A 227,447-nucleotide genomic window follows, 5' to 3' on the forward strand; every position below is an offset into this window, starting at 1 on the left:
TTCCATCAGCGTCTGGCCGGTGTACCACGGCGAACGCTCGCTGTGATTGACCACGTTGTCGCCCTTCAGCGCGGACATCGGGACGAAATGCATGGTGGTCGGCTTGAGCGCGATGCCATCGGCAAACTTCAGGTAATCGGCCTTGATCGACTCGAAAACCCCTTCATCGAAGTTCTTCAGGTCCATCTTGTTGATGGCGACGACGATGTGCTTGATGCCCAACAGCGACGCGATGAAGCTGTGGCGGCGGGTCTGGGTCTGCACGCCGTAACGGGCGTCCACCAGAATGATCGCCAGGTCACAAGTCGACGCACCAGTGGCCATGTTGCGGGTGTACTGCTCATGGCCTGGGGTATCGGCAATGATGAATTTGCGTTTGGCGGTGGAGAAGTAGCGATACGCGACATCGATGGTGATGCCCTGCTCACGCTCGGCCTGCAGGCCGTCTACCAGCAATGCCAGGTCGATATCGTCGCCGGTGGTGCCGACTTTTTTCGAGTCGCGGGTAATGGCTTCCAGGTGATCTTCGTAGATCATCTTGGAGTCATGCAACAGGCGGCCGATCAGCGTGCTCTTGCCGTCGTCGACGTTACCGCAGGTGAGGAAGCGCAGCAGTTCCTTGCGTTCGTGCTGGCCCAGATAGGCGAGGATGTCCTCGCTGATCAATTCTGATTGATGCGACATGTGAGACACCCTGTTTAGAAATAGCCCTGACGTTTCTTGTCTTCCATGGAACCGGCGCCATCGTGATCGATGACTCGGCCCTGGCGTTCGGACGTTCGCGTCAGGAGCATTTCCTGAATGATATCCGTGAGGCTGGTCGCCTCGGACTCAACCGCGCCCGTTAACGGGTAGTCGCCGAGTGTACGGAAACGCACTTTCTTCTTGACGATACGCGCCTTGTCCTCATCGCTGAGGTGGTTCAGGAGACGCTCGTCGTCGATCATGACCAGGGTGCCATTCATCTCGATCACATCACGCTCGGCCGCAAAATACAGCGGTACGATCGGGATGCCTTCGAGGTAGATGTACTGCCAGATATCCAGCTCGGTCCAGTTCGACAGCGGGAATACCCGGATCGACTCGCCCTTGTTGACCTTGCCGTTGTACACGTTCCACAGCTCGGGACGCTGGTTCTTCGGGTCCCAACGATGCTTGCTGTCACGGAAGGAATACACACGCTCTTTGGCGCGAGACTTCTCTTCATCGCGGCGAGCACCACCAAACGCGGCATCGAAGCCGTATTTGTCGAGGGCCTGTTTGAGGCCTTCGGTCTTCATGATATCGGTGTGTTTGGAGCTGCCGTGAGTCAGAGGGCTGATACCCTGCGCCACGCCGTCCGGATTGACGTGCACGATCAGATCCAGGCCCAGTTCTTCGACCATACGGTCGCGGAAGCTGTACATTTCCTTGAACTTCCACCGGGTATCGACATGCATCACCGGAAACGGCAATTTTCCCGGGAAGAACGCTTTACGCGCCAAGTGCAGCATTACGGCGGAATCTTTACCGACGGAGTACAGCATCACCGGGTTATCAAACTCGGCGGCGACCTCGCGGATGATGTGGATGCTTTCCGCCTCCAGCTGTTTCAGATGCGTCAGTTTGTCGACCATAGCTACTCACGAAAACGTACGGATGGACGGCCAGCGGGCCGTGTTCGAGCCGGGCACTCTAGCACAGCGCCTGCTTCTATTCAGGGGGCCAGCTAGATCGAAACGTTCTATGAATAGATCGCCTCGTTTGGGTCTTCAAATCGGATTAGGACAATCGATGAACAGATGCTCCAGTGCAAAGCGTCGCGCCAAATAATCCCCCAGCGCTTGAACACCATAGCGCTCGGTGGCGTGGTGACCGGCGGCGATAAAACTGATGTCGTTTTCCCGCGCGCTATGAAACGTCTGCTCCGATGCCTCGCCACTGAGGTACAGATCGACACCGGCCAGCACACCCTGATCGATATAACCCTGACCACCCCCGGAGCACCACCCGACCCGACGAATCATTTTGCTGCCTTCGATCAGCAACGGCTCTCGACCCAGCGCGTCCTGCACTCGCCGGGCGAAGTCACGGGGCGTCACAGGCTCGGCCAACGAACCCACCAGCCCGACGATGCGCGGATTGTCCGGATCCAGAGGGCCTTCGACGGTGATGTCCAGCTGGCGAGCCAGTTGCACGTTATTCCCGACTTCGGGGTGCAGGTCCAGCGGCAGGTGGTAAGCCAACAAGCTAATGTCATGCTTGAGCAACGTTTTCAGGCGACGCTGCTTGATGCCCGTGACGCAAGGATTCTCGCCCTTCCAGAAGTAGCCGTGATGCACCAGAATCAAATCTGCCTGAGCCTCGACCGCGGCATCGAGCAAGGCCTGACTGGCAGTGACACCGCTGACGATCCTCATCACTTGCGGACGGCCCTCGACTTGCAATCCGTTGGGGCAATAATCCTGGATCCGCGAGCTGCTCAGATAGCGGTCCGCTTCCTCGACCAGGGTGCTCAGGGCAACAGCCATAAAAGACTCCTAAATATGCAGTTCAGCGCTGCTCGGTACTCGTATAATGCCCGCCATTATGGCGCAGCTCAGGCAAAAAGCTGCTGCGCTTGGCAATCATCAGGACTTTGCTCAATGCTCAAGGCACTGCGTTTCTTCGGCTGGCCATTGCTGGCTGGCGTGCTCATCGCTCTGCTGGTTATTCAGCGCTACCCGCAATGGGTGGGGTTGCCTAGCCAAGACGTCAATCTGCAACAGGCGCCGCAGTCGTCTACGGTGCAGAAGGGTCCGGTGTCCTATGCCGATGCGGTTATCATCGCAGCACCTGCCGTGGCCAACCTGTACACGACCAAAGTGGTCAACAAGTCGAATCACCCACTGTTCGAAGACCCGCAATTTAGACGCTTCTTCGGCGACAACCTGCCCAAACAGCGGCGTATGGAGTCGAGCCTCGGCTCAGCCGTAATCATGAGCCCGGAAGGCTACCTGCTGACCAACAACCACGTGACCGCTGGCGCTGATCAGATCGTGGTGGCACTCAAGGATGGTCGTGAAACATTGGCCCGGGTGATCGGCAGCGACCCCGAGACCGATCTGGCAGTCCTGAAAATAGACCTGAAGAATCTGCCCGCGATCACCATCGCCCTCTCGGACAACATCCGTATCGGCGACGTCGCGCTGGCAATCGGCAACCCGTTTGGGGTCGGCCAGACCGTGACCATGGGCATCATCAGTGCCACTGGGCGCAATCAACTGGGCCTCAATACGTACGAAGACTTCATCCAGACCGATGCGGCGATTAACCCCGGCAACTCCGGCGGGGCGTTGGTGGATGCCGCCGGTAATCTGACCGGGATCAACACGGCGATTTTCTCCAAGTCCGGCGGTTCGCAAGGCATAGGCTTTGCGATCCCGACCAAACTGGCGCTGGAGGTGATGAAAGCAATCATTGAGCACGGCCAGGTGATTCGCGGCTGGCTAGGGATCGAAGTTCAACCACTGACCCAGGACCTGGCCGAGTCTTTCGGCTTGAAAGACCGCCCAGGCATTGTGGTGGCCGGCATTTTCCAGGACGGCCCGGCGCAAAAAGCGGGTCTGCAACTCGGCGACGTGATCCTGAGCATCAACGGCGAACCTGCCGGCGATGGTCGGCGTTCGATGAATCAGGTAGCGCGCACCAAGCCAAGCGACAAAATCGACATTGAGGTAATGCGCAACGGTAAGGATATCAAGCTGACCGCTGAAGTCGGCTTGCGTCCGCCGCCGCTGACGAAGCCAGCAACAGAAGAATAACGCGGTAAATCAGCTAGACCGTGGGAGCGAATGAGTTCGCTTCCACGGCTTTTCTAGCAAACCTTATAAATCAGAGCTCGCCCAACCCCTCGAGCAACGCCTGATTCTGCTCTGGCGTACCAATGCTGATCCGCAGGAACTGCGCGATGCGTTCTTGTTTAAAGTGCCGAACGATAACGCCCTGCTCCCTCAACCTGGCCGCCAGCCCCGCTGCGTCATGCTTCGGGTGACGCGCGAAGATGAAGTTGGCCGCTGAAGGCAATACGTCGAAACCCTTGCCCTTCAACTGCTCGACCAACGCGTCACGACTGTCGATAACTGCCTTGCAGGTGGCGTCGAAATACTCACAGTCTTCAAACGCAGCGGCCGCACCGACAATCGCCAAGCGATCCAGTGGATAAGAGTTGAAGCTGTTCTTGACCCGCTCCAACGCCTCGATCAGATCCGGATGCCCCACCGCCAAGCCCACCCGCAGCCCAGCCAGCGAACGCGACTTGGACAGGGTTTGCGTGACCAGCAGGTTCGGGTAACGGTCCACCAGACTGATCGCGGTTTGGCCACCAAAGTCGATGTATGCCTCGTCCACCACCACTACCGATTCGGTATTGGCCTTGAGCAACTGCTCAATGGCGTCCAGCGCCAGCAGGCAACCGGTTGGCGCATTCGGATTAGGGAAAATGACGCCGCTGTTAGGCTGCGCGTAATCCTCAAGACGAATCTGGAAGTGCTCGTCCAGCGGCACCGCAGTGAAATCAATCCCGTATAAACCGCAATATACCGGATAGAAGCTGTAGCTGATATCCGGAAAAAGCAGGGGTAGATCGTGCTTGAAAAACGCGTTGAAGGCGTGGGCCAGCACTTCATCGGAGCCATTGCCGAGGAATACTTGATTGCCCTGTACGCCGTAATACCTGGCAACCGCCTGCTTAAGCAGGTCGCTGTTCGGGTCCGGGTACAGGCGCAGGTCGTCGGACAGCTCAGCGCGCATCGCCGCCAGTGCTTTTGGCGATGGCCCGTACGGGTTTTCGTTGGTGTTGAGCTTGGTCAGCTTGGTCAACTTAGGCTGCTCGCCCGGCACATAAGGCACCAGACCGCTGACGAAAGGACTCCAGAATTTGCTCATGCTTTTTTTTCCTGTTCTTTGCTGTCGACGATCCGGTATTCGGCGCTACGGGCATGGGCGGTCAGGGACTCACCGCGCGCCAACACCGAGGCCGTTTTGCCCAACTCGGAAGCACCTTGTTCCGAGCAATAAATGATCGACGAACGTTTCTGGAAGTCATACACCCCCAGCGGTGACGAGAAACGCGCGGTGCCGGAGGTCGGCAATACGTGGTTCGGACCGGCGCAGTAATCGCCCAGCGCTTCGCTGGTGTGACGCCCCATGAAGATCGCACCCGCATGGCGAATCTGCGGCAACCAGGCTTCAGGATCGGCCACCGACAACTCAAGGTGTTCCGGGGCAATACGGTTGGCCACTTCAATGGCCTGCTGCATGTCGGCCACTTTGATCAGGGCGCCACGGCTGGTGATCGAGGTCTTGATGATCTCGGCGCGCTCCATGGTCGGCATTAACCTGGCGATACTCGCCGCCACTTTGTCGAGGAACTCGGCATCCGGGCTGACCAGAATCGCCTGAGCGTCTTCGTCGTGCTCGGCTTGGGAGAACAGGTCCATGGCGATCCAGTCCGGATCTGTCAGGCCATCGCACACCACCAGAATTTCTGAAGGACCGGCGATCATGTCGATGCCGACCTGGCCGAAGACGTGACGCTTGGCGGTGGCAACATAGATGTTGCCAGGGCCGACGACTTTATCGACCTTGGGTACGCTTTCGGTGCCATAGGCCAGCGCGGCCACTGCCTGAGCGCCGCCGATGGTGAACACGCGATCAACACCCGCAATGCAGGCCGCCGCGAGGACCAGCTCATTGATTTCGCCACGAGGCGTCGGTACGACCATGACCACTTCGGCCACGCCAGCCACTTTGGCCGGAATCGCATTCATCAATACCGATGACGGATAAGACGCCTTGCCACCGGGCACATACAGACCTGCACGGTCCAAAGGCGTGACCTTCTGGCCCAGCACCGTGCCGTCGGCTTCGGTGTAGGTCCAGGAGTCCTGTTTTTGCTTTTCGTGGTAGATGCGCACGCGGTCGGCGGCTTTTTCCAGCGCTTCGCGTTGCGCAGCAGTGATGCGGGTCAGGGCCAGCTCCAGGCGCTCGCGGGGCAGAATCAGCTCTGCCATGGTGGCCACTTCAAGCCCGTCGAAACGCTGAGTGAATTCCACCAGCGCCGCGTCACCACGCTCACGCACAGCCTTGATGATGTCGAGTACACGCTCATTAACTGAGTCGTCAGACACACTTTCCCAGCTCAGCAGATGATCCAGATGGCGTGCAAAGTCTGAGTCAGCAGCATCAAGTCGGCGTATTGCAGTGGAAGCGGTCATAGCGAAGCCTCAATAATTGGCGATTTGCTCAGGTGCCGGGTGGGCGTGATCGCCCTAAGCTACCAAGCCATCCGCGCGGGCACCTGAGAAATTTGGCTATGACACGGATAGATGGGCGCGACTTAACGTCGCGCAGGTGGATCAGCCGCGGTGTCGCGACTCAACTGCTTTACGCAGCGTATCGATCAGCGCCTGAATGCGCGCATGTTGCATCTTCATCGAAGCCTTGTTCACCACCAGACGCGAACTGATAGTTGCAATCAGCTCCTGGGGTTCGAGGCCGTTGGCACGCAGCGTGTTGCCGGTGTCGACAACGTCGATGATTTTGTCGGCCAAACCGATCAGGGGAGCGAGTTCCATCGAGCCATAGAGCTTGATGATATCGACCTGACGGCCTTGCTCGGCGTAGTAACGCTTGGCAACGTTGACGAACTTGGTCGCCACACGCAGACGGCCTTTTGGCTCAATCGCGCCAATGGCACCGGCAGTCATCAGACGGCACTGGGCAATTTGCAGGTCCAGTGGCTCGTAGAGGCCCTGGCCGCCGTATTCCATCAGCACATCTTTACCGGCAACGCCCAGGTCGGCGGCGCCATGTTCGACATACGTTGGCACATCGGTGGCGCGCACGATCAGCAGGCGTACATCTGCCTGAGTCGTGGGGATAATCAGCTTGCGGCTTTTGTCCGGATTCTCGGTCGGCACAATGCCTGCTTCAGCGAGAAGCGGCAGGGTGTCGTCAAGAATGCGGCCCTTGGACAGTGCGATGGTTAACATGGGAAACGTAGGTCCTTAGCAATCGGGCACATCCGTGTGCCTCACGTGTCCTGCGCTGAACGAATTCAGGTCCAGGACATTAGTGCAGAACGATCAGTACGCAGGCCCTAGCCCGGAACGCGACGGATCTTGGCGCCGAGCATCTGCAGTTTTTCTTCGATGCATTCATAACCACGGTCAATGTGGTAAATGCGATCGATCAACGTGTCGCCCTGAGCAACCAATGCTGCGATCACCAAGCTGGCCGAAGCACGCAGGTCGGTCGCCATGACGGGCGCGCCTTTGAGTAGATCAACACCGGTCACGACCGCGGTATTACCTTCAACCAGGATCTGTGCGCCCATGCGTTGCATCTCATAGACGTGCATGAAACGGTTTTCGAAGACCGTTTCAATCACGGCACCGGTGCCTTCGGCGATAGCGTTCAGCGCAACGAACTGCGCCTGCATATCGGTCGGGAACGCCGGGTAGGGTGCGGTGCGCAGGTTCACGGCTTTAGGCCGCTTGCCGTGCATGTTCAGTTCGATCCAGTCAGCGCCAGTAGTGACTTCAGCGCCCGCTTCCTGGAGCTTGAGCAACACAGCTTCCAGAATGGTTGGATCGGTGTCCTTGAGCTTGACGCGACCGCCAGTGGCCGCCGCCGCTACCAGGTAAGTGCCGGTCTCGATGCGGTCAGGCATCACTTTATAGGTGGCACCGTGCAAGCGCTTAACGCCATCGATGGTGATGGTGTCAGTGCCCGCGCCGGTGATGTTCGCACCCATGGCGATCAGGCAGTTGGCCAGGTCGACCACTTCCGGTTCACGGGCAGCGTTCTGCAACACGCTACGGCCGTTGGCCAGACTGGCTGCCATCATGATGTTTTCGGTACCGGTCACGCTGACGGTATCAAAGAAGAAGTTCGCTCCACGCAGGCCGCCTTCTGGCGCCTTCGCTTTGATGTAGCCGCCTTCGACGTCGATGGTCGCGCCCATGGCTTCAAGGCCACGGATGTGCAAATCGACCGGACGCGAGCCGATGGCGCAACCACCAGGCAACGCCACTTCTGCTTCGCCGAAACGAGCAACCATCGGACCCAGCACCAGAATCGAAGCACGCATGGTTTTCACCAATTCGTACGGGGCGATCAGGGTCTTGATGGTGCGCGCGTCGATTTCAACGCTAAGCTTTTCGTCGATCACAGGCTCAATGCCCATGCGCCCGAACAGCTCGATCATGGTGGTGATGTCGTGCAGGTGCGGCAGGTTGCACACTGTCACCGGCCCATCGGCCAGCAACGTTGCAGCAAGAATCGGCAGGGCAGAGTTCTTTGCCCCGGAAATGCGGATTTCGCCATCAAGACGAACGCCGCCAGTAATAATCAGTTTATCCATTAGAATCTCGACGCCAATTGGCTCAGGTGCGCTCGGCCCATGCAGCGCGGCTGAAAAATTTCATAGTGATCGCATGGATGCTGCCATCGGCGATCCAAGGGTTCAAATGGGCATAGATCTGCTGCTGACGCTTGACTGGGCTAAGGGTCGCCATCTCGTCACTGATCACATTCAGCTGAAAATTGCAGCCTTCACCTTCAACTTCTACCTGGATTTCCGGCAGCTTTCCTTCAAGGAAGCTTTTAACTTCTACGGCCTGCATGCTTAACCTCGATCGGCGCCCTACGCGCGCGGGTCGGCCATCATACAAAAAAGCCCCCTCGCTGCGAACCCCGGAATGACAGACTCGGACGGAAAGCTTTCTTTTATGACGGCTGATTCGGTTCCAGCAACTCAATCAAGCCGGACACTTGGGCAATTTGGCGCATATCTTCCGGCAGCGACTGAACGCTGACAGCTTTTCCGGCAGCGTCGGCATCGCGCATGAACGCGAGCAGCAAAGCCAGGCCGACACTGCTGGATTTCTCCACTGCGGAACAGTCCAGAATCAACGCCGGCGCGGTGCAGGCCTTGATCAGGGCCTGACCTTGCTTGCGCAAGGCCGGCCCGGTGCGGAAGTCGAGCACGCCACTCAGGTACAACTCACCTGCAGCGCCAAGACGAACACCTGATTCACTCATTGACAGGTTTCTCGGCCGCTTGATCGATGGTGCTCTTGGCCTTGGCAACTTCGCCCGCCCAACCGTTGATGGTTTTATCAAGGTCATTGCCATTGTGCTGCATGGCGTCAGCAAACTGATCACGGAACAGCTTGCCAATGTTGATGCCGTTGATAATGACGTTACGCACTTTCCACTCGCCGTTGATTTTCTCGAGTGTGTAGGACACGGGATACAGGGCGCCGTTGTTGCCCTTGACCTGCATATCGACGCTGGTGCGGGTGTCATTTTCTTCTTTGGCTGCGGCGACTGTAATGCCCTGATTGTTGTATTCGAGCAGTGCGTTGCCATAGAACTGCATCAGACTCCGCTTGAAATTATCCTGAAAACGCAGCATTTGTTCAGGTGTCGCTTTGCGAGAGTACTTGACCGTCATGATGCTTTTCGAGATGCCCTCGGCATCCACTACTGGGCCGACGATGCGATTCAATGCATCGTAAAAGGCGCTCGGATTGGTTTTGTATTGCTCTTTATGAGCGGCCAGATCGCTCAGCAACTCCTTGGTCGTGCGATCCACCAGATCATGGGCGGACGGCGCGGCCACAGCATTCGCAACCAATGGAAGCGCAGCCAGCAATACAAGCAGGCCACGGCGCAAGATCGATATCATGGAAAAGCTCCTCATTTGGCGTCTTTACTCACAGTATTGAGCAGGAATTTACCGATCAGATCCTCCAGCACCAGCGACGACTGGGTATCGTGGATCGTGCCGCCGTCTTTGAGCAGCGCCTCTTCCCCGCCCACGCTGAGACCGATGTACTTCTCGCCCAGCAAACCGGCGGTAAGAATGGAAGCCGTGGAGTCCGATGGCAGGTTATTCACCCGTTTTTCAACCTCCATTGTCACCCGACCGGTAAAACTGTCGCGATCCAGATCGATAGCAGTGACCTTGCCGATTGTAACGCCCGCCAAGGTCACCTTGGCTCTGACAGTCAAACCGGCAATATTGTCGAAGTAGGCATAAAGTTTATAGCTGTCGTTGGTCGCGCTTACGCTCAAACCACTGACCCGCAAGGCCAGCAACAGCAAAGCCAAGATCCCGGCCAGCAGGAATAGGCCGACACCGGTTTCCAGGGTGCGGTTTTGCATCAAAAGTCTCCAAACATCAGGGCAGTCAGAATAAAGTCCAGGCCTAATATGGCCAACGAGGCATACACCACTGTTTTAGTGGTGGCACGACTGATCCCTTCCGAAGTGGGCTCACAGTCGTAACCCTGAAACACGGCAATCCAGGTAACCACAAAAGCAAAGATTACGCTTTTAATAACACCATTGAGCACGTCATCCCTGAAGGACACGCTGTTTTGCATATTTGACCAGAATGAGCCTTCGTAAACGCCCAGCCAGTCGATCGCAACCCAGGAGCCACACCAGATTCCGACCACACTGAAGATCATCGCCAACAACGGCAGAGAGATGAAACCAGCCCACAGACGCGGCGCAACGATGTACTTGAGTGGATCGACGCCAATCATTTCCAGACTGGACAATTGCTCAGTGGATTTCATGTTGCCGATTTCAGCGGTCAACGCGGAACCCGCGCGCCCGGCGAACAGCAGAGCCGCAACCACAGGCCCCAACTCACGCAACAGGGTCAACGCAACCATCTGCCCGACGGCCTGCTCCGAGCCATATTTAGTCAGGATGTTGAAGCCTTGAAGCGCCAACACCATGCCAATGAAGCCCCCCGAGACCACAATGATCAGCAGGGACATGACGCCGATTGAATGCAGCTGCCTGACCAGCAGTTGAAAACTGCCGCCAATGCCGCCTCGGCCGAACAACACATGAACCAGAAATATGCCCGAGCGCCCCAGCACCGTAATGCTATCGATCGCAGCGTGCCCGAATAGACGAATCCGCTCCAGTAGTGACTTTCTGCGCATCAGCGCTTCCCCAAAAGTTCGTCGCGATAATCCGGTGCCGGATAGTGAAATGGCACAGGGCCATCAGGTTCGCCGGTCATGAATTGGTGAATACGAGGGTTGTCCGAGTTCATCAGTTCCTCGGGGGTCCCCTGCCCCAATACCTCGCCATCGCCCACTACATACAGGTAGTCCGCGATACTCGCTGTTTCGGCAAGGTCGTGGGACACCACAATACTGGTGATCCCCAACGCATCGTTGAGCAACCGAATCAAGCGCACCAGCACCCCCATGGCAATAGGGTCCTGGCCCACGAAGGGTTCGTCGTACATCAGGATTTGCGGGTCAAGGGCAATCGCCCGAGCCAATGCCACACGGCGCTTCATGCCGCCAGACAACTCGTCGGGCGTCAGCTCGATGGCACCGCGCAGTCCGACCGCTTGCAATTTGAGCAAGACGATGTCGCGGATCATTTCTTCCGGCAAATCGGTGTGCACGCGAAGCGGAAAGGCCACGTTTTCGAACACATCGAGGTCCGTGAACAAGGCGCCACTCTGAAACAGCACGCCCATTTGCTTGCGTGCGTCGAACAGGTCGCTGCGCGACAATTTCGGCAGATTCTGGCCGTTGACCCACACTTCGCCTTTGCTGGGACGCAACTGCGCACCCATCAAACGCAGCAAGGTCGTTTTGCCACAGCCGGAAGGTCCCATGATGCCGGTGACCTTGCCCCGAGGAATACGAATATCAACATTATTGAAAATGCTGCGCGTCCCGCGCATGAAGGTGACACCCTTCAGCTCGACCGCGTAGGCGTTATCGGCACTCATCTAAACTCCTTGCGATGCAGCCTCACACTCTGACGCCAGGTCCGTGCCGCAAGACACGCGCAGTGGCTGTCCGGGGGGCAGAACCGGCGGCGAACTATACCACCGCCCGCGCGCGCGGCCCACGGTAGAAGCCTCTTTCGTTAAGGTGCGAGACAGATAATTCGAACAATTGCAAAACGTCCTACAAAGGACACAATCAGTCCGCGTATACCTGACCTGATTTACGGCGCACAACAAAGTCGGACGATCAAGCGTGAGGGATTGAGCCATTACCGCTATAATCGCCGCCTTTTCATCAGGCTGACCGATTTTTGACATGAGCCAATCCTGCGACCTGATTCAAACAGCACAACGCACCATCCGCCTCGAAATAGAAGCCGTAGAAGGCTTGCTGGCCCATATCGACGCAGATTTCGTACGCGCTTGCGAGATGATTCTGGCCGGTACAGGCCGTGTCGTAGTGGTCGGCATGGGCAAGTCCGGGCACATCGGCAACAAGATTGCCGCCACCCTGGCAAGCACGGGCACCACCGCGTTCTTCGTCCACCCGGCTGAAGCGAGCCATGGCGACATGGGCATGATCACCCGCGACGACATCATTCTGGCGATTTCCAACTCGGGTTCGACCGCCGAAATCGTCACCTTGCTGCCACTGATCAAACGCTTGGGCATCAAGATGATCAGCCTGACCGGCAACCCTGATTCGCCGCTGGCCAAGGCCGCAGAAATCAATCTCAACGTTTACGTCACGCAAGAGGCCTGCCCACTGAACCTGGCCCCTACGTCCTCGACTACCGCCGCACTGGTGATGGGCGACGCACTGGCGGTCGCCCTGCTCGAAGCGCGCGGGTTCACGGCGGAAGACTTTGCCTTCTCCCACCCTGGCGGCGCGCTTGGCAGACGTTTGTTGCTCAAAGTCGAACACGTCATGCATACCGGTGAAGATTTGCCAAAGGTTCAACGCGGCACGCTGCTGCGTGATGCGCTGATGGAAATGACCCACAAGGGCTTGGGCATGACTGCCGTTGTGGAGGCCGATGGCCGCCTCGCCGGGATATTTACCGACGGCGATTTGCGCAGAACCCTGGACCGCAGCATCGATATTCGTCAGGCGAGCATCGACGAAGTGATGACACTCCATGGCAAGACTGCTCGCCCCGAGATGCTTGCAGCCGAGGCGTTGAAAATCATGGAAGACCACAAAATTGGAGCCTTGATCGTGGTCGACAAGAACGACCACCCTATTGGCGCCTTCAACCTGCAAGACCTGCTGCGCGCGGGGGTTATGTAATGAGCGAAGCGACGATGCAGGATCTGCTGCAACGCGGCAAGAACATCAAACTGGCCATTTTCGACGTCGATGGCGTGCTGACGGACGGACGCCTGTACTTTCTCGAAGACGGCAGTGAGTTCAAAACGTTTAATACACTCGATGGCCAAGGCATAAAAATGCTGATTGCCTCGGGCGTGCACACCGCTATCATCAGCGGGCGTCGCACACCGGTGGTCGAGCGCCGCGCGCAGAATCTGGGCATCCAGCACTTGTATCAAGGCCGCGAAGATAAACTGGTCGTTCTTGACGAACTACTTGCCCAACTCAATCTAAGCTATGAACAGGTCGCGTACTTGGGTGACGACCTGCCAGACTTGCCTGTCATTCGGCGCGTTGGCCTTGGCATGGCGGTCGCCAATGCGGCCAGTTTTGTTCGCCAACATGCCCACGGCATTACTCAGGCTCGCGGCGGCGAAGGCGCGGCGCGCGAATTTTGCGAGTTGATCCTTAGCGCTCAAGGCAGCCTTGAAGCGGCCCACGCCGCCTACTTATAGAAGTCATTTATGCTGAGTAAAAAGATTCGCCGGTTTTTGATTCTGGGCGTGCTTGCGCTGATGCTGGCGGCCGCAGGCTACTGGAACATCAGCCCTGAAACCTTTCTGGAGCAGCGGGCTGCACCCGTTGACCCGGCCGCCATCGACTTTTATGCGATGAATGCTCACAGCCTGCAGTTCCTGCCGGACGGCAAGCTTCAATACGACATGACCGCCGACAAGGTCGAACATGTGCAGATTTCCGACATCACCCTGCTGACCAATCCAGATCTGCAACTGTATCGCGGCGCCCTCTTTCCCTGGCATGTCCAGAGCAAGAAGGGAGAAGTGTCTCCCGGCGGCACCGAGGTCGAGCTCATCGATTCAGTACGTATCGCACGCACTGACGAAAAAAACCGGACAACGATTATTACCAGCAGTCGAATGACTGTATTCCCACAGAAGCAATATGCGCAGACCGAGCAAGCCGTTAGAATCGACGGTTTCGGCGGCGTATCCACTGGCACGGGTATGAAAGCGTATTTGAACGACGGCAGGATGCACCTGCTGTCCAACGTAAGAGGACAGTATGAGGCTCGTTAAAACCCTCCCTTTTTTGCTCGGTTTGGGCGCAGCACTGGGAAGCGTGAGCGCCTGGGCTTTGCCGACGGACCGCGATCAGCCTATTCATATTCAGTCTGACGATGCGCAACTCGATGACAAGCAGGGCATTGCCACCTACAAAGGCAATGTCATCATCACCCAAGGCTCCATGAAGATCACGGGCAACACCGTGACCATCACCCGGACGCCAACAGGTGAAGTCGACGTATTTACCGCCGTTGGCAATCTTGCTTACTACGAACAGAAACCTGCCGTCGACAAGCCTATCGTTCAAGCGTACGGCGTGACCATCCAGTACTTCGCCGCCCTTGACCGGATCATCCTGATCGACAAGGCCAAGGTCATCAACGACGGCAATACGTCCGAAGGCGAGAAAATCGTCTATGACACGACGAAACAAATCGTCAATGCCGGCCGCGCCAACGGAGCCAAGGTGACGGCACCACGTCCGCGGATCGACATGGTCATCCAGCCGAAAAACAAACCCGCACCGCAGAAGGCTCCGTAATGGCGACGCTTAAAGCCCAGCATCTGGCTAAAAGCTATAAGGGTCGCCAGGTTGTGCGCGATGTCAGTCTCTCGATCGAGAGCGGGCAAATCGTGGGGCTGCTTGGCCCTAACGGTGCTGGCAAAACCACCTGTTTCTACATGATCGTAGGTTTGGTCCAGGCCGATCAGGGTCGCGTCTTGATCGACGATCAAGACGTCAGCCATCAACCCATGCACGGTCGCGCACGCGCCGGGATCGGCTATCTGCCGCAGGAAGCCTCGATTTTTCGCAAACTGTCGGTTGCCGATAACATCATGGCGATCCTCGAGACCCGCAAGGAACTCGACCGTACAGCGCGTCGCAAGGAGCTGGAAAGCCTGCTGCAGGAGTTCCACATCAGCCACATACGCGACAACCTGGGCATGAGCCTGTCCGGCGGTGAACGCCGTCGTGTGGAAATCGCTCGCGCCCTGGCGACTTCGCCAAAATTCATCTTGCTCGATGAACCGTTTGCCGGTGTCGACCCCATTTCCGTCGGCGATATCAAGCAAATCATTTATCACTTGAAAGCCAAGGGCATCGGCGTACTGATCACCGATCACAACGTACGTGACACCCTGGATATTTGTGAAACCGCTTACATCGTCAACGACGGGCAACTGATCGCTGAGGGTGATTCAGAAACCATTCTGGCTAACCAACTGGTTAAAGAGGTTTACCTCGGCCATGAGTTCCGCCTGTAAGCTCTGCGGTGTTTCGCTCTTCATCGGCGACGGACGCTAGGGTGCAGTGCTGACAAGAACATTAATTGTCATCACGCTCTAGGCAAACACTTAGGTTTCAGGCATATAATTTGCTTAAGTTGGCGCTTCGGCGCCCTGTAGTGGATGGCGCATGTGCGCCGGCGAAATAAGGTGTTAAGCCCCTGCCATGAAACCATCGCTAGTCCTGAGAATGGGCCAGCAGCTGACGATGACACCGCAGCTGCAACAGGCCATCCGCCTCCTCCAATTGTCGACCCTGGACCTTCAACAGGAAATCCAGGAAGCGTTGGAGTCGAACCCTATGCTGGAACGCCAGGAAGAAGGCGACGACTTCGACAATGCCGATCCGTTGGCCGACAACATAGAGAAACCCAATCCTGACGTACAGGAACCTACCTACCAGGAGCCCGCCCCGACGGTGGACAACCTGGAAGAAGGCGACTGGAACGACCGCATCCCCAACGAGCTGCCCGTTGATACCGCTTGGGATGACGTGTATCAGACCAGTGCCAGCAGCCTGCCCAGCAGCAACAACGACGATGACGAATGGGACTTCACCACTCGCACATCGGCCGGCGAGAGCCTGCAAAGCCATCTGTTGTGGCAATTGAATCTGGCCCCCATGTCCGATACTGATCGGTTGATCGCCGTCACGCTGATCGACTGCATCAACAATCAGGGCTACCTGGACGAGTCGCTTGAGGAAATCCTCGATGCCTTCGACCCGGAAATGGATGTCGAATTGGATGAAATCGAAGCAGTACTGCACCGTATCCAGCAATTCGAACCCGCGGGTATCGGCGCTCGCAACCTGAGCGAATGCCTGTCACTGCAATTGCGTCAGCTCCCCGCGAAGACTCGCTGGCTGGCCGAGGCACAACGCTTGGTCGGAGACTTCATCGACCTGCTTGGCAGCCGCGACTACGCTCAGCTGATGCGGCGCATGAAGCTCAAGGAAGACGAACTGCGCCAGGTCATTGAACTGGTGCAGAGCCTCAACCCGCGCCCAGGCTCGCAGATCGAGTCGAGCGAGGCCGAATACGTTGTGCCCGACGTGATCGTGCGCAAAGACAACGAGCGCTGGCTGGTAGAGCTCAATCAAGAGTCCGTGCCCCGTCTGCGGGTCAACCCCCAATACGCAGGGTTCGTCCGCAGGGCCGACACCAGCGCTGACAACACCTTCATGCGCAATCAGTTGCAAGAGGCACGCTGGTTCATCAAGAGCCTGCAGAGCCGCAACGAAACGCTGATGAAAGTGGCCACGCAGATCGTCGAGCACCAGCGCGGCTTTCTTGAGTATGGCGACGAAGCCATGAAACCCTTGGTTCTGCATGACATCGCCGAAGCGGTAGGCATGCACGAATCGACGATTTCACGTGTGACCACGCAAAAATTCATGCATACCCCGCGCGGTATTTACGAACTGAAATATTTCTTTTCCAGTCACGTAAGCACCTCAGAGGGCGGAGAGTGTTCGTCCACGGCCATTCGCGCGATCATCAAAAAACTGGTAGCTGCGGAAAATCAGAAAAAGCCGTTGAGTGACAGCAAGATCGCTGGTTTACTGGAGGCACAAGGCATTCAGGTAGCTCGGCGCACGGTCGCTAAATACCGCGAATCACTTGGGATAGCACCTTCAAGCGAACGCAAGCGATTGATGTAAGGGTGGCCGTACGCCGTAGCGTTCCAGTGGTAGGCATTCAAGCCTGCCTCTTTATGTACTGGCAACGAAGGAGACGCTGTATGCAAGTCAACATCAGTGGACACCAATTGGAAGTGACCAAGCCCCTGCGCGAATACATCGAGCTCAAATTCAAGAAGCTCGAAGGGCACTTTGACAAGATTACCAATGTGCAGGTAACGATGGCAGTCGAGAAACTGAAACAGAAAATCGAAGCCACACTGCACATCCACGGTGGAGAGGTGGTCGCTAACGCAGAACATGACGACATGTATGCGGCAATCGACCTACTCACTGACAAGCTGGACCGACAATTGCTCAAGCATAAGGAAAAGCAGCAGAACATCCTGAAAGGTGCGACTGCTCGCTAACACCCACAACCCATGATCCGACTTGAAAATATCCTGACTGCCGGCCGTTCACTCGTGAACGTGCCGAGCAGCAGTAAAAAAAATGTTCTTGAGCAAGTTGCCAAACTGATCGGCCGTGAAACGGAGCTTGATTCGGACTTGGTACTCACGAGCCTTATTGCCCGCGAAAAACTCGGCTCGACCGGTTTCGGCAATGGCATCGCCATCCCGCATTGCCGGCTGGCGGGCTGCCCAATGCCCATCAGCGCCCTCCTGCACCTCGACACCCCCGTAGATTTTGACGCCATCGACGGCAGGCCTGTAGACCTGCTTTTTGTCCTTCTAGTCCCGGAAGCCGCCACCGACGAACACCTGGAGCTGCTGCGCCAGATAGCCAGCATGCTCGACCGCGCCGATGTGCGCGACCGCCTACGCAGCGCCCAAAGCGATGAAGCGCTTTATCAAGTGGTGCTGGACGTGCAGAACGGTCATTAATGATGCGCATGATCATCGTCAGCGGCCGATCCGGCTCCGGCAAGAGCACAGCACTGGATGTACTGGAAGACAACGGCTTCTATTGCATCGACAACCTGCCTGCAGGCCTGCTCCCGGAGCTGGCTGAACGTGCCCTGATTCATACCGAACTGGCTCAGCCGCTGGTCGCCGTGTCCATCGACGCGCGCAATCTGCCGAGCCATCTGTCGCGTTTTCCCGAATTACTGGAAGAGGTCCGCAGCCGCCACATCCAATGCGATGTGCTGTACCTCGACGCCGATGAAGAGACCCTGCTAAAACGATTCTCTGAAACCCGTCGTCGCCACCCCCTGAGCAGCACCAACCGCTCGCTTGCCGAAGCGATACGTGACGAGAGCAACCTGCTTGGGCCGATCATCGATCTGGCCGATCTGAAAATCAACACCACGCACCTGAACCTCTATCAACTACGTGACATGCTCAAACTGCGCCTGCTGAACAAGCCGGAGCCAGGCACCGCGTTTCTGGTTGAGTCGTTTGGTTTCAAACGTGGCATGCCAGTAGATGCTGATCTGGTATTCGATGTGCGCTGCCTGCCCAATCCCTACTGGAAGCCGGAGTTGCGCGAACTGTCCGGGCTCGACCAGCCCGTGGCCGATTATTTGGCGGCACAGCCGGATGTAGAAGAGATGTTCCAGGACATCTACGCGTACCTGAACAAATGGTTGCCACGCTTTGCAGCCAGCAACCGCGCCTACGTGACTATTGCCATTGGCTGCACCGGCGGGCACCACCGCTCTGTCTACCTGACCGAGCGCCTGGGTCAGGTCTTGCAACAATCCCTCAAGAACGTTCAGGTCCGCCACCGCGACCTCAGCTGAAAGGACCCTCATCGCGATGCCCGTTCGTCAAATCACTATCATCAACAAGCTTGGCTTGCACGCGCGCGCCGCCGCTAAATTCGTCGGCGTCGCCGGAAGATTCCCCTGCCAGATCAGAGTAGGTCGCGCGCCCGACAGCATGGTCGACGGCAAAAGCATCATGGCCGTGATGATGCTGGCAGCAGGAAAAGGCACCGATATCCACCTGCATACTGAAGGCGAAGACGAACAGGCAGCACTCGAAGACTTGATTGAGCTGATCAACAATCGGTTTGATGAAGGCGAGTGACAGCAGGCGACGGACCGTATTGACTCATTCGCGGGCAGGCCTGGAGCTATTAAAAAAATCTATGTGATTGGAATACGAGAGGTGAGCTTTCGTAAATCTGTAGACCCCAGGTCAAACCCAAACCTGCCGGAAGCCCGTGCCGGGCTTATTCGCAGACAAGTCAGCGCCTACCTCGACCGAGTTTACTGTGTGACAGTGCCGCGTATTGAGGCCGCTCGTACATTAAGATTAAGGCGCTTCGTGCAGCGAGCATGAAGCGCCTTTTTTAATGCAGATCAGCTACCCGCAACCGTCATGCGCTCGATCAACACAGAGCCTGTGCGGATATTGCTGCGCAGTTCGAGATCGCTGCCGACGGCGACGATTTGTTTGAACATGTCGCGCAGGTTGCCGGCGATGGTGACTTCCTGAACCGGGAACTGGATTTCGCCGTTCTCGACCCAAAAGCCTGCCGCGCCACGAGAGTAGTCGCCGGTGACCATATTCAAACCACTGCCCATCAACTCAGTGACCAGCAAGCCGCGACCCATGCGGCGCAGCAGCGCTGCCTGATCTTCCACACCGTGGGTGACGAACAGGTTATGCACGCCGCCTGAGTTGGCTGTACTCGGCAAACCTAGCTTGCGGCCTGAGTAAGTACCCAGAACGTAGGACACTAAATCGCCATTCTCCACAAATGGTTTGGCATAGGTTGCCAAGCCATCACCGTCGAACGCCGAGCTCCCCATGGCGCGCATCAGGTGCGGCCGTTCGTCGAGAGTCAGCCATTCAGGAAACAGGCGCTGCCCCATCGCTCCTTCCAGAAAGGATGATTTGCGATACAGATTGCCGCCGGAAATGGCGGACAAAAGATGGCCAAACAAGCTGCCCGCCAATTCCGCAGCGAACAACACCGGAACTTCACACGTCGGTACCGGGCGCGCACCCAAGCGGCTGGCCGCACGCTGTGCCGCGCGACGGCCAATGCTTTGTGCGTCCGCCAACAACTCGCCCTGGCGACTCACGTCGTACCAGTAGTCGCGCTGCATCTGCCCTTCGCCCTCGGCGATCATCACGCAGCTCAAGCTGTGGCGTGTCGAGGCAGAGCCGCCAACAAAACCGTGGCTATTGCCATACACGCGACACCCTTGATGGGTGTTGAGCGTGGTGCCGTCGGCATTTTTGATCCGGCTGTCGGCATCGAACGCCGCCGCCTCACAGATCAAGGCACGCTCAATGGCTTGTTCCGGGGTGATATCCCACGCGTGGAATAGATCAAAGTCTGGCTGTTCTTTAGCCATCAGCGCAGCGTCGGCGAGGCCGGAGCATTCATCTTCGGAGGTGTGTTTGGCAATCGCCAACGCCGCCGCTACGGTTTCGCGAATAGCGTCAGCGCCACTGGCGGAGGTACTGGCCGAGCCTTTGCGCTGACCGACATACAAGGTGATACCAAAGCCCTGATCGCGATTGAACTCGACAGTTTCCACTTCACGCTGGCGAACCGTGGTCGACAAGCCCTGCTCCAGGGACACCGCCACTTCACAGGCGCTTGCGCCCTGACGCTTGGCTTCGGCAATGATTTGCTCGACCTGTTCTTGCAGTGCAGGCAAGGCTTGCGGGCCTACGCTTTGAGCTGTACTCATGACTTTCTCCATCAAATTCTGCTTTCGGCACAAGCCGAATACCGACCGGGCCGGACAAGTGGCCCCTGACTGGTTATCATGGCGGCGTTTATTAGCGGACTGCCCCCATGGTTGATTCTTACGACGACTCCCTCGATGAGGGTAAAAGCAAAACTCAGGTCAAACGCGAGCTTCATGCTCTGGTTGACCTTGGCGAGCGCCTGACAACACTCAAGCCTGACTTGCTGGCGAAACTGCCCTTGACCGACGCGCTGCGCCGGGCCTTGGCCGAAGCGCCCAAGCACACCGCAAACATTGCGCGTAAACGGCATATCCTGTTCATCGGCAAGCTGATGCGCGATCAAGACCTGGACGCCATTTTGGTGTTGCTTGATCAACTTGATGCCTCCACTCGCCAATACAACGAACGTTTTCACGGTCTGGAACGCTGGCGTGATCGCTTGATCACAGGCACCGACGACGTACTCGAGAAGTTTGTCGGCGACTATCCGGAAGCAGATCGTCAGCAACTGCGTTCGCTTATACGCCAGGCCCAGCATGAACTTGCCCAAAGCAAGCCACCTGCCGCCAGCCGCAAACTGTTCAAGTACATCCGCGACCTGGACGACATAAAGCGCGGCCTGCGCTAGTGTTCAAGCACCGAATGAGTCGCACCCTGCGATTCATTCGGCGCAGTCTTTCAGGACCCCGTACCGCCTACCGTGATCGCATCGATCTTCAAGGTCGGCTGACCGACACCTACTGGCACTGACTGACCGTCTTTGCCGCAGGTGCCCACGCCGCTGTCCAACGCCAGGTCGTTACCGACCATCGACACTCGACTCATGGCTTCAGGCCCATTACCGATCAAGGTCGCACCTTTGACTGGCGCAGTGATTTTACCGTCTTCGATCAAATAGGCCTCACTGGTCGAAAACACGAATTTGCCGCTGGTGATATCAACCTGACCGCCGCCGAGGTTGGCGCAGTAGATGCCCCTCTTCACCGACGCGATGATTTCCTCCGGGTCGCTTTGCCCGGCCAGCATGTAAGTGTTGGTCATGCGGGGCATTGGCAGGTGCGCATAGGACTCGCGACGACCGTTACCGGTACGTGCCACGCCCATCAACCGAGCGTTGAGCTTGTCCTGCATGTAACCCTTGAGCACGCCGTTTTCGATCAGCGTGGTGCAGTGGGTCGGCGTGCCTTCATCGTCCACCGTCAACGAGCCTCGACGACCGGCCAGCGTGCCATCATCGACGATAGTGCACAGCTTGGACGCCACCATTTCACCCATTCGCCCGCTATACGCCGAGCTGCCTTTGCGGTTGAAATCGCCTTCCAGACCATGGCCAACCGCTTCGTGCAGCAGTACGCCGGACCAACCGGAACCGAGCACCACCGGCAACGTGCCAGCAGGTGCGGGGATCGCTTCAAGATTCACCAGTGCCTGACGCAACGCTTCACGGGCATAACCCATGGCACGGTCATCCGTGAGGAAGTACCGGTAATCGGTACGCCCGCCACCGCCATGGCCACCTCGTTCGCGTCTGCCATTCTGCTCGACGATAACACTGACATTAAAACGCACCAGCGGACGCACATCCGCCGCCAGGCTGCCATCGGTGGACGCGATCAGAATCCGCTCCCAAACCCCGGCCATGCTGACCGTGACCTGCTGAATACGTGCATCCAATGCTCGCGTGGCAACGTCGATGCGCTTGAGCAGTTCGACCTTTTCCGCGCGCGTCATCACGTCCAGAGGGTTGTCCGGCGCATACAACTGGGCCACATCCTGCGTGGTGAATGCTTGCACCTGACCTTCCTGCCCGGCGCGGGAAATCGAACGCGCAGCACGTGCGGCAAGGCTCAGTGCCTCAGGGGTAATCGCATTGCTGTAGGCAAATCCGGTTTTCTCACCCGATTGCGCCCGTACACCGACGCCCTGATCGAGGTTGAAACTGCCTTCCTTGACGATGCCGTCTTCCAACGACCAGGACTCGGAAATCTGCCCCTGGAAATACAGGTCAGCCGCATCGATCCCTGGGCCAGCCAGCTCGCCCAGTACCGACTGCAAGCTGTCGAGGCTCAGGCCGCCAGGCGCTAAAAGGTGTTCGCTGACAGAGGACAAGTCGCTCATATTCACTCCGAGGTGTGCGCAGGCCGCAATGCGTCCCGCGAAAAAAATCGCCGGTGATCAGACACCGGCATCCGCGCCCGTATGGACGCCTGTTCATCGCTATCACGTTCGGCCAGCAGCACCGCTTCGCCCTGGGCCTGCTCAGCCAGCACGCGCCCCCAAGGGTCGATGATCGAAGCATGCCCGTAGGTTTCCCTTGGACCGGGGTGCAGTCCCCCTTGCGCCGCCGCCAGCACATAGCACTGGGTCTCTATCGCACGCGCCCGGATCAGGATGTCCCAATGCGCGGCACCGGTGACAGCAGTGAAGGCCGACGGTGCAGTGATCAATTGCGCACCCGCTTCACGCAGCGCGCTATACAACTCAGGGAAGCGCAGGTCGTAACACACGCTCAAACCCAGACGTCCCACCGGCGTATCGGCGACCACCACATTGTCACCATAGGCGTAATCATCCGACTCCCGATAACGCCCACGGTTGTCGGCAACGTCCACATCGAACAAATGCAGTTTGTCATAGCGTGCCACTTGCTCGCCGTGTTCATCGATCAGCAATGAACACGCGGTGACTTTACCCCGCGGCCGATCAGCCGGTGGTAGCGGTAACGTGCCAGCCACTATCCATAATTTGAGGTCGCGAGCGGCCAGTTTCAACCATGGCAGGATCGGACCCTGGCCTTGAGCCTCGGCGCGACCGATATCGGCAACGTCGCGACGGCCCATGGCGGCAAAATTTTCCGGGAGCACCGCCAGGCGCGCTCCAGACTCGGCAGCCTGTTCAAGCAGGCGGCGAGCGTGAGTCAGATTGACCAGGACATCGCTCTGGCTGACCATTTGAACTACAGCAAAAGACATGGCGCGCTCCGGACAAGACGTGCCACCACTGTACTCCATGGCGCGCTATTGAGGTTTTTCAAAGGGTTTGTCGAACGTGATCTTCGGCTCTTTCCAAGGGCCTTCAACGCGGTACTGCACACTAGCGAATCGCGCCACGCGGTCACCCAGCAGTTTGTCGACCAGGAACAAGGCCCCACCAATGGCCGGCGCGCCGACGAGTAACGCCGCAATCGGCAAGTTATTGGTCACCGGCAATGTCACCAGTAGCTTGGCATCGACCCGGTCGTTGACCATGTCCAGCGTGCCCTCAAGTTCAATATTGCTCGACGGTCCGGTCAGGGTGATCGGGTTACGGGTCACGTACACCCCATCACTGGAGACCAGCAGCCCTTTGACCCGGTCGTAACTCAAGCCCTTGCCAAGCAAGTCCGAGAAGTCCAGGCGCAAACGACGACCTATGGAGTTGAAGTTGAGCAGACCGAACACCCTCAGGGCTTGGGCGCCCCCCTCCACTTCAACGAACTGGCCGGAGCGCAACGTGGCATCCAGGCTGCCCGAGTAGCGCTTGATCCCAATCCAGGCAGGCGAACCGGGCCAACGGCCGTCGGCGTTCAGCTCGAACGTATCGCTGGTCACGGTGGGTGCAAAACCCCAAGCCTTCAGTACATCCGCAATATTCTTGCCGCCGACACGGCCCTTGTACCAGCTGCTGGTCGATCCCGGCGCGCCTTCCCAGCCACCGTCGCCCTGTAACAACATCCCCTTGAGCCCCATACTCAAATCGGAAAGCCGCACGCCCGCAGCGGTTGGCCTGGTTTTGAGCGACCACGCTCCGATCAACTGATCACCCTGGAACAACTGAGAGACCTTGATATCCATCGCCGGAATCTGCCGTGGATCGACATCGACCAGTGGGTCCTTGCCATTCTCTACCGCCGCTGCATTGGGATCAGGCGCAGGCAAACGCACGTAGAGAAGGTCAATGCCAATAGGGGCGGCTTTTGCATCGGGCAGGCTGGCCGTGCCCTTGAGCAAGGCGCTGTCGACCGCCAAAGACCAGGAGGCGTCTTTTCGATTGAGCTGCACATCGACCTGATCAAGCGTGGTGCCCAGCGCATTCAATTTTCCAATCTGCAGGTTTGCGCTACGCAGTAACTGCTTGGCGCTGCCCCCGGGATCATTACCAGCGTAGCGTTCGACGATGGTTTTCCATGGCGCAATGTCCAACTCGGACAGTGCCCCGCGCACTCTTAAACCTTTAGGGTCAGGCAGAACCGCAGCGTCCGTGCCGAGAAAAAGCTCGCCCCGGCCTTCTGCGATATTGCCGCCTGGCGCCACGAATGCCAGATTGGCCAAAGCATCGTAAGTGGCCCAGTAACGCCGGTCAGCGCCGCGCAAGGTCATGCGAAACTCGCTCTCTCGCACGTCATCAGCCGTTTTGCCAAAGGGTGCAGGAAGATCGACAGCCAAACCTTTTAGGTTTGAGTTGACCCGCAGTTGACTGTCGGCCCCGTCAAGGGTGATCTGCACCTGGTACGGCAAGTCACCGGACACCGGCAACGGCTGAGTATCGCCGAGCCAATCGGTGAGTTTCTTCAGTGCAACCTGACCATTGGCGACGACTCGGGTGGTGATCGCCCCCGGTTTTCCTTCCGCATAAATCTGCGCGGTGATCGGCCGCTCAAACGCTTGAGCGCGTATGCCGCTGCCGCTCAAGCCCTTGGCGTTGTCGAAACGGAATGCCCCCTTGAGCTGAGTCAACTCCAGCGGCGGCTCGCTCAGCTTCAAGCGTGCAGCGGCGGTATTGAAGTCCACTGCAATCTTCTGCCCTTCGCCTTTAGCCAGGGGAATGTCCAACTTCAGCTTGCCCTGCAACGAACCGTCGCCTTGCCAGCCCGCAAACATATCCGCCGTGCCGATGGGGGCCTCCTGAAGAATCTTCAGGCCATCACCCAAACCACCGACGAAATCACCGTCGACCAGCAAGTGACTGACTTGCCCGTTAGTCACATGCGGAATATTGACCTGGACATTGCTGACCTGGGTATCCAGAAGCCTGCCCTTGCTGGCTTTGATGCGGACTCCGCTGTCCTCGACGAATACATCCCCGTCCACGCCATTGAGCTGTGGCCAGCCCGGCTGGAACGCCAGCGAGGCGTCGTGCACCTTGAAAAACAGACTGATGCTGCGCGCAGCGGCTGTTGCATCGCTTCTGAGCGAGCCTTGATACTGGAAGAACCCCTGATCCACCGCGCCTCCCAGGATCGCGGTGCGCAGCCATCCGTCCAGTGCCGGGCTGAGCACGGCTGGCAGGTACTTGGCAGTGTAACGACCGTCACCCTCGACCATGCCGACCCGAAGATCCATGTAGTCTTCCTGGGTGCTATCGAAATGCAGGCGAATCAGAAAGTCGCTGGCGATTTTTCCTTCGTCGCCCACCACTTGGATGTACGGGGCAATCAGGGTAAAGCCTTGCTCATCCAGCTTCCAGGTCAGCCGGGCATTGGCCTTTCGGTATTGCCAGGGATGAGTGAATATCGGGTACAAATGCAGCATGAAGTCATCCGTAGCCAGGCGCAGTTCGCCTTGCCCCAGATCACCGCTGATGCTGCCGCTGACATTCCCGGCCGCCGGTGCGCCGTGATAGGCATTGAAGCCGACCTTGTCCAGATTGGCCGCAAAGCTTAGACGTTTGTCGCCCTCGGCTTGTGGCCGGTAATCGAGCAGCACGTTGCGCAATCCACCCGTGACTTTCAGGTTGTCGAGCACCGTCATCAGCGCGTCCGGTAATGGCGCCAGGGAATCGAGTATCGGGGTGATCGGCGTCAGGTCCAGGCGATCGGCCTGCACATGCCAAAGCTCTTCAACGTCCGGGGTCGCGTCCTGCTGCTTGAGCTGAATGCGGCTTTCCCAACGTTTGTCGCCAAGGTTCATGGCCAATGACTCAAGCGACAGGCTGAAACCACTGTTACTGCGCTGGAACCAGGCGTTGAGTGCCAGATTATCGATTTTCGTCGCCTTGCGAGCGGCATAGACCCCTTTCAACAGCGGGGCATTGACTCGCGCCACAGCACTTTGCAGCGTGCCTTTGCCCCAGGTCAGCCAGAACTCACCGCCAGCCTTGAGTGTGGAGACCGTCCATTGCCGGGTCAGGCTGGCCGGCAACCAGCGCGCCCAGTCACTCTGCGGCAGGCTCAAGTAGACATCGGCCTCGCCATCACGCCAGTTTTCCGCCTGCACCCGCGAGCGCAGGTTGAGCGCCATCGGCTGACCATCAGGCAAAGTCATACGCGCGTCCAGGCGCTGACTGCTGCTCCCGGTGCGCAAACTGAAGCTGACGTACGTGAGGGTCGAAGGCGCCTGTTCGTATGGCTGAAAGGTGATCTGGCTGTCGAGCAACGACAGCTCTGCAACCGCCTGCATCTGGGTCAACAACTGTTCCGGGTCGAAGGGCTTATCGCCCTTGACCGGCAAACCCTGAAGCGCCCAATGGCCATCCTTGTCTTCTTTGAGACTCAGTTGCAGGCCATTGAATTCCAGGTGAGCGATGCGCACTTCACGGGCCAACAGGCTGGCCCAGATGTCAGGCACCGCCCGCACATTGTCCAGCCGCAGGGCACTGGCGCCCTCGCCCACCATCACATCGTGAGCCAGCAGTGTTGGGGTAAAACCGTGCCAGCGACCTTCGAGGCTGCCAATACTCAACGGCATATTCAGCGCCGCGCGGGCCTCGGTTTCAACTTCACCACGGTACTCGGCCACCAAGGGCACCAGCTGTCGGCCGAGGCTGACATACAGCGCCGTCAAGACTAACCCCAAAGCGCACACGCCCAGACTCCAGCGAGTCAAGGCGGCAAGAAAACGCGTCAGACGCTCCATGTCAGCTGGCCCTCAGGGCTGAAGGCTGCGCGTGCAGGCGGCGCGGCCGTGCAGTCATCGATAGGGTCAGGAATTGCTCATTTGCCACGCAGAGTTCTCATTAGAAGGCTTCCTGCCATTAGTACTGAAGCTGACGGATTGTTGGTGAGTTAGAGCAACACCACGTCATATTGTTCTTGGGAATACATGGTTTCGACCTGAAAACGAATGGTACGACCGATAAAACCTTCCAGTTCGGCAACGTTACCCGACTCTTCATCGAGCAAACGGTCCACGACTTTCTGATTGGCTAATACACGATAGCCTTCCGCTTGATAAGCGCGGGCTTCACGCAATATTTCACGAAAAATTTCATAACAGACCGTCTCGGGCGTCTTCAACTTGCCGCGCCCCTGGCAACTGCTGCAAGGCTCGCACAGCACTTGTTCAAGGCTTTCGCGGGTACGCTTGCGGGTCATCTGCACCAGGCCCAACTCGGTAATACCGATGATGTTGGTTTTGGCGTGATCACGCTCCAGTTGTTTCTCCAACGTACGCAGGACCTGGCGTTGGTGCTCGCCATCCTCCATGTCGATGAAGTCGATGATGATGATCCCGCCCAGATTGCGCAGGCGCAATTGACGGGCAATCGCGGTGGCCGCTTCCAGGTTGGTCTTGAAGATGGTCTCTTCGAGGTTTCGATGACCGACGAACGCCCCGGTGTTCACGTCAATGGTGCTCATCGCTTCGGCTGGATCGATGACCAGATACCCGCCGGATTTGAGTGGCACTTTGCGGTCTAGGGCTTTCTGGATTTCATCTTCGACACCGTACAGGTCGAAAATGGGTCGCTCCCCTGGGTAATGCTCCAGGCGATCCGCGATTTCCGGCATCAGCTCGGCGACAAATTGGGTGGTCCGCTGGAAGGTCTCGCGCGAATCGATACGGATCTTCTCGATGCGCGGGCTGACCAAATCCCGCAGGGTGCGCAGGGCCAGGCCCAGGTCTTCATAAATAACGCTGGGGGCGCCCACGGTCTTGATCTGCTCGCCGATCTGATCCCAGAGACGGCGCAGGTAGCGGATATCCATCAGGATTTCATCCGCACCAGCGCCTTCAGCTGCCGTGCGCAGGATGAAACCGCCGGCCTCCTTGATACCTTCCAGCGCAACGCAATCGGTGACCACCTTTTTAAGACGCTCGCGCTCGGCTTCGTCTTCGATTTTCAAGGAGATCCCGACGTGGGAGGTTTTGGGCATGTACACCAGATAGCGCGACGGGATCGACAATTGCGTGGTCAGACGCGCACCTTTGCTGCCAATCGGGTCTTTGGTGACCTGCACTACCAAGCTCTGGCCTTCATGCACCAGCGCACTGATGCTTTCAACGGCCGGACCTTCGCGCATTGAAATTTCCGACGCATGAATGAACGCTGCGCGGTCCAGGCCGATGTTGATGAAGGCCGCTTGCATGCCGGGTAGAACCCGTACGACTTTGCCTTTATAAATGTTGCCGACGATGCCGCGACGCTGGGTCCGCTCAACGTGGACTTCCTGCAGCACACCGTTCTCAACCACGGCCACACGCGACTCCATCGGCGTGATGTTGATCAGAATCTCTTCACTCATGGTTTATTACCTTCCAGGCGTTGCCAACAGGGTATGCCGAAACGGCCAAGAAGTTCTGCGGTTTCGCACAACGGCAATCCGACCACCGCCGAATAACTGCCGTGCAGATCGGCGACAAAAATAGCCGCCAGCCCCTGAATCGCGTAACCGCCTGCTTTGTCGTGTGGCTCGCCGCTGGCCCAGTAAGCCTTGGCTTCCTCAACCTGAATCGAGCGAAAGCGCACCAGACTGCGGACCACACGGGTTTCACAACGCTGGTTGTTGATCACAGCGATGGCAGTCAGCACTTCGTGTTCATGGCTGGACAAGGCGCTCAACATCGCCAGGGCATCGGCTTCGTCGACCGGCTTGCCGAGGATTTTTCCATTGAGCGCCACGGCGGTGTCAGCACCGATCACACAAGGGCTGGAGCCCCCTTCGCTGACTGCCAGCAACGCCAGACCGGCCTCGGCTTTGCCTCGCGCAAGCCGTTCGACGTAGGCCATCGGGGCCTCGTCGGGCAAAGGGGTTTCATCGATCTGTGCACTGAGCGAAGTAAAAGGCACGCCTATCTGCGTCAGCAGTTCACGGCGACGGGGTGAGCCCGAAGCCAGATAGAGCGGGGGCATAAGGACATCTCCCTGTCAGTGATCGTGGGCGTTGCCACTCTGCAATACGCGCTACGCAAAACATGTCACGGGGCGAAACGTCAGGCGAATGTGAATCCGCCTAATTGATACTCAAGCGGTTACGCAACCCTCGCAGGCCATAACTCACCCACGGCCACAATAACGCGCTGACCAGCGCTGGCAACACCAGTGCAAGCGTCGGCTGACGATTGCCGGTCAAGGCGCTGAGCCAGAGCTGAGCCAACTGCGCCAGACCGAAAATCACCAGAATCACCAGACTTTGTTGCCACATCGGGAACATACGCAAGCGCTGCTGCAACGACAACACAAGGAAGGTAATCAGGGTCAGGATCAGCGCGTTCTGCCCCAGCAACGTGCCATACAGCACGTCCTCGGCCAGACCGAGCAGCCAGGCGGTGGTCATACCGATTTTGTGCGGTAACGCCAATGCCCAGAAAGCCAATAGCAGTGCCAGCCATAGCGGGCGAAAGATTTCCATGAACTGCGGCAATGGTGAAACGCTCAGCAGTAAACCTACCGCGAACGTGAACCAGACCACCCAGCCGTTTTTTGCACGGGCGAGATTAACCATTATTGCCTCTCCCGAGGGGTAGCAGGCGCGGCGACCGCTGGCTTGGACGTAGCGGGCTTGGCGACCGGTTTCGACACAGCGGTTGCCGGTGAATGAGTGGCAGACGCTGCAGGCGCGTGGGCAGGCGCAGCGGACGCAGGATTTGCATGCGTAGCCGCCGGGATCGTCGGCGCAGTAGCGGGTGCATGGGCCGCAGCGGGATTGGCTGGGGTTGCGGCAGGGTCGGCTGCTTGCCGATCAATCGCTTCCTGGGCTTGCGCCGCATCGGCGGCGCGCTGCTCAGGCGAGCGGCTATCACTGAACACCAGCAACAGGTAACGACTGCGATTCAGCGCAGCGGTCGGCACCGCACGCACGATGGCGAACGGCTGACCGGAGTCATGGATCACTTCTTTGACCGTCGCCACCGGATAACCTGCCGGGAAGCGCTGACCGAGGCCGGAACTCACCAGCAAATCGCCTTCCTTGATATCAGCGGTGTCGGCGACGTGGCGTAATTCCAGGCGCTCCGGGTTACCGGTGCCGCTGGCAATGGCACGCAGACCGTTACGATTGACCTGCACAGGAATGCTGTGGGTCGTGTCTGTCAGCAGCAGGACCCGTGAAGTGTAGGGCATCAGTTCGACCACCTGCCCCATCAAGCCACGGGCATCGAGTACCGGCTGACCGAGGACCACCCCATCGCGCTCGCCTTTGTTGATGATGATGCGATGCGTGAAGGGGTTGGGGTCCATGCCGATCAACTCGGCCACTTCGACCTTTTCATTGACCAGTGCGGAAGAGTTGAGCAACTCGCGCAGACGTACGTTCTGCTCGGTCAAGGCCGCCAGTTTTTGCAGGCGCCCTTGCAGGAGCAAGGCTTCGGTCTTGAGCTTTTCGTTTTCGGCGATCAGTTCGGTACGACTGCCGAACTGGCTGGCGACACCCTGGTACAAGCGCTGTGGTAGATCAGCGACCCAGTACGACTGCATCAACACCAGTGACATCTGACTGCGAACGGGCTTGAGCACCGTAAAGCGGGCATCCACCACCATCAGCGCAACCGACAACACCACCAGCACCAACAGGCGCACGCCCAGAGAGGGACCTTTTGCGAAAAGCGGTTTAATAGGCCGCTCCTCCCAGGCATGTTTTTGCTGGGTTGAGCTTCAACGGGTTGTGCTTATTCGGCATGGAACCGGCCTGGACGCAGATTGAGAAGTTGAACACCAAATGTTGGCGTCAGCCCAACGCATACAGGTAGCACTACTGAGTGCTACCTGTAAACGGGGGCCACGTGGAGAGTCGTCCGGCGAACTTATTCGCTGGAGAGCAGATCCATGGTGTGCTTATCCATCATTTCCAGGGCACGACCACCGCCACGAGCAACACAGGTCAGTGGGTCTTCGGCAACGATCACCGGCAAACCGGTTTCCTGAGCCAGCAGTTTGTCCAAGTCACGCAGCAACGCGCCACCACCCGTAAGCACCAGACCGCGTTCGGCGATGTCCGAAGCCAGTTCAGGCGGCGATTGTTCCAGGGCGCTTTTCACCGCCTGAACGATAGTCGCCAAGGACTCCTGCAGTGCTTCAAGCACTTCGTTGGAGTTCAGGGTGAAGGCACGTGGAACGCCTTCGGCCAGGTTACGGCCACGTACATCGACTTCACGTACTTCACCGCCCGGGTAGGCTGTACCGATCTCCTGCTTGATGCGTTCTGCAGTCGACTCACCGATCAGGCTGCCGTAGTTACGGCGCACATAGGTGATGATCGCTTCGTCGAAACGGTCGCCGCCCACGCGCACGGATTCGGCATACACCACACCGTTGAGGGAGATCAGCGCGATTTCAGTGGTACCACCACCGATATCGACCACCATCGAACCGCGAGCTTCTTCAACCGGCAGACCTGCACCAATTGCCGCAGCCATTGGCTCTTCGATCAGAAACACTTCGCGAGCGCCCGCACCCAGAGCTGATTCACGGATCGCCCGGCGCTCCACCTGGGTGGATTTGCACGGTACGCAGATCAGCACACGAGGGCTAGGCTGCAGAAAGCTGTTTTCGTGAACCTTGTTGATGAAGTACTGCAGCATTTTTTCGCACACACTGAAATCGGCGATAACACCGTCTTTCATTGGGCGAATAGCTGCAATATTGCCTGGAGTCCGGCCCAGCATACGCTTGGCCTCCATCCCGACAGCAACGACGCTCTTCTGATTACCGTGGGTGCGAATGGCCACAACCGACGGTTCATTCAGAACAATACCGCGCTCTCGCACGTAAATAAGGGTGTTGGCAGTGCCCAGGTCGATAGACAGATCGCTGGAAAACATGCCACGCAGTTTCTTGAACATGGGAAAGGGACCCTAGGCAACGCGTGGGTAAAAAAGTGCGGCAAACTCTAACAACGACAGGGATTTTGGGCAAGGAGCCAATATGTTAAATTGGCTGTTTTTCCGAGCACGACCCTAGACGTTCGCGGCCTTATGACCGTAGAAATGCGATAGTGTTCCGACAATCTACCACACGGATGACATCCGTTTGCTTTCCACTGGAGAATCCCATGGCGCTTGAACGCTCCGACGTGGAAAAAATCGCTCATTTGGCTCGACTTGGCCTCAATGACGCCGATATTCCGCGTACTACCGAAGCACTTAATAGTATCCTCGAACTGGTCAGCCAGATGCAGGCCGTCGATACCAGCGGTATAGAGCCCCTTGCGCACCCGCTGGAGGCCTCTCAACGTCTGCGTGCGGACGTCGTGACCGAGCGAAATAATCGCGAGACTTACCAAGCCATCGCACCAGCGGTCGAAAAAGGCCTGTATCTGGTTCCGAAAGTCATCGAGTAAGGGAAAGAGCCTGCAATGCATCAATTGACTCTGGCCGAGATCGCCCGCGGACTCGCCGACAAAAAGTTTTCTTCCGAAGAATTGACCCGGGTTCTGCTGGCGCGTATCGCCCAGCTCGACCCGCAGCTCAATAGCTTCATCACACAGACCGAAGCGCTGGCGATCAGCCAGGCGCAAGCTGCCGATGCTCGCCGCGCAGCGGGTGAGAGCGGCCCGCTGCTGGGCGCGCCACTGGCGCATAAAGACTTGTTCTGCACTGAGGGCGTACGCACCAGCTGCGGCTCGAAGATGCTCGACAACTTTACATCACCGTATGACGCAACCGTAGTTGCCAAGCTCGCGGCTGCCGGCACGGTCACGCTGGGCAAGACCAACATGGACGAATTCGCCATGGGTTCTGCCAATGAATCGAGCTACTACGGCCCGGTGAAAAACCCGTGGAACCTCGAATACGTTCCCGGCGGTTCGTCCGGTGGTTCGGCAGCCGCCGTTGCCGCTCGTCTGATACCTGCTGCAACGGGCACTGACACCGGCGGATCGATTCGCCAACCGGCAGCGCTGACCAACCTTACCGGCCTGAAACCGACGTACGGTCGCGTTTCGCGCTGGGGCATGATCGCTTATGCCTCCAGCCTCGATCAGGCCGGCCCGCTTGCGCGTAACGCGGAAGACTGTGCCCTGCTCCTGCAAGGCATGGCCGGTTTCGATCCAAAGGACTCGACCAGCATCGACGAGCCTGTGCCGGATTATTCCGCCTGCCTCAATGGCTCGCTGCAAGGCCTGCGCATCGGCATCCCGAAAGAATACTTCGGCGCGGGTCTCGACCCGCGCATCGCCGAGCTGGTACTTGAAAGCGTCAAGGAGCTGGAAAAGCTCGGTGCCGTGGTCAAGGACGTCAGCCTGCCGAACCTGCAACACGGGATCCCGGCCTATTACGTGATCGCCCCGGCGGAAGCATCCTCCAACCTCTCGCGCTTCGACGGTGTGCGGTTTGGCTATCGCTGCGAAGACCCGAAAGACCTGACCGATCTGTACAAGCGCTCACGCGCCGAAGGCTTCGGCCCGGAAGTTCAGCGGCGGATCCTGGTCGGTGCTTACGTACTGTCGGCCGGTTACTACGACGCTTATTACCTGCAAGCGCAGAAAGTCCGGCGCCTGATCAAGAACGACTTCATGAACGCGTTCGCTGAAGTCGACGTGATCCTCGGCCCGACCACGCCTAACCCGGCCTGGAAAATCGGCGCCAAGAACAACGACCCGATTTCTGCCTATCTGGAAGATTTCTACACCATTACCGCCAACCTCGCGGGCCTGCCGGGCTTGTCCATGCCTGCCGGTTTCGTCGAGGGCCTGCCGGTCGGCGTGCAACTGCTCGCCCCGTACTTCCAGGAAGGCCGCCTGCTCAACGTCGCGCATCAGTACCAGCAAGTCACTGACTGGCACACCCGCGCCCCCCAGGGATTTTGAAAGCTGCTGCGCTCGGTAATACTGCGTTGAAAACTGGCTCGCAATGCTCATTGACTAAAGTCAACTCCGCTTGCTCGCCAGTTTCCGCCTTGTCTTGCCGTCGCTCGCTACACTTTCAAATCTCCCTGGCATTTTTTGAGGAATGAACATGCAATGGGAAGTTGTGATCGGGCTGGAAATTCACACCCAGCTCGCCACCCAATCGAAGATTTTCTCCGGCAGCAGCACCACATTCGGTTCTGAGCCCAACACCCAGGCCAGCCTGATCGACCTGGGCATGCCAGGCGTGTTGCCGGTGCTGAACGAAGAAGCGGTGCGCATGGCGGTCAAGTTCGGTCTGGCGATTGATGCCGAGATCGGTCAGCACAATGTGTTCTCGCGCAAGAACTACTTCTACCCGGACTTGCCCAAGGGCTACCAGATCAGCCAGATGGAGCTGCCAATCGTCGGCAAAGGCCACCTGGATATCACGCTGGAAGACGGCACGGTCAAACGGGTCGGCATTACCCGCGCGCACCTGGAAGAAGATGCGGGCAAAAGCCTGCATGAAGACTTCAGCGGCATGACTGGGATTGACCTCAACCGCGCTGGCACGCCATTGCTGGAAATCGTGTCCGAGCCGGACATGCGCACCGCCAAGGAGGCCGTGGCTTACGTCAAGGCGATCCACGCGCTGGTTCGTTACCTGGGCATCTGCGATGGCAACATGGCCGAAGGTTCGCTGCGCTGCGACTGTAACGTGTCGATCCGGCCAATGGGCCAGGTTGAATACGGCACGCGTTGCGAGATCAAGAACGTCAACTCGTTCCGCTTCATCGAGAAGGCGATCAACACCGAAGTACAACGCCAGATCGAGCTGATCGAAGACGGCGGCCGGGTCATCCAGCAAACCCGCCTGTACGACCCAGCCAAAGACGAAACCCGCTCCATGCGCAGCAAGGAGGAAGCCAACGACTACCGTTACTTCCCCGATCCAGACCTGCTGCCCGTGGTGATCGAAGACGCGTTCCTGGTTGAAGTGCGCGCCACCCTGCCTGAGCTGCCGCCGCAAAAGCGCGAGCGCTTCCAGGCGCAATTCGGTCTGTCGGCCTACGACGCGAGCGTGCTGGCGTCGAGCCGCGAGCAAGCCGATTACTTCGAAAAAGTAGTCAGCATCGGCGGCGACGCCAAGCTGGCGGCCAACTGGGTCATGGTCGAACTGGGTAGCCTGTTGAACAAACTTGGCCTGGAAATCGAGCAAGCACCGGTCAGTGCCGAGCAGCTGGGCGGCATGTTGCTGCGCATTACCGACAACACCATCTCCGGCAAAATTGCCAAAATGGTGTTCGAGGCCATGGCCAACGGTGAAGGCAGCGCTGACGAGGTCATTGCCCAACGCGGTCTGAAACAAGTCACCGACAGTGGCGCCATTGAGTCGATGCTGGACGAGATGCTGGCCGCCAACGCCGAACAGGTCGAACAGTACCGTGCCGCCGATGAAGCCAAACGCGGCAAAATGTTCGGTTTCTTCGTTGGTCAGGCAATGAAGGTATCCAAGGGCAAAGCCAACCCACAACAAGTGAACGAATTGCTCAAAAGCAAGCTCGAAGGCTGATACATCGGCCCAGGGTAGTAACTGACTTGTCTGCGAAGGCCATACGGCGCGGAGTATCTGACCGACCGCGCTGCCTGGTCTTCACAGCGGGACGCGTAGTTGCGCGTCAACTCCTGTATCAGGGGATTTGTGCCGACCCAAACCTGCTCAACATGAAGGACCAAAATCCATGTGGCGGCTCTTCAGCGCTTGTGCACTGCTTACTCTACTGGCCGGTTGCGCCAGCCATAACATCGACCCACGCGGTTACAACGAAGTCGGCGGCGCCAGCTATTACGGCGCCAAACATCAAGGCAAACGTACCGCCAGTGGTGAACGCTTCGATCAAAACGCCCTGACCGCCGCCCATCGCGAGCTGCCTTTCGGCACGCGGGTGTTGGTCACCGATCTGGACAACGACAAGACCGTCGTAGTACGTATCAACGACCGAGGCCCGCATGTCCGTGGGCGCTTGATTGATTTGTCACGCAAAGCCGCTGCACAACTGGGTATGCTGCACAGCGGCGTAACGCGAGTGCGCGTGCAAACCTTGAGCGACTGAAGGGTGATCTGAATTCTCGAGCTATCGACGCTTCCGCTGCCAAGCCTGCTTCAGCTGTTTGGTGGCTTGCTCCTGCTGGTGATCGGTGCCGAGCTGTCGGTACGCGCTGCTGTGCGTCTGGCCGCCAGCCTTAAGGTCCGCCCGCTCATCATTGGCCTGACCGTGGTCGCACTGGGCAGTAGCGCCCCGCAAATGGCGGTCAGCCTGCAAGCAGCCTTTTCCGACAGCCCGGACATCGCCGTGGGCAGCGTGATCGGCAGCAATATCTTCAATATCCTGGTAACCCTTGGTTTCTCGGCGCTAATCATTCCGCTACGGGTGGCCAGACAGTTGGTGCGCGTGGATATTCCACTGATGATCGGCGCCAGCCTGTTGGTCTTCGGCCTCTCGTACAATGGTGAGCTCAGCCCGCTGGATGGCTCGATCCTGCTGATTACCCTTTTGATTTATCTGTTGATCCTGCTGCGTCGATCCGCGCATGGCAGCAGCCACAGTCATCTTCAGAAAAATACCCTGACAGAGGCACTGCACAAGAAAGCTCCATGGTTCAGCAGTCTGGTGGTAATGGCCTGCGGTCTGGCCTTGCTGGTGGTCGGCGGACGCTTATTGGTGGAAGCCGCCGTGGTGATCGCCCAGGACCTGGGCCTCTCCGAACGGATAATCGGACTGACCGTTATCGCCGTCAGCACCTCGCTGCCGGCATTGACCACCTCGTTGATCGCCGCGTGGCGTGGCGAGCGGGACATTGCCGCCGGCAACGTGATTGGCAGCAATCTGTTCAACCTGCTGGGGGTGCTCGGCCTGACCGCCTTGATCGCGCCGGCCCCTCTATCGGTCTCGCCCAACGCGCTGAGTTTCGATATACCGGTCATGCTGGCTGTCGCGACACTCTGCCTGCCAGTGTTCTATTCAGGTCTGCGGGTAACCCGCGCTGAAGGCTTGCTGCTCCTGGCCCTGTATGGCGCCTATGGGCTGCATATTATTTCGTTCACCACCGGCATGCCGCTGGCTGACACCCTTGAAAAACTGATGATTCATTTCGTGCTACCCCTGCTTGCCGCCTTGCTTGCGCTCAGTACAGTTCGAGCCTGGCGGCGCCAACATTGAGGAGATTGCCATGACTGACAGCAATAACAGCGGCGTAAACATGCGCCGCCAGGTAATGGGTGATGCATTCGTCGACCGGGCGCTGAACAACGCCACCGACTTCACCCAACCGCTGCAGGATTTCGTCAACGAACATGCGTGGGGCAGCGTCTGGAACCGCGAAGGTCTGCCGCTGAAAACCCGCAGCCTGATCACCCTTGCTGCCCTTACCGCGCTCAAATGCCCGCAAGAACTCAAAGGCCATGTGCGCGGCGCGTTGAACAATGGCTGTACGGTCGAAGAGATTCGCGAAGCGCTGCTGCATTGTGCGGTGTATGCCGGCGTACCGGCGGCGATCGATGCGTTTCGTGCAGCGCAGGAAGTGATCGACACCTACCAAAAAGCGGACTAGATCCAACCGCCCCATTGCAGAATGAAAATGCCGAGGTTAGTCGTCACCGCCGCCGCCAGGGTGGTGATGACGATGATCGCCGCAGCCAGCTCATGATTGCCATTGGCCGCACGCGCCATGACAAAGCTGGCCGCAGCGGTCGGGCTGCCGAAGTACAGGAACAGAATCCCCAGTTCCGCCCCGCGAAAACCACACAGCCAGGCGCCCAAGGTACAGAACACCGGCAGCCAGACCATCTTCACCAGACTGGCGCTGACTGCCATGTCACCACTCTTGCGCAATGCCGCCAGTGACAAGGTGCCGCCGATGCAGATCAATGCCAGCGGCAAGGTCATCTGCGCCAGGTACTTGCCGGACGTTTCCAGCCAACCCGGTAAGCCGATGTTGAAATAGGCAAAAGGCGCGGCTGCCAGCACGCTGATGATCAAGGGGTTGCACAGGATGCTTTTGAATACGCTCCACGGATCGGACTTGATCACCGGGCTGTAGACTGCCAACACGATGGTCGACAGCGTGTTGTAAAACAGGATCACCAGCGCAGCGAGAATCGCCCCCAGGGAAATGCCATAGTCGCCGTACATGCTGGCAGCCAGGGCCAGGCCGATGACGCCGTTGTTCCCGCGAAAGGCGCCCTGGGTATAAATCCCGCGATCCTCATGTGGGCAACGCCAGATCGCCCACCCCCAGGACAAGGCAAAACTCAGCAACGTCGCCACGACAAAATAAGCGAGCAGCCTGGGCTGCAAGGCCGCATGCAGATCCGCATGAATAATGCCGAGAAACAACAGCGCAGGCATGGTGACGTTGAACACCAGCGCGGAAGCTGTATGGATAAAGCTGTCGTTGATCCAGCCCACCCGCTTGAGCAACACGCCCAGAAACAGCATGGCAAACACGGGCGCGGTGATGTTCAGGGTTTCAAAAAATATACCCAGCATGCGGTTCAAACCCTGACCTGTCGTTAGGTGGCTAATGATAGGCCAGCCAGGATTCTAAAGCCGCAGGGAATTTGCGTTTTGTAGAGCGCCCCCGTCCCTTTTCTGAGGCGTACTGGCAATCCACCACGCGAGGGTAGTGGAAGTGGAATCGTGCAATAGGCCCATGGACGTAGGAGCTGACTTGTCTGCGAAAAGGGCGGGACGACCTTCATGCGGGGGTGAATCCAGCCATTTTACGACTGCTGCGTAGCCGATTCGCAAACAAGTCAGCGCCTACATGGGATCATTTTATTTTTTAAAAATTACTTATCAATCAATTTGTTATAGGTTTTTTGATAGGAGGCTCGGTCCGTCAGACCACCGGCACCCCTTCCATTTCCACCCCTTCCGGCCGCTTCAAAACCGCATACGCTACCCCCGTCAGTAAACTCCCTGCGACGATGGCGACTAAATACAACAGCGCATGGTTGATCGCGTTGGGGATCAGCATGACGAACAGGCCGCCGTGAGGCGCCATCAGTTTGCAGCCGAAAAACATCGACAAAGCACCGGTCAACGCGCCGCCAGCGACACTCGCGGGAATCACCCGCAACGGGTCCTTGGCCGCAAAAGGAATCGCGCCTTCGGAGATGAAGCACAACCCCAACACCAGCGCAGCTTTACCGGCCTCGCGTTCACTCTGTGCAAACTTGTGCCGCGCGATAAAGCTGGCGATCCCCATGCCAATCGGCGGCACCATGCCCGCTGCCATCGCGGCGGCCATCGGGGCATAACTCTGCGACGCCAACAGCCCGACCGAGAACGCGTAAGACGCCTTGTTGATCGGCCCGCCCAGGTCGACGCACATCATCGCGCCAAGCAACACACCGAGCAGGATCGCGTTGGTCGTGCCCATGCTGTCGAGGAAATGCGTCAACGCCTCGAGCATGCCTGCTACCGGCTTGCCGACCACGTAGATCATCACCAGCCCGGTGAACAGACTCGACAGCAGCGGGATGATCAAAATCGGCTTGAGCGCCTCGACACTGGCGGGCAATCGCGCATAACGATTGATCGCCCATGCGCTGTAACCGGCCAGGAAGCCGGCGATGATCCCGCCAATAAAACCGGCGCCCAGGGTGCTGGCGAGCAACCCGCCGATCATCCCCGGCGCCAGGCCTGGGCGGTCGGCGATGGAATAGGCGATGTAACCGGCGAGCAGCGGCACCATCAGTTTGAACGCAGCGTCTCCGCCGATCTGCATCAGCGCGGCGGCCAGTGTGCCCTGCTCCTTGAACGCGGTAATGCCGAAAACGAACGACAGCGCAATCAATAAGCCCCCCGCCACCACCATCGGCAGCATGAACGACACGCCCGTCAGCAGGTGTTTATAGACCCCGCTTTTCTCTTGTCTCGGGGCGACTTGACCGGCGGCGGCCGAGGACTCGACCTGCCCGTCAGCCAAAGCTTTTTTCAGCGTGGCCTCAGCCTGTTTGAGGGCAATGCCGGTGCCGCAACGATAAATGCGCTTACCGGCGAAACGCTCGGTGTTGACCTCGATGTCTGCGGCAAGCAACACCACATCGGCGTCGGCAATGGCTTGGGCACTGAGCGGGTTACGCGCGCCGACCGAGCCCTGGGTTTCGACCTGCAGGTCGTAGCCGAGGCGCTTGGCCGCTTGCTGGATGGCTTCGGCGGCCATAAAGGTATGGGCAACCCCGGTCGGGCAAGCAGTGACCGCGACCAGCTTTGGCTTTGCGCCAGTACTTGCGACCGTTTGCAGTGGCGCCGTTTGCGGGGCGACATAGACCGTCGCCTGCTCGGCTGCGATGCGCAAAAAGCTTTCGACATCCTGCAACGCTTGGGCCGGTGACGTCTGAAACAGACGCTTGCCGACAAACCGGCTCAGGTCCAGCGGACCGGTATTGACGACCAATACCCAATCCGCCGCCGCTACGGCCTCGGGCGATAAACGATTGCCGGGCGTGTGCGGATCATGGATTTCAACGTTGGTGCTCCAACCCTGACGCTGCGCTGCCGCGTCCAGCAACCGGGCGCTGAGCACGCTGCTGACCTGGCCGTTCGGGCAGGCCGTAACAATGGCTAACTTCATCACAATCCCTCTTATTGTTCTGTCAGGGCGCGCACGCTGACGCCTTTTTCAAGCAGCTTCAGGTGTGCGACATCGCTGATGCCAAAGCCAATCTGTGTCACCGCCATCGCCGCAATGGCGGTGGCCGTGCGCAAAATCTGTTGCGGCGGATGGCCGCCGAGCAACCCGTGAACCATCCCGGCCAACAGCGAATCACCGGCACCCACGGTGCTGGCAACCACCACCTTGGGCGGCAAGGCTTGCAGGGCCACACCGGTACTGAACCAGTGCACACCCTCCGACCCTTGGGAAATCACCACATGTTCGACGCCCTGTGCCCGCAAGCGGCTCGCCACCTCAGCCTGTGCCGCGATGGAAATGATCGGCGCATCCAGAGCGTCGGCCAGCTCTTCGGTATTGGGTTTGATCAGCCACGGGCCCGCCGTCAATCCAACCCGCAATGCCTCGCCACTGGTATCCAGCGCCACTTTCAAGCCCAGTGCTTTCAGGCGCAGTAGCAGCGCGTGCAACCATTCAGGACTGACGCCACGCGGCAAACTGCCCGCGACCACCACCACATCGAAGTCGGGAGCGATCTGTTCAAGACGGGCCATCAGCGCCTGCTGCGCGTCTTCGCTGACGAACGGACCTGGACCATTCAGATCGGTAATGCGTCCACTGCTTTCCGCCAGTTTGATGTTGCTGCGGGTTTCCCCGGCCACGCGAATGAACTCGTCGGTGAACTGTCGATGCGCAAACAGCGATTCGAACGCCTGCTGGTTATCGACACCAAGAAAGCCCGCCACCGTCAGGTCATGCCCGAGGTCAGCCAGCACTTGCGCAACATTCAGGCCCTTGCCTGCCGCATGGCTGAGCATCGCGTTGCTGCGATTGACCTGGCCGACCTGCAACTGATCCAACTGCACAGTCAGGTCCAGCGCCGGGTTCAGGGTCAGGGTCAGAATTTTCGCCATTACATGACCTCCATGAACATGGCTTCCACCATTGTGCGCACTTCGCCAGCAGTCCCCAGGGTCAGCGCCTGCTGCGCCAACTGCTGCGTCGTACGCAGGTTCAACTCGCGCACGCAGGCCTTGACCTCGCCAATGCTGCGCGCGCCAACACTCAGCTCATCCACGCCCAGGCCGACCAGGATCGGCACCGCCAACGGGTCCGCCGCCAACTCGCCACACACCCCCACCCATTTGCCATGGGCGTGGGCGGCACGCACGGTGATGTCGATCAATTGCAAGACGGCCGGGTGCAAACCATCGGCCTGCCCGGACAACGTCGGATGACCCCGGTCGATGGCCAGGGTGTATTGGGTCAGGTCATTGGTGCCCACGCTGAAGAAGTCCACCTCACGGGCCAGCACCGGGGCCAAGAGTGCCGCCGACGGTACCTCGATCATGATGCCCAACTGCAAATCCGCGACCGGGATCTCTTCGCGCAAACGCAACGTCATGTCCCGCGCCTGGCGCCATTCTTCGACGGTGCCAACCATGGGAAACATGATTCGCAGCGGGCGATTGTCTGCTGCGCGCAACAAGGCGCGCAGCTGGCTTTCCATGATGTGGGGGCGTTGCAAGGTCAGACGAATCCCGCGCACACCGAGGAAAGGGTTCTCCTCTTTATCGATCGGCCAGTACGGCAGGGGCTTGTCGCCACCCACATCCAGAGTCCGGACAACCAAAGGCCGCCCGGCGAGCGCATCAAGCACACGGCGGTATTCGGCTTCTTGGGTCGCTTCGTCCGGCGCCTGGGTGTGGGCCATGAAAATCAGTTCAGTGCGCAACAAGCCAATGCCCTCGGCACCCTGCTCGACCGCAATGGCCGTGCTCGCGCTGTCGCCGATATTGGCGAACACGTCGACGGCATGCCCGTCCCGGGTCAACGCAGGCTCCAGACGCAACGCCGCCGCAGCCTGCAAACGTTGGTCGCGGGTATCACGTTCTTGCGTGGCACGCTGCAAGGCCGCCGAATCCGGTGCGACACTCAGACGTCCCCGCTGACCATCCAGCAGCAGCAACGTGCCCGGCGCGATCAGCAGCACCGCATCACCCGCCCCCACCAGCGCCGGAATGCCCAAGGCACGGGCGACAATCGCACTGTGCGCCGTCGCGCCGCCCCGGGCTGTCAGAATACCCGCCACTCGTGCCGGATCCAGGCGCGCCACGTCCGATGGCCCCACTTCCTCCATCACCAGAATGTAGGGTTGTTCAGGCTCGACTATGGTCTCGACACCACACAGCTGAGCCAGCACCCGACGTCCGATGTCACGCAGGTCCGCAGCGCGCTCGGCCAGCAGGGCGTCCTGCAACAGCTCCTGTTGCCGTGCGGCGGCGTCAATCACGCCAATCCAAGCCGCTTCCGCGCTTTCGCCCTGCTCCAGGCGGCTGCCGACTTCATCGGTCAGGCCGGGGTCATCGAGCATTTCCTGGTGGGTGGTGAAAATCTCGCGAATGGCTTGCGCCTGACTGTGCTGGATCAGCCTTTCAAGATCCTGGCGAACCTCGCCCAGCGCCTGCTGCAAACGCTCACGTTCGACAGAGAAGGACTCTCCGCGTAGCGGATAATCGAAGGTCTGTGGCACCTGAATGTGCGCCGGCCCCATGGCGATACCGGGGGCCGCTGCGATGGCCTGAATCAGGCTGCCCTCGGCCGGTGCAACCAGACTCGGGCCCCATGCCTCAGCCTCAGATACGGTGGTGATTACAACATCAACTTCAACGGCCAGGGCTTCCTGTGGCAACGCCTCGACGTCTTCGCCCAGACCTTCTCGCACAGCGGCGAGTATCGCGGGTAAGGCATCGGCGGCGATGCTCGGTTCAGCAATAAACTCCAGCACCTGACCACGGCGCGCACCCAGGCTGAGCAGCTTGCTCAGGCTCTTGACCGAGACGGCGGCTTCACTACTGTCGACGATGCGCACCCGAATCTCGCCTTCAAAACCTTTAGCCAATTGCGCGAGGTTTTTCGCCGGGCGTGCATGCAAGCCATGGGCGTTAGCCAGTGCAATACGCTCACTCGGCCAATCCTGCGGCAGTTCACCCCCCAATACCGCGAGCACCGCACGGCTGCTGGTGGCGTGGCCCAACTCGTGGCCACGGCCTTCGATCAGCAGCGCACATAGACGCTCAAGCAATGCCTGATGGGCCTCGCCCAGGCTGGCGAGACAGAACAAGCCATTGAGTGGCTGACCCAGAAAGCGAATCGGTTTATCTGGCGTGACAAACGCCAACCCTGGACGCTTGACCGTCTGCTCGCTGTGCAGCCACCACAAACCATCGCCTAGAGGCAGCGCTTCAACCTGTTGCAGTACGGCCGCGAAGCCATTACTGACGCAATCGGCCTTGCGCAACAGCCGCGCGCCACGCCATACCAGCTCTTCAAAGTCATCCGCCGACACGCCAAGGCTGATCATCTGCGCATCGAGCGCCAACTCCTGCGGCGCACCCTGAAGTAATTTCAGCAACGCCTCGGGGCTCTTCGCCCGACGCAACGCTTCGCCCAGATCGGTTTCGCCCAATGCACGCGTGAGCAATTGCAGTAAACGCAGATGCTCGTCGGATTTCGCAGCTATACCTATGGCCAGATAAACCATCTGCCCATCGCCCCAGTCCACGCCCTCGGGGAACTGCAGCAAGCGCACGCCTGTGGCGAAGACCAGGTCACGGGTTTCGGGAGTACCGTGGGGAATGGCGATGCCCTGGCCCAGAAAAGTCGAGCCTTGTGCTTCACGGCCCTGTAAACCCTCAAGGTAGCCCTCGGCGACCAGTCCATCGGCAGCCAGCTTATCGGCAAGCAGGTGCAATGCGGCGGACTTATCCACAGCCGTCTGGGCCATGGATATTTGCTCTACGGTGAGTTCGAGCATGCCTTTCTCCTTTGTAGCGCCGTTGGGCGCTTGCTTCTTGTTTTAGGAACCGATGAACAAGAACGGGTTGAATTGAACGACAGCTTAGGCGATGAAGGGATAACTGTCTGACAGTCCCGTGTTGTAGATTACGGCAGAAAATTTGCCTTGCTGAATCGTTTAATCTATCAAGTCCGGCACGTTACTCGATAATCTGCTGCCGTTGAAGTCCAACCGTCAGATGGCAGGCGGAAGTTTTTTCAAAGCCCCACGAAAAAGCAGGGAGCTTCATGAGGAGTGATTGACGCAGAACATTCACCAGGCAACATAGAATTTCCACACAGATCGGCGCGCACACAAACAACGAAAGGAACTCTCGGCTTGAAACTCACTGATATTGCCCGTCTGGCCGGTGTATCCGTTACGACCGCCAGCTATGTGATCAACGGCAAGGCCGAACAGCAGCGCATCAGCAGCGCTACGGTCGAGCGCGTGCGCAAGGTGGTCGAGGAGCATGACTTCCGCCCCAATCCGCAGGCCGCCGGTTTGCGCAGCCGCCACACCCGCACCCTCGGTTTTATCCTGCCTGACCTGGAAAACCCCAGCTACGCCTGCATCGCCAAAGCGTTGGAGCAAGGCGCCCGCGCCCACGGCTATCAACTGCTGATCGCCAGCTCCGATGATGCGCCTGTCAGTGAATTGCAATTGTTACAGCTGTTTCGCGCCCGACGCTGCGATGCCCTGTTCGTCGCCAGCTGCCTGCCAGACAGCGATGACAGCTACGGCGAGCTACAGAAAGCCGGATTGCCGATCATTGCCATCGACCGGGAAATGGACGCCACGCGCTTTTGCTCAGTGGTCAGTGACGACCATGAAGCCAGCCTGCAACTTACCCGCAGCCTGCTCAAGCCGCTGCCACGACACATTGCGCTGATCGGTGCGCGCCCTGAGCTCAGTATCAGCCGCGCTCGCGCCTCCGGCTTTCAACACGCGCTCGAAGGTTTCGAGGGCGCAGTGATACTCGAACAGGGCGAGGCCTTCAGCCGTGCCTGCGGTCGGCGTCTGGCCGGCGATTTGCTCGAACGGCTCGGGCATTTACCCGATGCGTTGGTCACCACTTCATACGTGCTGTTGCAGGGTGTTTTCGACCTGCTGCAAAGCCACGCGCTCAACCCTGCACACTTGCACCTGGGCACGTTCGGCGACACGCAGTTGCTGGATTTTTTACCCCTGCCGGTCAACGCCATGGCCCAGCAGCATTACCTGATCGCCGAGAAAGCACTGGCCCTGGCGCTGGCGGCCATCGAGAAGGATGACTACCAACCTGGCGTCCACGCCATCGCGCGGACCTTCAAGCAGCGGATTCGCGAGGCCTGAGCATGGCGCTGATCGACACCCACACCCACCTGGACTTCCCGGATTTCGACGCAGATCGTCAGACAGTCCTGGCCAATTGTCGGGCCATGGGTGTGCAACGGTTGGTGGTGCTGGGCGTGTATCAGCGCAACTGGCAGCGCGTGTGGGATCTGGTGCAAAGCGATGCGGGACTGTACGCCGCGTTCGGCCTGCATCCTGTGTTCCTCGATGAGCATCGTCCGGAGCATTTGACGGAGCTAGGCGACTGGCTGACACGGCTGAAGGGCCATAGGCAAGTCTGTGCAGTCGGTGAAATCGGCCTGGATTATTACCTGGAAGCCCTGGACCGCGAACGTCAGCAAGTGCTTTTCGAGGCGCAACTGCAACTCGCAGACGACTTCAAACTGCCCGTCCTGCTGCATGTGCGGCGCAGCCATGCACAGGTGATTGCCACGCTCAAACGCTACACACTGCAACGCAGCGGGATCATCCACGCCTTTGCCGGCAGTCGGGAAGAAGCCCGGGAATACATCAAGCTGGGGTTCAAGCTTGGCCTGGGCGGTGCCGCGACCTGGCCGCAAGCACTGCGCATGCACAGGGTCATCGCCGACCTGCCGCTGGACAGTGTGGTGCTGGAAACCGACGCGCCGGACATGCCCCCGTCGATGTACCCGAACCAACGTAACAGCCCGGAGCACCTGCCCGATATTTGCCGGGTGGTCGCAGACTTGATGGGCGTGCGCGCCGACGATCTGGCCGATGCCAGCACCCGTAATGCATGCGAATTGTTCAACTGGGAGTCAGTGGCGACTCCCATTGCTGGCTGAATACCCTCAGACCCGAAACGCGCTAATCAGCTGCTTCAACTCCACCACCTGCGCAGACAGTTGACGGCTGGCGTGTTCAGTCTGATTCGCCCCCTCCGCCGTACGCTCGCCAGCACGGTTGATCTCGACGATGTTTCGATCAATATCGTGGGCGACCGCTGTCTGCTGCTCAACGGCAGTCGCAATCTGCTGGTTCTGATCGACGATCATGCCCACTGCGCCAAGGATATTTTCCAGCGCCCGCTGGACCTTTTCCGATTGGCCCACCGTGCCGTTGGCCACCTCATGACTGACGCCCATGGCCTTGACGGCCGCGCCAACGCCACCTTGCAACCTGGCGATCATTTGTTCAATTTCTTCGGTGGACTGTTGCGTGCGCTTGGCGAGGGTGCGCACCTCATCGGCGACCACCGCAAACCCTCGGCCTTGCTCACCCGCACGCGCAGCCTCGATGGCCGCGTTGAGCGCCAGCAGGTTGGTTTGTTCTGCGATGCTTTTGATCACGTCCAGCACACGACTGATCGATGCGCTGTCGCTGGCCAACTGATTGATCACCAGTACCGACTGATCAATCTCACTGGCGAGCCGGGCAATGCTGCCTTGCTGTGATTCGACCAAGCCTCGGCCACTCACGGTTTCCTGATTGACACTGTGCGCACTGCTCACCGCCGCTGCCGCACTGCGCGCCACTTCCAGCGCGGTTGCCGACATCTGATTCATTGCGGTGGCAACCTGCTCGATCTGGCTGCGCTGCCCCGCCACCGCCTGATTACTGACTGCCGATACCGACTCGACCTGGCTGGCCTGACGTTCGACCTCGGCAACGGTTTGACCCACCCGTTCGATCAAGTCATGAATTTTCATTACGGTGCCATTAAACACCATGCCCAGCTCACCCAACTCGTCGCGGCTGTCAGCCTTGAAGCTGGCGGTCATGTCGCCCGCCGCGACTTTGTCCATCACAGCGCCCAATCGTTTCAACGTCGTCCGGGTCGACGCATAGAAGCCGCCGTACAGGTAAAAGATCAGGAAAAAGACCACCGCCAGTGCCGTCACCAGCAACATCATGTGCGAGCGGTTCTGCACCAGTCGCCCTTGCAGTTCCTGGTTGAGAAACACCAGGGTTGCATCATTCAGTTGATAGGTTTGCGCCATCAGCCCGGTGGTGCGCTGATAAAATTTCTGCCACGGCATATCCAGCGTGTCGGCCGAAACCACCTGTTCTTCGAACAGCTCACTGCTTTGCTTGAGTGTTCCCAGGCTGGCTTTGGCTAACGCCTCAAGTGCCCTGCGCACGGCCGGGCTGGCGTCCATGGCATCTTGCAGTTTCAAACCGTAATCGGCCTGAAGTTTTTCCAGATTCTGCAACAGCTCATCGAAGCGGGTGCTGGCCGATGAGTTAAGCACGCCCTGGCCCAACGAATACGAGCCCATGGCGCGACCATCGCCAATCATCTGCGTAACCATCGGGGTCACACTGGTGACCAGTTCGATCAGTTGCCGCACATCGCTGCTGTCGTCCTGGCCGAGTCCGGCCTGGCTGGCAATGACTTTACTGAAGGTCTGAGCCTTGTTCCGCAGTTTCTCCATCAAGGCACTTTTGTTTTGCAACGAAGATTCTCCCCGTTGCGCCTTGAAGTCGGCGATCAATTCGTCCCGTTTGGTGTTGAAAGCCGCGACCTGAGCGACGTCTGTCGTCAGCGGCGTCAGGCTCTGCAGGGTGTTGAGCAGTGTGGTTTCAAGGGCGCTGATCTGCGCCTCGAGTTCCGCGGCTTGCACGGACTGGCCAAGAATGGCGTTGATCTCGACCAGATCGGTCAGGGTTTCCAGGTCCCGGCGCAGGGACAGACTAGTGCCCAGCAGCTCAAGGCTTTCCAGCTCGGTGCGGGTACCGACCAGCTCGTGATACGCATCACGCACCAGATAAAAGTTGGTGACGAGCATGGGCAGGAAAAACAGGATGCTGATGAGGGTGAACTTCATCGCAAAGCTCAGACGGTTCATCAACGCGATAGCCGGGTACAAAAGGCTCTTCACAAGAAGTCTCCCTTTTCTTTTATTTTTATTGGGTGCCGCGAATCATCCAAATAGCGCAAAGCCACTATTTAGCGATAGAACCTGTATACCTGATATCGACTGGTGGTTTTGTAACTAAAGGTAAACGCGACAGACGCCGCGGGCAGGCGGCGTCGAAGACGGGGGTAATCGTTTACAGGGAATGTCGGCGGTCGTTGATCAGACCAGCAACGTCCACAAGGCAAAGCCTGCATACCAGACTACCGCTGAACGCAGCAGCAGTTCCCAGAGCGCATCAAGGCTGGCGACGCCGTCGGCGCCCACCACCGGCGCGGGTATTTCGCCCGCAACCCGACCGATTTTCGTGACCAACTGGGCAGCACTGATGTTCCAGTTGAGCAGCTCATGCAGCATCACTCGGGTGACGGCGACAAAGTTGCCGACCAACGCAAAACTGGCGGCCAACAAACGCACCGGCACCCAATCGAAAGCATGCCGCAACTGCCCGGCGCGCTCGACCAGTGCCGGGGTTTTCCCATGTTCAGCGGCCAGAGCCAACAGCCGATAACTCAGGGCCGCAGCCGGGCCAAGCAGGAAATACCAGAAGATCACCGCAAAGAAGCTTTGATAGGCCTGCCACAGCAAATAACTCTGAACGCCTTCGAGCAGTTGCTCGCTGTTATCGGCGACCACCCTCATGTCACGCTCCGCTACATGGCTGCCAGCCTGCTCGTCGCCTCTGCGCCAGGCATCGCGAAAGGGCCCCAATGCGGCCAACAGATCGCCACGCCCCAAGCTGTAAATCAACACCAGCAGGTGCACCGGAAACGCCAGCCAGCCATACGCCACCGACTGCAGCACAATCAACACCAGCCCCAGCAGCAACACCGGCAATAGCACCATCAACGCCAGGATCAGCCAAGGCCGAGTGCTCATGCCTGGGCCGGCTTCCATTTTGGCCAACTCCCGCAGCCACACACCGTCACGCTGAACGCGCTGGCGCAGGGCCGAAAACTTCTCTATCCAGACTGCCAGCAGCAACACCAGAAAACTCATTACCCGTCCCTCACTTCAATCCTGCAAAGCAGCTCGATAACGCGCCCAGTCGAAACAGGGGCCCGGATCGGTCTTGCGCCCCGGGGCAATATCGCTATGGCCGCAGATTCGCTGCGTGGTGATACCCAAAAACGTCGCCTGCAACTGCCGGGTCAACTCGATCAGCGCAGCATACTGGGCGTCGGTAAACGGCACATCATCGGTGCCCTCCAGCTCGATCCCGATAGAAAAATCATTGCACGTCTCACGCCCTTCAAAGCTGGACACACCGGCATGCCAGGCGCGGTCCAGACAGGAGACAAACTGAGTGACCACCCCGTCTCGCTCGATCAAAAAATGCGCCGACACGCGTAAATCAGCAATACCTGCAAAATAGGGGTGTTCTGTGACATCCAGTTGATTCTGAAAGAAGGCCTGGACTTTACCGGTCTTGAACTGAGCGGGCGGCAAACTGATGTTGTGGATCACCAGCAGAGAAATGTCAGCGTCGGGTCGCGCATTGAAATTGGGCGACGGGCAGTGATGCGCGCCGTGGCACCAACCGCTTGCGGAGTCCAGCTGCATGAAAGGTTCCCTGAACAGACGAATCGATGAGCACAAGTATGCCCTCGATAAGGGGAAGTGGGGCAGCAATATTCAGTGTCTGAAAATACTTTCACCCATGAATTTGCTGCCACTGCCTGCACAGTGGGCCTGTGTCAGGCAGGCAGGTTAATCGCGCTTGAGCCGACGCAGATTGCTGATTACCGATTCCAGCGCTCGATCAAACAGCAACGCATCGTCCAGCAGGCGGATGGCGCCACGACGAAACTCCACAGCCAAGCCCATGCGGGTCTTTTCCAGGACTTTCATGCCTCTGCGGTTAACGAAAATATAACGGCCCGTGGGCTCAATGATGGTCGCCAGCTTGCAACGCATTGCCTGATCGTCATCTTCTTGCATTTCCACCCAGCAGCCCACCCGCAGTGTGTCGACCTGAAGCAGGGCGACATCGTCATCCGCCAAGCGAACCAAGGGCTCGCCTACCGGTTGTTCACCGGCGGCAATCAGGACGATTTCCTCAACCACCTGAACCATTTCAGACGCTGGCTCAGAGGCTGCCAGGTTGTCTTCCTGATGGTCCTGCTGACGTGCGAAGTGGTGAAAGGCCTGCACATGCAAGGCTTCCAGTTGACTGAAAAATTCGCCGGTGGCAAACGGATCAAACGCGGCACTGGTCAGACCATCACGTAACGACTTGAGTAAACCGGGGACCAGATCCAGTAATCGCTGGCGAGCATCGGCTTCCGAATGCAGCTCGACGCTCCAGATCAGATCGTCCATGGCAGCCAGACCCGCACTCCACTCCGTTGACTGTTCACCGTGCTTCAGGCAGGTCAACAACAGCACCTTGCTCCAGGCTTCCTCCAGCAGGCGCACCACCGCCTCAGGCAATGTCTTGCCCAGCAGACGCTGGTTCAGTTCCTGCTGCACGCGCTGGCGAGCCAACTCGGCCCTGGCGCGACCCTCTTCAGCATCGCGAGTACGCTGTTCCAATAATTCACTGCGCCGACGTTCATCGTTGGTGAACGTCAGAAAGTCCGCGAGCAATTCCGAAAAAATCGCCGGGTCATCAACGAAGTCATTCAGCAGCCGTTGCACGATGTGTTCGACACGCAGGTACAGGCTGTCGCGCAGATTATCGTCACGCCCGCCCCAGCCCAGCGCGGCTGAAGCGATTTCGTTGAGCAGCCGCCGCGCCGGATGGGTGCCGCGGCTGAAAAAACTTTTGTCGAGTACCGCGACCTTGAGCATCGGGATTTGTAGCCGCCCAATCAAAACCTTGAGCGAATCCGGCAAATTGCGGTCATCAAGGATGAACTCGAAGAGCATCGCGATCAGGTTGATTACGTCCTCATCGACCAAGGCCACCACGCGAAACTTGCCACTTCTCATACTGACCCGGGCCAACAACTGATCCAGCTGATTGCGCAGATCGAAATCATCCTGCGCTTCCGGGGTCGGCACGTACTGCTGCAGATGCGACAACAGGCGCAACAGGTCTTGACTGGAAATCGGCTTGGTTTCGGTGCTGGCTTCATTCGGGGGTGTGACGCGGCCACGCACGAGCAAGAGTAACTCCTGCAATGCCGCAAACACCTCTTGCACGTCCTGCTCGAATTTCTGACTGACGCGTGCCGAAACGTCCTCTTCAGCGCCCTGAGACAAACGTCCGCTGGGTGCCGAACGATCAGCGGCACGACGCACAGGCGCGGCTTTGAGTTCAGGAAGAATGCCGTTGTCGATCAACAACTGGTTGGCTTCGGCGTACAGCTGATCAGCATCGGCCAGCACGTACTTTTCAAACAGCTTGAAGATGATCAGTTTGACCTTGATTTCCACGCCAAGGCTGCGCCCTGCCTGCAAAAAGAAATCGCACAACAAGGTCGGCCCCATGGGGTTGGTTTCGTCGCTCAAACGCTTGGGGATGAGGGTGTTCAAACGCGTGGTCAACTGGCCCAAGGCAAAGCCATCGCGGCTCAGCACTTTGGAGACCATCGCCTCCACGGCCACCGTCCTTTCCAGATCGTCGTTGTGCACCAATGCCAGCTTGTCGAAGGACACGGGCGGCGCAACGACCGGTTCGTTCACCTCGTATTGCCCCAGACGCAGGAAGGCCTCAAAAAACTTGTCGAGAAAACCGCGTTCAATGCTTTTGCGCTTGAGGCGCAGGTCGCGCATGGCCTCGAAGAAAATATTCTGTTCTGCGTTGTTGTGCGCTCGATCCGCCATTTCGAACAACGTGTCGTCAGCGTTATCGAACAAGGTTTGCAGCGCGTCTTTGAGTTGCTGTGCGGCTTTATCACGGACTTGCAAGAGTACGACGGGCAACCTGGCCAGCGACGAACTCGCCGTTTGCTCAGGGGTCACCTTATTCAACGGCACCACTTTTCCGTCGTTTTGCATGCAAGCTTCCTCTTGAATACAGTCAAAACCCCTCTACAGACAAGACGTGTAAGCCCCGTCCGTAAAGCGATTTCCTTTAAATTCGATTTTCGTCAAAGTCATGACGTCAATTGCAAGGCGGAGTATCTTGCAAAAGATGTCTGTTGCGCCAGTGAACTCTTCGCCCCGCAGAAAATGACCTGCGCTGGGTAGACCTTCAAAAACGCCATCTATCGCACCGCCGTCGATAAAACCGACCAACTGCACGCCAAGGCTTTAGACAAGGGGCGTGTCACGGGGTGGGTTGCGGCGGTGGGGTGCCTTATACTCCAGCCACTTAGAAAGTGGAGCCCGCTATGCCAAATCTACGCCTCGCCCACCTGACTGCCGAAATCGAAGCCAACGTGCGCCGTGCGTTGCTTGAGGACGTTGGCAGTGGCGATATCACCGCCCAATTGATCCCTGCAGAACGCCTCGCCAAAGCCACTATCATCACTCGCGACGCGGCGGTGATCAGTGGCTCTGCGTGGGTGGATGCGGTTTTTCGTCAGCTGGACCCTCGCGTTGCCGTGCACTGGCAGGTCACCGATGGTGATCGGGTCAAGCCCAACCAAGCGTTGTTCCACCTCGAAGGCCCCGCGCGTTCATTGCTCACCGGCGAACGCAGCGCGCTGAACTTTCTACAAATGCTGTCGGGCGTTGCGACGTGCGCACAGTTCTACGCGGACAAAGTCGCCGACACCCAGGTCAAGCTGCTGGACACCCGTAAAACCCTGCCGGGCCTGCGCCTGGCGCAAAAGTACGCCGTCACCTGCGGCGGCTGCCATAACCACCGCATTGGCCTGTTCGATGCCTTCCTGATCAAGGAAAACCATATCGCGGCCTGCGGCGGAATTGCCCAAGCCGTCAGCGCAGCCCGTAAAATCGCCCCCGGCAAGCCGGTGGAAGTCGAAGTCGAAAGCCTCGACGAACTCAACCAGGCCCTCGCTGCCGGCGCTGACATCATCATGCTCGACGAACTGAGCCTGGACGACATGCGCGAAGCCGTCCGCCTCACCGCCGGCCGCGCCAAACTCGAAGCCAGCGGCGGCATCAACGACACCACCCTGCTGCCGATTGCCGAAACCGGCGTCGACTACATCTCCATTGGGGCGCTGACCAAAGACGTAAAAGCCGTGGACCTGTCGATGCGCTTGAGCCTCTGACGTTTCGCCAGGCATGAAAAAGCCCGATCAGTGATCGGGCTTTTTTTGACGCTGGTGCCGAAAATAGGAATCGAACCTACGACCTTCGCGTTACGAGTGCGCTGCTCTACCGGACTGAGCTATTTCGGCGATGGGGTGAGGCTAGCATCGAGTCGCAAAGCAGGCAATCCGCAGGTTGCAGATAAGATGCGGTATGACCAGAGCTATGTGGGAAGTGACTAAAATCAAAAAGCCCCTGCGAAGAACAGAGGCTTTTTGAATAGATCAAATCTACACGCTCTTCTGGAGTTTTTAGACGCCAGTCTGGGCCTTAGTACACCCACCGGACGTTACACCCACCCAGGTAATTTTGTTTGCGTCGCCCACGTTTGGAGTCCAAGTAACCACACAGGAATTCACGAGCGGAGTACCTGTGACCACAATTGCTGCAGTAGCTGCGGTCAAAGTCAGGCTAGTGAGGTTAGTAGTAGCAGTCGGCAAACCAGGATAACCAACTTGAGTAAGCAATTTGGCTGCTGTATCACAACTTGCAAGGGTGCTGTTATTAATCTGCAAGCACTCAGCAATGGCGGCCTTGACCGGCGCAATAATTGTGTTGTTCTCAGCGAATCTAGCACGAGTGACATAATTCTGATATTGCGGAATCGCGATGGCCGCCAGAATCCCGATAATCGCTACGACGATCATCAACTCGATAAGTGTAAAACCTTTTTGTGCATTCATCGATACTTCTCCACGCGTCAAATAGATGTGCCGTACTCTGTACGAAGCATAGGACGTGCCAATTCCAATGGTCCCATGTAACCGACTTTTCAACGCAGCATTCCCCAACAGCCCTCTCAAGACAAGCAGAAACTGACAATTTTGGTCACTTTCTCGCCTGACATTTGGCAGCACAGCCCGACTGCGCTATAAACCTCCCACTGTCTGTGTCTGGTGGTTTTATGACTGATGTTGTCCTTACCGGTTTGGCCAAGCAATTAGTGCTGACCAACCTGCTAAACGAAAAAGCGGCGCAACAGGCGTATCAACAAGCCCAACGTGGCAAGGTTTCGCTGGTCAGCTACCTGGTGCAAAACAAGCTGGTGAAAAGCCTGGTGCTTGCCGAGATCGCTTCCGAGCAATTTGGGGTGCCGTTCCTGGACCTGAGCAGCCTGGACAAAGACAGCCTGCCAAAAGGCCTGGTCAGCGAAAAGCTGATTCGGCAGCACAATGTCTTGCCGTTGTGGCGTCGCGGCAATAAATTGTTCATCGGGATATCAGACCCCACTAACCACCAGGCCATCACCGATATACAGTTCAATACCGGGCTGACCACCGAAGCCATTCTGGTGGAAGACAACAAGCTCACCGACGCCATCGACAGATTTTTCGACAGCCAATCCTCCGGGATGGGTGATCTCGCCGATGTCGATCTCGAAGGATTGGACGTCGGGCTCGCTGACGATAAAAAGCAGGACGCGATCGCAGGACAAGATGCCGACGACGCGCCAGTGGTGCGCTTCGTCAATAAGATGCTGCTGGACGCCATCAAGCTGGGCTCATCGGACTTGCACTTCGAACCTTACGAAAAGTCTTACCGGGTCAGGCTGCGCACCGACGGCATTTTGCATGAAGTCGCCAAACCACCGATCCAGCTGGCCGGCCGAATCGCGGCGCGCTTGAAGGTGATGGCCGGGCTGGATATTTCCGAGCGGCGCAGGCCGCAGGATGGCCGGATCAAGCTGCGTATCTCAAAAACCAAATCGATCGATTTTCGGGTCAACACCCTGCCGACCCTCTGGGGCGAAAAGGTGGTGATGCGGATCCTCGACTCGTCCAGCGCGCAAATGGGCATTGATGCCCTAGGCTATGAGCCCGAGCAAAAAGCGCTGTACCTGGAGGCGCTGAAACAACCGCAAGGGATGATTCTGGTCACCGGCCCCACGGGCTCGGGTAAAACCGTTTCGCTGTACACTGGCCTGAACATTCTCAATACCGTCGACATCAACATTTCAACCGCGGAAGACCCGGTAGAAATCAACCTGGAAGGCATAAACCAGGTCAACGTCAACCCAAAACAAGGAATGGATTTCGCCCAAGCGCTGCGTGCGTTTCTGCGTCAGGACCCGGACGTGATCATGGTCGGCGAGATCCGCGACCTGGAGACAGCCGAAATTGCGATCAAGGCTTCGCAAACCGGGCACATGGTCATGTCCACGCTGCACACTAACAGTGCGGCGGAAACCCTGACCCGCCTGCATCATATGGGCGTCGCGGGGTTTAATATAGCGACCGCGATCAACTTGATCATCGCTCAACGTCTGGCACGCAAGCTCTGCCCCCACTGCAAAAAAGAAATTGATATTCCGCGTGAAACTCTGATCAAGGAGGGGTTCCCAGAGGACCGTATCGGCAGTTTCAAGATTTATGCACCGGTCGGTTGCGAACACTGCAATGGCGGTTACAAAGGCCGTATCGGGATTTACGAAGTGGTGAAAAACACCCCTGCCCTGGCACGGATCATCATGGAGGAAGGCAACTCCATGGATATCGCGATCCAGATGCGTAAAGATGGCTTTAACGACCTACGCACCTCCGGCCTGATGAAGGCCATGCAGGGCATCACCAGCCTTGAAGAAATCAACCGCGTGACCAAGGACTAGACATGGCAACAACAGCAGTTAAGGTCAGTGTTTACGCTTGGGAAGGTATCGACAGGAAAGGCACCAAACTGAAGGGCGAATTGAGTGGGCACAACCCTGCGCTGATAAGGGCCCAGCTACGTAAACAAGGCATTACTCCGAGTAAAGTGCGCAAAAAATCCACGTCGTTTTTTAGTGCTGGAAAAAAAGTAAAATCACTGGATATCGTACTGTTTACCCGACAGATGGCGACCATGATGAAAGCGGGGGTTCCGCTGCTGCAGTCTTTCGACATCATCGGTGAAGGGTTCGATAACCCCAATATGCGAAAGCTGGTGGAGGAGGTTAAACAGGAGGTGGCTGCGGGTAATAGTTTTGCCTCGGCGTTGCGCAAAAAGCCACAATATTTCGACGATCTGTACTGCAGTCTGGTGGACGCCGGAGAGCAAGCGGGCGCGCTAGAAACTTTATTGGAAAGGGTTGCGACCTATAAAGAGAAAACCGAAGCGCTGAAAGCCAAAATTAAAAAAGCCATGACCTACCCCCTCGCGGTATTGGTCGTAGCCTTTATTGTGTCAGCGATTCTTCTGATAAAAGTGGTGCCGCAGTTTCAGATGGTGTTTGCTGGCTTCGGTGCAGAATTACCGGCATTCACCCTGATGGTGATAGGCCTGTCCCAGATACTGCAGGACTGGTGGTGGATCGTCATTGCCGCTGTTGTCGCAGGCATATTCGGCTTCAAATATGCCCATAAACATTCGCAACGGTTTCGCGACGGGCTGGACAGAGGCCTGCTGAAAATACCAATCATTGGGCCCCTTATTTATAAATCGTCGATCGCTCGATACGCTCGCACGCTGTCCACTACATTTGCCGCTGGCGTGCCCTTGGTTGAGGCGCTGGAGTCAGTCGCAGGCGCGACAGGCAATGTTGTATTCAAGAATGCAGTCAATAAAGTAAAGCAGGATGTGTCCACTGGCATGCAGCTGAATTTTTCCATGCGCAGCACAGGTGTTTTCCCCACCTTGGCGATTCAGATGACGGCCATCGGTGAAGAATCAGGCTCTTTGGACGGAATGCTCGACAAGGTTGCGACCTATTACGAAGACGAAGTCGACAACATGGTCGATAGCCTGACCAGCCTGATGGAGCCATTCATCATGGTGATCCTTGGCGTCGTCGTTGGCGGCCTGGTCGTCGCCATGTACCTTCCCATCTTCAAGCTCGGCTCTGTGGTCTAAACATGCCCCTCCTCGACTTCCTGGCCTGCTCACCGCTGGCCTTTGTTTTATCCACCCTGATCCTGGGCCTTCTGATCGGTAGTTTCCTCAACGTCGTCATCTACCGCTTGCCCAAAATGCTCGAACGCGAGTGGAAAATTCAGGCGCGGGAGGTATTGGCGTTACCCCCCGAGCCCATCGGCGAAACGTTCAATCTGATGCTGCCCCACTCCCAGTGCCCGCAGTGCGCGCACACGATTCGCGCCTGGGAAAACCTGCCGGTGATCAGCTATCTGTGTCTGGGCGGTAAATGCTCTGGCTGCAAGGCGCCGATCAGCAAGCGTTACCCTTTGGTTGAGCTGGCCTGCGGTGTGCTCTCGGTGTTTATCGCCTGGCATTTCGGCTTTGGCTGGCCAGCGGCGGCGATGCTGGTGTTGAGCTGGGGTTTGTTGGCGATGAGTCTGATCGATGCGGATCACCAACTACTGCCTGATGCACTGGTGCTGCCGCTGTTGTGGCTGGGTTTGATCGTGAATACCTTCGGCCTGTTCACCAGCCTGCATGACGCTTTGTGGGGCGCAGTGGCCGGGTACATGAGCCTGTGGCTGGTGTTTTGGCTGTTCAAGCTGGTCACGGGCAAGGAAGGCATGGGTTACGGTGACTTCAAGTTGCTGGCGATGCTCGGCGCCTGGGGGGGCTGGCAGATTCTGCCGTTGACGATTCTCCTGTCGTCGCTGGTGGGTGCGGTGCTGGGCCTGATTATGCTGCGGCTGCGCAATGCCAAGACCAGCACACCGATCCCCTTTGGTCCCTATCTGGCGATTGCAGGGTGGATTGCTTTGCTCTGGGGTGGTCAAATAACGGCCTCCTACATGCAGTTTGCCGGTTTCAAATGACCAACCCTGCTTTCAAACCCTGGATTCTCGGCCTTACCGGCGGCATCGGTAGCGGCAAAAGCGCTGCGGCGCAGCACTTTATCGACCTCGGCGTTCATTTAGTGGATGCCGACAATGCCGCACGCTGGGTGGTTGAACCTGGGCGTCCAGCCTTGGCGAAGATCGTCGAGCATTTCGGCCCTCAGGTGCTGCAGGCCAGTGGTGAACTGGATCGCAGCGCGTTGCGCGGCCTGATCTTTCAGGACCCCGAGCAGCGCCGCTGGCTGGAAACGTTGCTCCATCCGCTGATAGGTCAGGAGATCATCAGTTACCTGGCACGCGCCGAATCGCCCTATGCGATTCTGGTGTCCCCGCTGCTGGTGGAGTCCGGTCAGTACAAGATGACTCAGCGCGTGCTGGTCATTGATGCCCCGGAGCAGTTGCAGATCCAGCGCACGATGCAGCGCGACAGTACCAGCGAGGAACAGGTGCAGGCCATTCTCAAGGCTCAAGCCAGCCGCGAGCAGCGCCTGCGTCACGCCGATGATGTGCTGATCAACGACCGCGATCCCGCGTGGCTGAAGAGCGAAGTCGAGCGCCTGCATCACTTTTATTTAACCTTGCGTGGAGGCCAACCATGAGCAAACCTTTGACCATCGACTGCCCAACCTGCGGCGCGCCCGTGGAATGGGGCGCTGTCAGCCCGTTTCGTCCCTTCTGCTCTGATCGCTGCAAGCTGATCGACCTGGGCGCCTGGGCTGCCGGAGAAAATACGATCCCTGTCAGCCCGGATGCCGAAGACGAACTGTTTTCCGGCGACTTGCCGTCACACGACCATTGATCAAACGCGACAGCTGATAACCTCAATCAGCTGTCGCCTTTGCGCGGCCCGTCATCGTTCCACGGCGCTTGCAGGTAACGGGTTCGATTGAACGTTTCGAGCCATTCGGGGCAAAAAACCACCAGTGCACTGATCACTATGCCGTTGATAAACGCCTCGGGGAAAATGATCAACCACAGGTAGCCGATAAAATCCTCCAGCCACTCCGGCATGGCGAACAGGCCGTCCCACCACAACACACCTAGTCCCAGCAGCAGGCAGAGCAAGGCCGACAATGCCGCGGCAAAAAAGCCCGAGCAAAAGATGTACACGAAAGGGTTTTTCGGTTGGGCCCGCTCCACCACTACCGCGCAGGCTTCAGTCACAAGCACCGGCAGCACAACCAGGAGCATGCCGTTCACCCCCAGAGCCGCAAGATCCTGCCGCCCCAGCGCCAACAAGCCCAGCTGCGCCGCCAGCCCACCGACAATTGCCAGCGGCCAATCGAGCAGCAAGGTCACCGCAGTCATGCCAATGAAGTGGTACGACACACCGGTATCAAAATCACGCCGCACCAGCCATAGCAGAAACAACGCGAAGACGGTCCCGAACAGCAGGTGTTGACGCCGGCTGTCGGTAAACAGTTCAACCCACGGCGAACGCCACACCGCCCACAACAGCACGGGCAGATAAAGCAGCCAGCCAACAGTCATGGTTTCCGTGGACAGGACCTGTGCGCTGATCATGGTTGATCAAGCGCCTTACGCAATTCATCGGCCGTGCTGAATTGCTGTTCTTTGACCAGCTGCCCGTTATGCAGTTGCAGCCACAGCACTTTGTCGGGGTCACCGGCATAACGCGGCACGACCCGGGCATCGCGATCAAGCATGACCCGGTAGGAGTAAGCGCGCATGGCCGGCACCGCGAACAGCTTGGCGACCAACGCGGGCATCTTCTCGATATCGGCAACGAATACGGTATTGCGCGCTTCCAGGTAGCCCTTGGGTTTGCCCTGCAAAGCGGCGTTCACCAGCTTGGCGGCGCCCATGCTCCGAGCGACCAGCAAGGTTTGCGCCTGGTCATTCAAGGTGTAGGCCTGATCGAACTGATCCAGCAGCGTCCATGGGGCCACCTGCTCGCCGACTTCAAGCGCCTGCGCACCCAGTGGCAAAAGGCAGAGCATTAATACTGACCAAAATTTCACCCGACGCTCTCCTCTGGTACCGGTTTAATTCTTGCTCGCAGTCTACACCGACGCCGGGGCGCTAAACTCAACGTAATCGTAGACCTGAACGCAGACATACGGCTCAATCAGGTATTTTGCATTTACCTGTGGAGTTGCAGCGTCTGGCGCCTTCAGGGTGAGGTAACCATGCAAGATGTGGCCGCAATACGCTGAATAACGTGTAGCCGATCAAAAGTACCGGTCGCAACAGAGGCCAAGCCAAGGGCGCAGCCCATCGTCCAAGGCCTGCTGCGCGCCAGCTCCATAAGGTGGCGTCAATACCTGTCAGCCAGGTGCCGTTGGCAGTGCGCGCATGAAGCCGATCGCGCAACGCTTTTACATCTCGATCAAGGCCTCCCGCGTCGAACTCAGGCACGCTGATATCAATCAGTATCAACCGGGTCGGATCGGCATGACGCCGTAGCCATGCAATCTCTCGAGCGCACAACGGGCAATCTCCATCGACATAGAGCGCCAGTGGCAGAGTGGGTGACCCGCAAAATGCTTTAGTCCTCATTACAGCTCTCCTCATCCGTACCAACAGGCCGTCAGGCAATAATTCACAGGCGTACACCGTGACAGTCACACCGCAAAATGTTGTACACGGCCGTCTAAAAATTATCAACATGTACAAGTTTATCCGCTATTTTCGAGAGATTAACGTCAAATAATTGTACATGTAGTTATTTTTCGTATAAGTTTTTATCCGGAGGGCAGTTGGCAACGTGTCGTACTGGTCAGGTACCCAGCACTGCGCCACTGCCCTCTTCCTGTCATCGACCTTAAGCGAACATCCCGATGACTGCGGTGCCAAGCCCAGCTTCATCCCTCTGTTGCCCCGATACCTCCGAGTCCAGCCCCCTTCATGAATTTTCGGCATTTAAAGACCCTTATCAAAGGCCGAGCCTGCGAGGACGATATTCAATGAATGACCAACTGCCTAATCAGTACCGTGAGATTCTCTCGGGCATTGGCGAAAACCCTGAGAGAGAAGGCTTGCGCGATACCCCAAAGCGTGCCGCCAAGGCCATGCAATACCTGTGTAACGGCTATGGAAAAAGCCTTGAGAGCGTGGTCAACGGCGCACTCTTCAGCTCTTCAAGCGATGAAATGGTGATTGTCCAGGACATCGAGCTCTACTCGCTGTGCGAGCACCATTTGCTGCCTTTCATCGGCAAGGCACACGTGGCCTACATTCCCACCGGCAAGGTCCTGGGACTCTCGAAAATCGCACGCATCGTCGATATGTATGCCCGGCGTTTGCAGATTCAGGAAAACCTTACCCGACAGATTGCCGAGGCCATTCAAGAGGTCACCCGTGCCGCCGGTGTGGCGGTGGTGATCGAGGCCAAGCATATGTGCATGATGATGCGAGGGGTGGAGAAGCAGAACTCGGTGATGAACACATCGGTCATGCTGGGCGCATTCCGTGAGTCCAGCACGACCCGTCAAGAGTTCCTGCAACTGATCGGACGGCACAAGTAAGTACTCACACCGAGTCTCTGCACGTGCCCCGTCATATTGCTTTGGTTGAAGAGTTGATGGTGGTGTTCGCTGACAAGTCATCCGCTAAAAACCTGCCGTCTTTCAGGCGGCAGAGTTACCCGTCAGCGCACAACAACCATCAGCCGTCGTTTACAGGTACCAGCGGTATTCCCGCGCGTTGATTTCTTGCATGAAGGCCAAGTGGTCCTGGCGCTTATTCTCGCAGTAGACGTCGACAAACTCCGCGCCCAGGCTCTCGCGGATCCGTGGTTCGTCTTGCATGGCACGCACTGCGTCGAGTATTTCCAGCGGAAAGTCGATGCCGCTGCTCCGGTCTTCGTTGAGTGGCGCGATGGGTTCATGGCCGTTGGCCAAGCCGTTCTCCAGCCCGATCAGGATCGCCGCCAGAACCAGATAAGGATTGGCGTCGGCGCTGGCCAGACGATATTCGATTCGCAGGTTCTGCGGGTCCGACTCGGGAATCCGCACACAGGCATCGCGATCCTCAAAACCCCAACTGGCCCGCGTCGCTGCGTTCACTGTGCCGCCCAGACGGCGAAAGGCATTCTGGTTAGGTGCGAAGATTGGCATGCAATGGGGTAGCAGCTCCAGACAACCGGCCACCGCATGACGCAGCGCTTGTTGTTGGTTGGCTGCCAGCAGGTTATTGCCCTTTTCATCGTAGAGGCTGACATGTACGTGCATGCCACTGCCCGGGTGCTGCAAATACGGCTTGGCCATAAAGCTGGCGCGGTAACCGTGCTTGAGGGCGACACCGCGAGTGCTGCGGCAAAACAAAGCGGCCCAGTCGGCGGCACGCAGGCCGTCATCAAGGTGACCAAAGTTGATCTCGAATTGACCCGGGCCTAGCTCGGCCGTGATCACCGTGGTATCGATGCCCTGGGCCCGCGCCGTCTCGACCATGTCATCGAGCACCGGAGCAAAACGCGACAAGCGTTCGATGTGCATATTCGGCTGATCATCGGCATCGTCCGTCAACAGATCGCGTGGGAACTGTGGCTGTCCGTCGCGCAGCTGTTTATCGAACAAATAGAACTCCAGCTCGAAGGCCACCACAGGGTGAATACCCTTGCTGCGCAGGCGATCCAGCACCTGTGCCAGGACTTCACGCGGTTCGAACTCGATAGGCGCCTCGGTACCATCGGAGGTAATCAACATCTGCCCCAAGGGTTGTGCTTCCCAGCTCACTGGCTTGAGTGTGCCGGGCACCAGACGGCGACGGGCATCCGGGTCGCCGTCGTTGAAGCAGTAGTCGCCAATCTTGAACAGCCCGCCCTGGACACCCAGCAGCACGCAGTTCTGCGGCAGTTTAAGGGCACTGCCCGCGGCGACTTTCTCAAGCATATCCAGCGGATAGCGCTTGCCGTAAAAATGCCCGGGAATGTCCAGGGAAATCAGGTCGACGTAACGCACCTCGGGGTAGCGTTGGCGAAAAGCACGAACCTCAGCCAGCAGATCAGAGCACTCAGCATCCATCGTTGTTCTTCCTTTGATTTTTGTCGGTGTTATCAGGTGTAAACCCAGAGAACCCGGGTGAGCTGATCGGTGAGGTTGCCGTAGCGACAATGGGCATGGCTGGCCAGTTGAAAACTGTCGCCGGGGTACAAGGTGACCGGCGCCTCGTCATCCTTCAGCCACAGCGTCAACTCGCCTTCCAGAACATAGCCGCCCTGCTCGGAGCTATCGCTCAAGTGCCGCTCGCCACTGCTGGCACCAGCCTCCAGTTGGCTTTCGAGCATGGAAAAGGCGGCCTTCATCTTCGGCGAAACCAAAATGTCGGTAATCCCGTTGGCGTAATACAGCGTGCGTCGCTCATCCGGCCGGGTAACCCAAGGCAACTCCTTGAGTTTTGGCAAACTGTAAAAATAGGTGGTCGGTACCCCAAAGGTTTCACTGATCGCCGTCAAGTCAGCCACGGTGGGCCGTGACAAGCCACGCTCGACTTGCGAGAGAAAGCCGACAGAACGACCGATTTTGTCTGCGAGTTCCTTCAGGGTGTATTTCTTGTGCTTGCGTAAATCGTGAATAAGGATCGCCAAGGCAGCGATTTCTTCTTGCTTGTTCATGCCGGGCGCTCCAAAGGATGAGCGTAATAGCTGGCAATGTGCTGGGTCGATTGCTGAAACATACAGGCGCCTGTGAAATTATTATTTAATAATTTCATGAAAAACTATCATTTAAATTTCACGGACGCAACTTTCCATTCCAACCACTCAAACAACCTCTTCGAATCCAAGTCCTGAAGACGGATGAGCCTCAATCTTTACCGTAAGCCTAACGCCGCAGGCAGGGGCTACTCGGTAAAAAGTCTGAGAGACTCTATTTTTCAGGACTCAAATGAACGCTAAGCTTGGCTCATGGATGACTCAGATTATTTACGCCTGCTTACGGTCCAGGCCGAACAAGCCAACGCGTTCCTCTCCAATGCGCGTAAGTGGGAGCGTGAGCGTTGGGTTTGCCAGCGTTTGCTGCAAGGCCTGAACATCACGCACCGCAATGAAGACTTCACCCCGGCCGGGCAAGAACCGCCAGACGTGCTGTTTCGCGATGCGAGTTTCGAAGTGTTCTTTGTTCTCGATGAAGGCCGTCGGTTGAACGACGAGTGGCGCGAAGAATTACAGCGGCGGCGCAGTGCGTTTTCGTTAAGCCAATTAGTGCGGCGCGAGGCGAAACCCAAGCGCATTGCGGCCCATGAGCTGTTGCAGCGCCTCGCACCCACCTTGCGTAAAAAAGCACACAACTACCGCGAACGCGGGCTGGACCTGGGCGAACTGGACATCATTGCTTTCGCCAGCCTCAAGCGTGAAGTGCTCGATCTGAACAGTCATTTCCCGCCGCCCACTGAATACCTGCGCCAAGGCTGGCGCTCGTTATCCTTGGTCGGACCAACCTTCGCCCGCGTACTGTTCGCACACCCGGATGCACCGGATTTCCTGCGAACCAATCTAGGTCGCAGTGTCGTTTTCGATGTTGGAATCAGCTTATGAACCCGTTACAGACCAGCCCACTGCAAGCACTGTTGGCGGATGTCCCTCAACAGGGCCTGGTCCGCTGGATTGGCGTGCGCCCCGAATCCCGTGTCGACATGATTGAGCTTGAAGCGGTGGAAGCACGCCGCGAGGCTGGCCTGACGGGCGATCATTCGCGGCCAGGCCCGCATAACGCACGGCAAGTGACGCTGATCCAGTGGGAACATCTGGCAGTGGTCAGCTCGTTAATGAGCCGCACGGAGAAACACCCCATCGTGCCCCAAGACCTGCGACGCAATCTGGTGATCAGCGGCATCAATCTGTTCAGCCTCAAGGGACGGCGCTTCAAAGTCGGCCAGGCGATTCTGGAAACCACCGGCTGGTGCCAACCCTGCGCCCGGCTCGAGCAACGCTTGGGACACGGCACCTTTCAAGCCTTACGCGGCCATGGCGGAATCACCGCACGGGTGCTGCAAAGCGGAATTATTCGCCTGGACGACACCCTGTGCGTCGAACCCCTTTAGATCATTCATGCCTGACGCTCAGAGAGTCCGGTTTTCACGACTAGACTCCCACTCATGTGTTTTCGCCGACCGAATGAGGCTCAAATGACCAGCCGCCTAAACCCTGAAGATCAACAACGTGTCGAAGAGTATCTGCAAACACCCGTGCACACCGTCGAGCGCAGGCCTTTCAAGCCTTGGCTGCTCCTTGCGGTGGTACTGATCGTGGTGATTGGTCTGGGCCTGTTGAGCCGTTTGTTGAGTTATCTGACGCTATGAGCTGCCCTTTCGCAGAGAAGTCAGCCCTATCAAAATCAGAAAAGCGCTGATCCCTTGTGAATACCGTCTTGACCCTCACCGCGCAAGCGCAAGTTGTGGGTCAAACCCAGCCCCGCCGGAAGCTCGTGCCGGGCTTATTCGCAGACAAGTCAGCTCCTACATGCAGATCAAAAGCCCCAGCCTCTGCCCGCTAGGCCGTAGATACCCTGCTTACCCCTCAAATCAAAGGCATAAAAAAAGGCGTCCCGAAGGACGCCTTTTTTATTTGGCTTCGATGCGCATGGCATCTGGCCTTGATCTTCAACTCATGTACAGCCTGAGTAGAATATGGTCGGGGTAAGGGGATTCGAACTCCTGACATCCTGCTCCCAAAGCAGGCGCGCTACCGGACTGCGCTATACCCCGGTTGAAACTTTAAAGACACCTCAACAAGCTGTCTTGCGACCTGATACTCATGGCATCAGATCTATAAGATTCGGCTTCAAGGGTTACCTTGAAGCCAAAAATGGTGGGTCGTGTGGGATTCGAACCTACGACCAATTGGTTAAAAGCCAACTGCTCTACCAACTGAGCTAACGACCCAAAAATGGTCGGGGTAAGGGGATTCGAACTCCTGACATCCTGCTCCCAAAGCAGGCGCGCTACCGGACTGCGCTATACCCCGATAATACAGCTACATCTTGATAAAAATGGCTCCACGACCTGGACTCGAACCAGGGACCCAATGATTAACAGTCATTTGCTCTACCAACTGAGCTATCGCGGAACTATGCATTTCAGACGTAACTTCTACAACTACAGCGCTGAATTAACTGCTTATTTCAGCCTCAATGACCCGTTTGCATCGCTACGTTCGCGTCTCTGAGGCGCGCTATTCTACAATTTTAAAAAAGACTGTCAACCCTTAAAACTGCATTTAAGACAATGATTTGCGATTTTTTTCGGATCGCCGCGCTTACACCTGATATCTCGGTTTCTTGCCCCTTATGCCGCGCTGATAAAAAGACCCTCACGAGGAGGGTCCTTCTATATAGAGGTAATGAACGAATCAGCCGAAAGTAATCTCGTCGCCAACCACAGTACCGGTCACGGTGGCGCCAGGCAGGAAGCGCCCGGACAAAATCAACTGCGCCAACGGGTTTTCGATCCAGCGCTGTATTGCACGCTTCAGAGGCCGTGCGCCGTACACCGGGTCGTAACCCACCGCGATCAGTTTATCCAGTGCCTCGGCGCTCAACTCCAGCTTCAGCTCGCGCTCAGCCAGACGACCACGCAAACGGCCGAGCTGAATGTTGGCGATGCCAGCAATCTGATCGCGCGCCAATGGCTCGAACACCACGACTTCATCGATACGGTTGATGAACTCTGGACGGAAGTGCGAACTGACCGCGTCCATCACCGCCGCACGCTGTGCCTCGCGATCACCGACCAACTCCTGGATCTGCACCGAGCCCAGGTTGGAAGTCATCACGATCACGGTATTGCGGAAATCCACCGTGCGCCCGTGGCTGTCGGTCAGACGACCATCCTCAAGCACCTGCAGTAGCACGTTGAACACGTCCGGGTGAGCCTTTTCCACTTCATCCAGCAAGATCACTGAATAAGGCTTCCGTCGCACAGCTTCGGTAAGGTAACCGCCCTCTTCATAACCCACGTAGCCCGGCGGCGCACCGATCAGGCGGGCCACGGAGTGCTTCTCCATGAACTCGGACATGTCGATACGCACCATCGCCTCTTCGGTATCGAACAGGAACTCAGCCAGCGCCTTGCACAGCTCCGTCTTGCCGACGCCGGTAGGGCCGAGAAACAGGAACGAACCGCTCGGACGATCCGGGTCGGACAACCCGGCACGCGAGCGCCGCACTGCGTTGGATACCGCGACCACGGCTTCGTCCTGGCCAATCACACGTTGGTGCAACAGGCTTTCCATCTTCAGCAGCTTGTCGCGTTCGCCTTCGAGCATTTTCGAGACCGGGATCCCGGTCCACTTGGACACGACTTCTGCAATCTCTTCTTCGGTCACTTTGCTGCGCAGCAACTGGTTTTCGCTTTTGCCGTGCTGATCGACCATCTGCAGGCTGCGTTCCAGATCAGGAATGATCCCGTACTGCAACTCTGCCATCCGATTCAGATCACCACGACGACGGGCCGCTTCCAACTCCTGACGCGACTGTTCGATTTTCTGCTGAATTTGCGCCGAACCTTGAACCTCGGCTTTTTCCGAGGTCCAGATCTCTTCGAGATCGGCGTACTCACGCTCAAGCCGGGCGATTTCCTCCTGAAGTTTCTCCAGACGCTTGATTGCGGCTTCGTCGTCTTCTTTTTTCAGGGCCTGGGATTCGACCTTGAGTTGAATCAGGCGCCGCTCAAGACGGTCGAGCACTTCCGGTTTGGAGTCGATTTCCATCCGAATGCGGCTGGCCGCTTCGTCGATCAAGTCGATGGCCTTGTCCGGCAATTGACGATCAGTGATATAGCGATGACTCAGCTTGGCCGCCGCAATGATCGCGCCGTCAGTGATAGCAACCTTGTGGTGAACCTCGTAGCGCTCTTTCAAGCCACGCAGGATCGCGATGGTGTCTTCTTCGCTTGGCTCATCCACCAGCACTTTCTGGAAGCGCCGTTCAAGGGCTGCGTCCTTCTCTATATATTGGCGGTATTCGTTGAGCGTGGTCGCGCCGACGCAGTGCAGCTCGCCGCGAGCCAGCGCAGGCTTGAGCATGTTGCCCGCATCCATCGCGCCTTCACCTTTACCGGCGCCGACCATGGTGTGCAGTTCATCAATGAACAGGATGATCTGACCTTCCTGCTTCGACAGCTCGTTCAGCAGCGCTTTCAACCGCTCTTCGAATTCACCACGGAACTTGGCGCCGGCAATCAGCGCGCCCATGTCCAGCGACAGCACGCGCTTGCCTTTAAGGCCATCCGGCACTTCACCGTTGACGATCCGCTGGGCCAGGCCCTCGACAATCGCGGTTTTACCCACGCCAGGCTCACCGATCAGTACCGGGTTGTTCTTGGTCCGGCGCTGCAGTACCTGAATGGTTCGACGAATTTCGTCATCACGACCGATCACAGGGTCGAGCTTGCCTTCTTCGGCGCGCTTGGTGAGATCGATGGTGTATTTATCCAGCGCCTGACGCGACTCCTCGACGTTGGCATCATTGACCGCAGCACCGCCACGCAGATTGGTAATGGCATTTTCAAGGGCCTTTTTACTAACGCCCTGGCCCAGCAAGAGCTTGCCAAGCTTGTTGTTCTCGTCCATTGCCGCCAGCAGCACCAACTCGCTGGAGATGAACTGGTCGCCCTTCTGCTGCGCCAGGCGATCAGCCTGATTGAGCAGACGCGCCAAATCCTGCGACATATTCACGTCGCCGGTAGGATTCTGGATTTTCGGCAGTTGGTCGAGCTCTTTGCTCAACGCCTTACGCAGGCTGTTGATGTCAAAGCCGACCTGCATCAGCAGCGGCCTGATCGTACCGCCCTGCTGTTCAAGCAGCGCCTGCATCAAGTGCGCCGGCTCGATGCCCGAATGATCTAACCCCACAGCCAAGGACTGAGCATCAGATAAAGCCAACTGCAATTTGCTGGTTAACTGGTCTATACGCATTAGTTACCTTCCTTATTAAGCAGGCCGGAGCGATGGACACACCTATGAAGAAAACCTGCTGGATTGCCCATTAGATGCGGTCGATTTTGCAGGATTCAAGCGCTGTTTAATTGACGTAAGTCAGCAATTATGATGAGTGAGCGTAGTCGACTCAGTCAATCCAGACCAGAGAGGCGAAACGACCGGTGCGAGCGCTTCGGCGATAGGAATAAAAGCGTGGATCATTGACCGTGCAGAAGCCGCCGCCATACACCGCCGTCACACCACATGCCGCCAGACGCAGACGCGCCAGGGCATAGATATCGGCCATGAAGCGACCGGCATTGAGGCTTGGCACAAATGCCTGGGCAGTTTCAGGATGAGTGCTTATAAAAGCCTCACGAACTTCCGGTCCGACTTCGAATGCTTGCGGACCAATGGCCGGGCCGAGCCAGACAAGAATATCGCTCGCTGGCACCGCCAAATGATCGACCGTCGCTTCCAGTACGCCAGCAGCCAACCCACGCCAACCGGCATGGGCCGCTGCGACACGACTGCCCGCACGATCACAAAACAGCGCCGGCAAGCAGTCCGCGGTCATGATGGCGCACGCAACACCGGGAGTCATCGTCCAGCTAGCATCAGCTTCGACAACACGAAGAGGATCGGCTTGAGCAACGACGACACCGTGCACCTGGCGTAGCCAGGCAGGCTGGACATTCAGGCTGGATGTCAGATGCTGACGATTGGCAGCCACCGACTCAGGGCGATCATCAACGTGATCACCCAGATTGAAGCTGTCGAACGACGCCTGACTGACGCCGCCCACACGGGTGGTGACGCACGACTTGACCCCTGCCGGCGCAGGCCAGTCAGGGATCAGCCAATCCGTCACGAACGTGTTCACCCGATGAACGCCTCGCGATCCTGCTTCAGCAGCGACAACAGCCAGACAAAATCGTCTGGCAGCGGCGATTCCCACTTCATTCGCTTACCGGTCGTCGGATGATCCAGCTCCAGGAAACGCGCATGCAGCGCCTGACGCGGGAAATGTTTCAACGATTCGACCATGGTCACGCTGGCAGCAGGCGGAATACGGAAGCGACCACCGTAGGCGGGATCACCGACCAACGGGAAGTTGATGTGCGCCATGTGCACGCGAATCTGGTGAGTACGACCGGTTTCCAGCTTGACCCTTACATGGGTGTGGGAACGGAAACGCTCAAGCACCCGGTAATGACTCACCGCCTGCTTACCACCCTCCATGACCGCCATGCGCTGACGCTGCTGGCCGTGACGGCCGATCGGTGCGTCGATCTTGCCACCTGCGGTGACAACACCAATGACGATGCATTCATAGATCCGGCTGACGCTGCGATTCTGCAACTGCGTCACCAACTGGGTCTGCGCCTGGATTGTCTTGGCCACCACCATCAGACCAGTGGTGTCCTTGTCCAGACGGTGCACGATGCCAGCGCGCGGAACATTGACGATGTCCGGAAAGTGGTGCAGTAGAGCGTTAAGCAGCGTGCCATCGGCATGACCCACTGCGGGGTGAACCACCAAACCGGAAGGTTTGTTGATCACCATGATTTGATCGTCCTCGTAGACGATATCGAGCTCAATATCCTGCGCCACCCATTCACCTTGGGCTTCCTGCTCTGCGGACAGTTGCAGAACAGCGCCGCCATGAACGATGTCACGTGGGCGCAAAACGCCTCCGTCCACAGTCAGGCAGCCGTCTTTTATCCAGGCGGAAAGGCGCGAGCGCGAGTGCTCAGCGAATAATTGTGCGGCGACTTGATCGAGGCGTTGACCGCCCAATTCGGACGGCACCTCTGCGCGGAGTTCTATATTCTCGGACATGCTCAGACTAGGCTGCGGCGTAGCCTTTGGTTTCGGCTGCGCGCTTGTGGTTAAATACGGCGTCTTTTGCCCCGGGGTTTCACGGGGTGCCCATCATAACAGGACGGCCCCGCCCAAGACAGCGGGCCGTCATAGGGACGCTAGCCGCCATGCAAGTGAAACACCTGCTGCTGATCGCCATCCTCGCACTCACCGCTGCTTGTTCATCGAAAGAAGTCATCGACGAAAATCTGAGCGAAGTCGAGCTGTACCAGCAGGCGCAGGCCGACCTGGACAACAACAACTACAACAGTGCAAGCAACAAGCTTAAGGCACTGGAGTCGCGTTATCCCTTTGGACGCTATGCCGATCAGGCACAGCTGGAGCTGATCTACGCCAACTATAAAAACGGTGAGCCGGAGGCTGCGAAGTCTGCCGCTGAACGTTTTATTCGTTTGCACCCACAGCACCCCAACGTCGACTACGCCTACTACCTGAAGGGTCTGACCTCCTTCGACCAGGACGTTGGCCTGCTGGCTCGCTTCCTGCCGCTGGACATGACCAAGCGTGACCCGGGCGCTGCCCGCGACTCCTACAACGAGTTCGCCCAGCTCACCAGCCGCTACCCCAACAGCCGTTATGCGCCGGATGCCAAGCAGCGCATGATCTACCTGCGCAACCTGCTGGCTGCCTATGAGATCCACGTCGCGGACTACTACCTGACCCGTCACGCTTACGTTGCAGCCGCCAACCGTGGTCGCTACGTGGTCGAGAACTTCCAGGAAACGCCGTCCGTCGGCGATGGCTTGGCAGTGATGATCGAGTCCTATCAGCATATGCACCTGGACGAACTGGCTGCCAGCAGCCTGGAAGTCCTCAAGCTGAACTACCCGAACCATCCAAGCCTGGTCGATGGTCAGTTCGTGCCGCAGATCGCCGACGAAGACAACCGCTCATGGCTGTCGAAGGTAACCCTAGGCCTGATCAACACCAATACGCCGTTGCCGCCAGGTGAAACTCGCGCCAACCAGGACGTGCTCAAACAGTACCAAGATGCCAAGGACGCTATTCCTTCGGAACTGCTGCCTGCCAATCAGGACGAGGTCGACGAGCAGAATCATCAAGCGGAAGGCAACAGCAAAGACCGCTCGTGGTTCAGCTACATGACGTTGGGTATTTTCGACTGATTCAGTCGTATTGAAAAAAGAGACCTTCGGGTCTCTTTTTTTATTGGGCATTTCTCCACTGTGCGCCCGACAGCTCCTTGGCTACACTGCCGAATCTTCAATCAGAAAGCTGGTAGACATGGGTATCTTCGTACGCTTAATTTTATTGATCGCCTTAATCGCGGCGGCGATGCACTTCTTCAAACGAATAGGTAAACACCCTGCGCCCTCCAAACAGGCAGAATCGCCTGAAATCGCAGCCGAGCCCATGGTCCGCTGCGCCCACTGCGGCGTCCATTTGCCCCGTGACCGTGCGTTGAGCCTGGAATCGAACGCGGGGAAACAGTGGTACTGCAGCCAGACACACCTGGAACAAGGCCCAGGCTCTCGTGACCGCTGAGACACTCTCACTGAGCGGCAATCAGGCCCAGCGTATCCTGCGGCTTTATCACCTTTATCGTTTGGTCATCGGCATCACGCTGGTCCTGATGATCTCCAGCAATCTGGATGATGACCTGCTGGAGCTGGCCAACCCGATCCTGTTCAGGACAGGTTGCTGGCTGTATCTGGTTTTCAATATCCTGGTCGTCGTGCTGCTGGACAGACCGAACAATGCTGTACAGACATTCAGCTTGGCGCTGGCCGATGTCGTGATGCTTTCGGCGTTGTTTTACGCAGGCGGTGGCGCACCCAGCGGCATCGGCAACCTGCTGATTGCATCGGTCGCCATCAGCAACATATTGCTGCGAGGGCGCACTGGGTTGTTGATTGCCGCGGTTGCAGCCATCGGCATCATTTACCTGACCTTCTATCTCAGCTTCAATCGACCGTCGGCGTACAACCACTATCTCCAGGCTGGCTCGCTGGGCGCCATGTGCTTTGCCGCCGCGTTATTGGTACAGGCATTGACCCATCGCCTGCACCTTAGCGAGTCGCTGGCAAAAGAACGCGCGGCAGATGTCGACAACCTCGAAGAACTCAACGCGTTGATCCTGCAACGCATGCGCACCGGCATTCTGGTGCTCGACGCCCAACGCAAGGTGCTGCTGGCCAATCACGGCGCCCTGACCCTGCTGGGCCAGGAACACCTGATCGGCAAAACCATCGACGACTATTGCCCACCGCTGGTCGACCGGCTGCAGCAATGGCAGATCAACCCGATGTTGCGTCCGCAGAGTGTGGCGACGTCCCTCGGCCCGGTGCTGCAACCAAGCTTCATCGCCCTCAATCGCGACGAACGGCGTCACACCCTGATCTTTCTCGAGGACCTGTCGCAGATATCCCAACAGGCCCAGCAACTCAAGCTCGTCGCATTAGGCCGCCTGACTGCCGGGATCGCCCACGAAATTCGTAATCCACTGGGCGCCATCAGCCATGCCGCCCAACTGCTCAAAGAATCAGAGGACCTGACGGCGCCTGATCTGCGCCTGGGTCAGATCATCCACGATCAATCCCGGCGGATGAATCTGGTGATTGAAAACGTTCTGCAACTGTCTCGCCGACGTCAGGCCGAACCGCAGCAGCTCGATGTCAAACGCTGGCTGGAGCCGTTCCTCAGCGATTTTCGCAGTGCCGCCACGACCAACCAGCAGTTGCATGTCGACATTGGCATTGGGACCCTGACGACGCGCATGGACCCCGAGCAACTGACGCAGGTGCTGACCAACTTGCTGCAGAACGCATTACGGTATAGCGCCAAGGTCAATGAACAGGCGCAGGTCTGGCTAAAACTGTGTCACGATCCGATCAGCGACTTGCCGATCCTGGAAGTGCTCGATGACGGCCCAGGCGTGGCCAGCGAGCATCTGACAAAGATTTTCGAACCCTTCTTCACCACGGAAAACAAAGGCACCGGGCTGGGCCTTTATATTTCCCGCGAGCTGTGCGAAAGCAATCAAGCACATCTGGATTACAGTCCCCGGGAAGGTGGCGGGAGCTGTTTCCGCATCACCTTCGCCCATCCGCTCAAACTGAGTTGAACATGAGCACACGGCAAAAAATCCTGATCGTCGACGATGAACCGGATATCCGCGAACTTCTGGAGATCACGCTGGGGCGGATGAAGCTCGACACCCGCAGCGCGCGCAACGTCAAAGAAGCGCGTGACTGGCTGCTGCGCGAGCCTTTCGACCTGTGCCTGACGGACATGCGCATGCCCGATGGCAATGGCCTGGAGCTGGTGCAGCACATCCAGCAACGTCACCCGCAGGTGCCAGTGGCGATGATTACAGCGTATGGGAGCCTCGACACCGCTATCAATGCACTAAAAGCCGGGGCCTTCGACTTTTTGACTAAACCGGTGGACCTCACCCTCCTCCGCGAACTGGTGACCAGCGCCCTGCGCCTGCACCCCCCGACCACAACTGACAGCAGCAGCATCGACAGCCGCTTGCTGGGCAACTCGCCGCCCATGCGTGCACTGCGCAACCAGATCAGCAAACTGGCCCGCAGTCAGGCTCCGATCTACATCAGTGGCGAATCGGGCAGCGGCAAAGAGCTAGTGGCACGCTTGATTCACGAGCAAGGTCCGCGCATCAGCCAACCCTTTATTCCGGTCAACTGCGGCGCCATTCCTTCTGAACTCATGGAAAGCGAGTTCTTCGGCCATCGTAAAGGTAGCTTCAGCGGTGCGGTCGAGGACAAGCCCGGATTGTTTCAGGCTGCCAACGGCGGGACGCTGTTCCTTGATGAAGTCGCAGACCTGCCGTTGGCCATGCAGGTCAAGTTACTGCGCGTGATCCAGGAAAAAGCCGTGCGCTGCGTGGGTGGACAGCAAGAGTTGGTGGTGGACGTGCGCATTCTCTGCGCGACCCACAAAGACCTGAGCGCCGAAGTCGCTGCCGGGCGTTTCCGCCAGGATTTGTATTACCGCCTGAACGTCATCGAACTGCGCGTACCGTCCTTGCGCGAGCGCCGGGAAGACATCGGCCAACTCGCCGATAACGTCCTCCGACGCCTGTCCGACGGCTCGGGTCAGCCTGAGGCGAAGCTCAACGCACACGCGCTGGACACCCTGAAAAACTATCGATTCCCAGGCAATGTGCGCGAGCTTGAAAACATACTCGAACGCGCCTACACCCTGTGCGACAACGACCAGATCGACGCCAGCGACCTGCGCCTGGCCGACTCACCCAGCGCCCACGACCCCGACGGCCCCAACCTGGCCGAGATCGACAACCTGGAAGACTACCTGGAAAGCGTCGAACGCAAACTCATCCTCCAGGCCCTGGAAGAAACCCGCTGGAACCGCACCGCCGCCGCCCAACGCCTGAACCTGACGTTTCGGTCCATGCGCTATCGGCTGAAAAAGTTGGGGCTGGATTGACGGATACCACGCGATCACGGCGCAAACTGGGTCCCTGTAGGGGCTGCCGAAGGCTGCGATTGGCCGCCAAACGGCAGCGCCCCTAATTAACATAAAGGTCGTTCCGACCTTATCGCAGCCTTCGGCAGCGCCTACATGAGGCAGCCAAGCGTCTCAGCCCACCAATCTTCCATCCGGCGCATACGGCGCGGCATCGATAATCGGCTTGCGCTCGGACAACAGGTCCGCCAGCAGTTGGCAAGACGCTGGCGCCAGCACCAGGCCGTTGCGGAAATGCCCGCAGTTCAGCCACAACCCGTCAAAGCCCGGCACGGCCCCGATATAGGGGATGCCTTCAGGCGAGCCAGGCCGCAGCCCGGCCCAATGCCCCACAACCTCGGCGTCCGCCAGCGCCGGGATCAGCTCAACGGCCGAGGCCTTCAGGCTCTCCAATGCGCTGTCCGTGGTGGTTTTGTCGAAGCCCTCATATTCCAGCGTGCTGCCGACCAGTATGTGCCCGTCACGTCGCGGAATCGCGTAGCGACCCTTGGCAAGGATCATCCGCGGCAGGAAGTCCGAGGCGCACTTGTACAGGATCATCTGGCCCTTGACCGGCTCGACCGGCAGCTCCAGGCCAAGGGTCTTCAGCAGTTCACCACTCCAGGCACCCGCCGCCAGCACCACGCGATCCCCGAGCACATCACCGGCCGCCGTGCGGACGCCAAGCACCTTGTCGCCCTCGCGGATAAAGCCACTGACTTCACACTGCTCATGAAGCGTGACGTTGGGCAGCGCCAGCAACGCCGCTTTCAGCGATTTCACCAAGCGGGGGTTACGCACATTGGCGACGTTAGCCATGTAGATAGCGCGAGAATATCCCTCGCCCAGCACCGGCACCGCAGCGTAAGCCGCCGAAATATCCACCGCACTCAACGGCCGGTTCTCCCGAACCGCCCACTCTAGCGCTTCTTTTTCATCATCCAGATCGAGCCAATACAGACCGGTCGTGTGCACCTCGGGATCGATGTCCGTGGCCGCAAACAAACGCTCGGCCAATTGCGGATAAAAATCCTGCGACCAATGCGACAACGCGGTCACCGCCGGGCTATAGCGCCAAGGGTAAAGCGGCGAAACAATACCGCCACCGGCCCAGGACGATTCCTGACCGACATCGGCACGATCAAGCAAAACAACGCTTTCTACCTCGGCTGCCAGAGTAAACGCGGTCAACAGACCGATCACCCCACCGCCGACGATTACTACTTGCTGCTTGGACATCTTGGACTCGATGTAAAAAGGAAAAGGTTAACGGCTCCAGCACAGCAGGGTCGTAGCCCCACTCGTCAGGTTAAGATTGCTGCGCGCACCGGTATTGTTGATAACAAAACTGCCACATTTGTCGCCGTTCATCATCGCAGCTGCGACCGGGGCAGCGGTCAGCGTGAAATCTTGTGCGTTGCGGACAGCGGCAACAGTGTAATAAGTGTTGCCTGCGGAGATCACGAGGGCGACTGCAGGCGGACCAGTGACATCAGCGTATTGCCCATTCCGCGAATAAAACCGCTCAAGAATTTGTGCCTGCTCGGAGAGCAATCCCGCGATTTCGGAGCGATGGGTTTTCCTTACGTATTCCGTATAGCTAGGGTAGGCGATAGCCGCCAGAATGCCGACTATCGCTACGACGATCATCAGTTCTATCAGGGTGAAGCCTTTACTCTGCCTACGCATAAAGCCTCTTAATTACTGAATTTGTCGCCACATGACGCGCCGATTGAAAACACCGCCAAGTTCCGTCAGCGGTGTTGGAAGCATCAGGTTTTGAGTGCCCGATAAGTTGCTGACAGCTCCCGACAGGTTAGGCACCCCCCCACTGAACATGATGCCACTGGTAATCGAGTCACTGCTATCAACCACTCGATCACCCGAGGTATCCAGCACAGCATAATTGAGCATGGCGCCACTGACTGCGTCGATATCCACGAATCGCCCTGAACCTGAGCTTGAACAGGGGTCCGCTGTATCGATGATCGCAGTGGTGAAGAACAACCTGCCAAAGCTTAATTGAGCCTGATAGAGCACCCGCTCACCGGCCAAAACACCACTCACCACCAACGGCAGGTAGAACCCTTTCTGGGTTGTGTAGTCCACCGGGGTCTGGCTGGTGGTGAAGTACTGACTGCCCGTCGCTGTGGCCCCTGTAAACGACTGGGCTTGAAGTTGGCTTTCGCCATAGCTGGCACTGGCACCATCGTTGTCCAGGACAGCGTAGAAAGCCTGACGAGCCGTGCTGGTTTTATCGGCGACCTCACTGAGCTTCCCGGTCCCGAAATACACAAGGTACCCAAGAGAAGGCAGGCTACCAATCACCGGCTGGGCTGTAATCGGCTGACTCGTGCCTCCCGGCGCGATGAACAACGGCGTATTGGAGAACGAGATCCCACTGGCAGGCGCACTACTGGTAAAGTCGAACTTCCACATTTGGCCTTTCAAGTCACCACCATAAGCGTACTGCACCACGCTCTGGGCATTGACCCGCAACTTCACCGAGCTCAGGCCATTACCGCCGGTGCTATCGACAATGATTTTCCTGATCAGCGAACCGTCGCGGATATCCACCACATATAACGCCGCTACGCCGGTGCTACTGCCATAGCCGTTACCAATGAACGCCGCCCAGCGTCCGTCTGCCAGCTGCGCAACTTCAGGCTTGGCATAGGCATAACCCAAGTCATTAAAAACATTGGCTGTATTGGCGATATCGGGAGCACGAATCTCCCACAATGCGCTGATCGAGTTGCCAGCAGTGCCATCGTATAGTTGAATCGCATAGAACGCCTTGCCGCCAGCCCCTACGCCGCCTATAGCGAGGGTTTTCCAGGCGGTACCGAGCCGAGCATCGACAATAGATATCTGGCCGTCGGCGAGGAACTTGTGGGTCACACCATTGATGTAGGCGGGGTCTGCGACATAATGCAAATTGTTCAGCACGCTAGACGGCATATAGGCGTAACGTCGAGTGCCGTTGCTGGGGTCGATCACATTGACCAAACCGTCGTTGGCATTGACCACCAGACTCGGGCTCATGCCTACAACTTTCTTATCCAGGAAAGCCGAATAACTGGTATCACCGGTGCTGTCCGAGGCGGTGGCGTCGCTCGGAGACGCATACATAAGCCGTGAGTTGACAATGTCGCCCAACAGCACCGTACGCACTTTGAAGCCACTCTTGTTAGTGCCTTTGCTCCACTCGATCAAGTCGCTGCCGTTAGTCCCCGTCGGTAAATTGAGGGTGGCTTGCTGGGCAATAGAGAAGTTGCTGTAGGCCAAGGTAATTGCGGCATTGGAGGTGGTATTCCACGACTGATAGGTCGGACTGATGCCTGGGACAATCGTCGTGTCGGTCGTCCAGCTAGGCGTTGTACTGACCGAACCATCGGTGTTGAAGTTGAATGCCTTGATCGTGCCACGCCAATCAGCGGAGTCATAAACCGACGTGTAGGTCTGGGAGGTGCTGGACAAGTTCGACGAACTGACTGCCCCGCCGCCACCCGAGCCCGCCTTGGAGGTGATGTCGTTCAACGCTGAAGAAAGCGCCGCGTTCAAACCTGCGCTGTCAGTGGCTTGATAGTAAGTGCCATGTCCATAACGCGCCGCATCAGACAGCATTTGGTTTGCTGCCGTAAAACCTACCGTGTAGGTAGACAGGTTCTGCGTGGGGTAATCCACCGAATCCCAGCTCTTCCCGGCAGCATCATTGCCGGTGGAGCGCAGGTCAATGTCATACGCGAACTTGGCAATGTCATCCAGGTACAGCGTGTCACCTTCATTATCGCCACTCAGATTAGCGCCGTCATTCGCACTATTACCGTCCCAGTTGGGCAGCCTGCTTCCGCCCAACGGATCGTTGGTTGGAAACGTGCGGTCATAGGTCGGTAGGCCGTCGGTGATTACCACTCCGTAGTTTTTCTGGCAGCGATATTGAATGGGGCTGGTATAGGTACTCGGTGTCGAATTGTAATAGGGCGTCATGCCACGGAAGTAACGAGTGATCTCGTAGTAGGTTTCGGCCAATGGCGTGTTGGCGATAGCACCCAAGCCTTTGATCGCGGAGATCAGTGCATTGTAGTTGGTATCTGCCTGGGTTTGAGTGACAGAGCCGGTGACCACCGACAAGTCACTGATTGACCGGGAGATATTACCGCCTGGGCCCGAATCACTATAGTTGGGTGGATTGAAGGTAGCCAGACCAATACGCAAGTTGCGGTTGCTGGTGACGAGCGCAGAGGACACGTTACGTGCAACGTTGATCCGGTAGTCATTGGGGATCGAACCGTCTGTGTAGTCTTTCGTCAAGGTGGTCATCAACCCAATCAGATAGGCAATGTACCGTGTTGAAATACGAGTGTTACCACTGCCCACTGGGTCCGGCAGCTTGAGGCAGTACACGCTGGCGCTACCGCTAATCGATAGTTTAAATCCGTCATAACCCGTCGTGCAGGTACCCTGATTCAAGGTACTGAGGAATTGGTTTTCACTGGTCATGTCCAGCGCGACGAGGCTGCTGCAGTTGCTGTTCGAACTGCAGTTATAGACTTGTGTTTGAGTCGCAGTCTGATCAAAGCCTGTCGCCCGAATCAGGTTATTCATACTTCCTGAGTTATCCACTAACAGAATCACGTTTGGCGCCACTGCCCCCGCGCTCAGCAGCGGCGAGTCCGAGGGGCTGAACGCATAGGCGGGAGTGGCCAGGAACAGACCTAAAAACACGCCAGTAAGAAAATAACCGAATCGCGACCGAGACACGTTAAGCCCCACTTCTTTTCTTGACATAAATACTCTCAAGTACGGTCCGCGAATTGCCTTGAATGCCCACGCCGGTTAGCCGGAAAAAGGTCCAATGAGTATTAACGTCCAAGCCCCCCGTGTAGATGTTGGCTGGCGCTCCTACCGTCGTCCCCACTGATTGTATTGAGTAAAAGCCATGGCCCGTCGCCACCCAGGTCACCCCTGAAACGCTGCTTGCTCCCGCTGCCACAACAGTATTCGAGTCCGAGGGTGGTACACACAAGGGGGGGACGCATACGGCTTTGGCGTAAGTACTGACTTGCACCAGCGTTTCGGCCATGCGCAAGGCAGACTCGGCGAACTGGAATGATTCGTTGCGCAGCTTCACGCTCCCGGACATTTTTTCTTGCAGGGTGGCATTCTGCATTGACGAGATACCAATCAGGGTCAATAGCAGCAAAAACACCAAACTGACCACCAGCGCCATGCCCTGCTCCCCCCCATTGAGTCGGACAGGGATGCGATCAAAATTTTTCATATTGAACCCCTTACCTGAGCCTGTTACGCAAGGCAGCCACTACGTTGAACGTCTGATTCCTGACCTTGTTGGTCGGGTCGGTCAGTGTCATGGTCAGTCGCACACTGCGGATCAATGCGGGATTGCTCGGGTTGGTGGAGTAACTGGTCGCTACTGTGTCCGATGCCGAATTGGCGATACCGAAAGAAACGCTGAAGGCACTGACATTGTTCACCAGTGCCGATTGATTACTGGTCGGACCGAGAAATATCTGGTTGTTCTTGTAGGTGTAAACCAGCTTCCTGATTGGTATTGCTATCTGGCCACTAACCGGAGCTTTAACGCCAGTGTAGGCGGTGGAAGAGGTCAGGCAATCCGAGACAATGCTCCAGGTTGGAGCGCCGCCATTTGAGCCAACGTCAGCCGTGACCAAAGTCAAAATCTGATTGGCATTGTCCCAGCTGATCGGGGTCAAGGATGCAGCTGCAAAATCATTGGCGGTACTTGAGTCCTTTATCGTCGACGACGACAAACAGCCGAACATGCCTACCATACGAATTTCCTGGAGCATTTTGCTGAAGACGAAACGCGCATCCTCCTGCATGCCGGCTGAGACAGTCTGATTTACAAAAGTGGTTTTGGTCGACAGGAATATTTGCGTGATACCCAGCACAACGATCAACCCGAGAGTCAGGGCCACCATAATTTCAATCAGGCCAAAGCCCTTGGACAGTCTCTTCATAACCCGCTCCACACGGTCGAGGCAGCACTGACCAAGGTGAATGTTTGCAGGGTACCGACAACATTGGCCGCCCGTGAGTCATTCCAAGTGATGGTGATGGTGACTACACCGGCCGCTACGGAAATAGACCCGTCCGCCCCAGTGCCAGCGAAGTTTTTCACATTGGTAGCAAAGTCGAACCAGTCCTGGTTTCGTATTGCGCCACTGGTGAACGACGTCGGGGCCGAGGCCAGAGACGCTAGCGCATAGTCCGCTGCGGGATTCGAACAGGGGTTTTGCAGAGCGTTCGAACATGGATTGGCACGAATCCGATCCATCATGTCGTATGCAATGAAACTCGCCTGACTGCTCATCGTCGAACTGTCGGTATATTTCAAAGAATTGAGTTGCAGTGCCGCGGCTCCGAGCAGTCCGATAGCCAGAATTAGCACCGAGACCAGCACTTCAATCAGGCCGATCCCGGTCTGGGTGCGCCTATTCCCATAAACCATTAACAACTTCCGCCCAAAACGATTCGTCCATTCAAGCAAACATTCACTGTTTTGCTGATCGTACCTAACAAGTAGGCAATTGCCAGATTAGCCCCTGGCGCAGCCTGACCGCCCAAGTTATTGAAATCGATAACGGCAGGGCTGTTAGGGACAGTCAGCGTCGCGCCGCTAGTCATGGCCGGCACGATACGCAAGGCTTTGGTGGTGTCCGAAACGAGGAAGACACTCAACTCGGTATTCCATGCAGAGCCTGAGACACTCGGCGTGATGCGAGTACTTACCCCACGATTGATCGCCTCCAGCCGCGCATAGTTGAGTGCGCGCTGCAAGTCGCTGACCTCGGTATCGGCCTTTGAACTCTGGATCGAACTCTGAAAGCTCGGCACAGCAATCGCCGCCAGTATCCCGATGAGCGACACAGTGACTAACAATTCAATCAGGCTAAAGCCCTTGGAGCGGTGGCGCATTAGGTGTCTCCTTGAGGACCTGACTATAAGGCAGCACTGCGACGCGAAAATCTACAGCTAGATGTAAGGTTATTTAACAGGGATGAATGCCCGGATGACGCTCGACACCCCATTTCCAGGAAGGAAGCCGCCACATGAAGCAAGCAGGTTTTAGCCTCGTCCAACTACTGACAGGCATCACGCTGATCGCGATTGTCGCCCAGTTTGCCGCTCCGGGGTTTGCTCAGTTGATTGAAGCCCAGCGTCGTGATGACGCAGCCCGGCAGTTGGCCAGCGGAATGCGTTCAGCGCGCACCGAAGCGATCATGCGCAATCAAGTGGTGTTGATCCACGCGATAGACGATGACTGGAGTCTGGGCTGGCGGATTATTGTCGACCACAACGGTGCCGGCGCGGGAGACGACAGCAACCCGGTGCTGGTGGAGCGGGCGAGCAGTGGAAAAATCCCGATTGTCGGCAATGCCCCGGTGAAGCGTTTCGTGCGGTTCAACGGCTTGGGGGCACCGCTGCATGCCAGTGGCGGCTTTTTGGCCGGGACGCTTCATGTTTGCGACGCGAAACAATCCACCAGTGACTACCAGGTGGTGCTATCGAAAACCGGGCGGGTCAGTCTCAGAAACAACAAAACCGAAAACAAGCTTTGCCGCCCGGTATAAGCCTCAAAGCAACGACTTCACCCGCAGTTCCTTGGGCATTGAGAACGTGACGTTCTCTTCGCGGCCAACCAGCTCATCAGCGCCGGTTGCACCCCAGGCGTGTAGCTGCTGAATCACGCCGCGCACCAGCACTTCCGGGGCCGAGGCGCCAGCGGTGATGCCGATCCGCGCTACCCCGTCAAACCAGCTGCGTTGCAGGTCTTCCGCGCCGTCGATCAGGTAGGCCGGAGTGGACATGCGTTCCGCCAGCTCGCGCAGGCGGTTGGAGTTGGAGCTGTTCGGGCTACCGACCACTAACACCACGTCGCATTCATCGGCCAGTTGCTTGACCGCGTCCTGGCGGTTTTGCGTGGCGTAGCAGATGTCGTCCTTGCGTGGACCGCCAATGCTCGGGAAGCGCGTGCGCAGGGCATCAATGACGCGACTGGTGTCGTCCATGGACAGCGTCGTCTGGGTCACGAACGCCAGGCTTTCCGGGTTGCGCACCTGCAGGTTGACGACGTCTTCTTCGTCTTCGACCAGGTAGATCATCCCGCCATTGCTGACGTCGTATTGGCCCATGGTGCCTTCGACTTCAGGGTGTCCGGCATGGCCGATCAGAATGCACTCGCGACCGTCACGGCTGTAGCGTGCAACTTCGATGTGCACTTTGGTCACCAGCGGGCACGTGGCGTCGAACACTTTCAAGCCACGACCAGAGGCCTCGGTGCGCACGGCCTGGGACACGCCGTGGGCGCTGAAAATCACGATGACGTCGTCCGGCACCTGATCCAGCTCTTCGACGAAGATCGCGCCACGTGCGCGCAGGTCTTCGACGACGAATTTGTTGTGAACCACTTCATGGCGCACGTAAATCGGCGGGCCAAACACTTCAAGGGCGCGATTGACGATTTCGATCGCACGGTCAACACCCGCGCAGAAGCCGCGTGGGTTGGCGAGTTTGATTTGCATGCGGTGCCTCGTGTCTACGCGCAGGAAAACAGGACGTCCAACCCCGCCCGACCGAAGCCATGCACGGGGTTGGGCTCTAGAAGATCAGAGCGCTTTGACCTCGAAGATTTCCACTTCGAAACTCAGCGTCTTGCCAGCCAACGGGTGATTGAAGTCGATGGTCACTTGAGCATCGTCGAACGCTTTGACCACGCCTGGCAGCTCAGTATTGGCCGCGTCGTTGAAGATCACCAGCAGGCCTTCGGACAGCTCCATGTTCTGGAACTGCGAACGCGGGATGATCTGCACGTTTTGCGGATTAGGCTGACCGAAAGCGTTTTCCGGCAACACTTCGACGGTGCGTTTGTCACCCGCCTTGAAGCCGAACAATGCTATTTCAAAACCCGGCAACAGGTTACCGTCGCCGACCTTGAAGGTCGCAGGAGCCTTGTCGAAGGTACTGTCGACGGTGTCGCCGTTCTCCAGGCGCAGGGCGAAATGCAAGGTGACTTCCGTGTTCTGGCCGATGCGTTGCTCAACCAATAACTGCTCAGTCATGAACGGGTTCTCCGGACTTTTTACTTTTGAACATATCCAGCGCCAACATGACCGCGCCGACGGTAATCGCGCTATCGGCAATGTTGAACGCCGGGAAATACCAGCGATTCTGCCAATGCACCAGAATGAAATCGATCACATGCCCCAACACAATGCGGTCATAGAGGTTGCCAAGTGCGCCCCCCAATACCAGCGCCAGCGCCACGGCCAACCAGGTTTCACTTGAACCCAGGCGTTTGAGCCAGACCACCAGCACCGAACTGACCACTACCGCGATCAACGCGAACAACCAACGCTGCCAGCCGGAGCTGTCAGCGAGGAAGCTGAACGCAGCGCCAGTGTTGTAGGCCAGGGTCCAGCTGAAGTAATCAGGGATCACGACAATTTGCTGATACAAGGTCAGCCCATGCTCGAAATAGAACTTGCTGGCCTGGTCAATGACCAGTACCAGCACGCTCAACCAGAGCCAGCTCAGACGGCCGATACGGCTCGCCGTGCCCGCATTAGGCATAGTGACGCACCTCGCCCTTGCCGCTGATATTGTCTACACAACGACCGCAGATTTCCGGATGCTCTGGATCGACACCCACGTCTTCGCGGTGGTGCCAGCAACGGGCGCACTTCGCGTGCCCGGACTTGACCACTTTGAGCTTCAGACCGCTGACTTCGGTGACTACGGCATCGGCCGGAGCATCAAGCAGAGGGGCGACAGTGGCCGTGGAGGTGATCAGCACGAAGCGCAATTCATTGCTCAGCTTAGACAGGTCGGCGACCAGCGAGTCTTCAGCGTACAAGATGACTTCAGCCTGCAGGTTGCCACCAATCGCTTTGGCTGCACGCAGGTTTTCCATCTCTTTGTTGACCGCTACTTTGACCGCCATGATCCGCTCCCAGTAGGCGCGGTCCAGCTCGAAACCGTCTGGCAACTCGCTGAGGCCTTCGTACCAAGTGTTGAGCATCACAGATTCGTTGCGCTCGCCCGGCAGGTACTGCCACAGCTCGTCGGCGGTGAAGGCCAGGATCGGAGCGATCCAGCGCACCAGCGCTTCAGAGATGTGGAACAGCGCGGTCTGGCAAGAGCGACGCGCAGTGCTGTCGGCCGCCGTGGTGTATTGACGATCCTTGATGATGTCCAGGTAGAAACCGCCCAGTTCCTGCACGCAGAAATTGTGCACCTTGGAGTAGACGTTCCAGAACCGGTATTCGCCGTAATGCTCTTGCAGCTCGCGTTGCAGCAGCGCGGCACGGTCAACCGCCCAACGATCCAGCGCCAGCATTTCTTCGGCCGGCAGGATGTCGGTGGCCGGGTTGAAGCCGGTCAGGTTGGAAAGCAGGAAGCGCGCAGTGTTACGGATACGCCGGTAGGCGTCCGCGCTGCGTTGCAGGATCTGGTCGGAAACCGCCATTTCGCCCGAGTAGTCGGTGGCTGACACCCATAGACGCATGATATCGGCGCCCAGGGAGTCGTTGACCTTCTGCGGCGCGACGACGTTATTCAGCGACTTGGACATCTTGCGACCGTTCTCGTCGACGACGAAACCGTGGGTCAACAATTCGCGGTACGGCGCGTGGTTGTCGATGGCGCAACCGGTCAACAGCGACGAGTGGAACCAGCCACGGTGTTGATCCGAACCTTCCAGGTACAGATCAGCGCGCGGACCGGTTTCGTGGCCCATCGGATGCGAGCCACGCAGGACGTGCCAGTGCGTGGTGCCGGAGTCGAACCAGACGTCCAGGGTGTCGGAGATCTTGTCGTACTTCGACGCTTCGTCACCGAGCAGCTCGGACGCGTCCATTTTGAACCAGGCTTCAATGCCTTCCTGTTCGACGCGCTGGGCAACTTCTTCCATCAGCTCGACGGTACGCGGGTGCAGCTCGCCGCTTTCCTTGTTCAGGAAGAACGGGATCGGCACGCCCCAGTTACGTTGACGCGAGATACACCAGTCCGGGCGGTTGGCGATCATCGAATGCAGACGCGCCTGACCCCAAGCCGGGATGAACGCGGTCTCTTCGATGGCTTTGACGGCACGCTCACGCAAGGTAGCGCCCGTGACCGGCTGCTTGTCCATGCCCACGAACCACTGCGCCGTCGCGCGGTAGATCAGCGGCGTCTTGTGGCGCCAGCAGTGCATGTAGCTGTGAGAGATGGTTTCGGTATGCAGCAAGCTGCCGACTTCCGCCAGCTTGTCGACGATGTTCTGGTTGGCCTTGAAGATAAACTGGCCACCAAAAAACTCTAGCGAGTCGACATACACACCGTTGCTCTGCACCGGACTGATGATGTCGTCGTTGGTCATACCGTAACTTTTGCTGATCACAAAGTCGTCGACGCCATAAGCGGGCGAGCAGTGAACCACACCGGTACCGGCGCTCAGTTCGACGTAGTCAGCCAGGTACACCGGCGACAGGCGATCGTAGAACGGGTGACGGAAGTTGATCAGCTCCAGCGCCTGGCCTTGAGCGGTGGCGATCACTGAACCTTGCAGGTTGTAGCGCGCAAGGCAGGACTCGACCAGTTCTTCGGCCAGCACCAGCAGTTTGTCGCCGACATCGACCAACGCGTAGGTGAACTCCGGGTGGACGTTCAGCGCCTGGTTGGCCGGAATGGTCCACGGTGTTGTGGTCCAGATCACGACGGAGGTCGGTTTGCTCAGCGCAGTCAGGCCAAAAGCCGCCGCCAGCTTCGCTTCATCAGCAATCGGGAATGCGACGTCGATGGTCGCGGATTTTTTGTCGGCGTATTCGACTTCAGCTTCAGCCAGTGCCGAGCCACAGTCAAAACACCAGTTGACCGGTTTCAAGCCCTTGAACACGAAACCGCCCTTGACCATTTCAGCCAGCGCGCGGATTTCCCCGGCTTCGTTGGCAAAGTCCATGGTGCGGTAAGGGTTACTCCAGTCGCCCAACACGCCAAGCCGGATGAATTCGGCTTTTTGCCCTTCAATCTGCTCGGCAGCGTAGGCACGGCACAGCTCACGCGTCTTGTCCGCAGGCAAGTTCTTGCCGTGGGTGACTTCGACTTTGTGCTCGATTGGCAGACCGTGGCAGTCCCAACCCGGAACATAAGGCGCGTCGAAACCCGAAAGGGTTTTCGAGCGGATGATCATGTCCTTGAGAATCTTGTTGACGGCGTGACCGATGTGAATATTGCCGTTGGCATAGGGAGGACCGTCGTGTAGAACGAACTTTGGACGATCCTTGCCAATTTCGCGCAGCTTCTGGTACAGGCCAATGCTGTCCCAGCGCTGCAGAGTTTGCGGCTCGCGCTGGGGCAGGCCGGCCTTCATTGGGAAGGCGGTGTCCGGAAGGTTTAGCGTGGCTTTATAGTCGGTCATTTAAGGCTCTTAATTAGCGATTAGCGCTACTTATGTTACTGGCGCCAATGGGCACGGGCGGCGGCGACATCCGCATTGATCGCCGTCTTCAGCGCCTCCAGAGAGGCGAAACGCTGCTCATCACGCAGCTTTTGGTGGAAAGCCACCGTCAAACGCCGGCCATAGAGATCACCGGTAAAATCCAGAATATGTATTTCCAGGTGGGCACTGCCATCACCTGACACGGTCGGACGTACGCCAATATTGGCGACACCCGGCCATGTTTTGCCATCAATTTCCGTGCTGACCAGATAAACCCCGGTCAACGGCACACGACGACGTTTGAGCTGTACGTTGGCGGTGGGCGTACCCAACTGCCGAGCCAGTTTCTGGCCGTGCAAGACCCGCCCGGCAATCTGAAACGGGCGCCCCAGCAAACGTTCGGCCTGGACGAAATCCGCCGCAGCCAAGGCATCACGAACCTTGGTGCTGCTGACCCGAACCCCGTCTATTTCAACAGTCTGCGCCGCTTCTACGGTGAACCCTTGGGCCGCGCCCGCTTGCTGCAGAAAATCGAAATCGCCGAGCCGATCACACCCGAAACGGAAGTCGTCGCCGACTTCCAGATGCTGTACGCCCAGGCCGCCGACCAGAATCGTATCGACGAACTCGGCGGCACTGAGTTTCCTCAGGCGCTGATTGAACGCCAGGCATAACACCAGGTCGACACCCTCACCTGCCAACAACTCGAGTTTGTCACGCAAACGTGTCAGGCGCGCTGGCGCAGTGTCGGGGGCAAAAAATTCACGCGGTTGCGGTTCAAAAATCACCACGCAGCTGGGCACGCCCAACTCGACCGCTCGCTCACGCAAGCGCGCCAGAATAGCCTGGTGGCCACGGTGAACACCGTCAAAGTTGCCAATAGTGGCGACACAGCCCCGATGCTGGGGGCGCAGATTGTGGAGGCCTCGAACCAGCTGCATAACACGCTTCTTGCTCATAAAGTGGCCGATTATAACCACACACAGCCCTGGACGACAGGCAACAGTCCGAGGCAAAACGCAAGCAGTCGGCCTTCAGCCCGAAAAACCGACGATTGCCCCTCCTCTCACCCCCTACATAATCGCCTTGCGAGCGAAGTCCTTCAGGCGAAAACCTAGCAACAGCAACGCACCGAAATAGACCGCGACACCCGCCGTCACCAACGCCCCCAGACGAATAAGGCGCTCAAGCATGTGCCCTTCGTCCCACGCTGGCATGACGTGCATCAGGCCGAGCAACACGCCGGACATCAACAACACCGCGACGACCAGCTTGAATAGAAATTTCGTCCAGCCTGGCTGCGGCTGAAACAGCGCCTGCTTGCGCAACTGCCAAAACAGCAGCCCGGCATTGATGCAGGCGCCCACGCTGATCGCCAGTGCCAGCCCGGCGTGCTGCAGCGGGCCAATGAACGCGAGGTTGAGCAGTTGAGTGACGATAAGCGTGAAGATCGCGATTTTCACCGGGGTGCGAATATTTTGTTGCGCATAAAACCCCGGCGCCAGGACCTTGATCACAATGATGCCCAGCAGCCCCACCGAATAGGCGATCAAGGCACGCTGAGTCATGACTGCGTCCAGCGCATCGAATTTGCCGTACTGAAACAGCGAAACCGTGAGCGGCTCGGCCAGAATCCCCAGCGCCAGGGTGCACGGCAAGACCAGCACGAAGCACAGGCGCAGGCCCCAATCGAGTATCCGCGAATACTCTTGACGGTCTTTGCTGGCGTAGGTTTTCGACAGGACCGGCAGCAGGATGGTACCCAGCGCCACGCCGAGGACGCCGGAAGGCAACTCCATCAGGCGGTCGGCGTAATACATCCAGGACACAGAGCCGGCAACCAGAAACGAGGCAAAAATCGTGTTGATGATCAGGGATATCTGACTGACGGAAACACCCAGAATCGCTGGCAACATCTGCTTCATAACGCGCCAGACACCGCTGTCGCGCAGGTTCAGACGCGGCAGGACCAACATGCCGATTTTTTTCAGGTGTGGCAGCTGATACAGCAATTGCAGAAGCCCGCCGGCCAGCACTGCCCACCCCAACACCATGACCGGCGGATCGAAATACGGCGTCAGGAACAGCGCAAACCCGATCATAGCGACGTTAAGCAGGGTTGGAACGAAGGCCGGTACTGCAAAGCGGTTCCATGTATTGAGGATCGCTCCCGCGAGCGATGACAGGGAAATGAGCAATATATAAGGAAAGGTCACTCGCAACAGGTCAGTGGTGAGCGCGAATTTTTCCGGCGTATCGGCGAAGCCGGGGGCGGTTACCCAGATCACCCAAGGTGCCGCGACGATCCCCAGCAGCGTAACCAGCGCCAGCACCAGGGTCAGCAAGCCACTGACGTAGGCAACCAGCGTGCGCGCCGCCTCCTCGCCTCGCTGGCTTTTATATTCGGCCAGAATCGGCACGAAGGCTTGAGAGAAAGCGCCTTCGGCGAAGATCCGGCGCAACAGGTTGGGCAGCTTGAAGGCGATAAAAAAGGCATCCGTCGCCATTCCAGCACCGAAAGCACGCGCAATAATCGTGTCCCGCACAAAGCCCAATACGCGGGAAAGCATCGTAATAGAGCTGACGGCGGCTAATGATCGAAGTAGGTTCATTGAAAGAGTTGTGCGCCTTGGCTAAAGGACGGGCCCTTAAGCTGCCCGTTTATGCGATACTCCGCGCCGCAGCAGCACAGAGCCAAAGTCCGCGAGTTTACAGGTCGTACGCTGGAAATAAATAACCCGGCGATATACCAGGACCACTCAGCGGAGCGCATCATCTGCCCTTGACAAGACATCAACTCGTCGGCATGATTCGCGGCCTTATTTGTTTGCTATTTCACAAGTCTTTCGAGGAGCTCGACGGTGGCCAACACACCTTCCGCCAAAAAACGTGCAAAACAGGCTGAGAAGCGTCGCAGCCACAACGCCAGCATGCGTTCCATGGTTCGTACCTACATCAAGAATGTAGTTAAAGCCATTGACGCAAAAGACGCTGAAAAAGCGCAAGCTGCTTATGTTCTGGCTGTGCCAATCATCGACCGTATGGCCGATAAAGGCATCATCCACAAGAACAAAGCTGCTCGTCATAAGAGTCGCCTGAACGGCCACGTCAAGGCTCTGAACCTTGCTGTAGCTGCGTAAGCGATAAGCTTGTTAAAAAACCGACCCCAGGGTCGGTTTTTTATTGTCTGCGATTTGATCAGCACACCGAACATTTGCAGGCGTGACCGGAACGCGCAGACTAGCCTTCGCAGACAAAACTACACGCCTCGATCCCTCTTACAGGACGAACGCCAGGCGCACCCTCAAGGCGCGCTGTGTGTCCACGGCAAAATCGGAATGGCTGTCACCGCGTTCTGCGGGCTGCCTTCGATGATTCGGTCGCTATAGACCAAATACACCAGCGTATTGCGCTTTTTGTCGAAGAAGCGAACGACCTGCATGGTTTTGAAAACCAGCGAGGTGCGCTCTTTGAAAACCTCTTCGCCATCCCTCAACGGTTCCTGGAAGCGAATCGCCCCCACCTGCCGGCACGCAATGGAGGCTTCGGCGCGATCTTCTGCCAGACCCAGACCACCTTTCAACCCACCGGTCTTGGCGCGGGACAGGTAGCACGTCACACCTTCGACTTTCGGATCGTCGAATGCCTCGACCACGATTCGATCATTGGGCCCGACAAACTTGAACACCGTCGACACCTGACCGATCTCTTCGGCCGAAGCCATCAAGGGCAACGCCAACAGCACGCCCAACACACCTTTTAAAACTCGCATCACACCTTCCTGCTTCTTAATAGGGGCCGGATCGCAACCGTTCACACCAGAATCAGGTTATCCCGATGCACCAACTCCGGCTCAGCCATATAGCCCAATACACGGACGATGGCCTCGGATGATTGGCCGATGATTTTTTGAGCCTCCAGCGCACTGTAGTTGCTCAAGCCTCGGGCAATCTCACGACCGTCCGGCGCCACGCACACCACCATTTCACCGCGACGGAAGCTGCCCTGCACCAACTTGACGCCCACCGGCAGCAAGCTTTTATTGCCTTGTGCCAAAGCGACCACCGCACCTGCATCGAGCACCAGGGTGCCGCGCGTTTGCAGATGCCCGGCCAGCCACTGTTTACGCGCTGCCAGCATTTCCCGCTCAGGTGACAGCAGTGTGCCCAGCCGCTCGCCCGCTTTAAGCCTCGCCAGCACGCGCTCGATACGCCCACCAACGATAACGGTGTGCGCCCCGGAACGCGCAGCCAGACGCGCCGCGCGCAGCTTGGTCTGCATGCCACCACGACCCAACGCGCCGCCGGTACTGCCCGCAACAGCGTCCAGTGCCGGATCATCGGCACGCGCTTCGTGAATCAGTTTCGCATCAGGATTGTTGCGCGGATCAGCATCAAACATGCCGTCGCGATCAGTGAGGATCACCAACAGATCAGCTTCAACCAGGTTCGCCACGAGCGCCGCCAGCGTGTCGTTGTCACCGAAACGGATCTCGTCAGTGACCACCGTGTCGTTTTCGTTGATCACCGGGACCACGCCCAGCTCGACCAAGGTGCGCAACGTGCTGCGTGCATTCAGATAGCGTTTACGGTCAGACAGGTCGTCGTGAGTCAACAGTATCTGCGCGGTATGGCGACCATGCTCGGCGAAACTCGACTCCCACGCCTGCACCAGGCCCATCTGACCGATGGCCGCAGCGGCTTGCAACTCGTGCATGGCCGTGGGTCGCGCCGTCCAGCCCAAACGACTCATGCCTGCCGCGACAGCACCGGAAGAAACCAGTACCAGTTCGACGCCCGCCTCGTGCAACGCCACCATTTGCTCGACCCAGACACCCATTGCCGCCCGATCCAGGCCCTTGCCATCAGCGGTCAGCAAGGCACTGCCGATTTTCACGACCCAGCGCTGGGCACCCGTCACTTTGCTGCGCATCATCTTCCAACCTTAGCCAGAGAATTTTGGTTAATACAAATCCGAGATACTAAAACGCCGCTATTAAGCGGCGTTTAGTTTACTGCACCCGATCAGTCACGGACGTAAATGATTTCCGGACCATCTTCATCGTCCTCTTCATCATCGCCCCAAACATCTTCTTCGGCATCATGCACGCTCTTCACGCCGCTACGGCGCAGAGCACGCTGATCGTCCAGCGCTTGCAGCTGCGCACGCGCCTCGTCTTCGATGTTCTGATCCAGCTCGGCCAGCTCACGGGCGAACGCCGGATCTTCAGCGATACGCAGGTTACGCTCTTCGAGGTAACGCATGATGTCGCGGCTAAGCTGCTCGGTGCCTTGCTTGGAGATCGCTGAAATGACGTAGACCGGACCGGTCCACTCCAAACGATCCACGATTTCCTTGACCCGCTCTTCGTGCTCCTCTTCGAGGATCTGGTCGCACTTGTTGAGTACCAGCCAGCGATCACGCTCAGCCAGTGACGGACTGAACTTGATCAGCTCGTTGACGATGACTTCAGCCGCGTCCGGTGCACTGGTGTCATCCAGCGGCGCCATGTCGACGAGGTGCAGCAGCAAACGCGTACGCGCCAAATGCTTGAGAAAACGAATCCCCAGACCGGCACCGTCGGAAGCACCTTCGATCAAGCCTGGAATATCGGCTACCACGAAGCTCTTCCAGCGATCGACGCTGACCACACCCAGGTTCGGAATCAACGTGGTAAACGGATAATCCGCCACTTTCGGTTTGGCCGCAGACACAGAACGAATAAAGGTACTTTTGCCCGCGTTTGGCAGGCCCAGCAGACCGACGTCCGCCAACACTTTCAATTCCAGCTTGAGATCACGCTGATCGCCGAACTTGCCTGGCGTGGTCTGACGTGGCGCACGGTTGGTGCTGGATTTGAAACGGGTGTTGCCCAGGCCGTGCCAGCCACCGCTGGCCACCAGCAAGCGCTGACCAGCCTTGGTCAGGTCACCAATGATTTCCTGAGTAGCCGCATCGATCACCGTGGTGCCGACCGGCACACGCAGCACCATCTCTTCGCCTTTCTTACCGGTGCAGTCAGCACTGCCGCCGTTGGAACCGCGCTCAGCATCGAAGTGCCGGGTGTAACGGTAGTCGACCAAGGTGTTCAGGTTTTCGTCGGCGATCATGTAGATCGAGCCGCCATCACCGCCGTCGCCGCCGTTAGGGCCGCCGTTCTCGATGAACTTTTCCCGACGGAAGCTCATGCAACCGTTGCCGCCATCACCTGCTTTTACTCGAATCGAAACTTCATCTACAAACTTCATAACGCACGCCTCCCGCCACAGGGACGAGCTGAAAAACACAAAGACATAAGACTCTTGCAAAAATGAGCGTTGCGATACCGATCAGAAACCAGCAGCCCCAGGGGCCCACATCACAACAGCCCGCACAAACAGTTTTGCGAGAGACTCACCTACATCTACAAACAAAAAAGCCCCGTCGCTAGACAGGGCTTTTCCAGCAACTACGTGATTATGCCGCGACGACTACAGTCTTCGGGACAATGCTCACATAACGGCGACCGAAGGCGCCTTTAACCTGGAACTTGATCACGCCTTCCACTTTCGCGAACAGGGTGTGATCTTTGCCCATACCAACGCCGTAGCCAGCGTGGAATTGGGTGCCGCGCTGACGCACGATGATGTTGCCCGGAATGATTGCCTGGCCGCCATACATCTTGACGCCAAGACGCTTGGCTTCTGAGTCGCGACCGTTACGGGTACTACCACCAGCTTTTTTGTGTGCCATGAGTTCAATACTCCAAATAGTGGATTAGGCTGAATTAAGCCTGAATACCGGTGATTTTGATCTCGGTGTACCACTGGCGGTGGCCCATACGCTTCATGTGGTGCTTACGACGACGGAACTTGATGATGCGAATCTTGTCGTGGCGACCTTGGGAGATCACTTCAGCGACTACAGTGGCGCCAGGAACGACTGGAGCGCCGATGCTGACGTCGTCGCCGTTGCCGATCAACAGAACACGATCAAAAGTCACGGATTCGCCGGTAGCGATTTCCAGCTTTTCGATCTTCAGGTATTCGCCCGGGGCGACTTTGTACTGCTTGCCACCGGTAACAATTACTGCGTACATGGTATTTCTCCGTTAATCCTGCTCACCCAGCTCTTTATAAGTAGAGTATTGGCTGGCATGGCTGCATTGGGCTGGAACGGCCCGTTGCAATTGCGTAAGGCAGGTGCTGCCCAGGAAAGTTAGGGTGCGCGATTGTACGCAAGGCGCAAAAGCGATGCAAGTGCCTAATCAGGATACCTTGACAGGGTCAGGCCCTAGACCTAGCATGCCGCGCAACCCTTTTGGAGCGCCTGTCGCTGATGCAACCCCAAGCTTTCTACCGCACGGTGGCGGACGACTTTAGTGCCGTTGACGTCATTATCAAAAAGCAGCTGGCGTCACGCGTGCCGTTGGTGTCGAAAATCGGCGACTACATTACCTCGGCCGGCGGTAAACGCCTGCGTCCTTTATTGGTACTGTTGTGCGGCAAAGCGCTGGGGCGCGAAGGCGATGACCTGCGTCTGCTGGCGGCTACCATCGAGTTCCTGCACACCGCCACCCTGCTGCACGACGACGTGGTCGACATGTCCGGTATGCGCCGTGGCCGCTCCACCGCCAACGCCTTGTGGGGCAACGCCCCCAGCGTATTGGTCGGCGACTTCCTGTACTCGCGTTCTTTCGAGATGATGGTTGAACTGGGCTCGATGTCCGTGATGAAGATCCTCTCCAAAGCCACGCGCGTCATCGCAGAAGGCGAAGTGCTGCAGCTGTCGAAAATTCGCGACGCCAGCACCACTGAAGAAACCTATATGGAAGTGATTCGCGGCAAGACAGCCATGCTGTTCGAAGCCTCGACTCATAGCGCTGCAGCCTTGTGCGGCGCCACCCACGAGCAAAGTGAAGCCCTGCGCACGTTCGGCGATCACTTGGGCGTGGCCTTCCAGCTGGTCGACGATCTGCTGGATTATCGCGGCGATGCCGAAACCCTGGGCAAAAATGTGGGTGATGATCTGGCAGAAGGCAAACCTACCCTTCCGTTGATCTACACCATGCGCGAAGGCACACCAGAACAGGCTGCACTGGTGCGCCAGGCTATCCAGAAAGGTGGCCTGGAGGACCTGGAAAGCATTCGCGAAGCCGTCGAAAACGCGGGCGCCCTGGATTACACCGCACAACTGGCCCGTGATTACGTCGCCAAGGCCATTGCTTGCCTTGAAGTGCTGCCAGCGAGCGAATACCGCGATGCGTTGATCGAGCTGAGTGAGTTCGCGGTAGCGCGCACGCACTGAGACACAGCGGCACCCCATTTACAGACACGTCAGCTCCAGAATCGCGTACACCGCGACAGGTGCACCCGGCACAGATTATGTGCGAGGACTGACGTGTCTGCGAATGCGACCTCGCTCCCCCGCCAATCAAATATCCAATAGTCCCTTGCTATTATATGAATAAGAATTATTCTCATCTAAACCCAGAAGGAGATGAGACATGACTTATTTGATTGATGCCTGGCTGGACCGCCCACACCCTTACCTGCGAATCATCCATCGTGAAACCGGAGAGGTTTGCGCGGTGTTGGAAGAGGACGCGCTGGACGAACTGCGTGATCAGGGGGATCTGGACGTTACAGGACTGTGTTCGAGCGAACCCTGCGTACTGAAGGAGATGGTGCGAAATCTGTTTTTATTTTGCTACGCGCGGGCGCTACGCCCTGCCGGTGAACTGCACTGAACATGCGCGCTGAACGCAACATGCCTGCCTGTCATGATTGAACGGATCAGGACGATCCGTTCAACCATCATCTGCTTACAACGCGACGGTTACAGAACGTCCAGCAGCTCGACGTCAAATACCAGAACGCTGTGCGGAGGAATGCCGCCGACGCCTTGTGCGCCGTAAGCCAGTTCGCTCGGAACGTGCAGACGCCATTTGCTACCGGCGTTCATCAGTTGCAAGGCTTCAGTCCAGCCGGCAATCACGCCACCAACCGGGAATTCAGCAGGCTCGCCGCGATCGTAAGAGCTGTCGAACACCGTACCGTCGATCAGCGTGCCGTGGTAGTGGGTGCGAACCTGATCTTCGCGCGATGGCTTGGCGCCTTCACCGGCGTTCAGGATTTCGAATTGCAGACCTGAAGCCAAGGTTGTAACGCCCTCACGCTTGGCATTCTCAGCCAGGTAAGCCAGGCCAGCACCCGCAGCTTGTTCAGCCTTGGCCGCTGCTTCTGCCTGCATGATTTCGCGGATGACTTTGAAGCTGGCAGACATTTCGTCCTGACCTACACGGCTTTCTTTACCGTGGAAGGCGTCATTCAGGCCCGCCAGGATCGCGTCCAGGCTGATGCCCGGTGGCGGGTTATCACGCAGCTGGTCACCCAACTGACGACCAATGCCGTAGCTGACGCGGGTTTCGTCGGTGGACAAGTTAACTTCGGACATAACACTGCTCCGCTGAGGGGGCGCCTGGAAAAGACCGGACGTGGGCACGCTGAGCGGCTAATCCACGGCTCGCCTGAAGACGCCCCGAACCAAAAGGGCAAGCAGCCTAGCACAGATGAGCAAGCGCTCCCTACCCGCAGGTATCACCACGCAGAGTGGAAGGCTATCGGCACACTCAGGGGTTGTTCGTCGACATTGTGCAGACCGCACATTTCGTCGTGAACCACGGCGTGCACCAGATTGAACGGCACCTTTGGCAAGGTGTGCAGCAGATCCCGAGCATGCTCCACGGAGCGTAAGTGCAAGGTTTTGCCGTTCAAGTCATTGAGCGGGTACGCCACGCCACGTACGCGGGCCTCCAGTAAATAGATGCCCCCTTCCATAGAGATCAGATTCAATTCATCCACAAGCCCTGCATGGGCAAAAGCGGTCAGTTCCTGGAGATTCATGAGAAGGCCCTGTCAAACTGTACCGATGAGTCAGAAGTATAAGTCTTGTACAGGACGGCGAAATCACAACCTGGAAATGACACCGCCCGTCCATTACCTCTCCGAAGAACGCAAAGGCCAGACGTCTGATGGTGGATGGTCAAAACTCTTAGCACTTTCATCGTCCCAGCCAAGCTACTCACACATGCTTAAAAAATCGTGGCCGTTTGTGCAAAATGGTTGATAGGTACTGTAAGAAAGATTCACTCGAGCAAAACTATAACCAAGGATATAGAAGCAGGGAGCGCCCCGGGGGGCTCCCTGACACACGTTAAAAACAACAGCACCCGACGAGAACGTGTAACGAACCTCGTCAGCGCCGCGAACTCAAACCGGGGACATTCGCTGACAACGCGAACCTTCTCCGTTTATGCGACGCAACTCGCCTTGCAGGTGTACCTGCCAAATGGGGACGTCTTCGGCCACCTGATAGCCGTGCAACGTCAGGCTTTCGGCAATAGCCATCAATACCGATTCAGCGGCCAGTGGCCCATGGAAAGGCCCTTGAGCCTTGAGTGCGGAGGGTTGCTCGTCAGACATGCCGGCGGCGAACAGTAACGTCCACATACCGTTATCTCCTGAGAGCGGGCGAATCACACATTCGATACGGGTGACCAGACCCAGACATTGGCGGGTAAGACAGAGGCTGCGCGACATGGCGAGCTCCTCGGTAGATACAGTGTTCGCCCCTCGAACCGCAGGAAGGAGCGCGTCAGTCCTTTTGACAACTGTGATATGTGCCAGAGTAGAACAAAAGCAGAATTCGAAAAGCACCCGCAGTGACTGGGCGCCGAATGGTCATGCCACCACTGCGGCGCCCTGCCCTTTCAATCCGCTTTTTTTGCCAAGGCCTTCAGTTCCGGCTGCAACTGCGCCGGCTCTTTCCCCAGCTCCTTGAGCTCTTCATCACTGAGCATCTCGGCGATGTCCCGCAAACGCTCAACCACACGGGCGTTAACGCTGCCTTCCGGGAACTGACCGTCTTCATCTGGCGCACCGGCAGGCTCGCCAACCAACAGGCTCAGCGCCTCATCGGCCTGACGCACCGCGTACACATGGAACTGCCCGGCACGCACGGCTTGCAGCACACGCTCGTCGAGCATCAGGGTGGCCACGTTCGCCTGCGGAATGATTGCGCCCTGCTCGCCAGTCAAGCCACGCGCTTCGCAGAGACGGAAGAAGCCTTCGATTTTTTCGTTGACCCCGCCCACCGCCTGCACTTCACCAAACTGATTGATTGATCCGGTAATGGCGAAACACTGCTTAAGCGGTGTTTTCGACAGTGCCGAAATCAAGGTGCACGCTTCGCCCAGTGACGCACTGTCGCCATCCACATAACCGTAGGATTGCTCCAGAGCGATGCTCGCGGAAATCGCCAGCGGGAATTCCTGCGCGTAGCGGCTGCCCAGATAGCCCGTGAGAATCATCACCCCCTTGGAGTGGATCGGCTGACCCAGGTTGACCTCGCGTTCGATATCGACAATACCGCTGCCTCCGGGATAAACCGTCGCCGAAATCCGCGCAGGTACGCCAAACGCCGAGTCGCCGACTTCCAGCACCGTCAGCCCGTTGCACTTGCCCACGGCCGCACCGGCGGTGTCGATCAGGATGATGCCCGCGAGCATGTCGTCGAGAATCCGCGCCGACACCCGGCCCGTGCGCGTGGCCTTGGCCTTGAGCGCGCGCTCGATGTGCCCGGCATCGGTCTTGTCGTCACTGGCCAGTTGGCGAATGAAATCCGCCTCGCTGACCAATTGGAACAGGTCTCCGATGCGCGCCGATAACCGGCCCTGATGCTCAGCCAGGCGGGCGCTGTACGTGGCCAGGCGGGCGACAGCGTCAGCGGTCAACGGCGCCATGCCTTCTTCGGAGGTGCGGGTTTTGAGCAACTGGGCGAACTGCTCCAGCGTCTCGTCGCCCATCGGGATGTCTTCATCGAAATCCACCAGTACCCGGAACATCTCCTGAAAATCCGGATCGGCGTCTTGCAACGCGTAATACAGTGAACGCGCACCAATGATGATGACTTTGACCTGGAGCGGAATCACTTGCGGGGTCAAAGTCACCGTCGCCAGACGACCCAACTCGCCCAGAGGCGATTCCATTTTCAACTTGCGCGATTGCAAGGCGCGCTTGAGCGCATCCCAGACAAACGGCTCGCTGAGCATTTTTTCGGCTTCGAGCACCAGAAAACCACCGTTGGCCCGATGCAGTGCACCGGGGCGCAGTTGACGGTAGGTGGTGTATAGAGCGCCTTGATCGGTGCTGTATTCGATGCGCCCGAACAGGTTGTCGTAGGTGGGATGCGGTTCGAAAATCACCGGCGCGCCCGAATTGACCGGATGGTCGACCACTAAACTCGGGCAGTATTGTTCTTCGAGCAGCTTGCGCGCCTCGGCGTCGGTCTTGCTATCGTCGACCAACTGCTCGACCACGGTTTTCAGCAGGTAGACCTGCACCCCTTGCAGGTAAGCGCAGACCCCGGCGTTCTCGTCGTACTTCTCGGACAACGGCGCCAGCAACGGCTGCAAGGCCAGGGTGATGGTTTCTTCATTCAACTGACGCATCTGGTTGCTGGATTCACGCTTCCATTGCGGCAGGCTGGCCAGCTCCTCGTTGAGGCGCTCTTCCAGACCGGAAATGTCGGTATGAAAACGCTCACGGTCCACTTCAGGCAACTGCGAAAATTCGGCCTCGTCCAGCGCCTTGCCTTCGCTCATCGGTGTAAAGGCAATGTTGGTGCTGTCGCGGTAAAGGGCGACTTCTTTTTCCAGGGCCAAGCGCTCGATAACGTCCAGCGCTCGGTCATAACGTTGATTGAATGCGCGGTCGATGGCGCTTTTTTTCTGTTGGTACGACGGGTGTTCGAACACCGCCGGGAAGGTCGCCAGCAGGTTATCGATCAGGCCATTGATATCCGCAATGAACGCACCCGCGCTGCCAGGAGGCAACTCCAGTGCGCGCGGCTCGCGCGGTTCATCGAAATTATTGACGTAAACCCAGTCCGACGGCGTCTCCATGCGCTTGCCTTCGGCTTTGAGGTAGCGCTTGACGAAGGAGAAGCGGCCGGTACCGGGCTCGCCCATCACAAATACGTTGTAACCGGGGCGCGGCATGGCCACGCCAAACTGTAAGGCTTCGACTGCTCGCTCTTGGCCGAGCACACCGCGAAAGGGTTCCAGATCATTGGTTGTCGTGAAGCTGAACTGTTCAGCGGAGAAAGGACGTGTCAGCGCTTCAGGCGCAAGACGCAAGCTGGCAGCAACAGGATCGGGCATCGGACATCCTTACATCGAGCGGGGCAGATAGCGGCATTCTGGCGCTCGCTGTACCCCGCTGGCAAGGCACGGTGCGGCCGATTTTTTTGCACGTAAAAGCTTCACTCTCCTTAATGGGAGAAAAGTCTCCAACCCTATAACAATTTGCAATAAATCACGGAACCCCTGGATCGGACCTAAACTCAAACTTGCGCAGCCAGTCATAACAACTCTGGCTTGCCCTGGCGCAATGACCGGCCAGGAACCTTGACCCTTGGTTGATCACAAAAGAGACTAAAGCTATGAAACGGATTCTTCTTGGTACTCTCTTCACCGTCGCATCCCTCAACGCCATGGCCCAAGCGCCAGGTGGCCCGGATTGCGGCTGGGGCAATATGCTGTTTGAAGGCCAGCGTGGAACTCCAGCCCACTTTCTGGCTTCCACCACCAACGGCACATCGGGTAACGCCACCTTCGGCATGACCTCCGGTACAAACGGCTGCTCCACCAACGCTGCCTTGACCTACGGCGGTAAATCCTGGCTTTCCATGAACGGCATGATGGACGAGCTTTCCAAAGACATGGCCATGGGTCAGGGCGAAGCGCTGACCACGTACGCGGTCGTGTTGGGCGTTGCACCACAAGACCGTGCGCATTTTGCCGCAGTCACCCACGAGCACTTCCAGCAGATTTTCAGCAAAGCAGATACAACGGCCGAAGATGTCCACAACAACACCCTCGCGGTGTTGAAAAACGACCCTCTTCTGGCGAAATACGCAACTCAGGCTTAAGCTCGCACCGCCTGCCCCCGCCTCAGGGGGCAGGCCCCTGTTTACGACCCCGAACATTGATTGCCCTGCCTCCTGACTAGTTGCCCTCTATGCTCAAACGCCTTGGTTATGTGGCGCTCTGTATCTGCGCCCCGCTGTATGCCTCGCCGCATATCGACAATGATCGCTTGCAGCAACTGGCAAATACGCAGTTCTGGATATCCCTGGGGCACTATGAAACGGCCAAGCTGGGTGGCTGGCGCAGCTATGTAGATGACCCCAAATTTTTTCTTGCTGCCAACGGTGCCCACGATCCTGCAGCGGAACTGAGCGCCACGCTCGATGCGATTTATGCCCCCGTCAGCAGCTTCGACACCCTGGCTCAAAATAACCACGCCCAATGCGTTTACCCGGCACGGACCCGCTGGCTGCGTGACCAATTGCAGCTGAGCGACCTGCCCGCCGTAGACTGCAAAGAATTCAAGCAATGGTTCAAGGACGTGGCACCCGACAGCGCCGTGTTGATCTTTCCGGCCGCTTACTTGAACAGCCCTTCCTCCATGTTCGGTCACACCCTGTTGCGCATCGACCAGGCTGACGTGCAGACCAATCACACCGCCCTGCTCAGCTATGCAATTAACTTTGGCGCGTACATCGAAGGCATGGACAACAGTATTCTGTACGCGTGGAAAGGCTTGATGGGCGGTTATCCAGGCCTCTTCGCACTGGTGCCTTACCAGGAAAAACTGTCCGAATACCGCAGTCTGGAAAACCGTGACCTTTGGGAATACCGGCTGAACCTGACCCACGAAGAAACCGGGCGGATGGTCGAGCATGTCTGGGAGCTCAAGCAGATTCGCTTCAGCTATTTTTTCTTCGACGAAAACTGCTCGTATCGCTTGTTGGAGCTGCTACAAGTCGCACGACCCGGCCTGAACCTGACCCAGCACTTCCCGCTGACAGCGATCCCGACCGACACCGTACGCGCCGTGAAAGACGCAGGTCTGGTGGAGAGAACCGACTATCGCCCGTCCCGCGAGCGAGAGTTGCTCAGCCGCGCCGCGCCCCTTGAGAGTGAAGAACAGCAATGGGTGCTCAAGGTCAGCGCCGATCAGAAGCAATTGCAAAACAGCGATTACCTGACCCTGCCTAAAGAACGCCGCGCGTTGATTCAGGACGCCGCCTACCGCCTCGAACGCTATCGCGCAAATGGTCTGGAACGCGATACAGAACGCTCACAGCGCAGTTTCGAGCTGCTGCGTGCGATCAACCAGAATCCCCCGCCACCACTGGACATCGCACGCCCCGGTTTAACGGAAGACGGCCATGAGTCTCGTACCTGGCAATTGGGCGCGGGCAGCCGTGATGACAAGGCGTTCGCCGAATATGGCCTGCGCATGGCGTATCACGACCTGAACGACAATGCCTATGGTTTCCCGCTGGGCGCGCAGATCGAGATTCTCCAGCTAAAATTACGTCAATACGAAGGGAATCACTGGCAGGTCCAACAGCTCGATCTGGCAACCATTCGCTCGCTGACGCCACGCAACGCCCTGCTCCAACCCTGGTCCTGGCAAGTCTCCGGCGGATTGGAACGAGTGCTGGGCAAACATGCAGATGAAACCCTGGTCAGCCACGTCAACGGTGGCGGCGGCGGCACTTGGCAACTGACCGACGACATGCTCGGTTTCGCATTGGGCACCGTGCGCATCGAACACAACGCCGACTTCGCGGCCCTTGTTTCGCCTGCTGCAGGCTTCAACACTGGCCTGCTGTGGCGCAACCCGCTGGGCAACCTGAGCCTGGAAGCCAAGGGAGATTACTTCACCAATGGCGAAGTACGCCGCAGCATCAGCCTGAACCAGCAATGGGAACTGTCACGTAACCTCGGTCTGCGCCTGAGCGCCCAACGCGAGTACAGTCAACTGGCTTCGCCGGTCAACGAAGTGATGCTGGAAATGAAGTGGTATCACTATTGATCTTCAGCGTCTTCACGAACGCTTTCGCGGATAAATTCGCGGGTAATGCGACGCGACCATCACCGTTCTAAAACCCACTAAAGGGAGAAAAGCCATGAGTCGCGCCTTCGTCAATGAAGATCAAGCCGCCGAGCAAGCCGACCAACCGGTGGAACGACGAGTCAGCGAGCAGCCCAACTACGTGACCGCCCGCGGCCTCGTGCAGTTACAGACGCATGTGGCCGAGTTGCAAGCGCAGTACAGCGAACAATCGGCCCAGGGAGATCAAGCTGACAAACAACGTCAGGCCGACATCGAGCGCGATCTGCGCTACTTCAACCAACGCCTGCAAAGCGCCCAAGTGGTCGTACCGGCCCTCTCGACTGACAAGGTACACATAGGTAGCTGGGTGACGTTCGCCGATGAGAGCGGCGCAGAGCAACGGGTGCAGTTGGTGGGTGAGGACCAGGCCGATGCGGCCAGCGCCTTGATCAACTGGGGCTCACCGCTGGGCCGAGCGTTGCTGGGCGCGCAACCGGGCGATGAGGTGCTATGGAAGCGCCCTGCGGGGGATCAGTTGATTGAGGTGATCAGGATAGAGGCGGAGGCTTGATTTATTGCGATCACTTCGTGATCGTTCGCAGACAAGTCAGCTCCCACGGCCTAGCGGTCAGACGCGGAGGCCGTGTGGGCAATGCTTTTAGGAACTGACTTGTCTGCGAAGACGGCATCTCAGACACAAGCGATATGCCTGAACTAAACCCCACATGAAAACGGAGCCCGAAGGCTCCGTTTTCATGGCAGATCAAATCACGCCAGTTTCTTGTGACGTACCCGGTGCGGCTGGGCCGCGGCTTCGCCGAGGCGTTTTTTACGATCAGCCTCGTACTCGGTGTAGTTACCTTCGAAGAACACGGCTTGCGAGTCATCTTCGTACGCGAGGATGTGCGTCGCTACCCGGTCCAGGAACCACCGATCGTGAGAGATCACAATGGCCGCGCCCGGGAAGTCGAGCAACGCTTCTTCCAGCGAACGCAGGGTTTCCACGTCGAGGTCGTTTGACGGTTCGTCGAGCAGCAGCACGTTGCCGCCCTCTTTGAGTGTCAATGCCAGGTGCAAGCGACCGCGCTCACCGCCAGAGAGGTCCTTGACGAACTTCTGCTGATCGCCACCTTTGAAGTTGAAGCGGCCAACGTAGGTGCGCGACGGGATTTCATAGTTGCCGATGCGGATCACATCGGAACCATCGGAAACCGCCTGGAACACCGATTTGCTGCCGTCCAGATCGTCGCGGCTCTGATCCACGCACGCCAGCTGCACGGTTTCACCGACTTCAATCGTGCCGGAGTCCGGTTGTTCCTTGCCCATCAGCATGCGGAACAAGGTCGACTTACCTGCACCGTTACCACCAATAACCCCGACGATAGCGCCTTTAGGCATGGAGAACGACATGTTGTCGATCAGCACGCGATCGCCATAGCCTTTGGAAACGTTCTTGAACTCGATGACCTTGTCGCCCAGACGTGGACCGGCGGGGATGTAGATCTCGTTGGTTTCGCTGCGCTTCTGGAATTCCTGCGATTGCATTTCTTCGAAGCGTTGCAGACGGGCCTTGGATTTCGATTGGCGCGCCTTGGCACCTTTGCGAACCCACTCCAACTCGTCTTTCATGGCCTTTTCATGAGCCGACTGCTGCTTGGATTCCTGGGCCAGACGATCGGACTTGGCTTCAAGCCAACCCGAATAGTTGCCCTCGTAAGGAATACCGGCACCGCGGTCGAGCTCAAGAATCCAGCCAGCGACGTTATCCAGGAAGTACCGGTCGTGCGTGATCGCAACCACTGTGCCCGGGAAGTCGTGGAGGAAATGCTCCAGCCAGGCGACGGAATCGGCGTCCAGGTGGTTGGTCGGTTCGTCGAGCAACAGCATATCCGGCGCGGACAGCAGCAGACGGCAAAGGGCCACACGACGCTTTTCACCACCGGACAAGAATTCGATCTTCGCGTCCCAGGCCGGCAGACGCAGCGCATCGGCGGCGACTTCCAATTGACGGTCCAGGTTATGACCGTCGCTGGCTTGCAGGATGGACTCAAGCTTGGCCTGTTCAGCAGCCAGCTTGTCGAAGTCGGCATCCGGCTCGGCGTATTCGGCATACACCTGATCAAGGCGCGCCTGTGCATTTTTGATCACGCTGACCGCTTCTTCGACCACTTCACGCACGGTCTTGGTCGGGTCCAGCTGTGGTTCTTGCGGCAGATAGCCAATGTTGAGCTCAGGCATTGGCCGAGCTTCACCGTCGAACTCAGAGTCGACACCGGCCATGATTTTCAACAGTGTGGATTTACCCGAACCGTTCAAGCCCAGCACACCGATCTTGGCGCCAGGGAAAAACGACAGGGAGATATTTTTCAAAATTTCCCGCTTCGGCGGCACAACTTTGCTCAGCCGATGCATGGTGAAGACGTATTGAGCCATGGAAAGAAAACCCGGTATCTGTAACTGTGATAAAGCGCGGGCTTAGAGCGCGCCTCGAAAATAGCGGTGCAATTTTATTTATCTCCGGCGCTTGCCGCCAGAGAGATTGACCCTTTGATTGAAAATGCGCCGACCGGACATCGATTGCCGACATCACGTTATCTGGATATGGATCAATGCTTGCAGGCAGTGAAATCACTATCGTTAGAAACGGCCTAAACCGCACATCAAGCAAAGCTACCCGAATGCATCCGTCAGGGCAAACCATCCGGCCTAATGGGACTGGCACTTAGCCACGCATCAAGGCATGCTAGCCGCCCTTTGGGCGCCCGGCTTATAGTGCATCTCGCATTCGCCGCTTCAGTCCCGTCGTCAGGATTAGAGTTTGTCCACATCACTCCCCCCTGTTCCCCTGCGCACCTCTAGAGGCGCACCCACCGCGCATTTTCGCGGCTCATTAAAAGCTGCGCTCGCAGCCTTGGTGTTGCTGATGGTTGTGCTGCTGTTCTGGCAACTGATGGATCAGTTCCAGCAGACCCAGGACCGCCAGCGTCAGCGTAGCCTCGACTACAGCGCACAACTGGCCGATCGTTTGGGCCTGAACATGGCGCTCAGTGCACAAAGCGCACTCAACGTCCTGGATAATACGAAAGCGCAAACCCAAACCGCCGCACAACAAGCGCTGATGCTGGACACCCTGCGCCAGACCCTGCCGTCATTGCACAGCGCTGTCTGGTTGAATGCCGAAGGCGAAGTGCTTAAAGACAGCGCCCGCAGCGATGCAGGCTCATCCAGCGACGCACCCATCCTCGCGCAATTGATGCAGCGCGGTCAGGCGTATCCTTATTATTTCGGCAACGCGCCGGATGGCTCACGCGTCTATTTGTTGGTGCGCCAGCCTGGCGAAACGACAAAAGGCTATTGGGTACTGCGCCTCGCGCCCAACGTGCTGACGAAACTTACTCACCAGACAACTCAGGATTTCCAGCCCATGTGGCTGCTGGAAAACAGCATCACCCAAACAGTGATCCATCGTGATGCCGCTGGCATGGACAGCCCGGAAGACGCCAGCCGTGATGGTATCCAGAATGTGTTGCTGTCACCGTTGACCCATAGCGACTGGCAATTACGTGGCTTGTTCGATGCCAGCAAGGCACGTCAAGAATTGCTGCCAGCGCTGATCGGCAAATGCCTGATCGGGCTGTTGTGTTCCCTGTTGCCGCTGCTGGCCCTTGCCGGTCTGCGCCGTCGTCAACGGCAAATGCTTGAGAGCAAACGTCGTTATCAGGACATTTTCGACGGCACCGGCGTCGCGCTCTGCGTGCTCGACCTGTCAGGGCTTCATGGCTATTTGAGTAAGCTGCAAGTACACAGCAGCGATGATCTGGACCGTGTGCTAAAGACACAACCGCAGCTGTGCCCGGAACTGCTACAGCAACTGCACATTACCGAGGTCAATCAGGTCGCACTCGATCTGCTGAAAATCGAATCTGGCGCCGAGGCGTGGCAGCACCTGATAGAGGGGTGCCCGAGCACCCAACAAGGGATTGGCCTGCAGCTGATTCACGCGGTGCTCACCCAGCAGAGTCAACTCGAACTGGAAATCCGCCTGGTCAGCCCACAAGGCGACGATCAGTACCTGTGGCTGGTGATGCGATTGCCTGAACCGGCCGACTATAAGGCGGTGATCCTCAGCATCAGCGACATCAGCAGCCGCAAGCGCGTCGAACTGTCGTTGGTCGAGCGCGAAGGTTTCTGGTCCAATGTGGTGCGTACCGTACCGGATCATCTGTACGTGCAGGACGTCATCAGCCAGCGAATGATTTACAGCAACCACCATCTTGGTGAAACGCTGGGCTACGACAAGGCCGAGCTACAGAAGATGGGCGAGTACTTCTGGGAGATCCTGCTACACCCGGACGACGCCGAACACTATCAGTCCATGCGCCAACTGCAGCGGCAAACCGGGCATGCCGAGCTGCTGCAATGCCAGCTACGGTTTCGTGATCACAATAACCACTGGTGTCGCTTCGATATACGCGAGCAAGCATTGGTGCGCGACAAGAACGGGGTTGTGACGCGCATCATCGGCGTTGCAAAGGACATTACCGAACAGCTCGAAGCCAGCGAGTCCCTGCGTGACAGCGAACAGCGCTACCGGATGCTCGCGGAAAGCATCAGCGATGTAATTTTTTCCACCGACAGTGCGCTGAAACCCAATTACGTCAGCCCGTCGGCGCAGACAGTCCTGGGCTACAGCGCTGAATGGATTCTTGAGAACGGGTGGCAACCGACCATCGCCAACCCGCAGCAATTGACCAAGATGAATGCGCTGCTTGAGCACGTCGCCAAGGCCCTGGGCAAACCCGACGAGTTGGCGAAACTGCGCGCGGGCCTGCCGACCCAGCTGTTCCTCTTCGACTGCCTGCGAGCCGATGGACGCAAGATCCCGATCGAGCTGCGCCTGATTCTGGTGTGGGATGAGCACGGAGCCTTCGAAGGCATCCTGGGTGTCGGGCGCGACATCAGCCAGCAACGTCGTGCCGAGAAAGACCTGCGTATGGCCGCCACGGTATTCGAACATTCCACGTCGGCGATCCTGATCACCGACCCGGCTGGCTACATCGTGCAGGCCAACGAAGCGTTCAGTCGCGTCAGCGGTTATGACGCGTCACAAGTACTCGATCAACTGCCCACCCTGCTGACCGTCGATGATCAGCAGGAAGCGCACTTGCGTTACATCATCAAGCAACTGCACCAACGCAGCAGTTGGGAAGGCGAAGTCTGGCTCAAGCGTCGCAGTGGCGAGCATTACCCGGCGTGGGTCGGCATCACTGCGGTGCTTGACGATGAGGGCGATCTTGCCAGCTATGTGTGCTTCTTCAACGACATCAGCGAGCGCAAGGCCAGTGAACAACGCATCCATCGGTTGGCCTATTACGACGCCCTGACGCACCTGCCCAACCGCACCCTGTTCCAGGACCGTCTGCACACTGCACTTCAGCAAGCCGAGCGCCAGCAGGCGTGGGTGGTGCTGATGTTCCTCGACCTGGACCGTTTCAAGCCTATCAACGACTCCCTCGGCCACGCCGCTGGCGATCGTATGCTCCAGGAAATGGCATCGCGACTGCTGGGTTGTGTTGACGACGACGACACCGTGGCGCGCATGGGGGGGGACGAGTTCACCCTGCTGCTGCAACCGCGGGCCACCCGGCAGATCGCCCTGAACCGTGCGATCAATGTTGCTGAACAGATCCTCGGCAGCCTGGTGAAACCGTTCGTCCTCGAAGGTCGTGAGTTTTTTGTGACCGCCAGTATCGGCATCGCGCTCAGCCCGCAAGATGGCAACGAGCTGAGCCAGCTGATGAAAAACGCCGACACGGCCATGTACCACGCAAAAGAACGCGGCAAAAACAACTTCCAGTTTTATCAAGCCGACATGAACGCCACGGCCCTTGAGCGACTGGAGCTCGAAAGCGATTTGCGTCACGCCCTCGAGCAAAAAGAGTTCACGCTGTATTACCAACCGCAGTTCAGTGGTGACGGTAAGCGCCTGACAGGTGCCGAAGCCCTGCTGCGCTGGAACCACCCCCGACGCGGTCTGGTACCGCCGGGCGACTTCATTCCGGTGCTTGAAGAACTCGGACTGGTCGTGGAAGTCGGAGATTGGGTACTGACCCAGGCGTGCCGTCAGCTCAAGAGCTGGCACCAGGCCAAGGTCCGCGTGCCCAAAGTATCAGTCAACATTTCCGCACGGCAGTTCTCCGACGGTCAGTTGGGCACGCGCATTGCCGACATTCTCAAAGACACCGGCCTGCCGCCGGCCTGTCTCGAGCTGGAGCTGACCGAAAGCATCCTGATGCGTGAAGTCAACGTGGCCATGCTGATCCTAGACGGTTTAAAACGTCTGGGCCTGAGCATCGCGGTGGACGACTTCGGCACCGGCTACTCGTCGCTGAACTACCTCAAGCAATTCCCGATTGATGTGCTGAAAATCGACCGGACGTTCGTCGACGGCCTGCCCTCGGGTGAGCAGGACGCGCAGATCGCTCGCGCCATCATCGCCATGGCCCACAGCCTCAACCTGTCGGTCATCGCCGAGGGCGTGGAGACCCATGAACAGCTGGAGTTCCTGCGCGAACACGGTTGCGACGAAGTTCAGGGCTACCTGTTTGGCCGCCCGATGCCACCTAATCGCTTCGAAGCGCAATTCAGCAATGACGCGTTGTTCATGTTTGATTGATGGTGGTGGTGACCCACGTGAAAACCGCTTGTCTCCGACATGACTGCCTTTCATATGCCAGATAAAAGCCGATGGGTTAGAATGCCCTCCTTTTCTACTGCCCCGATCCTTGAGGACCGCCATGTTCAGCCGTGATTTGACTCTCGCCAAGTACGACTCCGATCTCTTTGCCGCCATGGAGCAAGAAGCTCAGCGCCAAGAAGAGCACATCGAGCTGATCGCTTCGGAAAACTACACCAGCCCTGCCGTGATGGAAGCTCAAGGCTCGGTCCTGACCAACAAGTACGCTGAAGGCTACCCAGGCAAGCGTTACTACGGCGGCTGCGAATACGTCGACGTGGTTGAGCAACTGGCTATTGATCGCGCTAAACAGCTGTTCGGTGCCGATTACGCGAACGTTCAACCACACGCGGGCTCCCAAGCCAACAGCGCGGTCTACCTGGCGTTGCTGCAAGCGGGCGACACCATTCTGGGCATGAGCCTGGCCCACGGTGGTCACCTGACTCACGGCGCCAGCGTCAGCTCGTCCGGCAAGCTGTACAACGCCGTACAGTACGGCATCGACGGCAACGGCCTGATCGACTACGACGAAGTCGAGCGTCTGGCGGTTGAACACAAGCCAAAAATGATCGTGGCGGGTTTCTCCGCGTACTCGCAAATCCTGGACTTCCCGCGCTTCCGCGCAATCGCTGACAAAGTCGGCGCTTACCTGTTCGTCGACATGGCGCACGTGGCCGGTCTGGTTGCTGCAGGCGTGTACCCGAACCCGGTTCCATTCGCTGACGTGGTCACCACCACGACTCACAAAACCCTGCGCGGTCCACGTGGCGGTCTGATTCTGGCCAAAGCCAACGCCGACATCGAGAAGAAGCTGAACTCGGCCGTCTTCCCAGGCTCCCAGGGCGGTCCGCTGGAACACGTAATCGCAGCCAAGGCCGTCTGCTTCAAAGAAGCCTTGCAGCCTGAGTTCAAGACTTACCAGCAACAAGTGGTCAAGAACGCCAAGACCATGGCCAGCGTGTTCATCGAGCGCGGCTTCGACGTAGTGTCTGGCGGTACCGAAAACCACCTGTTCCTGCTGTCGCTGATCAAACAGGACATCTCCGGCAAAGACGCTGACGCTGCCTTGGGTCGCGCGTTCATCACCGTGAACAAGAACTCGGTGCCGAATGACCCACGCTCCCCGTTCGTGACCTCCGGCCTGCGCTTCGGCACCCCAGCCGTGACCACTCGCGGCTTCAAAGAAGCAGAATGCAAGGAACTCGCTGGCTGGATCTGCGACATCCTGGCTGACCTGAACAATGAGGCCGTGATCGACGCCGTACGTGAAAAAGTCAAAACCATCTGCGCTAAATTGCCGGTATACGGCGCTTAATCGCCCCGTATTACTGGCGACATAAAAAAACCGGCTCTTAGAGCCGGTTTTTTTTGCAGAATCCCCAGTGTTTGGCCTGTCGCATTCGCGCCCACAAATTCTGCGATCCATCCCGACCTCGTGACGACTTAACCGGAAATAGCTGACACTCCGCAACCGTTAAGCCATCTCAACTCGCGCAAACCCCGTACGGATTTTCTCTTCCGGCAAGTCATCGGCAATGAACACAATCACGCTTTCGCGCTTTTCGTCTTCAGCCCACTCCGTGTCCCAGTCAAAGCCATACAACTTCAGCACGCCTTGAAACACCATGCGTCGGGGTTCGTTGGCGATGTTGAGGACGCCTTTGTAGCGCAGCAGTTGTTTGCCGTGGTCTTCCAGCAGTTCATTCATGAACTCGCTGAGCTTGTCGATATCCAGCGGTTTGTCGGTGCGCAGAACGAGGCTGGTGATGCGGTCAATGTTGCCTGCGCTGCTCACTGGTTTCAGCGGACGCAGCATCATGCCGCCGCCAACGTCAGCGTTGAGGTTGAAACCGCGCACGTCCAGCAATTCAGCCAGATCAATATTGCCGTGTTCAACCACTCGAATCGGAGCGCGACGGTTGATCCGGGTCAGCCGTTCGCTCAGGGCATTAAAAGCGGCGTCATCCACCAAATCGCGCTTGCTCACCAACAGGCGATCAGCGAAACCGATTTGCGCCTGGGCGATGGTTTGGGTCAGGTGCTGCTCGGCATGGGCCGCGTCGACCAAGGTGATGATGCCGTCGAGGAGGTAGCGCTCGCGCAACTCCTCGTCAATGAAGAAGGTTTGCGCCACCGGTGCCGGATCAGCCAGCCCGGTGCATTCAATCACCAGACGGTCAAAGGCAATCTCACCGCTGTCGAGCCGCTCAAGCAGCAAGTACAAAGCCTTGGTCAAATCGGTGTGAATGGTGCAGCACACGCAGCCATTGGACAGGGTCATGACCTGTACGGGCTCGGTGCCAAGCAATTGGGTGTCGATCCCGGCATCGCTGAATTCGTTCTCGATGACGGCGATTTTCAGGCCGTGTTCAGCCTTGAGCAAATGACGCAGCAAGGTGGTTTTGCCGGCGCCGAGAAAGCCACTGAGTACAGTGACCGGAATGGGTTGCGAAACAGTCATGCGTACTCCTGCGTTTAAATGCGCTTCATAACCAGACCCCATAAACGAAAACGCGCCACGACTGGCGTGGCGCGCGGGATCAGAGATGACTATCCATCAGAGGCTCAGCAGCATTTCGGGCCACCTTTGCCGCCGTAACGAGCCTCCTGGCGTTCACGAAAGAACGCTTCGTAGGTCATCACCGGCTTGTCCGGGTGCCTGATCTGCATATGCTCGACGTAATTATCGTAGTCAGGCATCCCCACCATCAGGCGCGCGGCCTGGCCGAGGTATTTCCCGAGGCGACTCAGGTCATTGAACATGTGCAATTCCTCCGTTGAAGCCCGGGTTCATCGTGCGTTCGGCAGCGCCTGGAAAGGCGCCTCTTTGTCCGTACGCCCTTTGGTGCCCCATGCTGCCACACCGACCTTGATCGCATAGAACAGGATCGCGAACACCACCACCATGAACAGCGCGGTCAGGGTAGCGTTGGTGTAGGCGTTGAAAATCACGTGCTGCATCTGATCAATGCTGTTAGCCGGAGCCAACACCTGACCCGCGTCCAGGGCTGTACGGTACTTGGTCGCCAGTGCCAGAAAACCAACCGCAGGGCTCGGGTCGAACAGCTTGATGTAGCCGGCGGTGGTGGTGCAGATCAGCAGCCACACCGCTGGCAGCATGGTGACCCAAATGTAGCGTTGGCGCTTCATTTTGATCAGCACAACAGTAGCGAGCATCAGCGCGATACCGGCCAGCATCTGGTTGGAGATACCGAACAATGGCCACAAGGTGTTGATCCCGCCCAATGGGTCGATCACGCCTTGATAGAGCAAGTAGCCCCACATCGCGACGCAGCCTGCGGTGGCGATCAGGTTGGCAGGCCATGAATCCGTGCGCTTGAGCGACGGCACAAAAGTACCCAGCAAATCCTGGAGCATGAAACGACCGGCTCGGGTCCCCGCATCCACGGCGGTGAGAATGAACAGCGCCTCGAACAAAATCGCGAAGTGGTACCAGAACGCCATGGTGTCTTTGCCCGGCAGTACCTGGTGCAGGATCTGCGCGATACCGACCGCCAGGGTCGGCGCACCGCCAGCACGGGCCAGCACAGTGGTTTCACCGATGTCTTTAGCCACCGCAATCAGCGCGTCCGGGGTAATGGCAAAGCCCCAACTGCTGACGGTTTGCGCAACCGTGACCGCGTCGCTGCCGACAATCGCTGCAGGGCTGTTCATCGCGAAATACACGCCCGGATCAATCACCGAAGCCGCCACCATGGCCATGATCGCCACGAAGGACTCCATGAGCATCGCGCCGTAGCCGATGTAACGGGAGTGGGCTTCGCTCTCTAGCAGCTTCGGCGTGGTACCCGACGCAATCAACGCGTGGAACCCGGACACCGCACCGCAGGCAATGGTAATGAACAGGAAGGGAAACAGCGCGCCTTTCCAGACCGGACCGGTGCCGTCGGTAAACTGAGTCAGCGCAGGCATTTTCAACTCAGGCGCAATGATCAGGATGCCAATCGCCAAGGCGAGGATGGTGCCGATTTTCAGGAACGTCGACAGGTAATCCCGGGGTGCCAGCAACAGCCAGACCGGCAGTACCGCCGCGACGAAGCCATAACCGACCAGCATCCAGGTGATTTGTATGCCGGTGAAGGTGAAGGCCTTGGCCCAGACCGGGTCCGCAGCAATCTGCCCGCCGGTCCAGATCGACGCCAGCAGCAGAATCACACCCACCAATGAGATCTCGCCAATGCGACCCGGACGGATGTAGCGCATGTAGACACCCATGAACATCGCAATCGGGATCGTCGCCAGCACCGTGAACATACCCCACGGGCTACCCGCCAGCGCTTTAACCACGATCAGTGCCAACACCGCGAGGATGATGATCATGATCAGGAAGCAACCGAACAAGGCGATAGTGCCGGGCACACGGCCCATTTCTTCACGCACCATCTCGCCCAGGGAGCGACCGTTGCGCCGGGTGGACAGGAACAGAATCATGAAATCCTGCACCGCACCGGCGAACACCACACCGGCAATCAGCCAGAGCGTACCGGGCAGATACCCCATCTGCGCCGCAAGCACCGGGCCGACCAGAGGACCGGCGCCAGCGATGGCGGCAAAGTGGTGACCAAAAAGAATATGTTTGTTGGTCGGCACATAGTCCAGACCATCGTTATTGAGGACCGCAGGGGTGGCGCGATTAGGGTCCAGCTGCATCACTTTGGTGGCGATGAACAGGCTGTAATAACGGTAAGCAACCAGATAAATCGCGATAGACGCGACCACGATCCAGAGTGCATTGATGGCTTCACCGCGACGTAAAGCCACGACCCCCAAGGCAAACGCCCCAACAACTGCAAGGATCAGCCAGGGCACATGACGCAGCAGGCTAGTATTGGTTTTCATTTTTTTTATTTTCCAGCGAGTGATCTAGGAACAGACCTCCGAGTTTAGACTCAACAGCGCGAAAGGCCACCCCCCGAACAGGGTCCTGCGCGGGTTTTCGGCGACGAAAGACCAAGAACGGGTCGCAATCAACCTGCGGGGAAAATGTCGGCAGGTACAGGTCGGTTTATGAAGCTATAGTCAGCGCTTCAGAGGGTGAAACCATGACCGAATCCAACGCAGAGCGTCGACGCTTCAAACGCATCGCCTTCGACGCCAAAACCGAACTCAGCCAAGGCCCGAACCGCTGGCCGGTTCGGCTGCTTGACCTGTCCCTCAAAGGCCTGCTCATCCAACGCCCAACCCCATGGCTCGGCAACCCGGATCAACCCTTCGCCGTCGACATCCACCTGAGCGAAGACGTCGATGTGCGCATGGACGTCCAACTGACCCACGAAGACAATCAACAACTGGGGTTTGTTTGTTTGCATATCGGGCTGGAGTCGATCAGCCACCTGCGCCGTTTGATCGAACTGAACCTGGGGGATATGCAGGAGCTGGAGAGAGAGATAAAGGCGTTGGTTGAGGGTTGAGGTACCACTTCAAAGCACCTCAACTCCTCGCTGATGATTAGCACCCACCGAGGCGGGCCCCATCCCTTTTTCAGTCGGTGCCAAACTTCGGCGAACGCGGCCCGTATAGGAGACCTGCGTTGTGCCCAGCGGACAATAGGCGCTGGCTTGTAATGCCAGCAATGGGATGGCTGGCGTCCGTCGAGCTGTTGATAATCTGTTTCACCGCAGCCGTGATCAACATACCGACTAGTCCGCCGCCGCTATTATTATTGCCTTCATCGCTCGACGCAGTTGCAGTCCCGGTCCAAAGCGTCGTTCCGGTTTTTAGGTCCACAAGCTTCGCGGTCGCCGTTACGACCGTCTGACTGCTGATCACTATATAGCTAGTGCCATACTTGATGACGGAGATATACAGGGCTGCGTCAGCACCAAAAATCTCCCTCAGCTTGGCAGGCGCCACTTGATGAATATCATTTGGTGTGGTCAGGCCATTATGCCGGAACGTTTCATCCACCAGCGCCACCGGCATCACATAATACCCAGCCTCGGCCAACGGATACGTGATCTGCGACAGCATGCTGTAGGTGGCCTTTACATCCGGCGACTCATTCAGCGGTGGCAATACCACAATGCTACTCGGCCGGCTCTGCTTGAATGCCGAGTAATCAATTGTTTTCTGGGGCGCACAGCCAGCGACCACGGCCACGACCCATAAACCGATACACAACTTGAGAAATCGCGACATCACGTCTAGCTTCCTTTCTTAGCATTCTTCAGCAAAAAATCCATGTACGTTGCCGATTCCGGGAACAGTACTTTCTCGGTCCGAAACTCTTGCACCATCTGATCATCTTTACCGACGCTCAGGTACAGCAGCCCCAACTGCGCGTGATAACCAGGCGGCGCCAAACTGTTGGTCGAACGGATCTTTTGTATGTCCCGTTCCAATGCTTCAATCTGGGCTTCTTTAGGGTCCCCTTCAAAGTATTGATACACCTGCGGCTGGTAGCTTTCCCACTGGTATAACGTTTTCGGTGCCGGCACGCATCCCGCCAACAAACCACTGCCCATTACCCCGGCAACCATCACGCCCCACGACACAAACACCTTGCCCATAACTTTCATCCTTGTTGTTGCCCGTTACTGGTTTACTGGTTTCCTGGTTTCCAGGCGCCATTGTCGAGTGCATTGACCAGGTTGTTCACTGCCTCACGCATAGCAAGATCGAGAACCTTTCCGTTGAGAGTCGAGTCATAGCTGGCGGTGCTGCCGAAGCCAATAATCTCGCGGTTCGACAGCTCATACTCACCCGCGCCCTGGCTGGAGAACACCACCTCAGACGTAGAAATATTGACGATATTCAGCGCGACCTTGGCGTAAGCCACCTGCGACTTGCCACGCCCGAGGAGACCGAAGAGTTGGCGGTCGCCCGTTTCCTTACGGCCAAACTCAGTGACATCCCCGGTCACGACATAATCAGCGCCCTTGAGCCGCTGCGCTTGGCCCTTGATCAGGGCTTCTTGCTGGATTTCGCCCATGTTGTCGCGATCAAGCACATTGAAGTGATTGGTCTGCTGCATATGAGTAATCAGGATGGTCTTGGCCTGCCCTCCGAGGCGATCAACACCGTCGGAAAAAATCCCGCGCATATAGCTCGAACGGTTATCGAACTTACCGACCGCAATCGGCGTGCGCATACCGCTGTAGGCGCGGCTGGCGCTTTCAACCTTCAGAACCGGCAAAGCCCTAGCGCTTTCCGTGACGGAACAACCCGCCAACATACCGAGCGCTACAGGGAGTGCTCCCAGCAACAACAGCCGTGTTGTTTTGCTCACTTAAATCTCCTTGAAAAGGCCCACGCTGAGCGCTGCTCAGCCAGCCAAGGCGGGCGAACCGGACGCCGATGGTTTTATCGCCCAACAGGGACAGGTTTACTTTCTGGACAAACAGGCCAAAAAACAAACGAGAGCCTTTTAATCTTATTGACGATTACAACGTCATTTAGTTTGTTTGGTAAGCGTGCCGAGGGAGGCCTCTTTGACGAAGTAACAAACTTCCGTATCGCCTAACAGGCTCAGGCTGTTCCTTGCCATCACAACGTAGACAATCTCCCCTGCACGCACACAATCACGTAATACAGAGACCTGACTTATTCAAATGCCTTGGGAGGTAATCTATATAACCGATATCCTCTTCCGCCCCATGGAAAGAGCCACAATCCGTCTAGCCACCATAGATATCAAAGTGCCACACATGGTAGCTCGACGGATTTGTGACGTCAATTTATCAGTCACTGGACAAACTTGATTGCCTGCACACCTTGGCTAAGAAGGGTGACAGCCTGCACCTGGCAGGCCTTGAATCCGCGTAACGGCCTGGTCTCAGGTGCGAAAATGGCTGACCATGACCTGCAGCTCGTTGCCCAAGCGCGCCAGTTCGACGCTTGAGGCCGCCGTTTCCTCGCTGGCGCCAGCAGTTTGCTCGGAGATGTCGCGCACGTTGAGTACGCTGCGATTGATCTCCTCGGCCACGGCGCTCTGCTGCTCGGCGGCGGCGGCAATTTGCTGGTTCATCGACTGGATCGTCGACACCGTGCGCGTGATACTTTCCAGAGATGTGACGGCGCGACGGGGCAATTCGACGCTGCTGTCCGTGAGGACACGGCTGCTTTCCATTACGGTCGACACTTCCTGTGTACCGCTTTGCAGGCTAGTGATTAGCCCTTCGATTTCTTCGGTGGATTTCTGAGTGCGCTGAGCCAGGCTTCGGACTTCGTCTGCAACGACAGCGAAACCCCGTCCAGCCTCTCCCGCTCGCGCGGCTTCAATGGCGGCGTTGAGCGCCAACAGATTGGTTTGTTGAGCCACGGCCTTGATCACATCGAGTACGCCGCCGATTTTTTCGCTTTCCTCCTTCAGATGATTCATCGCTTTGTTAGAGTTATCGACCTCGACGGCCAACAGTTCGATTTGATCTATAGCCTCACCAATAACTTTTTCACCTGCTCGCGCCTCTTTATCAGCGGCGGCGGCGGCATTTGAGGCTTCTTCGGCGTTACGTGACACTTCTTGTACGGTGGCGGTCATTTCGTTCATGGCGGTCGCGACTTGATCGGTTTCGACTCGCTGGCTGTTCACACCCGCACTGGTCTGCTCGGTAACGGCGGACAACTCTTCCGCCGCACTGGCAATCTGGGTGACACCCTTGCTGATGCCACCGATCAGCTCGCGCAAACTCACCGTCATACCCTGCATGCTGCGCTGTAACTGGCCAAGTTCGTCACGCCGCTCGGTCTTGATGTCGTGACTAAGATCACCCGCAGCGATGCGTTCTGCGGCTTTCAGGGTTTCCAGCAGCGGATGGACTATCTGTGCCGTGATGACCCATGCCGCGAGAATGCCCAGGGCCAACGCCAGCAGCGTGCTGATCACCAGCAATTGGCGAGCACTTTGCGCCTCGCTGTCGCGCGCCTGACTCTGGCTGTCGATGAGTTTCTGGCTAAGCGCCTCGAGACTGACGCCAGAAACAGCCATCTGATCAAGCGTTTCCAGGCTGGTGTGTACCTGTGCAGCATAGTTCTGCACATCCTTGCGGTACTGTTGCAGCACGAGTTCCGCTTGCATCAGGCGGGTTTGTTCGCGAGGTGCAGTCGCGTCGCGGACCTTGATCAGTTCGGCTGTGACCTGATCAATAGTCGCCAGAGTTCCTTGCTCTTTGCTCGGATCATTGGTGTAGATGAAGCTGTACACCACTATGCGGGCCTGCTGGATATGCACGGCGAGTTGGCCGATGGCCTGAAACTGGCTCAAGCGCAGAGTGTCATTTTGATCTTCAACCGCAGGGGCGCTGACAAGGTCCTGGGTGGCTTCATTTAGCGCCTCGGTAATTTCTGCAGCGCTCTGCACCAACTTCGCGAGCGCTGATTCACGGTCTTTAAAGGTTCGCTCAAGCGTGCTGAAGCGGGTCCGGTAGTCCTCAACGATGCGGCCTTGCTCCTCGATAAGTTGCAGGTCCACAGGATTACTCACCACGCCGCTCAGAGACCGTTGATTGTCCTGGATACGTTCCAGCACGCCTGACACTGCGGCGCTGTTTTGTTCGTTGCGCTCAGCCAGATAGCGCAGGCGGTTAACGCGTAAATCTTTAGTCAGGGCGCTTAGGTTCGCAATGGCGCTGATCTTGTTACCGCGGTCGACCATGTTATTGGCGCTGTGCCAGCCGGTCAGCGCGATCAATAAGGTCAGTAACACCAAGAGGCCGAAGCCCAAGGCAAGCTTGGCCTTTACACCGACATGACCCAAGGCCTGACTAAAACGTTTGAACATTGCATTTCCTCAAAGTGCTGCGAACTGACGGCCATAGGCTGCTGATATGACCACTATCGGCAATGTCCAAGTGGAACTGTAGGGTATGAGGGCGAGACTTTAGTCTGCTTGTGCACGTGTGCCATAAGACACTATGGGGCAACAGAATGAGTGCGGCATAGCCTGTGCCGAGCAAGCGATTGCGACAAAGTGTCGACAGACACTCGATCGCTGATTTCTGATGATTTCGATCGCAATAAATCAGCTTCAGTGCTGGATACGCTGTCTCAGCAGACGCCTGGCATGGTGATCTCCGATGTACAGGGCAACCCGTTTTCGCAGGACATCAACTTGCCTGGCCTATGTCGATGCCACTTATCAATCCAAGTTAACCCTGACGTTGGCCAATAACCCCGATGCCGATGCAAACGGTAATATTCTTGTCACCCCAGGCAACAAGATCCCTGGCATTTCGCCCCTACAGTTCAAGTTGGGCGGCGACTATAAGATGACGTCTGCATGGACCCTGGGTGGAGACGTGATAGCCAACAGCGGCCAGTATTATGTGGGTGACGATTCAAACAAAAATGCCAGGTTGGGCGGGTATACGGTTTTCAATGTCCACAGCGCCTACCAGCTTACCGACAACATCAGACTGTTCGCCAAACTTGATAACGCGCTTAATCGGCAATATGCCACCCATGGTGGATTCGCCGCCGTTGGCGACATCCCCTCCCTTGGGCTATCAAACCCCCAATCAACCACCCCAGCGGCGCCTCGCTCGATGTTTGCAGGCTTCAACATCAAGTTCTGAGGCCTTCAAAACGGGGAGCAGTGTTTAGAGCGGGCAGCTAACGAAAATCGCCCGTTCTGTGGGTGAGGTCGAACACAGCACAGAGCGTCGAGCAATATGTCGAAGGTAAGGTAAGGTAAGGTCTGCAAAGTAAGTTAGACGCGGGTCATAGGGGCAGCTAAAGAGACGCAGAGCAATTCCCCCCCTCACACCGCGCCCCATTTTCAATCCGGTTTTTTTCAACCCACCGGTGTCTCGGTTCTTGACCGAGGGCGGGGGGTCGATACCAATGTGGCATCGACGATGGTGCCTTGATCCCATCCGCCCTGAGCTGGCTGAATGGCGGCGAACGGCTTGTACCACAGTAAGTGATTGTCTCGCAGGTCGATCACCACACCGGTGCCGCCGACTTGGGGTGTGGGAACACTGGTGGGCACCACACTTTAAAAATCCGGTCACTGGATTACCGAGGCGGGGCCGGGTCAGCTGTTCGCGATCAGCTTCGGAGAGCTGATCGGCACCTTTGATTTCGATGTCTTTGATGGTGAAGCAGCGAGTCTCGGCAGGGGCTGTCGGCGCGCTGGGAGTACTTGGCTTGCCGGGGAGCTCTCGAAGGCCCTCAAGACGCCTGCATTGTTTTTCCAATAAACGGTCTGACGCTCACGAATCAGGTCCGGCTCTCCTGGTGTGGGTCCGAGAGCTGCCAATGCAGGGCTCAACGTACTCAAAAAAAACAACAATACAGCCATCCACAACCTCATCCCGACGGTGAGTCTCCACATGTTCGTTCCCTCGAGACAGCATTTAATGTCAATATGACACTAATGGTAATTCGCCAGCTTTATGGCGTCAATTTGTTGTTTCGAGTCGATTCACACATTTCAGTAAGCGATTACCTTTCAAGCAACCTGCCGAAAAAAAAGCCAACCCGTAGGGCTGGCTTTCGATTTCAAACGGCGATTACGTTATTCGAACAGCGCATCCAGCGCCTGTTCCAGACGGCTCACGGCAATGATCTGCAACCCCGGAGGCGCTTCCTTGGGGGCGTTGCCTTTGGGGACGATGGCGCGTTTGAAGCCGTGTTTAGCCGCTTCTTTCAACCGTTCCTGACCGCTGGGCACCGGGCGGACTTCGCCGGAGAGGCCAACTTCACCGAACACCAGCAAGTCGTGGGGCAGCGGGCGGTTGCGCAGGCTGGACATGACAGCGGCCATCAAGGCGAGGTCGGAGGCGGTTTCCAGTACTTTCACCCCGCCGACCACGTTGAGGAATACGTCCTGATCATGGGTAGGAATCCCGCCGTGGCGATGCAGGACGGCCAGCAGCATGGCCAGACGGTTCTGATCCAGACCAAGGGTGACCCTGCGTGGATTGGCCAAGTGACTGTCGTCGACCAGCGCCTGAACTTCCACCAGCATTGGTCGGGTGCCTTCCCACGTCGCCATGACGACACTGCCGGGAACTTCTTCTTGAGCGCGGGTCAGAAAAATCGCTGAAGGATTGGAGACCTCTTTCAAGCCCTTATCGGTCATGCCGAACACGCCCAGTTCGTTGACCGCGCCGAAACGGTTTTTCACGGCGCGCAACAAACGCAGACGCCCGTCGGATTCGCCTTCGAAATACAGCACGGTGTCGACCATATGTTCAAGCACGCGAGGACCGGCCAATGAGCCTTCTTTAGTGACATGCCCAACCAGGAAAATCGCGGTACCGCTCTGTTTCGCGTACCGCACCAACAGCGCCGCGCTCTCGCGCACTTGCGACACGCCGCCCGGCGCCGATTGCAGTTGTTCGGTGAAGATGGTCTGGATCGAGTCGATCACCATGACTTTGGGCTGCTCGATGCGGGCCGTGGCGATGATGGTTTCGATGCAGGTTTCGGTCATGACCCGCAGCTTGTCCTGGGGCAAACCCAAGCGTCGGGCGCGCATGGCGACCTGTTGCTGCGACTCTTCGCCGGTGACATAAAGCGCGGGCATCCGCTCGGCGATGGCGCACAGGGTTTGCAGGAGAATGGTGGATTTGCCAATGCCAGGGTCGCCGCCAATCAGCACCACCGACCCATCGACCAGGCCACCGCCCAGCACACGATCTAGCTCGGCAGAGTTGGTGGAGAACCGGGGGACTTCCTGGACGCTGACTTCAGCCAGGGTCCTGATTTGCGCTTGCTGCCCGGTCCAGCCAGAGCGACCGCTCGGAGGGGTTGCGGCACCGCTTCCCAGGAGGGTCTCGACCAGGGTGTTCCAGGCACCACATTCGCCGCACTGGCCCGCCCACTTTGGAAAAGTCGCACCGCACTCGGTACAGCCGAACATGCGCTTAGCCTTGGCCATAACCACCCCAGTCTTAAAAGGGGGCAATCATAACGCAGGTTTGCGCGCCTGAGCGGGTGCGAAACATGAGTACGCTCATGGGATTCCTTTGCGCGCATCGCTCCCGCCCAAGCTGCACCGGAGCAGAAGTGACGCGACGCGACCCGCCTGAATCAGTCCGTCAGTTTTTTCGCCAGCGCTCTTACCCGAACGAGATCGCCCATCGCAACCTTGGTGACGCCGGTGCCGTATTCCGGATCTGCCTTGTAAAGGAACGAAAGGATGATGTGCTTGCTTTCATCGTCGGAGGAAGATAATGAGCCGCCGAAATTCTCAATCAGATCGGCCCGCTCTTTTTTGCTGTAGGAACGGTACAGCTCTCCCGCTTGCTTGAAGTTCTGCTCACGCTGGATTTTCGCTTGCTGGGTTGTACCTGCCAACGGCAGTTGACTGTAACGGGCATCGGCCTGCTCTTCACGCGGGTTAAGGCGACTCGGCTGATAGTTGACACCCGACGTGCTGTGACCAGCGTTCATCGCACCGTCCTGATTACCGTTATTAACCGGCACTTTTGGCGCATTGACCGGCAGTTGCTGCGCGTTTGCACCCAAGCGGTACAACTGCGTGTCGGAATACGAGAAGACCCGTCCTTGCAGCAGGCGGTCTTCGGACGGCTCAATGCCCGGCACCAGATTGGAAGGCGCCATGGTGACCTGCTCGGTTTCCTGGAAAACGTTGCCCGGGTTCTTGTTCAAGACCATCTGCCCGACCTTGCGCTGAGGAACGTCTGGCCAGATTTTGGTGGCATCCAGCGGGTCAAAATCGAACGCCGCCAACGCTTCAGGCTTAAGCACCTGCACATACAGGTCCCATTTCGGAAAGTTGCCTTGGTTGATATGGGTCACCAAGTCGTTGGTCATGTGGCTGTAATCACGGCCTTGCACTTCAGCCACCTGCTTCGAGTTGAGGTTATTTATGCCTTGCAAACTCTTCCACTGGAATTTCACGTAGTGAACCTGGCCCCTGGCATTCACCAGTTTGTAGGCATGCACACCGTTACCGTCCATTTCACGGTAGCTGGCTGGCGTACCGTTATTGGAGTACAGCTCGGTCAACGTGCGGGTGGCCTCCGGGACATGGGAGAAGAAATCAAACCGACGAGAGTCGTCGTCAAGGTTGGTCCTCGGGTCCGGCTTGAACGCATGCACCATGTCCGGGAACTTGATGGCATCGCGAATAAAGAAAGTCGGAAAGTTATTGCCTACCAAATCCCAATTGCCTTCACGGGTATAGAACTTGGTCGCGAAACCTCGCGGATCGCGCAAGGTCTCAGGGGAATGATTGCCATGCACCACGGCGGAAAATCGCACAAACACCGGGGTCGTCTCACCCGCTGCGAAAACGTGGGCTTTGCTCAAGTCGCTCAGGTCGTCCGTTACCGTGAACTGACCATGGGCCCCTGTGCCGCGAGCATGCACGACACGCTCGGGGATACGCTCGCGATCGAACCGCTGAAGCTTCTGGATCAACTGCACGTCTTGCAGCAAGACCGGGCCGTGCTCGCCCGCGGTTTGCGAGTTTTGATTGTCACCGACGAGCGCCCCGTTATCGCGGGTCAGGTTTGCGGCTTGCACTGAAACGGAAAGCAGGCTGACCGTCAAAAGGCTCAGAAGTCTTCGGCGGGAAACAATTCCGAGCGCGAGGGTGGCGTTCATGCTTAAAGTCCTTTTATTAAGATTTTTAGGCGCATTCAACTGCGCCCTTCAATCCTAAAAGCAATCGCCGCTTTTTTTCGCAAAACTCACCCTATGAAACACATCTGAAAACTTGTTTATTTTCAAAAAGATAGCTTGATACAGAATCCATCTGAAAACCCTGGTAAAACTAATCAGGCAATTTTCGGTCGATTGCCAAGTCGCAGGGCGCGATGCGTATAGCTGAATTACACTGCGTTAACCCACTCATCTGTAACAAGGAACAACCTATGAGCGTACTAAGCGAGTTCAAGGCATTCGCCGTCAAAGGCAACGTGGTCGACATGGCGGTCGGGATTATCATTGGCGCGGCCTTCGGAAAAATCGTTTCGTCGTTCGTCGGCGATGTTGTCATGCCACCTATTGGGCTGTTGATCGGCGGAGTGGATTTCAGCGATCTGACCGCTACCCTCCGACCTGCAGAAGGCACTCTGCCGGCCGTGGTCGTGTCTTACGGCAAGTTTATCCAGTCGATTATCGACTTTGTGATCGTGGCGTTCGCCATCTTCATGGGCGTCAAGGCCATCAATCGCCTCAAACGCGAAGAGGCTGTCGCGCCAACGCTGCCGGCCACCCCTAGCCCGGAAGAAGTGCTATTGAGCGAGATCCGTGACTTGTTGAAAGTGCAGAACGGCAGACCGCTGGAAAGTGTGATTGCCGATCCAACCCGGCTGGGTTGATGCACCACTGATCGTTCCCCGCGTGGGAGCGGCCACTTACCAATAATTTTCCACCGCCACCTGCCCCGGGCGGCGGCTCAGACTGAGTTGCATGTCGCGCAGTTTGAGCATCTGGCGGGTGTCGTCGATCATTTGCGGGTTACCACACAGCATGACTCGCGAGTGCTCGGGGGTCATTTTCAGCCCCGCCGCCCGCTCCAGCTCGCCGCTTTCAATAAGCTGAGTAATGCGTCCGCCCAATGCGCCGGGGTAATGCTCGCGGGTGACGGTCGGCAAAAACAGTAACTTGCCGGCGTAGTCGGCCAGATAGTCCCGCTCGGTGAGTCCGGCGATCAGTTGCTGATAGGCCAGCTCGCGGGCTTCACGCACGCTATAGACCAGAATGATGCGCTCGAATTTTTCCCACACCTCAAAGTCCTGCAGGATCGACAGGAACGGCGCAATGCCAGTGCCCGTGGATAACATCCACAGGTCACGCCCGTCGACGAAGCGGTCCAGGGTCAAGAAGCCGAATGCCTGACGATCGATCAGCAACGTGTCGCCTTCACGCAGGCGGCTCAGTTCGCTGGTGAATTCGCCGTCCGGTACCACGATGGAAAAGAACTCGAGAAATTCATCGTGGGGCGACGACACCATCGAATACGCCCGCCAGACAATGCTGCCATCGGCCTTGGTCACGCCCAGCCGTGCAAACTGACCGGCCCGAAAGCGAAAACCGGGATCGCGGGTGGTACGCAAGGTGAACAGATTCGAGGTCAATGGCGTGACGTTGAGCAGCGTCTGGTGGGTGTATTTCTCTGCGCTGGCAGTCATGGGCGCTCCTGGCTCCTGCAATTAAAAAGAGGAGCGCCCAGTGTCCCGCAAAGCGACGTCGATAAACACCGGCGGTTTGTAGTGGCATTTAGAAGAAAAGAGCGTGTTGACCATAAGCAAATGCTCTAAATACAAAAACGTATAACACCACGCCGAATCATTCCAATCTGGACTTAACAGGGCCCGTTTTTTTCGAGAGTCGTGGCCTCCTCCCGCACAAGCAGGGGGTCTATGGCAAAGTGAACCAAAAAATATCGTTCATTTGAATAGCGTGTAACGGCCAAGCCATTCACCCGATGACTTGATGCCCCCTACTGACCTCCCAGTGCAGGAAATCCCTCCTACACTGGGAATCGTATGTATCGAGTATGGAAGCTCAATCATGAACAGCTTGAACCCGGATCAACTAGAGACATTGATGGCCACTGTGGAAGAATCCGTTTGGGAAAATGCCTTTTCCTCTCGGTTAAGGCGGGGCGAAGTCCACTCTATTCAGGACCTTCGTGGCGTCAAAAAAAGACTGACACAGACACGTAATCACGAAACGACTTCATCCACAGAGTGCTACAAGAAAGTCGAACAAACTTTATGGCTGTGCCACCTGCTACGGACCTTCATGACAGAACGGTTGTTGACCCAAACCCCGCCCTCCATCAGTCCATCGCTGTCGATCCGGGAAACTGAAATACTCAAATGGTCTGCCAAAGGCAAAACGGCAGATGACATCAGTACCATCCTCAAGTTGAAAACACGCACGATCAATTTTCATATCGCCAACGCGATTAAAAAAATGGGTGCGACCAACAAAACCTCGGCCGTGGTGCAGGCTGCCTTGAACGGCATTCTCTGAGCGTTTTTTTAGCCCCTCGGAAATCCAGCAGATGTCCGGGTGCAAAAACACGTAAAATCGACGGCTTCTGCGCGCGTCTTGACATCAGAGACGTGCGCAATAGTCTCCGAAAACAGAGTTCCCCTGCCCATGCCCCTGCTTAACAGCCCTTTCGCTCAGCTCGATCTCATCCGCCAGCCTGACCAACAGAACGAGCCGTTGCAGGCGTTCGACGCAGCCGATGAATACCTGCTCAGTCATGTGGCGGAGCAGGGCCTGACTCCAGACAGCCGCGTGCTGGTGCTCAACGACAGCTTTGGCGCGCTGGCAGCCAGCCTCGCCAGCCACGCGCAGGTGATGAGTAGCAGCGACTCCTTTCTCGCCGCGCTAGCACTGGAAAAAAACCTCGTGCGCAACGGCCAGGCCTTTGATGCAGTGCCGATGATTCCGGCCAGTGACATGTTCACCGGACCGTTCGATTGGGTACTGATCCGTGTCCCGAAGACCCTGGCCTTGCTCGAAGAACAACTGATTCGCTTGCAGGGGCAACTGGCACCCGGCGCGCAGGTGATTGCAGCTGCGATGATCAAGCATCTGCCGCGCGCGGCGGGCGATTTGCTGGAGCAATACATCGGACCGGTGCAGGCGTCATTGGCGGTGAAAAAAGCGCGCTTGCTGTTTGCCACCCCGCACATCAAAGGCGTGCAGCCCTCACCCTACCCGAGCCGTTACACACTTGAAGACCCGGTCATCGAACTGGTGAATCACGCCAACGTATTCTGTCGCGAAGGACTGGATATCGGCACCCGGGCGTTTCTACCGCACCTGCCGAAAAACCTCGGCTCGGCACGTGTAGCGGACCTGGGCTGCGGCAACGGAGTGCTGGCCATTGCCAGCGCACTGGCCAATCCGCAAGCGCATTACACGCTGGTGGATGAGTCGTTCATGGCCGTGCAGTCAGCCACTGAAAACTGGCGGACCGCATTGGGTGAGCGCGAGGTTATTGTGCGGGCCGGCGACGGGCTGGCCGGTCAGGAAGCTGACTCGCTGGACGTGGTGCTGTGCAATCCGCCCTTCCATCAACAACAGGTGGTCGGTGATTTCCTCGCCTGGCGTATGTTCCAGCAAGCGCGCGATGCGTTGGTGGTCGGCGGCGCACTGTACATCGTCGGTAACCGCCATTTGGGCTACCACAGCAAACTGGCGCGACTGTTTCGCGGCGTCGAGCAAGTGGCCACAACCCCGAAGTTCGTGGTGCTTAAAGCGCGCAAGTAAAGGCACCGCCGCGATGGCGGTGCTTCAGGCAAACCGCGGCGGGACGCGTAGTTGCAAGCGCGCTCCTGCCAGGAACTTGCGCAAGCCCTCAGTGCGTGGTCAGCCCTGCCGCGTTCATGAACAGCCGCATACCGTAAGCGACTATCCCCAACGCCAGCACACTGCCGGCGTAGATCCCAACCAGCCAGGCTACGCGCTGCCAGACCGGCTTTTTCAGCGCCGGGTCCGGTTCATGGGAAGATTCTTCAGCAGACATCGTCATCCCCTCCTCACTAGTGATAGCCGTCTTCGTGGGTGACCTTGCCACGGAACACGTAGTAGCTCCAGAAGGTGTAGCCCAGGATGAACGGGATGATGAACAGCGTGCCCACCAGCATGAAGCCCTGGCTTTGTGGCGGCGCGGCGGCCTCCCAGATAGTGATCGACGGCGGCACGATGTGCGGCCACAGGCTGATGCCCAACCCGCTGTAGCCGAGGAAGATCAACACCAGCGTCAGCAAAAACGGCGTGTAGTGAGCATTGCGTGCCACGGCACGCAGCAGACCATACATCGTCACCAGTACCAGAATCGGCACCGGCAGGAACCAGAACAGGTTCGGCAGGCTGAACCAGCGGGTGGCAATTTCAGGGTGGGTCAGCGGCGTCCAGATGCTGACGATAGCGGTCACCGCCAATACCACCAAGGCTAACGGCCGAGCCAGATCGTGCATCTGCTTTTGCAGCTTGCCTTCGGTTTTCATGATCAGCCAGGTGCAGCCCAATAGCGCATAAGCGACGATCAGGGCGACGCCACAGAACATCGTGAACGGCGTCAGCCAGTCCAGTGCCCCCCCGGCGAACTGGCGATTGACCACTGGAATACCATCGATGAACGCCCCCAGCGCTACGCCCTGGAAGAAGGTCGCGGTCAACGAGCCGCCGATGAACGCTTTGTCCCACAAGTGGCGCTTATCATCTTTGGCCTTGAAGCGGAACTCGAAGGCTACCCCGCGAAAGATCAAACCGATCAGCATCAGGATCAGCGGCAGGTACAGCGCCGACAACACCACCGAATAGGCCAGCGGGAAGGCGCCAAACAATGCTGCGCCCCCCAGGACCAGCCAGGTTTCGTTACCGTCCCACACGGGGGCCACGGTGTTCATCATCACATCGCGCTCGGAATCGTCCTTGATGAAGGGGAAAAGAATCCCGATCCCCAGGTCGAAGCCGTCCATGACCACATACATCATGATCCCGAAGATGATGATCACAGCCCAGATAAGCGGAAGATCAATACCCATGACTCAATTCCCCTTGCTCAGGCTGTGAGTGTCATCACCGTCGGAGCCGTCTTCGGCAGCGGAGAGAGGACGTGCAGGCGTGCGTTGCTGGCCCGGACCACCGGGGTTCTGTTCCTTGCCTTCGTTGCTGACCGGGCCTTTGCGCACCAGGCGCATCATGTAGCCCAGACCAACGCCGAACAGCGTGAAGTAGACCACCACGAACAATCCCAGGGTCAGGCTCATCTGCCCGAAACTGTGCCCGGAAGACGCATCGGCGGTGCGCATCAGGCCGTAGACGACCCACGGTTGACGGCCGATTTCAGTGGTAAACCAGCCCGCCAACATCGCAATCAGACCCGACGGGCCCATCCACAAGGCGAGGTACAGGAATGCCCGCGAGTGATAAAGCTTGCCGCGCATGCGCAGCCACAGGCTCCACAAACCGGTAAAGATCATCAGGAAGCCCAACCCGACCATGACCCGGAACGACCAGAACACGATGGTCGAGTTAGGCCGGTCTTCAGGTTTGAAGTCCTTCAACGCGGGCACTTGCTCGGTCAGCGTGTGGGTCAGGATCAAGCTGCCCAAGTAGGGGACTTCCACGGCGAAACGGGTTTTTTCAGCCTTCATGTCCGGCCAGCCGAACAGGATCAGCGGGGTCGGCTCATTGCCGACATTTTCCCAGTGACCTTCAATCGCGGCGATTTTAGCCGGCTGGTACTTGAGCGTATTGAGGCCGTGGAAGTCGCCGATCACTGCCTGAACAGGCGCCACCAGCAACGCCATCCACATCGCCATGGAGAGCATGGTGCGAATTTGCGGGGTGTCGCGACCGCGCAATAAATGCCAGGCCGCCGAGGAACCCACAAAAAACGCCGTCGCCACAAATGCCGCCGTGGCCATGTGTGCCAGACGGTAGGGGAACGACGGGGTGAAAATCACCGCGAACCAGTCCACCGGAATCACTTGGCCATTGACGATTTCAAAGCCCTGCGGGGTCTGCATCCAGCTGTTGGACGCGAGAATCCAGAACGTCGAGATCAGCGTGCCGATGGCAACCATGACCGTGGCGAAGAAGTGCAGGTTGCGCCCGACCTTGTTCCAGCCGAACAACATCACCCCGAGGAAGCCTGCTTCAAGGAAGAATGCGGTGAGCACTTCATACGTCAGCAGCGGCCCGGTGATCGACCCGGCGAAGTCAGAGAACCGACTCCAGTTGGTACCGAATTGGTAAGCCATGACCAACCCGGAGACCACGCCCATGCCGAAGTTGACGGCAAACACCTTGGACCAGAAGTGGTATAGATCACGGTACACATCGTTCTGCGTTTTCAGCCACAACCCCTCAAGCACCGCCAGGTAACTTGCCAGACCGATAGTGATGGCAGGAAACAGGATGTGGAATGAGATGGTGAATGCGAACTGAATTCGGGCGAGATCGAGTGCCTCTAAACCGAACATAGGACTTCCTCTAATCAAGTGGTACCGGCTACTGACCCGAGGTCAGCAGCGACTGCCCCCACGGATATGGAGTGCTGCGGGGTGAGATTGTTCTGTTTTACTTCACAACGCGGGGATTCGTGCAGCCGACGAGCATGCAAAGCCAGCAAATGCTTTGACGCAGATCAACCATTGATCAAAGAGTAGCCCTGTTTTGGATGGCGAACTGTGTGGTCGATTGTCGCGTGGCGAGTTGCCCCACGTTCGCAACACCGGATTGCTGTGTGCCCGCAGTGGCAAACAAATGTTACAAAGCACGTGATAATCTCTCGCATTCACCGCCGAGGCCGCCTTTCCAATGCCTGATCAAGCACCTGCGTTGCTGCGTCATCATCGACCCTTCCTGGCTTTCTGGTTTGCGCGAATTTTCACCGCCAGCGGCTTTCAGATGTTGACCGTGGCCATCGGCTGGAACCTCTACCAACTGACCGGCAACGTTTTGGATCTGGGCCTGGTGGGCCTGGCCCAATTCATCCCCCGGGTGATTTTCATGCTGCACACCGGGCATGTGGCTGACCGTTATGACCGACGCAAGGTCTCTGCGATCTGCCAGGCGGCCCAGGCCTTGATCGCCCTGGCACTGGTGATCGGCAGCACCACCAACAGCGTCACCCCGGAAATGATCTTCATCCTTTCGTTTTTGCTCGGTGCCGCCCGCTCTTTCGAAATGCCGACCACCCAAGCGCTGTTGCCCTCCATCGTGCCCACCTCGCTGTTTCCGCGGGCGGTGGCGGCAGCACAGTCAGCGCAACAGTCGGCGACCATTGTCGCGCCGGCGCTGGGCGGCTTTCTGTTTGCGTTCGGTAGCACCTGGGTCTACGGCCCGACGGTGCTGCTGTATGTCATTGCCTGCGCGCTGATGCTCAATCTGCCTGCGCGGCAGACGCCATTGAACAAAGCCAAGGCCACCCTGGACTCGCTGCTGGCCGGGATTCGTTATATTCGCAGCCGTCCGGACATCCTCGGCGCAATTTCGCTGGACCTGTTCGCGGTCTTGCTCGGGGGCGCCACGGCACTGCTGCCGGTATTCGCCAAAGACATTTTACTGACCGGCCCTTGGGGGCTTGGTCTGCTGCGCTCGGCTCCCGCAGTGGGTGCACTGCTGATGTCGTTGTGGCTGGCGCGCTTCTCGGTCGAGCGCAACGTGGGGCGGGTGATGTTCACCGCTGTGGGCATCTTCGGCGTCGCCACCATTGCCTTCGGCCTGTCGACCTCGTTCTGGTTTTCCCTGGCGGTGCTGGTCGTACTCGGCGCGGCGGACATGATCAGCATGGTGATTCGCGCCTCGTTCGTGCAGCTCGAAACACCGGACGAAATGCGCGGCCGGGTCAGTGCAGTGAATGGCTTGTTCATCGGCGCGTCCAACCAGCTCGGTGAGTTCGAGTCCGGCCTCACTGCCCACTGGATGGGGACTGTGCCTGCCGTGGTACTCGGCGGCATCGGTACACTTGCCGTCACAGGGACCTGGATCAAACTCTTCCCCAGCCTGGCCAGGCGCGACCGAATGCGCGATCTGGTGATGGAGCAAGAGAAACAGCCAGCCTGACAGATCGCGTTGTCTTACACGACGGGCGACATTAGATAAGCAGCAACTTACCCATGGCCGCCCGCTTACCTTTACCGCACAGCTGTTCCACCAGCGTGAGTGCAAACGCCAACGCTGCACCAGAACCTTGCGCGGTGATGCAATTGCCATCGACCACCACCGGTTGATCGACGTACGTACACCCCGACAACCGATCACTGAATCCCGGATGACAGGTCATGCGCCGTTGTTTGAGCACGCCGTACACCTGCAGTGCCACGGCAGGTGCTTCACCGATAGCGGCGTAAAACCGTCCTGCTTTCGCCTGTTCATTCACCCGCTGGGCCAACGGCTGATGATCAGCCAAGCGCTGTGCGCCTGGCATGCCACCGGGCAAGACGATCAGGTCGAAGCTTTGCGCCAGCACATCGACCAGCATCGCATCAGCGGTCAACCGCGTGCCACGCGCGCCCGTCAACATGCGTCGGGACTCGACGCTGGCGACCAGCACTTCAATCTCGGCGCGGCGCAGCACATCGATCAGGGTCACACTTTGCAGATCGTCGATGCCGTCGGCGACGGTGATCAGGGCTCTTAACGTCATACACGAATCCTTTGCAGTGATGCGTTGAGTCTAGTCAGCTTTATATGGCCCGACAGCTTCGAGCGTCGATAACGTGCAGGGCCGAAATCCGGCCTGCTTTCCACAAAGCATCTGCTCGCCCCCATCCACACACGCTGCTGTTATGATGCGCGGCTTTTTCCGACCTACAGAAAATGTACAGGCCAGTGGCACAGTCTGTGCTTTGCTGCTTTAGTCGATTCATTCAAGGCGCAGGACGCGTCACGGGGAGCCAGGCATGCTGGAAAGGCTGTTTCAACTCAAAGCACACAACACCAATGTGCGCACCGAGATTCTTGCGGGCGTTACCACCTTCCTCGCCATGGCCTACATCCTGTTCGTCAACCCGAGCATTCTCGGCGAAACCGGTATGGACAAGGGTGCGGTGTTTGTCGCCACCTGCCTGGCAGCCGCCATCGGTTCGGCCGTGATGGGCCTGATCGCCAACTACCCGATTGCGCTGGCGCCGGGCATGGGCCTCAACGCCTTCTTTACCTACACCGTGGTTCTGCACATGGGCCACACCTGGCAAGTGGCGCTGGGTGCGGTGTTCATCTCGGCGGTGATGTTTTTCCTGCTGTCGATCTTCAAGATTCGCGAATGGATCATCAACAGCATTCCGCTGGCGCTGCGCTCGGCGATTGCGGCCGGTATCGGTTTGTTCCTGGCGCTGATCGCCCTGCACAACGCCGGTATCGTGGTCGGCAGCCCGGTCACCATGGTGGGCATGGGCGATCTGAAACAGCCGGCACCGATCCTCGCCACCCTGGGCTTTTTCCTGATCGTCGCGCTGGAAGCCCTGCGCGTGCGTGGTGCGGTGTTGATCGGCATTCTGGCCGTGACCATCGCGTCCATCGCGCTCGGCTTCTCCCCGTTCGGCGGCGTGATGTCGATGCCGCCATCGCTGGCACCGACCTTCTTGCAACTGGACATCCGGGGCGCACTGGATATCGGTCTGTTCAGCGTGATTTTCGCCTTCCTGTTCGTCGATCTGTTCGACAACTCCGGCACCCTGATCGGCGTCGCAAAACGCGCGGGTCTGATGGGCAAGGACGGCTACATGCCGAAAATGGGCCGCGCCCTGATCGCCGACAGCACCGCCGCCATGGCCGGTTCGCTGCTGGGCACCTCGACCACCACCAGTTACATCGAATCGGCAGCCGGCGTGAGTGCGGGCGGACGTACCGGCCTGACCGCCGTAGTGGTCGGGATCCTGTTTCTGCTGGCGTTGTTCTTCGCACCGTTGGCCGGTAGCGTTCCAGCATTCGCCACGGCACCCGCCCTGCTGTTTGTTGCGGTGTTGATGATGTCGGGCCTGGCTGAAATCGACTGGGACGACATCACTGTTGCCGCACCGGTGGTGATTACCGCCCTGGCGATGCCGTTCACCTACTCCATCGCCAACGGCATCGCCTTTGGTTTTATCTCCTGGACGGCTATCAAGCTGTTGTCCGGGCGCCGGCACGAACTGAATTCGGCGCTGGTGATTCTGTCCATCCTGTTCGTGATCAAGTTGGGTTGGTTTAACGCATGAGTGTCCCTTTCGACCCTACGAGCTACAGCCATCAGCTCGCAGAAAAAACCACGCGCCTGCGTGAATTGCTGGCACCGTTCGATGCACCCGAGCCGCAGGTATTCGACTCGCCGCGCGAGCACTATCGCCTGCGCGCCGAGTTCCGTTTGTGGCGCGAGAATCAGCAGCGCTTCTATGCGATGTTTGTCCCCGGCAACAACCACACGCCGATTCTGGTCGACGACTTCCCTATCGCCAGCCAGCGCATCAATGACTTGATGCCGCTGCTGCGTGCACGATGGGAAGCCAGCGCGACCTTGAACTTCAAGCTGTTCCAGGTGGATTTCCTGACCACGCTGGCAGACGATGCGATTATCACCCTCTGCTATCACCGGCCACTGGATGACGACTGGCAGGCGGTTGCGGAACAGCTCGCGGCCGACCTTAATGTGTGCGTGATCGGCCGTTCAAAGGGCCAGCGCATCGTCATCGGTCGGGACTATGCGATCGAAGAGCTTCAGGTAGCCGGGCGCACCTTCAGCTATCGGCAACCGGAAGGCTCCTTCACCCAGCCCAACGGCGCGGTGAATCAGAAGATGCTCAATTGGGCATTCGATGCCCTCGGCCAGCGCGACGACGACTTGCTGGAGCTGTATTGCGGCAACGGCAACTTCACCCTGCCCCTGGCGACTCGCGTGCGCAAAGTACTGGCGACAGAGATCAGCAAGACCTCGGTCAACGCCGCCCTGAGCAACCTTGCCGACAACGGCGTGGACAACGTGACCCTGGTTCGCCTGTCTGCCGAAGAGCTGACCGAAGCATTGAATGAAGTTCGCCCGTTTCGCCGTTTGTGGGGCGTCGACTTGAAGAGCTACGAATTTGGAAGCATCTTCGTCGATCCGCCTCGCGCCGGCATGGACCCGGACACCTGCGAACTCAGCCGGCGTTTCGAGCGCATCCTGTATATTTCCTGCAACCCGGAGACCCTTGCGGCGAACATCGCGCAACTGCATGACACCCACCGCATCGAACGCTGCGCACTGTTCGACCAGTTTCCCTATACACACCATATGGAATCAGGGGTGATGTTGGTTCGGCGATAACCGCCGACGGGGGCGCCGTAGCGATAAAGTCTGCACGCGCCCCAGTCTTCAGAACTATTTGCACTAACCCCCCCTCTATATCCGCAACAAGTCTCTGTTATGTGTAACCCTTGCCCCAGGCTTAAAATGAGGTGCATGCGCTTCAGACTGATGGTCCGACAGGGATTTGAGCCTAGGACGCACAAAAGCGTTTGAATTGGTGGGTGCCGGATGATATTGAAGAAGCGCTTAACGCAGCCAACACCATTGGCGATGATCACTTGCAACAACAGGGTCAAGGCCGCGTAGTACCCGATTCGTTTACTCACGGCTCCTCTGCACAGCGCGTGCGCTGGTTCAAAACAGGTTTCGCTCAGGGCCAACTCAATCAGTGCGACACTTTCGCCGCAAAGAGCCTTTAATCACATGATAAAACCGCTATTGGTCTTGTTGTTGAGCACCCTCCTAAGCCTTACGGCGAATGCAGCGGATACCGCGGTGAAAGCCCTCAGCCCCCAGCGACTGGCCATCAATGGCGGTCTAGCGACTGTCGGCCTGAGCAAAGACTGGAAAACGCCACAACCCAATACCCGACGCGCCGTGATCGTCATTCACGGTCGCTTGCGCAACGCGCAAACCTACCTGCGTAGCGCTGAACGAGCGGCCTATCGGTCCGGGTATCGCAGCACTACCCTGCTGATCGCTCCGCAGTTCCTGGATCGAAAAGACATCGTCAAACACCAACTGCCGGATTCGATACTGCGCTGGCACAAAGACGACTGGATGGAGGGTGACGCGGCCATCGGGCCGGTGCCGGTGAGCTCCTTTACCGTCATTGACGAGATTCTGACAAAGCTGAGTGATCGCAAACTGTTCCCTGCCTTGCAGGAAGTGGTTATCGCCGGGCATTCGGGTGGCGCGCAGGTGGTTCAGCGCTACGTATTGATTGGCAAGGGCGGGGCCGCTCTGGAGAAAGCCGGGGTCACCCTGCGTTACGTGGTCGCCAACCCGTCGTCATACGCGTATTTCGACGCACAGCGGCCTGGACCGGTGGACAAGGCGTCTTGCCCGGGGTTCGATACCTGGAAATACGGGATGAACAAGTTGCCGCCTTACGCTGGCAAGCAAACCGTCGAGCAGATCGAACAGAATTATGTGAAGCGTGACGTCACTTACCTGCTGGGTCAGCTCGATACCGACATCGATCACCCGGCACTGGATAGAACCTGCGCCGCCGAAGCCCAGGGCGCCTACCGCCTGATTCGTGGTCACAACTTCTTCAATTATCTGCAGCAGCGCCACCCTGAAGGGCTGAACCAGCGGTTAATTGAAGTGCCTGGCGTAGGCCATGACGGCGACGCGATCTTCACCTCGCCTGAAGGGCAGGCCGCATTGTTCAGGCCGCAGTGAGCGACTCAACAGACGTCGGTTCGCAGCGGGACGCGTAGTTACACGTCAGCGCCAACATAATGTTCTATTTCAAATGGTTGTTGGTTGCTTGATAGATAGATGCTGGCTTAAAACGCCAGCATCTCGCGCAATGCAAAGCAATCGCTGGCGTACCAGTCGGTCAGTTCCGGCCATGGATTTTCGGGCAGGTTGACCAATATGGTATGGGTGCCTGCCGCACGACCACAATCGAGGTCGAAGCGGTAGTCGCCGACCATTACCATCTGTGATGGGTCGACATTCCACGCCTGAGCCAGTTTCAGCAGCCCTCCGGGATCAGGTTTTGGCGGTGCTTCGTCGCGCCCGAGAACGTCATCGACGGCAAAACAATCCGCCAGGCCAATCGCTCCGAGCGTTACATGCGCCAACTCGCGGGCATTGCGAGTGAGGATGCCCAGCCGATATCCGCGCGCCGCCAACTCACGCACCAGCTCGACAGCGCCAGCTGCAGGCTGCGACGCCAGTGCCAGCTCACGCTCGTGCTCCAGCAGCCAGGCATGCTTGGCCGCTGAAATCTCGGGCGGCAGCGCGGCCAGATGGCTGAGAATGTCATCCTGCTGCGGAATCTCCAGGGCGCGCTTGATCGCCGGAAAATCGTGCACGGCCAAGGTCAGGGTGCCATCCATGTCGAACACCCAATGCCGAACCTCCGCCAGGCTCATGCCCAATCCTTGCGATGACGGATCAAGCCTTCCTGGGTAACAGAGGCCACTAACTTGCCTGCGCGGGTGTACACGTTGCCACGCGAGAAACCACGGGAATTACCGGCCCAAGGGCTGTCCATCACGTACAGCAACCAGTCATCGGCGCGCAGATCGGCGTGAAACCAAAGGGAGTGATCAAGGCTGGCAACCTGCATATCTTTCTGCCAGACCGACTTGCCGTGAGGCTGCAACGCCGTCGTCAGCAGATTGAAATCCGAGGCGTACGCCAACATATACTTATGCAGCGCTGGAACATCCGGCAGCGGGCCGTCGGCGCGAAACCAAACGTATTTGATCGGCTCTGTCGGCTTAGGGTTGTAAGGATCAATGTCAGTTACCGGGCGGAACTCGATCGGCTTGGGGCACAGCAGTTTTTCACGCATGTGATCCGAGAGCAGGTGCGCACGCTGGCGGGTCAATTCAAGTTCCGAGGGCAGGTTTTCTGGCCCGACGACGTCCGGCATCGTGGACTGGTGCTCATAACCTTTTTCGTCGTACTGGAACGATGCGCTGCACGTGAAAATCGGTTGCCCCTTCTGGATCGCCGTGACCCGGCGGGTGCTGAAGCTGCCGCCATCGCGCACCCGGTCGACCTGATACACCACAGGCAGGGTGACGTCGCCGGGACGCAGGAAATAGCCGTGCAGCGAATGCACGTGGCGCTCGTCTTCGACCGTCTGACTGGCTGCCGACAGGGATTGGCCCAGCACTTGCCCGCCGAACAACTGGCGAAAGCCAAGGTCCTGACTACGCCCACGAAAGAGGTTCTCCTCAATGGGTTCCAGGGTTAGCAGTTCAACCAGATCATCCAGCACTTGGCTCATTCAGGGACTCCTCTCACAAAAACAATGCTGCGCCTTCAAGACTGCGGCGGGCGACGTATTCAGGCAGAGACCGAGGGTATCCCTAAGGGTTTATTCCGGTCTGCACGGCCAATGGCCAAATGATACAGAATTTGTCGACGCCAGCCTTACTCATCCCTTCAGGGTTTGCAGCCATTGTTGCCGAGTGATTCGATACAACACATGAGGTTTCAACAGATCGCCGTCAGCCAGTTTTGGATGCTCGAAGTCATCCGACAGATCATGCTGCATGCCAATGGCCTGCATGACTTTCTGTGACGCGAGATTGTTCTGCGCAGTGAAAGACACAATCTGATCCAGATCCAGCCGCTCGAAACCGCAACGCAGAGCGGTCCAGGCGGCCTCGCTGGCAAAACCCAAACCCCAATGTTCCCGCGCCAGACGCCAGCTGATCTCGACAGCCGGAGTGAAGTGAGCGTCAAAACTCACCACTTCCAATCCGGTAAAGCCGATAAATGCCCCTGTGTCCTGGCGTACCAATGCCCACAGGCCAAAACCCAGCTCGGCGAAATGCCCACGCATTCGTCCGATCTGGGCCGCGCTTTCCAGCCGACTCATGGGTGTTGGAAAATAACGCATCACCTGCGGGTCGGCACACATCGCCGCGAACGCCGGCAAATCGTCATCTCGCCACTGCCGCATCAGCAGCCGGGCACTGTTGAGTTCGAGTATCCGCTCCATCGGGTTGCTCCTATCACCATCCGGTAAATGACTTGCCGAAGTAGTACACCGCTCAGCAACCCTCAATCAAGGTGCTGGGCGGGCATGGACAATGCTGGCAACATTCAGTTTCGACCCCTGACCGGAAGTAAAATGCCCCTGCCACTCATCTACCACGATGATTACAGCCCGGATTTCCCGGCTGAGCATCGCTTTCCGATGGATAAATTCCGTTTGCTGCGCGACCACCTGATTGAAAGCGGCCTGACCACCGACGCTCAACTGTTGCGCCCGGACGTCTGCCCGAGCGATGTTCTGGCCCTGGCCCATGATCCGGCGTACATCCAGCGCTACATGAGCGGTGACCTGTCCCGCGAAGACCAGCGCCGCCTCGGCCTGCCGTGGAGCGAGGCCCTGGCGCAGCGCACAGTGCGTGCGGTGGGCGGCTCGCTGCTGGCGGCCGAGCAGGCGCTGCAACACGGCATGGCGTGCCACCTGGCGGGCGGCACGCACCATGCGCACTATGACCACCCCGCCGGCTTCTGCATTTTTAACGATCTGGCAGTGATCAGCCACTATCTGCTGGAAAGCGGTCGAGTCGGACGCATATTGATCTTCGATTGTGACGTGCATCAGGGCGACGGCACCGCACGCATCCTCGCCAACACGCCCGATGCGATTACCGTTTCCCTGCATTGCGAAAAAAACTTCCCGGCGCGCAAGGCCGAAAGTGACTGGGACATCCCGCTGCCCATGGGCATGGGCGATGACGATTACCTGAAAGTGGTCGACGATTTATTGAACTACTTGCTGCCGTTCTATCAGCCGGACCTGGTGCTGTATGACGCCGGGGTCGACGTGCACAAGGACGATGCCCTGGGTTATCTGCAACTTACCGACGCCGGGGTGGCAGCTCGCGATGAAGCCGTGCTGCGCCATTGCCTGCACCGGGACATTCCGGTGATGGGCGTGATCGGCGGAGGCTACAGCAAGGACCGCAAGGCGCTGGCGCGACGGCACGGGATTCTGCACCACAGTGCGCAAAAGGTATGGCTGTCGGCCGGATTGAACTGAGTCTTTACCGCTGCCGTCCCGCCTTAACTGTCCACAATGGCTGTGGAACTGCCTGTGGATAACCTGAGCGAAAGCCTCTCAAGGCCTTATTCTGCGTGGCCTGGCGACAGCTGTATGTTTTTTGAACAAGAGTTTTCCACAGGCTGATCCTGCGCACAGCCCTGAACAGAGCGTCTGTCCTCCGGTAGAATGCACGGCTTACTTCGCCGACCCGCAGTGCGCCATGACCCACGTCCCTCCAGCTGTTGCTCATTCAGTCGCGATCATTGGCGGCGGCCCTGCGGGATTGATCGCGGCCGAGGTCTTGAGCCAGGCCGGAATCAAGGTCGACCTGTACGATGCCATGCCCTCGGTAGGTCGCAAGTTCCTGCTGGCAGGTGTTGGCGGAATGAACATCACCCACTCCGAACCCTACCCGGCGTTTCTCTCCCGTTATGCCGAACGCGCGCCCTTCATCGCGCCGTTACTGCGCAGCTTTGGCGCCGATTCGTTGCGCAACTGGATTCACGAACTGGGCATCGAGACTTTTGTCGGCAGTTCGGGCCGGGTGTTCCCCACGGACATGAAAGCGGCGCCGCTATTGCGGGCCTGGCTCAAGCGCCTGCGCGAATCAGGCGTCACCCTGCATACCCGCCATCGCTGGCTGGGCTGGAACGCCCAAGGTGAGTTGCGCATGGCTCACGCTGACAGCGAACAAACGATAAAACCCGACGCGGTCCTGTTGGCGTTGGGCGGCGCCAGTTGGGCGCGGCTCGGTTCGGATGGCGCCTGGCTGCCCTGGCTGGAACAACGGGGTATCGGCATCACAGCCCTGCAACCGAGCAACTGCGGGTTTGAGGTAGCGGACTGGAGCGAACTGATGCGCAGTAAATTTGCAGGCGCCCCGCTGAAGAACATCGCCATCGGCCTGCAAGGACAAACGCCTCGCTTGGGCGAATGTGTACTGACCGAGTCCGGCGTCGAGGGCAGCCTGATTTATGCGTTGTCGGCGCACATCCGTGAGCAGATCAATCAACAGGGCTCGGCGACCGTAAACATTGACCTTCTGCCAGGCAAGGAGATTGGAAAAGTCCAGGCAGCGCTGGCCAAACCACGCGGCTCGCGCTCAATGTCCAAGCACCTGCACAGTCAGTTGGGGATAGATGGGGTCAAGGCGGCGTTATTGCGCGAACTAGCGCCAGCTGAGTCGTTCGCCGATCCGGCGCTACTGGCCAAGGCGCTGAAGGCTTTGCCGCTGACACTGGTCAAAGCACGACCGCTGGATGAAGCCATCAGCACCGCAGGCGGCGTGCCGTTCGAAGCGCTGACGGAAAACCTGATGTTCAAACAGCTACCGGGCGTGTTCTGCGCCGGAGAAATGCTCGACTGGGAAGCACCCACCGGTGGCTACCTGCTGACGGCGTGTTTCGCCAGTGGCCGTGCGGCGGGGTTGGGCATGCTGGAATGGCTTCACAGCAACGCCCTGTAGCCGCGCGCTTGCCCGCTATGGTGGGCAGCGCGCTCTACATCAAGGCTTTTTCTTGCGTGGCCCAGTATTGAACACAGGGACTTTGCGCACCGCCTTGACCATCGGCACGTCAGCGGCTGTTTCGCCGCTGTCGACCCATTTGCCCAGGTTACGTTTGCCACCGCCTGACACTTTAGGTTTTTTCGGCTTCTTCGGTTTTTTCAGAATCTGGCCGCTGGCGTCGGTGGTCGGCACGCGATGCTCCGGCTCGAAATCCTGTTCTTCATGACGCTCCAGGGTCTGGCGGGTCAAGGTTTCGATGGCCGACAGCAGCTCCACTTCGTCGGCGCAGACAAACGAAATCGCTTCGCCAGTCAAACCCGCACGCCCGGTACGACCGATCCGGTGGATGTAATCCTCGGCCACAATCGGCAGGTCGAAGTTGATCACGGTCGGTAAATCGTCGATGTCCAGACCGCGTGCGGCAACGTCGGTAGCGACCAGAATCTGGACCTCGCGGGCCTTGAAACGGTCAAGCGCACGCTGACGGGTTGCCTGCGGTTTGTCACCATGAATACCATCGGCGTTGATGCCCAAGCCTTGCAAGCGCTCGACCAGTTGATCAACACCCACGCGGGTCTTGGCGAATACCAGCACCTGACTCCAGTGCTGTTTTTTCAGCAGATGGATGAACAGTTCGGTCTTGCGCTTTTTGTCTACCGGGATCACCCACTGCTTGACCGAACTCGCCGCGACGTTGCGCGGGCTGACTTCAATGGTCAGCGGGTCGTCGAGCATCTGTCCAGCCAACTGCCGAATCGCATCGGAGAAGGTCGCGGAGAACAGCAAGGTCTGACGACGCTTGGGCAGGGCCGCATAGATATCACGCAGCTCTTCGGAAAAACCGAGGTCGAGCATACGGTCAGCTTCATCGAGAACCAGGATTTGCAATTGATTAAACTTCAGCGCTTTCTGCCGATAGAGATCCAGCAGGCGACCTGGGGTTGCCACCAGTACATCGACCCCGCTGCGCAGCTTCATCATCTGCGGATTGATGCTGACGCCGCCGTACACCGCGTAAGTTTTTAGCGGCAGGTTTTCGTTGTACTGCTCAATGTTTTCATGAACCTGTTCCGCCAGTTCGCGGGTCGGCACCAATATCAGTGCGCGCACCGAGTTGGCCGCCACTTTTGGGCCTTCCATCGTCAGGCGTTGCAGCAACGGCAGGGCAAAGCCTGCGGTCTTGCCGGTGCCGGTCTGGGCGGCGGCCATCAAGTCGCGGCCGGCCAGCACCGGAGGAATCGCCTGTGCCTGCACAGGCGTCGGAGTCTGGTAGCCGAGGGCCGTAACGGCACGCAACAAGGGTTCGATCAGGCCGAGAGTGGCGAATGTCATGGGGATACCGTAGGGAAAATTCAGCGCAAGGCGCGCAGTTTACCCTGTCCGCACCGATCCAGCCTGTTCCTGTTTTTGTTCCGGCTGTTGTTCCAGGGCAGGTTGCTTGCGCCACTGTGGCAAACCGATCAGCACCACCGCGCTGATGATGACTGCCATCGCCATGCACTCTTCGACACCGATGTGTTCACCCGCGAACAAAGTACCCAGCAGCACCGCCACGGCTGGGTTGACGTACGCATAGCTGGTCGCGGCCGCCGGGCGCACGTTTTTCAGCAGGTACATGTACGCGCTGAACGCCACGATCGAGCCGAACACCACCAGGTACGCCAAGGCGCCCCAGCCTGCTGCGCTCGGCATTGTGTGCAGATGCTCACCGCTCAAGGCGCTGCCGATCAACAGCACCACACCGGCGACGATCATTTCCGCCCCGCTGGCGATGGGACCGACTGGCAACGGCAGGCTTTTACTCCAGACCGAACCGAACGCCCAAGAGGCTGCCGCGAAAATCACCAGCGCAGCGCCATACGGGCTGGACTGCAGATTGGACCCCATATTAAGCAGGCCGATACCGATCAAGCCCAGGAAGATTCCGGCCCATTCCAGACGGGTGTTGCGATGCCCCCATAACAGACCAAACAGCAGTGTGAACAAGGGCACAACCGCCACAGACAGGGCCGCGACACTGGACGTCACGCCCAAATGTTCGGCCACCGTGATCCCTCCGTTGCCACAGGCGAGCAGCAAAAAGCCGATCATCCCCGCCGCCTTCCATTGCGTCCAGGTCGGTGCAGGGGTCCCGCGAAAGCGCATGAAGGCATAGAGCAGGCACCCGGCAATCAGAAAGCGCACCCCGGCCATCATCAATGGCGGCCAGGACTCGATGCCGATGCGAATCACCAGGTAGGTCGATCCCCAAATCACATACAAAGCAAAGAAAGCGCCAATCAGGAGCAATGGAAAGCGGCGTGAGTTCGACATACCAGGCTCTTAAGTCAGTTTTTATGATGACTTATCTTATGAAAGTGGCAGCGTAAAAATAAGCAGTAAACCCTGTTTATTCACAGCCAATACTTTTCAAAGAACGGATGTTTGGCTTATAAACAGTACTTTCGAAAGTTGGCCAAAGGTGCGTGATGACCCTGGATAAATACGATCGAGTCTTGCTCGATGCGCTGCTGAAAAACGGTCGCGCTTCTTTTGCGCAATTGGCGCGCCTGGTCAACCTGTCGGCCCCCGCAGTGGCCGAACGCGTGGCCAAGCTGGAGGCCTGCGGCGTCATCACCGGCTATGAGGCGAAAGTGGACATGGCCAAGGTCGGCCTGCCGATTCAATGCGTGATCGAGTTGCGCCTGGCCAGCCATGGTAATCAGCAGGCCTACGATGATCTGGTGCGGATTCCCGAGCTGACCCAATGCCACCGCGTCACGGGGGACCCGTGCGTGATCATGCAGGCGGCTGTCGGTTCGATGCCGGAATTGGAGGACCTGATCAACCGGGTGGCACAGTTCGGTTTCAGCAAAACCTCAATCGTGCTGTCGACAGCGATTGATCGGCGCATGCCGCTGGGCCATCTGGACGGTAACGGGAAAGCCTGAAAGGCCGCGCTTAAAAACCGCGCTGACGCTTCAGGGCTTCGCTGATTTTAGCTGCGGGGACTTTCTGCAAGGTGCACAGGAACTGATGGGACACCCCGGCGATGCCATGAGTCTGCCGCAGTTCATTGGCCAGGTGCGCCGTGAGGTTGGCCGCCATCTCCGCATCGGCCATGGCCCTGTGCGCCTTGCCCGTGTGCGGCAGCTTGGCCCACGTAGTCAGGGTGCCCAGTTTGTGGTTCGGTGCACCCGGCATCAAGCGGCGCGCCAACAGCATCGAACAGGCAAAGCTTTGTTCGCGACTGCGTTGAATGCGCGACAGTTCGTAGTCCCAGAACTTCTGGTCGAATGAGGCGTTATGCGCCACCAGCGGCGTGGTGCCGACAAAATCTGCCACTTCATTCATGACCTGAGTCGCCGACGGTGCCGTGCGCAGCATGCTGTTGCTGATGCCGGTCAGCCCTTCGATAAACGCGGGGATACGCACCCCGGCATTCATCAGACTTTGGTAACGCTCGACAATGCGCCCCTGCTCCATGATCACCACGGCAATCTCGGTGGCCCGACAGCTGTTGTTGGGGGAAATGCCGGTGGTTTCAAAGTCGATGACTGCAATGCGTTCCAAACGTGATCCAACCCGTCAAAAATTTCAAAAACAAAAAAGTCAGTGTTTCAGCCGATCAGTTTTTCAACAGCAGCGCGCCTTCGATCGGCACATAACGGCTGGCGGCGCGAATCAGTGAGTTGGCGGTCAACCCTGGCACGCCATAGGCGATGGCCTCAACCCCGTGTTTGCTGATGATACGCTCAAGCAGCAGATCGAAGTCGCCATCACCCGACGCCAACACCACCTCATCGACATGCGGCGCGGCGTCCATGATATCGATGGTGATACCTACGTCCCAATCGCCCTTGGCCGAGCCGTCGCTGCGCTGGATGTAAGGTTTGAGTTTCACGGTAAAACCCAGATTGCGCAGAATCTGCTGGAACTGCTGCTGTTTGCTGTCACCCCGATCAATGGCGTAGGCATACGCCTCGACAATCTGCCCGCGCTGGCTGATATCGGCCCACAGGGCGGCGTAGTTGAAGTGACAACCATAAGCCTGGCGCACGGTGTAATAGAGGTTCTGTACATCGGCGAACACCGCAATTTTCTTCACCGGAAATCCTCATGGCGCAGGCGTGCGCAAGCTGGCAGCAACGACCCGGGAATTGGGTCGGTGCTCAGTATGCCAGCTTGGGGGATATTTGAAGAGAAGGGGTGTTACCCCTGTAGACGTACTTCAATCAGACGAACGAGTCGTCATCGTCGGAAAACGAACCGCCGTCATCATTGCCGTAGTCGGTATCGGCGAAGCCACCCTGGTCGTTGCCATAGCCACTGTTGTCGGTCACGCGCTGATTGTCGTTACCCCAGTCATTATTGCTGCTGTTGTCATTGGCCTGGCTTGGCTCTTCCTTGATCACCTCGACCACTTCTTGCGGTTGCTGGTTGTTATGGAATAGGCTACTGATGCCTTGTGCCAACATCACACCACCCGCTACACCGGCTGCCGTCTTCAATGCGCCACCGAGAAATCCACTGCCGATAGGCGCGGCAGGTGCTTGTGGTTGAAACTGGCCTTGAGGCGGGGCAGCGTAATTGCCTTGTGGAGCGTTGTATGGTGGTGGGCTTGCCGAAGGTGCTGGTTCGCGCCAGCCACCGGAAGAAGGCTGCGCGGCTGCCGGACGAGGTTGCGAGAACGATTGTGGCTGGGCTTGAGGCTGGGCATCGCGCGAGCCACCAAAGATGCTCGACAGGAAACCGCCGCCGCTTGGCGCCGGAGCCGCCGCCTGAGCTTGCGCTTGTTGCAGTTGGGCCTGCAGTTGCTTGACCTGCTCGGCGAGCTGTTTGCCGTGCTCATCGAGTTGTTTGATCGCCGCTTCTTGCACCAGGATCGCCTGCGCCATGTAGTACGGGGCGGCTGGCTGCTGGTTCAGATGCTCCTTGATCCGTGCTTCAGCCTGGGCATCCCGGGGGGCTGAATCCGCTTCGGCTTGTCTCACTTTCGAGAACAGGCCATCGATCAGGGTTTGTTCTTCGCTGTTCATGGCGACCTCGTTAGATTGCCGTTAAAAAACATCGCCCAGTCAGATTGACCAGACGTAATCAAGATAATGGGGTTGATCGACGCCGTTTCAATAGAGGCTTCAAAAAGTTGCCTCACCCGTGGATAGGTCTCTGGGTAAAGTGCGCGGTTGGCCCGCCATCGGCCATACGCTAAAGTGTGGCACCGCTTTTTGCCTTGCGATCCCGATCAATGAATCCGCTGACCGTTCTACAAGACTCGCTGTATTTTTTTCGGCGCAACCTGACCAGCATCCTGATGCTGTGCCTGCCGCTGGTGGTGGTCGAGGCATTGAGTAAACAAATGCTCAGCAATGCACTGGCCGCTGACGCCTCGCCTGCTTACGAATTACTCGTTGGCCTGCTGTTCTACCCGCTGTATACCGGCGCGCTGATTCTGTTCCTGGACGCCCGCACGCGCAGCGAACAACCGCGTAAACGCGATTTGATGGCCATGGCGTTGCGGCTGTGGCCGACCTTTGCCGTACTGTCGGCCTTGAGCACGCTGCTGATCATGTTTGGCTTGTCGATGTTCGTCATTCCCGGCATCTGGGTGATGGTCAAACTGGTGTTCTCCGAGTACCTGCTGGTCTTGCGCGGGATGACGCCACTGGCGGCCATGCGCGAGAGCATCAAGATGACCCAAGGTCATTTTCTGCGGATCCTGGCCTGCGTGCTGTGCGTCTACGTGCCCTTGTCGGTACTTGAAGGGGTCAGCCTGTTCATCCTGCCAGAACCGCTGAGCATGCCGGTTTCCTTGATCATCGACAGCACCAGCAGCTTTTTGCAGTTATTTACCAGCGTCGTGATGTTCCGCTTGTTCATGCTGATCGACGACGCCCCGGAAAAGGTTTGACCTGCCAAGCCTCTGCCCCTTTGGCAACACCTCAGCTATGCTCAGGCTCATCTTGCAACGCGATTCAGTCATTGAACGTTCTGCGTTCTAAGTTGAGCCGATGACCCGTTTATTGCGCTACATCTTGATTGGCCTGTTGGCGATTGGCTTGATGTGCCTGCTGATCTACAACCTGACCTGGCATCCCGCAGCACGCGAGCTGCTGCAGGCCAGTTGTAAAAACCCGGCACCGGTATTGGTGCCCGGCCAAGCACTGAAAGTCATGACTTGGAATATCCAATACCTGGCCGGCAAGCGTTATGTGTTCTGGTACAACATGGCCGATGGCAGCGGCCCGGATGATCGCCCTACGCAGGAAGACACTGCCTACAACCTCGATGAAGTGGTTCGAGTGATCCGCGATGAACAGCCGGACATTATCCTCCTGCAAGAGGTGAACGACGGCGCCAAAAGCACTCACTACGACAACCAGCTGACGTTGCTGCAAGAGCGGCTCAGTGACCTGTTCCCCTGCAGTTCGGAGGCGTTTTACTGGAAGGCCGACTTCATTCCGAGCCCGCATATCTTTGGCAGCGTCGGGATGAAACTGGCCACCCTGAGTCGCTACGAAATCGAACACGCTGAACGCATCCAGCTACCGCAACCCTCGACCCATCCGATTCAGCGCCAGTTCCAGCCCAAACGCGCCCTGCTCGTGAGTTACCTGCCACTGCGCGATGGCGGACAACTGGCAGTGATCAATACGCACCTGGACACCTTCACTCCGAACGACGACACGCTGCAGCGCCAGATAGAGGCGACCGGCAAACTGCTGGATACATTCGAGAGTCGCGGCACGCCTTGGTTGATCGGGGGCGATTTCAATCTGTTGCCCCTCGGACAATACCAACGGCTGGCCCCGGAACTGCGCAGTGAATACATGCCAGACAGTGCATTGCACAGCCTGTGGGACAAGTACCCGATGATCCCGAGCAACACTGAAGTCGGCGGTGTTGATCGCGGCAAGTGGTTGACCCACTTCCCCAACGACCCGCGCATCAGTGGCCCGGACCGGACCGTGGATTACTTTTTCTACAGCCCGCGACTCAAGCGCATAGACGCTCAGGTGCGCGGGGACGACACCCTGTTGATCTCTGATCACTTCCCGGTGATAGCGCGGTTCCTGCTGCCGATGCTGCCTTAAGACCGCATCGCCCACTTCTCGGGTAGCCCGTGCGGTCGTGCCCAGCAAAGAGTTCGAATAGCTTCCTGTTAACCGGGCACCAGGAAATGTTCGTAGCCAAGGACAGGCGCCTGCCTTGCCGATCCAGATCTGAGCAGAGCCATCCTCAGAGTTGCCCTATAGCGCCAATGGAGACCAACTCGAAAAATCTATACTTTTCTTTGGCCGCCGCTTTTCTGGCTAGCTGCTCGGCATCAAAACGACTCAACGTATTGGCATCGTGAATGAACAGGCTCTCTTCGCCTTCGAACTCCCGTGTCACCCGAAGGGTAACGCGAAGCCCGGTGGAAGCTCTTTTTTTAGGCTTCGGTACTGCTGCGGGCGGTGAGACCTGTCTTTGCTCTGGTTCCTCTGGTGCAGCCTCGGCTTTGATATCAAGCCCCAAAGCGTTTCGCATTTCTTGCTCAGTCAGTCCTGTATTCATTACGACATCTTTTTGGGGGAGTTAAGTGCCACTTTATAGACACGAGAGGAGATTGACGCAATGCCCTTTGACGGCATTGTGCAACTCTAACTATTACCCATCTTTTCTGCCCCCGTTTCGATGCTGTCATCACGAGGAGATTTAACGTCTACCTCAAGACGATACCCTGCACTTGGCACGGTCTGTATCAACGAACTGGCAAAACCTTCGTCGAGTTTGCAGCGCAAGCGATAAATATGCTTATCGATCACATTGTCGTTAGGGTCAAACTCGTAATCCCAGGCGCTCTCCAGAAGCATGCTGCGGGTCACGATCTCACCGCTGTGGCGCATCAGCTTTTCCAATATCAAGGTTTCCCGATAGGCTAATGCGATGGTACGCCCCTGGCGAGTTGCCTGGCGTGTAGCACAATCAAGATGGAGTTCCCCCGCCCGGAGTATTCGCGAAGGGCCAGGAACCTGACCCCGTGTCCGCAGCAAGGCGTCCACTCGTGCCAGCACTTCAATAAAGGCATAGGGCTTGGCAAGATAGTCATCGCATCCGGCCTGCAGACCTTCGACCCGTTGAGCGGTCGAGGCCAGCGCGCTTAGCATCAGTATCGGCGTGTGCAACTGCCGGCGGCGTAATTCACGCACAAGCGCCAAGCCATCCATTCCCGGCAACTTGCGATCGACGACAAGCACGTCATACAACTCCTCGAGCGCCATCGCCAAGCCTTGTCGGCCTTCTTCGGCGACATCGACGATATGGCCGCTTTCACTCAAGCCGCGTAACAGATAAGCCGACGCGCGAGCATCGTCTTCAATTACCAGGATGCGCACACGCAGCCCTCCGATAGCGAACCTAAACTTTCTTTCATGTTCACGCGACCTGTGCGTTTACTTCGGTTTGGCACACTATGCCACTGAAAGGGTCGAGGGCCAGCGCCACGCCCCATCTGTCCGCCCAACCGAGGCCTGTGCAACGCTCATGACCCATGTTCTAGTCGTCGAGGACGACCCCACCACTGCCCGCGAAATCGAAGCAGCCTTGCAGGATCATGGCTTTGACGTGACCTGCTCCAACAACGGTCGCGACGGCCTGTTAAAAGCCATTGGCGACACGTTCGACATTATCGTCTTGGATCGTATGCTTCCCGGTGCCCTGGATGGACTAGGCATGCTCACCGCCTTGCGCGCATCAGGTGTCGCGACGCCGGTGCTGATTCTCAGTGCGCTGAGCGCACTCGACGAACGGGTTCGCGGCTTGCGTGCTGGCGGTGATGATTACCTGACCAAGCCATTCGAGTTCATCGAGTTGACCGCACGTCTGGATGCCCTGAGCCGACGGCGTATCGCGCAACCGGACCAAGAGCGGGAAAGTCGTCTACGGGTCGCCAATCTTGATCTTGATCTGTTACGTCGCACCGTGCGCCGAGGTGATAGGCAGATAGACCTCTTACCCCGGGAGTATGCCCTGCTTGAATACCTGGTTCAGCATGCAGGCCAAGTGGTGACCCGCACGATGATGTTCGAAGCCGTCTGGAATTACAGCTACGACGAGCGCACCAACGTGATTGAAGTACATATCGGGCGCTTGCGCCGCAAGATCGATGCCGAAGGCGAAGAACAGATGATCCATACCATTCGCGGAGCCGGCTATGTTCTCCGCTCACCTGCGTGAAATACCGCGCACCATCAGCTTTCGTACCGCGCTGATGTTTCTGGCGCTGTTCGGCTGTTCGTTCCTTGCCCTGTTTGGCTACATATATTGGCAGACGACCGGCTATTTGAAGTCAGAAGTTGACGCATCGCTGTACCACCAGATCGACATCCGCAGCCGACAAGCGCCTGCATTGCGACAACAGGAAATCCGTCAGCATACTGAACAGGACACAGAGAGTCGTACCCCACACGCCTTATTCAGCGCCGATGATCAGCTGATAGCGGGTGCGATCCAGACGTTACCCGATTTCAAGCGTTACGACAGACCCTATCAGGTCGTATGGCATAAACAGAACGAACACAGTCGTCCCATTCGCTTCATGGTTCACCAACTGGAAAACGGGCAAAAACTGCTGGTGGCTCAAGACATCTACGATATTCATGAATTCGACGAGCTGTTGATTAATGCGTTGATCTCTGGGGGCGCGCTGCTGTTGGTGGTCGGCCTGCTCGGAGCGATCACTCTTGGCTATTCCGCCAGACGCCGGCTGGACGCCCTTAGTCGTTCGATAGAACGGATCATAGAGGGTGATCTCAGCAAGCGTTTGCCGACTCGCGGTAACCGGGATGACATTGACCGTATAGCCAGCGTCGTCAACGGTATGCTCGATGAACTCGAACGTCTGATGAGTGAAGTCAAAGGTGTCTGTGACGACATCGCCCACGATCTGCGCACTCCACTCACCCGCCTGATCGCCGGACTGGAACGCGCCCAGCGACGCAGCCTGAGCAAGGATGAATATGCGACAGCCATTGACTCGGCCATTGAAGAGGCCATGGGTCTTTTGCAGACATTTCGAGCGCTGCTGCGCATCTCCGAAATTGAAAGCAGTGCCCGACGCAGCAACTTCGCCATGGTCGACCTGAACCGGATCGCGGCAGATGCCACGGAACTGTTCGAGCCGCTGGCCGAAGAGCGAGGCATGACTCTGGAACTGGTTCCCAGCAAAAAACCGGCAAATCTGTCAGGGGATCCTCAGTTGCTGTTCGATGCCGCCTGTAACCTGCTCGACAACGCCATCAAGTTCTCACCCGATGGCGGCCGCGTTCAGGTCATCGTGGTTGCTGACGCGACCCATAGCGGAATCCGCGTCAAAGACAATGGGCCTGGCATTCCGCAGGCTGAGCGCGAAGCCGTGTTCCGCCGACTATACCGTTCCGAGTCCAGCCGCCACATGGCGGGCAATGGACTCGGCTTAAGCATGGTGTCTGCGGTTGCCCGCCTGCATGACATGACATTACAGGTGCAGGACGCGCAGCCGGGGTGCCAGATCGACTTGGTGGGTAAAGCGCTGTCAGTTTGAGAGCGCGGTATCGCCAGCGTCGGTATTCTGGCTGCTGACCACGGTCAGTGGCATGCCCGGACCCATATTGCGCCATCGGCTTCTGCCATGGCGCTGACGGAAACACCCAATCACTCGATCTGCTCGCTCGACAGCACACGTTTTTTGTTCCCGTGGGCAATAGCCTAATAACCTTTTTCAATTTCGTATTGATAAGCCAGTTTCAGGCAACCCTGAACTTGATGCTCACGGTGATCCCCTATCTGCATGGACATCGAACCTATAAAACAATCCTGTCGAAAAGTTTATGCACCGGGGAACAGCCTGAAAGGTTGCCCGCTTTAGAATGAGCGCAAGCCTGAAGCTTATGCCAGTCACCTTCGAACTGGCATTACCTTAACCGTGGAGATTCCCCAATGAAAACCCTTAAAGCTCTTTTGATCGTCAGCCTGATGAGTGCCTCCGTAGCGGCGTTGGCTGAAGGTGGTGGAGACCGCGTAGTAGCACGGATGGACGCCGCTCGTGAGGTCTCAATGACGCACTACCAGCAGGCCAAACATGACCAGGCCGTAGTGATTGCACAGAAAGCGGTCAACCACGATGTTGAACGTTCCAACTAACAATGAACCGCCCATTCATTCAACGGGGTCGCCATGCGCTTGAAGTGTCATGGGATTCAGTGGGCCGCCGTATAGAACCTGAGGTGAATCGAGGACTTGCTCGCCATATGGCGGCAGGACTCGACGTGGTAACGGCGATAGACGTATCGGGCCCCAGGCGTAGTCCAACCGGCCCGGATTGCACGTTCAAATGGACGAGCGTCATCCCGGTTATGCGCGGCAAGACAGAATGGCAGCGCTGAACCATAAGATCAGTTTCATGTCACCACGGAACATCATTCCGTTACCTGAATCATATTCAAAGCGGAGCAGTTTCCGCGATGGCGCGCGTTACGCGAATGATCATCAACGTGTCAAAATCTACAATCCATTTACCCAAGAAACTCTATTAAAGCCCTCTTCACCTGAGCTAACTACTCACGGGGGCTTCATCAACAAACACAGACACTCAGGCGTACTTCTTACATCAGAGAGACTCACTTAATGAATTAACTCTGGTTTGGCTTTGACGGAACGTTGACCTTCCACAGCGTACATTGCGCCCGCCTGTACTTCGCGCTACCGCTTGTTCGTTGCCCCCTAACATAGACCTGGCGTCCGCAGTGGATATAGGTTGATCCGGGGCGAACGGCGGCTTTTTAAAACGCTGTACTTCATAGTTCTAATCCGATTTCAGGAGCACATCCCCCCTATGAGCACCCCTCTCCATCTGAACAAGTTGCCGGAAATAACCCTGGCGTTCTGGGTGATGAAAATCTGTGCCACCACCCTCGGCGAGACCGCTGGCGATTTACTGTCGATGACACTGAATGTGGGGTATGCGATCAGCTCGCTGATTCTGATAAGCGCCTTCCTGATTACACTTGGCTTGCAGCTGTTTTCGAAGAGCTATAAGCCGGTGTTGTACTGGATCGTTATTCTCTCCACCAGTACCGCAGGCACCACCATGTCGGACTTTATGGATCGCACCCTGGGCCTGGGCTATGCGTCCGGCTCGCTGATTCTGATCAGCCTGTTGATCGCGATTTTTGCCGTCTGGCGATTGAGCGAAAAAAGCCTGTCGGTGAACAACATCCACACCACTAAAGGCGAGCTGTTCTATTGGGCGGCCATTCTGATTTCCAACACGCTGGGGACAGCGTTAGGCGATTACCTGGCGGATGACTCCGGCCTGGGCTTTGCCGGCGGCGCACTGCTGATCGGGACGGCAATTGCCGCAGTGGTGTTGGCCAAGTTCTACACGCGGATTTCCACCGTGCTGCTCTTCTGGTTGGCGTTTGTCCTGACCCGACCGTTCGGCGCGACACTCGGTGACTTCCTGACCAAGTCTCATGAAAAAGGTGGTCTGGATTTTGGCACCGTTGGTTCATCGTTAGTACTGGCCGGTGTATTGGTCGTACTGGTGTTCTTCGCCGCCAAGGCCCGCAGCGCCGAAGAAGTGTACGGCTAAACGGTTTATGGAGCAGTGCGAAAATGAAGCCCCGTGTCGAAAAAACGCACAACATAATGTGGTCACTTTTCCAGCACATTTGAGGACGTGTTCGGAGAGCCCCTAGGGCTTACGCGGCTTGATCCGCGCTGTAGCTTCAGCCACCAGAGGGTCTTCGGGCCAGTAGTGTTTCGGGTAACGCCCCTTGAGGTCTTTTTTTACCTCTAGATAGGTGCTGCGCCAGAAGCTGGCCAGGTCCTGAGTCACCTGCACCGGGCGGCGGGCAGGTGACAGCAGGTGCAGTTTGATAATTTGTCGGCCGCCCGCAATGCGCGGGGTTTCAGCCAAGCCGAACAGCTCTTGCAAACGCACCGCCAGAATCGGTGGATGTTCGCTGTAATCCAGACGCACTGAAGAACCGGACGGCACGCTCAGGTGATGCGGCGCCAGCTCATCCAGGCGTTGCGGTAACGGCCACGGCAGCACGTTGTGCAGGATCGACGATAGGTCCAGGTTGGCGAAATGACTGAGGCGCGACACCTTGCCCAGGTAAGGCTGCAACCAGTTCTCCAGGCTCGCGAGCAACGCCGCATCACGCACATCCGGCCATTCGCTATCGGCCTGTTTGTCCAGATCCAGCTGACGCAGCAACGCCACCCGCGCCTGCCATTGGCGCAGCTCGGGGGTCCACGGCAACAGTTCCAGCCCTTTACGCCGAATCAGTGCCAATAACGCCTGGCTGCGGGCGGATTCGTCGAGGCCGGTCAGTGGCTCGCGACTGAGGATCAGTTCGCCCACCTTGCGCTGACGCTCGGCACGGAACACTCCTTCTCGCTCGTCCCACTCCAGATGATCGAGGGCAATCACTTGTTCTGCGAGTACTGAGTCGAACAGTGCCGGATCAAATTCCGCCGCCAGATAAATACGTTCTTCGCGCTGGCCCTGGCGACTACCGAGGTCGGCGACCACCAGCCAGGGTTGTTTCATCAAGGCATCGGCTTCCGCGAACAACGCGGCGCGGCCGTTGGCCAGGCGATATTCAGCGCCACCGGCACGCCGCTGTTGGGCCACGCGATCCGGATAGGCCAGCGCCAGCAAGGCGCCCAACCAGCGTGGGTGATCCGGATCGCTGACCGGGGTGTTCGCCGCTCCGCGCTGCTGCCGCTGCAAAAGACTTCGGTACTGCCGCGCCAGTTGTTTTGCCCGCTGCACCCCGCCTTGAGCGCCACGCGCCGCACGCTCGGTGCCGGCCAGCAAGGTCAGGCGGGAGTGCAGGTCCGCACCGCCGCCACGCAAGATGTCACGCTCGCCGAGCAAGGCCGCGACGTCACAGGCCAGTTCGCCCAGACCCAACGCCTGACCGCGCAACAGTAAATGCGCGATGCGTGGATGCGCGGGCAGCTCAGCCATGGCCTGGCCGTGCCCGGTGAGTTTCCAGTCTTCACCCGATTTCCGGGTCAGCGCGCCCAACCGGCCGAGCAGGTCCTGAGCTTGCGCATAGGCCGCCGCCGGTGGCTGGTCGAGCCACACCAATTGCGCCGGCGTAACGCCCCAGCGCGCCAGTTGCAAGGCAAGCCCTGCCAGATCCGCCTGAAGAATTTCTGCCGTGCCATAGGCGGCCAATTGATCGTGCTGGGCTTCGGACCACAGCCGATAACACACGCCCGGCTCCAGTCGCCCCGCCCGCCCAGCGCGCTGGGTGGCACTGGCGCGGGAGATGCGCTGAGTGTCGAGACGCGTCATGCCGCTGCCGGGATCGAAACGCGGCACGCGCGCCAATCCCGCATCGATCACCACCCGCACCCCATCAATGGTCAGACTGGTCTCGGCGATATTGGTCGCCAGCACCACTTTGCGTGTGCCGCTCGGCGCGGGCTCGATAGCCGCGCGCTGGGCATTCAAGTCCAGCTCGCCGTGCAACGGACACAGCAAAATATCGTGGCGCTCGCCAAGAACCTCGGCCAATTGTTGATTGACCCTACGAATCTCGGCCTGCCCCGGCAGGAACACCAGCACGCTGCCCGACTCATCACCCAGCGCATCGAGTACGGTTTGCACCACCCTAGGCTCGATAAATTCACCGACCTGAAAGGTTCGCCCCCAGCGCATCGCCACCGGAAACATGCGCCCGTCACTGCGGACAACAGGCGCATCGCCCAGCAGACTGGACAGCCGTTCACCTTCCAGCGTCGCCGACATCAACAGAATCTTTAGCGGTTGCTCGTCCCGGAACAGCCCCCGTCCATTCAGACTCAAGGCCAGTGCGAGGTCGGCATCCAGGCTGCGCTCGTGGAACTCATCGAAGATCAGCAGGCCGACGCCTTCCAGCGCCGGATCGTCCTGCAAGCGACGGGTGAGAATACCTTCCGTGACCACTTCGATTCGGGTCGTGGGACCAACTTTGCTTTCCAGGCGGATCCGATAGCCGACGGTTTCACCGACTTTTTCGCCCAACTCCCAGGCCAACCGCTCAGCCGCCGCTCGCGCTGCCAACCGCCGCGGCTCAAGCATCAGGATGGTCTGCCCGGCGAGCCACGGCTCTTGCAACAGCGCCAGGGGCACACGCGTGGTTTTACCGGCACCGGGCGGTGCTTCGAGCACCGCTTCGTGGCGCGCCGCCAGGGCATCGCGCAAGGCAGGCAGGACAGCATCGATTGGCAGAGAAATCATGGCAGCTCCAGAACAGGCTGCCGATTATACGGGGCCGGCGTCATCGCACGAAGGGCGACTGCAATAGTCTTAGCCATGAAGCATTTGCCTTGTATAGTTACCCCCATCATTCAGGAGATCTTTATGCGCATTCCTTCCCGCATTATCGGCGGCGTTCTGGTCGCTGCCTTACTGACCCAAATGACCGCCTGCGGCAGCATTTTCTTCCCCGACCGCCGTGGACAAATCGACGGCAAGGTCGACCCCCTGGTGATCGGTCTTGATGCCATCGGCCTGTTGTTCTACATCATTCCCGGTTTGATCGCCTTTGGCGTCGACTTTGCCACCGGTGCTATCTATTTGCCCGGCGGCAGCACCGCCCAGGTCAGCCCTAAAAAGCTGCAACCGGCGATCAAGGCTGACGGCAGCGTCGATAACAGCAAACTGCAAGCAATCCTCGAAAAAGAGCTGGGCCGCAGCCTGCCGCTCAATGACCCACGCCTGATCCAGCACCGTGGCAGCGCGCAACAGTTGGCGATGTACGGCCTGCAACCGTCCGCCTGATTTAGGAAAGCACCATGACCCCCCTCCCCGAACACGCGCGCCTGTTGCGTCTGGCGACCCGTGCTTCACTGGCTGTCGCGAGCATCCTGATCGTCACCAAAGGCATTGCCTGGTGGCTGAGTGGCTCGATCAGCCTGCTGGCCGGGTTGACCGACTCGGCGCTCGATGGCGTGGCGTCGTTCCTCAATCTGCTGGCGGTGCATTATGCGTTGCGTCCGGCCGATGACGATCACCGGTACGGCCACGGCAAGGCGGAAGCACTGTCAGGCATTGCCCAGGCGCTGTTCATCGCCACGAGTGCGATGCTGATCGCCTATCAAGCGGTCGAACGGATTCTCCACCCGGAGCCGTTGGGGGCGCCGGGGTTGGGGATTGCGGTGATGGTGTTGTCGATAGTGCTAACGGTGGCACTGCTAATGCTGCAGTACAAGGTCATCCGCGAAACCGGCTCGACCGCCATCCGCGCCGACTCCCTGCATTACCGTTCCGACCTGCTGCTGAACGCCAGTATCCTGCTGGCGCTGATCCTTGCCCTGTTCGGCTGGCAACAACTGGACGCGTATTTTGGTCTGACAATCGCCGTGTACATTTTGTGGAGCGCGGTCCAGATCGCTCGCGAAACCGTGTCGGTGCTCATGGATCAAGAACTACCGCCGGATGTCAGCCAGAGCATGCTGGACATGGCGTGCAGCGTGCCCGGCGTACTGGGCGCCCATGACATACGCACCCGGATATCGGGCAATCATTGGTTCGTTCAGTTGCACCTGGAACTGCCAGGGCATTTGACCCTGTCCGTCGCCCACGCTCTGTGTGACCAAGCAGCCGATGCCATCCAGGAAGCGTTCCCGAAGGCCGAAGTGCTGGTGCACGCCGACCCGCGAGAAGTGCTCGAACCCAGCGTTAGTTGACGCTGTAACCGCGCCCTGCAAGGCAAGCAGCCATCGAACGGCGGTAGATGTCCGCAACCGAGGCCGGAGGCGCATAGGCTGCGGCTGCCGGGTCAAAGTCGCTTTGGTTCACGCCCCACATATGGCACTCGTACATATCCTGCTGTTGCTGCTCGGGACCCTGACCGTTGGCGGGGTAAGCCACGGGATCATAGCCATTGGTTTGCACCTGCTGCGGTGGCGGACCTGGGGCATAGATGGGCTCGATACCCTGCGGCGGAGTGGCGACAACATAGTCCTGAGTCTCCGCCTGATACACGTAATAGGTACCCGCAGCCAGGAAGAACAACGTGCTGCCCAGCCAGACCTCTTGCGAAAACGACGGCAAGCTGCGCACATGAATCCCGTAGGGCGGCGTCACTATCACGTAGCGCGGGCCTTGTGGGCGATACCAGTAACCACCGGAATAAAAGTAATCCTGTCCACGCCAGCCAATACGCGAATGGCTGCTTGGCATACGGTCTATCTCATACCCGGGACGGTACTGCGGGCCTGAGCCCCAACCGTTGCCATGCCCATCGGGCCGGCCTTGCCAATGGTCATTACCAGGTCGCCCGTCGCCACCGCCAGGGCGCGGCGAGTTGCCGCTCTGCCAGTGTTGATTCTGGTTTGAATTGCCCTGACGAGGATTGTCCTGGTAATAACCCTGACGCGGTTGCTGGGTTTGCCGCACCTCGTCGGGGCGACTCTGGATGGGCAGGCGCTGTTGCTGCTCACGTTGTTGATCCTGCTGACGCTGTTGGTCTTGCTGCTGGCGCTGTTGTTGCTGTACTTGCTGCTGCCGCTGTTGGTCTTGCTGCTGGCGCTGTTGTTGCTGTACCTGCTGCTGACGCTGTTGGTCTTGCTGCTGGCGCTGTTGTTGCTGTACTTGCTGCTGACGTTGTTGGTCTTGCTGCTGGCGCTGTTGCTGCTGTACCTGCTGCTGACGTTGCTGGTCTTGCTGCTGGCGCTGTTGCTGCTGTACCTGCTGCTGACGTTGTTGGTCTTGCTGCTGGCGCTGCTCTTGCCCGAATTCTGGGCGGCCCTGGCCCGAATTGCCCGGACGCTCATGATTCTCGCCGTTACGGCCGTTATCGTTTTGGTTCGGCCCTGAATCATTTCGTTCGTCCGCCAGCACCTGAGCGTTGACACTCAAACACAGCAAACTTACACCTGCCAAACGCCAGATGCGCGATTTCATGCTTTCCTCACTATGGTGCAAATGCCCATTGATAAAACTGCTTTTTGGATGCGCCAGAAGCAGCACTTTAACAGCCCATTCGACATGTGGCGGACGCTTTTGGCTAAAGGTCGCGCACATAAAAAAAGGGAGCCAGTGATGGCCCCCTCCGGGAATTTCGTCCGTGCTCAACGCTTTTGGCGCTGGCTCACCTCACGCCGTCTTCTGGACAGTGTGTAGCCCGGGGGCCTGCCCAACCCTGTGGGGTTGGCGGCCGCGGCTGACCTGATTCGGAGAGCCGCGCTGGACGCTATGTCCGGGCAGTGATTCTGGTGTTAAGAATAGGCTTGAGGCAGCAGCAGAGGATTGCGAATATTGCTCAATAAAACATGACTTGCGCAATTTTTAACTTCAGATAGATAATTCAGCGCAATAGATATTATAAAGGGGCATTTAGTGAGCAAACTCGACAGATATGACCTGAACATATTGGCTGAGCTGCAACGTGACGCGCGCATCTCCAACCAGGAACTGGCCGAACGCATCGGCTTGTCGCCATCACCGTGCTCACGACGGGTCAAACAGCTGGAAGACGACGGCTATATTTCCCGCCAGGTTGCGCTGCTAGACCGCAAAAAGCTGGGCCTGAACCTGACCGCCTATGTGCTGATCGGCATGGATCGACACACGCCCGAGCGTTTCGAGCATTTCGAGCAGCAGATTCGCACCCTGCCTCAGGTACTCGAATGCAGTCTGGTGACCGGGATGGACGCTGACTATCAGCTGAAAGTCGTAGTGCCAGACATGGATCATTATCAGAAACTGCTGCTGGGCCATCTGACCCGTATCGACGGCGTCACCAGCGTGCGCTCGAGCTTTGTACTCAATCAGGTGCTGGCCAGTACGGAACTACCGTTGACGCACCTGCGCGGTTAAGCCTCACGCAGCGCCCCGGACTTTCCCGTATAATCGTCGCCCCATTGCCATCCGGTTGGAGATTAATGATGGATATCGATCCTGCGCTATTTGAAGAGTGGATGATGACGATCCTGGTCACCATCCTCGTCGGCTTCATGGGTTTCATCGTCTGGGATCTGGCGAAGAAGTCCAAGGCTGGCAAGTTCGGCACCTTTATTCTGTTCTTCGCACTCGGACTGGGTATCTTCGCCTTTGTGGTCAAAAGCGTTGTGATCGCGTTTATTGAAGCCTGACCGGACAGTCGATCAGCAACAAACCACGCCTCAGAGCGACGCCGGCACTTCCCGCCACTGCCCTTGATCCAGCCCTTCTATAGTCCAGTCGCCGATGCGCACGCGCACCAGCCGCAGGGTTGGCAAGCCGACTGCCGCAGTCATGCGCCGAACCTGACGGTTGCGACCTTCCTTGATCACCAACTCCAGCCAACTGGTCGGTATGCTCTGGCGAAAGCGCACCGGCGGATTGCGCGGCCAAAGCTCAGGCTCGTCCAACTGCCGCGCTTGTGCAGGCAAGGTCGGGCCATCGTTCAGTTCGACACCCTCACGCAAACGCTGCAACTGCTCAGCCGTCGGCTCGCCTTCGACCTGGACCCAGTAGGTCTTCGGCAGCTTGTGTTTGGGATCGGCAATACGCGCCTGTAGCTGACCGTCGTTGGTCAGCAGCAACAAGCCTTCGCTGTCACGGTCCAGTCGCCCAGCCGGGTACACGCCCGGGATCGCAATGAAGTCCTTGAGTGTCGCCCGCCCTTCTCCGTCGCTGAATTGCGTCAGCACATCAAACGGTTTGTTGAACAGGATCAGTTTGGGTTCGGCGGGCGGGGCTTTGGCCACGCGCCGGGTACTCCCTGAGTTGTTGGCGGCAGGACGGCGGGACACTGGGCGTTGGGTGCGGGACATGACGATTCAATATTCGAAAACAGAAAGGGCCACTTTAGTGGCCCTTTCTGTAAATGACTAACCTAACCGATCAATTAACGGAACGGCGGCTCATCGAAGCTGCGCAGTTTGCGTGAGTGCAGCGAGTTGAGTTCGGTGCGCAGCAGGTCCAAGGCGGCGATACCGATTTTCAAATGCTGACTGACCGCACGCTCGTAGAAAGCGTTGGCTGCACCCGGCAGTTTGATTTCACTGTGCAGCGGCTTGTCCGACACACACAGCAGCGTGCCGTAGGGCACCCGCAAGCGATAACCCTGGGCGGCAATCGTGCCGCTTTCCATGTCGACCGCAACCGCCCGTGAGAGGTTGATCAGCGGACGTTCCTGCGCCCAGCGCAATTCCCAATTGCGGTCGTCGTAGGTCAGCACGGTGCCGGTCCGCAAACGCTTCTTCAGTTCATCGCCGCGCTCGCCAGTGACTTGTGCTGCCGCTTCCTGCAACGCGACCTGCACTTCAGCCAGTGCCGGAATCGGGATATTCGGCGGCACGACCCGGTCGAGAATACCGTCGCGGCGCATATACGCATGAGCCAGCACGTAGTCGCCGATGGTTTGCGATTGGCGCAAGCCGCCGCAGTGACCGATCATCAACCAGCAATGCGGGCGCAGTACGGCCAAGTGGTCAGTGATGTTTTTCGCGTTGGACGGGCCGACGCCGATGTTGACCAGGGTTACGCCATGACCGTCGGTCGCTATCAAGTGATAGGCCGGCATCTGGTAGCGGTGCCAGACCACGCCCGCGACGATGGCCTGCGCCTCGCCGTGATCCATGCCTTTGTCGACAACCACGTTGCCTGGCAAGACCATACGCACGAAGCGCGGGTCGTCGCGCAGTTTTTCCAGGCCATGGACGATGAACTGGTCGACATAGCGGTGGTAGTTGGTCAGCAGAATCCACGGCTGCACATGACGCCAGTCGCTGCCGGTGTAATGCACCAGTCGGCGCAGGGAAAAGTCCACCCGCGCGGCATCGAACAGCGCCAGGGGCAACGGGTCGGTGTTGGCCCAATCGTACAGACCGTCGGCAATACCATCGGTCGCAGCGGACAAGTCAGTGCTCGGGAATACCCGCGCCAGCGCTGCAGCAGTGACGCCGGAGCCGGCCAGTTCATCGCCCTGCTCGACCACGTACGGATAAGGAATGTTCTGCTCGCTGACGCCCACTTCCACCGTGATGGTGAAGTCGTTCATCAACGGCACCAATTGCTCGAGCAAATAGTTACGAAACGCCGACGGATGGGTCACGGTGACACTGTAGGTGCCCGGCAACTGGACCTTGGCGTAGGCCCGAGTCGTCAGTGGCACTTCGCCCTGGCACAGATACGTCAGGCGCAATTCCGGGTAGTGGAACAGTTCACGCTCAGCCGCATCCGGCTCGACCCGATCTTTGAGATAGCGCTTGAGCGCCTGACTCAGCGCCCTGGTTGCGCGCTCATGCAGTACAGCAAGCCGGTCCACGGCTTGCTCGGCGGTTTCAACGACAATAAAAGCTTCGGTCACGGTACGCATCCTGTCTGATCTTGCAGACTTGTATCTTGCCTGCATCGTCGGACTAAGGCACTAAGGGCTTTGATGGACAACACGCAAAACCCTGTAGCGGCTACGCTGGATCACCCCACCTGCGGCGACGACCTTGCCACCAGCGCCTCGACATCAATCCCTCGCGGCAACGTGCCATACACCCGGCCCGAGGCTGCCAGTCGACTGGCGATGAACCCGTCGCTGACGCTGGCATTGCCGGCTTCCAGCAAGAGCTTGGCTTGCAGCCCTATGGCGATGTCTTCAGTCAGTTGTCGTGCGCGGTACTGGATGTCAGCGGTGTCCTTGAACGCCGCTTTAAGGTGCTCGATGTGCGCAGCCAACCGTTTGTCGCCGTGGCCATCGCCCAGCTCGTCAAACAACGCATCCAGCACACCGGGTTCTTTGGACAGCGCACGCAGGACGTCCAGGCATTGCACATTGCCAGAGCCTTCCCACGTCGAGTTGACCGGCGCCTCACGGTACAGGCGCGGCAAAATGCTCTCTTCGACATAACCGGCACCGCCCATGCATTCGGCTGCTTCGTTGATCATTGCCGGGGCGCGCTTGCAGATCCAGTATTTGCCCACGGCCGTGACCAATCGGGCGAAGCGTCCTTCTTGCGAGTCTTGCAGATGGTCCAGCGCGCGCCCCATACGCATCGTCAACGCCAGCGCCGCTTCGCTTTCCAGCGCCAGATCGGCCAGGACGTTTTGCATCAACGGCTGCTCGCTGAGCACACGCCCGCCGACGCTGCGATGCGCGCAGTGATGTGCCGCCTGAGTCAGGGCCTGACGCATCAGGGCGCTAGAGCCGACCATGCAATCGAAACGGGTCATGGCCACCATCTCGATAATGGTCGGCACGCCGCGCCCTTCTTCACCGACCATCCAGGCGAGCGCGCCTCGGAACTCGACCTCGCTGGAGGCGTTGGACCAGTTGCCCAGTTTGTTCTTCAGGCGCTGGACGTAGAACTGGTTACGACTGTCGTCAGGACGATGGCGCGGCAGCAAGAAGCAGGTCAGTCCTTTATCGGTCTGTGCCAATGTCAGAAACGCATCGCACATCGGCGCCGAACAGAACCACTTATGCCCAACCAACTCATACGCCTGGCCCGGCCCAGTCACACCGACCGGATAAGCCCGCGTGGTGTTGGCGCGCACGTCGGTGCCACCCTGTTTCTCGGTCATCGCCATGCCGATAGTCACACCCGCCTTGTGGCTGATGCCTACATTGCGTGGGTCATATTCGGTGGCAAGGATTTTTGGCAACCAGATCTCAGCCAGATCAGGCTGGATTTTCAGCGCTGGCACACTGGCAAACGTCATGGTCAACGGACAACCACTGCCAGCTTCAGCCTGACTGTGCAGGTAGCTCATGGCCGCACGTGCGACGTGGGCCCCTGGTTGCGGATCAGTCCAGGGCAGAGACGGCAATCCATGCTCGACCGCCGTGCGCATCAGTTCGTGATAAGCCGGATGAAACTCCACCAGATCGATGCGATGCCCGTAGCGGTCATGACTGACGAACACCGGCTTGTTCTGATTGGCAAGGAACCCGGCCGCCATCAACGGCCCTCCGGCCAGCGCGCCGTAGGTGTCGATCCTCGACTGCGCCCAACCGGCATCGTAACGCTGCGACCACTCTTGCAGGGGCAGGTCGATGCGGTACAAATTGATGCCGTCCAGTGAAGGCGGCTGGTTGGTGACCTCATGGGTCTCGGCGAACTGATGCAGGTTCATTCCTGAGCGCTCCTGTCTTCGCGGACGTGCCAAAGGACACGCCCATGAAACTCAGTGAATCACGCACACAACCCTATAAAAAGTGACATATCCGACTAAATGCCGGCGCTTTCACCCTGCAATTCATCTCAACTTGCTCACCACTGGCCGTGAATAACTGCTGATCCGCACTGCGGCGCCTCTACTTCGCGCTGAAGTTCAACCCGGAGCCTGAAGCAGCTGCCCCGCCCCGGCTCGGACTCATGACTCAAACGGCCGCCCATCCGCTCGACCAATTGCCGGCAGATCGCCAGGCCAATGCCCAAGCCACCGTATTCGCGGGTTATGGAGCCATCGACTTGGAAAAAAGTCTGATACAAGGTCGCCTCATCCAGCCGATGAAAACCAATGCCGGTGTCGATCACTTCAATCAACAAGCTCAGGGTTGCCACATCGTCAGACTGACCCGTCACCCGAACCATGATCGCCCCAGTCTTGGTGAATTTTATCGCGTTATCCAGCAGGCACCCGACGCATTGCTGCAATTTGCCGACATCGCCGAGCACGTTATCAGGCAGCTGCTCATCCAGTTCAATGGCGAAATCCAGGTGCCTATCCTCTGCCAGGCTGGCGTACTGGCCATGCACGCTGGAGAGCAATTGACGCAAACTGAAGGGGCTATTTACCGCGCAAAGCCTGCCGGCCTGCAATTCAGTCAACGTCAAAATCCCATTGATCATACCCATCATGTCTTGGGCAGAGTCGGCAGCGGTCTGTTGATAGAACGTCAGTTCGCTGTCCATCGGTACCGTTTGCATCAATTCCAACGAACCGATCACCCCATTCATTGGCGTACGCAGCTCATGGGTGAGCGTGGCAAGAAACTCGTCCTTCAACCGGTTACTGGTGGCCAACTGCTGATTCAAACGTTCAAGGCTTTGCCCCGCTTCAAAGAGGGTCTGCGCCTGTTGATCCCGCATCATGTTGATTCGGTCAGCCAAGGCCAGCGACAGCAGCGCCACTTCCAGTACCGAGCCGATCTGACTGGAATACATGGTCAGGAAGTTATTGGGCAAATAGCCGAGCAGCATGAACGCATTGATCAGGCCTCCGGTGAGAAACACCGACCAGGCAATGACGAAGTAGCGCGCAACACGCAACCCGTGCAGCCAGGCAGTGATGCCGGTGGCGACCATCACCAGGGTAAACAGCAGCACCAATGCCGTTGCCAGTCGCAGCGCCAAACCGTAGCCGGTAGCCACCGCCAGGACCATGACCACCGAGGCAAAAGCTATCATCAACACGAGCAAGCGATCAAGCCAGCGGCCCCAGACGGGCGTCTGTAAAAAGTGCCGAGAGAACTGACTGGCGAATAACACCGACGCGCCCACCAGAAACGGGGTTGCCGCATTCGCCCACCACGGATTGTTCGGCCACAAGAACTCGATGCCCGCGCCATTCACCGAAATCTGATACAGCCCGAACGAGGCGATATAAAGGATGTAGTACAGGTAACTGGTGTCGCGCACGCTGAGGTAGATGAACAGGTTGTAGACCAACATCCCCAGCAACATGCCGTAAATCAGACCCAACACATAGATGCGCGCAGGTTGCGCTGCGATATAGGCGTGGCTGGACCAGAGGGCGAGTGGCGCCTGGATCGAGCCTTGGCTGGTCAGGCGCAGGTACACCGTCTGCACTTGATTGGCCGGCAGGTCGAGTGCAAAGAGGTAGTTATTCTGTTCAATCTGGCGACTGGAGAAAGGCAGCATATCCCCAGTCTGCCAAGCCACCCGAAAGCGACCAGAAGCGTCGGCGGTGAAGAGGTCGACGTGGTCCATGGGTGGATAGGCCAGCTCCAGCAGCCAATCCCGCTGAACGTCTGGACGTTTGGGGCGAAACTGCAGGTCCAGCTTCAGCCAGAACGCCGAACGTGAATAGCCCGCATTGAGGGTGTCGGCATCCAGCCCACGAAAGAGCGCAGCCGTGGCCGGAGCGCTGACCTCATCGATGGTCGCCTCGCCCGTTACATCTTCGAACACCTGCACCGCCCGCCCTAAAGGCAAGGTACCGGTATCCTCGTCAAACTCGATGGCGCTGGCAAAAAGAGGCACCCAGGCGACCAGCATTATCAGCAAATAGCGCATACAACCCCAGCATGGCCTGTCCGGCTGATCGCAAAGCCCCCTCTCCCTGTGAGACACCGTCAACCTGCAGGTCCTGTTATTAGTATTGAACACGTCAAGGCACGGCTTCATACCCGCGGTCCATTGTGCGTGAGACGGTGTTTTTTGCAAATGTGCTTAGTCGTCCGCAACTGAAGGCACTGTTGCCTCGGTGAGGCTGGCGTGAGCATAGCGGTGAATGACCATGAGGCACCACTCTTTTAATTAAACAAAAGGCTCTATTCCGGGCCTTTCAGGAGAATACGCGCGCAACCGTCGACGTATTCGAGCCATTCAAACAAGCGACGGTCCGGTTCAGCTGTATGAAAAATCCGACACCGGCTAGCGGCTCCGGAAAAAGTTTGGTGGTAAGCTCGCGCACCATGAATACCTATAGCTCCCGCCCCGTTGTCCTCTGTCTCTCCGGCCACGATCCTAGTGGTGGTGCCGGCCTGCAGGCAGATATCGAAGCCCTTCTCGCTCAAGGCTGCCATGCCGCACCGGCAATCACCGCCCTGACCGTGCAAGACACCGTCAATGTCAGCAATTTCCGGGTCCTGGACCGCGAGTGGGTGTTGGCACAAGCCAACGCCGTGCTCAACGACTCGACCGTGGCCGCCGTCAAGCTGGGCATGCTCGGCTCGCTGGAGATGGTCGACACCGTTGTCGAACTGCTCCTGGCGCATCCGCATTTACCCCTGGTCTGCGACCCGGTGCTGCGTGCCGGCGGTGGCGGTCGTCTGGGCAAGGACGAAGTCGGTTACGCCATGCGCGAACGACTGCTGCCACTGGCCACCATCGCGACCCCAAACTTGCCTGAAGCGCGCATCCTTGCCGAACTGCCCGAAGGCACCGCCGATGAATGCGCGGAAAAGCTTCTGCCCTTTTGCCAGCACCTGCTGATCACTGGCGGTCACGGTGACGAAGAACTTATCCACAACCGCCTGTACATCCGCAACGGCGAAACCCGTACGTTCACCTGCCAACGCCTGCCCGGCAGCTACCACGGTTCTGGCTGCACATTGGCCAGTGCACTGGCCGGACGCCTGGCATTGGGGGAACATCTGGTGAGCGCCGTGCAAACGGCGCTCACCTATACTTGGCGTACGTTGCGCGATGCCGAGCAGTTGGGCAAAGGCCAATACGTGCCGCGACGTCTGCCCCTTGATTTCTGCTCGTAAGACCCTGTTTGCCCGTAATGCCGCGCCATGAGGTTTGACCGATGAAACTACGTGGCTTGTACGCCATTACCGACAGCCAACTGCTGGCTGGCAAGTTCCTGTCTTACGTCGAGGCCGCCCTTGAGGGCGGCGTCACTCTGTTGCAGTACCGCGACAAAAGCACCGACGAAACCCGTCGTTTGCGCGAAGCCGACACCCTGCTCAGGCTGTGCGAGCGCTACAACACCAAACTCATCATCAACGATGATGCCGAGCTGGCTGCGCGCCTCGGCGTCGGCGTGCATTTGGGCCAGACTGACGGCTCGATGCCGGTTGCACGTGCCCTGTTACGGCACAAAGCGATCATCGGCGCGACCTGCCATGGCCAACTGGAGCTGGCTGAAAAAGCCAAAGCCGACGGCGCCAGCTACGTCGCGTTCGGGCGTTTCTTCAATTCCAACACCAAACCCGGCGCGCCCACTGCAACCCTTGATCTGCTGGACCAGGCTCGCGCCCGCCTCCATCTGCCGATTGCGGTCATTGGCGGAATCACCCTGGAGAATGCCGCGCCACTGGTGGCCCACGGTGCCGACCTGCTGGCGGTGGTCCACGGCCTGTTCGGCGCGGACAACACCCAGGAAGTCACCCGACGCGCCCGCGCATTCAACGCTTTGTTCAAAACCGCCTGACGCCGATTCAGACCTTTTTCCGATTCAAATAGAGACCCGACCATGTCCCGTTCTGAAATCCTGTTCGCCAACGCCCAAAAACACATCCCTGGCGGTGTCAACTCGCCGGTTCGTGCCTTCAAAAGCGTGGGCGGCACGCCGTTGTTCTTCAAGCACGCTGTCGGCGCCTACGTGACCGACGAAGACGATAAGCGTTATGTTGATTACGTCGGCTCCTGGGGCCCGATGATTCTCGGCCACAGCCACCCGGACGTGCTTGATGCCGTGCGCAAGCAACTGGAACACGGCTTGTCCTACGGTGCCCCAACGGCCATGGAAACCGAGATGGCCGATCTGGTCTGCGCCATCGTGCCGTCGATGGAAATGGTGCGCATGGTCAGCTCCGGCACCGAAGCGACCATGAGCGCGATTCGTCTGGCCCGAGGTTTCACTGGCCGCGACAGCATCATCAAATTTGAAGGCTGTTACCACGGTCACTCCGACAGCCTGCTGGTCAAGGCCGGCTCCGGCGCGCTGACCCAAGGCGTTCCAAGCTCGGCGGGCGTCCCCGCTGCGTTCGCCAAACACACGCTGACCGCCCCCTTCAACGATATCGACGCGGTCGAGCAACTGCTCAACGAAGTCGGCCAGGAAGTGGCGTGCATCATCGTCGAGCCGGTCGCCGGCAACATGAACTGCGTACCGCCAGCGCCGGGTTTCCTCGAAGGCTTGCGCAGGCTCTGCGACAAACATGGCGTGGTCCTGATTTTCGACGAAGTGATGACCGGGTTCCGTGTTGCACTGGGCGGCGCGCAAGCGTTTTACGGCGTGAAGCCGGACCTGAGCACCTTCGGCAAGATCATCGGTGGCGGTATGCCGGTCGGCTGTTTTGGCGGCAAACGCGAAATCATGTCGCACATCGCGCCGCTGGGCCCGGTCTATCAGGCGGGCACTCTGTCAGGCAACCCGCTGGCCATGGCTGCAGGTCTGGCGACTTTGCGCCTGATCAGCCGTCCAGGCTTCCATGACGAACTCAGCAGCTTCACCAGCCGCCTGCTCGATGGCCTGCAACAACGCGCCAACGCTGCAGGCATTCCGTTCGTGACCACTCAGGCGGGCGGCATGTTTGGCCTGTACTTCAGCGGTGCTGACGACATCGTCACCTTCAAGGACGTGATGACCAGCGATGCCGAGCGCTTCAAGCGCTTCTTCCACCTGATGCTCGAAGGCGGTGTATACCTGGCACCGAGCGCATTCGAGGCCGGCTTCACCTCCATCGCCCACGGCGACACTGAACTGCAACTGACCCTCGATGCTGCTGAAAAAGCGTTTGCCGCATTGAAATAAGCCTCAGCCAATCTCCTGTAGGAGCTGCCAAAACGCGGTTTTCTGGAAGAATCTTGATACCGGTTTTCGACCGTTTCACGGTCGATCGCGGGCAAGCGCGCTCCTACAAGGGGATTTATGGGGGCTTGATCGGCCTTTTCCCTCGCAAAATCAGGCACATCAAGCCCGCGCAGCAGAAAAGCTGTAAAGACTTTGTAAGGTTGGCCCTGCTTATTTCATAATGTGCCGCCAGCACGTTCCGCTGGACGGGTACGCCCGCACCTTTTCAGAGGCAAGTCGATTCCCATGAACCGCACCGGCCGGGCCCTTGCTTTGGGCTGCCTGTTGCTTCTTCATCCCCTGCTGGCGAATGCAGGCGGCAACTCGTTGTTAATCCCAGCGGTGGGTCGTTGCACCCTCAATACCCAGCCAGATAATCTGCCTGAGGCGTTGGCGGCATGCCAAAAAGCTGCGCAAGCCGGGGATGCACAAGCACAATTCGAGTTGGGCGAGTTTTACTACGACGGCAAAAACGCACCGCGTGATCTCATCCAGGCACTGAACTACTTTGAGCAGGCCTCGCTGCAAGGCCATGCCCAGGCGCAATACCGGCTGGGTTTGATGTTTTATCGGGGCGAAGGCGTACAAGCCAATAACATTCAGGCTTATATCGTGCTGAAGATGGCGGCGGTCAATGGTGCCGAGGACGCGCTGGATACGGCCGATGAAGTATCTGCACAGATGCAGCGCGATGAGCTGGAAATCGCAACCCAGGTACTGGGACAGATTTTCCGCAATTACCTGCTGGAGTTGCAATCAGCGGAAGGTCGTACGCCGTTCGCGCCATTGCCCTGAGTCACTGATTCAATCCTTGAACCCTGAACCGCCTCTTACTTGTCCGGCATCGGCATCGGGAATGGCATTACATTGCTGGTGCCCCGGGCCTCGCTGATCTTCGCCGTGCCCATGCGCTCGACCTCATCAATGCGCACAATCGAATGCATCGGCACGAAACTGCGCACCACACCTTCGAACTGAGCCTTGAGTTTCTCTTCGCTCGGGTCCACGACCACGGTCGTGCGCTCGCCAAAGACGAACTCTTCCACCTCCAGAAAACCCCACAAATCGCTTTGATAGATTTGCTTGGCGTACATTTCGAACACCTGGCCCTGGTTGAGGAAAATCACCTTGTAAATTGGAGCATCACGTTTGGTCATAACGGCAGGTAACAATCGGGGGATATAAAAGAGGGCGCAAACTATAGCATGTCCACTGGACAGGCAACGCTAGGAACCGAAGGCCGGCGCCACTATAATGCGCGGTTCTTCGAATCACCTGATGATCACGCATGGCCAAGAAGCTTTATATCGAAACCCACGGTTGCCAAATGAACGAGTACGACAGCTCGCGCATGGTCGATCTGCTGGGCGAACATCAAGCCCTGGAAGTCACTGCTCGCGCAGAAGATGCCGACGTCATCCTGCTCAATACCTGCTCGATCCGCGAACGTGCCCAGGACCGGGTTTACTCCCAGCTAGGCCGTTGGCGCGAACTGAAACTGGCCAAACCGGACATGGTGATCGCCGTCGGCGGTTGCGTGGCCAGCCAGGAAGGCGCAGCGATTCGTGATCGCGCGCCCTACGTGGATGTGGTCTTCGGCCCACAGACCCTGCACCGTTTGCCGGAAATGATCGACGCCGCGCGCACCACACGCCTGCCTCAGGTCGATGTGTCGTTCCCGGAAATCGAAAAATTCGACCACCTGCCCGAGCCTCGCGTCGATGGACCGAGTGCCTATGTGTCGGTAATGGAAGGTTGCAGCAAATACTGCACCTTCTGCGTGGTGCCCTACACCCGAGGCGAAGAAGTCAGCCGTCCGTTCGATGGGGTTGTTGCCGAAGTCATGCACCTGGCCGAAAACGGCGTGCGAGAAGTGACGCTTCTGGGGCAGAACGTCAACGGCTATCGTGGCGCGATGCACGACGGGCGCGTGGCCGATCTGGCCGAGTTGATCCGAGTGGTCGCGGCAATCGACGGCATCGACCGTATTCGCTACACCACCTCGCACCCGCTGGAATTTTCCGACAGCCTGATCCTGGCCCACGCTGAAGTGCCCGAGCTGGTCAAACACCTGCACTTGCCGGTGCAATCGGGCTCCGACAGGATTTTGTCGGCGATGAAGCGCAATCACACCACCCTCGAATACAAATCCAAGCTGCGCAAATTGCGGGCCGCGGTACCGGGCATCAGCATCAGTTCGGACTTCATCGTCGGCTTCCCTGGCGAGACCGAAAAAGATTTCGAGCAGACCATGAAGCTGATCGAAGACGTGGGTTTCGACTTTTCGTTTTCCTTCGTCTACAGCCCACGACCGGGTACGCCTGCGGCCGACTTGAAAGATGAAACCCCTGAAACGCTGAAAAAACAGCGCCTGGCAGCCTTGCAGCATCGCCTGAATCAGCAGGGTTTCGAGATCAGCCGACAGATGGTGGGCAGTACTCAGCGAATCCTGGTGACCGATTACTCGAAAAAAGACCCTGGCGAGTTGCAGGGTCGCACCGAGAATAATCGAATCGTCAACTTCCGCTGCGACAATCCCAAGCTGATCGGTCAGTTCGCCGACGTCTATATCGACGACGCACAGCCGCACTCGCTACGGGGGTCATTGTTGCAATAAGCCGACGCACACAACTTTGTAGGCGCTGGCTTGCCTGCGACAAGGTCGGTACGACCTTCCGGCGGTGGTGAGTTCAACGAATCTGCGACTGCTTCGCAGCTGATCGCGGGCAAGCCCGGTCCTATAGTTTTGCGGTGCGCGTTAATCGACCCAACCACCATTAGTAAGTCAGAGCTTTCGTACCTAAGTGAGTGGGGTTATCCTTGATCCCATCTCCATTGCCATAGGGCGGCTAAAAACGACCTTGAACGCACCCATAGCACCTCATCGTTTCATCCTCGAACCTTTTGAGGCCCATCGCTTCGCAAATCTGTGCGGGCAGCTCGACGAGCATTTGCGCTTGATCGAACAACGCCTGGATATCGAAATCCGCAATCGCGGTAATCAATTCGAATTGATTGGCGAACTTAAACACACCACTTCTGCCGAAAACCTGCTGCGCCGTCTGTACCGGGAAACCCAAGGTACGGATCTGTCGCCAGACATGGTTCACCTGTTCCTCCAGGAATCGGGCGTAGACGAACTGGACAACCACCCTGCTGCCGAAGTCGGCGTAGCCTTGCGCACGAAAAAGGGCATGATTCGCCCGCGCGGCTTGAATCAGCAGCGTTACGTCAAAGAGATTCTGAGCAACGACATCAACTTCGGCATCGGCCCTGCAGGTACAGGCAAGACTTATCTTGCGGTTGCCTGCGCGGTGGACGCACTGGAGCGCGAGCAGATTCGACGCATCCTGCTGGTGCGCCCGGCGGTCGAAGCGGGCGAAAAGCTCGGCTTCCTGCCCGGCGATCTGGCACAGAAAATCGACCCGTACCTGCGCCCGTTGTATGACGCGCTGTATGAAATGCTCGGTTTCGAATACGTCGCCAAGCTGATCGAACGTCAGGTGATCGAAGTTGCGCCGCTGGCCTACATGCGCGGTCGCACGCTCAATAACTGCTTCATCATTCTCGACGAAAGCCAGAACACCACCGTCGAACAGATGAAGATGTTCCTGACCCGCATCGGCTTCGGCTCCACGGCCGTCATCACCGGCGACATCACTCAGGTCGACTTGCCCAAGGGCACCAAGTCGGGTCTGAACCATGTCATCGATGTGTTGAAAGACGTGCCGGGCATCAGCTTCACCCACTTCAAGCCCAAGGATGTGGTACGCCACCCGTTGGTGCAGCGCATTGTCGAGGCCTATGAGCGCTTCGAAGATCGCTTCAGCGACGAGCCGCCGGCCAGAGCCTCCTCCAACAGGGACAATCGCCGCGATGCTTGAGCTGGACCTGCAACTTGCCAGTGAAGCGCCTGCCCCTAACGAAAACCAGTTCCGCCAATGGTGTGAACTGGCATTACGTCAACGCAGCGCTGATTCGGAGCTGACCATTCGCCTGGTCGACGAAGCTGAAGGCCGCGAACTCAATCACACCTGGCGCCACAAGGACTACGCGACCAACGTGTTGTCCTTTCCCGCCGATGTGCCTGACGAGTTCCTGGATATTCCGCTGCTCGGCGATCTGGTGATTTGTGTACCTGTGGTGGTTCGCGAAGCGGCCGAACAGGGCAAGACACTCGACGCCCACTGGGCGCATCTCGTCATTCACGGCTGCCTGCATCTGCTGGGTTACGACCACATAGACGATGCCGAAGCCGAAGAAATGGAAGCACTGGAACGAACGTTGCTTGAGGAACTGGGCTACCCCGATCCTTACGCCGACGACGAAACCACTGACCATCATCATCCAGAGACAACCAGCAAGGACCACGAGTAAGGGCTATGAGCGAAGACCGATCGAGCACCGGGCAAAAGTCATGGCTGGGGAAAATCACCCAAGCTTTTGCCCACGAGCCGAAAAACCGCCAGGAGCTGCTTGAACTCCTGCGCGAAGCCCACCAGAACAAGCTATTGGACAGCGAAGCGCTGGCCATCGTCGAAGGCGCCATTCAAGTGGCTGACCTGCAAGTGCGCGACATCATGGTGCCGCGTTCGCAGATGATCAGCATCAAGGCGACCCAGACCCCTCGTGAGTTTCTCCCAGCCGTCATCGACGCCGCGCACTCGCGCTATCCGGTGATCGGCGAAAGCCACGATGACGTTCTCGGGGTGTTGCTCGCCAAGGACTTGCTGCCGCTGATCCTCAAGGAAAACGGCGAAAACGAAAGCATCACCAACCTGCTGCGCCCGGCGACGTTCGTGCCTGAGTCCAAGCGTCTGAACGTGCTGCTGCGTGAGTTCCGCGCCAACCACAACCACATGGCCATCGTCATCGACGAATACGGCGGCGTGGCCGGTCTGGTGACCATCGAAGACGTGTTGGAACAGATCGTCGGCGATATCGAGGACGAACACGATGTCGAGGAAGACAGCTATATCAAACCGCTGCCCAGCGGCGACTTCCTGGTCAAGGCCCTGACCCCCATCGACAGCTTCAACGAGTTCTTCGACAGCGAGTTCTCCGACGATGAATTCGATACGGTTGGCGGTCTGGTGATGAGTGCGTTCGGTCACTTGCCAAAGCGCAATGAAACCACGGAAATCGGTGCGTATCGCTTCCGTATCCTCAATGCCGACAGCCGTCGCATCCACTTGTTACGCTTGAGTCCCATCTCCCGCTAAGGAATGTAAATGCGCTGGATCACCCGCCCCGGCTGGCCCGGTAACCTGCTGGCCATGGCGGCCGGCGCGATTACCACCCTGGCCCTGGCGCCTTTTGATATCTGGCCATTGGCCCTCGTATCACTGGTCGTTTTTTACCTTGGTTTGCGTGAAGTGAATCCCCGCCAGGCCTTGGGCCGTGGCTGGTGCTATGGCTTCGGCTTGTTCGGCGCAGGCACCAGCTGGATCTACGTCAGCATCCACACCTATGGCGAAGCGTCGGCGCTGCTGGCCGGTTTTCTGATGCTGGCGTTCATCGCAGCCATCGCCCTGTTCTTCGCCCTGCCCGCCTGGATCTGGACGCGCTGGATTCGGCGCAATGAAGCGCCGCTGGCCGATGCCCTGGCCTTCGCCGCGCTGTGGCTGGCCCAGGAAGCCTTTCGCGGCTGGTTCCTGACCGGATTCCCTTGGCTTTACTCCGGCTACAGCCAGCTTGACGGCCCTCTGTCCGGCCTTGCCCCGATGGGCGGTATGTGGCTGGTCTCCTTTACCCTGGCGCTGACCGCCGCCCTGCTGTGCAACCTGCCACGGCTGCGGGCGCGCAAAGCGTTTCTCGGTGCTGGCGTGCTGCTGTTATTGGCACCATGGGCACTGAGCCTTGCCCTGAAAAACCACGAATGGACCTCACCGGCGGGCCCACCATTGAGCGTTGCAGCGATTCAGGGCAACGTTGAACAAAGCATGAAGTGGGACCCGGCGCAGTTAAACGCACAATTGGCCCTCTACCGCGACATGACGTTCCGTTCCAGACGTGCGGACCTGATCATCTGGCCAGAGACTGCGATTCCGGTGCTGAAGGAGTCGGCGGAAGGCTTCCTTACAATGCTGGGCAGATTTGCGGCTGATCGCGACTCTGCACTGATCACCGGCGTGCCGCTTCGCCAGCGAGGCGGACACGGCGAGTACCACTACTACAACGCGATCACCGTGGCCGGCGAGGGTGACGGTACGTACCTGAAGCAGAAGCTGGTGCCGTTTGGTGAATATGTACCCTTGCAGGACCTTCTGCGCGGACTGATCACCTTCTTCAATCTGCCGATGTCGGACTTTGCTCGCGGACCAAGCGATCAGGCGCTGCTGCAAGCCAAGGGCTACCAAATCGCACCGTACATCTGCTACGAAGTGGTCTACCCCGAGTTCGCCGCTGGCCTGGCCGCCCAAAGCGAATTGCTGCTGACCGTCAGTAATGACACGTGGTTCGGCACCTCAATCGGCCCACTGCAGCATTTGCAGATGGCGCAGATGCGAGCACTTGAGGCTGGGCGCTGGATGATCCGCGCCACCAACAACGGCGTGAGTGGACTAATCAACCCGTTCGGCAAGATCACCGCGACCATCCCGCAGTTCCAGCAGGGGATTTTGTATGGCGACGTAGTGCCGATGCACGAACTGACGCCCTACCTGCGCTGGCGTTCGTGGCCGTTGACGATTTTCTGTGTATTCCTGTTTGGCTGGGCCTTGTTGGCCGGTCGGATTGCCAAGACAGTCTAACGCTCTACGGTGCTCCCACAGCCGAACTGCGCTGTGGGAGTAGATTCATCCGCGAAGGCGTCGTCATGGCCAGGCCGGACCAGAAGCACATCCAGCCCTACCGATACACCAACGGATACATCAACAAACCCACCGCCTCATTGAGCAACAACCCACTCTGCCAAACCGCTTTGCTCTCTGGCAGCCAGCCTTTGAACGGCCGGGCATTGTCTACGCCAACAAACCCCACTGGCGCACTGATCACCGTAAAACCAGCCTGTTCGAAACTCCAGCGCGCCCTTGGCATGTGCCAGGCCTGGGTCACCAGCACCACCCGTTTGATCCCCAACGGTTGCAACACCGCAGCGGTCATCGTGGCGTTTTCCCACGTGGTCCGGCTGAGCCCTTCTTGCCAGCGCACGGTAACGCCAAAGTCATTTTGCAACGAGTCCGCCATGATCGCCGCTTCACTTGGCGGTTCGTCGTAGTGCAGGCCGCCGGTGGTCAAAATCGGCAGCCCTGAGTCTTTCGACAAACGTGCAGCAAAGCGCATGCGTTCAAGTGCCAGGCCGGTAGGGATGTCGCTGCCCCACGTAAGGTCTTTGCGCTCACGCCCGGAACCCAACACAACAATGGCATCGGCCTGTTGCCCAAGGGTCGCCCATTGGGCTTGCGCCAACGGTGGCTCTTGCTCAAGCCCGCGCGCCGCCCACTCCACAGCAATCGGCAGGCTCATCACCCACAACCCGACAAAACCCAGAACGAAGAACAGCCCGGCGAGGCGCGGGCGAGAACGACGAAACCACCAGGCAAGCAAAAGCAGGAGCAAAAGAATGCCCGGCGGCAGGAGCAATTGTTTGAGCAAGTATCGAATAGGCATTGAGCATCTCCAGAGATGCTCAAAGCCTAGAAGGAATAACGCTAAGCAACAATGCTTATCAAGCAGGCCCGCAGCCTGCGCAGGCTAACGTGTAACGGTTGCTGACTATCACAATCACCTGAAAGACAACGATTTAACCTTTGTCGAAACCTTGTCGCGCTTTTTATCCTTCAACCAGATGACCTCGGCTGAACGACGCGGCGTCGAAATCGACCCTTCAAGCTCCGGTGCAGGAGAAGAACTCCTCCACACATCATCAGCCTTAAAACCAAAAGCGCCCGAGTCCAGATAGGCTTCGATCAACTCGAATTCAGCAAGACTCAGACCACGTAATTCCAGATCAACAGGTACTTCATCACGAAGCCAAACTGCTGTTTTGGCCACATCCAGAGCGATCCCCAGACGATTAATCAAGCGGTCGTATAGCTCGGGTTTTACTGCTGTTTGCTGCAACTCTGCCATCCGCTCACCTCATTGAAGATAAAACATGCACCCTCATTCAACAGCTTAGCGCTGCTCTCCGATTCAGCCCGGTGCCGCGACCAACGGCCTCGGAGGGCACCGACGAAGCAATCAGGGTTTCCCTCGATAGTCGGCGCTCATGTATGCTACGGCGCTTCCTGTAATTCCACTTCCCGCTCTCTTGAGCCCGAACGCACCGCACAGGCAGTCTCAATCTTCCGGCAAGCGGTGCCGACCGATTCAGAGTTGCAACGAAGAGGTTAAGGTCACCCCTTTTTAGTAAAAAGTAGCCATGCACGAACTCTATCAGCCCCGCGAAATCGAAGCCGCCGCCCAAACCTTTTGGGACGAGCAAAAATCCTTTGAAGTCAGTGAACAGCCAGGCAAAGATACTTTTTATTGCCTGTCGATGTTCCCTTACCCCAGCGGCAAGCTGCACATGGGTCATGTGCGCAACTACACCATCGGTGACGTGATCGCCCGCTACCAGCGCATGCAGGGCAAAAATGTCTTGCAACCCATGGGTTGGGACGCGTTCGGCATGCCGGCGGAAAACGCCGCGATGAAAAACAACGTGGCCCCGGCCAAGTGGACCTACGAAAACATCGCCTACATGAAAACCCAGCTGCGAAGCCTGGGCCTAGGCGTTGACTGGTCGCGTGAAATCACCACCTGCAAACCCGATTACTACCGCTGGGAACAATGGCTGTTCACTCGCCTGTTCGAAAAAGGCGTGATCTACCGCAAGAACGGCACCGTCAACTGGGACCCGGTGGACCAGACCGTACTGGCCAACGAGCAAGTGATCGATGGCCGCGGCTGGCGTTCCGGTGCGCTGATCGAGAAGCGCGAAATCCCGATGTACTACTTCAAAATCACTGCGTACGCGGAAGAGTTGCTGGAAGGACTCGACGAGTTGCCGGGCTGGCCTGAGCAAGTCAAAACCATGCAGCGCAACTGGATTGGCAAATCCCGTGGCATGGAAGTGCAATTCCCGTATCACCAGGCTTCGATTGGTGAAGCAGGCGCACTGAAGGTGTTTACGACCCGTCCGGACACCCTGATGGGCGCGACCTATGTCGCTGTTGCAGCAGAACACCCCTTGGCGACCCTGGCGGCGAAAGGTAATCCTGAGCTGCAAGCGTTCATCCACGAATGCAAAAGTGGCAGTGTCGCGGAAGCGGACATCGCCACCCAGGCGAAAAAAGGTTTGCCGACCTCGCTATTCGTCGAACACCCACTGACTGGCGAAAAATTGCCGGTGTGGGTCGCCAACTACGTATTGATGCATTACGGCGATGGCGCCGTAATGGCCGTCCCGGCTCACGACGCGCGCGATTTCGAGTTCGCCACCCAGTACAACCTGCCGATCAAGGCTGTTGTGCGCACCAGCGCTGGCGATGAAACGCCTGCACCGTGGCAGGACGCGTATGGCGAACACGGCGAACTGATCAACTCCGGCATTTTCGACGGGCTGGATTTCGCAGGCGCCTTCGACGCCATTGAAGTCGCCCTGCAGAAAAAGAACCTCGGTCAATCGCGCACACAGTTCCGCCTGCGCGACTGGGGCATCAGCCGTCAGCGCTACTGGGGCTGCCCGATCCCGATCGTGCATTGCGATACCTGCGGTGACGTACCGGTCCCCGAAGACCAGTTGCCGGTTGTATTGCCAGAAGACGTAGTGCCCGATGGCGCCGGTTCGCCGTTGGCGCGCATGCCTGAGTTCTACGAATGCACCTGCCCTAAATGCGGTGCACCGGCAAAACGCGAAACCGACACCATGGACACCTTCGTCGAGTCCTCGTGGTATTACGCTCGCTATGCCTCGCCACACTATGAAGGTGGCATGGTCGACCTGGAAGCAGCCAACCACTGGTTGCCGGTGGATCAGTACATCGGCGGCATCGAACACGCGATCCTGCACCTGCTGTATGCGCGCTTCTTCCACAAGTTGATGCGCGATGAAGGCCTCGTCAGCTCTAACGAACCGTTCAAAAACCTGCTGACCCAAGGCATGGTCATCGCCGAAACGTACTATCGACTTGAGGCCAACGGCAGCAAGACCTGGTTCAACCCGGCCGATGTCGAGCTCGTGCGTGACAGCAAAGCCAAGATCATCGGCGCCACACTGATCAGCGACGGCCAGCCAGTCGAAATCGGCGGCACCGAGAAGATGGCCAAGTCGAAGAACAATGGCGTCGATCCGCAGTCGATGATCGATCAGTACGGCGCCGATACCTGCCGTCTGTTCATGATGTTTGCCTCGCCACCCGACATGAGCCTGGAATGGTCCGACTCGGGCGTCGAAGGTTCACACCGGTTCTTGCGTCGGGTCTGGCGTCTGGCGCAGGCCCATGTCAGCCTGGGTTCAACGGTCAAACTTGCCATCGCCGCCTTAAGCGACGAGCAGAAAGTCATTCGCCGCGCGATTCACCTGGCCATCAAAAACGCCAGTCAGGACGTCGGCCAGCACCAAAAATTCAACACGGCCATCGCTCAGGTGATGACGTTGATGAACGTGCTGGAAAAAGCCCCGCACACGACCGAACAGGACCGCGCACTGCTCCAAGAAGGTCTGGAAACCGTCGCCCTGCTGCTGGCCCCGATCACCCCGCACATCAGCCATGAACTGTGGGGCCACTTGGGTCACAGCGGCGCAATCATAGACGCTGGCTGGCCGGTACTGGATCAGACTGCGCTGGTGCAGGACAGCCTGCTATTGGTCATACAGGTCAACGGCAAGCTGCGTGGACAGATCGAAATGCCTGCCAGTGCTACTCGAGAAGAAGTCGAAGCAGCGGCGCGCATCAATGAAAACGTGCTGCGTTTCACCGAAGGCCTGACGATCCGCAAAGTGATCGTGGTCCCTGGCAAGCTGGTCAATATCGTCGCAAGCTAATGGCATCAAGCGCCCGGTATCGATCGGGCGCTGAACACAACTTTCAGGGGACGCAACGTCGGCCCCTACGGATTCAAGGGGAGCATCAAATGATCAAACGCAATTTGCTGGTGATGGGTCTCGCCCTGTTACTGGGCGCCTGTGGTTTCCAGCTGCGTGGCACGGGTACTAACCAGCTGACGATCAAAGAGATCGATCTGTCTGCGCGTAACGCTTACGGCGAAATCGTGACTCAGTTGCGTCAGACGCTGGAAGGCAGCGGCGTGAGGATTCATTCGGGTGCCCCGTACAAACTGATTCTGGTTGATGAAAACGAATCGCAGCGCTCCCTCAGCTACACCGGCGCGTCAGGTTCGGCCGAATATGAAATGACCACCCAGCTCAACTATCAGATCCATGGCGCTCACGATCTGTCGCTGCTGGACGGCAAACTGCAAGTGCAGAAAGTCTACGTGCATGACGGCAACAACTTGATGGGCTCTGATCAGGAAATGGCGCAGGTTCGTAAAGAGATGCGCAACCAGCTCGTCCAGAACATGATGGTTCGTCTGCAACTGCTGACGCCTACCCAATTGGAGCAACTGCAGCAGACCGCAGACAACAAAGCAAAAGCAGATGCTGATGCCCTGGAAGCTGCGCAGAGGATCGAAAACGAGACACCTCGACAGTCACCTATTGAAATCCCTTCCCGATAAATGCCGCGGGGCCGGTTCGCTGGCTCCGGCATCTTCTGACCTATGAAGCTCACTCCAGCCCAACTCGGCAAACACCTCCAGGGCAACCTTGCCCCGGTGTATGTCGTCAGCGGCGATGATCCGTTGCTGTGCCAGGACGCGGCAGACGCCATCCGCGCAGCCGTACGCCTGCAAGGCTTTGACGAACGCCAAGTGTTCAGCGCCGATGCCAGTTTTGATTGGGGCACGCTGTTGCAGGCGGGCGCCAGCATGTCATTGTTCGCGCAAAAGCGTCTGCTGGAACTCCGCTTGCCTTCGGGCAAGCCCGGTGACAAAGGCGCGGCGGCGTTGATCGAGTATTGCTCGCGCCCGGCCGAAGATACGATCCTGTTGATCAGCCTGCCAAAACTCGACGGTAGCGCGCAAAAAACCAAGTGGGGCAAGGCACTGGTTGAGGGTCCACACACGCAGTTCGTGCAAATCTGGCCGGTGGATGCCAGCCAGTTGCCGCAGTGGATTCGCCAGCGCCTGTCACAGGCCGGCTTGACGGCCAGCCAGGATGCGATCGAACTGATCGCCGCCAGGGTCGAAGGCAACTTGCTGGCCGCGGCTCAGGAAATCGAAAAGCTCAAACTGATGGCCGACGGTGGTCAGATAACCGTCGAAACCGTGCAAGGGGCTGTGGCCGACAGTGCACGTTTCGATGTTTTCGGTTTGACCGATGCCATTCTCAACGGCGAAGCCGCCCATGCGCTGCGCATGCTTGAAGGCCTGCGTGGCGAAGGGGTGGAAACGCCGGTGATTCTTTGGGCACTGTGTCGCGAACTGCGGGTGCTGGCCAACCTGGCGTTGCAGTTCAGCCAGGGCATCCCACTGGACAAGGCCTTCAGCCAGGCCCGCCCGCCGATCTGGGACAAGCGCAAGCCGCTGATGAGCAAAGCCCTGCAACGCTACTCCGCAGAGCGCTGGGGCCAACTGCTGATGGATGCTCAACGCATCGACGCACAAATCAAGGGCCAGGCCGCCGGTTCTGCCTGGAGCAGCTTGAGCCGACTGGCATTGTTGATGGCCGGACAGCGGCTGAATTTGCCTGCTGAGTAAATCCAGATCCCTGCAGGCGCTGGCTTGCGCGATAGCAGACATCTATTAGACAGATCCCTCCGTCAAGCGGATGATTTGCATCGATTCAACCCCCACTGAGAGAGTATCCGCCATGAGCAAGCCGTCCAGGCCCAACAAGGCCAAGTCCATCATCGCCCAGCCGTTGTTCCGCAGTCGTCAGGAACCCGCCGGCAAGGGCAAAGGCAGCTACCGCCGCGAAGCCTTCCAGTCTAAAAGCTGGGAGGCTTCTTACTTTCTGGCCGCCTGAACCTTAGCCAGCCTTGCCAAGGCCCCTTCGAACGTACAGGCATGATAAGGTCTGCGTTTGTCGGTAATACCCTGGACCCAAGCATGCCCTCTAGTTTTTCCCGTCGTTGGCATTTTCGCCAACTGATCACCGCCTCCAGCTTCATCCTGTTAGTCGCCTGCGCGGAAAAACCGACCGCAGCAGACGCCACGCCTCTTCAAGTCGCTAACACCCCTGCGGCCGCCGCTTTGCCTGCGAGCCCGCCCGCCAATCCGCCTGGCGATAGCGAGTTCGATTTTCAGCCCACCATGAGCTTCAGCGATTGGGAAGCCGGTTTCCGAAGCGAAGCGTTGAAGGCTGGCATCCGGGCCGATATTTTCGACAGAGCCTTTGCCGGCGTCGTGCCGGACATGACCGTGGTCAAATTTGACCGCAGTCAGCCCGAGTTCACTCGCCCTGTCTGGGAATACCTGGACGGCGCCATGTCTGCGGTGCGCGTGCGCAAAGGTCAGGCCTTACTCACGCAATACGCCGATGTGTTGCAAAGCATCGAGCAACGCTATGGCGTAGACCGCCAGGCACTTGTCGCGATCTGGGGCATGGAAAGCAGCTTTGGCCAGTTCCAGGGCACACAATCGGTGATTCGCTCGCTTGCGACGCTGGCCTACGAAGGCCGTCGTCCAGGCTTTGCGCAAAGCCAGTTGCTGGCGGCGCTGGAAATTCTTCAGCACGGCGATATCGCACCCGAAAACATGCTCGGTTCGTGGGCGGGTGCCATGGGCCAGACGCAGTTCATCCCCACCACGTATAACACCTATGCCGTGGACTTCGATGGCGACGGTCGTCGCGATATATGGAATACCCCGGCCGACGCCCTGGCCTCGACAGCTCACTACCTGCAAAGCTCGGGCTGGCAAAAAGGTCAGCCATGGGGGTTTGAAGTCAAACTGACGCAAGGCTTTGACTACGCGCTGGCCGATGCCTCAACACGCAAAATCGTAGCCGAATGGCAGCAGATGGGGCTGAAGCTACCGAGCGGCAGCGCCCTGCCCACCAACGTCGCGCAACTACAGGCCGCCCTGCTATTGCCAGCGGGTTACAGAGGCCCGGCATTTCTGGTGCTGGATAACTTCCGCACGATCCTCAAGTACAACAACTCGTCGTCCTACGCCATGGCCATCGGCCTGCTGTCCGAGCGCTTCAACGGCGGCGGCTATGTACTGGGCGATTGGCCGCGCGGAGACCTTCCTCTGAGCCGCTCTGAGCGCATTGAGCTGCAAACCCTGCTGTCATCACGGCAGTACGACGCCGGCGCGTCTGACGGCATCATCGGTGCCAATACGCGCAAAGCAATCCGTAGCGCGCAACAGTCGTTCGGCTGGCCGGCCGACGGTTACCCGACTCATGAGCTGCTGGACAACCTGCGCAAGCCGTAACGCACGGCGGCAGCGGATGTATTCGCGTAAGTCTCAGCGGTAGCCACATAAAAAAACGGGTCGGACATCACTGTCCGACCCGTTTTGCTTTCAGGCTAACGCATCGAAGGCTATTCGCCTCAGATCATGGCCTTGATAGCGGCACCCGCTTGCTCATCGGCATGGTACGAAGAACGCACCAGAGGGCCTGAGGCGACGTTCTTGAAGCCCATTTTGTAGCCTTCTTCAGCAAACCAGGCGAAGACATCGGGGTGCACGAAGCGCTCCACTGGCAAGTGGCTGCGCGACGGTTGCAGGTACTGGCCTAGAGTCAGCATGTCGATATTGTGTTCACGCATACGCTGCATGACTTCGATGACTTCCTCGTTGGTTTCGCCCAGACCCAGCATCAAGCCGGATTTGGTCGGTACGTGCGGGACCATCTCCTTGAAGCGTTGCAGCAAGGTCAGCGACCACTGGTAATCCGACCCCGGACGCGCAGCCTTGTACAGGCGCGGCACGGTTTCCAGGTTGTGGTTGAACACATCTGGCGGCTCTGCAGCCGTGATTTCCAGCGCGATGTCCATGCGCCCACGGTAGTCCGGGACCAGGGTCTCTAGCTTGACGTTTGGCGACAACAGGCGAATTTCACGAATGCAATCGGCAAAGTGCTGGGCACCGCCGTCACGCAGGTCATCCCGGTCAACCGAGGTGATCACCACGTACTTGAGGCGCAGATCGGCGATGGCAACGGCCAGGTTTTTCGGCTCGTCGACGTCCAGGGCTTTCGGTCGGCCGTGGCCAACGTCACAGAACGGGCAACGACGGGTGCAGATATCACCCATGATCATGAAGGTCGCGGTGCCACCGGAGAAGCATTCGCCCAGGTTCGGGCAGGATGCCTCTTCGCATACGCTGTGCAGCTTGTGCTTACGCAGCAGTTGTTTGACGCGGTCTACTTCGGGAGAAACCGGGATACGTACACGAATCCAGTCGGGCTTTTTCGGCAAGTCGACGGTCGGAATGATCTTCACCGGAATCCGCGCGACTTTTTCCGCGCCGCGCAGCTTCACGCCGGCTTCCACTTTCGGACGGGCCGCATGCTCAGCGATGTCGAGCGTCGGGATCAGGGTTGGCGCAGTGTCAGTCGCAATAGTCATAGTCAGTCGATTCCGCCCGTTAGGGTCGTCTGCTCAGCATAGTCGAGGTGTTTGACGAGCTGCGCACGCAGCCGGGCACTTACCTCGGCAAATTCAATCGGGCCTGCATGATCGCGTAGCTGGGTCATTGCCAGCCCCGCATACCCGCAGGGATTAATCCGTCGAAACGGCTCAAGGTCCATGTCCACATTCAGCGCCAGGCCGTGGAATGAGCAACCGTTGCGAATCCGCAGGCCGAGGGAGGCGATTTTCGCTCCATCGACATAGACACCCGGCGCATCCGCTTTCGCTACCGCTGTTACGCCGTAGCTGGCCAACAGTGCAATCAGGCTGTGCTCGATCCGGGTGACCAGTTCGCGCACCCCGAACCCCAGACGCCGTACATCCAGCATCAGGTAGGCGACCAGTTGGCCGGGCCCATGATAGGTCACTTGACCACCACGATCGACCTGTACCACCGGAATATCACCCGGCAGCAACAAGTGTTCGGCTTTGCCTGACTGACCTTGGGTAAACACAGGAGGGTGCTGCACCAGCCAGACCTCGTCACCCACCTCGCGAGCACGCTCGTCGGTGAAACGTTGCATGGCGTGCCAGGCCGGCTCGTAAGCGACCAGACCCAGGTCACGGAAGCCCAGGCTGCCGGACATCAGAGCACCATGTGCACGAAACCCGTAGCGCGCAATGCACTATTGATATCGCGCAATTGTTCTTCGCCAGTCGCGGTGATGTGCAGCTGTACGGTGGTGTATTTGCCATTGCTGCTTTGACGCTCGGCGAGCGTGGCGATATCGAGCGTGGCGTGCTTGGCCAACGTCTCGATCACAAGGGCAGTGAAACCTACGCCGGTATCGCCGATCACCTTGATCGGGTAGTCGAGGCAGGGAAATTCGATTTTATGCGACTTTACGTCGGTATCAGTCATGGCAGTAACGGCCTCGTAAGCCGTGACGAGCGGCACGCACCGCGCTCTGGGTCAGAGCCGGTGCACGCCGGTCGGCAATATCAGTTGAACAAACCGTAGAAGAACAGGCGGATGCTGTCCCACACGCGACGGAAGATTCCACCCTGGTCGACAGCGTCGAGGGCGATAAGGTCGGAAGTGTGCACGATTTTGTCGTCCATTTTCACTTCAACTTTACCGATCACGTCGCCCTTGGCGATAGGTGCAACCAGCTGTGGATTCATAGTCATACTTGCGGCCAGCTTTTTCAATTGGCCTTTAGGCAATGTCATGGTCAGGTCATCAGCCAGACCGGCTTTGACTTGATGCTCGACGCCTTTCCAGACAGCGGCCTGAGCCAGCTCAGTGCCCTTCTGATAGAACGTCTGGGTTTCAAAGAAGCGGAAACCGTAAGTCAGCAGCTTTTGAGTCTCAGCCGCACGAGCCTGTTCACTGTTGGTGCCAAACACCACAGCGATCAGACGCATACCATCACGTACTGCCGAGGACACCATGCAGTAACCCGCTTCGTCGGTGTGACCGGTTTTCAGACCATCAACGGTCTTGTCACGCCACAACAGCAGGTTGCGGTTAGGCTGTTTGATGCCGTTCCAGAAAAACTCTTTCTGCGAGTAGATCGCATAGTGAGCAGGGTCTTCATGGATGATCGCGCGTGCCAGCACGGCCATGTCATGGGCCGACGAGTAATGCTCCGGGTTTGGCAGACCGGTCGGGTTCATGAAGTGGCTGTTGGACATACCAAGGTCGCCGGCGGTTTTGTTCATCATGTCGGCGAAAGCATCTTCGCTGCCGGCAATGTGCTCGGAGAGCGCGACGCTGGCGTCGTTGCCCGACTGGATGATGATGCCGTGCAGCAGATCGCTGACAGTAACCTGGGTGCCCACTTTGATGAACATCCGCGAACCGCCGGTGCGCCAGGCGTTCTCGCTGACGGTCACTGGATCGTTTTCACCGATCTGGCCGCGACGGATTTCCAGGGTCGCAATGTAAGCCGTCATCAGCTTGGTCAGGCTTGCGGGTGCCAAACGCTGGTCGCCGTTATTCTCGACCAGAACGTTACCGCTGGAGGCGTCCATGAGCACGTAGGCTTTGGCGGCCAGTTGCGGCGGCGATGGCATCATCTGTTCAGCCGCCCAGGCGGCAGGGGCGATGATAAGCGGGACTAGCAGGCACAGGCGTTTTGCAAAGGTGGTGATGTTCATCCGTCTCTCGAAATTGCTAATGGGCAAACATGCCCTCGCGGGCAAAGCTAATCTGACTGGCGAAAAAATGACGTTTTCATCCGGTCTGCGACGCCAGGCATTACCCCTGGCTTACAAAACAGCCTGATTGATCAGGCTGCCCTGTGAACAGTTGCATGTATCGCTTGCTCTGTCGGCAAGTCACCGTCGGCCAAACAACTGCACATCAACCCTGAACCAACCCGGGTTGAATTATTAATCCGACGTCACCACGCTCGGCTGGCCAAGATTGGCCGACCGGACGCTGGCTTGTAATTGCTGGGCTTCACCCTGAGTGTCTATCGGGCCCATCCGCACCCGATACAGCGTTTGCTGACTGCGTACTGTCGAGCTGACGAACACTGGAGTTTGCACCATCCCGCTCAACTTCGACCTCAGGAGTTCCGCAGCGTCCGGGTTGGCGAAAGCGCCCACCTGGAGATACAGCCCAGAGGCTTGTGCGGAAGCGTTTTTTTTGCATCAATTTGCATGGCCGGAACTGCCACAGCGTGCTGCTGGGGCGGTGGCGTATATTGCTCGACCGTTCCAGTGGAAGCCGTAAAGGCAGGCGGCGCAGCCTGGGCGATGACTTGCGGTTGTTCAAGCATCAGCGGCGCTGGACGTCCGCGCTGCGCCCACCATTCCTGGGGGTCGATACCTTCAACCTTGACCCGCGCAGTACCGATTTCGGCGTAACCGAGCTTTTTAGCGGCCGCGTAGGACAGGTCGATAATCCGGTCGGAATAGAATGGCCCACGGTCATTGACCCGCAGGATCACGCTCTTGTTATTGTCCAGGTTGGTCACGCGAACATAGCTGGGCAACGGTAACGTCTTGTGGGCGGCACTCATGCCGTACAGGTCGTACTTTTCACCGTTGGCCGTGTCCTGGCCGTGAAACTTGGTGCCATACCAGGACGCGGTTCCCGATGCTACGTAGCGCTTGGAGTCAGACAACGGGAAATAGGTCTTGCCCAGCACGGTGTAGGGGTTGGCCTTGTACGGACCGTTATGCAGGGTCGGCACTGCATCCGGAATCCGCGAGACATCGACATCCCACCACGGCGCACCATCTTTGTGCGCACGGTTGATATCCAGACCTGGGGCCGAACGCACAGCCGTACTCTGTGGCGAGCGGCTGGTCGAACAGCTGGCCACCAGGATGGTCAAGGCTGCGAAGGCCAGGAACTTTAGTGGTTTGCGAATCGGCAATGCCCGCATTACTTGACGCCCCGTGCTTGGACCAGCAGTTCAGACAGTTGATGCACGGCCATGGCGTACATCACACTGCGGTTGTAGCGCGTGATTGCATAAAAATTCTTCAGGCCCATCCAGTATTCAGGGCCATTTTCACCATCGAGCCGGAAAGCGGTCACCGGCATATCATCGCGCAGCGCATCATGACTCGACCACCCCAACGCTCGCAACTCCCCAACATTCTTTACCGGATCGATTCCAGGGCTCAAACCTTCGTCGGCATGCTCACCGCGCACCGTCGCCAGGCTCACAACCGGCTCGCCCGCGACCCAACCGTGACGTTTGAAATAGCTGGCAACGCTACCGATCGCATCGTCCGGATCGGTCCAGATATTGATGTGGCCATCACCGTCGAAATCCACGGCATACGCCCGAAAGCTGCTGGGCATGAACTGCGGCAATCCCATAGCACCGGCGTACGAGCCTTTAAGCGTCAGGGGGTCGACTTGCTCTTCACGGGCCAGCATCAGGAACTCGCGCAGCTCCTTGCGGAAGAAGTCGGCACGCGGCGGATAGTCGAAGCCCAACGTCGACAAGGCGTCTATTACGCGGTAGTTGCCGGTATTGCGACCATAAAACGTTTCCACGCCGATGATCGAAACGATGACTTGTGCCGGTACGCCGTACTCCTGCTCGGCACGTGCAAGGACCGCTTCGTGTTGACGCCAGAAGTCCACGCCACGCGCAATACGCGCATCAGTGACGAAAATCGGCCGGTAGTCCTTCCATTGTTTTACCCGTTCGGCCGGACGAGAAATTGCGTCGAGAATGGCCTGTTTACGTTCTGCTTCGCGAAAAACAGCCATGAGCTGTTCACCGGCAAACCCATAGTCGCGGGTCATTTCGCCGACGAACTCAGCCACTTGCGGCGAGCCGTCGTAATCGCCTGCGGCCGCCTCCTGCACTGAACCAAGGATGCCCACCAGGCCGACCAACGGAGCATATCGAGCAGCCCAGCTACGCATTACTTGCATTGAGTTGTTCACCTTAATCAAACCTGTGCGATCCACTTACGATGGGTATGGACCGACATCAAAACCCCAAACGCTGACAACAGTGTTACCAGCGAGGTTCCGCCATAGCTAATGAATGGCAATGGGACACCTACAACCGGCAACAGGCCACTGACCATACCGATGTTGACGAAAACGTAAACAAAAAACGTCATTGTCAGGCTACCGGCCAACAATTTGCCAAACAGCGTCTGAGCTTGAGCGGTGATCACCAGCCCTCGACCGATCAACAGAACATAGATCAGCAACAGGGCGCAAATACCCACCAAGCCAAACTCTTCACCCAACACAGCAATAATAAAGTCGGTGTGGCTTTCCGGCAAAAAGTCCAGGTGCGACTGCGTACCCAGCAACCAGCCCTTGCCAAATACGCCGCCAGAACCAATCGCCGCCTTGGACTGAATGATGTTCCAGCCAGTGCCCAGCGGGTCACTTTCCGGGTCGAGGAACGTCAGGATTCGTTGTTTCTGGTAGTCGTGCATGAAGAAAAACCACATGCCGACCGCCACCGGCACGGCTGCGGTGAGCACACCAATGATCCAGCGCCAGCGCAGGCCGGCCATGAACAGTACAAACGTACCCGACGCCAGGATCAGCAAAGAAGTGCCCAGGTCCGGCTGGCGCACGATAAGGATGAACGGAAGACCGATCAGCCCCAGGCTCAAGGCCACGTGCTTCAAGTGCGGCGGCAACGTGTGCTTGGCCAGGTACCAGGCGATGGTCGCCGGCATGATGATTTTCATGAATTCGGAAGGCTGGAAGCGAATGACGCCGGGGATGTTGATCCAGCGGGTCGCGCCCATGGCGTTGTGGCCCATGACGTCCACCACCACCAGCAGCATCAGCCCCACTACGTAGGCGGCCGGTACCCAGCGCGCCATGAAACGCGGCTCGAGCTGCGCGATGATGAACATCGACACCAGGCCGATACCAAAGGAGGTCGCCTGCTTGATCAGCAGATCCCAATTCTTGCCACTGGCCGAATACAGCACGAACAAACTGCCGGCGGCCAGGGTCAGCAACAGGATCAGCAGCGGCCCATCGATATGAATGCGCTGGAGGAAACTGGCGCGACGGCGCATCACGTCCTCGCTGGAAAGGATGCGGTCGAAATTACTCTTCACGGGCCGAAGCCTCCGCATTTGAGGTGCTGGCGTACTCAGGTTTGAGCAAACCGTCCGGGCCAAGCAACCAGGCATCCATCACCTGGCGGACCACGGGGGCCGCGACGCCAGAACCGGACTCGCCGTTCTCCACCATCACTGCCACGACTATTTTCGGGTTATCCGCCGGGGCGAAGCCGACGAACAGGGCATGGTCACGGTGACGCTCCTGAATCTTGGAGCGGTCATACTTCTCACCCTGCTTGATTGCCACCACTTGAGCGGTACCGCTTTTGCCGGCAATTCGGTATTGCGAACCGATCGCAGCCTTGCGCGCAGTACCACGGGCGCCGTGCATCACTTGTTGCATGCCGTGATTGACCTTGTTCCAGTCCGAGGCGTCACGCAGCACGATGTCCGGCATCGGGTTTGCGTCTACCGGCGGCAAGCCCTCGATGGTTTTTGCCAGGTGCGGACGATTCCACTTGCCCTTGTTGGCCACCAGTGCGGTCGCTTGCGCCAGTTGCAGCGGGGTCGCCTGCATATAGCCCTGACCGATACCGAGGATCAGCGTCTCGCCAGGAAACCAGGCCTGACGCCGGGTAATCCGCTTCCAGTCTCGCGACGGCATCAAGCCTGGCGACTCTTCGAACATGTCCAGCGACACCTTCTGCCCGATCCCGAACTTGTTCAGGTACGACGACAGCCGGTCGATGCCGAGCTTGTGCGCCAGGTCGTAAAAGTAGGTGTCGTTGGAGCGCATGATCGCCGTGTCCAGATCGACCCAGCCATCGCCCGTGCGGTTCCAGTTGCGATATTTGTGGTCGTAGTTCGGCAATTGGTAATAGCCCGGGTCAAACACCCGAGTGGATGCCGTGACGACGCCACTGTCTAGCCCGGCGATAGCAACAGCCGGTTTGATCGTCGAACCCGGCGGGTACAAGCCACGCAGAATACGGTTGAACAAGGGCCGGTCAATGGAGTCCCGCAGCTCGGCATAGGCTTTAAAACTGATGCCGGTGACAAACAGGTTAGGGTCGAAACTCGGCTGACTGACCATCGCCAGCACTTCGCCAGTACGCGGATCAAGCGCGACCACCGCACCGCGACGCCCGGCCAATGCAATTTCGGCGGCTTCCTGCAGTTTGATGTCGAGGCTCAGGACGATGTCTTTGCCTGGCGAAGGATCGGTGCGCTTGAGCACACGCAATACTCGCCCGCGGGCGTTGGTTTCAACTTCTTCGTAGCCCACCTGACCATGCAGCTCCGGCTCGTAGAAACGCTCGATGCCGGTTTTGCCGATATGGTGGGTGCCGCTGTAATTGACCGGGTCGAGCACCTTGAGCTCTTTCTCGTTGATCCGCCCCATGTAACCCACCGAGTGCGCGAAGTGCGCACCCTGCGGATAGTGGCGAACCAGCTGCGCAACCACCTCAACGCCGGGCAGACGGAACTGGTTGACGGCAACGCGGGCAATTTGCTCTTCAGTCAGCTCAAACAGAATGGGCACCGGCTCGAATGGCCGTCGCCCCTGCTTCATGCGCTTCTCGAACAGCACCCGATCATCAGGCGTCAATTCCAGCACGCTGACAATGACGTCCAGCACCTGCTCCCAGTCGCCAGAACGCTCGCGGGTCATGCTCAAGCTGAAACTGGCCCGATTATCGGCGACGACCACCCCATTGCGGTCGTAGATCAACCCACGGGGTGGCGGAATCGGCTGAACATGAACCCGGTTGTTCTCCGACAGGGTCGAGTGATACTCGTACTGGATGACCTGCAGGAAATACAGCCGCGCAATCAGCACGCACACCAACACCACCACCGCCACAGCCCCGACCACGACTCTGCCGCGCACTAGGCGGGCATCTTTCTCATGGTCCTTGAGGCGAATCGGCTGGGACATTTAGGGCGTGTTCACACGACTACTTGTGATAAGGGTGCCCGGACAGAACAGTCCAGGCGCGATACATCTGCTCACCAATGAGGATGCGCACGAGTGGATGCGGCAAGGTCAGCGGGGACAACGACCAGCGTTGTTCGCTACGCGCGCAAACCTCCGGCGCCAGCCCTTCCGGGCCACCGACCATGAGATTCACCGTGCGCGAATCCAGGCGCCAGCGATTGAGTTCGACCGCCAATTGCTCGGTGCTCCACGGTTTACCGTGCACTTCGAGGGTGACGATACGCTCGCCCGGCTGCACTTTTGCCAGCATGGCTTCGCCTTCCTGACGGATGAAGCGCGCCACGTCGGCATTCTTGCCCCGGGTATTGAGCGGAATTTCCACCAGTTCGAGCGCCAGTTCGGATGGCATACGCTTGGCGTATTCATGCCAACCTTCTTCCACCCACTTTGGCATGCGCGAACCGACAGCGATCAAACGCAGACGCACAGCAACCCCTTACTCTTTGTCAGACGGCGTGTTGTCGAATGACATTTTGTCGGCTGCCATTGGGTCAAACGGGTTCGCATCGTGGCTGCCATGGCTTGCACGGCTTTGCTCGGCACCATGCCACAGACGCTCAAGGTCGTAGAACTGACGGGCGCTGGCGGTCATTACGTGCACGATGATGTCGCCCAGGTCCAACAGAACCCAATCGCTGTCGCCCTTGCCTTCTTCACCCAGTGGCTTGAAGCCCTGAGCCTTGACCTTGTCGCGCACGTTCTCGACCATCGAGGCGATGTGGCGGTTGGAGGTACCTGTGGCGATGAGCATGTAATCAGTGATGCTGGTCTTGTCGCGCACGTCGATCGCCAGGATGTCCTGGGCCTTGATGTCTTCCAGTGCAGCCGTTGCCAGCTTGATCAGGATTTCGCTATTTTGCTTCGTCATAAAAAACTCATTCAGCTCGTGTGTATGAGGACCTGAAACGCCATCTAGAGAGGCTGTTTCAAAGGGTCCCCTGAGTGTTCGGCGCATGGTACAGCCCGTGCGCGTCGATATAGGCCAGTACCGCGTCTGGCACCAGAAAACGTACCGACTTCCCGCTGGCCAGCAGTTGGCGGATCTGGGTGGCAGACACCGATAACGGCGTCTGCCAGACGAATGTAATGTGTCCACCCGGCCCTTTCAGGGCCTTCGGATCGCTGACTGCGCGCCCCGCCAGCAAGTTACGCATGGCGTCAGGCGACTCGCTGTCGGCGTCCGGGCGTTGCAGCACCACGATATGGCAGTGCTCCAGCAGTTCTTCCCAGCGATGCCAGGTCGGTAGCCCGCAAAAGGCATCCCAACCCAATAACAGGAATAACTGGTCATCTGCGGCCAACTCGGCCCGCATCAGTTCCAGGGTGTCGATGGTGTACGACGGTTTGTCCCGTTGCAGCTCTCGGTCATCCACCGTCAAAGGAGGCACACCGGCCACCGCGCACTTGACCATCGCTAGTCGGTGCTGCGCACTGACGCTTGGCATGTCGCGATGAGGCGGCCTGGCACTGGGTGTCAGGCGTAACTCATCAAGCCCCAGCAACTCGGCGACTTCCAGCGCACTGCGCAAATGGCCGATGTGCACGGGGTCGAACGTGCCGCCCAGCATACCGATACGTCTGGGCAGGCCTGGCGTCTGTGGCACCTGCGCAGCGGGTTTTTCGGGATCGGCCAAGTCAGACAGGCTCCTGGCCACGCAACTGACCATCGCCGACCACGATGTACTTCTCGCAGGTCAAACCTTCCAGACCGACCGGACCGCGGGCGTGCAGCTTATCAGTAGAAATGCCGATCTCGGCACCCAATCCGTATTCAAAGCCATCAGCGAAGCAGGTCGGGGCGTTAATCATCACCGAACTGGAGTCCACTTCGGCCAGGAAACGCCGAGCCTGGCCCTGATGATCAGTGACGATGGCATCGGTATGGTGCGACCCATAGCGGTTGATATGTTCGATGGCCTGATCCAGATCCGCCACCACAAGGATCGACAAAATCGGCGCAAGGTATTCGGTGTTCCAGTCTTCTTCGGTTGCTGGCAGGGCATCAATCAGCTCGCGGGTGCGTTCGCAACCGCGCAGCTCGACACCTTTTTCGCGAAATTGCGCGGCCATTGGCGGCAAAAACTCGGCAGCAACAGCCTGATCCACCAACAAGGTTTCCATCGCGCCGCAGATGCCGTAACGGTAGGTTTTGGCGTTGAAACTGATGCGCTGAGCCTTGGGCAGATCGGCGTGGGCACTGACATAAACGTGGCAGATGCCGTCCAGATGCTTGATCACCGGCACCCGTGCATCGCGACTGACCCGTTCGATCAGGCCTTTGCCGCCGCGTGGAACGATCACGTCGACGTACTCGGGCATGGTGATCAGCGCGCCGACTGCCGCACGATCCGTCACTTCAACCACTTGCACCACGGCCGCCGGCAAATTGGCAACCGCCAGGCCGCGCTGAATGCAGGCGGCGATGGCACGGTTGGAGTGAATGGCTTCAGAGCCACCACGCAGAATCGTGGCGTTACCCGACTTCAGGCACAGGCTCGCGGCATCGATCGTCACATTCGGACGCGACTCGTAAATAATCCCCACCACACCCAGCGGCACACGCATCTTGCCGACCTGAATGCCCGACGGCCGATAGCTCATGTCGCGAATCGCGCCAATCGGGTCCGGCAGGCTGATCACCTGGCGCAAACCTTCGATCATGCTATCGATGCGTGCCGGCGTCAGGGTCAGACGCTCGAGCATGTACGGCGAAAGGCCGTTGGTCCGACCGGCCGCCAAGTCCAGCTCATTGGCGGCAGACAATTCGGTCCGGGCGTCATCGAGAGCGTCAGCGGTGGCTTGCAAGGCGCGGTTTTTCTGCGCGGTGCTGGCGCGGCCGATCACTCGCGAAGCTTCGCGGGCGGCGCGACCCAAACGGGTCATGTAGTCAAGAACGGACTCAGTCATGGTCTCAGAGGTCTTGGCGGAGAGGAAAGCGGCCGATTATAGCTGTCGAGCCCGTGTAACGACAGCGGTGGCAGGCGGATGGTCGATAACCCGAGCAAAGTAGGGATAAAAAGCCCTCTGGAGCACCCAAAACCTCACGCCGGCACCTGATATAACGCCTTCGCGAAGAGGCCCCGCAGCCATACTCATCAATACCCGGCACACCGTCATTCAGCTTTGATTAAGACAGTTGTTGTTATCATCGCCGCCCTGATTGCCATTCGACGACCGTAAGCACCGATGCCCACCCCCCTGCCGGACTCGTTTTTCCACCGAGATGCGCAAGTCCTCGCCCGGGCGTTACTGGGCAAAGTGATTCGTCATCGCGTGGGCAATGGCCCAGATGCGTTGTGGCTGTCGGCTCGGATCATCGAGACGGAAGCCTACTACTGCGCAGAAAAAGGCAGCCACGCGTCATTGGGCTACACCGAAAAACGCAAAGCGCTGTTTCTCGAGGGCGGGCACATCTATATGTACTATGCCCGCGGCGGCGATTCGCTGAACTTCAGCGCCGAAGGGCCGGGCAATGCCGTGCTGATCAAGTCCGCGTATCCGTGGGTCGACGAACTTTCCGACGGCAACAGTCTCGCGCACATGCTCTTGAACAACCCTGATGCCAAGGGAGCACTGCGTCCGCCCGAGCGTCTGTGTGCCGGTCAAACCCTGCTGTGCAGGGCCCTGGGGCTCAAAGTCCCGACTTGGGACGCCAAACGCTTCGACCTTGAGCACCTGTTCGTCGATGATGTCGGTGCCGAGCCCAAGCAGATTATCCAGACCACACGACTGGGCATCCCCGAGGGCCGCGACGAGCATCTGATGTACCGTTTCGTCGACGCCGCCTACGCCCGGTATTGCACGCGGAACCCGCTGCGACGCGGCCAGGTCGAAGGCCGCGATTACTTTTTACTCAAGCAAGGAAACTGAGACATGGGCCCATGGCTCGATGGCATTACCGGCTGGCTGAGCGCAAACCCCTCGTGGTTGGGTCTAGCGATTTTTTTGGTGGCGTTCCTTGAATGCGTGGCCATCGCCGGGATCATCGTGCCGGGCACCGTGCTTCTGTTCACTGTCGCGGTGCTGGCCGGCAGTGGTGCCTTGTCACTGGGCGAAACACTTTTACTGGGCTTTTGTGGCGGCTTGCTGGGTGACGGTCTGTCGTATTTTCTCGGCAGGCGCTTTCACCAGAACATCCGCCGCCTGCCCGGGCTGCGTCATCACCCGGAATGGATAGGCGGTGCGGAGCTCTACTTCCAGCGCTACGGCATTGCCAGCCTGCTGGTCGGACGCTTTATCGGGCCACTGCGACCCATGTTGCCCATGGTCGCAGGCATGTTCGACATGCCTTTCCCGCGTTTTGCTGCTGTCAGCGTGATCGCGGCCGCTGGCTGGTCCCTCGCGTACCTGCTGCCGGGCTGGGCCACCGGCGCGGCCATGCGCTTGCCACTGCCCGAGGGCTTCTGGTCACAGGCAGGGATGATCGGTGGTGGGTTGGCGGTGTTGCTCGGCGTCAGTATCCACAGCAGCTTTGGCGGGAAGCGCTATGCAACCCCGCTGATCGCCGTGTTGAGCCTTGTCATGCTCGCTGGGGTATTTCTCGGCTGGCCCTACCTGACGCACTTCGATCAGGGCTTGATGGCATTGGTGCAGGAACATCGCAGTGAAGCGGCTGATCAGTTCGTGGTGATGATCACTCGGCTGGGCGACTTCAAAACCCAAGTGGCCGTCGTCAGCCTGTTGTTGGTGCTGTTGCTGGCAACCCGGCAATGGAAACAGGCGATGTTTGCTGGCGCAGTGACCGTGGGCTCGGCACTGGCCAATACAGGAATGAAAGGGTTCTTCGCCCGCACGCGTCCCGACGTACTGATCGACCCGCTCACCACTTACAGCATGCCCAGCGGGCACAGTTCGGGGTCATTCGCGCTGTTTATGGCGTTGGCAGTATTGGCGGGACGCGGTCAGCCGGTACGTTTGCGCCTGACCTGGTTATTGCTGGGCGGTATTCCGGCGCTGTCGATTGCCATGTCGCGGGTCTATCTGGGGGTGCATTGGCCGTCTGATGTGCTGGCCGGGGCCCTGCTCGCGTTCTGCCTCTGCGCAGCCAGCCTGTCCTTCATACAGCGTAAAACACCGCTTGAGCCCATGCCCGTAAGGGTGTGGTGGCTGATCCTGCCAGCGCTGGTCACCTTGTACGGTTACTTCGCCCTGCATTCACTGTCCCACGCGGCGCTGCGTTATCAGTACCTGGCCCCCACGGGCGCGATTAACTAACGCGTCAGGCCTGCACGTCACCCTGTATTTCATCGAGCAGGTCCTGAATCGCGTCCAGGCGCTCCTGAGCATCGTTGAGTTCCAGTAACTCGACCTTGTCTTCTTCGGTGAAGGGCAGCAGATAAGCCAGCTGATTGGCCAGCGATTGCTGCCCGCTGGCCGTAACGCCCATGTTCAACGCGGCAACCATCGGGTGCTCGGCCAAGGCGGCAAGCAAGGCCACCAGATCGGCGTCCGCTTCCTGCAACGGGCGCTCCGGCAGTTCATCCAGCCACTCAACGTCAGCCATAATCAGCTGGTCACGCTGCACCTGAGTGCTGACCACGCGGAAACGGCGCCCACCTTCCACGCGAATCCCCAGCAAGCCGTTGTCCTGCTGCTGAAAATCCCGCACCAACGCTTCGCAACCTACCAGCGCATAGCCCTCTGGCGCCTGCCCGACTTCTTCGCCGTCAAGAATGCATACCACGCCAAAGCCTTCGCCCTGCTTCATCCCGCGGCTAACCATGTCCAGATAGCGTGCCTCGAACAGCTGCAAATCGAGCATGCACCCCGGGAACAGCACTGCGTTGAGAGGAAATAATGGCAACACCATGGAAGCCTCCTTAAACGACCAGCGTAACGGCCAATGGCAGGAATACCGCCGTGCCGACGCCCATCAAACTCATTGCCAGGGCGGCGAACGCACCGCACTCCTCACTTTCCTGCAACGCCACCGAGGTGCCGACGGCATGCGCGGCCAAACCGAGGGCCATGCCGCGCGCAGCCTGATTCTCCACCCCAAGAAGGGACAGCAGACCAGGGCCAAAAATCGCGCCGATCACCCCGGTAATCAACACGAACACCGCCGCCAGTGGTGCGACGCCACCAATCTGTTCGGCCACCAACATGGCAATCGGCGACGTCACTGATTTGGGCGCCATGGTCATCAAGATCATGTGGTCGGCACCGAACAGCCAGCCCAGCGTCACACCCAGGGATGTCGCCAGCACTCCGCCCACGATTAGCGTAGTAAAGGTCGGCCAGAACAGCTGGCGAATACGTCGCAGGTTCAGATAAAGCGGGACCGCCAGTGCAACCGTCGCAGGCCCCAACAAAATACTGAGGATTTCCGTGCTTTTGCGGTACTCGGCATAGTTCAAACCGCAGCTGACCAGAATGCCGACCACCAGCAACATCGAGATAAGCACCGGCTGCAAAAATATCCAGCGGGTTTTTTCGTAAGCGGCCAGCATCAACTGGTACGCCCCCAGCGTAATCGCAATGCCGAACAGTGGATGATGGATCACCGCGTTCCAGGCGCCATTCCAATCCATGTTCATGAGGACTCCCCGCGTCGCGACTGGCGCAGAACCAGCTTCTGCATCAGCCAGCCGACGAACGCCAAGGACAGCAGCAACGACAGCACTAACGATCCGACGATGGCCCAGAAATCGGCGGCAATCTCGGCAGCGTAGACCATCACCCCCACGGCGGGCGGCACCAACAGCAGCGGCAGATAACGCAACAAGCTGCTGGCGGCCAGACTCAATGGCTCACTGACTTCGCCGCGCGTCATCAGAAAAATCAGTAACAACACCAGACCGATGATCGGCCCGGGCAGTATTGGCAAGAACAGGTGATTGAGCGCGGTGCCCACCAATTGGAACAACACCAGCCATGTCAGACCCCGTAGCAACATAAGAAACTCCAGCAAATTCGCGACGCCATTATAGGCACGCTGTGGCAATGGCTGATAAATCAGCATTCGCCAAAGGCATACATCCTTGACCATCCCTAAAGCCCATGCTGATCTTAGGCCTTGGCACGGTGAAAAATCCGACGCCTATAAACACTGAGCGCGATAGCCATACCCACAAAAACCAATGACAACAAGGAGAGTATCTATGCCCTTTGTACCCGTTGCAGAGCTGAAGAACTATGAAGGCAAGGAACTGGGACGTTCCGAGTGGTTCACTATCGACCAAGAGCGCATCAACTTGTTTGCCGAAGCCACCGGCGACTTCCAGTTCATCCACGTCAACCCTGAAAAAGCCGCGAAAACCCCCTTCGGCAGTACCATCGCCCACGGCTTTCTGTCGCTATCGCTGATCCCGAAGTTGATGGAAGACCTGCTGGTAGTGCCCGAAGGGCTGAAAATGGTGATCAACTATGGCCTGGACAGCGTGCGTTTTATCCAACCGGTAAAAGTGAACTCACGGGTTCGACTCAACGTAACCATGACTCAAGTCACCGAAAAGAAACCAGGCCAATGGCTGCTCAAAGCCACGGCAACGCTGGAAATAGAGGGCCAGGACAAGCCAGCCTTCGTCGCTGAACCCCTGTCGTTGTGCTTCGTGTAAGACCACTAAAAAGCGAAACAGCTATTACCGGCTGTTTCGTTGCCTCTATAAAGCAACCACATAGCTGCGTCATACTGCCCGCGGCTGTGTGAAAGCGACTGTTCAGGGACGTCTTCAACACGCTTGGATTTTTATCTTCAGGATCGACCATGCGCGCGTTCGCCCCTCTTGCCCCTCTGGCACTCATTCTTTTACTCGCGGCTTGCGGCGAGGGCGAACCACTGTCGCCCCCAGACGCACGTCTGCCCGACGGCGGCCGTTACCGCGGCGATGTCGTCAATGGCCTGCTGCAAGGTAAGGGCCGAGTCGACTATCCCAACGGCAGCTGGTACGCAGGTCAGTTCCAGAAGGGGCTGTGGCAGGGTGCCGGCGAATGGCACGCCAGTAATGGCGACGTCTACCGCGGCCAATTCCAGAACGGTCTGTTTCACGGTTTAGGCACGTTGACCACCAGCACCGGCAATTATGTCGGCGGCTTCAAGCTGGGCCGACGCGAGGGTGAAGGCACGCTCAAAGAGCCAGGCATGGCCTATAGGGGCGAATTCAAGGCTGACCAATACGACGGCCTCGGTCACCTCGAACTTGATGACGGCAGCCAATATCAAGGCCTGTTCGCGCACGGCAAACCCAATGGCGAAGGCCAGCGCAGCGACGCCAGTGGCAATCAATTCAGCGGCAAATTCGTCAACGGTCAACTGGAAGGCAACGGCAGCTTCAACAGCGCCGAGGGTGATCAATACGTCGGCGGTTTCCGCAACAACCAACTGCAAGGCAAAGGCCGCTACGAAAACAGCGACGGCGATGTCTGGATTGGGCAGTTCAAGGACGGCGCGCTCAACGGTAAGGGCGAACTGATCGGTGCAGATGGCAGCCATTATCAGGGTCAGTTCAGCAACTGGCGCTTCAACGGCGAGGGTGTACTGCACCTGGTCGATGGCAGCACCTATCAAGGTCCGTTCGCCGACGACACCTATCAAGGCAAAGGCACCTTGACCCTGGCAGATGGCAGCGTTCAAAGCGGCACCTGGACCAACGGTCTGCGTGTGCGTGACGCGCAAGGCAATCTGTTGCCCGATGCACTTGAGGTCGGCTTGCTCGCCCAAGGCCCCCTGTTGGAAAAAGCCCTGGCCGCAGTGCCCGCCTCCACTCCCGCTGTCGAATTGTACAGCCTGGTCGTGGGTGGTGACGGCAAGCAGAGCGTATTCATGCGCGAAGCAGATTACGTGAACAACCTGCTGGCCACGCGCTTCGGCGCCTACGGGCAGATCAGCCTGGTCAATCATCGCGATCACATGAACGACCGGGCACTGGCGACCCGCGAAAGTATCAGCCGCGCGGTTCAGACCCTGGCGCAACGCAGCGGGCCGGAAGACCTGGTGTTCATCTACCTGACCAGCCACGGCACTCAAGAACATGAACTGGTGCTTGATCAACCACGGATGGAACTGGCCGACCTGCCCGCCGATGAGCTGGCCGTCGTCCTCGCACCGTTAAAAGACCGCGACAAAATTATCGTGATCTCCGCCTGTTATTCCGGTGGTTTCATTCCGGTGCTCAAAGACGAAAAAACCGTAGTGATCACCGCCTCGCGTGCAGACAGGGTGTCTTTTGGCTGCTCGGAAGAGGACGATTTCACTTACTTTGGCGAAGCCATGTTCGCAAAGGCATTGGTTGAAACAGACAACCTGCAACAAGCGTTCAACGACGCCAAATCGTACGTGGCGGCCCGCGAAATAACCGAAAGCTTTGAGGCATCGGAGCCGCAGATCTGGGCGCCCAAAGGGGTTCTTGCGCACTGGCAGCAGTTGCGCAAGAGCCAGGCGCAGAGCGCCCTGAACACATCGTTGAGCAGCAAGGAAGCGAAGACCACGGGCAACCGCTAGACTGCGTTGTAAAAAGGGAGAAACACTATGTACCTGACCCCTCAGCACATCCTGCTTGCCGGAGCCACCGGCCTGACCGGTGAACATTTGCTTGATCGCTTGCTCAGCGAACCGACGGTCAGCCGCGTACTGGCACCGACCCGTAAACCCCTGAACAAGCACCCTCGCCTGGAAAATCCGGTGGGTGAACTCAATGCACTGCTGCCAACGTTAAGCGGGCGGGTCGACATCGCCTTTTGCTGCCTGGGCACCACGATCAAGCAGGCTGGCTCGCAGGAAGCGTTTCGCGCGGTCGATCTGGATATGGTGGTGGCCTTCGGCAAGCGAGCTCGCGAACTCGGAGCGCGGCATCTGGTGGTGATCAGCGCAGTCAATGCCGATCGGCGATCCAGCGTTTTCTACAACAGGATCAAGGGCGAAATGGAATATGCACTCAAAGCTCAGGATTGGCCGCAACTGACCATCGTCCGACCATCACTGTTGCTTGGCGAACGCACCGAACAGCGTCTGGCCGAACAACTGGCAGGCCCATTGGCAAAACTGATTCCCGGCAAATACCGTGGCATAGAAGCCTGCTGCCTGGCCCGAGCGCTTTGGCGCCTGGCGCTGGAAGACCAGGACGGGGTGCGGATCGTCGAAGCAGAAGAGTTGAACAAACTGGGCAAGTGAGCCCGACAGCACGTCAGGTTCAGACGTCTACAAGCCGCCCGTCGCCTGAAACCCCACGCCCAGCACGGTCAGCAGCGACAGCGGTAAAAGCAGGGTGTCGAGCAACGCGCTGGCGGGCAGGTCCACGCCTGGATAGCTCGGTGCCTCGGCACCGAAACGATCCATCTCGCAGCAACCACCCTGTATCGCATACCAATCCAGACGCGCACCCGAATACACAACGGGGGCCCCAGGTTTGGCGGCATCAAGCGTTCGAGCCGTGGCACACCCAGTCAGCTGTAGCACCAACAGGGTCAACAGCAGGCGCTTATTCATCTGCACTCAGGTGATGCTCGCCCCAGCGCGGCAACATGTCTTGAGGGATATTCAGCACATTGAGAATCCGCGCGACAACAAAGTCGATCAGATCATCAATGGTTTGCGGCTGATGATAGAAACCCGGTGACGCCGGCAGAATCACCGCACCCATGTTCGACAGTTTGAGCATGTTCTCCAGATGGATACTGGAAAACGGCGCCTCACGCGGCACCAGAATCAATTGGCGACGCTCCTTCAACGTCACATCCGCCGCACGCTCGATCAGGTTGTTGCAGGCCCCGGTCGCAATCGCCGACAAGGTGCCCGTGGAACAGGGCACCACCACCATCGCGCTGGGCGAACCCGAGCCAGAGGCCACGGGCGACATCCAGTCTTCCTTGCCATACACCCGAATCTGTCCCGCCGCTGCGCCGGTGTACTCGGTCAGAAACGCTTGCATCATCAGGGTTTTCGGCGGCAGCGAGACATCGGTCTCGGTGGCCAACACCAACTGGGCCGCCTTGGAAATCAGGAAGTGCACTTCCCTGTCTTCACGCACCAGACAGTCGAGCAGGCGCAACCCATACTGCGCGCCAGAAGCACCGGTCATCGCCAGGGTGACGCGTTCCGGGCCACTCATTTCAACGCCTCAGCCAACTTGCCGTGCAAGCCGCCGAAGCCGCCGTTACTCATAATGACGACCTGTGTACCCGGTTTAGCCAGGTTTTTCACCTGGGCGATGATCGCCTCAAGGGAGTCGCAAACCACCGAAGGCACCGTGCACAATGCAGCAGTGGCGGCCAGGTCCCAGCCCAGATTGGCCGGCGCGTACCAGATCGCCTGATCAGCCTGACGCACACTTTCCGGCAAGCCGTCGCGGTGCGCACCGAGCTTCATGGAATTGGAGCGCGGCTCGATAATCGCGATCACCGGCGCATCGCCAACGTGTTTGCGCAGGCCATCAAGGGTGGTGGCAATCGCAGTCGGATGATGAGCAAAGTCATCATAGATAGTGATGCCGTTGACCTCGGCGACCTTTTCCATGCGGCGTTTGACGCTTTTGAACAAGCCCAGCGCTTCGATACCTTGCTTCGGCACCACGCCAACATGCCGCGCGGCCGCCAGAGTGGCCAACGCGTTGGCTACGTTATGCTGACCGGTCATATCCCACTCGACCACGCCCTGAACTACGCCTTCAAAGGTGACTTCGAAACGCGAGCCGTCATCGCTGAGCAGACGCGCCTGCCATTGACCGCCCTCACCGGTGGTTTGTACCGGCGTCCAGCAGCCCATTTGAATCACTCGCAGCAACGCCGGCTCGGTGGTCGGATGGATCACCAGGCCTTCGCTTGGGATAGTTCGCACCAAGTGGTGGAACTGCCGTTCGATGGCTGGCAGATCGGGGAAGATGTCGGCGTGATCGAACTCCAGGTTGTTCAGAATCGCAGTACGCGGACGGTAATGGACAAATTTTGAGCGCTTGTCGAAGAAGGCGCTGTCGTACTCGTCAGCCTCGACGACAAAAAACGGGGTCTCGCCCACACGCGCCGACACGGCAAAATTCTGCGGTACACCGCCGATCAAGAAGCCGGGGCTCATGCCAGCATGTTCCAGCACCCAGGCGAGCATGCTGCTGGTCGTCGTCTTGCCATGCGTTCCGGCAACGGCCAATACCCAGCGCCCTTGCAGCACGTGATCGGCCAGCCATTGCGGGCCGGAAACATAAGGCAGGCCTTTGTTCAGCACGTACTCTACCGCCGGGTTGCCTCGCGACAGCGCGTTGCCAATAACCACCAGATCCGGCGCAGGGTCAAGCTGTGCCGCGTCGTAGCCTTGGGTCAACTCAATGCCCTGAGCCTGCAACTGCGTGCTCATCGGCGGGTAGACATTGGCGTCCGAACCGGTGACCCGATGGCCCAACTCTTTGGCGAGTACCGCCAGCGAACCCATGAAAGTACCGCAAATACCGAGAATATGAATATGCATGATCGACCTCGTAAACTATGGGCGCAGGTTAGCGTAGAGGGCGACAAATCACACCTCGAGTTTAAAATCCGGATTTGTTGCTCCCACAGTCGTACAAGGAGCTGACTTGTCTGCGAAACGATCGACCCGCTGTTTGGCCTAACGCGCGATCCCGTGCTTGCGCAATTTCCGGTACAGCGTATTTCGGCTGACCCCCAACTGTTCGGCGGTGTGGGTCATGTGCCAGCGCTGGGCGTCCAGGGCTGACAGCAGGGCGATGCGCTCGGCGTCGTCCAGCGGGTGTTCGCCCATCAGTGCAAGAGCCGGCGCGGATGCGCTTTGCCGAATGGCGAGCGGCAATTCATCGAAGCCAATGTGCTGGTCATCGCACAGTGCCGCCAAGGTGCGCAGGACATTGCGCAATTGCCGCAGGTTGCCCGGCCAGGCGAAGTCCAGCAGCGCCTGGCGGGCGTCCGCGTCGAGGATCACGGTCTCGCCGCCCGCCTCTTCTTCCAGAAGAAAATCCAGCAACTGCGATTTGTCGCTGCGCTCGCGCAACGGCGGCAACGCGATCTCCAGGCCGTTCAAACGGTAATAAAGATCTTCGCGAAAGCTGGCATCGGCCACGCGCTCCAGCAAGTTGCGGTGAGTCGCGCTGATGATCCGTACATTTACCGCTTGCGGCTCACCCCCCAAGGGCACCACCAAACGGTCTTCCAGCACCCGCAACAGCCGGGTTTGCAGCGCCAGCGGCATGTCACCGATTTCATCGAGAAACAACGTACCGCCATCGGCCTGTTGCAGCTTGCCGCGCATGCCTTCCTTGCGCGCACCGGTAAAGCTGCCACCGCGATAGCCGAACAGTTCACTTTCGATCAGGCTTTCGGGAATCGCCGCACAATTAAGCGCGATGAACGGTTTATCGCCGCGCACGCTGGCTTGATGCACTGCTTTGGCAAAAGCTTCTTTGCCGGAACCTGTTTCGCCATTAATCAGCAAAGGCACATCGCGTTCGAAAACCCGCAGTGCGCGACGGAAATCATTCTGCAGCGCTGCATCGCCCAGGCAGATCCCACTCAAGCGCGGCGGCGCCCCCGTCGGGCTGACCGGCAACGCTGTCGGCACGCTATGCGGTTGGCTGCGCAGTCGTGCGAATAAGCGTCGGCCTTCGCGGGTACGCAACGGCCAACTGGCACTGGCCTCAACACTGGCACGGCCGAGCAACTCATCCAGTGAGCAATCGAACACGCTCTCGACTGATTGCCCGAGCAAACCACCGCGCCCGAGGCCCAGCAGGTTCAAGGCACTCTGATTGACCGCACTGACCCGCCCCTCATCATCGAACGCCAGCAACCCCTCGCTGAACAAACCGGCGGACTCGACCTGCACGTGAAAACGCAACAGCCACTGATTGTCGAAGTGGCGCAGGAAATAGCAGCTCTCGATCATCTTTGCCGACAAATTGACCAGGGCCATGGTGTGGAACTGGCTTTGCCGGGACACGTCATGGCGTGCAGACGAGACGTCCAGCACCGCCAGCAAGTCGCCATGAGGGTCGAAAACCGGACTGGCCGAGCAGGTCAGCCCGGTGTGGCGTCCGCGAAAATGCTCCTCCTGATGAATGGTCAGGGACTGGCGTTCGACCAGACAGGTGCCGATGCCGTTAGTGCCTTCACAGGCTTCGCTCCAGTCGGCGCCCAACCAGAGCCCGGCGCGTTCGAATATCTTGCGTTCAGTAGGGGCGGTCACGCAGTTGAGGATCACCCCACGCGCATCAGTCAATAAAATTGCATGCCCGGCACCCGACAACTGCTGGTGCAGGCTGGTCATTTCGCCACCGGCAATGCTCAGCACTTGCTGCATGCGCTCACGGCTTTCCAGCAAACGGTCGTGCTCAAGGACAGTCGGCGCAATGGCCAGTGCGGGGTCGAGATGATAGTCCTCAAGACAACGCAACCAGGACCGCGCAATGGAAGGATCGCTGCCCGGCCCGCGCAACTGCGCTTTGCCTTGGGTGACCGTCAGCACTTGTCGAGCGTGCCGTGTCAGGTGATTGCTGTGCACTTTTTATTATTCTCCTTTTTTGCGGTGCTTTTGCGGAGGTGCAGCCCAGCATCCTCCTCGCGACACGGCATTGCAATGTCGACCAAACCGATGAGTCACGCGCTGTACCGATAGCGGTACAAAGTGTCACATCCTCCGTATCGGATACGCGACAACACTGGCGCTTTGCCCTCACGAAAACCGCCGAAAGCCTTATAAACCGTGCCGTACAGGGCGCTGGCCCGACCTTTGCTCTACGCTTAAGGTAAGCGCTACAGCGCGTCTTCCCCTATAAACACAAAAGTCAGGAGACACTCACCATGCGTTACGCCCATCCCGGTACTGAAGGCTCTATCGTCACCTTCAAAAATCGTTACGGTAACTACATCGGTGGCGAGTTTGTGCCGCCGGTCAAAGGCCAATATTTCGAAAACACGTCGCCGATCACCGGCAAGCTGATCGCTGAATTCCCACGCTCCAGCGCCGAAGATATCGAAAAAGCCCTGGATGCCGCCCATGCCGCTGCCGCTGCATGGGGCGCAACCTCGGTGCAGGCGCGTTCGCTGGTGCTGCTGAAGATCGCCGACCGCATCGAAGCAAACCTGGAGCTGCTGGCCGTCACTGAAACCTGGGACAACGGCAAAGCCGTTCGTGAAACCCTGAATGCCGACATCCCGCTGGCCGCCGATCACTTCCGCTACTTCGCGGGCTGTTTGCGCGCTCAGGAAGGCAGCGCTGCCGAAATCGACGGCAACACCGTGGCTTATCACATCCATGAGCCGCTGGGTGTGGTCGGGCAAATCATCCCGTGGAACTTCCCACTGCTGATGGCGGCCTGGAAACTCGCGCCGGCCTTGGCTGCAGGTAACTGCGTAGTGCTCAAACCTGCCGAACAAACCCCACTGGGTATCAGCGTGCTGATGGAGTTGATCGGTGATCTGCTGCCACCCGGCGTATTGAACGTGGTGCAGGGTTATGGCCGCGAGGCTGGCGAAGCGCTGGCCAGCAGCAAACGCATCGCCAAAATCGCCTTTACCGGCTCGACGCCCGTGGGCTCGCACATCATGAAACTGGCGGCGGAAAACATCATTCCGTCCACCGTGGAGCTGGGTGGCAAGTCGCCGAACATCTTCTTCGAAGACATCATGCAAGCCGAGCCCGAGTTCATCGATAAAGCTGCTGAAGGCTTGGTGCTGGCGTTCTTCAATCAGGGCGAAGTCTGCACCTGCCCGTCGCGGGCACTGGTGCAAGAGTCGATTTACCCGGAGTTCATCAAAGCAGTGATGAAAAAGGTCGGGCAGATCAAACGCGGCGACCCGCTGGACACCGACTGCATGGTCGGCGCTCAGGCGTCGGAGCAGCAATTCGACAAGATTCTCTCGTACCTGGAAATCGCCAAGGGCGAAGGCGCCGAGCTGCTGACTGGAGGCCAGGTGGAAAAGCTCAGCGGCGACCTGTCCACCGGTTACTACATCCAGCCGACCCTGCTCAAAGGCAATAATCAGATGCGGGTGTTCCAGGAAGAAATTTTCGGCCCAGTGGTCAGCATCACCACGTTCAAGGACGAAGCCGAAGCCGTGGCCATCGCCAACGATACCCAGTTCGGTCTGGGCGCTGGCGTATGGACCCGTGACATCAACCGCGCCTACCGAGTCGGCCGTGCCCTCAAGGCTGGCCGCGTGTGGACCAACTGCTACCACCTGTATCCGGCGCACGCGGCATTCGGCGGCTACAAAAAATCCGGCGTCGGCCGCGAAACCCACAAAGTGGCTCTTGAGCACTATCAACAGACAAAAAACCTGTTGGTGAGCTACGACACCAATCCGCTGGGTTTCTTCTAACCCCTTAGCCTCTCGTCAGACCTTCTCCCCGTGCCAGTTGCGGCGTAATCCGCAACTGGCACGGGGGTTGCGTGCGTGCTGTACCCATTACTGAAAGTCCATCAATCGAACAATAAAAATACACGCGAGGACTTATGACTTCTACAACACAGCTCAAACCGACACTCGGGACCCTGCATTTATGGGGCATCGCTGTTGGCCTGGTGATCTCCGGCGAATACTTTGGCTGGAGTTACGGCTGGGGCGCGGCGGGTACGCTGGGTTTCCTGATCACCACGTTGATCGTGGCTACGATGTACACCTGTTTCATCTTCAGCTTCACTGAATTGACCACCGCCATTCCTCACGCGGGCGGCCCCTTTGCCTACAGTCGACGGGCCTTCGGTGAAAAAGCCGGACTGATTGCCGGGATCGCCACGCTGATCGAGTTCGTCTTCGCCCCACCCGCCATTGCCATGGCAATCGGCGCTTACCTGAACGTGCAGTTCCCGGAACTGGACCCGAAACACGCGGCGGTTGGCGCCTATTTCGTGTTCATGACCCTGAATATCCTTGGCGTCAGCATCGCGGCCACCTTTGAACTGGTGGTGACTGTTTTGGCGGTTGCCGAGCTGTTGGTGTTCATGGGCGTGGTTGCGCCGGGCTTCAGCTTCAGTAACTTCGCGCTCAACGGCTGGTCCGGCTCCGACACGTTTACCATTGCGTCTGTGCCCGGTATTTTCGCCGCCATTCCTTTTGCGATCTGGTTTTTCCTCGCCATCGAAGGCGCGGCCATGGCTGCTGAAGAAGCCAAAGACCCGAAACGGACAATCCCCAAGGCCTATGTCAGCGGCATTCTGACCCTGGTGTTCCTGGCCATCGGGGTGATGGTGATGGCAGGCGGCGTGGGCGACTGGCGGCAACTGTCGAACATCAACGATCCGCTGCCGCAGGCGATGAAAGCGGTGGTCGGCACGAACTCCAGCTGGATGCACATGCTGGTGTGGATTGGCCTGTTCGGCCTGGTAGCAAGCTTTCACGGGATCATCCTTGGCTACTCGCGGCAGTTCTTCGCCCTGGCTCGCGCCGGTTACTTGCCCAAAGGCCTGGCCAAACTCTCGCGCTTCCAGACACCGCACCGCGCCATTCTGGCAGGCGGCGTGGTCGGCATTGCCGCAATCTACAGCGACGGCCTGGTCAACCTGCAAGGCATGACCCTGACCGCTGCCATGATCACCATGTCGGTGTTCGGCGCCATCGTGATGTACATCATCAGCATGCTTAGCCTGTTCAAACTGCGCAAAACCGAACCGCTGCTGGAACGCACTTTCCGCGCGCCCGGTTACCCGATCGTGCCCGGCATCGCCCTGCTGCTGGCGCTGGTGTGCCTGGTGGCAATGGCCTGGTTCAACGCGCTTATCGGCTTGATCTTCCTTGGCTTCATGGTTGTAGGCTTCATCTACTTCCAACTGACCGCCAAGCAGCGTTCCGATGCGCCGGCTGATGCGATGCTCACCGGTATATAAGTTGCACCTGTGCCGGGCTTGCGTCCGGCACAGGCCCTATTAAGGTGCAGGCCCGGCGCTTTAGAGTGATCAGGTCCGTAGAACCACAGGAGGACTCCGTCCATGGCTGCTTTTGCCCATACCGTCGGCGCCCAGACCTACCGTTTCGACAGCCTCAAGGACGTCATGGCCAAGGCCAGCCCCGCGCGCTCCGGCGATTTCCTCGCGGGCGTTGCGGCGCTCAATGATGGCGAGCGTGTGGCCGCGCAGATGGCACTGGCCGACATCCCGCTCAAGCACTTCCTTGAAGAAGCCCTGATCCCTTACGAAGACGATGAAGTCACCCGACTGATCATCGACACCCACGATAAACAGGCGTTTGCCGTCGTCAGCCACCTCACGGTCGGCGGCCTGCGCGACTGGCTGCTCAGCGATCACGCCAACGAAGACAGCCTGCGCGCCCTCGCCCCCGGCCTGACCCCGGAAATGGCGGCGGCCGTGTCGAAGATCATGCGCGTGCAGGATCTGGTGCTGGTGGCGCAGAAAATTCGTGTCGTCACCCGTTTTCGCGGGACGATGGGCTTGCGCGGACGTCTGTCGACACGACTGCAACCCAATCACCCCACTGACGAACCGGCCGGGATTGCCGCGAGCATCCTCGACGGGCTGCTGTACGGCAATGGCGATGCCATGATCGGCATCAACCCGGCCACCGACAGCACGTCATCGATCTGCACACTCCTGGAAATGCTCGACGCGATCATCCAGCGCTATGACATCCCGACTCAAGCCTGCGTGCTGACCCATGTCACCACCTCGATCGAAGTGATCAATCGCGGCGTGCCGCTGGATCTGGTGTTCCAGTCCATCGCCGGCACCGAAGCGGCCAACGCCAGTTTCGGCATCAATTTGAATCTACTGCAGGAAGGTTATGAAGCGGGCCTGAGCCTCAACCGCGGGACCCTCGGGCACAACCTGATGTATTTCGAAACAGGCCAAGGCAGCGCCTTGTCGGCCAACGCCCACCACGGCATCGATCAGCAGACCTGCGAAACCCGCGCCTACGCCGTGGCCCGACATTTCAATCCGTTCCTGGTGAACACCGTGGTCGGCTTTATCGGCCCCGAATACCTGTACAACGGCAAACAGATCATCCGTGCCGGTCTTGAAGATCACTTCTGCGGCAAGTTGCTCGGCGTGCCAATGGGCTGTGACATCTGCTACACCAACCATGCAGAAGCCGATCAAGACGACATGGACACCCTGCTAACGTTGCTGGGGGTGGCCGGGATCAACTTCATCATGGGCATCCCCGGCTCCGACGACATCATGCTCAACTACCAGACCACCTCGTTTCACGATGCCCTGTATGCCCGGCAGACCCTGGGCCTGAGGCCCGCCCCGGAATTCGAGGCATGGCTGGCAAACATGGGCATCTTTACCCAGACCGATGGCCGCGTGCGTTTCGGCGACAACCTGCCGCCGGCCTTCCGCCACGCCCTGGCACATTTAGGATGAGTGAGCTGCCCATGGCCGAGCTACCCATAGATAGACTGCCTGAAGAGCAGGCCGCTTTACCCACCGACAGCCAGAACCCGTGGCTGGAGCTACGCCGCCTTACGCCCGCGCGGATCGCCCTCGGGCGCACCGGCACCAGCCTGCCCACCCGTGCGCAGCTGGATTTTCAGTACGCACATGCGCAAGCCCGCGATGCCGTGCACTTGCCATTCGATCACGCAGGGCTCCGCGCCCAAATGGCCGAACGCGGGCGCGACACCCTGCTGCTGCACAGCGCGGCGCTCGACCGTCACAGCTACCTGCAACGCCCTGACCTGGGCCGACGCTTAAACGAAGCCTCCGCTCAACAGCTGCGCGACTATGCCCTGGCCCACCCCGGCGGCGTCGATCTGGCCGTGGTGATCGCCGACGGCCTGTCAGCGCTGGCCGTCCATCGACATGCCCTGCCGTTTCTGGCGCGGATGGAAGAACAGACTTTGTCCGAAGGCTGGTCACTGTCTCCGGTGATTCTGGTAGAGCAGGGCCGAGTGGCGGTGGCCGACGAAATCGGCGAGCTGCTCGGGGCAAAAATGGTAGTGATCCTGATCGGCGAACGCCCTGGGCTCAGCTCGCCGGACAGCCTGGGCCTGTATTTCACCTATGGCCCGAAAGTCGGCCTGACCGATGCCTATCGCAACTGCATTTCCAATGTTCGCCTGGAGGGTTTGAGCTACGGCATGGCCGCTCACCGCCTGCTTTACTTGATGCGTGAAGCCTGTCGACGCCAGCTTTCAGGGGTCAATCTAAAGGATGAAGCCCAACTTCACACCCTGGAATCGGATGCACCACTCCCGGTGAGCAGTAACTTCCTGCTGGCGAAGCCCAAAGACTGACGGTCATTGGATTGCGCTTTCTAAATGCTTTAGGCAGCATCGAAAACGACTGGCTGAGCGACCTGTTCGCTGTCATCCCCCATTGTGAAGTTGAGGCCCAACGTATGCGGATCATTCAAGCCACCCTGGAGCACCTGGACCTGCTGAGCCCGCTATTCGTCAAATACCGCGAATTTTACGGCGAGCTGCCTTTCCCCGACTCCTCCCGCGCCTTTCTGGAAAAGCGTCTGCGCCGCAAAGAGTCGGTGATTTACCTGGCATTGCCCGATGACGACGACAGCAAGCTGCTTGGCTTCTGCCAGCTTTACCCAAGTTTCTCGTCGCTGTCGCTCAAGCGCGTGTGGATTCTCAACGACATCTACGTCGCCGAAGAGGCTCGCCGCCAGTTGGTCGCCGACCATCTGATCAAGAAAGCAAAAAAGATGGCCAAGGAAACCCACGCGGTGCGCATGCGCGTTTCCACCAACAGCAACAATGACGTGGCGCAGAAAGTCTACGAGTCCATTGGATTCAAAGAAGATACGCAGTTCAAGAACTACGTATTGCCTATCAACGAGGATTGACTCACGCCCATTTACCGACAGGAAATCGCCCACAGATCCGGCGGGCGATTGCCTACGAACAAACTGATACGGTCTGACCGGTCGGCAACCGCTCCTCCTCCCCGCTTAAAAAACATTCTATTGACATACTTCGCGACAAACTGATCGGGCATTAGAGGGTTGCCCCCCTATAATGCTGCCCATATCGCCTCAGCATTCCCCTTAGCACACGACCCAGAATCTGGTCATTTACACAGGTGCCGTACATGGACTTCAACCCGATCGACATTATTTTGCATCTCGACGTATACCTCGACATGCTCGTAACCAACTACGGCGTCTGGATCTACGCGATCCTGTTTCTCGTCATCTTCTGCGAGACAGGGTTAGTGGTCATGCCATTCCTGCCCGGTGACTCATTACTGTTCATCGCTGGCGCGGTTGCCGCCGGTGGTGGCATGGACCCGGTCCTGCTCGCTGGCCTGCTGATGCTGGCGGCAATTCTCGGTGACAGCACTAACTACGTGATCGGCCGAACAGCAGGCGAAAAACTGTTCAGCAACCCGAACTCGAAAATTTTCCGGCGCGACTACCTGCAACAAACTCATGACTTCTATGATCGCCATGGCGGCAAAACCGTAACGCTGGCGCGCTTCCTGCCCATTATCCGCACCTTTGCCCCCTTTGTTGCAGGCGTGGCCAAGATGCCCTACCCGCGGTTTTTCGGTTTTAGCGTACTGGGCACTGTCGCCTGGGTTGGCGGGCTGGTCACCCTGGGTTACTTCTTCGGCAACGTACCGTTCATCAAGAAGAACCTGTCGTTGCTCGTAGTCGCTATCATTCTGCTATCACTGATGCCGATGATCATCGGCCTGGTACGTGGCCGTCTGGCCCGTTCAGCTGCTGCGCGCTGATACTTGATGTGGTCGCTTGGCTCATGGCACAGGCAGCGGATACTCGACCAGCATCCGGTCGATCAACAGGTCTGGAATCGCGTCCGGCAACGGCTGGCGATTCTCGACGGGTTAAATGCCGAGGAGGATCAGCGCCTGCGCGAACGCAGCGTGCTGTTCCTTCAGGACAAGCACCTGACCGCCCTGCCCGGCGTAGAACTGGACGACGAGCAACGTCTGTTTCTCGCCGCTCAGGCACAATTGCCGCTGCTCAACCTTGATGAGTTGAACTGGTATCAGGGCTTCCATGAGCTGGTGCTGTACCCGGACGACTTCATCAGCCCGCAACGTCATCGCGACAGCAACGGCGTCGAGCATGAATGGAACGGCAAACACAGCGGCGAGGCCTGGTCCCAGGGGCCGGTAATCCTGGCATGGCCGGGGGTGTTGTCCAGCGGGGGCTGGCACGCCTACAACCTGGTTATCCATGAACTGGCGCATAAACTCGACATGCTCGATGGCGCCGCCAATGGGGTGCCGCCGCTGCACAGCGACATGCGCGGCAGCGACTGGGCCAGCGTCATGCAAACGGCTTATGACGACCTGAACCGACAACTGGAACACCACCCGCACGCCCAACCGACCATCGATCCGTACGCCGCAGAAAACCCCGCAGAATTCTTCGCCGTCACCAGCGAGTACTTCTTCAGCGCACCGAACCTGTTGATCGCAGCCTATCCAGCCGTCTATGAACAGCTAAAAGCCTTCTACCGACAAGACCCCCTGGCACGCCTGCGGCAACTTCGCCATGACCATCCCGCCTACAAGACCCACTACTAAGGTCTAGGGGCCAATCGCCATGCGTGGCAACCGGCTCTGAGTATGCCTATAATCGCCACCACTTTTTGGTCGATTCGACCAAAGCCTGACTGGTCAACTACGGGGGCAACGCCCAATGAGCTACAGCAAGATTCCGGCTGGTAAAGACCTGCCGAACGACATCTACGTCGCGATCGAAATTCCGGCCAACCACGCGCCGATCAAATACGAAATCGACAAAGAAACCGATTGCCTGTTCGTTGACCGTTTCATGGCCACCCCCATGTTCTACCCGGCCAACTACGGTTTCATTCCTAACACCCTGGCTGACGACGGTGACCCCCTCGACGTGCTGGTCGTAACCCCTTACCCGGTTACGCCAGGCTCGGTTATCCGCGCCCGTCCGGTCGGCATCCTGCACATGACAGACGACGGCGGCGGCGATGCCAAAGTCATCGCAGTCCCGCACGACAAACTGTCCCAGCTGTACGTCGACGTCAAAGAATACACCGACCTGCCTCCCCTGCTGCTTGAGCAAATCAAGCACTTCTTCGAGAACTACAAAGATCTCGAAAAAGGCAAATGGGTGAAGATCGAAGGTTGGGGTGATGCAGAAGCAGCCCGCACTGAAATCATGAAGTCGGTTGCTGCCTTCAAAGGCTGATCGACGACGGTTGCTGCGTCAGTAGCACCGTGAAAGAGCCCTGGCTTCTTGATGTGAAGCCAGGGCTTTTTTTCGCCTCGAACTTCTGTTGTTTACCTGTCACGAAACACTGATGGAAACCCCCTACAAAGCACCGCCACGCCTGTAGTACGCGCACTCATTTGGTGATTTGACGCACCGCTCATTTGAACACCTCGTTTATTTAAACAAGCTCGTGACCTCCGTAAACTCGGTGCTTATGAAGACATCAGGTGATCGCTTACGCGCCCTCCTTCGGGAGTGCCATCTCTCAGCCACGGACTTTGCCGCCAATCGCAAAGTGACGCCGCAGCACGTGAACAACTGGTTCAAGCGCGGCATCCCCATGGCCCGACTGGTGGAAGTGGCTGAATTATTGACCGTCAACCCCCAGTGGCTGCGCTCGGGTGATGGGTCCAAACACCCGAGAGAACGCACCGAGAACACCTATAACAACAGCACTTCAGTTGCCATCCGGGCCGACGCCCCCCAGTCCTCCGAAGACGTAAGCGTGCCATTGCTCAAGGAAATCGCATCCACCCTCGGCCCTGGACGAACCGTCGTCGCCGAAGCCCCCGACCAAAAAGTCCGCCTATCACTGCACACCCTGCAAGCCATGAACATCGACCCCAGCAACGCCGTGTGTGCCGCGATCATCGGCAACAGCATGGCCGAGACAATCCAGGACGGCTCGATCATCGGCATAGACCGCGGAACGACACAAGTCATCGACGGCGAAATGTACGCCCTCGAACATGACGGCATGCTCCGCGTGAAATACCTCTATCGCTTGCCCTGCGGCGCCATGCGCCTACGCAGCCATAACAGCGCCGAATACCCGGACGAGTTTTTTAGCGCCGAACAAATCAAGAAACAGAATATTCGGGTCATGGGCTGGGTATTTTGGTGGTCAACATTAAACACCCGTCGACGAACGGCATCGTTTCAGTAATCACGCTAAACAGCGTGTTCACGATTGAGCGAGAAACTACCTCCTCGATCACGCTCCAGGCGCAGAACGAGAATGATCTATCCAAACGCTGGGCATCAGGCACTAACCCAAGTATCCTACGCGCCTCGTTTTAGACGCCCCGAACGATACGTTCGCGTCGCCCCCCATTCAGTCGCCCCCGTTGCGGGTCGCACATTTTGAAGGCGGTTGCGGTTTACCAAAAATAAACCAAAACCGTCCCCGAGAAGCCGGCCACAAGCCGGCTTTTTAATTGTCCGAAATAAACCTGTCCCATCCGAGATTCCACCTGATAGCCTAGCTATTTCGGAGGTTTCAGGCACTCCCTTGCCCGATGGGGTTCAACGCCACTTGACCTCATCCGACGATGAAGTGGGGGACAAAAGGGACGACAGGGGAAATCCAATGGGTAAGCTGAATCCGAGACAAGTCGAAAACCTGACCGAACCCGGCACCTACGGAGATGGTGATGGGCTTCGCTTGGTCGTCAAACCTACCGGGCGTAAATCCTGGCTACTTCGCTTCCAACTGGCAGGCCGCCGCAGGGAGATGGGCTAGGACTCACTCCCTGAAGTGAGTCTCAAGAAAGCCAGGCTTGAAGCCAGCGCCAAACGCAGCCAGTTGAGTGATGGTGTAGATCCTCTAGCCGCTCGCGACATCGAACGCGTGGCTCAACGCGAAGCTCAGAGAGCCATCGAGGCAAAACAGCTGAAGTTCGAGACACTCGCGAAAGAGCGCTGCGAACTCCAGCAACCGCCCGATGTTGGGAATCACAACACCTCGCTCAATGCGGGAAACGGCTTCGTTGCCAACTCCCAAACGCTCGGCCACTTCCTCCTGCGTCAAGCCACTACGTATGCGCTGTTTGGCAATTGCACGGCCCACCACACCCGCCATGTATTTCTGATCAGCCGCTATCACGACCCCTCCCCATCTCGACCTAGATGGTTGGGCATCGCCTCATTGACATGAAGGACATAGCACGATGACAATCAACTTCTAAGGTTGGTTACTCCATTTATGCCCACAGCAAAAAAACAAAGGAGTTTCTCACGCAAGCAATGAAAGGCAGTGAGCAACGGCTTTGCACAGAAAAAGTCGAGCGCAACGGACTCAGATCGAAGCAGCACGGATAAACTGTTAGAGCGGCTGCAAGTGAAGAACGTAGATGAACGCAAGGACAACATCCCTGTGTGCAAGTCGGTGCTGATCAGCACCGAATTTAAACTTTGTGGGATCGTATCAAGCGTAAGTAAAATTTATCCAAACGCACAGATAACGGAACATCAGGAAGCGCTATATCTACCAACTTCCAACATCTGGACCAATATTTGCAATCACTACCATTCTATTAAGTGGTTGCTCCGACCCACACCTAGAATACCAAAATGCTCAAATTTCGAATGGTCTTATCTACGAAAACAAGGCTAACGAGCCCTTTACAGGAACCCTGAATAATACATCTCCCTCGACACAAGAAAACGTAAGTTTTCAGATTATGTTAAACACCTACGACGCAAACATGTCTAACGTCTATGGTGGCGTTTATGGACTCCTTAACCCGCAAGCAATAGATACCAAAAACTAAGATGTACGACAGGCGTAAAAATAGGCTATCTTGATGGCAATATCACCTGCTTCACCCCGTCCACAACCACAAAGCAATACGAAGAAAATTACACAAAAGGCACGCTTGACGGAACTGTAAAGTTTTATGCCGTCGATGGAGAAACAGTACTTACCGAAGGAATAATAAACAAAGATTTGATTGACGGCGATTTCAATATTTACAGCCCTACTAACAGAAATGTCATCGACGAACATCATTACAACAAAGAATCCCCGGACGGCATCCAGAGGACCCATGACGATAAAACGCGAGCGATAACGTCAGAACAATCTGTCAGCTCAAACATAAGCAATTATATAAAAACATTTACACCAGAAGGAAAACCATTAGGGGAAATTACTGTTGAGCGCGATGGAGTCACCATCAAAAATAAACGATGGGACCCAAAAACCGGAGTATTGATTGACGAGCTCATGAGTAAAAATTGCAATTACGCTGGCCCTAGTAAACACGGGGACAGTAATGGAGCACTCGTTAGCAATGGTATTTATGGCCCTGCGGTTATCAATCGCTTATGAGTGAAATCGTAGCACCTAAAGTTGATACTAAAAAGTGCCTCGGCATGTGGACTGACGCGTACCACAAAGAAGAAGGTGAAGAAGCGATGATCTCAGCTGACCAAATTGGTGAATGGGAACGCTGGTGTAGTGACGGAAAATCACCTAGCGTTCCGCGCTCACAATTAAAGCGCCTCCTGCCTGTGAGGCTATTACCTCAAGGGCTCGCCGTATTTTTTTTCAAAACATCCTCCCCTTGGTGTTCCAGACATAGTGAGTCGGTTGCGCATTCCGCAGTGCCAGCAGCAAAACGACTACAGTTGTAATATGTCTTCACTCTCGGTGTCAGCGATTCATTGAATGTTCAACGACTTGAAATATAAGTGCACGATATCGACAGACGGTATTGAAACAGAAGGGTGCGCAAGAAACAGGTGGTTGTCCATGGCTGTGCATTGATTTCTATGCAGTGCATGATTATAATTTTTGCCCCTTTTTGAGAGAAGGGCCAGGTTTTGTTTTTTTGAGTGAAGGGTGGACAGGCAGTGTCATATTCAGCATCAACGCTTGAATCGCGTTCGTTTCGTCGAGATATTAATGGGTTGCGTGCTTGGGCCGTAATTGCTGTTGTGCTTTATCATTTCGGGATTGTTGGTTTTGGCGGTGGGTTTGTCGGTGTTGATGTGTTTTTTGTTATTTCAGGGTTTTTAATGACTGGGATTATCAGTAGAGGGTTGCAAGGCGGTAATTTCTCCGTGTGGTCCTTCTACTGGGATCGGGGTAAACGGATTGCACCCGCATTGATTGCTGTGTCGGCAGTACTGTTAGTGGTCGGGTGGTTTTGGTTAATGCCCGATGATTATAAAAAACTGGCTCGCCATGTCAGTTGGTCGGTATTGTTTAAGTCGAATCTTGGTTACCTACAAGAAGCTGGGTACTTTGACAGTGCCGCTCGAGAAAAATGGTTATTGCATACGTGGTCGCTATCGATTGAGTGGCAATTTTATCTTATTTTTCCTCTGATAATAGCCGCCGTGTGGAAAGTCATCCCTAAACGGGGTGCATTGGTCGCCACCCATGTAATATTCTTGTTAATGTCTTTTGTGATATGCGTCATTCTCACTCGGCAAGACAGCGCGAAGGCATTTTACCTTTTCCAGTCTCGCGCGTGGGAGTTACTGCTGGGCGGTTTGGTTTTTTTACTTTTTCATCACCGCAGACTCTCCTCCCTGATGTGCAAAATTGCCGAGGGCCTGGGGTTGCTACTGATTTTAGCCTCCATTGTATTGCTCGAGGCCTCTAATGCTTGGCCGGGTATGCAAGCGCTACTTCCAACGCTGGGGGCATCGCTTGTTCTGGTCGCTCAGCGAGATGATTCTATTTGGACGGGGAGCGGGGTCGCCCAATGGCTGGGCACCCGGTCATACTCTATATATCTGTGGCATTGGCCTTTGGTTGTAGGGTTGGCCTATGTTAGTCAATTGCATAGCGCTGTTTGGACCCTGGCTGGGCTGTTGTTGGCACTCCTGACGGGCGAACTGTCTTATCGTTGGATTGAAGTCCCGACGCGCCGTGCGTTGCAGGTGGCGAGGCCGCGCTATGCAGTGAGCTGTCTGTTGTTGGTAGTGCTGTCGGTTTATAGCGTTGGCCAGTGGCTTCGACGTGATGGGGAGCCGAGTCGTTTGCCTCCTGACGTGGCGTCAGTTGAAGCGCAAAAAAACAATCGCAATCCTCGTATAGACGAGTGTTTACATCATGGTATTCCTTGCGTGTATGGTGGCTCTGATATTAAGGCGATTTTGGTTGGGGACAGTCATGCTGATGCAGTAGTCACGGCGGCTGAAGCGGCACTTCCCAGCGTGAAACAAGGTATCTACTTTCAGGCAGCCTCTAGCTGTTTATTCATACCTGAGACCAATTACCCTAACGCTCGAGATCGTGGTGAACCTTGCTCACGCATGATTGATAATATTCATGAGAAGTTGGCAAGTGATATGCTGGGTGCGCCACTTATTGTGATAAATCGAACGTCTATGTATGTGTACGGCCATAACGAGGAGGGTGCAGAGCCACAAGAGCGCAAGACGCAGGTTTTTTGGAATGTGCTGTCGGATGTCGCGACGCCAGAATACTTGGAAGACTTTAGTCGTCATTATATCGATACGGCGTGCTCTCTGGCCAAGGACCGCCCTGTGTACCTAGTGCGACCGATACCGGAAATGCTCGCGAAGGTGCCCACTACAATTGGAAAGGGCTTGATCATGGGGCAGGCACATGATGTGGTAATAAGTCGTGCAGACTATCAGGCTAGAAATGCTTTCGTTTGGAGTATTCAGGATAAGGCTCGCGAGCAGTGCGGTATTAAAATCCTAGACCCACTGCCGTATTTGTGTGACGCAAATTTCTGTTATGGCAGTAAGAATGAAAAGCCACTTTATGTCGATGACAATCATCTGAGTGAGTATGGCAACCGATTGCTGATACCCATGTTTTCTGAAGTGTTTACTCAAGGGGCTGTTGCGGTGAGCGGTGTGCAGAAGGATTAGTTATTTCGATAGGATCATTGTGCGCGCAGTGGATAGGCGACACCGAGTGCCTCACGGGCTAGCTATCTCTCAGCCATTACATAAAAGCCCCTGAATCCATTGATTTAAGGGGCTTTTTATGTTCTGGTGAAAAATTCTGCCTGCGCAATCGCCTTAGCTTAGTTATCAGTTTTTTTATCGAGCTTTCATGATTGGGGCCGTCCTCGAAGGTTTGAGAGCAATGAACTCGACCGGCGTATTACCGTCCACATGAGCCATCGGTCATGTGAAAAATCAACGACAATACGAGATGGGGGGACAAAACGAAGCCTCAATAATAATTCTTTAAAAACATGACTTTATGCAACTAAAAAGCCGGCCACCAGCCGGCTTTTTAATGCCTGCGGGAAAGCCATTCTCATCTACGGGAAACCGCGACGGCCCTGCTAAAGCGCCCGCTCGGCTGGCGCTAAAAATTGAGGGTCGGTAGTGCCGGTGCAGTGCTTGCATATGCCAGACGGCGGAGTTAATTGCCGAGGAGAGTTCTGCAGTACAAAACCCTCTGCATCAGTATTGGATTAGCACGTTGCTTTCCCGATACCTGGTTTCCGTCATCGGTTTCTCGGCGCCAACAACTCAGAACGACCAACCTGCTCTCGGTTGCGTTCAGGTGCTCGAGGGTCTGAGAAGCCCGCCTCGGTGATGGCGGTATCCAGCCCCCGAAAGTGCGGGGCCGCTCTTGGGCTGCGTAGCGTCTCCATCCCCTCGTTCCAGGCATGCACCATGTGTTTGGCCACATCGCGCCAAGCGGGCTCGTTCTTTGCGGCCTCGATCACTTCCTTGCCCACGGCGACAGCAGACTCGCACAGTTGCTCGACCATTGCAGAGTACTGGCGCGCGGCAATACCTAAGCGGCCATTAGAAAAGGTCTCGAGCGTACGTACCGGCGTCCAGATTTGCCGACCGCCGACGGACAAACCTGGCGGGTTCGGTTGAAGCCCAGATAAGGCGTAGTGTCGTCCGAGCCTTTAATGATATGAAAACCGGTGCGCAGGGTGGGATTACCCAATGGCAAAGCGTCATGTGCAACATTCTGTGCGATGAACTTGGGCACAACGCCCGAAATGGCTGCACGTGCGTACCGACGTACCAGCGTCGCAAAATGCTCGGTCGTGTTTTCAGCGCTCAGCAGATGGCCTATTTCCAACGGCTCCATTTCGATGCCAGGCATGACGCCTTCAGGCGTCACCGTCACTCGGCCAATTCCCGCGCCGCCAATTACGGCCAACAGTGACAAGTCAGTGCCGTCAAGCAACGCACCAAACTCTTCGCGGATTACCCCCAGCAAATACCCCTCAGGCAGGTTCTGCCGAAAAAACGGGAAAAGATCGCGAGGCCAGCGCCAGGGGGCTTCACGGACGGGCAACGTCAAGCTGACAAAATCCTCCGCAGTTGTACCTGGAAGGCATTTTCAAGACGTACTCATCACGCTCTCGATAGAGCTTGGCGACCGTTTTTCCGCTGACATGGACATCTAGAATCATGAATCAACCCCCCCTGAACGCTGCTCGGCCAGAATGGCCTCGACCGTACGTTCATGACCGGCCTTCACCAGCTTTAAGTCATACCCGGCGGCTTCCAATAAACGGACAAGAGCCGAGACGCTCATATCACCTTTAGCCATGGTTTCCATACGCACCACCGTCGAACGTGATACGCCGGCACGGCTGGCCAAGGCATCCTGACTCAAGCGAGCCTCACCTCGCGCCTGTTTCAGCATTTCGGACACATCAAACAGGGTGCTCATTTGTAGCCCTCAAGCATCAACTCGTGTGTTTCTAGTGAACGAATGCCATAACGTCATCAACCCATCTTTCCGACGGTTGCCGTAATTCCCACGCCAACTTGATGCGTATGCACACTTTTACGAAGGCCCACCCAGACCACCCGCTTATGAGTGGCAAAAAACGCAACACCTATCCGAATAAGTGCTACCAATCTCCTGCATCTGTTATCGTCAGCGGACTTCATCTCCTCCTCGCCAGCATTTCTAGCGGCAATCTGTGAGCATGCTCTGCGGCGCTGCCTTTTCGGTTCGCTGGTGTGATTGTTTACGGAAAGAATCCAATGGACGAGTGCAGTTCAGGCGATGGTGCACGACTGTTACGCGCCGAAGGTATAGTCGAGTCCCGTCGGCAGGAGACGTTGCTCAAGACTGGCGCCTTGCAGGACGCTATCTTTAATAGCGCCTATTTCTCCAGTATTGCCACTGACGAAAAGGGTGTGATCCAGATTTTCAACGTCGGCGCGGAGCGCATGCTCGGCTATGAGGCCCAGGATGTCGTCAACCTGATCACGCCGGCCGATATCTCTGACCCTGCAGAGTTGATCGCGCGCGCTGCCACGCTCAGCCTGGAATTGGACACACCTATCACTCCTGGCTTCGAGGCCCTTGTATTCAAAGCATCGCGGGGCATTGAGGACATCTACGAGCTGACCTATATCCGTAAGGACGGCAGTCGTTTCTCGGCCATTGTCTCGGTGACTGCTCTGCGCGATGCCCAGGACGACATCATCGGTTATCTGTTGATCGGCACTGACAACACAGCACGCAAGCAGGAGGAAGCCGCCCAGGCATTGCTCGATCAGCGCTTGCGCGATCAGCAGTTCTACACGCGCTCCCTGATCGAATCCAATATCGATGCGTTGATGATGACCGATCCCCAAGGGATCATCTCCGACGTCAACCAACAAATGATGGCCCTCACCGGTCGTACCCGTGATGAGCTGATCGGCGCACCCTGCAAAAAATTCTTTACCGATCCGGTGCGCGCGGATGCAGCCATCAAACGCGTACTCAGTGAGCACAAGGTCAGCGACTATGAGCTGACGGTGCGCGCGCATAACGGCACGGAGACGGTAGTGTCTTACAACGCCGCCACGTTTCATGACCGCGACCGCAAGCTACAGGGGGGTTTCGCCGCAGCCCGTGACGTGACCGAGCGCAAACGCTTCGAGCGCACCTTGGAGGAAAAGAATATCGAGTTGGAACATGCCAACCGCATGAAGTCGGAATTTCTGGCCACCATGTCGCACGAATTACGCACGCCCCTGAACGCCATCATCGGTTTTTCCGAGGCGCTCAAGGATGGTCTGGCGGGTGAGATGAGCGCGACTCAGTTCGAATATGTCGGTGATATTTTCACCAGCGGCCAGCATTTGCTGTCTCTGATCAATGACATCCTCGACCTGTCCAAGGTTGAAGCCGGGATGATGGCCCTGGAACTGGAAGCGGTTGACCTGCAGAGTTTGCTGGGCAATAGCTTGTCAATCGTCAGGGAAAAGGCGGCGGCCCAGCGCATCCGTCTTGAGCTGGACACCGCTGAAGACTTCGGCGTACTCGTGCTGGACCCGCGCAAGACCAAGCAAATTGTCTACAACTTGCTGGCCAACGCGGTCAAGTTCAGTGCGAGCGGTGGCCGTGTCATCCTCTCGGCCCGCCGGGTTGATCGCGATGTGGTGGGAACACTGGCTGGCGAGTGGCCGGTGTACGGCTTCCCCCTCGCCGACAGCGAACATAAGCAATTCCTTG

215 protein-coding genes, 5 tRNA genes and 5 pseudogenes (2 of these 225 running past the window's edge) are annotated in these 227,447 nt (G+C 57.9%); 99 read left to right on the plus strand and 126 right to left on the minus strand.

The window, feature by feature from the left end; all coding sequences use genetic code 11:
- From cysN to RHM55_RS10745, 3 genes are all read right to left on the minus strand, one after another.
- Positions 1 to 684, minus strand: the start of a protein-coding gene (cysN, locus tag RHM55_RS10735; RefSeq protein ID WP_322181854.1) for a sulfate adenylyltransferase subunit CysN. The gene continues 1,212 nt to the left of window position 1, outside the view; the window shows 684 of its 1,896 coding nt (coding positions 1–684); it begins with the start codon at positions 682 to 684; its stop codon lies off the left edge, out of view.
- 14 nt (positions 685 to 698) lie between these two features.
- The gene (gene cysD / locus RHM55_RS10740) at positions 699 to 1,616 is read right to left on the minus strand and encodes a sulfate adenylyltransferase subunit CysD (protein ID WP_219062283.1); all 918 of its coding nucleotides are present in this window, start codon (positions 1,614 to 1,616) and stop codon (positions 699 to 701) included.
- Between the two features lie 135 nt (positions 1,617 to 1,751).
- Positions 1,752 to 2,510: a Nif3-like dinuclear metal center hexameric protein gene (locus RHM55_RS10745; RefSeq protein ID WP_322181857.1), complete on the minus strand. Its 759-nt coding sequence runs from the start codon at positions 2,508 to 2,510 to the stop codon at positions 1,752 to 1,754.
- Positions 2,511 to 2,624: 114 nt separating this feature from the next.
- On the opposite strand from RHM55_RS10745, the gene algW reads away from it, so the two are divergent.
- Positions 2,625 to 3,782 carry a Do family serine endopeptidase AlgW gene (algW, locus tag RHM55_RS10750; protein ID WP_322181860.1) on the plus strand — a complete coding sequence of 386 codons (1,158 nt, stop codon included), beginning with the start codon at positions 2,625 to 2,627 and terminating at the stop codon, positions 3,780 to 3,782.
- 70 nt (positions 3,783 to 3,852) lie between these two features.
- Here the strand turns inward: algW and hisC are convergent, their stop codons facing one another.
- The 10 genes from hisC to RHM55_RS10800 all read right to left on the minus strand — a co-directional run bounded on the left by hisC (position 3,853) and on the right by RHM55_RS10800 (position 11,800).
- Positions 3,853 to 4,905, minus strand: a complete 1,053-nt coding sequence (hisC, locus tag RHM55_RS10755; RefSeq protein ID WP_322181862.1) for a histidinol-phosphate transaminase — start codon at positions 4,903 to 4,905, stop codon at positions 3,853 to 3,855.
- Positions 4,902 to 6,236, minus strand: coding sequence for a histidinol dehydrogenase (gene hisD / locus RHM55_RS10760; protein WP_322181864.1), 1,335 nt, complete (start codon positions 6,234 to 6,236; stop codon positions 4,902 to 4,904). The genes hisC and hisD overlap by 4 nt, the downstream gene beginning before the upstream one ends.
- A gap of 141 nt (positions 6,237 to 6,377) precedes the next feature.
- Complete coding sequence (gene hisG / locus RHM55_RS10765) at positions 6,378 to 7,013, minus strand: ATP phosphoribosyltransferase (protein ID WP_322181866.1); 636 nt, start codon at positions 7,011 to 7,013, stop codon at positions 6,378 to 6,380.
- A 107-nt stretch (positions 7,014 to 7,120) separates the two neighbouring features.
- The gene (gene murA / locus RHM55_RS10770; RefSeq protein ID WP_219062289.1) at positions 7,121 to 8,386 is read right to left on the minus strand and encodes a UDP-N-acetylglucosamine 1-carboxyvinyltransferase; all 1,266 of its coding nucleotides are present in this window, start codon (positions 8,384 to 8,386) and stop codon (positions 7,121 to 7,123) included.
- 22 nt (positions 8,387 to 8,408) lie between these two features.
- Positions 8,409 to 8,648: a BolA family protein gene (locus RHM55_RS10775; protein WP_219062290.1), complete on the minus strand. Its 240-nt coding sequence runs from the start codon at positions 8,646 to 8,648 to the stop codon at positions 8,409 to 8,411.
- Between the two features lie 103 nt (positions 8,649 to 8,751).
- The gene (locus RHM55_RS10780) at positions 8,752 to 9,066 is read right to left on the minus strand and encodes an STAS domain-containing protein (protein ID WP_322181869.1); all 315 of its coding nucleotides are present in this window, start codon (positions 9,064 to 9,066) and stop codon (positions 8,752 to 8,754) included.
- Entirely contained in the window at positions 9,059 to 9,715 is a 657-nt protein-coding gene (locus tag RHM55_RS10785; RefSeq protein ID WP_322181871.1) for an ABC transporter substrate-binding protein, read from the minus strand. The genes RHM55_RS10780 and RHM55_RS10785 overlap by 8 nt, the downstream gene beginning before the upstream one ends.
- 11 nt (positions 9,716 to 9,726) lie before the next feature.
- Positions 9,727 to 10,194 carry an outer membrane lipid asymmetry maintenance protein MlaD gene (mlaD, locus tag RHM55_RS10790; protein WP_322181873.1) on the minus strand — a complete coding sequence of 156 codons (468 nt, stop codon included), beginning with the start codon at positions 10,192 to 10,194 and terminating at the stop codon, positions 9,727 to 9,729.
- Complete coding sequence (gene mlaE, locus RHM55_RS10795) at positions 10,194 to 10,991, minus strand: lipid asymmetry maintenance ABC transporter permease subunit MlaE (protein WP_322181875.1); 798 nt, start codon at positions 10,989 to 10,991, stop codon at positions 10,194 to 10,196. Before mlaE ends, mlaD begins: the two co-directional genes overlap by 1 nt.
- Complete coding sequence (locus RHM55_RS10800; protein WP_322181877.1) at positions 10,991 to 11,800, minus strand: ABC transporter ATP-binding protein; 810 nt, start codon at positions 11,798 to 11,800, stop codon at positions 10,991 to 10,993. The genes mlaE and RHM55_RS10800 overlap by 1 nt, the downstream gene beginning before the upstream one ends.
- A 316-nt stretch (positions 11,801 to 12,116) precedes the next feature.
- Between RHM55_RS10800 and RHM55_RS10805 the strand changes: the two genes are divergently transcribed.
- The 10 genes from RHM55_RS10805 (at position 12,117) to RHM55_RS10850 (ending at position 19,159) form a co-directional block, all read left to right on the plus strand.
- A complete protein-coding gene (locus RHM55_RS10805; protein WP_322181879.1) occupies positions 12,117 to 13,091 on the plus strand; it encodes a KpsF/GutQ family sugar-phosphate isomerase in 975 nt (324 codons plus the stop codon).
- Complete coding sequence (kdsC, locus tag RHM55_RS10810) at positions 13,091 to 13,627, plus strand: 3-deoxy-manno-octulosonate-8-phosphatase KdsC (RefSeq protein ID WP_322181881.1); 537 nt, start codon at positions 13,091 to 13,093, stop codon at positions 13,625 to 13,627. Before RHM55_RS10805 ends, kdsC begins: the two co-directional genes overlap by 1 nt.
- Before the next feature lie 9 nt (positions 13,628 to 13,636).
- Positions 13,637 to 14,209 carry an LPS export ABC transporter periplasmic protein LptC gene (gene lptC / locus RHM55_RS10815; RefSeq protein ID WP_322181883.1) on the plus strand — a complete coding sequence of 191 codons (573 nt, stop codon included), beginning with the start codon at positions 13,637 to 13,639 and terminating at the stop codon, positions 14,207 to 14,209.
- Positions 14,196 to 14,738, plus strand: a complete 543-nt coding sequence (gene lptA / locus RHM55_RS10820) for a lipopolysaccharide transport periplasmic protein LptA (protein ID WP_322181885.1) — start codon at positions 14,196 to 14,198, stop codon at positions 14,736 to 14,738. Before lptC ends, lptA begins: the two co-directional genes overlap by 14 nt.
- A complete protein-coding gene (lptB, locus tag RHM55_RS10825) occupies positions 14,738 to 15,463 on the plus strand; it encodes an LPS export ABC transporter ATP-binding protein (RefSeq protein ID WP_219062300.1) in 726 nt (241 codons plus the stop codon). Before lptA ends, lptB begins: the two co-directional genes overlap by 1 nt.
- 187 nt (positions 15,464 to 15,650) lie before the next feature.
- Positions 15,651 to 17,147: an RNA polymerase factor sigma-54 gene (locus RHM55_RS10830; protein WP_322181888.1), complete on the plus strand. Its 1,497-nt coding sequence runs from the start codon at positions 15,651 to 15,653 to the stop codon at positions 17,145 to 17,147.
- An 80-nt stretch (positions 17,148 to 17,227) separates the two neighbouring features.
- Positions 17,228 to 17,536, plus strand: a complete 309-nt coding sequence (gene hpf / locus RHM55_RS10835) for a ribosome hibernation-promoting factor, HPF/YfiA family (protein ID WP_322181890.1) — start codon at positions 17,228 to 17,230, stop codon at positions 17,534 to 17,536.
- 12 nt (positions 17,537 to 17,548) lie between these two features.
- Positions 17,549 to 18,010 carry a PTS IIA-like nitrogen regulatory protein PtsN gene (ptsN, locus tag RHM55_RS10840; protein ID WP_322181893.1) on the plus strand — a complete coding sequence of 154 codons (462 nt, stop codon included), beginning with the start codon at positions 17,549 to 17,551 and terminating at the stop codon, positions 18,008 to 18,010.
- 2 nt (positions 18,011 to 18,012) lie between these two features.
- Positions 18,013 to 18,870, plus strand: coding sequence for an RNase adapter RapZ (gene rapZ, locus RHM55_RS10845; RefSeq protein WP_322182860.1), 858 nt, complete (start codon positions 18,013 to 18,015; stop codon positions 18,868 to 18,870).
- A 16-nt stretch (positions 18,871 to 18,886) separates the two neighbouring features.
- Positions 18,887 to 19,159, plus strand: a complete 273-nt coding sequence (locus tag RHM55_RS10850; protein ID WP_322181895.1) for an HPr family phosphocarrier protein — start codon at positions 18,887 to 18,889, stop codon at positions 19,157 to 19,159.
- A 275-nt stretch (positions 19,160 to 19,434) separates the two neighbouring features.
- Here the strand turns inward: RHM55_RS10850 and pmbA are convergent, their stop codons facing one another.
- Positions 19,435 to 20,781: a metalloprotease PmbA gene (gene pmbA / locus RHM55_RS10855; protein WP_322181899.1), complete on the minus strand. Its 1,347-nt coding sequence runs from the start codon at positions 20,779 to 20,781 to the stop codon at positions 19,435 to 19,437.
- A 107-nt stretch (positions 20,782 to 20,888) separates the two neighbouring features.
- Here pmbA and yjgA point away from each other — a divergent pair, with 107 nt between their 5' ends.
- Positions 20,889 to 21,410 carry a ribosome biogenesis factor YjgA gene (yjgA, locus tag RHM55_RS10860; RefSeq protein WP_322181902.1) on the plus strand — a complete coding sequence of 174 codons (522 nt, stop codon included), beginning with the start codon at positions 20,889 to 20,891 and terminating at the stop codon, positions 21,408 to 21,410.
- Positions 21,411 to 21,460: 50 nt separating this feature from the next.
- Here the strand turns inward: yjgA and tldD are convergent, their stop codons facing one another.
- From tldD to mreB, 8 genes are all read right to left on the minus strand, one after another.
- A complete protein-coding gene (tldD, locus tag RHM55_RS10865; protein ID WP_322181904.1) occupies positions 21,461 to 22,900 on the minus strand; it encodes a metalloprotease TldD in 1,440 nt (479 codons plus the stop codon).
- Between the two features lie 2 nt (positions 22,901 to 22,902).
- Positions 22,903 to 23,754, minus strand: coding sequence for a carbon-nitrogen hydrolase family protein (locus RHM55_RS10870; protein ID WP_322181906.1), 852 nt, complete (start codon positions 23,752 to 23,754; stop codon positions 22,903 to 22,905).
- Between the two features lie 45 nt (positions 23,755 to 23,799).
- Positions 23,800 to 27,615 (minus strand): YhdP family protein, encoded by a 3,816-nt coding sequence (locus RHM55_RS10875; protein WP_322181908.1) that lies wholly within the window; start codon positions 27,613 to 27,615, stop codon positions 23,800 to 23,802.
- 149 nt (positions 27,616 to 27,764) lie between these two features.
- Positions 27,765 to 29,222, minus strand: a complete 1,458-nt coding sequence (rng, locus tag RHM55_RS10880) for a ribonuclease G (protein ID WP_322181910.1) — start codon at positions 29,220 to 29,222, stop codon at positions 27,765 to 27,767.
- Positions 29,219 to 29,830, minus strand: a complete 612-nt coding sequence (locus RHM55_RS10885) for a Maf family protein (protein WP_322181912.1) — start codon at positions 29,828 to 29,830, stop codon at positions 29,219 to 29,221. Before RHM55_RS10885 ends, rng begins: the two co-directional genes overlap by 4 nt.
- Positions 29,831 to 29,930: 100 nt before the next feature.
- Positions 29,931 to 30,422, minus strand: a complete 492-nt coding sequence (gene mreD / locus RHM55_RS10890) for a rod shape-determining protein MreD (RefSeq protein WP_219062313.1) — start codon at positions 30,420 to 30,422, stop codon at positions 29,931 to 29,933.
- Positions 30,422 to 31,501 (minus strand): rod shape-determining protein MreC, encoded by a 1,080-nt coding sequence (gene mreC, locus RHM55_RS10895; protein ID WP_322182862.1) that lies wholly within the window; start codon positions 31,499 to 31,501, stop codon positions 30,422 to 30,424. Before mreC ends, mreD begins: the two co-directional genes overlap by 1 nt.
- Positions 31,502 to 31,719: 218 nt before the next feature.
- Positions 31,720 to 32,757: a rod shape-determining protein MreB gene (mreB, locus tag RHM55_RS10900; RefSeq protein ID WP_020292894.1), complete on the minus strand. Its 1,038-nt coding sequence runs from the start codon at positions 32,755 to 32,757 to the stop codon at positions 31,720 to 31,722.
- A gap of 209 nt (positions 32,758 to 32,966) precedes the next feature.
- On the opposite strand from mreB, the gene gatC reads away from it, so the two are divergent.
- From gatC to RHM55_RS10930, 6 genes are all read left to right on the plus strand, one after another.
- Complete coding sequence (gatC, locus tag RHM55_RS10905) at positions 32,967 to 33,254, plus strand: Asp-tRNA(Asn)/Glu-tRNA(Gln) amidotransferase subunit GatC (protein ID WP_219062314.1); 288 nt, start codon at positions 32,967 to 32,969, stop codon at positions 33,252 to 33,254.
- 15 nt (positions 33,255 to 33,269) lie between these two features.
- Positions 33,270 to 34,721 (plus strand): Asp-tRNA(Asn)/Glu-tRNA(Gln) amidotransferase subunit GatA, encoded by a 1,452-nt coding sequence (gene gatA / locus RHM55_RS10910; protein ID WP_322181919.1) that lies wholly within the window; start codon positions 33,270 to 33,272, stop codon positions 34,719 to 34,721.
- Positions 34,722 to 34,869: 148 nt separating this feature from the next.
- Entirely contained in the window at positions 34,870 to 36,315 is a 1,446-nt protein-coding gene (gene gatB, locus RHM55_RS10915) for an Asp-tRNA(Asn)/Glu-tRNA(Gln) amidotransferase subunit GatB (protein ID WP_322181921.1), read from the plus strand.
- Between the two features lie 169 nt (positions 36,316 to 36,484).
- Complete coding sequence (locus RHM55_RS10920; protein WP_322181923.1) at positions 36,485 to 36,856, plus strand: septal ring lytic transglycosylase RlpA family protein; 372 nt, start codon at positions 36,485 to 36,487, stop codon at positions 36,854 to 36,856.
- Between the two features lie 45 nt (positions 36,857 to 36,901).
- Positions 36,902 to 37,963 carry a calcium/sodium antiporter gene (locus tag RHM55_RS10925; RefSeq protein ID WP_322182864.1) on the plus strand — a complete coding sequence of 354 codons (1,062 nt, stop codon included), beginning with the start codon at positions 36,902 to 36,904 and terminating at the stop codon, positions 37,961 to 37,963.
- A 10-nt stretch (positions 37,964 to 37,973) separates the two neighbouring features.
- Positions 37,974 to 38,354, plus strand: coding sequence for a carboxymuconolactone decarboxylase family protein (locus tag RHM55_RS10930; protein ID WP_322181925.1), 381 nt, complete (start codon positions 37,974 to 37,976; stop codon positions 38,352 to 38,354).
- On the opposite strand, the gene RHM55_RS10935 is transcribed toward RHM55_RS10930, so the two are convergent.
- From RHM55_RS10935 to ptsP, 4 genes are all read right to left on the minus strand, one after another.
- The gene (locus RHM55_RS10935) at positions 38,351 to 39,292 is read right to left on the minus strand and encodes an AEC family transporter (protein ID WP_322181927.1); all 942 of its coding nucleotides are present in this window, start codon (positions 39,290 to 39,292) and stop codon (positions 38,351 to 38,353) included. The genes RHM55_RS10930 and RHM55_RS10935 overlap by 4 nt on opposite strands.
- A gap of 352 nt (positions 39,293 to 39,644) precedes the next feature.
- Positions 39,645 to 41,384 carry a PTS fructose-like transporter subunit IIB gene (locus RHM55_RS10940; protein ID WP_322181929.1) on the minus strand — a complete coding sequence of 580 codons (1,740 nt, stop codon included), beginning with the start codon at positions 41,382 to 41,384 and terminating at the stop codon, positions 39,645 to 39,647.
- 11 nt (positions 41,385 to 41,395) lie between these two features.
- Complete coding sequence (gene pfkB / locus RHM55_RS10945; protein ID WP_322181931.1) at positions 41,396 to 42,337, minus strand: 1-phosphofructokinase; 942 nt, start codon at positions 42,335 to 42,337, stop codon at positions 41,396 to 41,398.
- Entirely contained in the window at positions 42,337 to 45,240 is a 2,904-nt protein-coding gene (ptsP, locus tag RHM55_RS10950; protein WP_322181933.1) for a phosphoenolpyruvate--protein phosphotransferase, read from the minus strand. Before ptsP ends, pfkB begins: the two co-directional genes overlap by 1 nt.
- 360 nt (positions 45,241 to 45,600) lie before the next feature.
- On the opposite strand from ptsP, the gene cra reads away from it, so the two are divergent.
- Both cra and RHM55_RS10960 read left to right on the plus strand, forming a co-directional pair.
- On the plus strand, positions 45,601 to 46,596 hold the full coding sequence (cra, locus tag RHM55_RS10955; protein WP_322181935.1) for a catabolite repressor/activator: 996 nt from the start codon (positions 45,601 to 45,603) through the stop codon (positions 46,594 to 46,596).
- Positions 46,593 to 47,402, plus strand: a complete 810-nt coding sequence (locus RHM55_RS10960; RefSeq protein WP_322182866.1) for a TatD family hydrolase — start codon at positions 46,593 to 46,595, stop codon at positions 47,400 to 47,402. The genes cra and RHM55_RS10960 overlap by 4 nt, the downstream gene beginning before the upstream one ends.
- Positions 47,403 to 47,408: 6 nt before the next feature.
- Here the strand turns inward: RHM55_RS10960 and RHM55_RS25900 are convergent, their stop codons facing one another.
- The 5 genes and pseudogenes from RHM55_RS25900 to RHM55_RS10980 form a co-directional block, all read right to left on the minus strand.
- Positions 47,409 to 48,338 (minus strand): methyl-accepting chemotaxis protein, encoded by a 930-nt coding sequence (locus RHM55_RS25900; RefSeq protein ID WP_416152017.1) that lies wholly within the window; start codon positions 48,336 to 48,338, stop codon positions 47,409 to 47,411.
- Positions 48,315 to 49,406 (minus strand): annotated as a pseudogene (locus RHM55_RS25905) (methyl-accepting chemotaxis protein); the annotation flags it as partial. The pseudogene RHM55_RS25905 and the gene RHM55_RS25900, both read right to left, overlap by 24 nt.
- A gap of 231 nt (positions 49,407 to 49,637) precedes the next feature.
- Positions 49,638 to 50,474: a regulatory signaling modulator protein AmpE gene (gene ampE, locus RHM55_RS10970; protein ID WP_322181939.1), complete on the minus strand. Its 837-nt coding sequence runs from the start codon at positions 50,472 to 50,474 to the stop codon at positions 49,638 to 49,640.
- A 15-nt stretch (positions 50,475 to 50,489) separates the two neighbouring features.
- Positions 50,490 to 51,038, minus strand: a complete 549-nt coding sequence (gene ampD, locus RHM55_RS10975) for a 1,6-anhydro-N-acetylmuramyl-L-alanine amidase AmpD (protein ID WP_322181941.1) — start codon at positions 51,036 to 51,038, stop codon at positions 50,490 to 50,492.
- Between the two features lie 147 nt (positions 51,039 to 51,185).
- Positions 51,186 to 53,420, minus strand: coding sequence for a DUF1631 domain-containing protein (locus RHM55_RS10980; RefSeq protein ID WP_322181944.1), 2,235 nt, complete (start codon positions 53,418 to 53,420; stop codon positions 51,186 to 51,188).
- Between the two features lie 335 nt (positions 53,421 to 53,755).
- Between RHM55_RS10980 and nadC the strand changes: the two genes are divergently transcribed.
- Positions 53,756 to 54,604 (plus strand): carboxylating nicotinate-nucleotide diphosphorylase, encoded by an 849-nt coding sequence (gene nadC, locus RHM55_RS10985; protein WP_322181946.1) that lies wholly within the window; start codon positions 53,756 to 53,758, stop codon positions 54,602 to 54,604.
- A 52-nt stretch (positions 54,605 to 54,656) separates the two neighbouring features.
- On the opposite strand, the gene RHM55_RS10990 is transcribed toward nadC, so the two are convergent.
- A tRNA-Thr gene (locus tag RHM55_RS10990) sits at positions 54,657 to 54,733 on the minus strand.
- A 162-nt stretch (positions 54,734 to 54,895) separates the two neighbouring features.
- Positions 54,896 to 55,327 (minus strand): pilin, encoded by a 432-nt coding sequence (locus RHM55_RS10995; RefSeq protein WP_322181948.1) that lies wholly within the window; start codon positions 55,325 to 55,327, stop codon positions 54,896 to 54,898.
- Between the two features lie 221 nt (positions 55,328 to 55,548).
- On the opposite strand from RHM55_RS10995, the gene pilB reads away from it, so the two are divergent.
- From pilB to yacG, 5 genes are read left to right on the plus strand one after another with little or no spacing between them, the layout of a single operon-like run.
- Positions 55,549 to 57,249: a type IV-A pilus assembly ATPase PilB gene (gene pilB, locus RHM55_RS11000; RefSeq protein WP_322181950.1), complete on the plus strand. Its 1,701-nt coding sequence runs from the start codon at positions 55,549 to 55,551 to the stop codon at positions 57,247 to 57,249.
- Between the two features lie 2 nt (positions 57,250 to 57,251).
- On the plus strand, positions 57,252 to 58,469 hold the full coding sequence (locus RHM55_RS11005; RefSeq protein ID WP_322181952.1) for a type II secretion system F family protein: 1,218 nt from the start codon (positions 57,252 to 57,254) through the stop codon (positions 58,467 to 58,469).
- A gap of 2 nt (positions 58,470 to 58,471) precedes the next feature.
- A complete protein-coding gene (locus tag RHM55_RS11010; protein WP_322181954.1) occupies positions 58,472 to 59,344 on the plus strand; it encodes an A24 family peptidase in 873 nt (290 codons plus the stop codon).
- A complete protein-coding gene (coaE, locus tag RHM55_RS11015) occupies positions 59,341 to 59,964 on the plus strand; it encodes a dephospho-CoA kinase (RefSeq protein WP_322181956.1) in 624 nt (207 codons plus the stop codon). The genes RHM55_RS11010 and coaE overlap by 4 nt, the downstream gene beginning before the upstream one ends.
- Positions 59,961 to 60,164 carry a DNA gyrase inhibitor YacG gene (yacG, locus tag RHM55_RS11020; protein WP_322181958.1) on the plus strand — a complete coding sequence of 68 codons (204 nt, stop codon included), beginning with the start codon at positions 59,961 to 59,963 and terminating at the stop codon, positions 60,162 to 60,164. Before coaE ends, yacG begins: the two co-directional genes overlap by 4 nt.
- Before the next feature lie 26 nt (positions 60,165 to 60,190).
- On the opposite strand, the gene RHM55_RS11025 is transcribed toward yacG, so the two are convergent.
- From RHM55_RS11025 to RHM55_RS11035, 3 genes are all read right to left on the minus strand, one after another.
- Positions 60,191 to 60,889, minus strand: a complete 699-nt coding sequence (locus RHM55_RS11025) for an energy-coupling factor ABC transporter permease (RefSeq protein WP_322181961.1) — start codon at positions 60,887 to 60,889, stop codon at positions 60,191 to 60,193.
- On the minus strand, positions 60,886 to 61,347 hold the full coding sequence (locus RHM55_RS11030; protein ID WP_322181964.1) for a hypothetical protein: 462 nt from the start codon (positions 61,345 to 61,347) through the stop codon (positions 60,886 to 60,888). Before RHM55_RS11030 ends, RHM55_RS11025 begins: the two co-directional genes overlap by 4 nt.
- Positions 61,348 to 61,450: 103 nt before the next feature.
- Complete coding sequence (locus RHM55_RS11035) at positions 61,451 to 61,885, minus strand: DUF393 domain-containing protein (protein ID WP_322181966.1); 435 nt, start codon at positions 61,883 to 61,885, stop codon at positions 61,451 to 61,453.
- A gap of 407 nt (positions 61,886 to 62,292) precedes the next feature.
- Between RHM55_RS11035 and folE the strand changes: the two genes are divergently transcribed.
- Positions 62,293 to 62,853 carry a GTP cyclohydrolase I FolE gene (gene folE / locus RHM55_RS11040; protein WP_322181968.1) on the plus strand — a complete coding sequence of 187 codons (561 nt, stop codon included), beginning with the start codon at positions 62,293 to 62,295 and terminating at the stop codon, positions 62,851 to 62,853.
- Positions 62,854 to 63,003: 150 nt separating this feature from the next.
- Here the strand turns inward: folE and RHM55_RS11045 are convergent, their stop codons facing one another.
- A complete protein-coding gene (locus tag RHM55_RS11045; RefSeq protein ID WP_322181970.1) occupies positions 63,004 to 64,350 on the minus strand; it encodes a glutamine synthetase family protein in 1,347 nt (448 codons plus the stop codon).
- Between the two features lie 32 nt (positions 64,351 to 64,382).
- Positions 64,383 to 64,940 (minus strand): helix-turn-helix domain-containing protein, encoded by a 558-nt coding sequence (locus tag RHM55_RS11050; protein WP_322181972.1) that lies wholly within the window; start codon positions 64,938 to 64,940, stop codon positions 64,383 to 64,385.
- Positions 64,941 to 65,231: 291 nt separating this feature from the next.
- Here RHM55_RS11050 and RHM55_RS11055 point away from each other — a divergent pair, with 291 nt between their 5' ends.
- From RHM55_RS11055 to RHM55_RS11065, 3 genes are all read left to right on the plus strand, one after another.
- On the plus strand, positions 65,232 to 65,861 hold the full coding sequence (locus RHM55_RS11055) for a DUF1780 domain-containing protein (RefSeq protein WP_322181974.1): 630 nt from the start codon (positions 65,232 to 65,234) through the stop codon (positions 65,859 to 65,861).
- Positions 65,858 to 66,367 carry an MOSC domain-containing protein gene (locus RHM55_RS11060; RefSeq protein ID WP_322181976.1) on the plus strand — a complete coding sequence of 170 codons (510 nt, stop codon included), beginning with the start codon at positions 65,858 to 65,860 and terminating at the stop codon, positions 66,365 to 66,367. Before RHM55_RS11055 ends, RHM55_RS11060 begins: the two co-directional genes overlap by 4 nt.
- Positions 66,368 to 66,451: 84 nt before the next feature.
- Positions 66,452 to 66,625 (plus strand): DUF3094 family protein, encoded by a 174-nt coding sequence (locus RHM55_RS11065; protein ID WP_322181978.1) that lies wholly within the window; start codon positions 66,452 to 66,454, stop codon positions 66,623 to 66,625.
- Positions 66,626 to 66,953: 328 nt separating this feature from the next.
- Here RHM55_RS11065 and RHM55_RS11070 read toward each other — a convergent pair.
- The 7 genes from RHM55_RS11070 to rluD form a co-directional block, all read right to left on the minus strand.
- A tRNA-Pro gene (locus RHM55_RS11070) sits at positions 66,954 to 67,030 on the minus strand.
- Between the two features lie 101 nt (positions 67,031 to 67,131).
- Positions 67,132 to 67,207, minus strand: a tRNA-Lys gene (locus RHM55_RS11075).
- Positions 67,208 to 67,212: 5 nt separating this feature from the next.
- Positions 67,213 to 67,289, minus strand: a tRNA-Pro gene (locus RHM55_RS11080).
- 26 nt (positions 67,290 to 67,315) lie between these two features.
- Positions 67,316 to 67,391: transfer RNA gene (locus RHM55_RS11085), tRNA-Asn, on the minus strand.
- Positions 67,392 to 67,673: 282 nt separating this feature from the next.
- The gene (gene clpB / locus RHM55_RS11090) at positions 67,674 to 70,238 is read right to left on the minus strand and encodes an ATP-dependent chaperone ClpB (RefSeq protein WP_322181981.1); all 2,565 of its coding nucleotides are present in this window, start codon (positions 70,236 to 70,238) and stop codon (positions 67,674 to 67,676) included.
- A gap of 151 nt (positions 70,239 to 70,389) precedes the next feature.
- A complete protein-coding gene (gene pgeF, locus RHM55_RS11095; RefSeq protein WP_322182868.1) occupies positions 70,390 to 71,112 on the minus strand; it encodes a peptidoglycan editing factor PgeF in 723 nt (240 codons plus the stop codon).
- 8 nt (positions 71,113 to 71,120) lie between these two features.
- On the minus strand, positions 71,121 to 72,083 hold the full coding sequence (gene rluD / locus RHM55_RS11100) for a 23S rRNA pseudouridine(1911/1915/1917) synthase RluD (RefSeq protein WP_219062582.1): 963 nt from the start codon (positions 72,081 to 72,083) through the stop codon (positions 71,121 to 71,123).
- A 149-nt stretch (positions 72,084 to 72,232) separates the two neighbouring features.
- Between rluD and RHM55_RS11105 the strand changes: the two genes are divergently transcribed.
- The 4 genes from RHM55_RS11105 (at position 72,233) to RHM55_RS11120 (ending at position 76,553) form a co-directional block, all read left to right on the plus strand.
- On the plus strand, positions 72,233 to 73,249 hold the full coding sequence (locus RHM55_RS11105) for an outer membrane protein assembly factor BamD (protein ID WP_322181984.1): 1,017 nt from the start codon (positions 72,233 to 72,235) through the stop codon (positions 73,247 to 73,249).
- A gap of 118 nt (positions 73,250 to 73,367) precedes the next feature.
- Positions 73,368 to 73,628, plus strand: a complete 261-nt coding sequence (locus RHM55_RS11110) for a PP0621 family protein (protein WP_322182870.1) — start codon at positions 73,368 to 73,370, stop codon at positions 73,626 to 73,628.
- Positions 73,618 to 75,207, plus strand: a complete 1,590-nt coding sequence (locus tag RHM55_RS11115) for a sensor histidine kinase (RefSeq protein ID WP_322181986.1) — start codon at positions 73,618 to 73,620, stop codon at positions 75,205 to 75,207. Before RHM55_RS11110 ends, RHM55_RS11115 begins: the two co-directional genes overlap by 11 nt.
- A gap of 2 nt (positions 75,208 to 75,209) precedes the next feature.
- Positions 75,210 to 76,553, plus strand: coding sequence for a sigma-54 dependent transcriptional regulator (locus RHM55_RS11120; protein ID WP_322181988.1), 1,344 nt, complete (start codon positions 75,210 to 75,212; stop codon positions 76,551 to 76,553).
- A 153-nt stretch (positions 76,554 to 76,706) separates the two neighbouring features.
- Here the strand turns inward: RHM55_RS11120 and thiO are convergent, their stop codons facing one another.
- The 7 genes from thiO to RHM55_RS11155 are packed head-to-tail and all read right to left on the minus strand — an operon-like array spanning position 76,707 to position 83,534.
- A complete protein-coding gene (gene thiO, locus RHM55_RS11125; protein WP_322181990.1) occupies positions 76,707 to 77,810 on the minus strand; it encodes a glycine oxidase ThiO in 1,104 nt (367 codons plus the stop codon).
- A 27-nt stretch (positions 77,811 to 77,837) separates the two neighbouring features.
- Positions 77,838 to 78,260, minus strand: coding sequence for a type IV pilin protein (locus tag RHM55_RS11130; protein ID WP_322181993.1), 423 nt, complete (start codon positions 78,258 to 78,260; stop codon positions 77,838 to 77,840).
- Positions 78,261 to 78,272: 12 nt separating this feature from the next.
- Entirely contained in the window at positions 78,273 to 81,362 is a 3,090-nt protein-coding gene (locus tag RHM55_RS11135) for a pilus assembly protein (protein WP_322181995.1), read from the minus strand.
- A complete protein-coding gene (locus RHM55_RS11140; RefSeq protein WP_322181997.1) occupies positions 81,337 to 81,855 on the minus strand; it encodes a pilus assembly PilX family protein in 519 nt (172 codons plus the stop codon). Before RHM55_RS11140 ends, RHM55_RS11135 begins: the two co-directional genes overlap by 26 nt.
- A gap of 10 nt (positions 81,856 to 81,865) precedes the next feature.
- The gene (locus RHM55_RS11145) at positions 81,866 to 82,576 is read right to left on the minus strand and encodes a PilW family protein (protein WP_322181999.1); all 711 of its coding nucleotides are present in this window, start codon (positions 82,574 to 82,576) and stop codon (positions 81,866 to 81,868) included.
- The gene (gene pilV, locus RHM55_RS11150; RefSeq protein WP_322182001.1) at positions 82,573 to 83,067 is read right to left on the minus strand and encodes a type IV pilus modification protein PilV; all 495 of its coding nucleotides are present in this window, start codon (positions 83,065 to 83,067) and stop codon (positions 82,573 to 82,575) included. Before pilV ends, RHM55_RS11145 begins: the two co-directional genes overlap by 4 nt.
- Entirely contained in the window at positions 83,067 to 83,534 is a 468-nt protein-coding gene (locus tag RHM55_RS11155) for a GspH/FimT family pseudopilin (protein ID WP_322182003.1), read from the minus strand. The genes pilV and RHM55_RS11155 overlap by 1 nt, the downstream gene beginning before the upstream one ends.
- Before the next feature lie 134 nt (positions 83,535 to 83,668).
- On the opposite strand from RHM55_RS11155, the gene RHM55_RS11160 reads away from it, so the two are divergent.
- The gene (locus RHM55_RS11160) at positions 83,669 to 84,190 is read left to right on the plus strand and encodes a GspH/FimT family pseudopilin (RefSeq protein ID WP_322182005.1); all 522 of its coding nucleotides are present in this window, start codon (positions 83,669 to 83,671) and stop codon (positions 84,188 to 84,190) included.
- Positions 84,191 to 84,193: 3 nt separating this feature from the next.
- Here the strand turns inward: RHM55_RS11160 and ispH are convergent, their stop codons facing one another.
- From ispH to murJ, 6 genes are all read right to left on the minus strand, one after another.
- Entirely contained in the window at positions 84,194 to 85,141 is a 948-nt protein-coding gene (gene ispH, locus RHM55_RS11165; protein WP_322182007.1) for a 4-hydroxy-3-methylbut-2-enyl diphosphate reductase, read from the minus strand.
- 84 nt (positions 85,142 to 85,225) lie between these two features.
- On the minus strand, positions 85,226 to 85,678 hold the full coding sequence (locus RHM55_RS11170) for a peptidylprolyl isomerase (RefSeq protein WP_322182008.1): 453 nt from the start codon (positions 85,676 to 85,678) through the stop codon (positions 85,226 to 85,228).
- Positions 85,671 to 86,189 (minus strand): signal peptidase II, encoded by a 519-nt coding sequence (lspA, locus tag RHM55_RS11175; protein WP_322182010.1) that lies wholly within the window; start codon positions 86,187 to 86,189, stop codon positions 85,671 to 85,673. Before lspA ends, RHM55_RS11170 begins: the two co-directional genes overlap by 8 nt.
- Positions 86,182 to 89,013, minus strand: a complete 2,832-nt coding sequence (ileS, locus tag RHM55_RS11180) for an isoleucine--tRNA ligase (RefSeq protein ID WP_322182012.1) — start codon at positions 89,011 to 89,013, stop codon at positions 86,182 to 86,184. The genes lspA and ileS overlap by 8 nt, the downstream gene beginning before the upstream one ends.
- 35 nt (positions 89,014 to 89,048) lie before the next feature.
- Positions 89,049 to 89,975 (minus strand): bifunctional riboflavin kinase/FAD synthetase, encoded by a 927-nt coding sequence (ribF, locus tag RHM55_RS11185; RefSeq protein ID WP_322182014.1) that lies wholly within the window; start codon positions 89,973 to 89,975, stop codon positions 89,049 to 89,051.
- Positions 89,976 to 90,107: 132 nt separating this feature from the next.
- Positions 90,108 to 91,646: a murein biosynthesis integral membrane protein MurJ gene (gene murJ, locus RHM55_RS11190; RefSeq protein ID WP_322182016.1), complete on the minus strand. Its 1,539-nt coding sequence runs from the start codon at positions 91,644 to 91,646 to the stop codon at positions 90,108 to 90,110.
- 249 nt (positions 91,647 to 91,895) lie between these two features.
- Here murJ and rpsT point away from each other — a divergent pair, with 249 nt between their 5' ends.
- On the plus strand, positions 91,896 to 92,174 hold the full coding sequence (gene rpsT / locus RHM55_RS11195) for a 30S ribosomal protein S20 (RefSeq protein WP_219062599.1): 279 nt from the start codon (positions 91,896 to 91,898) through the stop codon (positions 92,172 to 92,174).
- 164 nt (positions 92,175 to 92,338) lie between these two features.
- Here the strand turns inward: rpsT and RHM55_RS11200 are convergent, their stop codons facing one another.
- From RHM55_RS11200 to rplU, 5 genes are all read right to left on the minus strand, one after another.
- Positions 92,339 to 92,806, minus strand: coding sequence for a CreA family protein (locus RHM55_RS11200; RefSeq protein ID WP_322182018.1), 468 nt, complete (start codon positions 92,804 to 92,806; stop codon positions 92,339 to 92,341).
- Positions 92,807 to 92,847: 41 nt separating this feature from the next.
- The gene (gene proB, locus RHM55_RS11205; RefSeq protein ID WP_322182872.1) at positions 92,848 to 93,966 is read right to left on the minus strand and encodes a glutamate 5-kinase; all 1,119 of its coding nucleotides are present in this window, start codon (positions 93,964 to 93,966) and stop codon (positions 92,848 to 92,850) included.
- Between the two features lie 92 nt (positions 93,967 to 94,058).
- Positions 94,059 to 95,282, minus strand: a complete 1,224-nt coding sequence (gene cgtA, locus RHM55_RS11210; RefSeq protein WP_219062601.1) for an Obg family GTPase CgtA — start codon at positions 95,280 to 95,282, stop codon at positions 94,059 to 94,061.
- Between the two features lie 208 nt (positions 95,283 to 95,490).
- Positions 95,491 to 95,766: a 50S ribosomal protein L27 gene (gene rpmA, locus RHM55_RS11215; protein WP_048359284.1), complete on the minus strand. Its 276-nt coding sequence runs from the start codon at positions 95,764 to 95,766 to the stop codon at positions 95,491 to 95,493.
- Positions 95,767 to 95,800: 34 nt separating this feature from the next.
- Positions 95,801 to 96,112: a 50S ribosomal protein L21 gene (gene rplU / locus RHM55_RS11220; protein WP_219062603.1), complete on the minus strand. Its 312-nt coding sequence runs from the start codon at positions 96,110 to 96,112 to the stop codon at positions 95,801 to 95,803.
- Between the two features lie 239 nt (positions 96,113 to 96,351).
- Between rplU and RHM55_RS11225 the strand changes: the two genes are divergently transcribed.
- Together RHM55_RS11225 and RHM55_RS11230 are read left to right on the plus strand one after the other, a co-directional pair.
- A complete protein-coding gene (locus RHM55_RS11225; RefSeq protein ID WP_322182022.1) occupies positions 96,352 to 97,320 on the plus strand; it encodes a polyprenyl synthetase family protein in 969 nt (322 codons plus the stop codon).
- A 199-nt stretch (positions 97,321 to 97,519) separates the two neighbouring features.
- On the plus strand, positions 97,520 to 97,762 hold the full coding sequence (locus RHM55_RS11230) for a hypothetical protein (protein ID WP_322182024.1): 243 nt from the start codon (positions 97,520 to 97,522) through the stop codon (positions 97,760 to 97,762).
- Positions 97,763 to 97,851: 89 nt separating this feature from the next.
- Here the strand turns inward: RHM55_RS11230 and RHM55_RS11235 are convergent, their stop codons facing one another.
- The 4 genes from RHM55_RS11235 to RHM55_RS11250 all read right to left on the minus strand — a co-directional run bounded on the left by RHM55_RS11235 (position 97,852) and on the right by RHM55_RS11250 (position 102,235).
- Positions 97,852 to 98,469, minus strand: a complete 618-nt coding sequence (locus RHM55_RS11235) for an FKBP-type peptidyl-prolyl cis-trans isomerase (protein WP_219062606.1) — start codon at positions 98,467 to 98,469, stop codon at positions 97,852 to 97,854.
- Positions 98,470 to 98,612: 143 nt separating this feature from the next.
- Positions 98,613 to 98,918: a DUF6482 family protein gene (locus tag RHM55_RS11240; protein WP_322182027.1), complete on the minus strand. Its 306-nt coding sequence runs from the start codon at positions 98,916 to 98,918 to the stop codon at positions 98,613 to 98,615.
- Positions 98,919 to 99,284: 366 nt separating this feature from the next.
- Positions 99,285 to 99,614 carry a hypothetical protein gene (locus RHM55_RS11245; protein ID WP_322182029.1) on the minus strand — a complete coding sequence of 110 codons (330 nt, stop codon included), beginning with the start codon at positions 99,612 to 99,614 and terminating at the stop codon, positions 99,285 to 99,287.
- A gap of 170 nt (positions 99,615 to 99,784) precedes the next feature.
- Positions 99,785 to 102,235, minus strand: a complete 2,451-nt coding sequence (locus RHM55_RS11250) for a Lon protease family protein (RefSeq protein WP_322182031.1) — start codon at positions 102,233 to 102,235, stop codon at positions 99,785 to 99,787.
- A gap of 281 nt (positions 102,236 to 102,516) precedes the next feature.
- On the opposite strand from RHM55_RS11250, the gene RHM55_RS11255 reads away from it, so the two are divergent.
- The 3 genes from RHM55_RS11255 to RHM55_RS11265 all read left to right on the plus strand — a co-directional run bounded on the left by RHM55_RS11255 (position 102,517) and on the right by RHM55_RS11265 (position 105,555).
- Entirely contained in the window at positions 102,517 to 103,005 is a 489-nt protein-coding gene (locus tag RHM55_RS11255; RefSeq protein WP_322182032.1) for a DUF3015 domain-containing protein, read from the plus strand.
- An 89-nt stretch (positions 103,006 to 103,094) separates the two neighbouring features.
- Positions 103,095 to 104,963, plus strand: a complete 1,869-nt coding sequence (locus RHM55_RS11260) for a DUF4105 domain-containing protein (protein ID WP_322182034.1) — start codon at positions 103,095 to 103,097, stop codon at positions 104,961 to 104,963.
- Positions 104,964 to 105,057: 94 nt separating this feature from the next.
- Entirely contained in the window at positions 105,058 to 105,555 is a 498-nt protein-coding gene (locus RHM55_RS11265; RefSeq protein ID WP_322182036.1) for a GreA/GreB family elongation factor, read from the plus strand.
- 197 nt (positions 105,556 to 105,752) lie between these two features.
- On the opposite strand, the gene ettA is transcribed toward RHM55_RS11265, so the two are convergent.
- Positions 105,753 to 107,417 carry an energy-dependent translational throttle protein EttA gene (gene ettA, locus RHM55_RS11270; RefSeq protein ID WP_322182038.1) on the minus strand — a complete coding sequence of 555 codons (1,665 nt, stop codon included), beginning with the start codon at positions 107,415 to 107,417 and terminating at the stop codon, positions 105,753 to 105,755.
- A gap of 385 nt (positions 107,418 to 107,802) precedes the next feature.
- Between ettA and RHM55_RS11275 the strand changes: the two genes are divergently transcribed.
- A complete protein-coding gene (locus RHM55_RS11275) occupies positions 107,803 to 111,660 on the plus strand; it encodes an EAL and GGDEF domain-containing protein (RefSeq protein ID WP_322182040.1) in 3,858 nt (1,285 codons plus the stop codon).
- Positions 111,661 to 111,781: 121 nt separating this feature from the next.
- Entirely contained in the window at positions 111,782 to 113,035 is a 1,254-nt protein-coding gene (gene glyA / locus RHM55_RS11280; protein ID WP_322182043.1) for a serine hydroxymethyltransferase, read from the plus strand.
- 159 nt (positions 113,036 to 113,194) lie between these two features.
- Here glyA and yjiA read toward each other — a convergent pair whose 3' ends face one another.
- The 3 genes from yjiA to RHM55_RS11295 all read right to left on the minus strand — a co-directional run bounded on the left by yjiA (position 113,195) and on the right by RHM55_RS11295 (position 116,580).
- Positions 113,195 to 114,181 carry a GTPase gene (gene yjiA / locus RHM55_RS11285; protein ID WP_322182046.1) on the minus strand — a complete coding sequence of 329 codons (987 nt, stop codon included), beginning with the start codon at positions 114,179 to 114,181 and terminating at the stop codon, positions 113,195 to 113,197.
- Positions 114,182 to 114,285: 104 nt separating this feature from the next.
- Positions 114,286 to 114,483, minus strand: coding sequence for a YbdD/YjiX family protein (locus RHM55_RS11290; protein ID WP_219062619.1), 198 nt, complete (start codon positions 114,481 to 114,483; stop codon positions 114,286 to 114,288).
- Between the two features lie 27 nt (positions 114,484 to 114,510).
- On the minus strand, positions 114,511 to 116,580 hold the full coding sequence (locus RHM55_RS11295; protein ID WP_322182048.1) for a carbon starvation CstA family protein: 2,070 nt from the start codon (positions 116,578 to 116,580) through the stop codon (positions 114,511 to 114,513).
- A gap of 203 nt (positions 116,581 to 116,783) precedes the next feature.
- Here RHM55_RS11295 and RHM55_RS11300 point away from each other — a divergent pair, with 203 nt between their 5' ends.
- Positions 116,784 to 117,152, plus strand: coding sequence for a PilZ domain-containing protein (locus tag RHM55_RS11300; RefSeq protein WP_322182050.1), 369 nt, complete (start codon positions 116,784 to 116,786; stop codon positions 117,150 to 117,152).
- 70 nt (positions 117,153 to 117,222) lie between these two features.
- Here RHM55_RS11300 and RHM55_RS11305 read toward each other — a convergent pair whose 3' ends face one another.
- The 5 genes and pseudogenes from RHM55_RS11305 to RHM55_RS25915 all read right to left on the minus strand — a co-directional run.
- Positions 117,223 to 117,882, minus strand: a complete 660-nt coding sequence (locus RHM55_RS11305; protein WP_322182053.1) for a DUF799 domain-containing protein — start codon at positions 117,880 to 117,882, stop codon at positions 117,223 to 117,225.
- A 2-nt stretch (positions 117,883 to 117,884) separates the two neighbouring features.
- Positions 117,885 to 118,250 (minus strand): DUF4810 domain-containing protein, encoded by a 366-nt coding sequence (locus tag RHM55_RS11310; protein ID WP_322182055.1) that lies wholly within the window; start codon positions 118,248 to 118,250, stop codon positions 117,885 to 117,887.
- 32 nt (positions 118,251 to 118,282) lie between these two features.
- Positions 118,283 to 118,915, minus strand: coding sequence for a CsgG/HfaB family protein (locus RHM55_RS11315; RefSeq protein WP_416152018.1), 633 nt, complete (start codon positions 118,913 to 118,915; stop codon positions 118,283 to 118,285).
- Positions 118,916 to 119,515: 600 nt separating this feature from the next.
- Positions 119,516 to 120,388 (minus strand): methyl-accepting chemotaxis protein, encoded by an 873-nt coding sequence (locus tag RHM55_RS25910; protein WP_416152019.1) that lies wholly within the window; start codon positions 120,386 to 120,388, stop codon positions 119,516 to 119,518.
- Between the two features lie 30 nt (positions 120,389 to 120,418).
- Positions 120,419 to 121,459: pseudogene (locus RHM55_RS25915) on the minus strand (methyl-accepting chemotaxis protein); the annotation flags it as partial.
- A 295-nt stretch (positions 121,460 to 121,754) separates the two neighbouring features.
- Here RHM55_RS25915 and RHM55_RS11325 point away from each other — a divergent pair.
- Positions 121,755 to 122,252 (plus strand): TonB-dependent receptor domain-containing protein, encoded by a 498-nt coding sequence (locus tag RHM55_RS11325; RefSeq protein WP_322182061.1) that lies wholly within the window; start codon positions 121,755 to 121,757, stop codon positions 122,250 to 122,252.
- A gap of 218 nt (positions 122,253 to 122,470) precedes the next feature.
- Here the strand turns inward: RHM55_RS11325 and RHM55_RS11330 are convergent, their stop codons facing one another.
- The 3 genes from RHM55_RS11330 to RHM55_RS11345 all read right to left on the minus strand — a co-directional run bounded on the left by RHM55_RS11330 (position 122,471) and on the right by RHM55_RS11345 (position 126,258).
- Positions 122,471 to 122,668, minus strand: a complete 198-nt coding sequence (locus tag RHM55_RS11330) for a hypothetical protein (protein WP_322183164.1) — start codon at positions 122,666 to 122,668, stop codon at positions 122,471 to 122,473.
- 528 nt (positions 122,669 to 123,196) lie between these two features.
- Complete coding sequence (radA, locus tag RHM55_RS11340) at positions 123,197 to 124,564, minus strand: DNA repair protein RadA (protein ID WP_322182062.1); 1,368 nt, start codon at positions 124,562 to 124,564, stop codon at positions 123,197 to 123,199.
- Positions 124,565 to 124,716: 152 nt separating this feature from the next.
- On the minus strand, positions 124,717 to 126,258 hold the full coding sequence (locus RHM55_RS11345) for a catalase (RefSeq protein ID WP_322182065.1): 1,542 nt from the start codon (positions 126,256 to 126,258) through the stop codon (positions 124,717 to 124,719).
- Between the two features lie 269 nt (positions 126,259 to 126,527).
- On the opposite strand from RHM55_RS11345, the gene mscL reads away from it, so the two are divergent.
- Positions 126,528 to 126,977, plus strand: a complete 450-nt coding sequence (gene mscL, locus RHM55_RS11350; RefSeq protein WP_322182067.1) for a large-conductance mechanosensitive channel protein MscL — start codon at positions 126,528 to 126,530, stop codon at positions 126,975 to 126,977.
- 36 nt (positions 126,978 to 127,013) lie between these two features.
- Here mscL and RHM55_RS11355 read toward each other — a convergent pair whose 3' ends face one another.
- Positions 127,014 to 127,790 (minus strand): ferredoxin--NADP reductase, encoded by a 777-nt coding sequence (locus tag RHM55_RS11355; protein WP_322182069.1) that lies wholly within the window; start codon positions 127,788 to 127,790, stop codon positions 127,014 to 127,016.
- A gap of 382 nt (positions 127,791 to 128,172) precedes the next feature.
- Here RHM55_RS11355 and RHM55_RS11360 point away from each other — a divergent pair, with 382 nt between their 5' ends.
- The gene (locus RHM55_RS11360; protein ID WP_322182071.1) at positions 128,173 to 128,640 is read left to right on the plus strand and encodes a helix-turn-helix transcriptional regulator; all 468 of its coding nucleotides are present in this window, start codon (positions 128,173 to 128,175) and stop codon (positions 128,638 to 128,640) included.
- 129 nt (positions 128,641 to 128,769) lie between these two features.
- Positions 128,770 to 129,894: a class I SAM-dependent methyltransferase gene (locus RHM55_RS11365; protein ID WP_322182074.1), complete on the plus strand. Its 1,125-nt coding sequence runs from the start codon at positions 128,770 to 128,772 to the stop codon at positions 129,892 to 129,894.
- A gap of 88 nt (positions 129,895 to 129,982) precedes the next feature.
- Here RHM55_RS11365 and RHM55_RS11370 read toward each other — a convergent pair whose 3' ends face one another.
- The 3 genes from RHM55_RS11370 to RHM55_RS11380 are packed head-to-tail and all read right to left on the minus strand — an operon-like array spanning position 129,983 to position 132,617.
- Entirely contained in the window at positions 129,983 to 130,150 is a 168-nt protein-coding gene (locus RHM55_RS11370; protein ID WP_322182076.1) for a DUF2474 domain-containing protein, read from the minus strand.
- Between the two features lie 16 nt (positions 130,151 to 130,166).
- Positions 130,167 to 131,174, minus strand: coding sequence for a cytochrome d ubiquinol oxidase subunit II (cydB, locus tag RHM55_RS11375; protein ID WP_322182078.1), 1,008 nt, complete (start codon positions 131,172 to 131,174; stop codon positions 130,167 to 130,169).
- Between the two features lie 3 nt (positions 131,175 to 131,177).
- Positions 131,178 to 132,617: a cytochrome ubiquinol oxidase subunit I gene (locus RHM55_RS11380; RefSeq protein WP_322182080.1), complete on the minus strand. Its 1,440-nt coding sequence runs from the start codon at positions 132,615 to 132,617 to the stop codon at positions 131,178 to 131,180.
- A gap of 337 nt (positions 132,618 to 132,954) precedes the next feature.
- Here RHM55_RS11380 and RHM55_RS11385 point away from each other — a divergent pair, with 337 nt between their 5' ends.
- Complete coding sequence (locus tag RHM55_RS11385) at positions 132,955 to 134,202, plus strand: MFS transporter (RefSeq protein WP_322182082.1); 1,248 nt, start codon at positions 132,955 to 132,957, stop codon at positions 134,200 to 134,202.
- A gap of 31 nt (positions 134,203 to 134,233) precedes the next feature.
- On the opposite strand, the gene RHM55_RS11390 is transcribed toward RHM55_RS11385, so the two are convergent.
- On the minus strand, positions 134,234 to 134,785 hold the full coding sequence (locus tag RHM55_RS11390) for a DJ-1 family glyoxalase III (protein WP_322182084.1): 552 nt from the start codon (positions 134,783 to 134,785) through the stop codon (positions 134,234 to 134,236).
- 256 nt (positions 134,786 to 135,041) lie between these two features.
- Here RHM55_RS11390 and RHM55_RS11395 point away from each other — a divergent pair, with 256 nt between their 5' ends.
- From RHM55_RS11395 to RHM55_RS11410, 4 genes and pseudogenes are all read left to right on the plus strand, one after another.
- A complete protein-coding gene (locus RHM55_RS11395; protein WP_322182086.1) occupies positions 135,042 to 136,337 on the plus strand; it encodes an NCS2 family permease in 1,296 nt (431 codons plus the stop codon).
- A complete protein-coding gene (gene trmA, locus RHM55_RS11400) occupies positions 136,334 to 137,419 on the plus strand; it encodes a tRNA (uridine(54)-C5)-methyltransferase TrmA (protein ID WP_322182088.1) in 1,086 nt (361 codons plus the stop codon). Before RHM55_RS11395 ends, trmA begins: the two co-directional genes overlap by 4 nt.
- Before the next feature lie 179 nt (positions 137,420 to 137,598).
- A pseudogene (locus tag RHM55_RS11405) lies at positions 137,599 to 137,820 on the plus strand (neutral zinc metallopeptidase); the annotation flags it as partial.
- A gap of 4 nt (positions 137,821 to 137,824) precedes the next feature.
- Positions 137,825 to 138,808 (plus strand): alpha/beta hydrolase, encoded by a 984-nt coding sequence (locus RHM55_RS11410; RefSeq protein ID WP_322182090.1) that lies wholly within the window; start codon positions 137,825 to 137,827, stop codon positions 138,806 to 138,808.
- A 107-nt stretch (positions 138,809 to 138,915) separates the two neighbouring features.
- Here RHM55_RS11410 and RHM55_RS11415 read toward each other — a convergent pair whose 3' ends face one another.
- From RHM55_RS11415 to RHM55_RS11425, 3 genes are all read right to left on the minus strand, one after another.
- Positions 138,916 to 139,509: an HAD family hydrolase gene (locus RHM55_RS11415; RefSeq protein WP_322182092.1), complete on the minus strand. Its 594-nt coding sequence runs from the start codon at positions 139,507 to 139,509 to the stop codon at positions 138,916 to 138,918.
- Positions 139,506 to 140,375, minus strand: coding sequence for an acyl-CoA thioesterase II (gene tesB, locus RHM55_RS11420; RefSeq protein ID WP_322182094.1), 870 nt, complete (start codon positions 140,373 to 140,375; stop codon positions 139,506 to 139,508). The genes RHM55_RS11415 and tesB overlap by 4 nt, the downstream gene beginning before the upstream one ends.
- A gap of 150 nt (positions 140,376 to 140,525) precedes the next feature.
- Positions 140,526 to 141,095, minus strand: a complete 570-nt coding sequence (locus RHM55_RS11425; RefSeq protein WP_322182096.1) for a GNAT family N-acetyltransferase — start codon at positions 141,093 to 141,095, stop codon at positions 140,526 to 140,528.
- Positions 141,096 to 141,227: 132 nt separating this feature from the next.
- Between RHM55_RS11425 and RHM55_RS11430 the strand changes: the two genes are divergently transcribed.
- Together RHM55_RS11430 and RHM55_RS11435 are read left to right on the plus strand one after the other, a co-directional pair.
- Positions 141,228 to 142,148: a histone deacetylase gene (locus tag RHM55_RS11430; RefSeq protein ID WP_322182098.1), complete on the plus strand. Its 921-nt coding sequence runs from the start codon at positions 141,228 to 141,230 to the stop codon at positions 142,146 to 142,148.
- A 223-nt stretch (positions 142,149 to 142,371) separates the two neighbouring features.
- On the plus strand, positions 142,372 to 143,616 hold the full coding sequence (locus RHM55_RS11435) for a TIGR03862 family flavoprotein (protein WP_322182874.1): 1,245 nt from the start codon (positions 142,372 to 142,374) through the stop codon (positions 143,614 to 143,616).
- A 39-nt stretch (positions 143,617 to 143,655) separates the two neighbouring features.
- Here the strand turns inward: RHM55_RS11435 and RHM55_RS11440 are convergent, their stop codons facing one another.
- Positions 143,656 to 144,990 (minus strand): DEAD/DEAH box helicase, encoded by a 1,335-nt coding sequence (locus RHM55_RS11440; RefSeq protein WP_322182100.1) that lies wholly within the window; start codon positions 144,988 to 144,990, stop codon positions 143,656 to 143,658.
- 39 nt (positions 144,991 to 145,029) lie between these two features.
- Positions 145,030 to 145,971, minus strand: a complete 942-nt coding sequence (yedA, locus tag RHM55_RS11445) for a drug/metabolite exporter YedA (protein ID WP_322182102.1) — start codon at positions 145,969 to 145,971, stop codon at positions 145,030 to 145,032.
- A gap of 161 nt (positions 145,972 to 146,132) precedes the next feature.
- Here yedA and RHM55_RS11450 point away from each other — a divergent pair, with 161 nt between their 5' ends.
- Positions 146,133 to 146,588 carry an Lrp/AsnC family transcriptional regulator gene (locus RHM55_RS11450; RefSeq protein ID WP_322182876.1) on the plus strand — a complete coding sequence of 152 codons (456 nt, stop codon included), beginning with the start codon at positions 146,133 to 146,135 and terminating at the stop codon, positions 146,586 to 146,588.
- A 10-nt stretch (positions 146,589 to 146,598) separates the two neighbouring features.
- Here the strand turns inward: RHM55_RS11450 and RHM55_RS11455 are convergent, their stop codons facing one another.
- The 3 genes from RHM55_RS11455 to RHM55_RS11465 form a co-directional block, all read right to left on the minus strand.
- Positions 146,599 to 147,210: a 3'-5' exonuclease gene (locus RHM55_RS11455; RefSeq protein WP_322182104.1), complete on the minus strand. Its 612-nt coding sequence runs from the start codon at positions 147,208 to 147,210 to the stop codon at positions 146,599 to 146,601.
- A 55-nt stretch (positions 147,211 to 147,265) separates the two neighbouring features.
- Positions 147,266 to 147,745, minus strand: coding sequence for an NYN domain-containing protein (locus tag RHM55_RS11460; RefSeq protein WP_322182106.1), 480 nt, complete (start codon positions 147,743 to 147,745; stop codon positions 147,266 to 147,268).
- A 127-nt stretch (positions 147,746 to 147,872) separates the two neighbouring features.
- Positions 147,873 to 148,676: a DUF2076 domain-containing protein gene (locus RHM55_RS11465; RefSeq protein ID WP_322182108.1), complete on the minus strand. Its 804-nt coding sequence runs from the start codon at positions 148,674 to 148,676 to the stop codon at positions 147,873 to 147,875.
- A gap of 209 nt (positions 148,677 to 148,885) precedes the next feature.
- Here RHM55_RS11465 and RHM55_RS11470 point away from each other — a divergent pair, with 209 nt between their 5' ends.
- Positions 148,886 to 149,548 (plus strand): YciC family protein, encoded by a 663-nt coding sequence (locus tag RHM55_RS11470; protein ID WP_322182110.1) that lies wholly within the window; start codon positions 148,886 to 148,888, stop codon positions 149,546 to 149,548.
- A gap of 100 nt (positions 149,549 to 149,648) precedes the next feature.
- Complete coding sequence (locus RHM55_RS11475) at positions 149,649 to 150,731, plus strand: endonuclease/exonuclease/phosphatase family protein (RefSeq protein WP_322182112.1); 1,083 nt, start codon at positions 149,649 to 149,651, stop codon at positions 150,729 to 150,731.
- Between the two features lie 145 nt (positions 150,732 to 150,876).
- On the opposite strand, the gene RHM55_RS11480 is transcribed toward RHM55_RS11475, so the two are convergent.
- Complete coding sequence (locus tag RHM55_RS11480; protein ID WP_322182114.1) at positions 150,877 to 151,194, minus strand: hypothetical protein; 318 nt, start codon at positions 151,192 to 151,194, stop codon at positions 150,877 to 150,879.
- Between the two features lie 86 nt (positions 151,195 to 151,280).
- Entirely contained in the window at positions 151,281 to 152,015 is a 735-nt protein-coding gene (locus tag RHM55_RS11485; RefSeq protein WP_322182116.1) for a response regulator transcription factor, read from the minus strand.
- Positions 152,016 to 152,163: 148 nt separating this feature from the next.
- Between RHM55_RS11485 and RHM55_RS11490 the strand changes: the two genes are divergently transcribed.
- The 4 genes from RHM55_RS11490 (at position 152,164) to RHM55_RS11505 (ending at position 156,250) form a co-directional block, all read left to right on the plus strand.
- On the plus strand, positions 152,164 to 152,856 hold the full coding sequence (locus tag RHM55_RS11490; protein ID WP_322182118.1) for a response regulator transcription factor: 693 nt from the start codon (positions 152,164 to 152,166) through the stop codon (positions 152,854 to 152,856).
- Positions 152,834 to 154,201, plus strand: coding sequence for a sensor histidine kinase (locus RHM55_RS11495; protein WP_322182120.1), 1,368 nt, complete (start codon positions 152,834 to 152,836; stop codon positions 154,199 to 154,201). Before RHM55_RS11490 ends, RHM55_RS11495 begins: the two co-directional genes overlap by 23 nt.
- 395 nt (positions 154,202 to 154,596) lie before the next feature.
- Complete coding sequence (locus RHM55_RS11500; RefSeq protein ID WP_322182122.1) at positions 154,597 to 154,800, plus strand: co-regulatory protein PtrA N-terminal domain-containing protein; 204 nt, start codon at positions 154,597 to 154,599, stop codon at positions 154,798 to 154,800.
- Between the two features lie 709 nt (positions 154,801 to 155,509).
- Positions 155,510 to 156,250, plus strand: coding sequence for a hypothetical protein (locus RHM55_RS11505; protein WP_322182877.1), 741 nt, complete (start codon positions 155,510 to 155,512; stop codon positions 156,248 to 156,250).
- 102 nt (positions 156,251 to 156,352) lie between these two features.
- Here the strand turns inward: RHM55_RS11505 and hrpB are convergent, their stop codons facing one another.
- The gene (gene hrpB / locus RHM55_RS11510) at positions 156,353 to 158,899 is read right to left on the minus strand and encodes an ATP-dependent helicase HrpB (protein ID WP_322182124.1); all 2,547 of its coding nucleotides are present in this window, start codon (positions 158,897 to 158,899) and stop codon (positions 156,353 to 156,355) included.
- 123 nt (positions 158,900 to 159,022) lie between these two features.
- On the opposite strand from hrpB, the gene RHM55_RS11515 reads away from it, so the two are divergent.
- Together RHM55_RS11515 and RHM55_RS11520 are read left to right on the plus strand one after the other, a co-directional pair.
- Positions 159,023 to 159,442, plus strand: coding sequence for a polyribonucleotide nucleotidyltransferase (locus RHM55_RS11515; RefSeq protein ID WP_322182126.1), 420 nt, complete (start codon positions 159,023 to 159,025; stop codon positions 159,440 to 159,442).
- A gap of 14 nt (positions 159,443 to 159,456) precedes the next feature.
- Positions 159,457 to 160,350: a cation diffusion facilitator family transporter gene (locus tag RHM55_RS11520; RefSeq protein ID WP_322182128.1), complete on the plus strand. Its 894-nt coding sequence runs from the start codon at positions 159,457 to 159,459 to the stop codon at positions 160,348 to 160,350.
- Here RHM55_RS11520 and RHM55_RS11525 read toward each other — a convergent pair.
- The gene (locus RHM55_RS11525) at positions 160,343 to 161,062 is read right to left on the minus strand and encodes a DUF6515 family protein (protein WP_322182130.1); all 720 of its coding nucleotides are present in this window, start codon (positions 161,060 to 161,062) and stop codon (positions 160,343 to 160,345) included. The two genes, RHM55_RS11520 and RHM55_RS11525, sit on opposite strands and share 8 nt — an antisense overlap.
- Here RHM55_RS11525 and RHM55_RS11530 point away from each other — a divergent pair.
- The 3 genes from RHM55_RS11530 (at position 161,054) to RHM55_RS11540 (ending at position 162,759) form a co-directional block, all read left to right on the plus strand.
- The gene (locus RHM55_RS11530) at positions 161,054 to 161,482 is read left to right on the plus strand and encodes a hypothetical protein (protein WP_416152010.1); all 429 of its coding nucleotides are present in this window, start codon (positions 161,054 to 161,056) and stop codon (positions 161,480 to 161,482) included. The genes RHM55_RS11525 and RHM55_RS11530 overlap by 9 nt on opposite strands.
- Positions 161,483 to 162,004: 522 nt before the next feature.
- A complete protein-coding gene (locus RHM55_RS11535) occupies positions 162,005 to 162,484 on the plus strand; it encodes an Lrp/AsnC family transcriptional regulator (RefSeq protein ID WP_219062658.1) in 480 nt (159 codons plus the stop codon).
- A 74-nt stretch (positions 162,485 to 162,558) separates the two neighbouring features.
- Complete coding sequence (locus RHM55_RS11540; protein ID WP_219062813.1) at positions 162,559 to 162,759, plus strand: DUF2788 domain-containing protein; 201 nt, start codon at positions 162,559 to 162,561, stop codon at positions 162,757 to 162,759.
- Positions 162,760 to 162,789: 30 nt separating this feature from the next.
- Here the strand turns inward: RHM55_RS11540 and RHM55_RS11545 are convergent, their stop codons facing one another.
- From RHM55_RS11545 to RHM55_RS11560, 4 genes and pseudogenes are all read right to left on the minus strand, one after another.
- A complete protein-coding gene (locus RHM55_RS11545) occupies positions 162,790 to 163,356 on the minus strand; it encodes an rRNA large subunit pseudouridine synthase E (RefSeq protein ID WP_322182879.1) in 567 nt (188 codons plus the stop codon).
- Between the two features lie 140 nt (positions 163,357 to 163,496).
- Positions 163,497 to 164,969 carry an AMP nucleosidase gene (gene amn, locus RHM55_RS11550; RefSeq protein ID WP_407074619.1) on the minus strand — a complete coding sequence of 491 codons (1,473 nt, stop codon included), beginning with the start codon at positions 164,967 to 164,969 and terminating at the stop codon, positions 163,497 to 163,499.
- 101 nt (positions 164,970 to 165,070) lie between these two features.
- Positions 165,071 to 166,720: an acyl-CoA dehydrogenase family protein gene (locus tag RHM55_RS11555; RefSeq protein ID WP_322182135.1), complete on the minus strand. Its 1,650-nt coding sequence runs from the start codon at positions 166,718 to 166,720 to the stop codon at positions 165,071 to 165,073.
- A gap of 173 nt (positions 166,721 to 166,893) precedes the next feature.
- Positions 166,894 to 168,846: pseudogene (locus tag RHM55_RS11560) on the minus strand (7TM diverse intracellular signaling domain-containing protein); the annotation flags it as partial.
- Between the two features lie 401 nt (positions 168,847 to 169,247).
- Between RHM55_RS11560 and RHM55_RS11565 the strand changes: the two are divergent.
- The 4 genes from RHM55_RS11565 (at position 169,248) to RHM55_RS11580 (ending at position 172,873) form a co-directional block, all read left to right on the plus strand.
- Entirely contained in the window at positions 169,248 to 170,045 is a 798-nt protein-coding gene (locus RHM55_RS11565; RefSeq protein WP_322182137.1) for a hydroxymethylpyrimidine/phosphomethylpyrimidine kinase, read from the plus strand.
- 41 nt (positions 170,046 to 170,086) lie between these two features.
- Positions 170,087 to 170,713, plus strand: coding sequence for a thiamine phosphate synthase (gene thiE, locus RHM55_RS11570; RefSeq protein ID WP_322182139.1), 627 nt, complete (start codon positions 170,087 to 170,089; stop codon positions 170,711 to 170,713).
- 42 nt (positions 170,714 to 170,755) lie between these two features.
- The gene (gene hemL, locus RHM55_RS11575; protein WP_322182142.1) at positions 170,756 to 172,039 is read left to right on the plus strand and encodes a glutamate-1-semialdehyde 2,1-aminomutase; all 1,284 of its coding nucleotides are present in this window, start codon (positions 170,756 to 170,758) and stop codon (positions 172,037 to 172,039) included.
- Positions 172,040 to 172,324: 285 nt separating this feature from the next.
- Positions 172,325 to 172,873: a tetratricopeptide repeat protein gene (locus RHM55_RS11580; RefSeq protein WP_322182144.1), complete on the plus strand. Its 549-nt coding sequence runs from the start codon at positions 172,325 to 172,327 to the stop codon at positions 172,871 to 172,873.
- A gap of 35 nt (positions 172,874 to 172,908) precedes the next feature.
- On the opposite strand, the gene RHM55_RS11585 is transcribed toward RHM55_RS11580, so the two are convergent.
- Positions 172,909 to 173,235, minus strand: a complete 327-nt coding sequence (locus RHM55_RS11585; protein WP_322182146.1) for a DUF1820 family protein — start codon at positions 173,233 to 173,235, stop codon at positions 172,909 to 172,911.
- Between the two features lie 131 nt (positions 173,236 to 173,366).
- Between RHM55_RS11585 and miaB the strand changes: the two genes are divergently transcribed.
- The 5 genes from miaB (at position 173,367) to lnt (ending at position 178,830) form a co-directional block, all read left to right on the plus strand.
- Positions 173,367 to 174,695, plus strand: a complete 1,329-nt coding sequence (gene miaB / locus RHM55_RS11590) for a tRNA (N6-isopentenyl adenosine(37)-C2)-methylthiotransferase MiaB (RefSeq protein ID WP_322182148.1) — start codon at positions 173,367 to 173,369, stop codon at positions 174,693 to 174,695.
- 244 nt (positions 174,696 to 174,939) lie between these two features.
- Entirely contained in the window at positions 174,940 to 175,962 is a 1,023-nt protein-coding gene (locus RHM55_RS11595) for a PhoH family protein (RefSeq protein WP_219062668.1), read from the plus strand.
- Positions 175,955 to 176,455 carry an rRNA maturation RNase YbeY gene (gene ybeY / locus RHM55_RS11600; protein WP_322182152.1) on the plus strand — a complete coding sequence of 167 codons (501 nt, stop codon included), beginning with the start codon at positions 175,955 to 175,957 and terminating at the stop codon, positions 176,453 to 176,455. Before RHM55_RS11595 ends, ybeY begins: the two co-directional genes overlap by 8 nt.
- 5 nt (positions 176,456 to 176,460) lie before the next feature.
- Positions 176,461 to 177,300: an HlyC/CorC family transporter gene (locus tag RHM55_RS11605; RefSeq protein ID WP_219062670.1), complete on the plus strand. Its 840-nt coding sequence runs from the start codon at positions 176,461 to 176,463 to the stop codon at positions 177,298 to 177,300.
- 9 nt (positions 177,301 to 177,309) lie between these two features.
- Positions 177,310 to 178,830, plus strand: a complete 1,521-nt coding sequence (gene lnt, locus RHM55_RS11610) for an apolipoprotein N-acyltransferase (RefSeq protein ID WP_322182155.1) — start codon at positions 177,310 to 177,312, stop codon at positions 178,828 to 178,830.
- 97 nt (positions 178,831 to 178,927) lie between these two features.
- Here lnt and RHM55_RS11615 read toward each other — a convergent pair whose 3' ends face one another.
- On the minus strand, positions 178,928 to 179,689 hold the full coding sequence (locus tag RHM55_RS11615; protein WP_322182157.1) for a YdcF family protein: 762 nt from the start codon (positions 179,687 to 179,689) through the stop codon (positions 178,928 to 178,930).
- Positions 179,690 to 179,803: 114 nt separating this feature from the next.
- Complete coding sequence (locus RHM55_RS11620) at positions 179,804 to 180,151, minus strand: hypothetical protein (protein ID WP_322182159.1); 348 nt, start codon at positions 180,149 to 180,151, stop codon at positions 179,804 to 179,806.
- A 292-nt stretch (positions 180,152 to 180,443) separates the two neighbouring features.
- Here RHM55_RS11620 and leuS point away from each other — a divergent pair, with 292 nt between their 5' ends.
- The 5 genes from leuS (at position 180,444) to RHM55_RS11645 (ending at position 186,508) form a co-directional block, all read left to right on the plus strand.
- Positions 180,444 to 183,050: a leucine--tRNA ligase gene (gene leuS / locus RHM55_RS11625; RefSeq protein ID WP_322182161.1), complete on the plus strand. Its 2,607-nt coding sequence runs from the start codon at positions 180,444 to 180,446 to the stop codon at positions 183,048 to 183,050.
- 89 nt (positions 183,051 to 183,139) lie between these two features.
- The gene (gene lptE, locus RHM55_RS11630; protein ID WP_322182163.1) at positions 183,140 to 183,745 is read left to right on the plus strand and encodes an LPS assembly lipoprotein LptE; all 606 of its coding nucleotides are present in this window, start codon (positions 183,140 to 183,142) and stop codon (positions 183,743 to 183,745) included.
- A gap of 42 nt (positions 183,746 to 183,787) precedes the next feature.
- Entirely contained in the window at positions 183,788 to 184,825 is a 1,038-nt protein-coding gene (gene holA / locus RHM55_RS11635) for a DNA polymerase III subunit delta (protein WP_322182165.1), read from the plus strand.
- A gap of 112 nt (positions 184,826 to 184,937) precedes the next feature.
- The gene (arfA, locus tag RHM55_RS11640; protein ID WP_219062677.1) at positions 184,938 to 185,093 is read left to right on the plus strand and encodes an alternative ribosome rescue factor ArfA; all 156 of its coding nucleotides are present in this window, start codon (positions 184,938 to 184,940) and stop codon (positions 185,091 to 185,093) included.
- Between the two features lie 83 nt (positions 185,094 to 185,176).
- A complete protein-coding gene (locus tag RHM55_RS11645) occupies positions 185,177 to 186,508 on the plus strand; it encodes a lytic murein transglycosylase (RefSeq protein WP_322182168.1) in 1,332 nt (443 codons plus the stop codon).
- A 119-nt stretch (positions 186,509 to 186,627) separates the two neighbouring features.
- Here RHM55_RS11645 and lipA read toward each other — a convergent pair whose 3' ends face one another.
- The 12 genes and pseudogenes from lipA to RHM55_RS11705 all read right to left on the minus strand — a co-directional run bounded on the left by lipA (position 186,628) and on the right by RHM55_RS11705 (position 198,076).
- Entirely contained in the window at positions 186,628 to 187,647 is a 1,020-nt protein-coding gene (lipA, locus tag RHM55_RS11650) for a lipoyl synthase (protein ID WP_322182170.1), read from the minus strand.
- A gap of 2 nt (positions 187,648 to 187,649) precedes the next feature.
- Positions 187,650 to 188,297, minus strand: a complete 648-nt coding sequence (lipB, locus tag RHM55_RS11655) for a lipoyl(octanoyl) transferase LipB (RefSeq protein WP_322182172.1) — start codon at positions 188,295 to 188,297, stop codon at positions 187,650 to 187,652.
- On the minus strand, positions 188,297 to 188,572 hold the full coding sequence (locus RHM55_RS11660; protein ID WP_219062680.1) for a DUF493 domain-containing protein: 276 nt from the start codon (positions 188,570 to 188,572) through the stop codon (positions 188,297 to 188,299). The genes lipB and RHM55_RS11660 overlap by 1 nt, the downstream gene beginning before the upstream one ends.
- Before the next feature lie 80 nt (positions 188,573 to 188,652).
- Positions 188,653 to 189,813, minus strand: a complete 1,161-nt coding sequence (locus RHM55_RS11665; protein ID WP_322182175.1) for a D-alanyl-D-alanine carboxypeptidase family protein — start codon at positions 189,811 to 189,813, stop codon at positions 188,653 to 188,655.
- A gap of 234 nt (positions 189,814 to 190,047) precedes the next feature.
- Positions 190,048 to 191,051 (minus strand): annotated as a pseudogene (locus RHM55_RS11670) (septal ring lytic transglycosylase RlpA family protein).
- Positions 191,051 to 192,061 (minus strand): lytic murein transglycosylase B, encoded by a 1,011-nt coding sequence (mltB, locus tag RHM55_RS11675; RefSeq protein WP_322182177.1) that lies wholly within the window; start codon positions 192,059 to 192,061, stop codon positions 191,051 to 191,053. The pseudogene RHM55_RS11670 and the gene mltB overlap by 1 nt, the downstream one beginning before the upstream one ends.
- 17 nt (positions 192,062 to 192,078) lie before the next feature.
- Complete coding sequence (gene rodA, locus RHM55_RS11680) at positions 192,079 to 193,182, minus strand: rod shape-determining protein RodA (RefSeq protein ID WP_322182881.1); 1,104 nt, start codon at positions 193,180 to 193,182, stop codon at positions 192,079 to 192,081.
- A 31-nt stretch (positions 193,183 to 193,213) separates the two neighbouring features.
- Positions 193,214 to 195,109 (minus strand): penicillin-binding protein 2, encoded by a 1,896-nt coding sequence (gene mrdA / locus RHM55_RS11685; RefSeq protein ID WP_322182179.1) that lies wholly within the window; start codon positions 195,107 to 195,109, stop codon positions 193,214 to 193,216.
- A gap of 19 nt (positions 195,110 to 195,128) precedes the next feature.
- The gene (gene rlmH / locus RHM55_RS11690; protein ID WP_322182181.1) at positions 195,129 to 195,596 is read right to left on the minus strand and encodes a 23S rRNA (pseudouridine(1915)-N(3))-methyltransferase RlmH; all 468 of its coding nucleotides are present in this window, start codon (positions 195,594 to 195,596) and stop codon (positions 195,129 to 195,131) included.
- A 9-nt stretch (positions 195,597 to 195,605) separates the two neighbouring features.
- Positions 195,606 to 196,037 (minus strand): ribosome silencing factor, encoded by a 432-nt coding sequence (gene rsfS / locus RHM55_RS11695; protein ID WP_257604395.1) that lies wholly within the window; start codon positions 196,035 to 196,037, stop codon positions 195,606 to 195,608.
- Between the two features lie 58 nt (positions 196,038 to 196,095).
- Entirely contained in the window at positions 196,096 to 196,755 is a 660-nt protein-coding gene (gene nadD, locus RHM55_RS11700) for a nicotinate-nucleotide adenylyltransferase (protein WP_219062819.1), read from the minus strand.
- Positions 196,756 to 196,804: 49 nt separating this feature from the next.
- Positions 196,805 to 198,076: a glutamate-5-semialdehyde dehydrogenase gene (locus tag RHM55_RS11705; protein ID WP_322182184.1), complete on the minus strand. Its 1,272-nt coding sequence runs from the start codon at positions 198,074 to 198,076 to the stop codon at positions 196,805 to 196,807.
- A 279-nt stretch (positions 198,077 to 198,355) separates the two neighbouring features.
- Between RHM55_RS11705 and RHM55_RS11710 the strand changes: the two genes are divergently transcribed.
- Positions 198,356 to 199,039 (plus strand): DNA-3-methyladenine glycosylase, encoded by a 684-nt coding sequence (locus RHM55_RS11710; RefSeq protein WP_322182186.1) that lies wholly within the window; start codon positions 198,356 to 198,358, stop codon positions 199,037 to 199,039.
- Positions 199,040 to 199,042: 3 nt separating this feature from the next.
- Positions 199,043 to 200,383 carry a bifunctional DedA family/phosphatase PAP2 family protein gene (locus RHM55_RS11715; RefSeq protein ID WP_322182188.1) on the plus strand — a complete coding sequence of 447 codons (1,341 nt, stop codon included), beginning with the start codon at positions 199,043 to 199,045 and terminating at the stop codon, positions 200,381 to 200,383.
- Positions 200,384 to 200,387: 4 nt separating this feature from the next.
- Here RHM55_RS11715 and RHM55_RS11720 read toward each other — a convergent pair whose 3' ends face one another.
- The 3 genes from RHM55_RS11720 to RHM55_RS11730 are packed head-to-tail and all read right to left on the minus strand — an operon-like array spanning position 200,388 to position 202,064.
- Complete coding sequence (locus tag RHM55_RS11720; RefSeq protein ID WP_322182190.1) at positions 200,388 to 200,978, minus strand: LON peptidase substrate-binding domain-containing protein; 591 nt, start codon at positions 200,976 to 200,978, stop codon at positions 200,388 to 200,390.
- A 10-nt stretch (positions 200,979 to 200,988) separates the two neighbouring features.
- The gene (locus RHM55_RS11725; RefSeq protein ID WP_322182192.1) at positions 200,989 to 201,705 is read right to left on the minus strand and encodes an LrgB family protein; all 717 of its coding nucleotides are present in this window, start codon (positions 201,703 to 201,705) and stop codon (positions 200,989 to 200,991) included.
- Positions 201,702 to 202,064 (minus strand): CidA/LrgA family protein, encoded by a 363-nt coding sequence (locus RHM55_RS11730; RefSeq protein WP_219062691.1) that lies wholly within the window; start codon positions 202,062 to 202,064, stop codon positions 201,702 to 201,704. Before RHM55_RS11730 ends, RHM55_RS11725 begins: the two co-directional genes overlap by 4 nt.
- Before the next feature lie 205 nt (positions 202,065 to 202,269).
- Between RHM55_RS11730 and RHM55_RS11735 the strand changes: the two genes are divergently transcribed.
- The 3 genes from RHM55_RS11735 to RHM55_RS11745 all read left to right on the plus strand — a co-directional run bounded on the left by RHM55_RS11735 (position 202,270) and on the right by RHM55_RS11745 (position 205,277).
- Positions 202,270 to 202,725: a MaoC family dehydratase gene (locus RHM55_RS11735; protein ID WP_322182195.1), complete on the plus strand. Its 456-nt coding sequence runs from the start codon at positions 202,270 to 202,272 to the stop codon at positions 202,723 to 202,725.
- Between the two features lie 149 nt (positions 202,726 to 202,874).
- On the plus strand, positions 202,875 to 204,608 hold the full coding sequence (locus RHM55_RS11740) for a C13 family peptidase (RefSeq protein ID WP_322182198.1): 1,734 nt from the start codon (positions 202,875 to 202,877) through the stop codon (positions 204,606 to 204,608).
- A 27-nt stretch (positions 204,609 to 204,635) separates the two neighbouring features.
- The gene (locus tag RHM55_RS11745; protein ID WP_322182200.1) at positions 204,636 to 205,277 is read left to right on the plus strand and encodes an oxidoreductase; all 642 of its coding nucleotides are present in this window, start codon (positions 204,636 to 204,638) and stop codon (positions 205,275 to 205,277) included.
- 27 nt (positions 205,278 to 205,304) lie between these two features.
- On the opposite strand, the gene RHM55_RS11750 is transcribed toward RHM55_RS11745, so the two are convergent.
- The 4 genes from RHM55_RS11750 to RHM55_RS11765 form a co-directional block, all read right to left on the minus strand.
- Positions 205,305 to 205,592 carry a YceK/YidQ family lipoprotein gene (locus RHM55_RS11750; protein WP_322182202.1) on the minus strand — a complete coding sequence of 96 codons (288 nt, stop codon included), beginning with the start codon at positions 205,590 to 205,592 and terminating at the stop codon, positions 205,305 to 205,307.
- Entirely contained in the window at positions 205,585 to 206,214 is a 630-nt protein-coding gene (gene ubiX, locus RHM55_RS11755; protein WP_322182205.1) for a flavin prenyltransferase UbiX, read from the minus strand. Before ubiX ends, RHM55_RS11750 begins: the two co-directional genes overlap by 8 nt.
- Positions 206,211 to 207,560: a UDP-N-acetylmuramate:L-alanyl-gamma-D-glutamyl-meso-diaminopimelate ligase gene (gene mpl, locus RHM55_RS11760; protein WP_322182207.1), complete on the minus strand. Its 1,350-nt coding sequence runs from the start codon at positions 207,558 to 207,560 to the stop codon at positions 206,211 to 206,213. The genes ubiX and mpl overlap by 4 nt, the downstream gene beginning before the upstream one ends.
- A gap of 138 nt (positions 207,561 to 207,698) precedes the next feature.
- The gene (locus RHM55_RS11765) at positions 207,699 to 209,603 is read right to left on the minus strand and encodes a sigma-54-dependent Fis family transcriptional regulator (RefSeq protein WP_322182209.1); all 1,905 of its coding nucleotides are present in this window, start codon (positions 209,601 to 209,603) and stop codon (positions 207,699 to 207,701) included.
- 299 nt (positions 209,604 to 209,902) lie between these two features.
- Here RHM55_RS11765 and RHM55_RS11770 point away from each other — a divergent pair, with 299 nt between their 5' ends.
- The 10 genes from RHM55_RS11770 to RHM55_RS25920 all read left to right on the plus strand — a co-directional run bounded on the left by RHM55_RS11770 (position 209,903) and on the right by RHM55_RS25920 (position 219,761).
- Complete coding sequence (locus RHM55_RS11770; protein WP_322182211.1) at positions 209,903 to 211,423, plus strand: aldehyde dehydrogenase family protein; 1,521 nt, start codon at positions 209,903 to 209,905, stop codon at positions 211,421 to 211,423.
- A 134-nt stretch (positions 211,424 to 211,557) separates the two neighbouring features.
- Complete coding sequence (eat, locus tag RHM55_RS11775; protein ID WP_322182215.1) at positions 211,558 to 212,928, plus strand: ethanolamine permease; 1,371 nt, start codon at positions 211,558 to 211,560, stop codon at positions 212,926 to 212,928.
- Between the two features lie 102 nt (positions 212,929 to 213,030).
- Positions 213,031 to 214,425 carry an ethanolamine ammonia-lyase subunit EutB gene (locus tag RHM55_RS11780; protein ID WP_322182218.1) on the plus strand — a complete coding sequence of 465 codons (1,395 nt, stop codon included), beginning with the start codon at positions 213,031 to 213,033 and terminating at the stop codon, positions 214,423 to 214,425.
- Positions 214,426 to 214,436: 11 nt separating this feature from the next.
- A complete protein-coding gene (gene eutC / locus RHM55_RS11785) occupies positions 214,437 to 215,297 on the plus strand; it encodes an ethanolamine ammonia-lyase subunit EutC (protein ID WP_322182884.1) in 861 nt (286 codons plus the stop codon).
- Positions 215,298 to 215,401: 104 nt separating this feature from the next.
- Positions 215,402 to 215,860, plus strand: a complete 459-nt coding sequence (locus RHM55_RS11790) for a GNAT family N-acetyltransferase (protein WP_322182886.1) — start codon at positions 215,402 to 215,404, stop codon at positions 215,858 to 215,860.
- A 245-nt stretch (positions 215,861 to 216,105) separates the two neighbouring features.
- Positions 216,106 to 216,753, plus strand: a complete 648-nt coding sequence (locus RHM55_RS11795; protein ID WP_322182220.1) for a DedA family protein — start codon at positions 216,106 to 216,108, stop codon at positions 216,751 to 216,753.
- Between the two features lie 6 nt (positions 216,754 to 216,759).
- A complete protein-coding gene (locus tag RHM55_RS11800; protein WP_322182222.1) occupies positions 216,760 to 217,572 on the plus strand; it encodes a M90 family metallopeptidase in 813 nt (270 codons plus the stop codon).
- A 115-nt stretch (positions 217,573 to 217,687) separates the two neighbouring features.
- On the plus strand, positions 217,688 to 218,215 hold the full coding sequence (gene ppa / locus RHM55_RS11805; RefSeq protein ID WP_219062705.1) for an inorganic diphosphatase: 528 nt from the start codon (positions 217,688 to 217,690) through the stop codon (positions 218,213 to 218,215).
- A gap of 238 nt (positions 218,216 to 218,453) precedes the next feature.
- Positions 218,454 to 219,185, plus strand: coding sequence for a helix-turn-helix transcriptional regulator (locus tag RHM55_RS11810; protein ID WP_322182224.1), 732 nt, complete (start codon positions 218,454 to 218,456; stop codon positions 219,183 to 219,185).
- Positions 219,186 to 219,608: 423 nt separating this feature from the next.
- Positions 219,609 to 219,761: an Arm DNA-binding domain-containing protein gene (locus RHM55_RS25920; RefSeq protein WP_407074632.1), complete on the plus strand. Its 153-nt coding sequence runs from the start codon at positions 219,609 to 219,611 to the stop codon at positions 219,759 to 219,761.
- An 84-nt stretch (positions 219,762 to 219,845) separates the two neighbouring features.
- On the opposite strand, the gene RHM55_RS11820 is transcribed toward RHM55_RS25920, so the two are convergent.
- A complete protein-coding gene (locus RHM55_RS11820) occupies positions 219,846 to 220,100 on the minus strand; it encodes a helix-turn-helix transcriptional regulator (RefSeq protein ID WP_407074633.1) in 255 nt (84 codons plus the stop codon).
- Positions 220,101 to 220,967: 867 nt separating this feature from the next.
- Between RHM55_RS11820 and RHM55_RS11825 the strand changes: the two genes are divergently transcribed.
- On the plus strand, positions 220,968 to 221,351 hold the full coding sequence (locus RHM55_RS11825) for a hypothetical protein (RefSeq protein ID WP_322182226.1): 384 nt from the start codon (positions 220,968 to 220,970) through the stop codon (positions 221,349 to 221,351).
- Positions 221,352 to 221,875: 524 nt separating this feature from the next.
- Positions 221,876 to 223,876 carry an acyltransferase family protein gene (locus RHM55_RS11830; RefSeq protein WP_322182228.1) on the plus strand — a complete coding sequence of 667 codons (2,001 nt, stop codon included), beginning with the start codon at positions 221,876 to 221,878 and terminating at the stop codon, positions 223,874 to 223,876.
- 590 nt (positions 223,877 to 224,466) lie between these two features.
- On the opposite strand, the gene RHM55_RS11835 is transcribed toward RHM55_RS11830, so the two are convergent.
- The 3 genes from RHM55_RS11835 to RHM55_RS11845 all read right to left on the minus strand — a co-directional run bounded on the left by RHM55_RS11835 (position 224,467) and on the right by RHM55_RS11845 (position 225,662).
- A complete protein-coding gene (locus tag RHM55_RS11835) occupies positions 224,467 to 224,736 on the minus strand; it encodes a hypothetical protein (RefSeq protein WP_322182230.1) in 270 nt (89 codons plus the stop codon).
- A gap of 26 nt (positions 224,737 to 224,762) precedes the next feature.
- Entirely contained in the window at positions 224,763 to 225,287 is a 525-nt protein-coding gene (locus RHM55_RS11840; protein ID WP_322182232.1) for a HipA N-terminal domain-containing protein, read from the minus strand.
- A gap of 108 nt (positions 225,288 to 225,395) precedes the next feature.
- Positions 225,396 to 225,662, minus strand: a complete 267-nt coding sequence (locus RHM55_RS11845) for a helix-turn-helix transcriptional regulator (RefSeq protein WP_322182234.1) — start codon at positions 225,660 to 225,662, stop codon at positions 225,396 to 225,398.
- A 320-nt stretch (positions 225,663 to 225,982) separates the two neighbouring features.
- Here RHM55_RS11845 and RHM55_RS11850 point away from each other — a divergent pair, with 320 nt between their 5' ends.
- Positions 225,983 to 227,447 carry the 5' portion of a PAS domain-containing sensor histidine kinase gene (locus RHM55_RS11850; RefSeq protein WP_322182236.1) on the plus strand. The gene runs 284 nt beyond the window's last position, so only the first 1,465 of its 1,749 coding nucleotides appear in the window; it begins with the start codon at positions 225,983 to 225,985; the stop codon falls past the right edge of the window.

It is taken from the genome of Pseudomonas sp. MH9.2 (genome assembly GCF_034353875.1).
Lineage (GTDB): Bacteria > Pseudomonadota > Gammaproteobacteria > Pseudomonadales > Pseudomonadaceae > Aquipseudomonas.

What these genes read in the sequence shown, in the direction of transcription:
- RHM55_RS11245 (WP_322182029.1), bottom strand. Translation starts at nt 99,614, where the DNA reads ATGTCGCGCAGCCTCTGTCTTACCCGCCAATGTCTGGGTCTGGTCACC.
- RHM55_RS11010 (WP_322181954.1), top strand. Translation starts at nt 58,472, where the DNA reads ATGCCCCTCCTCGACTTCCTGGCCTGCTCACCGCTGGCCTTTGTTTTA.
- RHM55_RS11235 (WP_219062606.1), bottom strand. Translation starts at nt 98,469, where the DNA reads ATGTCCGAAGTTAACTTGTCCACCGACGAAACCCGCGTCAGCTACGGC.
- RHM55_RS11310 (WP_322182055.1), bottom strand. Translation starts at nt 118,250, where the DNA reads ATGGGCAAGGTGTTTGTGTCGTGGGGCGTGATGGTTGCCGGGGTAATG.
- RHM55_RS11005 (WP_322181952.1), top strand. Translation starts at nt 57,252, where the DNA reads ATGGCAACAACAGCAGTTAAGGTCAGTGTTTACGCTTGGGAAGGTATC.
- lptA (WP_322181885.1), top strand. Translation starts at nt 14,196, where the DNA reads ATGAGGCTCGTTAAAACCCTCCCTTTTTTGCTCGGTTTGGGCGCAGCA.
- RHM55_RS10920 (WP_322181923.1), top strand. Translation starts at nt 36,485, where the DNA reads ATGTGGCGGCTCTTCAGCGCTTGTGCACTGCTTACTCTACTGGCCGGT.
- RHM55_RS11705 (WP_322182184.1), bottom strand. Translation starts at nt 198,076, where the DNA reads ATGACTGAGTCCGTTCTTGACTACATGACCCGTTTGGGTCGCGCCGCC.
- RHM55_RS11660 (WP_219062680.1), bottom strand. Translation starts at nt 188,572, where the DNA reads ATGACTGATACCGACGTAAAGTCGCATAAAATCGAATTTCCCTGCCTC.
- RHM55_RS11500 (WP_322182122.1), top strand. Translation starts at nt 154,597, where the DNA reads ATGAAAACCCTTAAAGCTCTTTTGATCGTCAGCCTGATGAGTGCCTCC.
- RHM55_RS11140 (WP_322181997.1), bottom strand. Translation starts at nt 81,855, where the DNA reads ATGAAAAATTTTGATCGCATCCCTGTCCGACTCAATGGGGGGGAGCAG.
- RHM55_RS11845 (WP_322182234.1), bottom strand. Translation starts at nt 225,662, where the DNA reads ATGAGCACCCTGTTTGATGTGTCCGAAATGCTGAAACAGGCGCGAGGT.
- ppa (WP_219062705.1), top strand. Translation starts at nt 217,688, where the DNA reads ATGAGCTACAGCAAGATTCCGGCTGGTAAAGACCTGCCGAACGACATC.
- yacG (WP_322181958.1), top strand. Translation starts at nt 59,961, where the DNA reads ATGAGCAAACCTTTGACCATCGACTGCCCAACCTGCGGCGCGCCCGTG.
- eat (WP_322182215.1), top strand. Translation starts at nt 211,558, where the DNA reads ATGACTTCTACAACACAGCTCAAACCGACACTCGGGACCCTGCATTTA.
- RHM55_RS10830 (WP_322181888.1), top strand. Translation starts at nt 15,651, where the DNA reads ATGAAACCATCGCTAGTCCTGAGAATGGGCCAGCAGCTGACGATGACA.
- RHM55_RS11520 (WP_322182128.1), top strand. Translation starts at nt 159,457, where the DNA reads ATGACCCCCCTCCCCGAACACGCGCGCCTGTTGCGTCTGGCGACCCGT.
- RHM55_RS10745 (WP_322181857.1), bottom strand. Translation starts at nt 2,510, where the DNA reads ATGGCTGTTGCCCTGAGCACCCTGGTCGAGGAAGCGGACCGCTATCTG.
- mlaE (WP_322181875.1), bottom strand. Translation starts at nt 10,991, where the DNA reads ATGCGCAGAAAGTCACTACTGGAGCGGATTCGTCTATTCGGGCACGCT.
- RHM55_RS11490 (WP_322182118.1), top strand. Translation starts at nt 152,164, where the DNA reads ATGACCCATGTTCTAGTCGTCGAGGACGACCCCACCACTGCCCGCGAA.
- RHM55_RS11800 (WP_322182222.1), top strand. Translation starts at nt 216,760, where the DNA reads ATGTGGTCGCTTGGCTCATGGCACAGGCAGCGGATACTCGACCAGCAT.
- RHM55_RS10930 (WP_322181925.1), top strand. Translation starts at nt 37,974, where the DNA reads ATGACTGACAGCAATAACAGCGGCGTAAACATGCGCCGCCAGGTAATG.
- hisG (WP_322181866.1), bottom strand. Translation starts at nt 7,013, where the DNA reads ATGTTAACCATCGCACTGTCCAAGGGCCGCATTCTTGACGACACCCTG.
- RHM55_RS11645 (WP_322182168.1), top strand. Translation starts at nt 185,177, where the DNA reads ATGCCCTCTAGTTTTTCCCGTCGTTGGCATTTTCGCCAACTGATCACC.
- RHM55_RS11725 (WP_322182192.1), bottom strand. Translation starts at nt 201,705, where the DNA reads ATGAACATGGATTGGAATGGCGCCTGGAACGCGGTGATCCATCATCCA.
- RHM55_RS11260 (WP_322182034.1), top strand. Translation starts at nt 103,095, where the DNA reads ATGCTCAAACGCCTTGGTTATGTGGCGCTCTGTATCTGCGCCCCGCTG.
- RHM55_RS11730 (WP_219062691.1), bottom strand. Translation starts at nt 202,064, where the DNA reads ATGTTGCTACGGGGTCTGACATGGCTGGTGTTGTTCCAATTGGTGGGC.
- thiO (WP_322181990.1), bottom strand. Translation starts at nt 77,810, where the DNA reads ATGTCCAAGCAGCAAGTAGTAATCGTCGGCGGTGGGGTGATCGGTCTG.
- RHM55_RS11790 (WP_322182886.1), top strand. Translation starts at nt 215,402, where the DNA reads ATGCGGATCATTCAAGCCACCCTGGAGCACCTGGACCTGCTGAGCCCG.
- RHM55_RS10785 (WP_322181871.1), bottom strand. Translation starts at nt 9,715, where the DNA reads ATGATATCGATCTTGCGCCGTGGCCTGCTTGTATTGCTGGCTGCGCTT.
- RHM55_RS11315 (WP_416152018.1), bottom strand. Translation starts at nt 118,915, where the DNA reads ATGTTGGCGGGTTGTTCCGTCACGGAAAGCGCTAGGGCTTTGCCGGTT.
- yjgA (WP_322181902.1), top strand. Translation starts at nt 20,889, where the DNA reads ATGGTTGATTCTTACGACGACTCCCTCGATGAGGGTAAAAGCAAAACT.
- RHM55_RS11515 (WP_322182126.1), top strand. Translation starts at nt 159,023, where the DNA reads ATGCGCATTCCTTCCCGCATTATCGGCGGCGTTCTGGTCGCTGCCTTA.
- lipB (WP_322182172.1), bottom strand. Translation starts at nt 188,297, where the DNA reads ATGTCCGGCAGCCTGGGCTTCCGTGACCTGGGTCTGGTCGCTTACGAG.
- RHM55_RS11145 (WP_322181999.1), bottom strand. Translation starts at nt 82,576, where the DNA reads ATGAAGAGACTGTCCAAGGGCTTTGGCCTGATTGAAATTATGGTGGCC.
- RHM55_RS11240 (WP_322182027.1), bottom strand. Translation starts at nt 98,918, where the DNA reads ATGAATCTCCAGGAACTGACCGCTTTTGCCCATGCAGGGCTTGTGGAT.
- leuS (WP_322182161.1), top strand. Translation starts at nt 180,444, where the DNA reads ATGCACGAACTCTATCAGCCCCGCGAAATCGAAGCCGCCGCCCAAACC.
- RHM55_RS11495 (WP_322182120.1), top strand. Translation starts at nt 152,834, where the DNA reads ATGTTCTCCGCTCACCTGCGTGAAATACCGCGCACCATCAGCTTTCGT.
- murJ (WP_322182016.1), bottom strand. Translation starts at nt 91,646, where the DNA reads ATGAACCTACTTCGATCATTAGCCGCCGTCAGCTCTATTACGATGCTT.
- rapZ (WP_322182860.1), top strand. Translation starts at nt 18,013, where the DNA reads ATGCGCATGATCATCGTCAGCGGCCGATCCGGCTCCGGCAAGAGCACA.
- thiE (WP_322182139.1), top strand. Translation starts at nt 170,087, where the DNA reads ATGAAACTACGTGGCTTGTACGCCATTACCGACAGCCAACTGCTGGCT.
- ampD (WP_322181941.1), bottom strand. Translation starts at nt 51,038, where the DNA reads ATGCAGCTGGACTCCGCAAGCGGTTGGTGCCACGGCGCGCATCACTGC.
- ribF (WP_322182014.1), bottom strand. Translation starts at nt 89,975, where the DNA reads ATGCAGCTGGTTCGAGGCCTCCACAATCTGCGCCCCCAGCATCGGGGC.
- pfkB (WP_322181931.1), bottom strand. Translation starts at nt 42,337, where the DNA reads ATGGCGAAAATTCTGACCCTGACCCTGAACCCGGCGCTGGACCTGACT.
- RHM55_RS10995 (WP_322181948.1), bottom strand. Translation starts at nt 55,327, where the DNA reads ATGAATGCACAAAAAGGTTTTACACTTATCGAGTTGATGATCGTCGTA.
- folE (WP_322181968.1), top strand. Translation starts at nt 62,293, where the DNA reads ATGAATGACCAACTGCCTAATCAGTACCGTGAGATTCTCTCGGGCATT.
- ptsP (WP_322181933.1), bottom strand. Translation starts at nt 45,240, where the DNA reads ATGCTCGAACTCACCGTAGAGCAAATATCCATGGCCCAGACGGCTGTG.
- RHM55_RS11745 (WP_322182200.1), top strand. Translation starts at nt 204,636, where the DNA reads ATGTACCTGACCCCTCAGCACATCCTGCTTGCCGGAGCCACCGGCCTG.
- RHM55_RS11300 (WP_322182050.1), top strand. Translation starts at nt 116,784, where the DNA reads ATGACCGAATCCAACGCAGAGCGTCGACGCTTCAAACGCATCGCCTTC.
- algW (WP_322181860.1), top strand. Translation starts at nt 2,625, where the DNA reads ATGCTCAAGGCACTGCGTTTCTTCGGCTGGCCATTGCTGGCTGGCGTG.
- gatB (WP_322181921.1), top strand. Translation starts at nt 34,870, where the DNA reads ATGCAATGGGAAGTTGTGATCGGGCTGGAAATTCACACCCAGCTCGCC.
- RHM55_RS11200 (WP_322182018.1), bottom strand. Translation starts at nt 92,806, where the DNA reads ATGCGAGTTTTAAAAGGTGTGTTGGGCGTGCTGTTGGCGTTGCCCTTG.
- RHM55_RS11720 (WP_322182190.1), bottom strand. Translation starts at nt 200,978, where the DNA reads ATGGTGTTGCCATTATTTCCTCTCAACGCAGTGCTGTTCCCGGGGTGC.
- RHM55_RS25920 (WP_407074632.1), top strand. Translation starts at nt 219,609, where the DNA reads ATGGGTAAGCTGAATCCGAGACAAGTCGAAAACCTGACCGAACCCGGC.
- RHM55_RS11780 (WP_322182218.1), top strand. Translation starts at nt 213,031, where the DNA reads ATGGCTGCTTTTGCCCATACCGTCGGCGCCCAGACCTACCGTTTCGAC.
- lipA (WP_322182170.1), bottom strand. Translation starts at nt 187,647, where the DNA reads ATGACTATTGCGACTGACACTGCGCCAACCCTGATCCCGACGCTCGAC.
- RHM55_RS10800 (WP_322181877.1), bottom strand. Translation starts at nt 11,800, where the DNA reads ATGAGTGCCGATAACGCCTACGCGGTCGAGCTGAAGGGTGTCACCTTC.
- RHM55_RS10935 (WP_322181927.1), bottom strand. Translation starts at nt 39,292, where the DNA reads ATGCTGGGTATATTTTTTGAAACCCTGAACATCACCGCGCCCGTGTTT.
- mscL (WP_322182067.1), top strand. Translation starts at nt 126,528, where the DNA reads ATGAGCGTACTAAGCGAGTTCAAGGCATTCGCCGTCAAAGGCAACGTG.
- RHM55_RS11615 (WP_322182157.1), bottom strand. Translation starts at nt 179,689, where the DNA reads ATGCCTATTCGATACTTGCTCAAACAATTGCTCCTGCCGCCGGGCATT.
- cgtA (WP_219062601.1), bottom strand. Translation starts at nt 95,282, where the DNA reads ATGAAGTTTGTAGATGAAGTTTCGATTCGAGTAAAAGCAGGTGATGGC.
- RHM55_RS11385 (WP_322182082.1), top strand. Translation starts at nt 132,955, where the DNA reads ATGCCTGATCAAGCACCTGCGTTGCTGCGTCATCATCGACCCTTCCTG.
- RHM55_RS10885 (WP_322181912.1), bottom strand. Translation starts at nt 29,830, where the DNA reads ATGCCCCCGCTCTATCTGGCTTCGGGCTCACCCCGTCGCCGTGAACTG.
- ybeY (WP_322182152.1), top strand. Translation starts at nt 175,955, where the DNA reads ATGCTTGAGCTGGACCTGCAACTTGCCAGTGAAGCGCCTGCCCCTAAC.
- yjiA (WP_322182046.1), bottom strand. Translation starts at nt 114,181, where the DNA reads ATGACTGTTTCGCAACCCATTCCGGTCACTGTACTCAGTGGCTTTCTC.
- RHM55_RS11290 (WP_219062619.1), bottom strand. Translation starts at nt 114,483, where the DNA reads ATGTTCAATGACCTGAGTCGCCTCGGGAAATACCTCGGCCAGGCCGCG.
- RHM55_RS11740 (WP_322182198.1), top strand. Translation starts at nt 202,875, where the DNA reads ATGCGCGCGTTCGCCCCTCTTGCCCCTCTGGCACTCATTCTTTTACTC.
- RHM55_RS11380 (WP_322182080.1), bottom strand. Translation starts at nt 132,617, where the DNA reads ATGTTCGGTTTAGAGGCACTCGATCTCGCCCGAATTCAGTTCGCATTC.
- RHM55_RS11025 (WP_322181961.1), bottom strand. Translation starts at nt 60,889, where the DNA reads ATGATCAGCGCACAGGTCCTGTCCACGGAAACCATGACTGTTGGCTGG.
- RHM55_RS11820 (WP_407074633.1), bottom strand. Translation starts at nt 220,100, where the DNA reads ATGGCGGGTGTGGTGGGCCGTGCAATTGCCAAACAGCGCATACGTAGT.
- RHM55_RS11045 (WP_322181970.1), bottom strand. Translation starts at nt 64,350, where the DNA reads ATGGATGCTGAGTGCTCTGATCTGCTGGCTGAGGTTCGTGCTTTTCGC.
- mltB (WP_322182177.1), bottom strand. Translation starts at nt 192,061, where the DNA reads ATGCAAGTAATGCGTAGCTGGGCTGCTCGATATGCTCCGTTGGTCGGC.
- RHM55_RS11035 (WP_322181966.1), bottom strand. Translation starts at nt 61,885, where the DNA reads ATGAGGACTAAAGCATTTTGCGGGTCACCCACTCTGCCACTGGCGCTC.
- RHM55_RS11710 (WP_322182186.1), top strand. Translation starts at nt 198,356, where the DNA reads ATGCCCACCCCCCTGCCGGACTCGTTTTTCCACCGAGATGCGCAAGTC.
- RHM55_RS11105 (WP_322181984.1), top strand. Translation starts at nt 72,233, where the DNA reads ATGCAAGTGAAACACCTGCTGCTGATCGCCATCCTCGCACTCACCGCT.
- RHM55_RS11225 (WP_322182022.1), top strand. Translation starts at nt 96,352, where the DNA reads ATGCAACCCCAAGCTTTCTACCGCACGGTGGCGGACGACTTTAGTGCC.
- murA (WP_219062289.1), bottom strand. Translation starts at nt 8,386, where the DNA reads ATGGATAAACTGATTATTACTGGCGGCGTTCGTCTTGATGGCGAAATC.
- RHM55_RS11395 (WP_322182086.1), top strand. Translation starts at nt 135,042, where the DNA reads ATGCTGGAAAGGCTGTTTCAACTCAAAGCACACAACACCAATGTGCGC.
- RHM55_RS11480 (WP_322182114.1), bottom strand. Translation starts at nt 151,194, where the DNA reads ATGAATACAGGACTGACTGAGCAAGAAATGCGAAACGCTTTGGGGCTT.
- ileS (WP_322182012.1), bottom strand. Translation starts at nt 89,013, where the DNA reads ATGACCGACTATAAAGCCACGCTAAACCTTCCGGACACCGCCTTCCCA.
- miaB (WP_322182148.1), top strand. Translation starts at nt 173,367, where the DNA reads ATGGCCAAGAAGCTTTATATCGAAACCCACGGTTGCCAAATGAACGAG.
- RHM55_RS11605 (WP_219062670.1), top strand. Translation starts at nt 176,461, where the DNA reads ATGAGCGAAGACCGATCGAGCACCGGGCAAAAGTCATGGCTGGGGAAA.
- RHM55_RS11565 (WP_322182137.1), top strand. Translation starts at nt 169,248, where the DNA reads ATGAATACCTATAGCTCCCGCCCCGTTGTCCTCTGTCTCTCCGGCCAC.
- ubiX (WP_322182205.1), bottom strand. Translation starts at nt 206,214, where the DNA reads ATGAGTGGCCCGGAACGCGTCACCCTGGCGATGACCGGTGCTTCTGGC.
- RHM55_RS11250 (WP_322182031.1), bottom strand. Translation starts at nt 102,235, where the DNA reads ATGCCCGATCCTGTTGCTGCCAGCTTGCGTCTTGCGCCTGAAGCGCTG.
- RHM55_RS11060 (WP_322181976.1), top strand. Translation starts at nt 65,858, where the DNA reads ATGAACCCGTTACAGACCAGCCCACTGCAAGCACTGTTGGCGGATGTC.
- RHM55_RS10980 (WP_322181944.1), bottom strand. Translation starts at nt 53,420, where the DNA reads ATGCAAAACGACGGAAAAGTGGTGCCGTTGAATAAGGTGACCCCTGAG.
- RHM55_RS11430 (WP_322182098.1), top strand. Translation starts at nt 141,228, where the DNA reads ATGCCCCTGCCACTCATCTACCACGATGATTACAGCCCGGATTTCCCG.
- yedA (WP_322182102.1), bottom strand. Translation starts at nt 145,971, where the DNA reads ATGTCGAACTCACGCCGCTTTCCATTGCTCCTGATTGGCGCTTTCTTT.
- RHM55_RS11120 (WP_322181988.1), top strand. Translation starts at nt 75,210, where the DNA reads ATGAGCACACGGCAAAAAATCCTGATCGTCGACGATGAACCGGATATC.
- RHM55_RS11715 (WP_322182188.1), top strand. Translation starts at nt 199,043, where the DNA reads ATGGGCCCATGGCTCGATGGCATTACCGGCTGGCTGAGCGCAAACCCC.
- RHM55_RS11370 (WP_322182076.1), bottom strand. Translation starts at nt 130,150, where the DNA reads ATGTCTGCTGAAGAATCTTCCCATGAACCGGACCCGGCGCTGAAAAAG.
- holA (WP_322182165.1), top strand. Translation starts at nt 183,788, where the DNA reads ATGAAGCTCACTCCAGCCCAACTCGGCAAACACCTCCAGGGCAACCTT.
- gatC (WP_219062314.1), top strand. Translation starts at nt 32,967, where the DNA reads ATGGCGCTTGAACGCTCCGACGTGGAAAAAATCGCTCATTTGGCTCGA.
- mrdA (WP_322182179.1), bottom strand. Translation starts at nt 195,109, where the DNA reads ATGTCCCAGCCGATTCGCCTCAAGGACCATGAGAAAGATGCCCGCCTA.
- pmbA (WP_322181899.1), bottom strand. Translation starts at nt 20,781, where the DNA reads ATGAGTACAGCTCAAAGCGTAGGCCCGCAAGCCTTGCCTGCACTGCAA.
- RHM55_RS11230 (WP_322182024.1), top strand. Translation starts at nt 97,520, where the DNA reads ATGACTTATTTGATTGATGCCTGGCTGGACCGCCCACACCCTTACCTG.
- tesB (WP_322182094.1), bottom strand. Translation starts at nt 140,375, where the DNA reads ATGAGCCAAGTGCTGGATGATCTGGTTGAACTGCTAACCCTGGAACCC.
- RHM55_RS11580 (WP_322182144.1), top strand. Translation starts at nt 172,325, where the DNA reads ATGAACCGCACCGGCCGGGCCCTTGCTTTGGGCTGCCTGTTGCTTCTT.
- lptB (WP_219062300.1), top strand. Translation starts at nt 14,738, where the DNA reads ATGGCGACGCTTAAAGCCCAGCATCTGGCTAAAAGCTATAAGGGTCGC.
- RHM55_RS11050 (WP_322181972.1), bottom strand. Translation starts at nt 64,940, where the DNA reads ATGAACAAGCAAGAAGAAATCGCTGCCTTGGCGATCCTTATTCACGAT.
- rplU (WP_219062603.1), bottom strand. Translation starts at nt 96,112, where the DNA reads ATGTACGCAGTAATTGTTACCGGTGGCAAGCAGTACAAAGTCGCCCCG.
- kdsC (WP_322181881.1), top strand. Translation starts at nt 13,091, where the DNA reads ATGAGCGAAGCGACGATGCAGGATCTGCTGCAACGCGGCAAGAACATC.
- RHM55_RS11440 (WP_322182100.1), bottom strand. Translation starts at nt 144,990, where the DNA reads ATGACATTCGCCACTCTCGGCCTGATCGAACCCTTGTTGCGTGCCGTT.
- RHM55_RS11735 (WP_322182195.1), top strand. Translation starts at nt 202,270, where the DNA reads ATGCCCTTTGTACCCGTTGCAGAGCTGAAGAACTATGAAGGCAAGGAA.
- RHM55_RS25900 (WP_416152017.1), bottom strand. Translation starts at nt 48,338, where the DNA reads ATGACCGCCAGCTTCAAGGCTGACAGCCGCGACGAGTTGGGTGAGCTG.
- RHM55_RS11295 (WP_322182048.1), bottom strand. Translation starts at nt 116,580, where the DNA reads ATGAAAACCAATACTAGCCTGCTGCGTCATGTGCCCTGGCTGATCCTT.
- mreB (WP_020292894.1), bottom strand. Translation starts at nt 32,757, where the DNA reads ATGTTCAAGAAACTGCGTGGCATGTTTTCCAGCGATCTGTCTATCGAC.
- RHM55_RS11750 (WP_322182202.1), bottom strand. Translation starts at nt 205,592, where the DNA reads ATGAATAAGCGCCTGCTGTTGACCCTGTTGGTGCTACAGCTGACTGGG.
- RHM55_RS11160 (WP_322182005.1), top strand. Translation starts at nt 83,669, where the DNA reads ATGAAGCAAGCAGGTTTTAGCCTCGTCCAACTACTGACAGGCATCACG.
- hisC (WP_322181862.1), bottom strand. Translation starts at nt 4,905, where the DNA reads ATGAGCAAATTCTGGAGTCCTTTCGTCAGCGGTCTGGTGCCTTATGTG.
- rluD (WP_219062582.1), bottom strand. Translation starts at nt 72,083, where the DNA reads ATGTCCGAGAATATAGAACTCCGCGCAGAGGTGCCGTCCGAATTGGGC.
- ettA (WP_322182038.1), bottom strand. Translation starts at nt 107,417, where the DNA reads ATGGCTCAATACGTCTTCACCATGCATCGGCTGAGCAAAGTTGTGCCG.
- trmA (WP_322182088.1), top strand. Translation starts at nt 136,334, where the DNA reads ATGAGTGTCCCTTTCGACCCTACGAGCTACAGCCATCAGCTCGCAGAA.
- coaE (WP_322181956.1), top strand. Translation starts at nt 59,341, where the DNA reads ATGACCAACCCTGCTTTCAAACCCTGGATTCTCGGCCTTACCGGCGGC.
- clpB (WP_322181981.1), bottom strand. Translation starts at nt 70,238, where the DNA reads ATGCGTATAGACCAGTTAACCAGCAAATTGCAGTTGGCTTTATCTGAT.
- RHM55_RS11555 (WP_322182135.1), bottom strand. Translation starts at nt 166,720, where the DNA reads ATGAACCTGCATCAGTTCGCCGAGACCCATGAGGTCACCAACCAGCCG.
- RHM55_RS11325 (WP_322182061.1), top strand. Translation starts at nt 121,755, where the DNA reads ATGTACAGGGCAACCCGTTTTCGCAGGACATCAACTTGCCTGGCCTAT.
- rodA (WP_322182881.1), bottom strand. Translation starts at nt 193,182, where the DNA reads ATGCGCCGTCGCGCCAGTTTCCTCCAGCGCATTCATATCGATGGGCCG.
- RHM55_RS11665 (WP_322182175.1), bottom strand. Translation starts at nt 189,813, where the DNA reads ATGAACATCACCACCTTTGCAAAACGCCTGTGCCTGCTAGTCCCGCTT.
- RHM55_RS11620 (WP_322182159.1), bottom strand. Translation starts at nt 180,151, where the DNA reads ATGGCAGAGTTGCAGCAAACAGCAGTAAAACCCGAGCTATACGACCGC.
- RHM55_RS11390 (WP_322182084.1), bottom strand. Translation starts at nt 134,785, where the DNA reads ATGACGTTAAGAGCCCTGATCACCGTCGCCGACGGCATCGACGATCTG.
- RHM55_RS11770 (WP_322182211.1), top strand. Translation starts at nt 209,903, where the DNA reads ATGCGTTACGCCCATCCCGGTACTGAAGGCTCTATCGTCACCTTCAAA.
- RHM55_RS11055 (WP_322181974.1), top strand. Translation starts at nt 65,232, where the DNA reads ATGGATGACTCAGATTATTTACGCCTGCTTACGGTCCAGGCCGAACAA.
- RHM55_RS10875 (WP_322181908.1), bottom strand. Translation starts at nt 27,615, where the DNA reads ATGGAGCGTCTGACGCGTTTTCTTGCCGCCTTGACTCGCTGGAGTCTG.
- pilB (WP_322181950.1), top strand. Translation starts at nt 55,549, where the DNA reads ATGACTGATGTTGTCCTTACCGGTTTGGCCAAGCAATTAGTGCTGACC.
- RHM55_RS10775 (WP_219062290.1), bottom strand. Translation starts at nt 8,648, where the DNA reads ATGCAGGCCGTAGAAGTTAAAAGCTTCCTTGAAGGAAAGCTGCCGGAA.
- RHM55_RS11425 (WP_322182096.1), bottom strand. Translation starts at nt 141,095, where the DNA reads ATGGAGCGGATACTCGAACTCAACAGTGCCCGGCTGCTGATGCGGCAG.
- hisD (WP_322181864.1), bottom strand. Translation starts at nt 6,236, where the DNA reads ATGACCGCTTCCACTGCAATACGCCGACTTGATGCTGCTGACTCAGAC.
- hemL (WP_322182142.1), top strand. Translation starts at nt 170,756, where the DNA reads ATGTCCCGTTCTGAAATCCTGTTCGCCAACGCCCAAAAACACATCCCT.
- hpf (WP_322181890.1), top strand. Translation starts at nt 17,228, where the DNA reads ATGCAAGTCAACATCAGTGGACACCAATTGGAAGTGACCAAGCCCCTG.
- lspA (WP_322182010.1), bottom strand. Translation starts at nt 86,189, where the DNA reads ATGCCTAATGCGGGCACGGCGAGCCGTATCGGCCGTCTGAGCTGGCTC.
- RHM55_RS25910 (WP_416152019.1), bottom strand. Translation starts at nt 120,388, where the DNA reads ATGCAGGGTATGACGGTGAGTTTGCGCGAGCTGATCGGTGGCATCAGC.
- RHM55_RS10780 (WP_322181869.1), bottom strand. Translation starts at nt 9,066, where the DNA reads ATGAGTGAATCAGGTGTTCGTCTTGGCGCTGCAGGTGAGTTGTACCTG.
- RHM55_RS11065 (WP_322181978.1), top strand. Translation starts at nt 66,452, where the DNA reads ATGACCAGCCGCCTAAACCCTGAAGATCAACAACGTGTCGAAGAGTAT.
- RHM55_RS11415 (WP_322182092.1), bottom strand. Translation starts at nt 139,509, where the DNA reads ATGAGCCTGGCGGAGGTTCGGCATTGGGTGTTCGACATGGATGGCACC.
- RHM55_RS11810 (WP_322182224.1), top strand. Translation starts at nt 218,454, where the DNA reads ATGAAGACATCAGGTGATCGCTTACGCGCCCTCCTTCGGGAGTGCCAT.
- tldD (WP_322181904.1), bottom strand. Translation starts at nt 22,900, where the DNA reads ATGAGCGACTTGTCCTCTGTCAGCGAACACCTTTTAGCGCCTGGCGGC.
- rsfS (WP_257604395.1), bottom strand. Translation starts at nt 196,037, where the DNA reads ATGACGAAGCAAAATAGCGAAATCCTGATCAAGCTGGCAACGGCTGCA.
- gatA (WP_322181919.1), top strand. Translation starts at nt 33,270, where the DNA reads ATGCATCAATTGACTCTGGCCGAGATCGCCCGCGGACTCGCCGACAAA.
- nadC (WP_322181946.1), top strand. Translation starts at nt 53,756, where the DNA reads ATGCCAAATCTACGCCTCGCCCACCTGACTGCCGAAATCGAAGCCAAC.
- ampE (WP_322181939.1), bottom strand. Translation starts at nt 50,474, where the DNA reads ATGAGTTTTCTGGTGTTGCTGCTGGCAGTCTGGATAGAGAAGTTTTCG.
- RHM55_RS11585 (WP_322182146.1), bottom strand. Translation starts at nt 173,235, where the DNA reads ATGACCAAACGTGATGCTCCAATTTACAAGGTGATTTTCCTCAACCAG.
- RHM55_RS11155 (WP_322182003.1), bottom strand. Translation starts at nt 83,534, where the DNA reads ATGCGCCACCGCTCCAAGGGCTTTAGCCTGATTGAATTGTTAGTCACT.
- cysD (WP_219062283.1), bottom strand. Translation starts at nt 1,616, where the DNA reads ATGGTCGACAAACTGACGCATCTGAAACAGCTGGAGGCGGAAAGCATC.
- RHM55_RS11135 (WP_322181995.1), bottom strand. Translation starts at nt 81,362, where the DNA reads ATGTCAAGAAAAGAAGTGGGGCTTAACGTGTCTCGGTCGCGATTCGGT.
- RHM55_RS10850 (WP_322181895.1), top strand. Translation starts at nt 18,887, where the DNA reads ATGCCCGTTCGTCAAATCACTATCATCAACAAGCTTGGCTTGCACGCG.
- RHM55_RS11345 (WP_322182065.1), bottom strand. Translation starts at nt 126,258, where the DNA reads ATGAACGCCACCCTCGCGCTCGGAATTGTTTCCCGCCGAAGACTTCTG.
- RHM55_RS11110 (WP_322182870.1), top strand. Translation starts at nt 73,368, where the DNA reads ATGGGTATCTTCGTACGCTTAATTTTATTGATCGCCTTAATCGCGGCG.
- lptC (WP_322181883.1), top strand. Translation starts at nt 13,637, where the DNA reads ATGCTGAGTAAAAAGATTCGCCGGTTTTTGATTCTGGGCGTGCTTGCG.
- RHM55_RS10870 (WP_322181906.1), bottom strand. Translation starts at nt 23,754, where the DNA reads ATGTCTTTTGCTGTAGTTCAAATGGTCAGCCAGAGCGATGTCCTGGTC.
- ptsN (WP_322181893.1), top strand. Translation starts at nt 17,549, where the DNA reads ATGATCCGACTTGAAAATATCCTGACTGCCGGCCGTTCACTCGTGAAC.
- eutC (WP_322182884.1), top strand. Translation starts at nt 214,437, where the DNA reads ATGGCCGAGCTACCCATAGATAGACTGCCTGAAGAGCAGGCCGCTTTA.
- mpl (WP_322182207.1), bottom strand. Translation starts at nt 207,560, where the DNA reads ATGCATATTCATATTCTCGGTATTTGCGGTACTTTCATGGGTTCGCTG.
- RHM55_RS11435 (WP_322182874.1), top strand. Translation starts at nt 142,372, where the DNA reads ATGACCCACGTCCCTCCAGCTGTTGCTCATTCAGTCGCGATCATTGGC.
- RHM55_RS11410 (WP_322182090.1), top strand. Translation starts at nt 137,825, where the DNA reads ATGATAAAACCGCTATTGGTCTTGTTGTTGAGCACCCTCCTAAGCCTT.
- ispH (WP_322182007.1), bottom strand. Translation starts at nt 85,141, where the DNA reads ATGCAAATCAAACTCGCCAACCCACGCGGCTTCTGCGCGGGTGTTGAC.
- RHM55_RS11465 (WP_322182108.1), bottom strand. Translation starts at nt 148,676, where the DNA reads ATGAACAGCGAAGAACAAACCCTGATCGATGGCCTGTTCTCGAAAGTG.
- amn (WP_407074619.1), bottom strand. Translation starts at nt 164,969, where the DNA reads ATGCGTACCGTGACCGAAGCTTTTATTGTCGTTGAAACCGCCGAGCAA.
- lptE (WP_322182163.1), top strand. Translation starts at nt 183,140, where the DNA reads ATGATCAAACGCAATTTGCTGGTGATGGGTCTCGCCCTGTTACTGGGC.
- RHM55_RS11470 (WP_322182110.1), top strand. Translation starts at nt 148,886, where the DNA reads ATGAATCCGCTGACCGTTCTACAAGACTCGCTGTATTTTTTTCGGCGC.
- RHM55_RS11795 (WP_322182220.1), top strand. Translation starts at nt 216,106, where the DNA reads ATGGACTTCAACCCGATCGACATTATTTTGCATCTCGACGTATACCTC.
- RHM55_RS11130 (WP_322181993.1), bottom strand. Translation starts at nt 78,260, where the DNA reads ATGCGTAGGCAGAGTAAAGGCTTCACCCTGATAGAACTGATGATCGTC.
- mreD (WP_219062313.1), bottom strand. Translation starts at nt 30,422, where the DNA reads ATGGTTAATCTCGCCCGTGCAAAAAACGGCTGGGTGGTCTGGTTCACG.
- RHM55_RS11365 (WP_322182074.1), top strand. Translation starts at nt 128,770, where the DNA reads ATGCCCCTGCTTAACAGCCCTTTCGCTCAGCTCGATCTCATCCGCCAG.
- radA (WP_322182062.1), bottom strand. Translation starts at nt 124,564, where the DNA reads ATGGCCAAGGCTAAGCGCATGTTCGGCTGTACCGAGTGCGGTGCGACT.
- pilV (WP_322182001.1), bottom strand. Translation starts at nt 83,067, where the DNA reads ATGGTTTATGGGAATAGGCGCACCCAGACCGGGATCGGCCTGATTGAA.
- RHM55_RS10805 (WP_322181879.1), top strand. Translation starts at nt 12,117, where the DNA reads ATGAGCCAATCCTGCGACCTGATTCAAACAGCACAACGCACCATCCGC.
- mlaD (WP_322181873.1), bottom strand. Translation starts at nt 10,194, where the DNA reads ATGCAAAACCGCACCCTGGAAACCGGTGTCGGCCTATTCCTGCTGGCC.
- hrpB (WP_322182124.1), bottom strand. Translation starts at nt 158,899, where the DNA reads ATGATTTCTCTGCCAATCGATGCTGTCCTGCCTGCCTTGCGCGATGCC.
- cydB (WP_322182078.1), bottom strand. Translation starts at nt 131,174, where the DNA reads ATGGGTATTGATCTTCCGCTTATCTGGGCTGTGATCATCATCTTCGGG.
- RHM55_RS11170 (WP_322182008.1), bottom strand. Translation starts at nt 85,678, where the DNA reads ATGACTGAGCAGTTATTGGTTGAGCAACGCATCGGCCAGAACACGGAA.
- RHM55_RS11835 (WP_322182230.1), bottom strand. Translation starts at nt 224,736, where the DNA reads ATGGTCGAGCAACTGTGCGAGTCTGCTGTCGCCGTGGGCAAGGAAGTG.
- rng (WP_322181910.1), bottom strand. Translation starts at nt 29,222, where the DNA reads ATGAGTGAAGAGATTCTGATCAACATCACGCCGATGGAGTCGCGTGTG.
- RHM55_RS10940 (WP_322181929.1), bottom strand. Translation starts at nt 41,384, where the DNA reads ATGAAGTTAGCCATTGTTACGGCCTGCCCGAACGGCCAGGTCAGCAGC.
- glyA (WP_322182043.1), top strand. Translation starts at nt 111,782, where the DNA reads ATGTTCAGCCGTGATTTGACTCTCGCCAAGTACGACTCCGATCTCTTT.
- RHM55_RS11255 (WP_322182032.1), top strand. Translation starts at nt 102,517, where the DNA reads ATGAAACGGATTCTTCTTGGTACTCTCTTCACCGTCGCATCCCTCAAC.
- RHM55_RS11265 (WP_322182036.1), top strand. Translation starts at nt 105,058, where the DNA reads ATGAGTCGCGCCTTCGTCAATGAAGATCAAGCCGCCGAGCAAGCCGAC.
- rpmA (WP_048359284.1), bottom strand. Translation starts at nt 95,766, where the DNA reads ATGGCACACAAAAAAGCTGGTGGTAGTACCCGTAACGGTCGCGACTCA.
- RHM55_RS11360 (WP_322182071.1), top strand. Translation starts at nt 128,173, where the DNA reads ATGAACAGCTTGAACCCGGATCAACTAGAGACATTGATGGCCACTGTG.
- RHM55_RS11355 (WP_322182069.1), bottom strand. Translation starts at nt 127,790, where the DNA reads ATGACTGCCAGCGCAGAGAAATACACCCACCAGACGCTGCTCAACGTC.
- arfA (WP_219062677.1), top strand. Translation starts at nt 184,938, where the DNA reads ATGAGCAAGCCGTCCAGGCCCAACAAGGCCAAGTCCATCATCGCCCAG.
- proB (WP_322182872.1), bottom strand. Translation starts at nt 93,966, where the DNA reads ATGCGCAGCAAAGTGACGGGTGCCCAGCGCTGGGTCGTGAAAATCGGC.
- RHM55_RS11475 (WP_322182112.1), top strand. Translation starts at nt 149,649, where the DNA reads ATGACCCGTTTATTGCGCTACATCTTGATTGGCCTGTTGGCGATTGGC.
- lnt (WP_322182155.1), top strand. Translation starts at nt 177,310, where the DNA reads ATGCGCTGGATCACCCGCCCCGGCTGGCCCGGTAACCTGCTGGCCATG.